Source organism: Streptomyces changanensis, assembly GCF_024600715.1.
GTDB lineage: Bacteria > Actinomycetota > Actinomycetes > Streptomycetales > Streptomycetaceae > Streptomyces > Streptomyces changanensis.
In genome coordinates this window covers 2634134-2862851 of the sequence record NZ_CP102332.1, presented here as the reverse complement: position 1 = coordinate 2862851, position 228718 = coordinate 2634134, and the positions used below count along the sequence as shown (strand labels likewise).

Below are 228718 nucleotides of genomic sequence, written 5' to 3'. Positions count from 1 at the left end.
CGGCTGCCACGGCACGCTCGTCGCGCACCTCGGCTCCGGCGCCCCGTCGGGCCGGGCGGCCATCACGTGCTCCGTCGAGCGCGGGCACACCTGGACGCCGGACCTGTGGCACACCCTGCACGAGGCGCCCGCGCGCCCCGGCCGCGGTCCCGTCGGGCTGACCGCCCAGGACATCTCCGCCGGCTGGCGCATCGCCTCCGGCACGGTGTACTGGCTGGCCAACACCCACCGCTGGCGCCGCCACAAGAACGGCCGCCGCGTCTTCTACCACCGCGACGACGTCCTGGCCACCATGAGGGCGCGCGCCGCGGGCGCGCTGGACGGGGCGCCCACCGGGCACACCGCGTAGCTCCGCGTCACCGTTCACCCCGTCCACCTCCTCCCTCTCCGTGTCGGTCCCCCGGGGGGCCGCCCTCTGCCAAGGGCGGCCCCTCGCCGCCCGTCAGGGCACCCTCTCCGGTTCCGTCACTCCCGGAGGGGGACCGGCCGGGGTCGCCGCCGCCGGCCGGGCCGCCGGCGCGGAGACGTCCCCGGCCACCGTCCCGGCCGCTGCCCCGGCCGGTGAACGGTGGTCGAAAGCGATCAACGGATCGCCCGTCAGCGGGTGTTCCACCACGGCGGCCCGCACGCCGAACACCTCGGCGAGCAGCTCCGGCGTCAGCACCTCGTGGGGTGTCCCCGACGCCACCACCCGCCCCCGGTGCAGCACGTGCAGCCGGTCGCAGACCGACGCCGCGGCGTTCAGGTCGTGCAGCGACACCAGCGTCGTGCGGCGCTGCTCGCGCAGGAGCGCCAGGAGCTCCACCTGGTGCAGCACGTCGAGGTGGTTCGTCGGCTCGTCCAGGACCAGCACGTCCGGGTCCTGCGCCAACGCCCGCGCCAGCAGCACCCGCTGACGCTCGCCGCCGGACAGCGCCGAGAACGACCGGCTCCGCGCCTCCGCCATGCCCACCTGCGCCAGCGCCCGCGCCACCACCGCCCGGTCGGTGGCGCTGTCCCCGGCGAACGGCCCCTTGTAGGGGGTGCGGCCCATCATGACGATGTCGCCGACCGTCAGCTCGAAGTCGCTCGTCCGCTCCTGCGGCAGCGCGGCCACCTGCCGCGCCGCCTGCACCGGCGACAGGTCCCACACGTCGCGGCCGTCGACCACCACCCGGCCCGCCGCCGGCTTCAGGTGCCGGTACACGGTCCGCAGGACGCTGGACTTGCCGCTGCCGTTGGGGCCGACGAGGCCCGCGATCTCGCCGTCGCCCGCGACGAGGTGCACACCGGACACGACGGCCCGGCCCGCGTAGGCGACGCTCAAGTCCTCGACGGAGACGTTCACGATGTCCTCCCGAGCCGCCGGTCGAGCAGGTAGAGCAGCGCGGGCGCGCCGATCAGCGAGGTGACGACGCCCACCGGCAGTTCCTCCCCGTCCAGGGCGACGCGGCACACCAGGTCGACGATCACCAGCAGCACCGCGCCGAACAGCGCCGACACCGGCAGCAGCCGGCGGTGGTCGGCGCCGACGAGGAGGCGGCACGCGTGCGGCACCATCAGGCCGACGAAGGCGATCGCCCCGGAGACGGCGACCAGGATCCCGGTCAGGACGCTCGTCACCACGAACAGCTCGCGCCGCAGCCGGGCCGGGCTCACGCCGAGGCCCGCGGCCGTCTCGTCGCCCATCATCATCGTGTTCAGCGGCCGGGACCGCGCCTGGAGCAGCAGCAGCGCCACCGGCACGGCCAGCGCCGGCACGGCCAGCGTGTCCCAGCTCGCCCCGCCGAGGCTGCCCATCAGCCAGAACAGCACGCCCTGCGTCTGCTGTTCGTCGCCGGCCCGCAGCACCAGGTAGCTGGTGAACCCGGTGAGGAACTGCCCGATGCCCACCCCGGCGAGCACCAGCCGCAGGGGCGAGAAGCTCCCCCCGCGCCGGGCGATCAGCCAGACGAGCGCGAACGTGCCGAGGGCCCCGGCGAACGCCGCCCCCGACACCCCGAGGCCCAGCGCGCCGCCCGCGCCCAGCCCGAGCACCAGCGCGCCCACCGCGCCCAGCGACGCGCCGCTGGAGATGCCCAGCAGGTACGGGTCGGCGAGCGGGTTGCGCACGAGCGCCTGCACCGCCGTCCCGATCAGGCCCAGACCCGCGCCGACGACGGCGGCCAGCAGGGCGCGCGGCAGCCGCAGCTGCCAGACGATCAGGTCGGAGGTGCCGGGCCGGGGCGCCTCGCCGGTGAGCCGCCGCAGCACCACGGACCACACCTCGCGGGGCGCGATGTCCGTCGACCCCCACGCCACGGCGAACGTCAGCGCGGCCAGCAGCGCCGCGCCGAGGACGGCCGCGAGCAGCCCGGCGGGCACGTGGCGTACGCCGGTCGCCTTCCCCGCGGCCTTCGCGGCGTCCTTCCCCGGGGGCCGCCCGGGCGCCGGCTCCCCGGCCGCGGGCGGGGGCCCGGCCGTGGCCTCCTTGGTGGGCATCAGCGGTCGGCCCTCACCTTGCCGGGGTACAGGGTCGCGGCGATGCGGTGCACGGTGTCGGCGTTCCGCACACCCGCGATGGTCGTGACCTCGGACCCGATCCTCAGGAACCTGTCCTCCTTGACGGCCTTCAGCCCGCTGGTCGCGGCGTTGCCCCGCAGCCAGGCGCGGGCCTCGTCGTACGCCTTCTCCGTCGCGGCGGCGCTGCCGCGGTTGCGGACGGCGAGCTGGATCCAGTCCGGGTCCGCCGCGACGACGTCCTCCCAGCCGACCGGCTTGAACGTGGCGTCGCAGTCGGCGAAGACGTTCCGCGCCCCGGCCAGCGAGATCACCGCGTTGGCGATCTGCCGGTTGCAGACCGCGATGGGCTGCTTGGTGCCGGCGTCGTAGTCGAAGAGGAAGTAGGTGGGCCGGTCCTTCTCGGGCGTTTGGCCGACGGCCTTCCGGACGGCGCCGACCTTCCGGTCCATCGCGTCGACGAGTGCGGTCGCCTTCGCGGACGTACCCGTGATGGCGCCGAGCGTCCGGATGTCCTCCGTCACCTTGCCGAGGTCGGTGACGGGCCCCTTCGCGGAGCCCGCGCAGGCGGTCGACTTCAGGTACACGTGCCTGATGCCGACGGCCTCGAACTCCTTCTCCGTCGGCACGTCGCCCATGCCGTGGCCGCCGCGGTTCACCGAGGCGAAGGTGTCGATGTAGAGGTCGGCGCCGGAGCCGAGCAGCTTCTCCTTGGGGATGACGCTGTCGCTGAGGACCTTCACCCGCTGCGCCGGGGCGTCCAGCTCGGCGGGGAGGGCGCCCTTGGCGGGCGGGAAGCCGGTGCCGACGACCTTGTCGCCCACGCCGAGGCGCAGCAGCAGCTCCAGACTGGAGGCGTTGCTCGTGACGATCTTCTCCGGAGCCGCCGTGAACGTCGTCTTCCCGCCCTCGCAGTCCGTCACCTCGACGGGGTAGCCGGCCCCGCCCGCACCGCCGGTCGCGGCCGTCGCCCCCGGACCGTCGTCGCCGGTCCCGCAGCCGACCGCGGCGAACGCCAGGAGGGCGGCGGTACCGCACCACAAACGACGCTGCATGAAGAACTCCTGACTCCATCTTTCCGAGGCGGGCCGAAAACGACCCCGGACAGGTAGTCGGAGCATCGCCCGTGCGAGTTCCCGGCGCGCGGCGAATAACCGTCGTCCTGCTGCGCGGACGGCCCTCGGCGGCCGGCACCCGTTCGATTACAGTGCTGCGCCGGAGCCATGTCGCGGGGGAGGGGCCTGTCGGTGAGTACCACAGCGGCGACCGTCTGGGGCCGGGCCGAACAGCAGGACTTCCGCGCCCGGGTACGGGGCTGCCTGCTGGGCGGTGCGATCGGGGACGCCCTCGGCGCGGGCGTGGCGCGCCTGCCCGTCGAGGCGATCCGCGAGCTGCACGGCGCGGACGGGCTCACGGACCTGGCGCCCGCCCACGGCCGGCGCGGTGCCGTCACGTACGCCACCCAGCTCGGCCTGTTCACCGTCGACGGGCTGATCCGCGCCCAGGTGCGCCGGGACACCGGCGCCTGGCACCCGCCGACCGACCTGCACCGCGCCTACCTGCGGTGGGCGGCGACCCAGCGCGACTGGGGCCCGGACGAGCGGCGCAAGGACAACGGCTGGCTCGCCGCGCAGGAGTGGCTGTACACCCGCCGCGATCCGCCCCGCGCCTGTCTGACGGGGCTGGGCGACGAGGTCCTCGGCACGCTGGCCGCACCGAAGAACCCGGCCGCCCGGGACGCGGGCGCCCTGGTCCGGTCGGCGCCGTTCGGGCTGCTGGTGGGCTGGGAGCCGCACCTGGTGTGCCAGTTGGCGGTGGAGTGCGCCACGCAGACGCACGGCCACCCCGCGGCGTACCTGGCCGCCGGCGCGTACGCGGTGGTGGTGCACGGGGTGGCGCGGGGCCTGGACGTGGAGTCGGCGGTGCGCGGCGCGCTGGCGCAGCTGCCGGAGCGGCCCGACCACGAGCCGGTGGCCGCCGCACTGGAGCGGGCGGTCGCCGCGGTGCGCGAGGGCGTGCCGACACCCGACCGGATCGCGTCGCTGGGCGACACGGACGGGGAGGCCGCGGAGGACGCCCTGGGGATCGCCGTGTACTGCGCGCTGGTCGCCGAGGACGTACCGCACGGGCTGCGCCTGGCGGTGAACCACGACGGCCCGTCGGAGGTGACGGGCGCGCTCGCGGGCGCCCTGCTGGGGGCGCTGCACGGCGAGACCGCCCTGCCGCCGGCCTGGCTGGCCGAGCTGGAGGGGCGGTCCACGCTGCTGGAGCTGGCCGACGACTTCGCCCTGGAGATGACGCAGGGCCCGGCGCTGCACGGCCCGTCGGCGGCGTCGCCGGGCTGGCTGGCCCGCTACCCGCGCGGCTGAGCGGCGGCCGGCGAGCCGGCGCCGGTGGACCCGGCGTCGGGGGTTCCGGTGTCGGGCGACCCCGCGCCGGGTGATCCGGCGCCGGGGGCCTCGGTGTCGGGCCCACCGGTGTCGGAGCCGTCGGCTTCGGTGTTGATCCGGTCGAGCACGGCGTCCCGTTCGGGCGTGTCCTCGGGCTTCAGGTGGCCGAGCAGGACGTACAGGACGAGGGACGTGGCGACCGGCGACACGATCTGGATCTGCAGTTCGACGCCGTCGAGGCCGTAGTTGGTGAGCCAGAAGGCGAAGAGTCCGGCGGCCCAGGAGACCAGCGCGGCGGTCGGGCCGGAGCGGCGGAAGGGCCGCAGCAGACCCAGCATGAACGGGATGGCGATGGGCCCCATCAGCCCGGCCACCCACTTGATGACGACGGTGATGATGTCCTTGAAGGCGGGCGAGTCGACCTGGGTGGCGATGCCCATCGACAGCGCGAGGAACGCGACGGTCGACCACCGGGCGGCGAGCAGCGCCGCCCGGTGGGACCAGCCGCGCGCGGCCTTCGACAGGACGGGGGCGATGTCCCGGGTGAAGACGGCCGCGATGGCGTTGGCGTCGGAGGAGCACATCGCCATCGTGTGGGAGAAGAAACCGACGACGACCAGCCCGAGCAGGCCGTGCGGCAGCAGCTCGCCCGTCATCAGCGCGTACGCGTCGGAGGCGTCGGCCTTCTCCGGCGTGACCAGCAGGGGCGCGCACCACATGGGGAAGAAGAGGACGAGCGGCCAGACGAGCCACAGCGCCGCCGAGAGCCACGCGGACCGGGTGGCCTCCCGGGCGCTGGGCGTCGCCATGTAGCGCTGCGCCTGGTTCCACATGCCGCCGTTGTACTCGAAGGTCTTGATGAAGAGGTACGCGAGCAGGAAGGTCATCGTGTACGGCCCGGCGGTGGGTTCCGCGTGGCCCTGGAGCTCGGGCCGGTCCCACACCGTCCACAGCGCGCTGAAGCCGCCGAGTTCGGCGAGGACGGCGGCGAGCATGGCGATCCCGGCGAGGAACTGGATGACGAACTGGCCGAGTTCGGTGAGCGCGTCGGCCCACAGCCCACCGACGGTGCAGTAGACGCCCGTGACGACACCGGTGATGAGGATGCCCTGGTTGAGGGAGATGCCGGTGAAGACGGAGAGCAGGGTGGCGATGGCGGCCCACTTCGCGCCGACGTCGACGATCTTCAGCAGCATCCCGGACCAGGCGAGGGCCTGCTGAGTGCGCAGGTCGTACCGGTTCTTCAGGTACTCCAGCGGGGACGCGACGCGCAACCGGGAGCGGAGCCGGTTGAGCCGGGGCGCGAAGAGCCGCGCGCCGATGGCGATGCCGACGGCGATGGGGAAGGACCAGGTGACGTACGAGGTGACGCCGTAGGTGTAGGCGATGCCCGCGTACCCGGTGAACATGACGGCGCTGTAGCCGGACATGTGGTGGGAGATGCCGGAGAGCCACCAGGGCATGCGGCCGCCCGCGGTGAAGAAGTCCCCGACGTCGTCGATGCGTTTGTGGGACCAGAGCCCGATCGCCACCATCACGCCGAAGTAGCCGATGAGCACAGCCCAGTCGAGACTGTTCATTGCCCCCTCCAGGGGTCCGCCTTGTGAACGCCACGGCACTTCGTCAGTACGGTGCGGACCAGCGGCACCCCGTGCGGGAGCGGGGCTTTCGGGGATTGAACCGTCCGGGCGGGCAAGCGGTCAAGACCCTTCCGGGTCATGGACATGAACAGCAGTCACCGGCTGGAACGTCTTTGCCGGTTCTTGACCTTCGGGCCCGTTGTCGGCGGCGCAGGGGGCGTCGGACGATGACCGGACGCTTCGTCAGGCCGTCGGCACCCCGTGCGCGCGGGCCGGCGCGCACGCGCCGCGGCTCGGTGCGCGCATGACGACGGCCGCGCGGGATGCGGGTCCCGTGCGGCCGTGGAGAGGAGGAGGACAGGCTCGTACGCCGTGGTCCGTGGCGGGGAGGCGGGGACCGGCGGCTCGCGCTCAGAGGTCACACTGCCGGGTACTGACCGGTATGTCGACCAAGTTCACAGAAAGGGCCGGAAAAGGGACCGGCAAGAAATGGGGGCGGGGAGTGGGGGCGTCGTCGCGGGTGGGCCCGATCCCTCTCGGCCGGGGACGGCGGACCAGTCGAGAGGGCTCCGTCGCGACGTGGGGGGGCAGGAAGGGGTGCGGCTCAGAGCGAGCCGGCGCCCACCTCGCGGACGAAGGCGTTCCACGCGCCCGGTACGAAGGAGATCGACGGGCCCGCGGGCACCTTGGAGTCGCGGACCGCGATCGAGGCGACGGCGGGGGACTTGACCTCGACGCACGCGCCGTTCCCGCCGGAGTAGGAGGACTTCGTCCAGGTGTCCGTGGCGCCCTGAATAATGGCCATGATTGTTCACTCCGGTTCTGGCTGGTTCTGGCTGGCAGGAGTCGCGCCAACCGTCAGGCTGGCGTGATCGACGCTACTCGCCCACCCTCCGGGTCCGGGGCGGTCGTTCACTCATCCGGATGGCATGTTCCCGTCCGGTCTACCGTCGGCGGCCGGTGGGGGTGTACCGTGCCGATCCTCGTACTGTCGGATCGGTTGTTTCCGGATGAACCCCGACATTCGGCCCGTGGAGCCTGGCGCCTGTGGGCAGCCGCGCCGCAGGGCCGCGCGGCTCCGTGGCGCCGCGACGCGGCCCCCGGCCCGCCGGCTCGGCTCTCGGCGTGGTCCTTGGCCGCCGGCTCAGCTCTCGGCGTGGTCCTTGGCCACCGCCGCGACGAACTGCCGGGTCTGCTCCACCCCCAGCGCCTGCGCGCGCAGGTGCTCGTACATGACGCTGTACCGCTGGACGTCGTTCGGCTTCTCCAGGTACAGGTCGCTGGTGACGCCCTCGATGTAGACGACCGACGAGTCCGTCGCGTCGGGGAACTCCAGGATCGCGTAGTGCCCGCTGATGCCCGGGTGCGCGCCCATCTCGAACGGCAGCACCTGCACCGTCACGTGCGGCAGGTGCGACAGCTCGATCAGCGACTCCAGCTGCTCCACCATCACGTCCCGGCCGCCGACGACCCGGCGCAGCGCCGACTCGTCGATCACCGCCCACAGGCGCAGCGGTTTCTCCACGTCGTGGACGCGGTCCTGGCGGCGCGTACGGACGTTGACCCGCTTGTCGATCTCCGACACCGGCGCCTCCGGCAGCGCGCCGTTGATGACGGCCTCCGCGTACGCCCGGGTCTGGAGCAGCCCCGGCACGATCTGCGGCTCGTAGACGCGCAGCGACGCGGCGTCGGTCTCCAGGCCGATGTACACGCTGTAGGGGATGTCGCCGAACGCGTGCCACCAGCCCTGCTGCCGCGAGTCCTTCGCCATCTGCATGAGCGAGTCGACGATCCGCCGGTCCTCGACCTCGTACACCCCGCACAGGTCCCGCACGTCGCGCTGGCTGATCGAGCGGCGGCCGTTCTCCAGCCGGCTGATCTTCGACTGGGAGACGAGCAGCCGCTCGGCGACCTCCTCCGCCGTCATGCCCTTCTGCTCGCGCAGCCGGCGGAGCTCCATGCCCAGTCTGCGTCGCCTGACGGTGGGGTTGACATTGGACGCCACGGGAACTGCACCTCCGGCTGCCTGGCTGTAGCTGGCGTTGCTCTGCGTATCTACTGCTCAGCAGACTGCCACCAAAGGGCGTGTGGCGCTGGAGAATTGCCACACGGGTGAGCGAACGCGAACGCGCGGGACGGCCGTGCGGGCCGCCCCGCGCACCCGTGCGACTCCCGACCGGGCCGTGTGGGACGCCGGTGCGGTGGACGTGCGGTGGTGCGGGCGTACAGGTGTCGCTCCCGTACCGGGGTGCCGCGTACGGGCGGCGGTGCCGCGTACGGGCGGCGGTGCCACGTACGGGCGGCGGTGCGGGTGGTGCGTGCGGGTGGTGCGCGTGGTGCCGGTGGTTCAGCGCGCGGCGACGCGGGCCATGGGCCCGGGGTGCGACGCCGTCCGCATCGGGACGGTGGCGGCCGGCCGGCCTGGACCTCCCGGGGCCGGCGGACGGCGCTGCGGAGCGCCGACGCCGTTCTGGACGTCCATCACGGCGTGCGCCACGAGGCCGCCCATCGGGTCGTGCCGGATCAGGTCCCGGAGCCGGGAGCGCGACGAACGCCCCTCGTTACCGGGGTAGAGGTGCTTGCCCAGGCCGACCGCGTGCGCGAGCGCGGCCAGGGCGGCGGTCCGCGGGTCCGGCGGTACGCCGGTGCGGATCGCGCTGTCCAGCCGGGACCTGATCTCCCGGCTGATGGCGGTGTCCGTCGCCTGGTAGCGCGTCGTCGGCAGCACCCCGCACATCTGGCTCTCCACGGCGTGGACCATGCCGCAGCGCTCCAGGTGCGAGAGGTACGTCTGACGCAACCCCAGCCGGGGTCCGCCTATCCAGTGGACCGCCCGTACCGGGCTGCCGCGTCTGCGCAGCAGTTCCAGTGCGGAGTCCAGCGTCGGATCTCCTGTCGGCCGTGGCATCACCACGGCGATACGATCCCCGTCAGGGGCTATCCGTCCTGCCAGAGCCAGCTCCACTAGCTGTGCTCCGGCGAGGCCGAGGTCGAGCGACTGCGGCTGCGCTGTGGTACCCGTGGCCGGGTCCAGAGCGAGCAGCAGAAGCTCCTCCGGAAGTGTTCTGCGGCTCCTGCCCATCCATGCCTCCCCGCGTGGATGAATGACAGGGTGACCCCTCTCACATTCATCTGTCGAGAGCGCCTGGGTGCTTCGTGCGGGAACCGGCAGGTATGTCGTTCTCGTCTAGCACGGGGGCCGAGGGGCTCACACAGGACACTGGTACACGGTTCGGACAACGCGTTGGTTGGAGGCACGGTGGCGGGCGAGTCCCCCGACAAGTCGGAGCAGCGGAAGTCTCCGGGGGAGACGGCTGCGGGCGGTCGCGATCCGCGGCTCGCCGCCTTCGGCGAGGCGCGGACCGGTGCGAGGCCGGCTGGGGTGGACCAGCCGACCGCGGTGTTCAAGGCGCCGAAGCTGACGGAGCCGGAGCCGGCGCGGGAGCCGGCACGGGACGGGGCGGCTTCGCCCGACACGGCGAAGGCGGCGGCCGACCGGGCGGAGCCGTCGAAGCCGTCGGACGCGTCGGACGCGTCGGAGGGGTCCGCCGGGGAGCGTACGGCTGCCGCCGGGGGCGCGACCGTGCCCGAGGCGCGGGAGTCGTCGGACGCCGACACCGCCGACTCCGCTGGGGCCGCCGACCCCACGACCCCGGCCGACACCGATGCAGGTGCCGACGCCGGTGCCGGTGCCGACGCCCCGGAGGCGGCCGCCGTGGACACCGCCGATGATGAGGCCGAGCCCGAGGCCACCGAGGCCGCTTCGGACGCGCGCGCCGACGGCGACCGCGCCGGCGACCGCGCCGGCGACGGCGACGGCGAAGACCGCGACGGTGACGATGACCGCGACGACGAGCAGGAGGACCCCGCCCCGGCTGCGACAGCCGAGCGCAACGTCGACCAGCCCACCGCGGTCTTCAGCACCGTCCGGAAGCCCGCCGCGCGGGTCGACCAGCCCACGACCGCGCTCAAGGCGCTCACGCCGAGGTCCCCGGCGTCCTCGGGGAAGACCCCGTCGGACGACGAGCCCGCCGCCGTGACGGCCACGCCGACCCCCGCGAAGGGCAAGGGCAAGGCCCCGGCGGGCGAGGACGCGGACGAGGCCCCCGCCGGCAGGACCGCCCCCAAGTGGGCCACCGGCGGCACCCGCGACACGAGCGCCCGCGACACCGCCGACGGTGACACCGACACGGACACCGCCGGTGCCGACACCGCCGACGACGAGTCCGACGGGCGGCCGAGCACGTTCGTGCCGCTGCGCACCGACGACGTACGCCCCGCCGCGCCCAAGCGCGCCACGGGCACCCCCGAGACGCAGGCCCGCGCCACGGCGACGTCCGCCGGGCCGACGCCCGACACGGCGGCCTCCGGCAAGGCGATGTCCGCCGGGCCGACGTCCGGCAAGGCGACGGCTTCCGACAAGGCGACGGCGTCCGCCGGGGCGACCGCGTCCGGCAAGGCGACGGCGTCCGCCGGGGCGGCGTCCACCGTGCCGCCGCGTGCCGCCGCCCCGAACGAGATCACCGCCGAGACTCCCGCGCCGCCCGCGTCCCTCGCCGAGGCCGAGCGCACCAAGCAGCAGCCCATGCCGCCGCTCCCGCCGCTGGACCTCCTGGCGGAGCTGACGAACACGCCGCCCCCGCCGGAGACACCGGTGCGGACGCTCGTGCGCCGGGTCAAGATCTGGTCCCCGCTGGTCCTCCTCCTGGTGATCGTCTTTGCGGTCGTACAGATGCTGCGGCCGCTGCCCGCCCCGTCGCTGAGCCTCTCCGCCGACCCCACGTACACCTTCGCGGGCGGGAAGCCGGCCATGCCGTGGCCCACCGAGGGCCAGGGCGCGGTCGAGGTCGAGGGCGTCGGCCTGATCGGCACGTACGGCCCGCAGAAGCCCGCGCCGATGGCGAGCGTCGCCAAGACGATGACGGCGTACGTGCTCCTGCGCGACCACCCGATCAAGAGCAAGAGCGCCGGTCCGAAGATCGAGATCGACCAGCTGACCGAGGAGCAGGCGAGCAACCCCGACTGGTCCGTCGCCCCCGTCAAGAAGGGGCAGGTCTACACGCAGGGCGAGCTGCTCCAGCTGCTGATGATCCGTTCCGCGAACAACGTCGCCCACCTGCTGGCGCGCTGGGACGCGGGGTCCGAGGAGGCGTTCATCAAGAAGATGAACACCACCGCCAAGGACCTCGGCATGACGAACACGACGTACACGGACGCGAGCGGCTTCGACAAGGGCACGGTCTCCACCCCGGTCGACCAGCTGAAGCTGGCCAAGGCGGCGATGAAGGACCCGGCGTTCCGCGAGATCGTCGACATGCCGAACGTGACCCTGCCGCAGATCGGCCGGCAGTTGGAGAACGGCAACACCCTCCTGCTGCAGCCAGGCATCTCCGGCGTCAAGACCGGCACGTCCACCCCGGCCGGCGGCAACCTCCTGTGGTCCGCGAACACGGTGGTCGACGGCAAGGTGCGGCGCGTCCTCGGCATCGTCATGAACGTCAAGTCGCCGGCGCTGCTCTCCGAGAAGACGAAGCTGGCCGTCGAGACGTTCAGCCGCGGCCTCATCGATGCCGCCAAGGAGGGCGTCACGTCCGCGGCGGTCGTGAAGAAGGGCGACGTCGTCGGGTACGTCGACGACGGCCTCGGCGGACGTACGCCGGTCGTCGCCACGAAGGACCTGAAGCCGGTCGGCTGGGCCGGGCTGGAGGTCGACCTGATCCTCACCGACGGCGGCAAGGCCGTCCCGCACACGGCGGCCGGGGGCACGGTCGTCGGCGAGCTGGCCGTCGGCTCCGGCGAGGGCCGGGTCAGCGTCCCGGTGGCGCTCCAGCAGGACCTGGCGGAACCCGGCTTCGGCGCCAAGCTCACCCGGATCGGCTGACGCACCGCGCGGCCAGGGCGTCCCGGACCACCGGGGCGCCCTGAGCGCGTCTCGCCGGGAAGCCCGCATCGGGCCGGACCGGGCCGGAGCGGGCCGAACCCCGGGCCGGAGCGGGCCGAACCCCGGGCCGGAGCGGGCCGAGCCCGGGGTCCGGAGCAGGCCGAATCCGGTGCGGAGCAGTCGGAGCGGGTCGGAGCAGGTCGGGGCAGGTGGACCGGGCCCGAGCAGGTCGAAGCAGTCGAAGAAGGTCGGACCAGGGAGCCGAGGAGTGACCACCGCGGAAGGCCCGGGCCCGGACGTGCGGTCCGCGCACCCGTCGCCCACCCACGCGCCGCCCACCCATGTGGCCCGTACACACGTGCCGCCCACACGGGTGCCGCCCGCACGTGTGCCGTCCGCACGCCGCGGGCCCGCGCGCCCGGGATCCGAGCGCCCGGCGCCGGCGGGCCCGCGACGGCTGCGCGCCCACCCCGTCGCGGTGGCGACCGCCCTGGCCGCCGTGCTGCACGTCCTGTGGTTCCTCGCCGTCGCCAACAGTGGCGGCGACCTCGCGGCGCAGGACGCGTGGGCGGACTTCGCGACCCGCCACCCGGGCTCGGCGTACAACCTCTCCTGGTACGGCGGCATGCACACGATGTCGTACAGCGTGCTGTCGCCGTACGTGATGTCGCTGGTCGGCGTGCGGGCGACGATGATGGCCGCCGGGACGGTCTCGGCGGCGCTCACCGCCCTCCTCCTGGTGCGGACCCGCGCCGTCCGCAACCCCCTCGCCTGCGCGCTCGCCGCGGTGTTCGCGCTGCTGTGCAACGCCGTGTCCGGGCGGGTCACCTTCGGCCTCGGGCTGATGTGCGCGCTCGGCGCGGCTGCCGTGGTCTTCGCCTGGCCGCGCCGGTGGCGCCGCCACCACGCCGCGCGGGCGACCGCCGCCGCGCTCCTGGCCGGTACGGCGACCGCCGCGAGCCCGGTGGCGGGCCTGTTCCTCGGGGTGGTGGCCGGTGCCCTGTTCCTGCGGGGCCGACGGCCCGCCGCGTACGCGCTGGGCGTGCCGCCCGTGCTGGTCGTCGCGGCGACGGCGCTGCTGTTCCCGTTCTCCGGTACGCAGCCGATGGGGTTCGGCACGGTGCTGCTGCCGGTGGTGTTCGGCGCGCTGTGCCTGGCGCTCGTGCCGGCGGCGTGGCGGACCGTGCGCGTCGCGGCGGGCCTGTACGTCGCCGGGACGCTGCTGACCTGGCTGGTCGACTCGCAGATCGGTTCCAACGTCACGCGGCTGCCCATGCTGTTCGCGGGCGTGGTGCTGCTCGCGGCGCTGCCGTACGCGACGCGGCGCGGCCGGTACGCGCTGCTCGCCGCCCTGCTGGTGTTCCACGCGTGGATCGGCTTCAAGAGCGTCGACGACGTGCGGCTGACCACGCCGCACACGTCGTGGGCGAGCCGGACGGCGCCGCTCCTGGACGAACTGGAGCGCCGGGGCGCGGAGCGGACCCGCGTCGAGGTCGTCCCGGCCCGCAGCCACCGCGAGTCCAGCGCGCTCGCCCCGCACGTGAGCCTCGCGCGGGGCTGGAACCGCCAGGCCGACATCGAGCGGAACCCGCTCTTCTACGACGGCACCCTGAACGCCGGCACCTACCGCGCCTGGCTGGACCGCTGGGCCGTGCGGTACGTCGTCCTCCCCACGGGCAGGCCCGACACGGGCGCCGAGGAGGAGACCGCCCTGATCGAACGCGGCCTGCCCTATCTGGACCCGGTGTGGTCCGACGGCCACTGGCGCCTGTTCGCCGTCCGCGGCGCGAGCCCCCTGGCCGGCCCGTCGGCGACGGTCGACGCGGCGGCGGCGGACGCCCTCACCCTGCGGGTCGACAGGCCCGGCCGGATACGCGTGAAGGTCCCGTACTCGCCGTGGCTGTCCCTGGTGGACGAGCGGGGTGAGCGGCTGCCCGCCGAGGGCGGCGCGTGCCTGCGGAAGTCCGCGCGGACGGCGGAGGGGGACGAGTGGACCGAGCTGGAGGCGCCCGCGCCGGGCGTGTACCGGCTGGCGTCGCCGTACGGCCTCTTCCCCCGCGGCACCCCCTGCGCCGCCCCGGCCGACTGACGCCGCCTCCCCTCCCCGAGCACCGCCCCACCCACGTACCGACGTACGGTCGCGGGTCGCGGGTCGCGGGGCGCGGGTCACCGCCGACGCGGACCCGCGCACGGCCACCAGCCACGTGCCACGGCCCGGCCGCCCGTCACCGACGCGTGCCCGCGCCCGGCCGCACCGGGCCCGTTCCCGTCGCCGTGCCCGGCCCGCACCCGTGCGCGTAGTGGGCTTGCACCCGTGGGCGTACCCGGCCCGCACCCGTCGCCGTACCCGTACTCGGCCCGCACTCGTGGGCGTACCCGGCCCGTACCCGGCCGGCACGCCGCTTCCCCGTTCCAGGCAGGCGTTCCAGGCGCCGCACCTTTCCGCAGGTCAGGGCTGGCTCGGGCGTTCCAGCGTCCCCCGTTCCCACCGGTGGCTGGCGGGAACGGCGCGCGGCCCCGCAGAGTGAGGGCAGCGCCGCCCGGACCGGGTGGGCCGCTCGACCGGAGGCGGACACCGCCCCGGCTCGACCGGGGCCGTGAGGGCCCCACGGCCGCCAGGAACCGGCGCGCTCGGACGGCGCCACTGCCGCGACCACCACCACACACGCACCACCCGACGGGGGCTTGTTCACCATGCGCACTTCCACCACCACCCGCACCAGCCGCATCCGCCGCACCACCATCGCCGCCGCCCTGCTGACGGCGGCCCTCTCGATGTCCGCCTGCGGTATCACCGAGGTGTCGAAGGACCCGGCGTCCGCCGTGCCGGCCGGCACCGCCGTGACCGCCCCGGCACCGTCCACCGCGCCCGCGACGCCCGGCGCGGAGGCCACCGGCACCCCCGGCACCCCCGGTGGCTCCTCCACGGGCGGCTCCGGTACGGCCGCGCCCTCCGCCCCCGCGGCGGGCAGCGCCACCGCTGACCGGCAGGCCACCGGCGGCACGCCCACCGCCCACCGGCCGAACGGCGGCAGGACCGCCGCCGCGGCCGTCACCACCTGCACCGGCGCCAACACCCGCGTCGTCGTCCAGCGCCCCGCCCGCCCCATCAACCACCTGCTGCTCACCGCCAGCAACAAGAGTTCCGCGCCCTGCGACCTCCACGCCGCGCCGTACCTGCGCTTCGACCAGGCGCACGCCCCGATCGCCGTCGACGACTCGACCCGCCGGCAGAGCGTCATCCGGCTCGCCCCGGGCGGGTCCGCGTACGCCTCCGTCGTGTTGATGGGCGAGCGCACCGGCGGCGAGGTCAACGGCCGCACCGCCTCCCGCCTCGCCGTCCACTTCGCGTCCGCGAACGGCACGGGCTCCACCGGCCCGTCCGCGCAGCTGACCCTCCCGTCCGGCACGTACCTCACCGACGACGCCCGGGTCATGCACTGGACGGACGACTTCGACGAGGCCGCGGCGTACTGACCCGCGATCACACCACCCGCCCCACCACCCCTCACCACACACGGCGACCGGAGAACGACAGCATGAAGAACACCCGCAGGCACCGCGTACGACGCACGGCGACCGCCGCGCTGCTCTCCCTGGGCGTGGCCCTCGGCCTGGCCACCCCCTCCGCGCAGGCCGTCGAGGGCGGCACGACGATCGAGTCGCGGTGGGGATCCGGCATGGCCCAGGTGTGGGAGTCGACGTCCGGCGGCCCCGCGTACCGGTGCAGCGGCAGCGTCGTCGGTCCGATCAAGGTCCTGACGGCCTCACACTGCTTCCCGCAGGGCGCGGACTTCAGCGACTACTACGTCCTGGTCGGCCACACCGAGAAGGGCAAGGGCCACCGCATCCGGATCGGCAACGTCAACCGGCACCAGGACCTCGCCGTCGCCAGCCTCACCGCCGACGTACGCCGCTACCCCGAGGTCCAGCACGTCGAGCTGCAGACCAGGCTGGAGCCCGTACCGGGCGAGTACGGCCTCGCCCTCGGCTGGGGCCGCACCTGCCTGTCGTGCCCCGGCTCGGTCAAGCTCAAGCAGGCGAAGGTCAGGATCATCGACTACACCCGGGACCTCGCCGGCGGCCCGGCCTACCGCGTCTTCAGCTCCCCGAAGAACGGCGCGCTGCGCAACGGCGACTCGGGCGGCCCCATGTACTGGAACGGCAAGCAGATCGGCGTGGTCTCCGACGACGGCGGCCAGAACGACCCGGTCCACGCGGGGATCTCGCTCTTCGACGACGCGGCGGAGCGGTACCTCACCGACATGCACGTGCCGATCAACAGGCCCTGGTGACACCCCCGCCGACCCCGCCACCCGCCACCCACCACTCACCGCCACACCTGCCCCGTGCCACCGGCACCGACGGAAACCGGGAACCACCCATGAACGACACCACCCGACGGACGGCCTTGTCCCTGGGGGCCCTCGCCACGCTCGTCGCCGCCCCGACCGCCCAGGCCGCCGACACGATGTGCGCGACGGCCGGGTACCTGGAGGAGTCCGCCGTCTGCATCTACGACAAGCCCAACGGCTACCAGGGCGTCCTGTACGCGGGCGACGACATGCGCGAGCACCGGGTGGAGTTCGCCCTCCTGTGCCGGCGGGACGACCGCGTGTACGGCGGCACGTCGTACAAGGTCACCACCAAGGTCCTCGACTGGACGTTCGCCGTCCCCCGCCAGGGCTACTGCTCGTTCCAGGTGAAGGACCTCACCCGCGGCAAGACCTGGCGCACCCCGTCCATCCACCGCTGACCCACCCGCCGGGGGCGGCTCCCGAGCCGCCCGCGCCACATCCCCTCCGCGCGGTTCGGCCCCGCGGAGGGTACGGCCGTTCCTGTGTTCCCTCTGCCAGGGGCCCCGTTGGCAGGACTCAACAGCGTTGTGCCGCCACAGCGCCAGTGTAGGTATCGAGTGTGAGGTCCTTCGGCTCGATCCCCAGCTCTGCCAGTACCGCGCGGACATCGGCGAGGGCGGCGGCAACCTCGTGTTCGGCAACGAGGGCTTCGACCTCCAGAAACGTCCCGTCGATGTCCGGTACCCGGACGAGCGTGGCGACCATGTGCCGACCTCGCGCCTGGAACTCGTAGTTGCGACAGTGCTTTTCGAAGGCGATCACTTCGACGTGTCCCAGACCCCGGAGAATCGCATGCGCCGCGTCGGCGTCGCCGACGACCGTCTCATGCTCGGGCTTGGAACCGGACTCGGAGTCGACCGCGGCGTCCTTGAACGTGATCAGGGTGTGAGCGCTGCCGGCGCCCTGCACGGTTCGCACCCTCAGTTCCTGATCGGCATGGCCCAGCGAGCCGTCAGGGCGGTCGTAATAGGTATCGCGGTAGACCTCGATCCGAGCTGTGGCCAGCTCGTCCAGCCGGCGCATGACCGCCTCGGGCGCGTGCACACGCGCTTTCAGCTCCGCCTCGATCACGCCGTCCCCTTTCTGTCAGACCGTTCGCTCGGCCTCGTCGATGACCGCCTCGAACATGCGGCGGAACCCCCGGAACAGAGGGCCCTGAGGTGTCTCCATGACCTTGTAGGTGGCCGACTCGTGACCCTCCCAGCCGGTGTCGAAGGCGCCGACGAACATCGTGGCGTCCGTGCGGATCACACGCCAAGTGGGCAGAGTGCGATACCGGTACACGCTGATGTCACAAACGTCGGTGAGCTCCCGTAGGCGGGCCTCGGCGAGACACACGCCGCTGGCCAGGGACTCCGCCGATTCGCCGATCTCGGCTGCACGGCGTGCGAGCACTGGTGATTCCGGATCCAACAGGGCAACCCGAACGCGGATTCCCTTTCCTCCAGTTCGCCGAGAGAGGCACGTCCGCAGCAGTGAGTCGTTCAAGCCGATCAATCCGAGACCCCGAACGGCCAGGACGTCCAACTCCCGCGCCTCGCTCGTTTGGTTCCGGATGTCCTGAGCTGCCGAGGACTGGGCCGCGTACACGCGGACGACCTCGGGAAAGGCTGCGAGGTCGTAAGCCGCTCCGTCCCCGCACCGTTCACCACCGGCCGCGAGGCCAAGCAGATGGCGTGCGCCATCAGGCATGCGCAGACCGTGCGCGATCCGCTCGTACACGTCGAGTCTGGAGACTTCACGACGCCCGTTGATGATCTCGTTGACGCGTGCCTGCGTCATCCCTGCAGCCGTGGCGATGCGAGCTTGGCTTGCTCCGGTGTACTGCTGGACGTGCCGGAACACCGCCCCGATGTCACGCACCCGCAAGGCCTGCCGAACTCCCGCATGCTCCCAGGCCCAACCCGGTAACTCGATCGGTTCCAACACGGTCGACATGCAGCAGCTCCCGGTATGCGCGATGGGGATGGCAAGTCATCCCAGCGTGAGATTACCGATGTGGGCTTGGTTCGACACACTGCGTCACAAGATTCTGTGTGCGTCACACCCCCGCGAGCCGCCCACACCCACCTGGGGGACGGCCGACCAAGAGGATTCGCCATGACCCTTCCACGCCGCTTGGGCGCTGCCCTCGCGTCTCGGCTGAGAGCAACGGGCCGCCGAACCGGGCGCACACACCCGCACCCCCACCCGCTCCCCGGAGCACCCCACCCGTACGGCGCGTCCCGCGGCCCCCGCCCCGCGCCCGTCGCCCCGCACCTGCCGCGTGCCGCCGCCCGGCCGCACGTGCTGATCGAGACGGGCTCCCCGGTACGCCCCTACGTCCTGGTCGAGGGGGCCGCCCGGTGAGCGGGATCTCCCTGCGGGTGTACCGCGTCGGCCCGGACGGCACGACGACCACCGTCCTGGACCGGCGCGCGTACGAGCCCGACGACCGGCCGCCGCCCCTCGACGGACTCGCCTACCCGCCGTGCTCCTGCGCGCGGTGCGCGGAAGGGAGGACGGGGCAGTGATCGAGAGCCAGTACTGGCCCGCGTCGACGCTGGACGGCGTACCCGACGTGGAGGCGCTCACCGCGGGCCGCCGCCGTGGCCGCGACTGTGTGTACTGCGGGTCGCCGCTGACCGAGGACGCCGCCGTCGACCTCGGCGAACAGCACTACCGCCCGCCGTGGGGCGGCCCGCTCATCGCCTGGAGGCCCCGCTCCTGCACCACCTGCCGCGAGACCCGGGGCGTCAAGCGGGCAGGGGGACGATGGTGAGCGCGCGGTAGTCGTAACCGTCCTGCCGGAAGCCGGGCGCCTCCCAGGTCAGCTCGACCCGCTGCCCCGGCGCCAGGGCGCGGAAGCCCGGCATCTCGACGGCGGAGTAGTGCCCGAAGCAACCCCCGGGCGTCTCGGGGCAGTCGAGCACCCCCCACCCCTCCTCGTCCCGCCACTCACGAACCGTCCCGATCACCATGCGACGACCCTACGATGTCCCCGCCCCGACACCGGGGCCCCGCCCCGCCGTCACAGCGGCGTCCCGGATCGCGTCCCCGCCGGTTCCCGCTTCGTCGGCGCGCCGAGGGTGGGGACGCCCGGGACGGGCAGGACGGCGACCACGGTGACGACCAGCGCGCACCCGGCGAAGGCGGTGAGCGCCGCGGGGGACAGCACCCCCAGCAGGAAGCCCGCCGCCACGCAGACGGGCATGAGGGCCTGGCTGAGGAGGGCGTCGAGGGCGTACACCCGGCCGAGCATGCCGTCCGGGCTCCGCTCCTGGAGCGCGGCGCCCCACAGGACCGCGAACACGGAAAGCACCCGCCCCGGCGAAGGCGCGGGGCCGAGAAGGGCCGCGGAGGGGTGACCGGTCGGGTTTCCTCAGCCGTCGCGGGGCCGCGGGCAATGCCCTCGGCCCCGCTCGGGCGTCGGGGTCAGGACGGGTCGCCATACTGGAGGCCGCGTCCGTTGGTGCCGACGTAGACGCGCCCGTAGGTGTCGGGGTCACCGGTGATGACGCCGACACCGCCGATGCTGCCCCACTGGTGGGCGTCGTCGTTGACGCGGAGCCAGGTGGCGCCCTTGTCGGTGGAGCGGAAGATGCCGGTGACGTCCTTGACGGTGTCGATCAGGTACAGGGCCTGGTAGGAGGCGCCGGGTGCGGCCTTTCCGAAGCCGAGGGCGGAGGCGGACTTCACCGTGGTGAGCCTGGTGAAGATGCGGCCGCCGTCGGTGGAGTGCAGCAGCCCCTGACCGCCACCGGCGATCCACAGGTCCCCGGCGACGCCGGGGACGGCCGTGAGCCGGCCATCGGCGGGAAGGCCGGTGGCGCGGGGGGTGAAGGTCGCTCCGCCGTCGGTGCTGGCGTGGAGCGTGCCGCCGGACAGTGAGGAGAACGTCCTGGCCGCGGCGCGGTCGGCGACGACCACGGCGCCGGTGCCCAGGCCGCTGACCTTCGACCAGCTCGCGGGCCCCCTCGGCGCGTGCCGGTGCCTCGGCATACGACACGTCCAACTGTGGAAATCGCTCCGCGGCAAGCGGATCGGCGTTCCGCATCGCCCGCAAAGGCGTCGGGTCATCAGGGCGACTCGGGCGGCACCGGTGGGTGATTGAGCGGACCATGTCCTGGCTGGCCGGCTACCGCAGACTCAACCACCGCTACGAGCGCCGCCCCCGCGACTTCTGGCCTTTCCCGGCCTCGCCGCCGCCCTGTGCTGCTACAAGCGCCTTGTCCGCCTCACCACATAGGACACGGTCTAAGGGTGCCGACCGTTATGACGTGCCCGAGCGGCCGGTCCTCACGGTGGCGGAGGTCTTCGCCCTCGCCGACGCCATCGCGCCGCGCTACCGGCTCCTCGTGCTCCTGGCGGCCTTCACCACTCTGCGGTTCGGCGAGCTGGCGCGGTCCTGCGGGGCCGGGATGTCGACCTGGAGGAGCTGACCCTCACCGTGCGCCGGGCCCAGGCCGAGTCGCAGGACGGCCGGCTCTTCGACAAGGCGCCGAAGTACGCGGCCCGGAAGGCGGCGGGCGTCACGGTCGAGCTGCACGTCCACGACCTGCGGCACACGGGCGACACGTTGACTTCGACGGCCGGGGCCGGCACGCGGGAGCTGATGACCGGATGGGGCACAGCAGCTCGCGTGCCGCGCTGCTATCAGCACATGACCAGCGACCGGGACCGGGCCGTCGCGGACCGGCTCGGGGCCATGATCCGGGGCGGTGGGGGATCGGTGTCGGACTCCTCCACGGAGGACGCCGAGCGGGCGGAGTGGCACGCGTGCGGCACGGCGTCCGGAACGGCGAAGGGCCAGCCTGGGAGGAAATCCCTCCTGAGCTGGCCCTCTTCTCTGTGCCCCAGGCAGGATTCGAACCTGCGACACCCGCTTTAGGAGAGCGGTGCTCTATCCCCTGAGCTACTGAGGCGTGATCATGGCGGGCCGGGCCGCCGCCGACAGTGTAGCGGGTGGGGGTGTCGGGCGTCGGCGCGGATGCGGGTCCGCCGTGGTGGCCGTCACGGTGCCCGCGGGCGGGGTTCCTGTAGCGTCCCGGCGTGTCGTACGTCGAGAGTTCTTCGCGGGCCGAGGCCCTGCTGACCGCGCCCGGGGCGCCGTTCGCCGTGCGGCGGGGGGCGGACGGGCGGCTGGAGTACGTCGCCGGGCCGCGGACGTTGCGGGAGTTCGCGGAGGCGACCTGGGCGTTCGGGGACGCGGTGTTCCTCCTCGACGACGGTGACGGTGAGGGTGGGGGGACGTCCTACACGTACCGGGAGTTCCTGCTCGCCGCCTGCCGGCTCGCGACGCGCCTCACCGACGCGTTCGGGCTGCGGCCCGGGGACCGGGCGGTCATCGCGGGGTGCAACCGGCCCCAGTGGCAGGTCGCCTTCTGGGCGGCGCAGCTCGCCGGACTCGTCGCCGTGCCGCTCAACGCCTGGTGGACGGCGGACGAGTGCGCGTACGCCCTGGACGACTGCGCGCCGCGGGTGATCCTCGCGGACGACGAGCGGGCGGGGCGGTTGGCGGACTGGGCGCGGCACAACGACGTGCCCCGAGTCGGCTTCGACGAGGTACCGACCGCCCGTGACGTGTGCCGTGACGTCGCCGGCCACGCCGCCGGACCGACCCCGGGGTACGCCGGGTACGGCGTCGGGGACGCCGGCGGGTACGGCGTCGGGGCGGGGAGCGCCGCGCCGCCCGCCGTGGAGGTCCGGCCCGACGACGACGCCACCATCCTGTACACCTCCGGCACCACCGGCCGCCCCAAGGGCGCCGTCGCCACCCACCGGGCGCAGGTCGCCGCCGCGCTGAACCCGCGCTACCAGGCGGCCGCCGCGGCCCTGGAACGCGGGGACGTGCCGGGGCGGGGGAGGCCGCCGGTGTCGCTGACGACGTTCCCGTACTTCCACGCCGCCGCCTTCACCTCCGTGTACGCCGTCATGGCCGCGGGCGGCACGCTGCTGTCCATGCGCCGGTGGGACCCCGACCGGGCGCTGGAGCTCATCGGCCGCCACCGCGTCACCCACTACGCCGGCGTTCCCGCGACCGCCCTGCAGCTGCTCGACGCGGCGGGCGGCGCGGGACTCGACACGCTCACCAACTTCGGTACCGGCGGGGCGGCCGCGCCGCCCGAGATCGTCCGCCGCCTCACGGAGGAGTACGGCACGCGCATCGAGCCCCGCAACGGCTACGGCCTCACCGAGACCTGCGGCGGGGTCCTCGCGCACTACGGCGAGGCGTACCGCCGCCGCCCCGGCAGCGCGGGCCGGCCGACCCCCGTCACGGAGGTCCGCGTCGCCGGGCCCGACGGCGTGCCGCTGCCGGACGGGGAGGTCGGCGAGCTGCTGCTGCGCGGGCAGAGCCTGGTGCGCGGCTACTGGCGCGACGAGGCGGCGACCGCGGAGGCGTTCACGGCCGACGGGTGGCTGCGGACCGGGGACCTCGCCGTGGTGCGGGAGGACGGTCGGGTCGACGTCGTGGACCGCCTCAAGGACGTGGTGATCCGCGGTGGTGAGAACGTGTACTGCGTCGAGGTGGAGGCCGCCCTGCACGCGCACCCCCGGGTCGCCGACGCCGCCGTGCTGGGCGTCCCGCACCCGGTGCTGGGCGAGGAGGTCGCCGCGGTCGTCCGGCTCCGGGACGTCCCGGGCGGCGACGTGGTCACCGCCGACGCGCTGCGGGCGCACGTGGGGCGGGGTCTGGCGGCGTTCAAGGTGCCCGCGCACGTCCACTTCGTGGCGGACCCGCTGCCCCGCAACGCCGCGGGCAAGGTCCTCAAGGACGTGTTGCGGGAACGCTTCGGCGGGGTGTGACCCGCTCGCTGTACCTGGTGTGCCCCGGTGTGCCGTGGTGTGACCCGACGCGCGCCGCCCGGTCTCAGCGGCGCGTGACGCGGACGCGGTACGAGCCGTCCCGCTCCTTCGCGACCACGGTCACCGCGATCCGGCCCGTCCGGTCCTGGAACGTCTCACCCGGCCCGTACGGCGCGTCCGACAGTTCCGCGTGCACGTTGGGCCGGCGTGTGCACCCGCCGCTGCCGCCCTCGCTGTCCGCGACGGTCACCGGGCCCTGACCGGTGTCGACGTCCGTCCGTACCCGGTAGACGAGCACGCCCGGCTCGCACACCGCCTCGTCGTTGCCCTCCCGGACGCGGACCTCGACCGCGTACCCGGAGCGGCGGCCCGTCGGTACGACCAGCAGTTTCGCGCCGCGCCCCGAACGGGCCAGCGGCGTGAGGGCGAACTCGTGGGTGCCGCGCGCCTCGACGCAGCGCACCTGCCCGGCGTCGAGCCAGCCCAGCTTCCACTTGTGCCAGCCGAGCAGGTCGTTGTTGGCGCCCCAGTCCTCGGACATGATGTCCCAGTGGCCGACGGCCGCCCCGCCCTCGGGCGTGTACAGGTCGGGCAGGCCGAAGACGTGGCCGTTCTCGTGCGGCAGCACCCGGAAGCCGGTCTCCTCGAAGGAGCCGGACCCGTCGTCCTGGCGGCTGTACACGAAGGACGTGTTGGACAGCGCCACCCCGTCCGCGCGGGGCGCCTCCGTGTTGCCGGAGAAGGTGACGGACAGGACGGTGTCGAGGGCCGACGGGCCGGCGTTGGGCGTGACCAGGACGTTGACCAGGTCGTAGGCGCTGAAGTCGACCCGTTCGTCGGCGGCCTCCACGATGTCCTCGACCAGCTTGCGGTACCCGGGCTCGTACGGCGCGCCGCGGTCGATCCCGTACGCCTCGAACGGCAGCGGCATGCGCAGCCAGCCCGTCAGCGGCGCGTACGGGACGTAGCGCAGCCGTCCGTAGGAGCTGGTGCGGAACCAGTCGGAGGTCTGCGGGAAGAACTCCGCGAACCGCCGCATCGCCGGGCCGTCGCCGACCGCGTCCGGGAAGTCGATCATCAGGTTGAGGGCGCGGACCACGCCGGTGGAGCGGGCGTAGCCGGCCGGGGTGGGGACGCCCTCGGACATCTGCACGTCCGGGGCCGGGCCGATGCGGCACGCGGCGAGGTCGGCCGTACCGGACGAGCGGGGGGTGAGGGCGTCCGACGCGGGCTCGGCGGCGGAGGGGCCCGCCGTGGCGGGGACGGGGCCCTGGGTGGAACTCGCCGTGGCGAGGGCCGCCACGGACAGGGCGGTGACGGTTCCGATCGCGGCAGTCCTGCGTATTCGCCGTCGTCGGCTGGTCGGCTGCTGCATGTCCACAGCGTCTGCCGGGTGCTCGGGGGGCGCCCGCCGGGTGGCCCGATCGTGGTACCCGGGCATTCGGGTGACGCGGGTCACAGACGGGCGGGAAATAAGCGGGGACGGTCTCCCCGTTTGCATGGGTGCCGCCGGTAAGCGGGGAGCTTCTCCCCGGTTGCCGTGGCTCCGCCGAACGGGCCACGACGAGGCACGACGAGGTCGAGCCGACGCGTACGAGACCGCACGAGGAGAGGGAGTCCGACCGTGACCGCCATGACGTCCGCCACCCCGGCGACCGGGCCCGCGACGGGCACCACCTCCTCTTCCCCGACCGGCACGGCTTCCCCGACCGGCACGGCTTCCCCGACCGGCACGGCTTCCGCGTTCGCCGGGTGCGGTGTCGGGGCCGGACGGCGGGCGCCGCGACCGCGGGCGGACGCCCTGCGCAACCGCGAGCGGATCGTCTCGGCCGCCCGCGAGATGTTCGTCGAGTCCGGCGCGGACGCGCCGCTCGACGAGATCGCCCGCCGGGCCGGCGTCGGCAACGCCACGCTCTACCGGCACTTCCCGGACCGCACCGCCCTCGCCCACGAGGTCGTCGTCTCCGTCATGGCCCGCATCACGCACAGCGCCGAGCGGGCCGCGGCGGAGGAGGCCGACACGTTCGACGCGGTTCGGCGCTTCGCGCACGAGGCGGCCGACGAGCGGTTCGGCGCCCTGTGTCCGATGCTCTCCGGCACCTTCGACCACGACGAGCCGGGGATCGCCGCCGCGCGCGGCCGGCTGGAGGGGGCCGTCCAGGGGCTCTTCCGGCGGGCGCAGGCGGCCGGCCGGCTCCGCGCCGACGTCGCCGTCGGCGACCTGCTCGTCGCGCTGTCCCAGCTCACCCGCCCCCTGCCGGGCACCGCCTGCCCGGACAACGACCAGTTCGTCCACCGCCACCTGCAGCTCCTCCTCGACGGCCTGGAGGCCCCCGGCCGCTCCCCGCTGCCCGGGACCCCCGCGACCCTGGAGGGTCTGCGCCGGCACGACCGCTGACGCCCGCCACGAACCCGTACCGCCACGTACGACCCCGTACGCGGCGTACGCCCACGCACGACCAGCAGGACCCGTGCGCCCCGCACGCCGTACGACCCGCGCCTGACCGCGCGCACGACGTACGGCCCGCGAGACGTACGGACCCACACCAGTACCACCCACACCGGCATCACCAGTGCCGCTCGCACCAGTACCACCCGCACCGGCACCACCGGTTGCGTCCGTACCACCGTGCTCCGCCCGCCCCACGCCTTTCCTCTTTCCGTGCCGACGACCCATTAGGTGGCCACACCCATGTCGAGAACCCCCGAAGCAGCCGGCGTGCTGCCCGATCCGAGCCGCTGGAAGGCGCTCGTCTTCATAGCCCTGGCCCAGCTCATGGTGGTGCTCGACGCGACCATCGTGAACATCGCACTGCCCTCCGCCCAGCAGGATTTGGGCATCTCCGACGGCAACCGCCAGTGGGTCATCACCGCGTACGCCCTCGCCTTCGGCGGACTGCTGCTGTTCGGCGGCCGGATCGCCGACCTGTGGGGGCGCAAGCGGACCTTCGTGGTGGGCCTCCTCGGCTTCGCGGCCGCGTCCGCGCTCGGCGGTGCCGCCACCGGTGAGGCCATGATGCTCGGCTCGCGCGCCCTGCAGGGCGTGTTCGGCGCCCTCCTCGCGCCCGCCGCCCTGTCGCTGCTCGCCGTGATGTTCACCGACGCCCGCGAGCGCGCCAAGGCGTTCGGCATCTACGGCGCCATCGCCGGCGGCGGGGGCGCGGTCGGCCTCATCCTGGGCGGTTTCCTCACCGAGTACCTGGACTGGCGCTGGACGTTCTACGTCAACATCCCCTTCGCGGTCGTCGCCGCGCTGGGCGCCTACTTCGTGATCCGTGAGCCGGTCGGCAGCCGCAACCGCTCGCCGCTCGACGTCCCCGGCGTCCTCCTGTCCACGTTCGGCCTGGTCGCCCTCGTGTACGGGTTCACGCGCGCCGAGTCGCACGGCTGGACCGAGGCCGGGACGCTGCTGGTGTTCGCCGCGTCGGTGCTGCTGCTGCTCTCGTTCGTCGCGGTCGAGGCGAAGGTCCGCAACCCGCTGCTGCCGCTGCGCGTGATGACCGAGCGCAACCGCGGCGGGGTCTACCTCTCCCTGGGCCTCGCGGTGATCGCGATGTTCGGCCTGTTCCTCTTCCTCACCTACTACCTCCAGGTGGTGAAGGGCTACTCGCCGCTGAAGACCGGATTCGCGTTCCTGCCGATGGTCGTCGGCATGATCACCGGCTCGACGCAGATCGGCACGCGTCTGATGACCCGCGTCCCGCCGCGGCTGCTGATGGGGCCGGGCTTCCTCGCGGCCGCCGTCGGCATGCTGCTGCTGACCCGGCTGGAGATCGACTCCTCGTACACGGGGCTGATCCTCCCCGCGCAGCTGCTCCTCGGCCTGGGCATGGGCACGGCGTTCATGCCGGCGATGTCCCTCTCCACGCACGGCGTCGAGCCGCGTGACGCCGGGGTGGCCTCGGCGATGGTGAACACCTCGCAGCAGGTCGGCGGGGCCATCGGCACGGCGCTGCTCAACACGATCGCCGCCTCCGCGACCACCGCGTACGTCGCGGCCCACGCCGCGTCCGCGACGTCGCCGCAGGCCCAGCGGCTCGTCCTGCTGGAGTCGATGGTGGAGGGGTACACGTCCGCCATCTGGTGGGCGGTCGGCATCCTCGTCGCCGCCGCGGCCATCGCGCTGACCCTCGTCACGACGGGCCGGCCGAACCTCGCACCGCCGAAGGGCGGGGCCGGGGACGGCGCGCCGGGCGACGGGGACGCGGTCCCGGTGCCGGTCCTGGCGCACTGACGGCGCCGGGCACGGCCCCCGCGTCCGGGCCCGCGTCCGTGCCCGTCACGGCTCCTGGCTTCCTCCTGGCCGGCGGCCCGTGCCACCCCCACCCCACTCGTCACATCCGCCACCTGCCCTGGTGTCCGCGTCAGCGGAGCCAGGGCAGGTCCGCGTTCGGGTCCGACGGCTCCAGGCCGTCGGCGACGGCCCGCATGATGGCGCCGAGCTGGTCGACCTGCTCGGGCGTGAGCCGGTCGAACATCGCCTGCCGCACCGCCTCGACGTGGCCCGGCGCGCTGCGCTGCAGCACCGCGAATCCCTCGTCCGTCAGGAACGCGTTCTGCCCGCGCTTGTCCGACGGGCAGTCCTCACGGCGGACCCAGCCGCTCCGCTCCAGGCGGGCGACGGCGTGCGAGAGCCGCGACCGGGTGATCTTCGCGCCCTTCGCCAGCTCGGTCATCCGCATCCGGCGGCGGGGTGCCTGGGAGAGCTGTACGAGCAACCCGTAGTAGATGTGCGGCATCCCCGCGTCGCGCTGGAGCTGCCGGTCCAGGTGGTCCTCCAGGAGCATGGTGGCGTGCACGTACGACCGCCACACGCGCTGTTCGCGGTCGGTCAGCCAGCGCGGCCCGTCCGTGGCCACGCCCGCCGGGCCCCGGGCCGCGCCGTCTCCCGGCGCGCCATCCCCGTCGATGGATGCAGTGTTCATATATCCACTCTACTTCTTCTTGAAGATTAAACTAGATGCCGTTACCGTGGGCGGCGCGGTGAGATTGAACTTTCAAGTTGCCCTCTCTTTCACCTCCACCCCCACCTCCGTCTCCCGCTCCCCGCGCGGCCATGCCGTGCGGCAACGCCGAGGGGAACCCGCCATGACCACCCGCATGCCCGCCCTCTACCTCTCCCACGGCGCCCCGCCGCTCGCCGACGACCCCGTGTGGCCCGGCGAACTCGCCGCCTGGTCCGCCGACCTGCCCCGCCCGACCGCCGTCCTCATGGTGTCCGCCCACTGGGAGGAGGCCCCCCTCGCCCTGGGCGCCACCCGGACCGTGCCCCTCGTGTACGACTTCTGGGGCTTCCCCGAGCACTACTACCGCGTCCGCTACCCCGCACCCGGCGCACCGGAGCTCGCCGAGGCGGTCCGCAAACTGCTGCGCGCCCCCGGCACCCCCGTCCAGGACATGCCCGACCGCGGACTCGACCACGGCGCCTACGTACCGCTCGTCGAGATGTACCCCGGCGCCGACGTCCCGGTCCTCCAGGTGTCCCTGCCGACCCTCGACCCGGGCCGGCTGATGGAGCTGGGGCGCCGGCTGGCGCCGCTGCGCGACGAGGGGGTCCTCATCGTCGGCAGCGGCTTCTTCACCCACAACCTCGCCGCGCTGCGCCAGGAAGGCGTCCCCGGCTGGTCGGCGGAGTTCGACGAGTGGGGCCGTCACGCCCTCGCCGAGCGGGACGTCGACGCGCTGCTCGACTTCCGGCACGCGTCACCCGCCGGGGAGCTCGCCCACCCGCGTACCGAGCACTTCGCCCCGCTGTTCGTGACGCTCGGCGCCGCGGACGCGGCGGGTGACCTCGACACGGCCCGCAGCGTCGTCGACGGCTTCTGGCTGGGGCTCGCGAAGCGGTCCGTGCAGTTCGGCTGAGCCGGGGGCGTCCAGCTGTCGGTTCGCCGACGCCGGTGCCGGGCGCGGGCGCCAGCGGCCGGTTCGGAGCCGACACCGGTGCCGGTGCCGGTGGCGCGGGTGCGGGCGCGGATGTGTGTGCGGGTGCGGGTGCCGGACGGTGCTCGGCGCGGGCCGGCCCGGCCCGTCACCGCGTCGGCGGCGAGGCGTAGAGCCCGACGGTCTCCCTGATGAGGTGCCGGCTGCGGTCGGGGCAGAGGGCCTGGGTCTGCAGGTGCGCGTACATCAGCTCGTGGTGCCGCACGTCGTGCGGCCTCTCCAGGTAGAGGTCGCTGGTGAACCTCTCCAGGTACACCACGGCCCGGCCGCTGTCGGGGAACCGGAGGAGGGAGAACTGCCCCGAGAGGCCGGGGTGGGCCCCCGCCGCGTGGGGGAGGACCTGCACGGTGACGTGCGGCTCGGTGCTCAGCGCGTGCAGGTGCTCCAGTTGCTCGCGCATGATCTCCCGGCTGCCGACGACGCGCCGCAGGGTCGACTCGTCCAGGACGGCCCACAGGCGGAGGCGGCGGGCGGGGTCGTAGATCCGGTGCTGCCGGCGGAGCCGCACCTTCAGCCGTGCGGCGGCCTGCTCGACGGTGGCCAGCGGGATCGTTTCCTCGATGACCGCGGCCGCGTAGGCGGGGGTCTGCAGCAGACCGGGGATCACCATGGGCTCGTAGGTGTGGAGGGAGGCGGCCTCGGTCTCCAGGCCGACGTAGACGCCGTGGGGGATGTCGCCGTAGACGTGCCACCAGCCCTGCCTTCTCGACTCCCTGGCCAGTCCCATCAGGGAGTCGACGACGTGCTGGTCGGTGACTCCGTAGAGCCCGCACAGGTCGCGCACGTCACGGGGGCTGACGGCGCGGCGGCCGGTCTCCATGTGACTGACCTTGGCCTGGGAGATCAGCAACCGCGCCGCCACCTGCGTACCGGTCAGGCCGCTGGCCAGGCGGAGCCGGCGCAGCTCCGCCCCCAGTCGTCGTCCCCTGACGGTGGGGTTGTCGTTCGCCGCCACGGGCGGTGTACCTCCGGCTCCAAACCACCTGGTCCCCCGGCATGTTGACACGGGGCGCCAGCTGTTGATCATGCGCCGTGCCGCTGGAGTCGACGGAGGTGAAAACGGATTGTGCACATGGAATGTGCCGCCCGGCGATGTCCCGAACGGAGCAGCGGCCTGCGGGGTGGGGGCGGGGCCGGCGACCGGGGAGGGGGAGCCGTAGGGGTGTGCCGGGCGGTGGGAACGGGGCGTCGTCGCCCGCGGCCGGTCGGGCCGTCGGAACGGGGCGTCGCCCATGCGACCGGTACGGGTCAGAACAGGGGCGGGATCTGCTCCACGGACCGGACGGTCGCGGCCAGCGCGAGCGGGTCGCCGACGTCGAGCGCCGTGTCGGCGAACTTGATGGCATGGTCGTTGCCGTGCGCCGCCGCCCGCTCGAACACCTCCTGCGGGGTGAGCCGGGCGGCTCCCGGGAGGCCCGGCGGGGCCGGGTCCGGGGCGGCGGGGGCGTACGCCGCGGTGACCGCCGCGCTCGCCGCCCACGCCGCGCCGAGGCTCGGCACCCACAGGTCGCGCGGCAGGACGGGCAGGGTGCGCAGGACGGCGTTCGGCGCGGTGGCGGCGTGCACCAGCATGACCGGCGAGCCGTGCCCGTGCGTGGCGTACCGGTGAGTCGCCGCGGTGACCAGCTCGGCCAGGTGCGCGCGGGCGGCCTCCGGGTCGGGCGCGGTGCCCCACCGCGGCAGCGCGGACAGCTGCGCCAGCCGCTCCCGGATGCCGCCCGACTGCTCCGGCACGGTCGGTACGGCGTCGAGGGCGGCGGCGGCCGTCGGCGCCGGCCGGAGCTCGGTCACGGCGGGCAGGGGCTGATGGCGGGCGGCCCAGTAGCCGAGGGCGTGCGCGAGCTCGGTGACGCGCGGGGCGTTGTCGCCCGCGGCCAGCAGGGTGCGTACGGCGTGACCGACGCGGATCACCGGATGGGTCGCGCCGGCCGCGATGCCCGGCAGCAGGCGCGGCCACCACTCGGCGAGCACCTCCCGCCAGGGCCGCTCGGCGGTCTCCCGCTCGAAGTGGGCGGCCCAGTCGGCCATCCGGGCCGGGTCGCCCAGCGCCTCCCGCCAGTTCTCCCGCGTCACCCGCTCGTACGGGGTCGGCATGTCCTCCAGCTTCGCCCGGTACCGGTCGATCCAGCGGTGCACCCGCGGCGCGTGCCCGTGCCGGGCGAGCGCCTCGACCGCCATCGGGGCGTGGTTGCTGAGCCAGCCGTCGCGCTCCGGGCCGCACGCGTGGAGGCGTTCGAGCGCTTCGTCGAGGATGCCGGTCGGGTCGCCGGTGTAGGGGGCGGGGGAGGGGGCCGTGTCGGTGTGGTCCATGTCCGGGACCCTAGGCACGTCTCCGTGCCGGCGGAACCGGCCGCCGACGTAGTCCCCGCGGCCCCGCCGCTCCGGGCCCGCGGCCCCGTCGGACCTAGGCCCGCGGCCCGTCGGACCTAGGCCCGCGGGCCCTGTCGGCGCGGGCCGACAGGGCCGACAGGGCCCGCGTGGCCGGGCCGGCGACCGTTCCGGCTCGGGCGGGCGAGGTGGGGGTGGAGGTGAGGGTGAGGGGCGTGGGCCGGGGGCTTCTTTGTTCGTCTTGGAACAATTCGGGCATGGCAACCGTTGTGCGGGCAACCAGGAGGGGGTGGGGGTCGTCTTCCGGGTGGGAGGGCGACCGCAGGGTACGAGGACGCCGTTCGGGGGTGAGGACACCGTGCCGTATGTGATCGCCGTCACGGGCGACCAGGTGACCGCTTGTCGCGGGCGGCGAAGAAGCGGGCCGGTTTCCCCGCTCCGACCTGCACTTCTGCTCGGTCGAGCCGTGCATGACCGCCCGTGCGGCGGGACAGGGTACTGCATGATCGGCTAAATCGAGGGTCGGCTGGGGAATTCTGTCCGGATTCCAGTCGTTGTTTCCATCGGATGCAGGGCACCCGGGAGGGTGTCGCGACCTACTCAGTAAGGGAGCTCGCATGGCAACCCGTGCCGTCGCCCGTCCGGAGTCCGCCACCAGGACCGCTCGGGCCAGCAGCGTTCGCGCCGTGGGCGGGGAGATCGCCGACCGCGACCTGGTCGGCATGTACCTCGACGAGATCGCCCGCACGCCGCTGCTCGACGCCGCCAAGGAGGTCGAGCTCTCCCAGATCATCGAGGCCGGCGTGTACGCGCAGCAGATCCTTGACGGCGAGGTGGAGACCGACGCCGACGGCGCGACCCGCGAGGAGCTGGAGCGCCTGGTCGACGAGGGCGAGCGCGCCAAGGACGTCTTCATCCGCTCCAACCTCCGCCTGGTGGTCGCCGTGGCCCGGCGCTACCCGCGCAGCGGGCTGCCCCTGCTCGACCTCATCCAGGAGGGCAACGCCGGCCTGGTCCGCGCGGTGGAGAAGTTCGACTACACCAAGGGCTTCAAGTTCTCCACGTACGCGACGTGGTGGATCCGCCAGGCCATCACGCGCTCCATAGCCGACCAGTCGCGCACGATCCGCCTCCCCGTCCACCTGGTGGAGGAGCTGGGCCGCATCCGCCGCGTGCAGCGCGAGTTCAACCGCGAGAACGGCCGGGACCCCGAGCCCGCCGAGATCGCCACCGAGCTCGGCTCGACCCCGGAGCGCGTCTCCGACGTCCTGGACTGGGCCCGCGACCCGGTGTCGCTGAACATGTCCGTGGACGACGCGGGCGAGACGCAGTTCGGCGACCTGCTGGAGGACACCTCCGCGGTCTCGCCCGAGCAGTCGGTGCTCACGCTGCTGCGCAGCGAGGAGCTGGAGGACCTGATCGGCCGGCTCGACAACCGCACCGCCTCCATCATCCGCATGCGGTACGGCATCGAGGACGGCCGCGAGCGGACGCTCACCGAGGTCGGCAAGCAGCACGGCCTGACCCGCGAGCGGATCCGCCAGATAGAGAAGCACGCCCTGCTGGAGCTGAAGCGCATGGCCAGGGACACCGGCTTCGACGCCGCCGCCTGACGGCGTCGGCCGCGCCCCCCACGAACCCACCGTCCCGCCCGGATCCCCCCAAGGGGCGGGGCGGTGGCCGAACCGCAGCCCTCCGCCTCCCCCCCGGCGGGGGGCTGCGGCCGTGTCCGTCGGGGCGCGCGTCGGCTCCCACCGCCCGGCGAGCCTGCGGCGTGGCGTGCCTGCCGAGCGACGCGTCTGAGGCGTGGCGCGCCTGCCGGTGGGGCGTACCAGCCGAGCGGCACGCCTGGGGCATGGCGCGCCTGCTGGTGGGGCGCACTGCCGAGCGGCGCGCCTGGGCCCACGCGCCACCGTGACGCCCGCCGCGTACGCCGCCCGGATCAGGGCGCGGTGCCCGGCCCGTCCCCGTCGCTCGCGTCCCCCGGACCGCCGGGAACACCCGGACCACCCGGACCGCTGGGGCCGCTGGGAACACCCGGATCGCCCGGTCCGCCCGGACCGCTGGGAACACCCGGTTCGCCCAGTCCGCTAGGACCGCCCGGCCCGTCGTCCCCGACGCCCGCGCGGCACAGGCGGGCGCCCAGTTCGGCGACGTACGACGCCAGCTCGCGCGGGCCGTGCACCGTGAACTCGCAGTCCACCATCGCCAGCCGCACGGCGAGCCACTCCACCGAGTCGACCGCCCGCGCCCGGAGCCGGCAGGTGGCTCCGCCCGTCGACTCCGGCGTCAGGTACCCCGGGAGGCGTGCCGCCACGAAGGCGGCGGGCGCGTCGAACGACACGTCCAGCTCCAGCCCCTCCTGGCGCCCGCGCAGCGAACGCCCCAGCAGCTCCGCCGCGTCGCCGCCGGGCAGCTCGCGCGGCGTGAACCGCGCCCCCGTGGGGAACGGCTCGTCGACCCGGTCCACCCGGAACGTCCGCCAGTCCTCCCGCCCCAGGTCGTAGGCGACCAGGTACCAGCGGTACCCGGTCGACACGAGCCGGTACGGCTCCACCTGTCGCCGCGTCCGCGTGCCGTCCCCCGCCCGGTACCCGAACCGCAGCCGCTCCCGCCCCGTGACCGCCGACGCGAGCGCGGTGAGGGTGCGCGGGTCGACCGTCGCCCCGTCCCCCCGTGTCAGCGGGATCGTCGCGCTCTGCAGCGTGGAGACCCGGTGCCGCAGCCGCGACGGGAGGACCTGCTCCAGCTTGGCCAGCGCCCGCACGGACGCCTCCTCCACGCCCTCGATGGCGTGGCCCGCCCCGGCGCGCAGGCCCACCGCGATGGCGACGGCCTCCTCGTCGTCCAGGAGCAGCGGGGGCATCGCGGCCCCCGCGACCAGCCGGTAGCCGCCGACGGCGCCCTTCGACGCCTCGACGGGGTAGCCGAGCTCCCGCAGCCGGTCGACGTCCCGCCGGATGGTGCGGGGGCTGACGTCGAGGCGGGCGGCGAGCTCGCTGCCCGGCCACTCGCGCGGGGTCTGCAGCAGGGACAGCAGTTTCAGGAGACGTGCCGGTGTGTCCGTCATGCCGTCCAGCATCGCCGTCATCTAGGACGTGTTCTGTCCTAGAGGACCCGTAGGTTTCCCGCCATGACCTCGCAGAAGCCGACCCCCACCCCCAGTACCGCGCCGGCGGCCCCGGCGCGGACCGCCGCCGCTGGTTCGCCCTGGCCATCGTCATGACCGCGGCCTTCATGGACCTCGTGGACGTGACGATCGTCAACATCGCCATCCCGGCGATCCAACGGGACCTCGGCGCGACCTTCGGCGCGATCCAGTGGATCACCGCCGGGTACGCGCTCGCCTTCGCGGCGGGCCTCATCACGGGCGGCCGGCTCGGCGACATCCACGGACGCAAGCGCCTGTTCCTGATCGGCGTCGGCGGCTTCACCCTCGCCTCCGCGCTCTGCGGATTCGCCACCGGCCCGGACATGCTGGTCGCCTCGCGGATCCTGCAGGGCGGCACGGCGGCGCTGATGGTCCCGCAGGTCCTGTCGATCGTGCACGCCACCTTCCCCGCGCACGAGCGCGGCAAGGTCTTCGGCCTGTTCGGCGCGATCGTCGGCCTCGGCGCCGTGTCCGGTCCGCTGCTGGGCGCGCTGCTCACCCAGTGGGACCTGTTCGGCCTCGGCTGGCGGCCGATCTTCCTGATCAACCTCCCCGTCGGCGTGGCCGCGCTGCTCCTGGGCCGCGCCTACATCACCGAGTCGCGGGCGCCGCGCGCCCTGCGCCTGGACCTGCCGGGCGTCGTCGTCGCCATCGCCGCGATGCTGCTGGTCATGTACCCGCTGACGCGGGGCGCCGAGCTGGACTGGCCCGCCTGGTGCTTCGTCACGATGGCCGCCGCCGTCCCCGTCTTCGCCGCCTTCGTGGCCTACGAGCGGCGCAAGGCGCGGCGGGACGGCTCGCCGCTGGTCGAGCTCTCCCTCTTCCGGGTCAAGAGCTTCGCGGCGGGCGTCGCCGTGCAGCTGACCTTCGGCATCGCGCTCGGCATCTTCTTCCTGGTGTGGACGCTGTACATGCAGCTCGGCCTCGGCTGGAGCGCGCTGCGCGCCGGACTGACGGGCGTGCCGTTCTCGATCGCCGTGTCGGTCGCGGCGGGGCTGTCCGTCCAGAAGCTCGTCCCCCGCTTCGGCCGCCGGGTACTGCAGGCGGGCGCCCTGACGATGGTGGCCGGTATCGGTCTGTACGTCTGGGAGGCCGAGCGGTACGGCATGGGCATAACGTCCTGGCAGATGGCGCTGCCGCTGGTCGTGATGGGCCTCGGCATGGGCCTCGTGGTCGCGCCGCTGACGGACGCGGTCCTGTCGGACGTGCCGCGCGAGCACGCCGGATCGGCGTCCGGGATCGTCAACTCCGTGATGCAGCTCGGCAACGCACTCGGCCTCGGCCTCGTCTCGGTCGTCTTCGTCCCCGACGGGTTCGGACGGGCCGTGGCGGACGCCTTCACCGGTGCCCTGGGCTGGGTCGCGGCGGTACTGGCCGTGGTGTTCGTGGTGATGTTCGCGCTGCCGGCCCGACCGCGGCAGCACGCGGAGGACGGGGACGCCGACGAGCCGGACGCGACCGTACCGGCCCCCGCCGCAGCAGCGCACGCGGACGCCGACGCCGACGCGGACGCGGACGCGGACGCCGACGCGGAACCGGCGCTCGCCGCCCGCTGACCCCGCGACCGTACGCACACCCTGTCGAGGCCCCGCCGGGCGACACCCGGCGGGGCCTCCGCGCGCCGCGCCCGCGCACCCCCGGCCCGACCGCCCCACCCCGCGCGCCACGCCCGCACCCCGTCCCAGGCCCCGGCCCGCACACCGCGTACCGGCTCCGCGCGCCCTGTACCCGCTCCGTACGCCGTGTACCGGCCCGCACGCCGTGTACCGGCCGGCACAGCGCGTACCGGCTCCCGCTCCGCCGCGCGCCGGCGTCGCGCGGCGCGCAGGGGAGACCGCCACTCCCGTGGATGTCCGAGTCTGCCCGGGTGGTGCCCGAATCTGTTTACTTCTCCCGTGTCGGCGCGTAGCCTGCCAGCAGAACCACAGGTTCGGTCACGAACGGAAGTCAACGGACATGTACGCACCCGAGCGCCAACAGGAGATCCTTCGCCTCGCCCGCGAGGGCGGCCGCGTCGACGTGCTCTCCCTCGCCGAGGAGTTCCAGGTCACCGCCGAGACCATCCGGCGCGACCTCAAGGCCCTCGACCGGGCCGGCCTCGTACGTCGCGTGCACGGCGGCGCCATCCCGGCGGGCCGTCTCGACTTCGAGCCCGACCTCGCCGAACGCGAGTCGACCGCCGCCGACCAGAAGGACCGCATCGCCCGCGCGGCCCTCGCCGCACTCCCCGAGGAGGGCAGCGTCATCCTCGACGCCGGGTCCACCGTCGGGCGGATCGCCGCCGCCCTGCCCCTGGACCGGCCCCTCACCGTCGTCACCCACGCCCTGACGACCGCCGCCCGCCTCGCCGACCACCCGGGCATCGCCCTCCACCTCGTCGGCGGCCGCGTACGGCACCGCACCCGCGCCGCCGTCGACGCCTGGGCGCTGCGCGCGTACGGGGAGATCCGCGCCGACGTCGCCTTCCTCGGCACCAACGGCTTCTCCCTCGCCCACGGCCTCACCACCCCCGACCTCGCCGAGGCCGCCGTGAAGCGCGCCGCCATCGGCGCCGCCCGCCGCGTCGTCCTCCTCGCCGACTCCGCCAAGCACGGCCAGGACCACTTCGCCCGCTTCGGCGACCTGACCGACGTCGACCTGCTCATCACCGACGAGGGGCTCGCCCCCCAGGACGCGGCCGCCATCGAGGCCGCGGGAACGGAAGTCGTCCGCGCATGATCCTCACCGTCACCCCCAACCCCTCCCTCGACCGGACCTACGAGGTCCCGGCCCTGGAGCGCGGCGAGGTGCTGCGCGCCACCGGCGAACGCGTCGACCCCGGCGGCAAGGGCGTCAACGTCTCCCGCGCCGTCGCCGCCGCCGGACACCGCACCCTCGCGATCGTCCCGCTCGGCGGTGCCCCCGGCGCCCTCGTCGCGGAACTCCTCGCCCGGCAGGAGATCCCCGTCGCCCCCGTGCGCCTCGGCGGCCACACCCGCTCCAACATCGCCGTCGCCGAACCCGACGGCACCCTCACCAAGATCAACGCGCCGGGGCCGCGCCTCACCCCCGGCGAGTCCGAGGCGCTCCTCGCCGCCGTCGGCACCCACGCCCCCGACGCCGACTGGGTCGCCTGCTGCGGCAGCCTCCCCCAGGGCCTCGCCCCCGCCTGGTACGCCGACCTCGTCACCCGCGTCCACGGACACGGCTCCCGCACGGCCCTCGACACGTCCGGCCCCTCCCTGCCGGCCGCCCTGCGCGGCCGCCCCGACGTCATCAAGCCCAACGCCCAGGAGCTCGCCGAGGCCGTCGGCCGCCCCCTCGCCACCGTCGGCGACGCGCTGAAGGCCGCCGACGAACTGCGCGCGGCCGGCGCGGGCGCCGTCCTGGCCAGCCTCGGCGCCGACGGCCAGCTCCTCGTCTCCGACACCGGGACCTGGTACGGGCACGCCCCGGTCAGCGTCGTCCGCAGCGACGTCGGCGCCGGGGACGCCTCCCTGGCCGGCTTCCTCGCGGCGGGCGGCCGGGGCCCTGAGGCCCTCGCGGCCGCCGTCGCCCACGGCGCCGCCGCCGTACGCCTTCCCGGCAGCCAGATGCCCACCCCCGCCGACCTGGACCCGTCGGCCGTCACCGTGACCACCGACGTCCCCCTCGACCGCGCGCTCTCCGCGTGACGAGCTGAGCGAGAGGAGCCCGCGATGAGCGACATGATCACCGGTGGCCTGGTCGACCTCGACCTGGCCGCGCACACCAAGGAGGAAGCGGCCCGTTCGCTGGCCGCGCGCATGGCGTCCCTCGGGCGCGTCACCGACGTGGACGGCTTCCTCGCCGACGTGGCGGCCCGCGAGGCCCAGATGCCGACCGGCCTCGAAGGCGGCATCGGCATCCCGCACTGCCGCAGCACCCACGTGACCGAGCCGACCCTGGCGTTCGGCCGCGCCCCCCACGGCATCGACTTCGGTGCCCCCGACGGGCCCGCGGACCTGATCTTCTTGATCGCGGCCCCCGCCGGCGCCGACGACGCCCACCTGACGATCCTGTCGTCCCTGGCCCGCCGTCTGATGGACGAGCGGTTCACGACGGCGCTGCGCGCGGAGACGGACCCGGAGCGGGCGGCGGCACGCATACGCGGCGAGGAACCGCCCCCGGCGGGCGCCACCGCGACCGACCACCGCGAAGGCGCGGACGCCCCCGGCGCGGGCGGCACCGACGGGTCCGCCGGCCCGGGCGGGCACCACGGGGGCGACCGTACGGGCGGGTCCGATCGCACGGACGGGTCCGACCGCACGGACGGGAGCGGCCGTACGGACGCGGCGGGCGCCACCGCTCCGACGGACGGCACCGCTCCGGCGGACGGCACCGCTCCGACGGGCGCCACCACCCCGGCGGGCGCCACCACCCCGGCGGGCGCCACCACCCCGGCGGGCGACACGACCCCGACGGATGCCACCGCCCCGGCGGACGGCACGGTGCCGGGTGGCGCCGGGCCGGGTGGCGCGGAAGGCCCAGACGGCCCACCCGTCCCGGGTGACGCGGCAGCCCCCGGCCCCGTCGCCGGAGCCCCCGGCGGGGCCGGTACCCCCTTCCGTATCGTCGCCGTCACCTCCTGCCCCACCGGCATCGCGCACACCTACATGGCGGCGGAGGCCCTGGAACGGGCCGGACGGGACGCCGGGGTGGAGGTGACCGTCGAGACGCAGGGCTCGGCCGGCTTCACCCGCCTCGACCCGGCCGTCATCGCCGCGGCCGACGGCGTGATCCTCGCCCACGACGTGCCGGTACGCGACCGGGAACGCTTCGCCGGCAAGCCGACCGTCGACGTCGGCGTGAAGGCCGGCGTCAACCGCGCCGCCGAACTGGTCGCCGAGCTCCGCGCCCTGGCGGAACACGGCGGAACGCCCACCCCCGACGCCACCCCGCGCGGCCCCTCGGTCGGTACGCCGGTCGGCCGGGCCGGCGAGCCCGGCGACGGCTACGGCACCAAGCTCCGCACGTGGCTCATGTCCGGGGTCAGCTACATGGTCCCCTTCGTCGCCGCGGGCGGCCTGCTCATCGCCCTGGGCTTCGCCCTCGGCGGCTGGGACATCGACAAGGCGCCGTCCGTCGCCGAGCACTTCGCCTGGGGGCAGGCGGACAGCTGGGCGGCCCTCATGTTCCAGACGGGCGGCCTGGCGTTCGGCTTCCTCGTCCCCGTCCTGGCCGGGTACATCGCGTACGGCATGGCGGACCGCCCCGGTCTGGTGCCGGGCTTCGTCGGCGGGGCCGTCGCGCTCACCGTCGAGGCGGGGTTCCTCGGCGGCCTGGCGGCCGGCCTCCTCGCGGGCGCCGTCGTCCTGGCCGTCCAACGGCTGCGCGTCCCGCCCGCGCTGCGGGGCGTCATGCCCGTGGTGATCATCCCGCTGCTGGGGTCGGCGGTGGTCGGCTTCCTGATGTTCCTGGTGGTGGGCAAGCCGATCGCCACGCTCCAGAAGGCCCTCACGGAGTGGCTGTCCGGCCTGTCCGGCGCGAACGCCGTCCTCCTCGGCGCGCTGCTGGGCCTGATGATGTGCTTCGACCTGGGCGGCCCGGTCAACAAGGTCGCGTACGCCTTCGCCGTGGGCGGCCTCGCCACCCCGAACGACGGCTCCCTGAAGGTCATGGCCGCGGTGATGGCCGCCGGCATGGTGCCGCCGCTCGCGTTGGCGCTGGCCACCACCGTGCGCGGACGGCTCTTCACGAAGGCGGAGCGCGAGAACGGCAAGGCCGCGTGGGTGCTGGGCGCGTCGTTCGTCTCCGAGGGCGCGATCCCGTTCGCGGCGGCCGACCCGCTGCGGGTCATCCCGTCGGTGATGGCGGGCGGCGCCGTCACGGGCGCCCTGTCCATGGCCTTCGGCGCCACCCTGCGCGCCCCGCACGGCGGCGTCTTCGTCGTCCCGCTGATCGGCAACGCCTTCCCGTACCTCCTGGCGATCGTCGCGGGCACGGCCGTCGGCGCGGCTCTGGTCATCCTCCTCAAGAGCACCCGCAGGACCCCGGCGACCGGCACGCCCGCCGAGCCGGCGGGCGGGACGGCCGAGGCGGGGCAGGAGGCGGCGGCAGCAGCGAGCTGACCGCCCTCGCGCGAGCCGGGGCCCGCACTCACCGCGGGCCCCGGCCGCCCGCCGGCCCACGGTTCACCCCCCGTCGGACACTCGGCGGGTCCGTCCCCCGCACCCCGGTCCGTCCCCCGCACCCCGGTCGAACCCCGCCGTCCGGTCCCGCACCCCGCCGGGTGGCCACACATCGGCCAAGCCCCGCGCTCCGGCCCCCGGCACCCCGGCCGAAACCCCGCGGTCGCGCCACGCCGCGGACCCCAGCGCACCGGGGCCGGGGGGCGGGCGACCCGCCGGCCACCGGCGACCCGCCGGCCACCGGGGCCGCGCGCCCCGCCACCGGCCCTCAGCGCACCCGGGCGCGTGACTCCATCGCCGTGCGCGCCGCCCGCTCGTCCTCGTACACCTCGCACATGTGACGGCCGTCCGGCGTCGCCGTGTGCTCGACCTCCCACACGCTCATCTCGCTCCCGTCCAGCAGCAGGAACGCGTGCTCGTACAGCGAGAACCCCGCGTCCCTGCCACCCGCCACACCGCACTGCCGGCCGAACACCTGCTGGATGTGGTGGGCGAACGCCCCGCGCAGCCGCGCCGCGACCGCCTCACCCGGCCGGTCGGCGTTCTCCGCGCGGCGCAGCACCCGGCGCGCGTGGTCAGCCGACTCGTCCGGCACGTACGTGCGCGGCGCGGGCGCCGGCGGACGCACCAGCAGCGCGCTCAGCAGCTCCAGGTCCGCGTCGAGGTCGTCGTCCAGCGGATCGGCGACGGCCACCACCTCGGGGAAACCCAGCGCCTCCGACAGGTGCGCCGCGGCCACCCGCACCTCCGCCTCGTCCACGTACAGCTCATGGTGGTCCTCACCGTCCGCGCCGACGTGGTGGACCAGCTCCCACAGCGTCACCGACGAACCGTCGGCCAGCAGGTACGTGTGCCGGTACGTCACACGGTGCAGCACCGCGCTGTGGTGCGACGCGTGCAGCGCGCTCGCGTGGGCCAGCGCCGACTGCAGCCGCTCGACCAGGGCATCGGGCAGGTCGAAGGAGTTGAGCGCCCGCCCCAGGAGTCGCTCGACGTGCGTCTCCGTGGTCTCGTACGGATCGTTCCGCTCGATCGGATCGTTCAAGATGGGTCTCCAGGCCGTCGCCGCGTGTTACTCGATGCTTGCTCAAGGTAGTGCCTCGGTACGACAACGCGTCCGGCTTCCACAAAACGAAGGGCGCACGAAGCGAGTTCCCGCGCGCCCCCCACCGCACACCTCAACGACCCGGCCCCACGGACCCGTTCGACCCGCCGCGGCCATCCGCCCGGCCCAGTCCCGGCAGAGCGCCGTACAGCTCCCCGTACGAGGGGAATTCCCCGCCCGGGCCCGCCGTACCCCGCGCCGCCAGCACCGCCCGGACGATCGCCCGCGCCACCACGTCCGCGGCCGCCGCCAGCACCCCGTTCAACGCCAGCGGATCGCGCCCCTCGGTGAGCGGGCGCACGCCGGTCGCCAGGGCGAACACCGTGTCCCCGTCGTTCAGCAGGTGCACCGGCCGCACGGCGCGCGCGATGCCGTCGTGCGCCGTACCCGCGACCTTCTGCGCCTGAGCCCGGGTCAGTTCCGCGTCCGTACCCACCACGACCAGCGTCGTGTTCATCGGTGGCATCCCACTGCGCTCACGCGCCTCCGCGAGCCGCAGCGCCGCCGCAGCGCGCACCTCGGGCGAAGGGTACGCGGGCGCACCGCCGTGCGCGCCCCCCGCCGCGAAGGACGGATCACCGTACGCCCCGTACAACACCCCCGTCCCCGGGTCCACCGGCGACCCCACACCGTTCGCCACCACCAGCGCCCCCACCGTCACCCCGGACCCCTTCAGCACCACGCTCGCCGAGCCCACCCCACCCCGGAACCCACCGACCACCGCACCCGTACCGGCCCCCACGCACCCGCACACCACCGGCGCCCCCGGCTCGGTCGCCGCGGCCGCCTCCACCGCCGCCCGACCGGTCGCCGCGCCCGGCCGCGCCCCCAGTCACCACCCCGCCCCAGGTCGAACAGACACGCCGCCGGCACCACCGGCACCACGTGCGTGGGCTCCGGCCCCACGCGCACGCCCCGCCCCCGCTCCTCCAGCCACGCCATCACCCCCGAGGCCGCCTCCAGCCCGAAGGCACTGCCGCCGGTGAGGACCACGGCCTCGACCCGCTGCACCAGGTTGCGCGGGTCCAACGCGTCCGTCTCCCGGGTCCCCGGCCCGCCACCCCGCACGTCGACCGCGGCGACGGCGCCACCCTCCGGCGCCAACACGACCGTCGTCCCGCTCAGCGCCCCGTCACCCGGCACCCGCGCGTGCCCGACCCGCAGCCCGACCACGTCGGTCAGCCCGTCCCTCCAGCCCGCGGCCGTCTCCGCGGGTCCGTCCGCCCGCCCCACGGCCTCCTCGGCGGGCCCGTTTGCCCGCCCTGCGGCCTCCTCGGCGGGCCCGTCCAGCCGCCCCAGGGTCCTCGCCGCGGGCCCGTCCACCCGCCCCGCAGGCCCGTCCGCAGGCCTGTCCGCAGGATCCTCTGGGGACCCTCCCGCAGGCCCGTCCGCGCCATCCGCCCCGTGCCCCGTCACCCTCGCGTCGTCCATGCCCTCTGCCTAGCACGCGCGGATCCATGAGCGGCACCACGCCTGCACGGATCACGCCGAAGCACACCCGGAGGGGGCCTCCCCCCCCCACCCCCGCCCCCTCCCGCCCCGCCCCTTCCCCCCGTCCGCGCCCCACCCCTTCCTCTCCCGCGCGTACCGCTGCGGGCCGTCAGACCACGCCCGTCCGGTGTGTGGCCGTGCGGGCCGTCAGGGTCACGCCGGTGGCGACCGCGGCGGTGGCCACGAGGCCCGCGGCGAGTACCGCCCAGTCACCGGCGAACGTGCAGAGCAGCACGCCCAGTGCCGCGGTCGGCAGGACCAGCTGCTGCGCGATGCCGAACTTGAAGTACCGGGCGTGCAGCGCCCACACCAGCAGCAGGTACAGGGCCGCCGGGAGGGTCACCGCCGCGGCCGCCGCGGTGTCCGAGATGGGGGCCTTGCCGACGGACTGCTCCACCGCCACCTCGACGCCGGCGCCGACAGCGGCCGCCGTAGCGAAGATCAGGTAGTGGCCGTACCCCCACAGGAAGCCCCGGCCGGTGGTCCGCAGCCGTGCGTGCGCGGGGACGACGAAGTAGACCCACCAGGCGGCGAAGACGAGCAGCAGCCCGCCCACCGCGATCGGCAGCAGATCGTCCAGCGCGTCGTTCTCCGCCGCACCCTCCTTCACGGCGACGGTCGCCGCCGCGATGCTCTCGCCGAGCACGATGATCGTGAACAGTCCGTACCGTTCCGCGATGTGGTGGGCGTGCCAGGCGGTGCTCCGTCCGCGGCCGCGCTCGGCGAGCAGCGGCACCGTCATCTCGGCGCACGCCATCACCAGGAACACCCACGGCTTGGCCGCGCCCGGTGCGAAGAGCAGCGCACTCCACCCGGCCTGGCAGGCCAGCACCCCGCCGGCGTACCGCAGGGCGGTGGTCCGCTCGGGGCCGGACGCGTGCCGGGCGGCGCGCAGCCACTGCGAGGCGAGCGCGACGCGCATCACCGCGTATCCCAGCCACACCAGCAGGAAGTCGTGGTCGGTGAACGCGTCGGAGATTCCGGCCGCGAGGATCAGAACGCCCGCGATCTGCAGGAGCGTCATGATCCGGTAGAGGACGTCGTCGTTGTCGTAGGCCGAGGCGAACCAGGTGAAGTTCATCCACGCCCACCAGATGGCGAAGAACACCATGGCGTAGTCCCGGAGTCCCGCGCCCGCGTGTCCCTCGGCGACCGCGTGCACCAGTTGCATGCCGGCCTGCGCCACCGCCACGACGAAGCACAGGTCGAAGAAGAGTTCCAGGGGGGTGGCGGCGCGGTGTTCCTGGTCGCGGTCGCGCGCGATCAGCGGCCGTAGGGGCCGTGAGGGGCGTGTGGCGTCGGCGGGCTCGTGCGTCATGGGGGACAGCACAGCAGAGGGTGGACGCCGCGACGGCTGTGACGCGCTGCTCGGTTCGCGACGCGGCCAGTGGCGCCGGGCGTAGGCTGAACGTATGAGTACCGCCCCCGCCCCCGGACCGCGAGATGCGGAGAACCAGCCCGCGCCGAAGAAGAGGCCGGCCCTGGTCTTCGACGATCCGCTGGACCAGCAATCCGCGGACGATACGGACCGTGGGTGGGGCGAGCGGGCTCCGGGTGGTGACGGCGGGGCCGCCGATCTGGCCCGCTTCCTCGACGAGAAGCCGCCGCACCACCTCTGAGCCACCGCGCCGTCCGCCGCTACGGGGCGCGGACCCCCGACCGGCCGGCCGTCTCGTCGCCGCGCTGGGCGACGAGCACCTCTCGGATGTCCTTGAGGACGTCCAGCTCCGTCACGTCCACGGCGTCCTGCGCGCCGTGCAACTCCTTCTCCCGCGCGGCCTTGCGCGCCAGGTACTTGGCCATGGGCAGCACCATCAGGAAGTAGACCACCGCGGCGGTGATCAGGAAGCTGAGCGTCGCGCTGAGCACCGAGCCCCACAGGATGGCGACACCGGTGGTGACCTCGCCGCCCCGTACGGAGCAGGGACCCTTCAGACAGAACTGGTAGCTCTCCAGGTTCTGGGTGCCGAAGGCGCCGACGATGGGGCTGATGACCCCCTTCACGAGGCTGTTCACGATGTTGGTGAACGCGGCACCGATGACGACGGCCACCGCGAGATCGACGACGTTCCCCCTCATCAGGAACGCCTTGAACCCCTCCAGCAGGCTCGTCCTGTTCTCCTGGCTCACTCCGGTGCCTTTCGTCGCGTGTCGTGTGGGCGGAGCCATTACGCCGCGACCGGAGCGTGCCCGTCCAATCCGTACGCACGGACCGGTGACGCGGCGGGCCGACCGTACGGGTGGGCGCTCGGGGTGGTGGAGCGGTCAGCACAGGGTCACCGCCAGCCGGGACGTGGCGGCCGCGGCCGCCAGCGCGGTCGCGGTCGGGCGCGGCACGGCCACGACGACCAGGGCGCCGCCGACCGTCCCGCCGTCGGCCCACTCGTTTCCCGTCCCCGCCCCGTGCGCCGGCGCGTCCTCCGGGCGCGGTACCTCCGTCACGCGGACGCCCGACGCCACCACCCGGGCCGGGGGGCCGCCGTCCTCCGCCGCCGTGCCCGGGGCGGTGACGGGCGCGGCGATCACGTCCACCCGGTCGCCCGGGCTCAGCAGCCGCACCGTCTCCGCGTCCGCGATCCGTACCGGCGCGGACACGAGCGCCGTCCTGCCTGGTGCCCGCCCGCGCGGGCCGGGGCGTGCCGCGACCCGGACGGAGCCGGCCCGCTGACGGTCCGCCGCGAATGGCGGCCGGTCGGGCGCCGGGGCCGTGACCGCGACCGCGTGGGCGCTCTCCGGCGTCGGCCGTCCCGGCGCAGCGGGCCCCCGGAACCCCGAGGCGGCCAGCGCGGCGGCCGTCATGGCGAGCCCGGCGGCCAGCGCCCGCCGCCTGCGCCGTACCGCGCGCCGTAACCCGTACCGCCCGCCGCGCACCCGCACCGGGGCGAAGGGCGGCACCGCGCACGTCTCCGGCACCGACGCGACCGCCGGAGGCGGCGAAGGAACGGGAGGAGACGCGGGAGGAGCGGAAGGGACAGGGGGGAGCGGGGGAGCAAGGACCGGGAGGCGCGGGGGAGGAGGGGCCGGGGCGCGGTGGGAAGGCCCGCGGGCCGGCGGCGTCCCCCCTGGGGCGCAGGACGTCCCGGGACGGCGTGCCGGCGGCTGGACCTGCGGCCGGGGCGGCGTGGGCGGGTGCGAGCGGGTACGGGAGGACGTCATGGCAGACACCACCTGTCATGCGGGGAACCGCCGGCGGATCACCGACGTCCTCACCCTGCCGCGTTTCCGCCTGCTCCGCTCGGGCCTGTGGACAGGCGTCTACCTGGGGAAAGCTCGCTCACCCCAGGGGTGGAGCCGCATTCCCCACCGGCCCGCCCGCCCGCGCTCGTCGGCGCGCCCGGCCCGCCCTCGCGCAACCCCGACGCCCGGGGCATCGCCCCGCCCCGGCATCCCCCGTCCCGCCCCGGCATCACCCGCCCGCCCGGGCGCCTCCCGGTACCCCGAGCCGTTACGGCAGCGCGATGCCCAGGTTCCAGCCGTCGTGGGCGTGCGTGCACAGGCACGTGCGGTCCTCGGTCGCGGGCAGCGCCCCGACCGCGTCGAACAGGACGGCCCGCAGACGCTCGACGTTCTCCCCGAACACCCGCAGGACGTCCGTGTGCGACACGCCGTCGCCCGTCTCGGCGCCCGCGTCGAGGTCCGTCACCAGGGCCATCGACGTGTAGCAGAGGCCCAGCTCGCGGGCGAGCACCGCCTCCGGGTGGCCGGTCATGCCGACGACGGACCAGCCCATGGCGGCGTGCCACCGCGACTCGGCGCGGGTCGAGAAGCGCGGGCCCTCCACGACGACCATCGTGCCGCCGTCCACCGCCGCCCACTCCCGGCCCCGCGCGGCCGTCAGCGCGGCCTCGCGTCCGTCGGGGCAGTAGGGGTCGGCGAAGGTCATGTGGACGACGTTCGGCACGCTGCCGTCCGGCAGCGGCTCGCCGTCGAAGTACGTCTGGACGCGTGCCTTCGTACGGTCGACCAGCTGGTCGGGGACGAGCAGGGTGCCGGGCCCGTACTCGGCGCGCAGACCGCCGACCGCGCACGGCCCCAGAACCTGGCGCACGCCGACGGAGCGGAGCGCCCACAGGTTGGCCCGGTAGTTGATGCGGTGCGGCGGCAGCCGGTGGTCACGGCCGTGCCGAGGCAGGAACGCGACCCGGCGGCCGGCCACCTCGCCGAGGAACAGGGAGTCGCTGGGGCTGCCGTACGGGGTGCTGACCTCGACCTCCGTGACGTCCTCCAGGAAGGAGTAGAAGCCGGACCCGCCGATCACGCCGATCTCTGCGTTCGTCGCCATGCGGCTCACCCTAGACGCGGCCCCGAAGCGCTCCGGAGCCACCCCCGGCCCGCCGCAGGGCATCCCCGGCCCGCCCCCGGAGGCACCCGGGGACACCCCGGCCCACCCCCGAAGCGGACCCTGCGGCGCACGCTGAAGCGGAGCCCGCGACGCACGCTTGGAGGACGGCTCGGAAGCACCCCGGGGCGATCCCGGCGGCCGGCCCCCCAGCGGTCACCCGACCCGGGTACGCCGAAGGCCCCGCCGTACGGGACGGCGGGGCCTTCGGGACGTGGTCAGGCCGCGGAGGTGCTGCTGCCGCCGCCCGTGCTCGACGCCGCCGGCTTCGCGCCCGAGGACGACGAGGACGACGAATCGGACGACGGGGTCGACGCCGCGGAGGACGACGAGGAAGAGGACGACGACGCGGGCGAGCTGCTCGACGACGCGCCGCGGCTGTCGTTGCGGTAGAACCCGGAGCCCTTGAAGACGATGCCGACGGCCGAGAACACCTTCTTCAGGCGTCCCTGGCAGCTCGGGCACTCGGTCAGGGCGTCATCGGTGAACTTCTGCACCGCCTCGAGGCCCTCGCCGCACTCGGTGCACTGGTACTGGTAGGTCGGCACTTGTCTTCCTCCTGGCACTCTCACTCGATGAGTGCTAACGACGAACAATAGTGACGCATTCCGTCGCGTCAGTCCACCGCCACGGGCACGCGGTGACCCATACCACGCGCGACGGTCCGGCCCGCGGGCCGGGCGACGAGCCGCGAGCGCAGCGCCACGAGGGTGACGAGGGCCAGGGCCGTACCGCCCAGCGGCACCAGGAAGCCGGCGGTCGAGCCGTACGTGTCGGCGAGCTGTCCCGCGACCGTCACGGCGGCGGCCTGGCCCAGCGCCACGGCGCCGGTCAGCCAGGTGAACGCCTCCGTACGGGCGGTGGCGGGCACCAGCGACTCGACGAGCGTGTAGCCGGTGATCAGGGCGGGCGCGATGCACAGGCCCACGACGAGGCCCAGCAGACCCAGCAGCACCACGGAGTGGGCGGTCCACAGCAGGGCGGCGGTCAGGGTCAGGGCGGTGTAGCCGACGATGAGGCGGCGGCGCGGCCCGGCCTTCCAGGCGATGGCGCCGACGGCGACGCCGGCCAGCATGTTGCCGGCGGCGAAGAGCCCGTACAGCAGGCCGTTGGCGCCCGGGTTGCCGATCTCCTCGGAGAAGGCGGTCAGGGAGACCTGCATGCCGCCGAAGACGGAGCCGATGCCGAGGAACGCCACGGCGAGCACCCGCACGCCCGGCACGGAAAGCGCCGACACGCGCGCCGGCGAGCCGGCCTGCGAGGAGTGCGTCCCGTGGGCGGGCTGGGTGCGCTTCTGCGCGGCGAAGAGCAGGCCGCCGACCAGGGTGAGGCCGGCCTCGGCGACCAGGCCGGCGGCCGGGTGCACGCCGGTGCACAGCGCCGTGGCCAGAACGGGGCCGACGACGAAGGTGAACTCGTCGGTGACGGACTCGAACGCCGCCGCCGTCGACATCAGCGGCGACCCCTCGAGCCGGGCGGCCCAGCGGGCCCGCACCATGGGGCCGATCTGCGGGACGGACGCGCCGCTGGGCACGGCCGCCGCGAACAGGGCCCACAGGGGCGCGTCCGCGAGCGCGAGGGCCGTCAGGAGGGAGACCGACGCGGCGTGCGCCAGGACACCGGGCAGGAGGACGGCGCGCTGGCCGAAGCGGTCCGCGAGCTTGCCGCTCTGCGGCGCGAACAGTGCCATGGACACGCCGGTGACCGCGGCGACGGCACCGGCGGTGCCGTACGAGCCGGTGGTGTGCTGGACCAGCAGGACGATGCCGATGGTGAGCATCGCGAAGGGCTGGCGTGCCGCGAAACCGGGCAGCAGGTACGTCCACGCGCCGGGTGTGCGCAGGAGCTGCCCGTATCCGGGACGCTTCACGGCGTCGTCGGAGGTGACCGTGGATGCCACGGCCCGTGCCTTTCTGCCGCCTGGTAGCGCTCCCCTGGGTGACGGGAGCCGCCGAGGGCTGTCCTCTTGCGCGGAAGCGCGGTAGATACCTGGGTTCCGCTGAGGGGGGACCCGGCCGCCATACGGTCGCGCCAGCCCTGCGTCAGGCAGAGTTGGTCGATCAGTGTGCCTTCATGGTACAGGGCGGTGCTGGTGCGGCACCTGTGAAATGTGCGACGCGATGGAGCGGGCCCTGTGATTCGGCGGGGCGCTCGGACGGCACCCGTCCGCCGGCGGACGGCACCCGCCGCCGGACGGCACCCGCCGCCGGACGGGCGGCGCCCGTCATCCGACCGGACCGCCACCCTTTCCAGCGCCCCGCCCCGCCCCTCCCGGCGCCCACCCCTACGGGCGCCCACTCCCACGGGCGCCCGCCCCGACAGGGCCCCGCCCCCACGGGTGCCTGCCCTTCCAGCGCCCGCCCTCACGGCGCCCCGCTCCTGCGGCGCGGCCCCGCGCTACGGTGTCCCGCCCGTGCCGAGCCAGCCCGCGAGCTTGCCGCCGCGGCCGACGGCCCGCAGCCGCCGTTCCGTCGCGTCCCGTACCTGGTCCGTCGCCACGACCAGCAGGTCGTCGCCGCGCCGGAGCACCGTCGCCGGGGACGGGACGAAGCTGCGCCCCTCCCGTACGACGAGGGTGACCGCGGCGCCCGGCGGCAGCCGCAGCTCCGCGACCTCCACGCCGTGCATCCGGGAACGCTCCGGGATGGACAGCGACAGCAGGTGGCCGCGCAGCCGCTCCAGGGGGGCGGACTCCACGCCCAGGTCGGTGGCCCCGTCCTGGTCGCCGAGGCGCAGCGTCCTGGCCAGCCAGGGCAGCGTCGGCCCCTGCACGAGGGTGTAGACGACGACCAGCACGAAGACGATGTTGAAAACCTTCCGGCTGCCTTCGATCCCCGACACCATGGGGATGGTCGCCAGGATGATGGGCACCGCGCCGCGCAGCCCGGCCCACGAAATCAGAGCCTGCTCCTGCCAGGGGATGCGGAACGACACCAGGCTCAGCAGCACGGACACCGGGCGGGCCACGGCCGTCAGGACGAGCCCGATGGCGACCGCGGGCCAGAAGTCGTGGATGAGCTCGTGCGGGGTCACCAGCAGTCCCAGGAGGACGAACATCCCGATCTGGGCGATCCAGCCGAGGCCTTCGGCGAAGCCGCGGTTGGCCGGCTGGTGCGGCAGCTTCGCGTTGCCGAGGACCACGGAGGCCAGGTATACGGCGAGGAAACCGCTGCCGTGGGCGAGCGCGCCGGCCGCGTACGCGGTGACGGCGATGGCCATCACGGCGATCGGGTACAGGCCGGAGGCCGGCAGGGCGACGCTCTTCAGGCCGTACGCGCCGAGGAGACCGATCGCGAGGCCGATGGCCGCGCCGATGGCGAGCTCCAGCGCGATCTCCCCGACGAGGACGTACCAGCTGTGGACCGGTCCCGTCGTGGAGAAGGCGACGACGAGGATGACGACGGGGGCGTCGTTGAAGCCCGACTCCGCCTCCAGCGTGCCGGTCACCCGGCTCGGCAGGGGGACCTTGCGCAGGACCGAGAAGACGGCCGCGGCGTCCGTCGAGGAGACGACCGCGCCGATGAGCAGCGACTGCCGCCAGTCCAGGCCGATGAGGTAGTGCGCGGCGGCGGCCGTGATGCCCACGCTCACCGCGACGCCGACGGTCGCCAGGGCGGTCGCCGCGGGCAGCGCGGGTCTGATCTGCTCCCACTTCGTCCCCAGGCCGCCCTCGGCGAGGATCACGACGAGCGCGCCGTAGCCGATGACCTGGGTGAGCTCGGCGTTGTCGAAGGTGATGTTGCCGATGCCGTCCTGGCCCATGGCGACACCGATGCCGAGGTACAGGAGCAGGCTGGGGAGGCCGCTGCGTGAGGAGACGCGCACCGCGACGACGGCGACGAGCAGTACGAGCGAGCCGATGAGCAGGAGTTCGTTGAGCTGGTGGACAGTCAGGGGCCGAACCTTCCGGAGAGTGTGCGTGCGCGGTCGTCTTCAGTTGTGCGCGGATGCGGTTGTGTGCGGGCCCGACCCGGGCGCCGGCCCGGGTGTCGGAGTCCCGCACCCTCGTGCGCCGGGCGGGATCACCGCCCCCGCGCGCGTGGTCACGCCGAGGCCCACAGGCCCACGGGGCACCCACCCACGCGCGCGTGGTGCCGCCCGGCCACCGGCAGACCGTGCACCGGGATGCCGGTCCACCGGAGAGACCGGTCCACCGGGGTGCCGGTAGCGGTCACGGGGCCGGGTCGCGGTGGGTACCGGAAACCGGCCGCGAGGGCTGGTTCCGGCCGCCGGTGCCGGCACCGGGTGCCGCGGGCCGGTGACCGCCGGAACGCGGCGGTCGGACCGCCCTGTCGGCGCCCCGGGCTGCCGAACCGTCGACTCCGTGACGACATGCCGGGCATGTCCGGCTGTTCGACGGGTGCACGACGGCCAGTACTTCGTTACCTTACCTAATCTTTAACGTTCTCCTAACGCCTCCGTCGACACCCGTGGGCGGCCTCCTCACTGACACCGCGTCCGGACCGGCCGAGCGCTGCGCCTATGGTTGCTCCCAGCACTCCAGGACCAAGCCTGCGCCTCGAAGGACAGCGATGCCCGCCAACACCACCGTCTCTTCCCCCAAGAAGAAGGGGCGGCGTGCCCGCCTGCTCGTGATCGCCCTGGTGCTGGCGCTCGTCGCGGGCGTCGGTTACGGCGCCTACTGGGGCGTCAGCACCGTACGCGCGCCCTTCCCGCAGACCACCGGCACGCTGCAGCTCGCCGGGCTGTCCGGGCCGGTCGACGTGAAGCGCGACGGCTACGGCGTCCCACAGATCTACGCGTCGACCGACGCCGACCTCTTCCGCGCGCAGGGGTACGTCCAGGCGCAGGACCGGTTCTACGAGATGGACGTCCGCCGGCACATGACCGCGGGCCGCCTCTCCGAGATGCTCGGCAAGGACCTGGTCGACTCGGACGCCTTCCTCCGCACCCTCGGCTGGCACCGCGTGGCGCAGCAGGAGTACGACACGGTGCTGTCTGCCGAGACCAAGAAGAACCTCCAGGCGTACGCGGAGGGCGTCAACGCCTACCTGAAGGGCAAGGAGCCCAAAGACGTCTCCGTCGAGTACTCCGCCCTCGCGTTCTCGCACGACTACGCCATCGAGCCGTGGACGCCGGTCGACTCGATCGCCTGGCTCAAGGCCATGGCTTGGGACCTGCGCGGCAACATGCAGGACGAGATCGACCGCTCGCTGATGACGAGCCGCCTGAGCCCGCAGCAGATCGAGCAGCTGTACCCGGACTACCCGTACGCGCTGCACCGCCCGATCGTCGAGGGCTTCAAGGCGTCCGGTGACGGCGAGGGCGAGGGCGAGAGCGACGGCAGCGGTTCCGACGGCGACGGCACCGGCTCCGACGGCACCGGCTCCGGCACGCAGGGGACCCAGGGCGGCTCCGGCACCCAGGGCGCCCAGAGCTCCGCCGGCACCGGCGCGGGCGCGCTGAGCGGCTTCCAGAGCCAGCTCGCGGCCGTCTCCGACGCCCTGGCGGAGGTCCCCGCCCTCCTCGGCCCGAACGGCCACGGGATCGGCTCGAACTCCTGGGTCGTCTCCGGCAAGTACACGACCACCGGCAAGCCGCTCCTCGCGAACGACCCGCACCTGGCCCCGCAGCTGCCGTCCGTCTGGTACCAGATGGGCCTGCACTGCCGCGCCGTGTCCGACAAGTGCCGCTACGACGTCGCCGGCTACACCTTCGCCGGCCTGCCCGGTGTGATCATCGGCCACAACCAGGACATCGCCTGGGGCTTCACCAACCTCGGCGCCGACGTCACCGACCTGTACCTCCAGAAGGTCACCGACCGCGGGTACCTGCGCGGCACCAAGGAGGTGCCGTTCGAGACCCGCGAGGAGGTCATCCGGGTCGCCGGTGGCAGCAGCCGCACCATCACCGTGCGCACCACCAACAACGGCCCCCTCATCTCCGACCGCAGCGGCGAGGCGGAGAAGGTCGGCCAGAAGGCCCCCGTCACCGACCTCGCGCCCGACCGCGGCGACGGCTACGGGGTGGCCCTGCGCTGGACGGCCCTCGACCCGGGCCGCTCGATGGACGCGGTGTTCAAGCTGAACCGCGCCCGTGACTTCAAGGACTTCCGCGACGCCGCCCGCGACTTCGAGGTGCCGTCCCAGAACCTGATCTACGCCGACGCCAAGGGCGCCGAGGGCCACATCGGCTACCAGGCCCCGGGCAAGATCCCCGTCCGCTCCGAGAAGCACGACGGCACCCTCCCGGCCCCCGGCTGGGACGCCGCGTACGACTGGAAGAAGGACTTCGTCCCCTTCGACGAGCTGCCGTACGAGCAGGACCCGGCGCGCGGCTACATCGTCACCGCGAACCAGGCCGTCGTGAACGGCGGGGACTACCCGCACCGCCTCACCGAGGACTGGGGCTACGGCTCCCGCAGCCAGCGGATCAACGACCTCATCGAGTCGAAGACCAAGGACGGCGGGAAGATCTCGACGGACGACATGCGCACCATGCAGATGGACAACAGCAGCGAGATCGCCAAGCTGCTGACGCCGCTCCTGCTGAAGATCGACGTGTCGGACCCGTACGTCCGCGAGGCGCAGAAGCTGCTGGAGGGCTGGGACTACACGCAGGAGGCGGACTCCGCGGCCGCCGCCTACTTCAACGCCGTCTGGCGCAACGTCCTCAAGCTGGCCTTCGGCGACAAGCTCCCCAAGGAGCTGCGCGTCAAGGGCGAGTGCCTCAACGTGGCGCCGGCCGATCCGAACGTCCCGGAGGACCAGCGCGACCGGCTCGTGCGCGAGTGCGGCCAGCGGGACGCGGACCAGGCGCAGCCCGACGGCGGCGACCGCTGGTACGAGGTGGTCCGCCCGCTCCTGAAGGACGAGGCGAACCCGTGGTGGCACACCCCGGCCAACCGTCTGGACGCCGCGACGCAGACCCGCGACCAGCTGCTGGCCCGTGCCCTGAAGGACGCCCGGTGGGAGCTGACCGCCGAGCTCGGCAAGGACGTCTCCACCTGGAGCTGGGGCCGGCTGCACCAGCTGAACCTGCGCAACCAGACGCTCGGCACCGGCGGTCCCGGCGTCGTGAAGTTCATGCTGAACCGCGGCCCGTGGAACCTCGCGGGCGGCGAGGCGGCGGTCAACGCCACGGGCTGGAACGCCGCGGGTGGCTACGGGGTCGTCTGGGTGCCGTCCATGCGGATGGTCGTGAACGTCGGCGAGTGGGACAAGTCCCGCTGGATCAACCTCACCGGCGCCTCCGGTCACGCCTACCACCCGCACTACACGGACCAGACCGACCTGTGGGCGAGGGGCGAGCTCCTCGACTGGCCGTTCACCGACGCGGCGGTCGACGCGCGGAAGGTCGACCACCTGGTCCTCAAGCCGTGATCAGGCACCCCGGGGCGGGCCGCTGAGGCGCCGTACGCCCCCGGGGGTCACCACCGCGTGCACGGGGTGGTCGTGCGGTTCCTCCGGGACCCGGGCGACCACCTCGTGCGCGTAGAGCAGGACGACGAGCGCCGGATCCGCGCCCGCGCCCGCCAGGCGGGCCAGCACCCGGTCGTACGAGCCGCCGCCCCGGCCCAACCGCATGCCCCGGGCGTCCACGGCGAGGCCGGGCAGCAGCACCGCGTCGGCCGTCACGACGGCGTCCGGGCCGAGTCGGGGCCCCGAGGGCTCCAGCAGCCCCAGGCGGGCCCGTACGAGGCCGTCGGGGCCCTCGTACACGGCCCAGTCCAGGTCGTTGTCGGCCATCAGCACGGGCAGCAGCACCCGCACCCCCCGCGCGCGCAGCGCGTCGAGCAGCGCGCGGGTGCCGGGTTCGCGCCCGACGGAGACGTACGCGGCCACGGTCCCGGCCCGCGCCAGCTCGGGCAGCTTCAGCGCGGCGTCGGCCAGCTCGGCGGCGGCCAGGCGGACGTCCTCGGTCGTCAGCAGCGTCCGCGCGGCGAGCAGTTGCCGCCGCAGCCCCGCCTTGTCCGGCCCGGAGCCCGCCGCGTCCGGCGCCGGCCCCGGTCCGACCCCCTCCGGCCCCCCGGGCCTCCGCGCCCCGCCACCGGTCGCCGTCGCCCGCTCCTCCGCCATCACGCCGTCCCACCAACCTCTCAAAAGTCCTGTAAAGCCCCATATGCGGAGGAAGGTAATCCAAGGCTCATCTTCCTCCCATACCAACCGGATATGGTGCTCGGCATGACTCAGTCGCACCCCGGGATCAGCAAGGCTGTCATCCCCGCCGCGGGACTCGGCACCCGGTTCCTGCCTGCCACGAAGGCCACTCCCAAGGAGATGCTGCCCGTCGTCGACAAGCCCGCCATCCAGTACGTGGTGGAGGAGGCGGTGGGCGCGGGGCTGCACGACGTGCTGATGGTCACGGGCCGCAACAAGCGCCCCCTGGAGGACCACTTCGACCGGAACTACGAGCTGGAGGAGGCGCTGTACCGCAAGGGCGACGACGAGCGCCTGGACCGGGTCAGGGCCTCGAACGACCTGGCGACCATGCACTACGTCCGGCAGGGCGACCCGCGCGGCCTCGGCCACGCCGTGCTGTGCGCCGCCCCGCACGTGGGCGACCAGCCCTTCGCCGTGCTCCTCGGCGACGACCTCATCGACCCCCGGGACGCGCTGCTCTCCCGCATGATCGAGGTCCGGGAGCGCGAGGGCGGCAGCGTCGTCGCCCTCATGGAGGTCGACCCCGCGCAGATCCACCTCTACGGCTGCGCCGCCGTCGAGCCCACCGACGAGGCCGACGTGGTCCGGGTGACGGACCTCGTGGAGAAGCCCGACCGGGCGGACGCCCCCAGCAACTACGCGATCATCGGCCGGTACGTCCTGGACCCGGCCGTCTTCGGGATACTGCGCGAGACCCGCCCCGGCCGCGGCGGCGAGATCCAGCTGACGGACGCCCTGCACAAGCTCGCCGTCGACCAGGGCCCGGGCGGCCCCGTCCACGGCGTGGTCTTCAAGGGCCGCCGGTACGACACCGGGGACCGCGCCGACTACCTCAGGGCCATTGTCAGACTCGCGTGCGAACGTGAGGATCTGGGACCGGAGTTCCGATCCTGGCTCCGCCGTTACGTCACCGAGGAGATGCAGACCCCGTGAGCCCACAGAGCGCGGAGAGGACCGTCTGGTCGGTGGACGAGCACCTGGAGGACGTGCTCGCCGCCGTGCGTCCGCTCGACCCCATCGAGATGCGGCTGCCCGAAGCCCAGGGCTGTGTGCTCGTCGAGGACGTCACGGTGCCCGTCGCCCTGCCGCCCTTCGACAACAGCTCCATGGACGGCTACGCGGTGCGCGTCGCCGACGTGGCCGGGGCCAGCGAGGAGTACCCCGCGGTGCTCACGGTCGTCGGGGACGTCGCGGCGGGCGGCGAGGAGCCGCCCACCGTCGGCCCCGGCCAGGCCGCCCGCATCATGACGGGCGCCCCGCTCCCGCCCGGCGCCGAGGCGGTCGTCCCGGTCGAGTGGACCGACGGCGGCGCCGGCGCCGGCGCGGCCACCACCATGCGCGCGGCGAGCGCCGCCCCCGAGGGCGCGGGCGGCGAGGTCCGCGTCCACCGGCCCGCCGGGCCCCGCGCCCACGTCCGCGCGCGCGGCAGCGACGTCGCCGCCGGCGACCTCGCCCTCCCCGCCGGCACGGTCCTCGGCCCGCCCCAGATCGGCCTGCTCGCCGCCATCGGCCGCGCCACGGTCCGCGTCCGGCCCCGCCCGCGCGTGGTCGTGCTGTCCACGGGCAGCGAGCTGGTCCAGCCCGGCGAGGAGCTCGGCCCCGGCCGGATCTACGACTCCAACAGCTTCGCCCTGGCCGCCGCCGCCCGCGACGCCGGCGCCATCACCTACCGCGTGGGAGCCGTCACCGACGACGCCGACACCCTGCGCGCGACGATCGAGGACCAGCTGGTCCGCGCCGACCTCCTGGTGACGACGGGCGGTGTCAGCGTCGGGGCGTACGACGTGGTCAAGGAGGCCCTGTCGGCGGCGTCCGACGCGGACGAGCCGGGCGGCGGCGTCGAGTTCCGCAAGCTCGCCATGCAGCCGGGCAAGCCCCAGGGGTTCGGCTCCATCGGCCCCGACCACACCCCGCTCCTCGCCCTCCCGGGGAACCCGGTCTCCTCGTACGTCTCCTTCGAGCTGTTCGTCCGGCCCGCCATCCGCGCCCTCATGGGCCTGCCGGACCTGCACCGCCCGCGCGTGCGCGCCGCCCTCAGCGCGGACGGACCGCTGACGTCCCCCGCCGGCAAGCGCCAGTTCCTGCGCGGGACGTACGACGCCGCGGCGGGTACCGTCACTCCTGTGGGAGGTGCCGGGTCGCACCTGGTCGCCGCCCTCGCGCGGGCCGACGCGCTCCTCGTCGTCCCCGAGGACGCCACGAGCGTGGAGCCCGGCGCGGAGCTGGAGGTGGTGCTCATCGGCTGAGCCGGCGGCCCACCGGCCGCGGCCGTGGCGGTACGGTGTCTGCCGCCGTGCCGACAAGACAACCGGCGCCAGGATCGCGAGGCGGAGTGCAGTGAGTACGCAAGGCAGCCTGACCCACATCGACGAGGCGGGCGCGGCCCGCATGGTGGACGTCTCCGGGAAGGACGTCACGACGCGCACCGCCCGCGCCACCGGTCGTGTCCTGGTCTCCCCGCGGGTGGTGGAGCTGCTGCGCGGCGAGGGCGTGCCGAAGGGCGACGCCCTCGCGACGGCCCGCATCGCCGGGATCATGGGCGCCAAGCGCACCCCCGAGCTGATCCCGCTGTGCCACCCGCTCGCCGTCTCCGGCGTCACGGTCGACCTGTCCGTCGCCGACGACGCCGTGGAGATCGCCGCGACCGTCCGCACCACCGACCGCACCGGCGTCGAGATGGAGGCCCTCACCGCGGTGTCCGTGGCGGCCCTCACCGTCGTCGACATGGTCAAGGCGGTCGACAAGTCGGCCGTCATCACCGACGTGCGGGTGGAGGAGAAGACGGGCGGCAAGTCCGGGGACTGGAGCCGGGCGTGACGTACCGGGCCCTGGTGATCACCGCGTCGAACCGCGCCTCCGCCGGGGTGTACGAGGACCGGGGCGGCCCCATCCTCGTCGAGGGCCTCGCCGCGCTCGGCTTCGCCGTCGACGGCCCGCGGGTCGTCCCCGACGGCGACCCCGTCGAGGCGGCCCTGCGCGACGGGATCGGGGCCGGGTACGACGTGATCCTCACGACCGGTGGCACCGGTCTGTCGCCCACCGACGCCACCCCCGAGGCCACCCGTCGCGTCATCGACCACGAGGTGCCCGGCATCCCCGAGGCCATCCGCGCCCACGGCCGCGCCAAGGTCCCCACGGCGGCGCTCTCCCGTGGTCTGGCGGGCGTCGCGGGCCGCACCCTCGTCGTCAACCTGCCGGGCTCCACCGGCGGCGTGCGGGACGGGCTCGCGGTCCTCGGCGACCTCCTCGTCCACGCCGTGGACCAACTGCGCGGCGGCGACCACCCGAGACCCGCGTCATGAACCCCGCCTGGCCCGCGTCGCTCGCCGACGGCGACGTGGTGCTCCGCCCGATAAGGGCCCGCGACCAGAAGGCGTGGCGCGAGGTCAACCGGCGCAACCGCGACTGGCTGCGCCCCTGGGAGGCCACCGTCCCGCCGCCCGCGCCGGGCGCTCCCCCCGTCCAGCGCCCCACCTACCGGCAGATGGTCCGGCACCTGCGCGCCGAGGCCAACGCCGGCCGGATGCTGCCGTTCGTCATCGAGTACCGGGGCCGGCTCGTCGGCCAGCTGACCGTCGCCGGCATCACCTGGGGCTCCATGTGCTCGGGGCACGTCGGTTACTGGGTCGACCAGGACGTGGCCGGCCGCGGGGTGATGCCGACGGCGGTCGCCCTCGCCGTCGACCACTGCTTCCGCTCCGTCGGACTGCACCGGATCGAGGTGTGCATCCGCCCCGAGAACGGGCCCAGCCGGCGCGTCGTGGAGAAACTCGGATTCCGCGAGGAGGGCGTGCGCCCGCGCTACCTGCACATCGACGGCGCGTGGCGTGACCACCTCGTCTTCGCCCTGACCGCCGAGGAAGTCCCCGAAGGGCTGCTGCGGCGCTGGCACAGGTCACGGCGCGAACACCAGAAGAAATAATTCATTTGTTCGAATAGCGAGCCGGTCGAGCAGAATCGGTCTGATCAATCACAAAAAATGTCAGTGATATCAGCCAGATCGTGCGACACACCGGCCCAATTGGCGGATGGCCCCGCGCGAAGACCTCTACCGTGTGAGATGTGAGCAGCAGCGGCCTCATCTACGCAGTCATCGTCGGAGCCTGGGCCGCCTACCTGGTGCCGATGTGGCTCCGCAGGCAGGACGAGCTGAACGAGGCTCGTCCGACGGAACGCTTCAGCACCGCCATCCGGCTCCTGTCCGGACGGGCGGCGATGGAGCGCCGGTACGCCAAGGAGCTGCGCGCGCGCGCCGACGAGGACCGGCGGGTGCCCGACGTGGACCCGGACGCCGAGACCGAGCAGATCGACTCGGTCGACGTCCGGGCCTTCGCCGCGCCCCCGGACCACACCGAGGCCCGACTCGAGCTCCCGGGCGCCGCCGCGGCAGCCCCGGCCGCGCCGTCCGCGGGGGCACCGTCCGCGGGGGCCCGCCGGCCGGCCGGCCCCGCCGTGAGCCGGGCCGCCGCCGAACGCGCCCGCCGCTCTCGCGTCCTCGCCCGCCGGCGCCGCACGACGGTCCTCCTCTTCCTCGCCTTCACGGTCGGCACCGTCGCCGCGGCCGTCGGCGGCCTCGCCTTCCTCTGGGCGCCCGCCGCCCCCGCCGCCCTGCTCAGCGGCTACATCGCCTACCTGCGCCGCCAGGAGCGCCGCCGCTTCGTCTACGTGATGGACCGGCGCCGCGCCGAGGCCGCCGCCCAGCGGCTGCGCGAGAACCGCCCCCGCCGCGGCCGGCCCGCCGCCCCGCACCAGGACGACGAGGCCCCCGCGCACCCCGAGCCCACCCCGTCGGTCTCCCCGGCGGAAGCCGGCCGCCGCGCGCTCGTCGAGCAGACCGACCACGCCGAGTGGGTCGACCAGCAGCGCGAGCGCGGCCCGGCCCGCGGCGACAGCTGGGACCCCGTCCCGGTCCCCCTCCCCACGTACGTCACCGCCCCGGTCGCCCCGCGCGCCACGGGCGGCGTCGACGTCACCGACCCGGAGACGTGGAGCGCCGCCCGCTCCTCCCCGGCGGAGCCCACCCCGCCCCCGCCCACCCGCCAGAACCCCAACCCGTCCCCGACGGCCCCCCGCCGCCCCCGCGACCACGGCCGCACCCCGCTCTTCGACCAGTACGCGGACGACGACCGCCCCCGCGCGGCCAACGAGTGACCCCGACCCACCGCCCCGGGCCACCCACCGGACAACGGATTTCCGAGCACCCCGATCGGGATGCTAATGTTTCACACGTCGCAAGGGCCTGTGGCGCAGACTGGTAGCGCACCTCGTTCGCATCGAGGGGGTCAGGGGTTCAAATCCCCTCAGGTCCACAGACGACTGTTCGCGAGTCGAATCAAGAGCAGTGACGAGATCCCGTCCGATCGCAAGATCGGGCGGGATCTTCGTCGTTTCGGGGGCTTCGCTGTCTGTCCGGGGTGGCGGAGGGCGGCGCGGCGGGTCTGGTGGGCCGCTGCGGGGGCGTGTGGCCCGTGCCGACGTGTGCGGACCGGCCCCCGGGGCGGCCCGGGCTGGTGATCGACGTGACCCGGGGGAGCGGAACGGACTCGCGGCCGGAGCCGGGAAGACGGCGGCCGGGCCGCGGAACGGGTGTTCCGCGGCCCGGCCGCCGCATCAGGCGTGGTGCCACCACGCGCCGGGCCAAGGGCGGCGCAGGGCCTACGGTGCGGCCGCTCTGGTGAGCACCAGGGACGGCGGCCCGTCCGGATCGGCGTGGAACTCCACCGTCCGGCCGCTCGGGTGGAGCTTCATGCCGCCGACCTTGCCGAGCTCACCGGCGTCGACCGTCAGGTAGACGAAATCGCCGGACGCGCTGCTCTCGACGAACTCCCATCGGCCGCTGAAGTCGACGGGGTCACCGCCACCCCCCACGGCTTCCCCCGCCACGTCGGTGGCGGAGAACGTCCCGTCGGACTCGAGCACGATCTCGCTGCCGCTCGCGTCGTCGCGGTACACCCCTGGCAGTTCGTCGGGGTCGACCGAGCCCGCGCCCGTACACCCCGGGAGGAGTACGGCGGAGGCGGTCAGGGCGGTGACCAGCCACCGCCGACCAGCCCTCTTGCGCGTCACGGCCCCAGCGTAACGTCGAACTCGATGACCTGGGTCTTGGGCGACATCGGCCCCGAGTCGCCGACGACCTTGTCGACGAACGAACCGACCGTGTCGCTCCACCAGTCCGTGTACCCGATGACGGGAGGGTGCGTCGCGGACTCGATGTCCGACTCGTTGAACGCGGTGTACCGCCACACGACGGAGCCGTCCGCGTTCTCGCGGAGGGGAGTCATCCTGACGTAGTGCGAGCCCAGGAACGTGTACGCCAGGTTTCCGGTGAGCCCCGCCGTGGTGAGCGTCCCGTAGTCGGTGAGGTACTTCCCGACACCGTCGAAGCCGCCGAGCTGGTAGTCGTACATGTAGGTGTGGCCCAGCTCGTAGTTGCCGGACTGCGTGCGGGAGGCGAAGAAGGCGAGGACCTCCTTCGTGTACTCGTGATCACGGTAGATGCCGGTGAACTCGTCGTTCGGGCCGAAGCACTGCGACCGCGAACCGTCCCCGGTGAGCCAGCTCCACCCCAGCTCCCACGGATTGGTGGCGTGCCGGACGGGATGGGGTTGCCGAACGGCGTCAGGCAGCTCTCGGCGCCCTGGGGAAGGCCGTTCTTCTGCGGGTCGATGGGGACGGTCGCGTTGTCCCGCGCGTTCTCGATCGCCTCGCGTATCGCGGCCTGGATGACGAGGACCTTGGCCTCGAACGCGGCTCGAGCGGCGGCGGTGGCGTCCTTGCCCGCCGCGAGGGACGCCTTGCGGGCAGCCGCCGCCGACACCGCGGCGTCCGCGGCGTAGGACGCGGCGACGGTGGCGGACCGCACGGCCCGCGTCGCCGCGTGCCTCGCCACGCTGCTCGCCTGGCGCGCCGCGGCGGCCGCCTGACGTGCGGTCTCGGCGGACTGCGCGGCGGCGGCCGCGGACCCTTCGGCGGCCGCGGCGTTCTTGCGTGCTTCCTCGGCGGACAGCTTGGCGTCGTTCGCGTAGCCCTGCGCGCGGTTGGCCCAGTCGGTCGCCTCCGAGGCGGCGTTGCGCGCGCGGGCCGCCGCCTCGGAGGCCCGTGCCGCGTCCTCCAGGGCGTCCGACGCGATCTTGGCCGCGCGCGCGATCGCCGCGCGGATCGCGCTGATGTGCGTCGCGTGATCGTGGTCGAGCCGCGCGAAGTCGTACTGCGTCGTCCCGACGAACTGGCGGAGCATGTGCGTGTCGCCCTCGAGCGCGATCCGGGCCGCCGCCTTGACGTAGGGGCCCCCGTTCGCCAGGAGGGTCGCGGCCGCGACCCGGTCGTCCTCGCGGACGGCCGCGGCACGTTCGACGTGCAGGAAGGTGTGCAGGGCCTCGGCGGTTCCCGCGTCGAGCGCGGCCTGGGCCGCGCTGCGCACCGCCCTGCCGGTGGAGTCGTCGGCCAGGAGCTTGAATATCTCGACCTGGTTGTCGTCCCTGGCCGCGGCGACCGCCCCGCTCTCGAGGAACCCTCTGATCCGGGCGGCGTCCTCGGTCTTCAGAGCCTCATGGGCCGCCGTGGCCACGTTCTTCGTCGACACCGCGGAGATCGCCGCGACGTTCTCGGCGTTGTCCTGGTTCAGGGCGATGACACGGTCGGCCTCGATCCAGTGGACGACGTCCTCGTCCGAGCCGGCGAGCGCGAACTCCGCGGCCTCCCGGGTCCAGGTCCCCGACCGGTCGATGAGCTGGACCGCCGCCCTGCGTCCCGCCGCCACGGCCTCAGCGATGTTCCCGTTCCGCAGCGCCGACTCCGCGGAGCCGATGAGTCCGAGGACCTCCTCGGACAGGCGCGCTTCCTGTGTCCGCTGCCGGTTGGACCGTTCGAGCAGATTCGTCTCCGCGACCGCCTCGAGCCGCGCCCGCTCGATCGCCTCCTCGGTCTCCTCGGCCAGCCTGGCGAGTTCGGCCTCACGCGCCGCCTGCTCGACCTCGCGTGCCTTGGCGACGGCGCCGGCGGCCTTGTTCGCCGCGTCGACGGCGGCGTTGGCGGCTGCCGTCGACCGGTTGGCGTAGTCGACCGCCTTGCCGGCGTAGGCGGCCGCTTCCTCGGCGGCGGCGGCCGCCTTCTCGGCGTGGTCGGCGGCGCTGTTGGCCGCGTCACGCGCCGTGCGGGCGGCGGCAGCCGACTGCCCGGCCAGGGTCCGCGCCCTGCCCGCGGCCTGTGTCGCCCTGTTCGCGGCGGCCTCCGCCTCGGCGGCGGCCTGCTGCGCGGCGGCGGACTCGGCCTTCGCGGCGCCGGAGGCGACGGCCGCGTCGGCCGAAGCACGGGCTGCGGCGGCCGCGTTGATCGCCGAGCCGGCGGCAGCCGCGCCCGCCTGGTCGGCCGCCTGGGCAGCCACCGCCGCGATGTCGGCCTTCAAGGCCACGGAGCGGACGAAGCCGACCATCTTCCGGGCGATCTCCGCCGCCGTTCTGGCGGCGGACGCCATCGTCGCGTCCTTGGAGGCGGCGATCGCGGCACGGTACGCGCGTGCCGCGGCGCGCCCCGCCGCTGCGGCAGCCGCGGCAGCGGCCTGCGCGGCCGCCACCGCACGCCGCGAGGCGGCCTGCGCGGTCCGCGAGGCCGACACGGCGGTCGACGCGGCCGCGGCGGCACCCCTGGCCGCCTCCGCCGCCTTGTTCGCCGCGACGGCCGAGCGCTGGACGTCCCGCTCGGCGGCCTCGGCCTCGGCCTTGGCCTCCAGCGCCGCGTCCTTCGCCTTCTCGGCGGCCTCGACCGCTTGGGCGGAGAGCTCTATGGCCTCGTCGGTCTTCCGGCTGGCGCGGCGCCCCTCCGCCTCGACGACCTTGACCAGCTGCTCGATCGTCGCCGTTTCCTCGTCACGGGCCCGGGCGATGTGCTGGCCCGTCTCCAGGAACCACCGGATCGCCCTCGGCGACCCGTCGTTCAGTGCCCGCTCCGCGTACTCACGCACCTGCGGGGACGCCGTCACGAGGATGGAGAGGACCTGCACACGGTCGTCCTCCTCGTGGGCGGTGAACTGCCCGCCACTGAGGAAGGCGCGCAACGCGAAGTCCGAACCGGCGTCCAGAGCAGCGGATGCCCCACGTTTCACGGCGCGACCGCCGTGGGCCATGACCGTGGCGACGGCCACCCTGAGATCCTCGTGCACCGCGGCCCGGAAGCCGCCCGTCAGGAAGGTCTCGACCGCCGCGTCTCCACCGGACAAGGCGCCGTCGGCACCTGCGCGAGTCGCCTTGCCCGCCGTGGACAGGGACTTCAGGAGCGTGAACCTGTTGTCCTCGGCCCGGGCGACGGGCAGCTTCCGGTCGAGGAACGCCGTCACGTCCGCCGCGCTGCCCACCAGCGCCGCGGCCGCCGCGGCGCGGACAGCCCGGCCGCCCGACTTGTAGGCCCAGACCACCTTGCCGCGGTCGGTGTCCGGAAGACCCGTTCCCTCGGGCACCGCCATGGAGCCCGTCCCGCTCGCCGCGTACGCCGGGTGGGCCCCGATCGCGCAGGCGGGCAGCGCGCAACCGGCTCCCACCGCGGTGAAGATGCCCAGCATCTGACGTCTGCTGAACACTTGTCCTGAAGGCCGTGACATCACGGCTCCCTTCTACTCCACTGATGTCGACCGGAACGTGCTCCCGGCCGTCGACGGACCGTCGTGGTCGTCGGTCCCCACGTCGGTCCACCGAGTCGAGGCCAGGGCCCGCGAAGCCCTCCCGGCGGAGGCCCTCACCACCACGGCCCGTGCCAGGAGCGCCGATCGCGGTCGTGCTGCCCGGAGACACACGCCGATGCGCCGCGGGGCTTCGTTGCGGCCTTCGACGCCGGCGGTCGGCGGGGAGAGCTCCTCGCCGGCCGCCCCTGCGGGTTGATGTCCCTTATCGAAGCCGGGCCTTGGCGGATGCGTCCATTGCGGAAACACGGAGGAACTGGGCAACGCCAAGGTGCCTGTGGTGAGGTGTGTCACGCCCGGAAATGGTTGTAGTGATCTTGATAAAGAATCGGTTCCGGTGTGACCTGCGCTACAGCGTGATCCGGGGGTGAGTCCGCCGGCGGGAGGAATGGCGCCGCGACCGCCCACTCCTGATGAGGCGGGACGGTGTACCGGGCGGCCGAGGGGTGATCTGGTGGAGGGGCAACCGTTCGCCACTGTCGGAACATGGTCGAGTGGCCCTCGCTCGACTCGCTGAGGGTGGTGAGGTCCGATACCGGGGGCGCGGGGTGACAGTCGGTCACGTGGGGGGCTGAGGCCGTCTTGGGGCCCGCTCCGCCGTGTCCTGGGCCGGCGGGCGGTGCGAGGCGACCGCCCACGGGAGGAGCCCCGGCGACGAGGGTCGGCCGGGGCTCCTGCGGTGGGTCGGTGGATCAGTGGAGGGTGCGGTAGGTGTTCCAGCCCGTGCCGAGGTTCGCGCGGGTGGCGAAGGGATTGGGTCCGCCCGTGTGGGTGGCCGTGTAGCGGTACAGGGTGCCGCCGGAGGTGACGGCCAGGATGTCGGCGCGGCCGTCGCCCGTCATGTCGCCGGGGGAGGCCAGCTTCGTGTACGCGTTCCAGCCGGTGCCGACCTTGGCGCGCGCCTTGAACGGGGCGCCGGGGGTGCCCGTGCCCGCGTACAGGTAGAGGGTGCCGTCCGGGGTGCGGGCCAGGAGGTCCGCGTGGCCGTCGCCGGTCATGTCGCCGCCGCCGACGAGGGCGTTGTAGGCGTTCCAGCCGGTGCCCAGGGACAGGCGGGGGGCGAGGCCGTAGCCCCTGCCGTCGCCGCGGTACAGGTACAGCGCGCCGGCCGGGGTGCGGGCCAGCAGGTCGCCCTTGCCGTCGCCGCTCAGGTCGCCGGGGCCGACGACGGTGTTGTACGCGTCCCAGCCGCGGCCCAGGTCGTAGGGGCCGTCGGAGTACCGGTCGTAGTTGTACAGGTGACCGTCGTAGACCTCCAGGAGGTCCGCCTCGCCGTCGTGATCCAGCGAGTTGGCGAAGGTCACGCGGGCGCCCGCCCAGCCGCCGACGTCGCTGACCTGGTCGCGGGTGGTGAGGGTGCCGTTGTGGCGGGAGTAGTACGCCCAGAGGGTGCCCCTGGTGTCCAGGCCCAGGATCGACGCCTTGCCGGTCGACGGGTTGCCGCCGGAGCCGACGATCAGGTCCACGGTGTTCCAGCCCGTGCCGAAGCCCTGGCGGGCGGTGGGGCGTCCGGTGGCGTCGGTTCCGTAGTAGTACAGGGTGCCGGCGGCGTCGCGGGCGAACAGGTCGGGGCGGCCGTCGTCGGTGATGTCGTCGGAGCTGGTCAGCTGGTTGTAGATGTGCCAGCCGGTGCCGACCTTCACGGGCGCCTTGAACGGGGCGGCGGCGTCGCCGGTGCCCGCGTAGAGGAGCAGGTCGCCGGCGGGGGTGCGGGCGTACAGGTCGCCGAGGCCGTCGCCGGTCGCGTCGTTCACGCCGACGAGCTGGTCGTAGGCGCCCCAGCCGGTGCCGACCTTGACGCGCGCCTGGAGCGGGGTGCTGCCGGAGCGGTTGCCGCGGTAGAGGTACAGCTCGCCGGCGGGGGTGCGGGCGAGCACGTCGACCGTGCCGTCGCCGCTGACGTCGCCGAGGGAGAGGACCTTGTTGTAGATCTGCCAGCCGTTGCCGCCCCAGTACGGGTCGGACGTGCCGCTGCCGCCGGTGTGGGTCCCGCGGAACCACAGCGTCCCGTACGGGGACAGGGCGAGGACGTCCGCGGTGCCGTCACCGGTGAGGTCGCCGACCGGGATGACGTCCTTGAACTTCTCGTCCAGGTCCCCGAAGAGGCCGAAGTCGGTGTCGTTGGCCGGGTCCTCGGAGCGCTTGAGGTAGAAGCGGCCGTCGACGCTCCGGTAGAGCAGGTCGCTCGCGCCGTCGCCGGTGAAGTCGTGGCGGCTCGGCGCGCCGGCGGCGGCTTCGGCGGTGGACTCCGTCGACATGCGGGTGCGCGGCTTCGGGAACTGCCCCTCGGGCCGTTCGACGCCGGGCGCCGAGCGCTCGACGGGCGGGCGCTGCGCCGGTACGCGCGGGCCGTCGTCGGCGACGGCGGTGGCGGCGGTGCCGGAGAGAAGCAGGCCGGCGGAGAGGACGAGCGCGGTGCAGGACGCCAGTCTCCGGGCGTGCGACCTTGTGCGGTACGTACGGTGGAACGTCATGGACCCCCCCTGGGGTGAGTGAAGAGAGGCCGCGAGCGCGGCGCGGCGCGCGAGGGCGCGCGGCGCGGCTCAGCGGCGGATGGAGCATACAACCGGGTGTGGCGGCGCCGTACGGATTTGTCGATTCGCGGTCACGGTTTCGGCCACGCGCGGGACCGCGGCCGCGAGCAGGTCCGGGGGCGTGAGCGGGTCGGCACGCGCGGCCGGTGCGGCGGGGAGGCGGGGAGGTGAGGGGCGTCAGGGGTGCGGGGGTCGACCAGCGTGTTGAACGTGTTCAATAATGGGGTGTGCGGTCGGGGCGTTCCCCCTTGTCCGGGTAGCGTGCCCGCCGCCGTGTTCCGGGCGCTCGCGCCCGCCCGTGAGAGAGAACGGACGGCCCCGATGGCACAGACCCGCACCCCCGCGCGCCGGGGCAAGGCCCCCCTCCTGGCGGGCGCCTACGTCGGGCTGGTCGCCGCCGCCGCGCTCGCCCACGGGATCCTCGGGGCGCCCGACGGCTGGGGCCCGCTCCTGGCCCTGGTGACGTTCCCCGGCCCGGTCCTCGTCGCCTTCCTCGGCTTCTACCTGCTGCCGCCGCTCATCGGCGGCGGCGAGGTGGAGTTCTCGACCGACGGCGGCGGCGTGGGGCCGTTCGACCTCCTGCCGCAGTACGCGGGCGGCGCGGTCGTCAACGTCCTGCTCGCGTGGGGCGTGGTCGTCTTCGTCCGGCACTTCGTACGCGAGGCGCGGAGCGGCGGGGGTCACGGCGGCAGCGGTCGCTGACCGGCCGGGACGGGGGGTCGGGTGGGCCGCGAGCGGCCCGATGGCGGGGTCGGCCGGGGCGGGCCGGTGGGGTCGTCAGCCGTCGACCGGCAGGCCGCGGGGCTCCTTGACGCGCTTCATGATGATCTGCGAGTTGACCTCGGTGACGCCCGTCAGCGCGGTCAGCTTCTCGATCCACAGCCGCTCGTAGGCGCGCAGGTCCGCCACCGCGATGCGCAGCAGGCACCCCGGGCTGCCGAAGAGCCGGTACGCCTCGACGACGTCCGGGATGTCCCGCAGCGCCGCCTCGAAGGCCTCGACGACCTCGCGGTCGCGCTTCACCTCGATGGAGACCAGGACCTCGAACCCCCGGTCCACCGCCTCCGGGTCGATGACCGCGCGGTAGCCCCGGATCACCCCGTCCTGCTCCAGTTGCCGCACCCGCCGCATGCAGGGGGAGGGGGTCAGGCCCACGCGGGCCGCCAGCTCCTGGTTGCTCAGCCGGCCGTCTTCCTGGAGCTCGCGCAAGATAGCGCGGTCGATCTCGTCCATGGCGCAATTATCCACCACCGTTTGTCGGCGTATGTGGCGGAGAAGGCGATCCGATTGCGCGTCCACTCTTCTATCCTTGCGTTCGAACATTCCGTTCGGTCGAGGCCGCGGTGAGCGCGGTGAGGAGAGGACAGGGCAACCGTGGGACGGATCGTCGTCATCAGCACCGGCGGCACCATAGCCAGCCGCTGGCAGGGCTCCGGCTTCGCCGCGGACGCGCACGGCCAAGAGGTCATGGCGACCGCCGCCGTACCCGAGGGGATCACCGTCGAGGTGGTCGACCTGTTCAGCGTCAACAGCCCCCGCCTGACCACCGACCACCAGCTCACCCTGGTGCGCACGGTGCACGAGGTGCTCGCCGATCCGGGGGTGGACGGCGTCGTCGTCACGCACGGCACCGACACCCTGGAGGAGTCGGCGTTCCTCGTCGACCTGTACCACCACGACCCGCGCCCCGTCGTCTTCACCGGCGCGCAGCTGCCGCTGGACGCCGAGGACGGCGACGGCCCGCGCAACCTGCACGACGCGCTCCTCACCGCCGCCCGCGCCCGCGACCTCGGCGTCCTCGTCGCCTTCGACGGCAAGGTGCACGCCGCGCGCGGCACGGTGAAGACGCACACCCTCGACGCCGACGCGTTCGCCGACCCGTCCGGCGCGCGGATCGCCGACATCGGCTTCGGCAAGGTCTCCGTGCTGCGCCGCCCGGCGCGGCCCGCCCCGCTGCCGCTGCCCGGCATGCCGGAGGCCCGGCCGCGCGTCGACATGGTCATGCACCACGCCGACGGAGACCCGGTCCTGCTGGAGGCCGCCGTCGCGGCCGGCGCGCAGGGCGTCGTGCTGGTCGCCACCGGCGCGGGCAACGCCACGCCCGAGGTCGTCGCGGCCGTCGCCGAGGCCACCGCGCGGGGCGTCCTCGTCGCCCTCACCACGCGGGTCCACGCCGGGCCGGTCTCCCAGATCTACACCCACGGCGGGGCCGTCGACCTGGTCGCCGCGGGCGCCGTACCCACCGGGACCCTGCGGGCCGGCCAGGCCCGCGTCGCCGTCCTGGCCGCCGTGCTCGCGACCACCGACCCCGCCGAGCGCGTACGGGTCCTGCGCCACGCCCTGGGCGAGTCCGTCCCCGCCGCACCGGCCCGCGTCTGACCCACCGGCGGCCGGTGGGGCGGCCGACCCGCGCGCCGCCGTACGGGGCGGGGGTCGTCCCGCCCGCCGTTCCCGCCCGGCGGCCGCACCACCTGCCGTTCCCGCCCGGCGGCCGCCCCGCCCAACGGGCCGCACCGCCCGCCGTGCCCGGGCGCCCCCGGGCCGCCCCGCCGCTCCACCCGCCGACAGGAAGCCGTACCGCCGCCATGGCCACCACGCCCGACGCCCCCGCCCCCGTCCCGACCGACGCCTCCACCCCGGCCGCCGCCGCGTTCCGCGTGGAGCACGACCTGCTCGGCGACCGCGACGTCCCCGCAGACGCGTACTACGGCGTCCACACCCTGCGCGCCGTCGAGAACTTCCCGATCACCGGCACGCCGATCTCCGCCTACCCGGAGCTGGTCACCGCCCTCGCCTGCGTCAAGCAGGCCGCCGCGCTCGCCAACCGCGACCTCGGCCTCCTGGAGCCGCACAAGGCCGACGCGATCGTCGCCGCCTGCGAGGAGATCCGCGCCGGCAAGCTCCACGACGCCTTCGTCGTCGACGTCATCCAGGGCGGCGCCGGCACCTCCACCAACATGAACGCCAACGAGGTCGTCGCCAACCGGGCGCTGGAACTCCTCGGCCACGCCCGCGGCGACTACGGGCGGCTCCATCCGCTGGAGGACGTCAACGCCGGGCAGAGCACCAACGACGTCTACCCGACGGCCGTCAAGATCGCCCTGGACTTCACCGCGCAGCGCCTCCTCGACGCCATGGAGGTGCTGCGGGCCGCGTTCGCCGCCAAGGCGGAGGAGTTCGCCGACGTCCTGAAGATGGGCCGCACCCAGCTCCAGGACGCCGTGCCGATGACGCTCGGCCAGGAGTTCGCCACGTACGCGGTCATGCTGGAGGAGGACCGCAAGCGGCTCGCCGAGGCGTGCGCGCTGATCCGCGAGATCAACCTCGGCGGCACCGCCATCGGCACCGGCCTCAACGCCCACCCCGAGTACGCGGCGCTCGCCTCCCGCCACCTGCGCGCCCTCACCGGGCTGCCGCTGACCACCGCCGACGACCTCGTCGAGGCCACCCAGGACGCCGGCGCGTTCGTCCAGCTCTCGGGCGTCCTGAAGCGGATCGCCGTCAAGCTCTCCAAGACCTGCAACGACCTGCGCCTGCTGTCCTGCGGGCCGCGCGCCGGGTTCGGGGAGATCAACCTGCCGCCCGTGCAGGCCGGTTCCAGCATCATGCCCGGCAAGGTCAACCCGGTCGTGCCCGAGGTCGTCAACCAGATCGCGTTCGAGGTCATCGGCAACGACATGGCGGTGACCATGGCGGCGGAGGCGGGGCAGCTCCAGCTGAACGCCTTCGAGCCGCTCATCGCGCACAGCCTGCTCAAGAGCCTCACCCATCTACGGGCCGGCTGTCTGACGCTCGCCGAGCGGTGCGTCACCGGCATCACCGCCAACCGCGACCACCTCGCCCACCTCGTCGCCCACTCCATCGGCCTGGTGACCGCGCTCAACCCGCACATCGGTTACGAGCAGGCCACCGCCGTCGCCCAGGACGCCCTCGGCTCCGGCCGCAGCGTCCAGGAACTGGTCCTGGAGCGCGGCCTGCTGACGGAGGCCCGGCTGCGCGAGATCCTCCACCCGGACAACATCGCTCGCCCGCACGCCCGCTGACGAGCCACGGGCCCGCCCTGCCGATCCCGCCGCCACCCCGGTACGCAATACCCGTCGCCGGGGTGGCAGGCGTACTCCGAGGAACTCTTGTTCCGTACGGGGAAGTTGTGTAAAGGTGAGGCCCCTCACGGCCCACCAGGCGACTTTTTCCACCGAGCGGACGCTTTCCCACGACGATCCGTCCGTGCAGGTACGAACCATTGAGGCGACCCCCACTCTTTTCCGGACGGAAAGACGCCCATGCAGAATTCCCACGGGCCGATATCCGGGGGTTCCGACGCCCGACTGGCCGCGGCGCTGCACCTCGGAGCCGTGGAGCGGGACCCGGACCCCTTCCCCGCGGCAGCGCTGACGGCCCGCCATTGGCAACCGGTACTGGACTACGCGTCCCTGTTCACCCCCTCGCGCGCGACCGCGGAAATCGTCGCGGCGACGGCGTTCTCCCGGGCGCTGGAAACCCTCCGCGTCACAGGCGGCGGAATCGGCGACGGCGGAACCTTCGACGCCGGAACTCCCGGCGACGGACCCTCCGGAGGCGGAACCATCGGCGAAGGGAAAGCGGGCCGGGGGAACGCGGGCCTCGGGAGCGGGGGTCTCGGGAACACCGGTTTCGGGGACGCGGGCGGTGGGAACTCCGACGGCGCCGCGACCGCCCTGCGCCCCCTGTTCCTGGTCGCCGCCCGCCGGGTGCTGCGCGCCTGGGCCGCCAGCACTCCCCTCACCGCGGCGCTGCCCGGCATCCAGGCCCCCGCGGAACCGGGTGACGACCGCCTCCTGACCGCCCGCGCCTTCCGCGCCCTGCCCGTACCGGCCCAAGTGCTGCTGTGGCACCGCGAGGTCGAGGGGGAGGGACTGTCCATCCCCGCCGCGCTCCTCGCCCTCGACCCGCGCGACGCGTCCGAGGCGCTCGCCGAGGCGCGGGAGCGCCTGCGCGCCGGCTGCGTGGCCGCCCACCACGAACTGGCCCCGGACGCGGAGTGCCGCCACTACGGGCGGCTCCTCGACATCTCGCTGCGCCGCACCGGCCCGCTCATCCCCGACATCGTGCGCCACCTGGCGCGCTGCCCGCACTGCCGGTACGCCGCCGACCAGCTGCGCCACTTCGACGCCCGGCTGCCCCTGCTGCTCGCCGAGGCGGTCCTCGGCGAGGGCGCCGCCCGCTACCTCGACTCGCGCCCCGCCCGCCGCCGGCCGCGCGGCGGTCCCGGCGGCGGACACCGGGCCGGGCGGCACACAGCCGCCCTGCGCGGCCGCGTCGCCGCCGGACTGCGGTGGCGGGGCGCCGCGCCGGGACGCGGCTCCGGCGGCGCCGCCCCGCGGACGTCCGGGGCGGGAGTGGCCGTCGCCGCCACCGTCGCCGCGGTGGCCGTCGCGGCCGTCGCCGCCGCCCTGTGGCCGGACGGCGCCGGCCCGCCGGCCGCGCGGCCGCCCGCCGGCACCGCCACCCCCACCGCGGACGGCGCGCCCACCCCGCCCCCGCCCCGCACCGCCCCGCCGCCGCCCGCCGTGACCCCGCCGCCGCCCGCGCAGGCCGGCCACCCCGTGCCGGGCGCCCTGCGCACCCGGCTGCGCGGCACCGGGGCGGGCGGCGCGTGCCTGGACGTCCGCGGCGGCATTCCGGTCGCCGGGGCGGAACTGGTCGTGGCGGAGTGCTCGGGCGCGGCCACGCAGCTGTGGTCCTACGAGCCGGACGGGCTGCTGCGCAACGCCGCCGCGCCCGGACTGTGCGCCGACGCGGGGCGGCCCGAGGGAACGGTCGTCCTCGGCGCGTGTGTGCCGAATTCGCCGGACGTGCGGTACGACCTCACCGTCCAGGGCACGGTGGTGCCGCGCCGGGACGGGCGTCTCGCCCTCGCCCCGGCCGCGCCCGCCGCCGGGGCGAGCGTGGTGGTGCGGCTGCGCGACGGCTCGCCCGCCCAGCACTGGCTGACCGACGCGGCCCACTCCGCCGCGCCCCCGCCCGCCGCGCCCGGGGCCGTACCCCCGTCCGGCCCCGCCGGTTCCCACCCGCCGGCCGCACCCCGCTCCGCCGCGCCGCGTTCGGCCCCGGCGACCCCGCCCGGTACGGGCTCGGCCCCGGGTGCCGGCGCCGGGGCGGTGAGCGGGCCGGGAGCCGCCCCCGCCTGACGCCCGGTCCGGCGGACACCCCGGCCCCGCCGCGCCCCGCCGCACGGACCGCCCCCGGTGGACGCTCCGCCACCGCCGCACGCCCGGAGGACACCCCGCCCCGCCGCACGGGGTCCTCCATGGACACCCCGGCACCGGCGCGCCCTGCCGCACGGGCCCCCGATGGACACCCCGGTCCCGCCGCGGGGGCTCCCGGTGACACCCCGGCACTCGCGCGCCTCGCCTGCCCTGCCGCAGCGTGCGGACACCCCGTCGGCGGCGAACGGCGGTCACGACGGCGACGGCGCGCGCACGGGCCGCGGCGACGGCGACGGCCCGCCGGGTGGTCCGGCGGGCCGTCGTGGCGCGGTGGCGTCCCGGAGGCGCGGGAAGCGACCGGGGCGCGTGGGGCCGGTGGCGGGGTCAGGACCCCTGGGCCTGGTCGTACAGGGCCTGCGCCTCGTTGCCGAAGTACGGCCCGAACATGCGGTTCGGCAGGAAGGTGTAGCCGAAGCTGTTCACCGACACCTGCAGCCCGGTGCCCGTCGCCTCGCTGAAGCCGGTGAACCACGGCCCGCCGCTCGACCCGCCCGTCATGTTGCAGCCGAGGGAGTGGTCCTGCGAGAAGAGGAAGTCCTTGGAGGAGTTCCCGCTGCAGTACACGAGCTTGGAGCCGTCGTACGGGGACGCCGCCGGGAAGCCGAAGGCGTACATCGCCTTGTTGTAGCCGCCGTTGAACTGGACGCCCTGCGCGCCGGTGACCGATGTGAGGGTCCGGCCGTTCAGCGGGGCGACGACGGCGGCGCCGACGTCGTGGTTGATGTCCTCGTTGGCCTGCCACTGCGGCGTGGTGAGCGTCTTCGTCGCCGTCCACTGCCCGTACGGAGCCTGGCCGTTGTCGTACGCCGGCACGAAGACCCAGTTGGTGTGCCAGCTGCCCTGGTACTTCACGCAGTGCCCGGCGGTGATGACCGTCGACTGGTTCTTGCTGGTCACGGCGTTGCCGGAGCAGGACGCCGTACGGCCCTGGTGGGTGAAGAACACCCGGCCCGACGTCTTCACGACCGCCCCGCCGCCGGTCCACGCGCCGCCGGCCTGCGGGAAGGCCAGGGTGCCCGCCGCCGCGCCCGCGGAAGCCCCCGCCGCGGCGGTCGGCGCGACCGTCGTCGTCGGGCCGCCGGGCTTCGGCGGCTTGAGCGTCGCCAGTCGGGCCGGGGTGGGCGCCAGGTCGAACGGCGCCGCCCCGCGCATCCGTTCGGCGGTCCAGAACCCGGCCGCGCCCTGCTGCTCGGCCGCCGGTACCGCGTGGGCCGCGGCGCCGGGCGCGGGCGCGTCGGGGGCGGGGGCCGCGCCCGCCGGAGGGGCGGCGGTCAGCGCGGCCACGAGCAGGGCTCCGGCGGGGAGCAGGGCGGCTGCGGAGGGGCGATGACGCATCACACGTGTCTCCTTCTGCCGTGCCCGGCGGCCGTCGGCCGTCCGGGCAGGGGAGTGGGGGGTGACGAAGGGGGATGCCTGTGCGGATCGCGGTACCGGATCGCTGTGTGAGGCAGCGTGCCACGCTCCGGTGTGATTGTCAGGGGCGCGTCACTGACTTATTACTGACCCGTCAACGGTTTCGCGAAACAGAGGCTGCTCTCGTGTGTCCGGTAGTAGCCGAACTTGGCACAGGGCGCATAACCACTGGAGGTGTACAGGGCTATCGCCTCCGGCTGCTGGTCGCCGGTCTCCAGGACCATGCGCAGCCGGCCCGCGGCGCGGGCGTCCTCCTCCAGCAGGCCGAGCACGTGCCGCGCCAGACCGTGGCCGCGCGCCTGGGGGACCACGTACATCCGCTTCAGCTCGGCGTCGCCGTCCGCGTACCCCTCGTCGTTCTCGTCCTGGGTGCGCCATCCGCCGGTCGCGACCGGCCGGTCGCGCTCGTCGTACGCGATCAGGTACAGGCCCCGCGGCGGCCGGAACATGTCCGGGTCGAGGTACGTGAGGTCCCCCTCGTCGCCGTAGCGCCGGGCGTACTCCAGCTGGACCTCGTCGTTCAGCTTGACCGCGTCGGGGTGGTCGAAGGGGACACGTTGAATATTCATGCAGGGAATCGTACTTCTATGCGAGAGCCGGGCGGTCGGACGGTCGGGTGGCCTGTCGTATTGTGCCGGGATGCTCACTGTGACGACCGTCAATGTCAACGGCCTGCGCGCCGCCGCGGGGAAGGGATTCGTGGAGTGGCTGGCCGACACGGCCGCCGACGTGGTGTGCCTGCAGGAGGTGCGGGCCCAGGAGGCGCAGCTCCCCGAGGCGGTCCGGGCGCCCGAGGGCTGGTTCGCGGCGCACGCGCCGGCCGCCGCCAAGGGCCGCGCGGGCGTGTCCCTCTACACGCGGCGCGAGCCGGACGCCGTGCGGGTCGGCTTCGGGGTGAGCGAGTTCGACGCGTCCGGCCGCTACCTGGAGGCCGACCTGCCGGGCGTCACCGTCGCCAGCCTCTACCTGCCCTCCGGCGAGGTCGGCACCGAGCGGCAGGACGAGAAGGTCCGCTTCATGGACGCCTTCCTCCCCTACCTGAAGGAGCTGCGGGAGCGGGCGGCCGCCGACGGCCGTGAGGTCGTCGTCTGCGGCGACTGGAACATCGCCCACCAGGAGGCCGACCTGAAGAACTGGAAGGCCAACCGGAAGAACGCCGGCTTCCTCCCCGAGGAGCGCGCCTGGCTCGGCCGCGTCTTCGACGAGGTGGGGTACGTCGACGTGGTCCGCGCCCTCCACCCCGACCAGGAGGGCCCCTACACCTGGTGGTCCTATCGCGGTCGCGCCTTCGACAACGACGCGGGCTGGCGCATCGACTACCACGTCGCCACCCCCGGCCTCGCGGCCCGCGCCCTGAAGGCCCACGTCGAGCGCGCCGCGACGCACGCCGACCGCTGGTCGGACCACGCCCCCGTGACGGCGGTCTACGGGCCGTGAGGGGCGGTCGGTCGGTCCGGTCGTGAGGGGTGGTCGGTCCGGCCGCCCGGTGGTGGGGTGCTTCCGGAGTTGAGCGGGCCGGTGCACAAACCGAGCGGTGTCGGTGAAGCTTCTGACGGGATGTCCGCCATCTGGAGTATCGTTCTGATGGCGGAGTGTCACCACTCCGACACGTAGGTGTTCTTGCTCGCGGGAGAGTCGTGTCCTCGCGCGGCCTGCACTAGAGGAGCGCAATCTCCCGTGGTACCTGCCCATCCCCGCACCGCTCCGCCGCGGGCCGCACGCCTGTCGCCGCCGGGGCGGGGGATACCGCGCGACCGCCACCGCCGGGCCGGGGCGGTGACCGGATGACGGGTCGCGACCTCAAGGCGTCGGACCATCCCCGCAAGGAGGTCCGCAGGGTCCTGGAGAAGTGGACGGCCCTGGGCTGGGCCCTGCGCAAGGAGGGGCACTGGGGGAGGCTGTACTGCCCGTGCGGGGCGGGCTGCACCACCATCCCCGTCTCCGGATCGCCGCAGAACGACGGCACGCACGCCCGTCGGATCGACCGCATGGCGTCCCGGTGCCCCCTCCCCGAGAGCGCGCCGAGCCGCAGTCTCACGGGTCGGCCTCGCGAGTAGGCCAGGGAACGTATGTCCTGCTTTCGCCCCATTCTTCTGTTGACGAATGTCAACAGCTCTGGGACTGTGGTGAAGGACTAGGGGGCCAACCATGGACTACGACTTCACCTTTGTCGTCTCCGGCGCGGACGTGGACGACCAGGCCGCCGTCGACGCCCTGCTGGAGCGGTGCGACGCGCTGTTGGCCCGGGCCGGTGGCGTGGACCTCCTGAGCATCACCGGCTCCGGCGGCTCGGCCGTCGAGGCGGCGCTGACCGCCGCGTCCGCCGCCCGCGCCGTCGTGCCCCACCTGCGCGTGCGCCGGCTGGATCGCGACCTCGTGGGCGTGCACGAGATCGCCGAGCGGACGGGGCGCACCCGGCAGAACGTCAGCCAGTGGATCGCCGGCGACCGCCGGGCGGGGGGCGAGCCGTTCCCCGTTCCCGAGGGGACCGTGGGCCGGTCGCGGGCCTGGCTGTGGAGCGAGGTCAACGCGTGGCTCGCCGCCCGCGGGCTCGACGACGGCGCCGTCTACCCCACGCGTGCGGAGATGGCGGAGATCGACGTCGCCCTGGCCGGCGCCGTCTCCTTCACCCTGAGCTTCACCGCCGCCGAGACCCCCGGCTACCAGGCCGGTCGCGACCGGGTCCTCGCCGAGCTGCACGGCAAGCACGTCCCCGGTTTCCTGGAGTACCTGGCGCGCTACGCCCACACCACGGACGCGCAGGGCGCACACGTCGTCGTGGTCGCGGACCCGGACGAACCGGCCCGCGGGGTGATGGAGCGCGTGTCGAGCTTCGGGCACGACGTCATCCTCGTCACGGCGACCGACCAGTTCACGGCCACCGTGCTGTCCACGCGCGCGCCGCTCGGCCCGGCCGAGACCGTGATCGTGCCCCGGGGGTCCACGGTCGGCGACTGGCTCCGCCTGGTGCAGGAGCACCCGCAGGCGGCGTTCGCCCTGGAGCCGTCGGAGACGGCCGAGGAGGACGTCCCGCCCATCCAGCGCCGCCTGGCCATCGCGGCCTGACCTCGCCGGCGTCCTTGGCGGCACCGCCGCCGGCGGTGCCGCTGTCGGGGCCGCGTACGGTCGGGCGCGGCTGTCCGTCCGTCGCTCCGGCGGCGGCGTCCCTGGCGTGCCGTCCCCGTCTCGGGGCGGGTCGGTGGCAGCGTGGGGCGGATGCCGGCCGTCCACCTCGCGGCGCTCGTCGCGCTCGCCACCGTCGCCACCGCCGTCCTGTCCATCCCCGCCGTCCGGGCCACCCCCGCCGTCCGGCCCACCCCCGGCGTCCCGCCGGAGGCCGGCGTGCCGGCCGGTACGCCCGACGTGATCGTCACGGAGCAGGCCACGCGGCGGCTCGTCGTGTTCGACGGGCGGCGGCGGGTGTGGGGCCCGGCGGCCGAGCGGTGGGCGTTCACGCCGCTCGGCGACCCGCGCTACGCCGACCTCGCGCCGGAGCGGAGCTGGGTCCACCCCGACGAGGCCAAGGTGCGGCGGTGGCGGGGCCGGACGTACGTGCTGACGACCGCGTCGTACGGGTTCGCCGCGGTCGTCGCGTACCCCTCCGGCGACCGGTACTGGGCCCGCGCCCTCGCCCCGGGCACCCTGCGCGTCAACCCGCACAGCGCCGAGCTGCTGCCGGACGGCTCCGTCGCCGTCGCGGGCAGCACCGGCGGCCTCGTCCGGCTGTACGCGCCGCCGCCCGGCGACGCCTCCGCCGACTTCGCGCTGCCCGACGCGCACGGCCTGCAGTGGGACGGGCGGCGCGGCGTCCTGTGGGCGCTGGGCGGCGACCGGCTGGTGGCGCTGCGGGCCGGTACCGTCGGCGGGCGGCCCCGGCTGCGCCCGGTGGACGAGGTACGGCTGCCGGAGCCGGGCGGGCACGACCTCGGGCAGGTGGCGCGCGACCCGGACCGGCTGTGGGTGAGCACCGGGACGGCGGTGTACCAGTACGTGAAGAGCCGCCGCGCCTTCGTGCGGGACTACCCGGGTGCCCCCGCGGTGAGCCGCGCGCGGGTGAAGGCCGTCGGCGACGACCCGCTCACCGGGCAGGTCCTGTCGACCGTGCCCGAGCCGGGGCTCACCGAGGACTGGTGGACGACCGGCGTCACCGTGCACCGGCCGGGCCCGGCGGGTCCGGCGGGTCCGGCGGTACTGCCGCCGGGGAGCCTCGGAAGGCCGTCGGGGGGCGCGGGGGAGCCGACCGGGGTGTACCGGTTGGCGGGTGGCGGGATCTACAAGGCCCGCTGGTGGCGGCTGCCGACCGGCCGGACACCCTGAGTCGCGCTCACGCCTCCACGCCCCGGGCCTGCGCCCCGTACCCCGGGCCCGCGCCCCGTACCCCGGGCCCGCGCCCCGTACCCCGTACCCCGGGCCCGCGCCCCGTACCCCGGGCCCGCGCCCCGGGCCGCGCCTCGGCGCCCGGGGCCGCGCTCACGCCTTCGCGTCCCGGGCCCGCAGTCGGCGGTCCAGGGCCATCGACAGCTCGGCCTCCACGACGCTCTTCGCGAGCGGGCGCAGCCGGTCGACGTCCCCGTCGCGGGCGTGGGCACGCAGGAGGTCGGTGAACAGCTCCGCCAGGGCGTCGGCGTGGTGGCGCACCCGGCGGGCCGCCGCGAGGACCGCCGCCAGCGGCACCCCCTCGTCGACCAGCGCGGACGACACGTCCAGCAGGCGGCGGCTGACGTGGACGATTTCCTCGCCGTCCGTCGCGAGGTAGCCGAGGTCGAGGGCGGCGGCGAAGTTCTCCGCGGTGACCTGGTCGCCGAAGTGGTCGGCCAGCTGCTCGGGGGTGAGCCGCACCGGTTCCTCCTCCGTCGGCTCGCCGAGCCCCAGGACCTCGCCCACGTCGCGGCCGCTCTCGAACGCGGACGCCAGGTCCGCGATGCCGTTGAGGGTGTGGCCGCGCTCCAGCAGGGCGGCGACGGTGCGCAGCCGGGCCAGGTGGTGCGGCCCGTACCAGGCGATGCGGCCCTCGCGGCGGGGCGGCGGGATCAGTCCGCGTTCGCGGTAGAACCGCAGCGTACGAGGGGTGATACCGGCCGCCTCGGCCAACTCCTCCATGCGGTACTCACGGTCCTCGCCCTCGTTCGACACGTGCGCCAGCCTATGACGTACCGTGGGTAACTTTCCCGACCGGACCCCTACCGCTCGGTAGTGAGCTGTTCTACCCTCCCGGACAGTGCCAGTGATTGCTGGCAGAGTCTTCGGGAGGCGGCATGAGCGAGCACGCGCGCGAACACGTACGGGTGGCGGTGATCGGATCCGGCTTCGGCGGCCTGGGCGCCGCGGTCCGGCTGCGCCGCGAGGGGATCACCGACTTCGTCGTCCTGGAGCGGTCCGACTCCGTCGGCGGCACCTGGCGGGACAACAGCTACCCGGGCTGCGCCTGCGACGTGCCGTCCCACCTGTACTCCTTCTCCTTCGCCCCCAATCCGGACTGGCCCCGCACCTTCTCCGGGCAGCCGCACATCCGGGCCTACCTGGAGCGCGTCACCGACACCTTCGGGCTCCGCCCGCACCTGCGCCTCGGGCACGAGGTGCTGCTGATGCGCTGGGACGCGGACGCGCTGCGCTGGGAGATCGAGACGTCCCGCGGCACCCTCACCGCCGACGTGGTCGTCTCCGCGACCGGCCCGCTCTCCGACCCGAAGGTCCCCAACCTCCCCGGCCTCGACCGGTTCCGCGAGGAGGGCGGCACGGTCTTCCACTCCGCCCGCTGGGACCACGACTACGACCTCACCGGCAAGCGCGTCGCCATGGTCGGCACCGGCGCCTCCGCCATCCAGATCGTCCCCGCCGTCCAGCCGCGCGTCGGCCGCCTCACCCTCTTCCAGCGCACCCCCGCCTGGGTCATGCCGCGCGTCGACCGCCCCATCACCGGCGTGGAACGCTGGCTGCACCGGCAGCTGCCCTTCACCGGCCAGGCCCGCCGCGGCATCCTGTGGGGCATCCGCGAACTCCAGGTCAGCGCCTTCACCAAGCGCCCCGGCGAACTGGGCCTGGTCGAGTCGGTCGCGAAGGCCAACATGCGCCGCGCCGTGAAGGACCCGGCGCTGCGCGCCAAACTGACCCCGTCCTACCGCATCGGCTGCAAGCGGATCCTGCTCTCCAACGACTACTATCCGGCGCTCGCCCGCCCGAACGTCGACGTCGTCGCCGCGGGCCTCGCCGAGGTGCGCGGCCGCGTCGCCGTCGGCGCCGACGGCACCGAGGCCGAGGTCGACGCGATCGTCTTCGGCACCGGCTTCCACGTCACCGACATGCCGATCGCCGACCGGGTCGTCGGCGCCGACGGCCTCACCCTCGCCGAGGCGTGGAAGGACGGCATGGAGTCGCTGCGCGGCGCCACCGCGGCCGGCTTCCCCAACTGGATGACGATCATCGGCCCGAACACCGGCCTGGGGAACTCCTCGATGATCCTCATGATCGAGTCCCAGCTGAACTACATGGCCGACTTCCTGCACCGGCTCGACCTCCTCGGCGAGGGCCGCGCCCTGGCCCCCCGGCCGTCCGCCGTCGCCGCCTGGAACCGGCGCCTGCAGGCCCGCATGGAGCGCACCGTGTGGAAGTCCGGCGGCTGCGACAGCTGGTACCTCGACGCCAACGGCCGCAACACCACCCTGTGGCCGGGCACGACCGCCGAGTTCCGGCGCGCCACACGGAGCGTCGACCTCGCCGAGTACGAGGTCGTGCGGGCGCCCCGCGAGACCGCCGGCACATCCGGCACCGCCGGCGCCGGCCGCGAGGGGGCGGTGGCGTGACCACGGCCCCGCGGACCATGACCGCCCTCTCCGCCGACGGCCACCGCCTCCACGTCGAGGTGCACGGCCCCGACGGCGCCCCCGCCGTCGTCCTCGCCCACGGCTGGACCTGTTCCACCGCCTTCTGGGCCGCCCAGGTGCGCGACCTCTCCACCGACCACCGGGTCGTCGTCTACGACCAGCGCGGACACGGCCGCACCGCCGCCGCGGCCCGGGAGGGCCACTCCATACGCGCCCTCGCCGACGACCTGGAGGCGGTGCTGACCGCCGCCCTCGCCCCCGGCGAGAAGGCCGTCCTCGCCGGCCACTCCATGGGCGGCATGACCCTCATGGCCGCCGCCGGACGCCCCGCCTTCCGCGCCCACGCCGCCGCCGCCCTGCTGTGCAGCACCGGCGCCTCCCGGCTGATAGCCGAGTCCCGCGTCCTTCCCCTGCGCCCCGGGCGTCCGCGCACCTGGCTCACCGGGCTCGTCCTGGGTGCCCGTGTCCCGCTCGGACCGGTCACCGCCGCGTCGAAGGCCCTCCTCAAGTACGCCACCATGGGCCCCGGCGCGGACCCCGCCCGCGTCGCCGAGTGCGCCCGCATCGTGCACGCCTGTCCGCGTGCCGTGCGCGTCGCCTGGTCGCACGTGCTCGCCGGGCTCGACGTGGAGGCCGGCGTACGCGGACTCGACGTGCCCACCGCCGTCCTCGTCGGCACCGCCGACCGGCTCACCCCGGCCGTCCACGCCCGCCGCCTCGCCGCCGCCCTCCCGCGGTGCGCCGGGCTCGACGAACTGCCCGGCATCGGCCACATGACCCCCGTCGAGGCGCCCGAGGCGGTCACCGCGCGGATACGCGGCCTGGCCGCCGCCCACCTCGGCACCCGCGCGCCCGGCCCGCGGGACCGCGACGACCACAGGGAAGAGGAAGCCGTATGAGCAGGACCAGCCTCGAAGGGCAGGTCGCGGTCGTCACCGGCGCCGCGCGCGGCGTCGGGGAACTGCTGGCGCGCAAACTCTCCGCACGCGGCGCGCGGGTCGCGCTCGTCGGACTCGAACCCGACGAGCTGAAGCGGGTGTCCGAACGCCTCCACACCGAGAGCGACTGGTGGCACGCGGACGTCACCGACCACGAGGCGATGGGACGCGTCGCACTGGAGGTGAAGGAACGCTTCGGCAAGGTCGACGTCGTCGTCGCCAACGCGGGCGTCGCGGCGGGCGGCCCGTTCGCCGACTCCGACCCCGTCGCATGGCGGCGCGTCATCGAGGTCAACCTCGTCGGCGGCGCCGTCACCGGCCGCGCGTTCCTCCCCGTACTCACCGAGAGCCGCGGCTACTTCCTCCAGATCGCCTCGCTGGCCGCGATCACCCCCGCCCCGATGATGACGGCGTACTGCGCGTCGAAGTCCGGCGTCGAGGCGTTCGCGCACAGCCTGCGCGCCGAAGTCGCCCACCGCGGCGTCCGCGTCGGCGTCGGCTACCTCTCCTGGACGGACACCGACATGGTCCGCGGCGCCGACCAGGACGACGTCATGCGGGAGTTGCGCCGCCGCCTGCCCTGGCCGGCGAACCGCACCTACCCGCTCGGCCCGGCCGTCGACCGGATCGTCGCCGGCATCGAGCGGCGGGCCCCCCACGTCTACGCCCAGTGGTGGCTGCGCGGCATGCAGTCCGTGCGCGGCTGCCTGCCGGGACTCATCGCCACCGTCGGGCCGCGGGAGATGCGCCGCTTCGGACCCCGGCTCGGGCACGTCCCCACCGGGCTCGTCGGGGCGGGCGGCGCCGCGGACGAACGGGCGCGTGCGGAGCGTGACTGATCGACATGCGCAGGGTGACCGGGCGTGCCAGGCTGGGCGGCGCGGGGCCGATGAAGACCCCGTTCCCCCCACCTCGTAGGAGTGAGACCCGGATGGGCATCTCTGACCAGTTCAAGGACAAGGCCGAGCAGCTGCAGCAGCAGGGCAAGCAGCGCGCGCAGGGCATGAAGGACGAGGCGCAGGAGCGCATGCAGCGCAAGGGCAAGCAGCCGCAGCAGCCCCAGCAGCCCCAGCAGCCGCAGCAGCCGCAGCGCGGCCGTCCCGAGGACCGCGACATGGACACGGACGTCATGTCGCGCGCCGCGCGCGAGCGCGACCGCCTCGACCAGAGCAGGGACGTCTGACCGACGCCTGACGTGACCCCCTCGGACAGGGCTGCCTGTCCGAGGGGGTTCGGCGTGCCTGACGTGCGCTGAGGCCGGTGGGGGTTGCGGCCGGGGGTGGTGGGTGGGGTGCCGCTTGCGGTGGTCGGGTGGGCCGGGGGCGGTCGGGGGTCGGCGTTTCTCGGTGGTTGCGGGGTGGGGCGTCCGCCGTCGGCCGTCGTGGGGCTGTGGCCGGGGGTGTGGGCGGGGTGGCGCTTGTGGCGGCCGGGGAGCCGGGCGTGGTCGGGCCGGCGTTTCTCGGCGGTCGCCGGGTGGGGTGTGCGTCGTCGGTCGTCGGTCGTCGGCGGGGGCGCACTCCGTGCCGGGCTCCGCAACTCGCGGCGCCCCGGCGTCCGTACGGCACGGCCGTGCCCCGGCACAAGGGGCCGGGGCACCGGGCGTGGACCCGGGGGTCACCCCCGGGGCGGCAGCGCCGGGCGGCGGAGGTCGGGGACGGACGAGTAGTCCGGAGGGCGGGACGCCGGGTGCTCGGCGAGCAGGCCCAGCGCCACCTCGACCGCGTCCGCCAGCTGCCGGTGGCGGCCCTCCGCCCAGTCCAGCGGCGTCCGTTCGACCTCGATGTCCGGCTCCACGCCGTGGTTCTCCACGCCCCAGCCGTACGCCTCGAACCACGCCGCGTTCATCGGCACGGTGATGACCGTGCCGTCACCCAGGCGGTGGCGCCCCGTCATGCCGACGACGCCGCCCCAGGTGCGCTGGCCGATGACCGGGCCGAGCCCCTGGAGCTTGAACACCGCCGTGATCATGTCGCCGTCCGAGGAGGTCGCCTCGTCGGCGAGCGCGACGACCGGACCGCGCGGCGAGTTGGACGCGTAGGAGACCGGCTGCGCGTTGCGCGTGAGGTCCCAGCCGAGGATGCGGCGGGTCAGCTTCTCGACGACCAGCTCGCTGATGTGGCCGCCGGCGTTGCCGCGCACGTCGACGATGAGCGCCGGCCGCGACACCTCCAGGCGCAGGTCGCGGTTGAACTGCGCCCAGCCGGAGCCTCCCATGTCGGGGATGTGCAGGTAGCCGCAGCGGCCGTCGCTGAGTTCGCGCACGACCTCCCGTCGCTTGGCCACCCAGTCCTGGTAGCGCAGCGGACGCTCGTCGACGAGCGGCACCACGGCGACGCGCCGCGGCCGGCCCCCGCCGGCGTCCCCGTCGGCGCTCTCCGGCGGGGCGAACGTCAGCTCCACCGTCGTCCCGCCCGCGGCGGCGAGCAGCGGGTACGGGCCCGCCACCGGGTCCACCGGCCGGCCGTCCACGTGCGTGAGGACCGCGCCCTCCCGGATGCCCGTACCGGCCAGCGGCGAACGGGCCTTGGAGTCGGAGGAGTCGCCCGCCAGGATCCGCCGCACCACCCACCGGCCGTCCCGGCACACCAGGTTGGCGCCGAGCAGGCCCATCGCCCGCTGGTAGTGCGGCGGGCCCTCGTTGCGGCGGGAGGGCGTGACGTACGCGTGGGACGTGCCCAGCTCGCCGAGGACCTCCCGCAGCAGGTCGGCGAACTCGTCCGGCGTCGCCACCCGGTCCACCAGCGGCCGGTACTGGTCGAGGACGCCGTCCCAGTCGATGCCGCCCATGCCCGGGTCCCAGAAGTGGGCCCGGGTGATGCGGCCCGCCTCCGCGTACGCCTGCCGCCACTCCGCGCCCGGGTCGACCTCGTGCCGGATGCGGCGCGCGTCGACGTACACGGTGGTGTCGGGGTCGCCGACCTCGTTGGCGGGCATGGCGCGCAGCTCGCCCTCGTCGACCACGACGATCCGGGTGCCGTCGCCGCTGACGGCGAACGAGTCGAGGTGGCCGACCAGTTCCGTCTTGCGGGCCTTGGTGAGGTTGAAGTGCTCCAGCGTCGGCCGCTCCGAGGGGTCCGAGGGGTTGACGAAGGTCTCGCCCAGGGCGCCGGAGATGGGCCAGCGCAGCCACACCAGGCCGCCGCCGCTCACCGGGTGCAGCGACGAGTACTTCGACGCGGCCACCGGGAACGGCGTGACGCGGCTCTCCAGCCCCTCCACCTCGACCAGGACCGTGCCGTCACCCGCCCGCTCCTCGGCGTCCGCGTCCAGCCCGCCCGCCGCCGGGCGGCCCTCCGGGGAGAGGGCGAACGGCGACGGCGTCGTCGAGGAGAGCGGCACCAGGTACGGGCGGCAGCCCAGCGGGAACGACAGGTCACCGGTGTGCACGTCGTACACCGGGTCGAAGCCCCGCCACGACAGGAACGCGAGGTAGCGGCCGTCCCGGGTGAACACCGGGCTCTCGTCCTCGAAGCGGCCGTTGGTCACGTCGACCACCAGCCCGTCCTTGATGCGGGCCATCCGGATCTGCCGCAGCGACCGGCCGATGAACGGGTGCGACCAGGTCAGCCACGCCCCGTCCGGGGAGAACGCGAGGTCCCTGACCGGCCCGTTGTCCGACCGGACCAGCTCCGTCACCTCGCCGCCCGACTCCTCCGACGCGTCCAGCAGCAGCAGCCGCCCGTCGTGCGAGGCGATGGCCAGCCGCTCCCCGTCCGGGTCCGACACCAGCTCCAGGACGCGCCCCAGCGCGCCGCCGGCCAGCCGGCGCGGCTCGCGCTCGCCGCTGGCGCGCGGCAGGTGGGCGATCTCGACGGCGTCCTCGCCGTCCGCGTCCGTCACGTAGGCGACGCGTCCGCCGTCGAGCATCTCCGGCAGCCGCACCCGCACCCCCGGGGTGTCCGCGATGCACCGGGCGGGCCCGTCGCGGTGCGTGAGCCAGTACAGGCTGCCGCGCACGCAGACCGCGCTGGCCCGGCCCGTCTCGTCGACGGCCACCGACTGGAGGTGCCCGGCGGCCGGCACGCTGTACCGGCGCCGGCCGGGGCGCTGGCCGCCGAGCCGCACCGCGAGCCGCCGCGGGCGGGAGTCGGGGGTCAGGGCGTCCACCATCCACAGGTCGCCCGCGCACTGGTAGACGACCCGCCGCCCGTCCGAGGAGGCGTGCCGGGCGTAGTGGGCGTCGTGGTCGGTGTGGCGGCGCAGGTCGGAGCCGTCGTGCCGGCACGAGTAGAGGTTGCCGACGCCCTCGTGGTCGGAGAGGAAGGCGATCCGGTCACCGACGAACATCGCGCAGTCCAGGTGGCCGCGGAGGTCCGGCAGGAGCCGCCGCCCGTGCAGCCACAGCCGGCCCGACGCGCCGCCCCGGTACCGCTTCCAGGCGGCCGGCTCGTGCGGCGGCTTCCCGGTGAGCAGCAGGGTGCGGTGCTCGCCGTCGGCGTCGGCGACCTGGATGTCGGCGCACGGCCCCCACGGCAGGCGCCGGCCGGGGCTGCCGTCGACGCCGACCTTGTACGCCCAGGAGAAGTGCGAGAACGGCTGGCCGTGCGAGGCCACCGCCAGGATGTTGCCGTCCGGGTCCCAGCCGCACACCCGGGTGTCGAGCGAGCCCCAGTAGGTGAGCCGCCGCGCCGGGCCGCCCTCCACCGGCACCAGGTGGATCTCCGGGTCGAGGCTGCGCCAGCTCGTGTAGGCGATGTGCCGTCCGTCCGGCGAGAAGCGGGGGTGCCCGATCCGCGTCCGGTCGACGGTGAGCCGCCACGCCCGGCCGGGCGCGGCGCCCTCGGGGACCAGCGGGGCGATCCACAGGTCGTCCTCGACCGCGAAGCACAGCAGGTCCTGGTGGAGGTGGGGATACCGGAGGTACGCGCCGTCGCTGCTCACCCTGCCATGCTTTCCGCGCCGCGGGGGAGTGGCAACTCGACCGGCCGACCGCTCTGGTGTTCGTGACCCAGGCCACGTACGAAACGGTTTCGTTTCGCTCGTCGGGTGATCTACGCTGCGGGTGTACGAAACCGTTTCGTTCGGATGGAAGCGCCCATGGCCCGCAGCAGACTCACCCCGCAACGCGAGTCCGAGCTGTACCAAGCCGTCATCGACCTCCTCGGGGAGGTCGGGTACGACGGCCTCACCATGGACGCCATCGCCGCCCGCAGCCACTCCAGCAAGGCCACCCTCTACCGCCAGTGGGGGAGCAAGCCCGAGCTGGTCGCCCAGTCGCTGCGGCACCACGAGCCCGTCCGGATCGCGGAGATCGACACCGGGACTCTCCGGGGCGACTTCCACGAGATGGTCGCGCGCACCGACGACTGCCGCATGGAGAAGGACTCCGCGATGATGCGGGGCCTCGCCCACGCCATCGGCGACAACCCCGAACTCCTCCAGGCGCTGCGCGAGCTGCTGATCGAACCCGAGGTGACCGGGCTCGGCCAGGTGCTGCGGCGCGCGGTGGAGCGGGGCGAGGTCGCCGCCGACAACCCGGCGCTCGACCTGGTCCCGCACATGATGATCGGCGCCGTCGTCGCCCGCCCCCTCATCGAGGACCGGCCGGTCGACCAGGCGTACCTCATGACGTACGTCGACGCCGTGGTGCTCCCCGCGCTCGGCGTCTGACGCACCGCGCCGCCCGCCCCGGGCGGCCACCCGGGCCGGCCGGCCCCGGCGTTCCCCGCGCCGGACCGCGCCCCCGCCCGACGGGCCCGCCGGCAGCCAGCCGGCCCGGCCCGCCGCACCGGTCCCGCCGACCGGGCCGGTGCCGCCGCTCCGCTCCGCCCCCGGAGCGGCCGCGGCACCGCACGACCGCAGGACCCGCAGTACCGCAGTACCTGACGCGCACCGCTCACGCTGTCGGGCCGACTCCCCCTGTCCTGACCTGTCCCACTCACCTCGGGAGTACGCCCCAGTGGCCACGTTCCTCTACCGTCTCGGACGGTTCGCCTTCCGGCGCCGCCACCTCGTGACCCTGCTGTGGGTCGCGCTGCTGGCCCTCGCCGGAGTCGGCGCGGCGTCCGCGCCCGCACCCACGTCCAGCTCCTTCTCGATGCCCGGCACGGAGGCCCAGAAGGCCTTCGACCTGCTGGAGGAACGGTTCCCCGGCGGCAGCGCCGACGGCGCCACCGCGCGCGTCGTCTTCAAGGCGCCCGACGGGCAGAAGATGACCGACCCGGCGAACCGGGCCCGCGTCGAGAAGGCCGTCGCCGACCTGCGGTCCGGCTCCGACGAGGTCGCGAACGTCACCGACCCGTACACCGCCCAGGCCGTCTCGCGCGACGGCACGACCGCGTACATCCACGTGTCGTACAAGGTCAACGGGATGGAGCTCACCGAGGCCACCCGCGCGGCGCTCAACCGGACCGGTGAGGCGGCCCGCGACGGCGGCCTCACCGTGGAGATCGGCGGCGACGCCCTGCAGACCGTGCCGCAGACGGGCACCGGCGAGATCATCGGCGTGGTCGTCGCCGGGATCGTCCTCGTCGTCACCTTCGGCTCGCTCGTCGCCGCCGGGCTGCCGCTGCTCACCGCCCTCATAGGCGTCGGCATCGGCGTCTCGTCCATCACCGCGCTCGCCGGCGCGCTGGACCTCGGCTCCACCACCGGCACGCTCGCCACGATGATCGGCCTCGCCGTCGGCATCGACTACGCGCTGTTCATCGTCTCCCGCTACCGCGCCGAACTCGCCGAGGGCCGCGAAGGGGAGGACGCCGCGGGCCGCGCCGTCGGCACCGCCGGCTCGGCGGTCGTCTTCGCCGGCCTCACCGTCGTCATCGCCCTCGTCGGTCTCGCCGTCGTCGACATCCCGATGCTCACGAAGATGGGCGTCGCCGCCGCCGGCACCGTCGCCATCGCCGTGCTCATCGCGCTGACCCTCATCCCCGCGCTCCTCGGCTACGCGGGCCGGCGCGTCGTCGGCCGCAAGGCCCGCAAGGCCGCCGCCGACCGTGCCCCGGCCACCGCCGCCGACCGCACCCCGGCCGTGGACACGGGGAAGGCGGACGCCGACCGGCCCGCCGACGAACGCCCCAACGCCGGTACCCGCTGGGCGCGCTTCGTGCTGCGCCGCCCGGTCGCCGTCCTCCTCGTCGGCGTCATCGGCCTCGGCGCCCTCGCCGTCCCCGCCGCCTCCCTGGAGATGGGCCTGCCCGACGACGGCGCCCAGCCCACCTCCACCACCCAGCGCCGCGCCTACGACCTGCTGTCCGACGGGTTCGGCCCCGGCTCCAACGGCCCCCTGATGGTCGTCGTCGACGGCGACGGTGACGCCGCCGCGAAGGCCGCCGACCGGATCAAGGGCCTGGACGGCGTCGCCGCCGTCACCCCGCCCACGCCCAACAAGGCCGGCGACACGGCCATGATCACCGTCGTGCCGAAGGACCGCCCGTCCTCACCGGAGACCGAGGAACTGGTCCACGACATCCGCGAGACCACCGGCGACCACGTCCTCGTCACCGGCCAGACCGCGATGAACATCGACTTCTCGCAGAAGATGAACGACGCGCTGCCGCCCTACCTCGCGCTCGTCGTGGGCCTCGCCTTCCTGCTGCTGATGGTCGTCTTCCGGTCGGTGCTGGTACCGCTCAAGGCCGCCCTCGGCTTCCTGCTCTCCGTGGTCGCCGCCCTCGGCGCCGTCGTCGCCGTCTTCCAGTGGGGCTGGCTCGGCTCGGTCTTCGGCGTGGAGCAGACCGGCCCGATCATGAGCATGATGCCGATCTTCATGGTCGGCGTCGTCTTCGGCCTCGCCATGGACTACGAGGTCTTCCTCGTCACCCGCATGCGGGAGGCGTACGTCCACGGGGAGCGTCCCGGCGAGGCGATCGTCACCGGCTTCCGGCACGGCGCCCGGGTCGTCACCGCCGCCGCCGTCATCATGATCGCCGTCTTCGCCGGCTTCATCGGCGCGAGCGAGCAGATGGTGAAGATGATCGGCTTCGGCCTCGCCGTGGCCGTCCTCTTCGACGCCTTCGTCGTCCGCATGGCCATCGTCCCGGCCGTGCTCGCCCTGCTCGGCCACAAGGCGTGGTGGCTGCCGCGCTGGCTGGACCGCGTCCTGCCCGACGTCGACGTCGAGGGCGACAGGCTCCGCAAGCGGCTCGCCGGGGACGGCGGCCCGGACGCCGACCAGGACCGGGAACTCGTCCGCGCCTGACGGGCCCGTGACGCACGGGGGTCACCCGGCCCGCCCGCCGGGGCCGGCCGGGTGGCCCCTTTCCCCGCCGTCCCGGCGGGGGCCGTCACCCTCCGGCCGCGGTCCGGCGCTCCCGTTACCGCCGCACCGCCGCCACCGGGCCGGCGCGCGCTCAGCGCGTGACCGGCGTGGCGGCGTACGTGCGCCGCAGGAAGCTGCGGAGGGCCGAGGAGTCGAACTGCACCACCGAGGTGCCCTCCGGCGAGTGGAACTCCACCACCGTCTGCACCCGCCCGCACGGCCACACGTCCACCTCGTCACCGTGAGCGGGGAAGCGCAGCCCCCGCTCCAGCACGGTCCGCGGGAACGTCCAGCTGCCGGCCGGCAGCACGAACCGCACGGACGGCGGCTCCGCGCCCGGCTCGTAGCGCAGCGCCACGGGCACCGGGCGGGAGAGCGGCCCGTCGGTCACGACCATGCCGCGCGCCCGCGCCTCGACCCGGGCCGGGGCGGCGCCGTAGGGGCCGGCCCCGTCACCGCGCGGTACGCGGGCGTCGCCGTCCGGCACGGAACCGTCCCGGGGAGAGCCGTCCCTGACGGGCGTACCCGCCACGGGGACGTCCCGCGCGGGCGGGGCAGCCCCCGAGCCGTGGCCGGTCCGGGAATCCACGGGGCGTCCGTCGGTGGGGCGCATCGTCGGGCTCCTCCCACTCGCCGTCACCTTCTCGATCGCATACCCCCCAATCTCGCACCAATACGTCCCGTCCGCCCGGTCAGCGCCGCCGGTCCGCCGCCGGACCCGCCCCCTCCGGTGCCCTTTCCGTGACATCCCCGCTCTTGCACATGGTTTGCAGGAGCGGCCATCATCGAACGGCCAGAAGTCGCCGCACGACCGAAAGCGGTCGCCCATGCATGTCCCGGACGGATTCATCAACGCGCCCGTCTCCGCCGCCGCCGGCCTCGTCGCCGCCGGGCTCGTCGCGGTCGGGCTGCGCGGTGCGCGCCGCGAACTGGGCGACGAGCGGACGGCCCCCCTCGCGGGCCTCGTCGCCGCCTTCGTCTTCGCCGTGCAGATGCTGAACTTCCCCGTCGCCGCCGGCACCAGCGGGCACCTCCTCGGCGGGGCGCTCGCGGCGGTGCTCGTCGGGCCCTGGACCGGTCTGCTCTGCGTCGCCGTCGTCCTGCTCCTCCAGGGCGTGCTCTTCGCGGACGGCGGGCTGACCGCGCTCGGCGTCAACATCACCGTCATGGGCGGGGTCACGGTCCTCGTCGCCTACGCGCTGTTCCGCGCCCTGGTCACGGTCCTGCCGCGCACCCGCCGCTCGGTGTCGGCCGCGACCTTCGTCGCCGCGCTCGTCTCCGTACCGGCCTCCGCCGCCGCGTTCACCCTGGTGTACGCCGTCGGCGGCACCAGCGACGTGAGAATCGGCCAGGTCCTCGCCGCGATGCTCGGCGTCCACGTCCTGATCGGCGTCGGCGAGGCCCTCATCACCACGGCGACGGTCGGCGCGGTCCTCGCCGTCCGCCCGGACCTGGTGTACGGGGCGCGGGGCCTCACCGCGCCGCTGAAGCTGCGCGTGCACGGCGAGCTCGTCGACGCGGCCCCGGCGCCCACCCGGGCCACCGCCGCGGCCGGACGCCCCACCGGCCGGATCCGGGCGGTCGCCGTGGCCGTGACCGTCCTCCTCGCCGGCTTCGTCTCCTTCTACGCCTCCGCGGCCCCCGACGGCCTGGAGAAGGTCGCCGCCGACCACGGCATCGACGAGCGGGCCCGCGACCACGCGGCCGCCGACTCCCCGCTCGCCGACTACGGCGTCAGGGGCGTCACCGACACCCGCCTGTCCGGGGGGCTGGCGGGCACCATCGGCGTCGGCGCGACGCTCGCGCTCGGCACGGGCGTCCTCTGGGCGGCGCGCCGACGCCGGAACACCACCGCACCCGGCGCCGAGGACCGGCACAGGGAGACGGTCTGACATGGGCGCCGGCCGCGCCCACTCGCTCTACCGGCCCGCCCGCTCCCCCGTCCACGACCTGCCGCCGCACACCAAGCTCGTCGCCGTCCTGGCCTTCGTGGTGACCGTCGTGTCGACCCCGCGCGAGGCGGTGTGGGCGTTCGGCGCGTACGCGCTGCTCCTCGCCGCCGTCGCCGGCGCGGCCCGGGTCCCCGCGGCCCACCTGCTCAAGCGGCTCGTCATCGAGGTGCCCTTCGTCGCCTTCGCCTTCCTCCTGCCGTTCGTCGTGCCGGGGGAGCGCACCACGCTGCTCGGCGTCGCCGTCTCCATGCCCGGCCTGTGGGACGCGTGGAACGTCCTCGCCAAGGGCACGCTCGGCGTCGCCGCCTCGGTGCTGCTGGCCGCCACGACGGAACTGCGCGACCTGCTCCTCGGCCTCCAGCGGCTGCGCCTGCCCGCGCTGCTCGTGCAGATCGCCACCTTCATGGTCCGGTACGGGGACGTCGTCGCCGACGAGATGCGCCGCATGTCGATCGCCCGCCGCTCGCGCGGCTTCGAGGCGCGGGGCGTACGCCACTGGGGGGTGCTCGCCACGTCGGCCGGCGCCCTCTTCATCCGCTCCTACGAACGCGGCGAACGCGTCCACCTCGCCATGGTCAGCCGCGGCTACACCGGCACGATGCCCGTGATCGACGAGGTCACCGCGACCCGCGCCCAGTGGCTGCGCGCGATGGCGCTCCCGCTGTCGGCGCTCGTGGTCTGTCTGCTGGGATGGACGCCATGACCCCGCCCCCGCCGCCCCCGCCGTCCCCGCCCCCCTCCCTGGGTTTCGTGCCGTCGCTCGACGTCCGGGGCCTCGCCTACGCCTACCCCGACGGCCACCAGGCGCTGTTCGGCGTCGACCTGACCGTCGAACGCGGCGAGCGGGTCGCCCTGCTCGGCCCGAACGGCGCCGGCAAGACCACCCTCGCCCTGCACCTCAACGGCATCCTCACCGCCGGCGCGGGCACCGTCCGCGTGGCCGGGCTGCCCGTCGAGCCGGCGAACCTCGCGGAGATCCGCCGCCGCGTCGGCATCGTCTTCCAGGACCCCGACGACCAGCTGTTCATGCCGACCGTCCGCGAGGACGTGGCCTTCGGCCCGGCGGCCGCGGGCGTACGCGGCGCGGAGCTGGAGGAGGCCGTACGGCGGGCGCTGCGCCGGGTCGGCATGGCCGAGTACGCCGACCGGCCCCCGCACCACCTCTCCTTCGGCCAGCGGCGCCGGGCGGCGGTCGCCACCGTCCTCGTGATGGAGCCGGAGATCCTCGTCCTGGACGAGCCGTCGTCCAACCTCGACCCGGCGTCCCGCCGCGAGCTCGCCGACGTCATCCGCTCCCTGGACGTCACGGTCCTGATGGTCACGCACGACCTGCCGTACGCGCTGGAACTGTGCCCCCGCTCGGTGATCCTCAGCGACGGCGTCGTCGCCGCGGACGCCCCCACGGGCGACCTCCTCGCCGACGAGGAGCTCATGCGCCGCCACCGTCTGGAGCTGCCGTTCGGGTTCGACCCGACCGCGAGGCCGACCCGGAATCCGCGCGCGCACCGAGCCGTTGCACCATGGGGTGAGCGACCGACCCCGAGGGAGAGCTGAGCAGTGGACGTCCAGGGCACGGTGGACCCCGGTTTCGAGCCGGTGAGGGACGCGTTCACGCGCAACTTCGACCAGCGGGGCGAGCGCGGGGCAGCCGTCGCGGTGTACCGGGACGGCCGCAAGGTCGTCGACCTGTGGGCCGGCACCCGGGACGTCGACGGCACGGCCCCCTGGGCGGTCGACACCGCGCAGGTCGTCCGCTCGGTCACCAAGGGCGTCGCCGCGGCCGTCCCCCTGCTGCTGCACCAGCGCGGGCAGCTCGACCTGGACGCGCCCGTCGGCACGTACTGGCCCGAGTACAAGGCGGCGGGCAAGGAACGCACGCTGGTCCGCCACCTCCTCGCGCACCGCGCCGGCGTCCCCGTCCTCGACGCGCCCCTGCCGCCCGCCGACGCGCTGGACGTCGGCCGGGACTTCGAACGGGCCGCCGCCGCCGTCGCCGCCCAGGCCCCCGCGTGGGAGCCGGGCACCGACCACGGCTACCACGCCCACACGTACAGCTGGCTCCTCGCGGCGCTCGTACGGCGCGTCACCGGCCGCCCCATCGGCCGCTGGGTCGCCGAGGAGGTGGCCCGCCCCCTCGGCCTCGACCTGTGGCTGGGCCTCCCGCAGGACGAGGCGCACCGCGTCGGCCGCGTCGGCCGGCTCGCCGAACCCCCGGCGTCCGCCACCGGCGGTCTGGTCCTGCGCCCGAAGCGGGCGGTGGCCGAGGCGTACGGGGACGAGCGGTCCCTGACCCGGCGCGCGTTCGCCGTCATCGACCCCGTACCCGACGAGAACGACCCCGCGTACCGCGCCGCCGGCCTGCCCGGCTCCGGCGGCATCGCCACGGCCCGCGCCCTCGCCCGCTTCTACGCCTCCCTCATCGGCCCCGTCGACGGCCACCGCCTCTTCGCCCCCGCGACCCTCGCCGTCGCCCGCACCGAGGAGTCCGCCGGCCCCGACCGCGTCCTGGTGGTCGGCACCCGCTTCGGCCTCGGCTACATGCTGCACGGCCCCGCGTCCCCGCTGCTCGGCCCCGGCTCCTTCGGCCACCCGGGCCGCGGCGGCTCCCTCGCCTTCGCCGACCCGGAGTCGGGCGTCGCCCTGGGCTACGTCACCAACGGCATGCGCAAGGGCGTCACCGCCGACCCCCGGGCCCAGGCCCTGATCCGCGCGGTACGCCGCTCGTTGGGTTAGCTCCCAGCCACACCCTCCCGTGCCCACGACACCGCCGGGGCGCGCTCCGTGAGACCGACTCAGCGGACGTCCAACGCCCGGCGGGCCTCGTGGATGACGCGCTGTGCCTCGCCGCCGAAGACCGCCGACTCCCGCAGGGTGCGCCAGACCCGCGTATGCGTCCGGACGCTGTCCTCGTCGTCCAGCCACAGCTCGGCGTGCCACGTCTCGACGACCACCTGCCTGTCGTCGTAGATCCAGAACCCCACACCGGGCGGGATCTTCAACGCGGCACCGAACGGCACGACGCCGAGTTCCACGGTGTCGAGCCCGATCACACCACTGAGACGGTCGAGTTGTGCCGCCAGGACGGACGGCGGGCAGATCCGGGCGTGGAGGACACCTTCCCAGAGAAGGACGTGGTACCGCCTGCGCGCGTCGTACAGGCCCTCCTGCCGCTTCATGCGGCTGCGGACCGCCTCCTCGACGTCCCGCTGCGAGCGGTGGAGTTCGGCGAAGCGGGATAGGACGGATCGGGCGTAGTCGGGTGTCTGGAGTACTCCCACGACCCACGAGGACTCCCACGCGCGCAGTACCGAGGCGTCGGCGTGGGCCTGGTTGTGAGCCTCCTGCACGGGGCGGTGCCCGGCGGCCAGTTGCCGGCGCCACGACCGCTGGTGGGACTCGAGCCCGCTGAGCCGCGCGCGGAGCTCCTCCAGCGCGTCGGGTGCTCCGACGGCCTCGCACCAGGCACGCAGGTCCTCGGGCGACGCGGTCTGGCGGCCGTTCTCCAGTTTGTAGACCTTGGAGTGGGGCCAGCCCAGCCGCCCCGCGAGGACGGTACCGGTGAGCCGACCATGGGGACCGGCCTCGCGCAGCTCCTTGAGTCTCGCTCCGAGGGCCCTGCGCGCCTGCTGGAAGTCGGTGCTCACCGGTACACGGTAACCCCCTAGCCGAGCGCCGCGACCTCCGCGGCGAACGCCTCGCGCCGTACGGCGTAGTGCCAGGCTCGGTCCCGGAGTTGGGCGTAGCGGACGACCTCCGCCGGCTCGGTGATCAGCTCCACGTCGACCAGGTCGTCGTCATCGTCGAAGCGGAGCAGCGCGACCAGACGGGAGTCGAAGATCCAGAAATCCTCGGCGGGCAGGTCGAGGCGGTCGGCCTCGTCCCGCCACATGTTGCGGATGTCCTCCCCGATCGCCGTGTTCTTCTCCGCGTGAGCGAGGAGGTAGCGCTGCCCGGGCGTCGGGGGCCGGTCGACCACGCGCACCCGGCCGACCGTCGCCCCACCCGAGGTCTTCTCCCGGATGGTGTTCGCCCACCGACTGTTGAGGTCCCAGGACGGTGCTTCTCCCCGGATGAACTGGGCGTAGGTGTCCGTGGCCTCGTCCGACGCGAACCGCCGCCGCGTCTCCAGCCGCCACGCCGTGTGCTCGAACACCTCGAAGAGCTTGCCGAACGCTTCGAGGTCGATGATGCGGGGCACGCGGGTCACTTCCTTGGGTCCGAAGTCCACGAGCAGTTCACGGGGGACGACGATCGGCACCTCCCCCGGTGACAGGTGCCGCAGCTGGGCGATGTTCTCGGGGTCGGTCAGGGGCGGGCCATGGACGATGATCTCCCCGGTGTCCTGGTCCTCGTGGATGCTGGGGCACCCACCCTCCCCGCTACCAGTGCCGTTGAAGCGTAAACGCCGTGCCATGAAGGACTCCTCCGGTGGGTTCGACTGATCGTCAGGGTGTCGGAAGCGGGGCACCGGACGGTACCTGTTCACCCAGAACAGAAGAGACCATCGACGCTCATCGTCCCGTGTGCTGAGAACATGCGAGAACATCGCGTGGCTCAGTCCAAGCCCCTCTGCCTAGCGTCGCCTTCATGCGAAAGACGACCTCCCCGGGCACATCGGCCGCCCGCCCCTCGCTGTCCGTACCCGAACCGGTCGGTGTGCCGGGTGGTCGCGCCGTGGGGGCCCGGCCCGAGGCGGGGGCGCCCCCGTTGCTCACCCTGCGGGTGTCGCGGGACGGGGGCCGCACCTGGTCCGCGCCGCGCGTCTACCGGGCCACGGACCGCCTGCCCCCGCTGATGTCGGGCGTCTGGCCGCCCTGCCGCTGCCCGCGCTGCGCGCCCGCCGCGGGCTGAGCGCGCCGGGTTCGCGCGGCGTGCCGGCTGGTCTGCGCCGGTCGGAGCGCGCGGGGCCCGCCCGGTCCCGCCACCGCAGAGGCCACTCGCGGCCGCACGCGGCCGCCTCCGCCTGCCGGACGGCAGGGCCGCACGCCGTGCCCGAGCGGCCTTGGGTGACCCGGGTCGGTGCTCCGGGCGGGCGGGAGGCGGGCCGGGGGCCTGATCACGGGGCACGGCGGCGGGGTTTCAGGCGGCCAGGCGCTCGCCGAGGGCGTCGAGGTCCGGGACGAACCACGTCTGCGTGCCGCGGTCGCACTCGCGGACGAAGTCGCGCAGCGCGTCGCTCGCCGCCGTGTGCGCGGAGACGTCACCCAGGACGACGAGCCCCATGCGGTAGTTGGCGAACTTGCCGACGATGTCGCCGAGGACGCCCGTGCGCAGGTGGAAGAACCTCCCGTCGAAGCGTTCGACGGGAACGACGACCCACCGGGCGCCGTGGTAGCCGGCGTCGCCGATCAGGTCCAGGGCGTCCTGCTCGGTCGCGACGGGGGCGCCCTGTGCCGGGCACACCCACACCGGGACGCCGTGGATCGTCTGGAGGGCGGGGGTCGGGGTGGTGGTCATGGTCGCGAGGCTAGCCGCGTATGGCCGGGGAGTTCGAGGTGTTTTCGGTGCCCCGCCGCCGGGTGGGGCCGCTCACACCCCGTGCAGCATCAGGGCGATGCCCATGGCCATCAGCCCCGCGGCGGCGACGCGCGGCGCGCCGAAGCGCTCCTTGAACACCACCGCGCCCACGATCACGGTGTCATACCCGGCTCATACAGTGATTGACATGGCCCGACCAAGCTAGAAGGGCCGTCGTCACACCGGGCGAGCCCGCAGCGATCTACTGCCGCATCCTCCACACCAGGGACGAAGACCAGACCGGCGTCGACCGGCAGGAACGCATCTGGCACGGACAGCGGCCGGTACGCCTACTATCGGTGCACCCGCTCAACGACCAGGTACGCGATGCTCTGGCCCGCCTGGACGGCGATGAGTAGCGCCCTACCAGGGACGCCAATCCCGCGGGACAGCGTCGTCATGAAGGGCCGCCATGCGCCGGCGATACTCGGCAGCTGTCTTCTCGTCCTCCCGGATGTTTTGCATGAGACACGTCATGCCGAACTCTTGAAGACCGCGCATCGTCTCGTATCCGGGCCAGTCGTACAGGTCCCGTCGTACGCGCTCACGAAGCCGGCGTATTGCTTGTCGCTCTGCCACCCCAGGCTGTGATGCTCAGCAGCCGTGACCATCAGATCCCACTCAGGATGGTCGTGGCAGAACGCCTCGAAGTCGATGAGGATCATTTGTCTGCGGTCGTCCACCATGAGGTTATGCACGTGGGCATCCCCGTGGACCGGTCCCTTTTTGAACCGAAGCTCGGCGTAGCGATCTTGAAGCTCACCCCACCGTTTTCGCAGGGACGCCCGGTCATCCTCTGGACTCTGCGCACGGTCGATCCGCAGTTCCTGCTTTTCGAAGGGCTGAAACCAAGGCAGCTCAAGACCGGCCCGTGAGCGTGTGGGGGTCACGCAGCACCGCCCCCAGTTCCCCGTAGGAAGCTTTCCGATCACCCTCCACGATCCGGTGCCAGAACGTCACCGGATGCCCGTCGATCAGCAGGGGCTGTTCGACATCCTCCACGATGCGTGCCGCACAGACCCCCAGCTCTTCCAACACCGGGCAACTGCAACTTCCTTCTGCGCCGTTGGCAGTCACTCCCGCCCCGGGCCACGCGGACGGTCACCGGTGCCTCAGTCAGCCGGAACAGCACGTTCTCACCAAGTCGGATCAACGCAGCGCCTCTGTCGTTGAGCCCCACTGCCCGGCACGCGGCAACCATCCCCCGCGCAACCGTCGCTGACGTGAACCCCTCATATGATGAAGCAGCGTCAACCGCCAAGCCCGTACCAGCTCCCCTAGTCGCGCGATCAATCGGGAGTGCGTCACGGCTGACGCTACCCACCTACGAGCGGGCAAGGCCCGGCAACCACTGGAGGCCGCTTCGCGATTACTCACCTATCGCGGAGAGTTACGGGGCCTGAAGGTACGCAAGCGATCGAAGTTCTCTAGGTCCATGAGATCGTCTGCTCCTCCTCGTGAGCCTCTCCAGCCTCGTTCCACCGGTGAACCACAGTCCCCTGCAAGGCGACCCCTAGCCCCGTTGCGGATACTGGAAAATCAACGTGCGAGCGAGGGAGGATGCTCGATGCCGTCATGTCTCCGAATGCGATCGGAGCCTCTCCTTCCGCAGCAGAGCGAAGCTCCAGCTCTACATCTTCTGCGACCGTGGCGCCCAGATTCTCCACGCGGAGACGTTCTCTTACTGACTTCAACTTAACTCGCCCGCGATTATCGGTCACCGGCTCTCGATCGTAGAGATAAGTGGACCGCAAGATTACTCCCGAAACCGAGGCAGGAGCCTCAGCATCATCGTTACCCAGATCACTCAAATCGTAGGCGTCACGTTCTAGGCATCTACGCACTTTGGTGACGAGATCGTCTGGGGAGACATAGCTTCCCGTCAGGCCATTCTCCTGCATTTCCAATCGGAATGCGTTTAGCGCTCTGAGCTGATCAGGATCATGGTCGCGCGGCACAGAACCGTCGGAGAAGAAGACATGAACCGCTGCACCACGTTCACGAGCCCGGAGAATTTCCTCTGCTGTGCCAGAGGCTGCACGAACGGTCGCCTTACCAAGCCGACTATTGAATACCGCGATTACAATGTCCGCCGCATCGGCGAATTGCTCATTGATCTCTTGCTGAGCATCCTTACGCCCTATCATCGGAACAGCGCCCAATTCCCACCGCAATGGCAGCATGTGAACTTTGCGTCGCAGCGTGTGATCACTGTTCCAACTACGAATTACGTCCTCAACGATGTCACGCTCGGAGACCGTGTCACCCGGAGACGCGATCAAAACGCTCAATGTGATTGTTCGCAGAGCCATGAACACAGAGTAAGGGCAGGCACTGACAGCAGGGGGCGCATCACCGAGAAGGTGGGCAATCGCGCTACCGACCAGGCCACACTGTCGCTACACGCAGGGAGGGGCTCGCACCTCCAGAGGACTCCCTTCCACCACATGTGAGCCATTTATCCGATTCGCCCACTAAGTGCGTCACTAGCCTGCTGGCCCCTTCGAACGATCTAAGTTGTGCCCAAACAGCCGCACCTCACCGCGAGTGTGTGCTAAGCCTGATGACATGGCTGACTACGAACTGGCTCACCCCCTATACCTCGACGTGCAGATGATGGTTAGTTTCCTTGCTTACCTCGAAGGAGGGGTGCACCTCTCCAGCGAGCAGACGGTCCAGAAGGAAAAGCTTCGGGCGGGAAAGCCAAACCGCGAGGGTGAGATGAAGCTACCTTCCTTGGGGGCGCTTCTGGGATTGGAATCCTCTCTTAGCGCGGAAAGCGGCCACCCTGTTGCCGAAACTGCTGAGACCAGAGTGGCACGTCACCACACCGCAGCCAGCCTGTTCAACGGGCTATATGCTTTCCTCCACCAGGACGATGCGATCCTGGCGCTCGAGAACCGAGACCAGTTGGCTGCTGTTACGCCCGGCACTTTCGTAAAACTCTCAGGCCGGTACACGGGTAATCCCCTGGAAGAGATGCTGGCCATCTTCACTCAGGCGATGTCGTACATGGGAGACATTTCTCAAAGCGTTGAGGATAAGCGCTCCCAGAAATCTATGAACCGAAGGTCAGGGAACCCGCAAAATCGCGAGCAAGCAGGCCAAAGTGAAGAGCACCCATACGCCGAGATGGCAGAGCAGTTCCGACAGTTCGAACAGAGTATCGAGATGAGGTTTATGAGGAAGATGAAGGAGGAGTTGGAGTCGTCGCCCATTCATGACGTTGTTCTTGAAACAGCATCAGGAGTTAGGGCGGTTCTGACTGTGTCGTCAGAATACTACGACGCCGCCGTTGCGGAAAAACTCAGCTCGGGGGACTTCATCGTCTTGGGCAAGGTCACCCGCGTGGTACGTGAGGGCGAGTCTATTAATCTTTCGCGTCGGACTGTCGTGGGGAAAATGGAAGACATGTCAGGTTCTGTGACCGACGCTATGACCAATATCCCGGGATTCAACTTGCAGTCCAATGAACCGTTCGTGAGGTACCCGGCGGTTCAAATTTTGCCGATGGCCATCTTTGTGTAAATTCGGCTAGTCCAGCTCAACAGAAATCGGGGTAATCGCTGGTGGCGGCGGCGCCGACCTCACCGCCGCTACGGTCAAAGCGTTCTGAGGAACCTCTCCACATCCACCAAGTTCACAGCATGGCGGTCTTTGGGGTGTACCACGATAGTCAATTTCCGAGATACTATCTCCTCGCGCGATGAGGCAACGAATGAGAGGGCGATCATTTTTATCAGACTTGTTCGATCTAGTGACCCCACTCGCGCTAACTCTGAGCCTATTACAGGAATGGCTACCGGATCAAGTCCGCCATGAATTCGGACTGAGTTCCAAGCCGCCGTGAGGCTCGCCCAGAGCGCATCCACGGAGCAGCTGACTCGCAAGTCATTTCTCATGTATCCGTAGGCTACGGCGTAGAATCGTTTTCCTGAGCGCTCAAGCATAATCGTTGTTCCTATTGGATAGCGATCTCGCTTTCCCATGCGCTTATTCTCGACATCTTCTGACGCGCTCGGTTGAATTCCAGACAGCCGCCTGTCTAGATGAAAATCAAGATCCCCGGTGCAGCCGGTATAGTATTTTTTTTGAAACTGGCCTTGCACGCTGCGAGGACTGATTACGATTCCACCCTCAAGGTCGGTATCAAAGGTGTCCGTGAAGCCGATAATCACGTTCTCTGGCTCATCCAGTACATCTCCACATTTTACTTGGATGGCAAAATCCGGATACCTATATCTGTGATCTGTCTCGAATTTTGGCCAGGTATGCCAGACGCCCACGGTGAGGCAACTGATCGCCAGCAGTATCAAAATCCATATGTCATGTTGGGTCAGGCTTGGCCATACCGCGAGAGCTACCTGAAATGCCGCGCTCAGTATTCCGAATGCGGCCAGCGATGCCGATGCAATAGCACCAACGCCTTGTCGCGTGAGCATGACTTCGCGCGCACCCCGTCGCACACGCACCACCCCCTGCTTTCTCGTTCATCGTTTCTGCGGTGAGCATCCCCAGGAACACGGTCTGAGACTCTCACGCTGGACAGACGACGGGCTCGCGCACAGCGGGAAGGCCTGGGCGATCAAGGGAGGGTGGCCCAGAGGCAACGGGACGCGAATGTACGACGGCGCAGGGTCGCTGAGTTCGGCAGCCTTCATGCCCATGGTCAATGCAGCCTGAACGAAGCTTGACTGACGACTCGCGCAGCGCCGCGACCGGCGCCAGCGGCGCCCGCGTCTGCGCCCACAGCACCAGGCCGTACGAGGCGACGGAGAGGGCCGCGCCCAGCAGCCCGAGGCGCAGGTGCGGCCGGAGCCGGCCGGCGAGCGCGCCGCGGTGGCGGTACAGCGCGTACGCGGGGATGACCGGGCCCTGGACGAGCATCAGCCACGCGATGTAGCCGATCGGGCTGCCCGAGGCGCGGACGCCGACGCCGTCCACGACCGAGTACACGGCGATGGTCAGGCCCGTCGCGCCCGCCGCGAGCAGGGCCCCCCACTGCGGGCGGCGGCCCGCGCGGCGCACGCCCCACAGGGCCAGGCCCAGCAGGCCCGCGCTGGCCACGGCGACCCCCACCAGCCGCTGCCCGTCCGGCACCTCGTGGAGGAACACCGCCGCCAGCCCCGTCACCACCAGCGGCGCCGTGCCGCGGGCGATCGGGTACACCTGGCCGAAGTCGCCGAGCGTGAACGACCGCATGAGCAGGGCCATGTACGCGACGTGGACGGCCGCCGACAGCAGCAGCCAGGGCCAGGCGCCGGCCGCGGGGAACGGGGCGAGGAGCGCCGTGGCCGCGCCGATGACGGCCCCTCCGCCGGAGATGAGGGTGAAGGTCACCAGCTGGTCGCGCAGGTGGTGGGCGAGGGCGTTCCAGGCGGCGTGCCCCACCGCCGCGAGCAGGACGGCCGCCGCGACGAGCGGCGTCACGCGGTGCGCTCCCGCACGCCCGCGCGGCGCGCGCTCCCGGGCGCGGACGGCGTGCGCGGGGCGGGCCGGAGAACCGGGCGAGGGGTGGGCTCCCCGCACGGGACGGTCCGGGACACCGCGTACGGGAGGCCCACCGCCGGACGCCCGGCGGGGCCCGTGCCGTCGCCCGGCCGCCGCGTCCCGGCGGCCGGTGCGCGGGCCGGGGGCCCGGCCGTCACCGGGCGTTCAGGACCGAGGCGACGAGCGGTCCCGCCGCGTCGCCGCCGTGCCCGGCGGCCTGGACCACGGCGGCGGCCGCCAGGTCGTCGGCGTACGCCGCGAACCAGCTGTTGGCGACGCCCTGGTCGTCGACCTCCGCGGAGCCGGTCTTGGCGCCCTTGTCGCCGCCGACCCCGGCCATCGCCGCGGCCGCGGTGCCGCCGGTGGCCGTGGCGCGCATCATGTCGCGCAGCTGCCGGGCGGCCGAGGCGTCCAGGGAGCGGGCGGCGGTGGCGATCTCGCGGTCGTCCAGGGAGCGCGGCACGATGATCGGCTGCCGGAAGGTGCCGGCCTTCGCCGTGGCCGTGACGGAGGCGATGTTCAGGGCGTTCATCTGGACCGTGCCCTGGCCGATGTACTGGGCGGCGGCCTCCCCGCCGGTCTCCGCCGGGACGGAGCCGTCGAAGGTCGGTACGCCCGTCCGCCATTCGAGACCGATGCCGAAGACGTCGCGGGCCTCCTCGCCGAGCGCGGCGTCGTTCGCGGCGTCGTCGATGAGCTTGACGAAGGCGGTGTTGCAGGAGCGGGCGAAGCTGCGCGTGAACGTCCCGCCCTCGATGGAGAAGCCGTCGAGGTTGCGGAACGTGCGGCCCTGGTACATCGCCTCCTTCGGGCACTCGGCGGGCTTGTCGGCGCCCACCAGGCCCTTCTCCAGCAGCAGCGCCGCGGTGACGATCTTCATGGTGGAGCCGGGGGCCTGCCGGCCGAGGAACGCGGCGTTCCAGCCGTCCTTGCGGTTGTTGGCGACCGCCCGTATCTCCCCGGTGCCGGCGCTGACGGCGGCGACCGACGACTCGGGGAACCGCTTCACGGCCTTCTCCGCCGCGGCCTGCACCCCGGCGTCCAGCGTCGTGCGGACCTCGCCCGGCTTGCCCTTCCGCAGGGTGAGGAGGGTGCGGTCCGCCGCGTCGCCCTCGCCGGAGACGACCAGCTCGACGCCGGGCGTGCCACCGGCCTCGGTGCCGTACCGCTTGCGCAGCTCGTCCAGGACGGGCGCCAGCGACGGGTGGCGCTCCACCGTCAGCTCGGCGCCGGAGCGGTCGAGGGCCTTGACGGCGGGCGGTCCGGCGGCGGTGACCTTCAGCGACTCGCCGTCCTTCAGCTGCGGGTGGACCACGGAGGCCCGCCAGTCGACGCGCGGCTCGCCGGTGGTCAGCCCGCGCACCACGGTCAGCCGCGAGGCGTACGTCCACGGGACGCGGACGCCGTCGTACGAGACGACGGCGCTCACCGTGAAGGGCACCGTCGTCCCCGACGGCGTGCCCGCGACGGCCTTCATGCCGCCGACGTGGGTCGCGGTGCGGTACACGCTGAGAGCCGTCTGCGCGCTCGCCGGGTCGTTGGTGAAGCCGGCGGCCTTCGCGGCGTCCCCCGCCGCCCACGCGGTGAGGAAGCCCTCCGCCGCCGCCTTCGTCTCCTCGGCGGTGACCGGCCCGGTCCTGCGCGGCGTCCCGGCGGGGGAGGTGGCGGTGGTCGTCCCGCCGGTCATCCCGTTCCAGACGTTGACCGCCCCGTACCCGACGCCGCCGACCGCGACGACGAAGACGCCGCCGACGATCATCACTTTCGTTCCACTCCGCATCCCGCGGTCTCCCCCTCCGGTGACAACTCTCCTTGAACACGTTCAAGGAGCCCCTGGGGGGACCCTACGTCGCCGTGACGCCCCGCCAGGCGCCTGTTATCCGAACGGAATCAAACGGAAGCGCTCACACCCACGTATCCAGCCACATCCGCGCCCGCCACTCGTCCATGGGGATCGTCTCCCCGGTGAACAGGGGCCAGAAGTAGATGAAGTTCCAGACGATGAGCAGGACGAGCACGCCCGCGCCGATCGCCCCGACCGTGCGCCGCCGCTCGGCCCGGCCGTCCGGGTCCGCGACGCCGTCCGCGCCCGGGGGGCCGGCCGCCGGGCCCACCATCGCGCCGATCATCATCGTGACCGCCAGGCACAGGAAGGGAAGGAACACCACCGCGTAGAACAGGAAGATCGTGCGCTCCTGGTAGAAGAACCACGGCGCCCACCCCGCCGCGATGCCGCACGCGATGGCCCCGGCCCGCCAGTCGCGGCGGTAGAACCAGCGCCACAGCACGTACAGGACCGCCAGACAGCCCGCCCACCACAGCAGCGGCGTGCCGATCGCCAGCACCTCGCGGGCGCACTTCTCCGCCGCGTCGACAGGGCAGCCGTCCTTGCCCTGCGCGGGGGACTCGTAGAAGTACGACACGGGGCGGCCCAGGACGATCCAGCTCCACGGGTTCGACTCGTACGTGTGGCCCGACGTCAGGTTGACGTGGAACGTGTACACCTCGGACTCGTAGTGCCACAGGCTGCGCCACCACTCCGGGAAGAGCCACGACCACGAACTGCCGCGCCCCTCGCCCGTCGTCGCCCAGTTCCGGTAGTAGCCCCGGTCCGACAGGATCCACCCCGTCCACGACGCGACGTACGTGGCGAGCGCGACCGGCACCACCGACACGAACGCCGGCAGCACGTCCCGCGTCAGCACCGCCCGGTACGGGCGGTGCGCCCCGGCCACCCGCCGCGCGCCGACGTCCCACGCCACGGTCAGCAGCCCGAACGCGGCCATGACGTACAGGCCGTTCCACTTCGTCGCCGCCGCCAGGCCCAGCATCACACCGGCCGCCAGCCGCCACGGCCGCAGGCCGAGCCGCAGGGTCGCCGCCACGCGGGCGTCCGGCCGCAGCACCCCGTCCGCGTCGACCGGCAGGGCCTCCGCGAGCCGCCACCGGGTCCGGTCGCGGTCGATCAGCAGGCAGCCGAACGCCGCCAGCACGAAGAACATCAGCACCTGGTCGAGGAGCGCCGTGCGGCTCATCACGAAGTGCAGCCCGTCGACGGCCATCAGTCCGCCCGCCAGGCAGCCGAGGAACGTCGAGCGGAACAGCCGCCGGCCGATCCGGCACAGCATCAGCACCGACAGCGTGCCGCACACCGCGACCATGAACCGCCAGCCGAACGGATCGAAACCGAACATCCACTCGCCGAGCCCGATGACCCACTTGCCCATCGGCGGGTGCACCACGTACCCGGCGTTCAGCGGCACGGCGACGGCGCCCGGGTCCTGCAGGACCGTCGCGTCGACGTCCTTCGGCCACGCCCCCTCGTACCCGCGGTGGATCAGCGACCAGGCGTCCTTGGCGTAGTACGTCTCGTCGAATATCACCGCGTGCGGCGAACCCAGGTTCCAGAACCGCAGCACCCCGGCGACCAGCGCCACCAGCAGCGGCCCGCCCCACGGCGCGAGGCGCAGCAGCCCGTCCACCGCCCCCGGCGGCAGCCCGAGCCCGTGCCACAGCCGCGGCGAGGCGCGCGTGTAGGGCGGCACCAGCCGCTCCCGCAGCCCCGGCCCGGTGCGGGGCGCGTGGCCGAACCGGCGCAGGCGTCGCTCCCACGCGGGCGTCGGCCCTCCCGCGTGCTCCCCGGCGGCGCGCCCACCGGGTCCGTCCTGTCCGTGCAGGGCCTCAGGCGCAAGTCTGGTCACCGCGCCATCGTAGGGAACGCGCCCGTGCGACTCGCCCGGCCGGGCCGGGCGCGGGGCTGCGAGGATGGCACCGTGACTGGAACGCTCGTACTCGCAGGTACCCCGATCGGCGACATCGCCGACGCCCCGCCCCGCCTCGCCGCCGAGCTCGCGGACGCCGACGTCGTCGCCGCCGAGGACACGCGCCGGCTGCGCCGCCTCACCCAGGCGCTCGGCGTCCAGGTGCGCGGCCGGGTCGTGTCGTACTTCGAGGGCAACGAGGCCGCGCGCACGCCGGAACTGGTCGAGGCGCTCACGGGCGGGTCACGGGTGCTGCTGGTCACCGACGCGGGCATGCCGTCCGTCTCGGACCCCGGCTACCGGCTCGTCGCCGCCGCCGTCGAGCGGGACATCAAGGTCACCGCCGTGCCCGGCCCGTCCGCCGTGCTCACCGCGCTCGCCCTGTCCGGCCTGCCCGTGGACCGGTTCTGCTTCGAGGGCTTCCCGCCCCGCAAGGCGGGCGAGCGCCTCGCCCGGCTCCGGGAGGTCGCCGCCGAGCGGCGCACCCTCGTCTACTTCGAGGCGCCGCACCGGCTCGACGACACGCTCGCCGCGATGGCCGAGGTGTTCGGCGCGGACCGGCGGGCGGCGGTCTGCCGCGAGCTCACCAAGACGTACGAGGAGGTCCGGCGCGGCGGCCTCGCCGAGCTGGCCGCCTGGGCCGCCGAGGGCGTACGCGGCGAGATCACCGTCGTCGTCGAGGGCGCCCCCGAAACGGGACCCGCCGACCTCGACCCGGCCGAGCTGGTCCGCCGGGTGCGGATCCGCGAGGAGGCCGGGGAGCGCCGCAAGGAGGCCATCGCGGCCGTCGCCGCCGAGGCGGGGCTGCCGAAGCGGGAGGTGTTCGACGCGGTCGTCGCCGCGAAGAACGCCGGCGCGGGCGGCCCGGCGGCGGGCTGAGGACTATCGTGGGAGGTGGGGCCCCTCACCTGCCGGTGCGCGCCCCGCGCTCCGCCGGGCCCCGCGCTCGCGGGCGAGGTGCCGATCCGCCCGTGAAGGCGTCCACTGGTGTGGTGGAAAGGAGCCGGCATGAGCGAGACCCCCGGCACTCCGGTCGGTCACGAGGCGTACGCCTTCGCGTGCATGCGGTGCGGCTACGGCTGGGAGCAGGCGTACGACATCGAGCACCACACCGACGTCACCGGTCATGACGTCGCCGTCTACCGCAGCGAGGGCAGCCGCGTGCCCTCCCCGCTCTCCCACCCGACGTGCCCCAACTGCGGGCGGCACGAGGTGCGCATCATGCGGTCCGGGCGGATCTCCACGGTCCTCGACCACGGCGAGCCCCGGCCCACCCGGCCGGGCGTGCCCGGCGTGGCGCCCCGGCGGGCGGCCATCCCGGTGGCGACGACTGGTCCGCTCGGGCAGGAGATGGAGGAGAGACCGCTGCCGCGGGCCGCGGCGGCGGGGCGGCCCGCGACGGACCCCTCCACCGGACCGCCCGCGGACGCCGGCGGAGTCGCCCCGGCGGGCGAGCCGGGCGCAGCGGGCGTCCCTGGCGGCTCCGGCGCGTCGGACGCGCCGGGCGGCGGCCAGGTGGGCGGCGGTCAGGCGGGGGTGTCGGAGGGCGGGCCGCGTCATCGGCGGCTGGCGCACCTGCTGCACCCCTTCCACCGGGAGTAGGGCCGGGGTTCCCCCGCGAGCGGCGCCACGGGCCTTCCGTACGATCGGGGCATGAGTGCCAAGGACGCCCCGCCTCCGCTGCCCGAACCCCTGCCCGTGGCCGTGGCCGACGCGCACACCCACCTCGACATGCAGAACGGCACCGTCGAGGAGGCCCTCACCAAGGCCGCCCTCGTCGGGGTCGAGACCGTCGTCCAGGTGGGCTGCGACGTCAAGGGCTCCCAGTGGGCGGCGGAGACGGCCGCGGCCCACCCGAACGTCCACGCCGCCGTCGCCCTCCACCCCAACGAGGCGCCCCGGATCGTGCTCGGCGACCCCGAGGGAGGGTGGTCCCGGCAGGGCGCGCGCGAGGGCGGCGGGGACGCGGCACTCGACGACGCCCTCGCCGAGATCGACCGGCTCGCCGCACTCGCGCACGTCAAGGCGGTCGGCGAGACCGGTCTCGACCACTACCGCACCGGCCCGGAGGGCAAGGAGGCGCAGGAGCGCTCGTTCCGCGCCCACATCGAGATCGCCAAGCGGCACGGCAAGGCCCTCGTCATCCACGACCGGGAGGCCCACGACGACGTGCTGAGGGTCCTCGCCGAGGAGGGCGCCCCCGAGCGGACGGTGTTCCACTGCTACTCGGGCGACGCCGACATGGCCCGCACCTGCGCCGAGCGCGGCTACTTCATGTCGTTCGCCGGGAACGTCACCTTCAAGAACGCGCAGCCGCTGCGCGACGCCCTCGCCGTCGCCCCGCTCGACCTCGTCCTCGTCGAGACCGACGCGCCCTTCCTGACCCCGGCCCCGTACCGCGGGCGGCCCAACGCGCCGTACCTCATCCCGGTCACGGTCCGCGCCATGGCCGCCGTCCGGGGCATCGGCGAGGAGGAGATGGCGACGGCGCTCGCCGCCAACACCGCCCGGGCCTTCGACTACTGACCGCCGGCCCCAGGGGTCGCTGAGCCGCTGAGCCGCTGAGCCGCTGAGCACGGACCGGTCCCGCCGTACCGCCGTACGCCGTACGCCGTACCGCCACCGTACGGTCGTACGCGGCCGTCCCGTCGTCCCGCCGCGTACCGCCGTACGCGGCCGTCGCGCCCGTACGCGGCCGTCGCGCCGTACCGGTCGCGTCGGCGTCCCCCGCCGGGCGGACCGGGGCGCGCGCAGGGTAGTCGGATGACGCTGCGTGGTCGAGTCGCCTTGGAGAGTGACCATTCCTCCGCTAGGGTCCCGGCCTCGTGAACACCTCGCAGGGCAGTCATCGGGCCGCCACCCGGGGCCGCCGCGCCGCCGACCCGTCCCGCCCGGCCCCGGCCGGCCCCGCGGGCCCGATGGCCCCGGCCATCCCGGCCCCCACCGCCCCCGGGGACGACGCCGCCACCGCCCGGGCCGGCGGGGGCCGGGCCGCCCGCCGCCGCGCGGCGGAACCACGCGGCGGCGGGGACGGGCTGCGGCGGCTCGTCCCGCAGGCCCTCGTCGTCGCCGTGCTCGCCGGCGGCACCAGCGCGTTCGTCGCCGACGACAAGGCGGTCCGGCTCAGCGTCGACGGCACGCCCCGCACGTTCCACACCTTCGCCGACGACGTCGAGGAGCTCCTCGACGAGGAGGGGCTCACCGTCGGCGAGCACGACCTCGTCGCCCCCGCCCCCGGCACCGCCCTGGCCAGCGGCGACGAGGTCGTCGTCCGCTGGGGCCGCCCCGTCGACCTCACCCTCGACGGCCGCAGCCGGCGTCTGTGGACCACCGCCCGCACCGTCGAGGAGGCGCTGCGCGAGCTCGGCGTCCGCGCCGAGGGCGCCCACCTCTCCGCGTCCCGCTCCTCCGCCATCGGCCGCGAGGGCCTCGCCCTGGACATCCGCACCGAACGCACCGTGACCTTCCTCGCCGACGGACGCGAACGCACCGTCCGCACCAACGCCGCCACCGTCGCCGACGCCCTCGACCAGGCGGGTATCACCCTCGACGGTGACGACACCACCTCCGTGCCGCCCGGCTCCTTCCCGCGCGACGGGCAGACCGTCACCGTCCTGCGGATCACCGACGGCCGCGAGACCCGCGACCAGCCCGTCCCCTTCGCCGTCCGGCGCGTCGAGGACCCCCGCCTCTTCACGGGCACCGAGGTCGTCACCCGCCAGGGCCGCCCGGGTCTGCGCCGCGTCACCTACGCGCTCCGCTCCGTCAACGGCGTCGCCCAGCCGCCCCGCAGGACCGGGGCCGAGCTGGTCCGGGAGCCCGTCACGCAGATCGTGCGGGTCGGTACCCGCCCGAAGCCCCGCTCCGTCCACGGCGCCGACGGTCTCGACTGGGACGCCCTCGCCCGCTGCGAGTCCGGCGGCCGGCCCGACGCGGTCGACGCCTCCGGCACCTACGGCGGGCTCTACCAGTTCGACCCCGGCACCTGGCGGGCGCTCGGCGGCAGCGGCCGCCCCCAGGACGCCCCCGCCGCCGAACAGACATACCGGGCGAAGAAGCTCTACGTGCAGCGGGGGGCGAGCCCGTGGCCGCACTGCGGCCGTAGGCTGTATCGGTGAGCACCACTGAGCCCGACGCCCTCCTCGGCCCCGCCGACATCCGCGAGCTGGCCGCAGCGCTGGGCGTACGCCCCACCAAGCAGCGCGGCCAGAACTTCGTCATCGACGCCAACACCGTCCGGCGCATCGTCCGCACCGCGGAGGTACGCCCCGACGACGTGGTGGTGGAGGTGGGCCCCGGCCTCGGCTCCCTCACGCTCGCCCTGCTGGAGGCCGCCGACCGCGTCGTCGCGGTCGAGATCGACGACACGCTCGCCGCGGCGCTGCCCGCCACCGTCACCGCCCGCCTGCCCGAGCGGGCGACGCGCTTCTCCCTCGTCCACTCGGACGCCATGGACATCACGGAGCTGCCCGGCCCGCCGCCCACCGCACTCGTCGCGAACCTCCCGTACAACGTCGCCGTCCCGGTGCTCCTGCACATGCTCGACCGCTTCCCGACCATCGAGCGCACCCTCGTCATGGTCCAGGCGGAGGTCGCCGACCGGCTCGCCGCGGGCCCCGGCAACAAGGTGTACGGCGTGCCCTCCGTCAAGGCCAACTGGTACGCCGACGTCAAGCGCGCCGGCGCCATCGGCCGCAACGTCTTCTGGCCCGCCCCCAACGTCGACTCCGGCCTGGTGTCCCTGGTCCGCCGGGACCCGCCGCGGACCACCGCCACGAAGCGGGAGGTGTTCGCCGTCGTCGACGCGGCGTTCGCCCAGCGCCGCAAGACCCTGCGGGCCGCGCTGGCGGGCTGGGCCGGTTCGCCCGCCGCCGCGGAGGCCGCCCTCGTCGCGGCGGGCGTCTCCCCGCAGGCCCGCGGCGAGTCCCTGACCGTCGAGGAGTTCGCCCGCATCGCGGAGGCACGAGCGTGAGCGTCACCGTACGAGTCCCGGCCAAGGTCAACGTCCGGCTGGCGGTCGGACCCGCCCGCCCCGACGGCTTCCACGACCTGGCCAACGTCTTCCTCGCCGTCTCCCTGTACGACGAGGTGACCGCCACCCCCGCGCCGTCGCTGCGCGTCACCTGCGAGGGCCCCGACGCCGACCGGGTCCCCCTGGACCGGACGAACCTCGCGGCCCGCGCGGCGGAGCTGCTCGCCGCCCGGCACGGCATCGAGCCCGCCGTCCACCTCCACATCGCCAAGGACATCCCCGTCGCCGGGGGCATGGCGGGCGGCAGCGCCGACGGCGCGGGCGCCCTGCTCGCCTGCGACGCCCTGTGGGGGACCGGGACCAGCCGCGCCGACCTCCTCGACATCTGCGCCGAACTCGGCAGCGACGTGCCGTTCTCCCTGGTGGGCGGGGCGGCGCTGGGGACCGGCCGCGGCGAGCGACTCACCGCACTGCCCGTCGGCGGGGACTTCCACTGGGTGTTCGCGGTGGCCGACGGCGGCCTGTCGACCCCGGCCGTCTACGCCGAGTTCGACCGGCTCACCCCCGACGCGCCGGCCCCCACCGCCCCGCCCGCCCTCCTCGACGCGCTGCGCACCGGCGACACCACCGCCCTCGCGGGCGCCCTCGCCAACGACCTCCAGCCGGCGGCGCTCTCCCTGCGCCCGTCCCTCGCCGACACCCTCGCCGCCGGGACGGACGCCGGAGCGCTGGCCGCCCTCGTCTCCGGCTCGGGGCCGACGACGGCGTTCCTGGTCAAGGACGCCGAGTCCGCCCGGTCCGTCGCCGCGGCGCTGACCGCCTCCGGCACCTGCCGCACGGCCCGCACGGCCACCTCCCCCGCACCGGGGGCCCGGATCCTGACCCCGTGACCCCGCAGCGGGCGGGCACCCGCCCGTGACACGGGGGTGTTCGCCCCTCCTCCGCGCCGGCGCGTGGCACCCCGCCCGTGGTCTCGCCCCCGTGAGCCGGCCGGCGGGGCCGGGGCCTGCGTACCCGCCCCGCGGCGGGCGGCGTGGCACCCGCCCGTGACCTCGGCCCGTGAGCCGGCCGGTGGGGCCCGGCCGGGCACCCCGCACCCGGCCGGGGCGCGGCACCGCCCGTGACGCCGGTGGGGCGTGCTTACTGCCGGTGACGCCGGTGGGGCGTGCGCACTGCCTGTGGTGCCGGAGGCCGCGGGTGTCCGTCCGTGACCTCGGGCACCCGTGCCCGGCCGGTCAGGCCGGGGACCTCGCGTACCCGCCCCGCCCCGCGGCGGGGCACCCGCGCCCGTCACGTCGGGGGTGTGTCCGGCCCTTGGCCCGTGGCCCGTCGCCGCGCTCCCGTGCCCGGCCGGCGGGGCCGGGGTCCGGGTACTCACGCCGCGTCTGAGTACGACGGCCCTCCCGCCCGCCCGGCCGGGGCGGGAGAGTCGCCGCATGCGACGTACGGGTACGGGACTCAAGGCGCGCGACCTCGCCGCCGCCACCCCCGCCACGCGGGACCGGTACATCGACCTGCTGCGGGTCGTGTCCCTGGCGGTGGTCGTCCTCGGGCACTGGCTGATGGCGGCGGTGACGGCCGACGGTCGGGTGGGCAACCTCCTGGCGGTCGTCCCCGCCCTCCAGATCGCCACCTGGGGGCTCCAGGTGATGCCGGTCTTCTTCTTCGTCGGCGGCTTCGCCCACGCGCTCTCCTCCCGCTCCCGCCCCGCGTACGCGGTGTTCGTCCGGGCCCGCCTGCGGCGGCTGCTGCGGCCCACGGTCCTGTTCGTCGCGGTCTGGGGCGCCGCCGCACTCGTCGTCCAGCTCCTCGGCGGCGGCTCCGGGCTGACGGGCACGGCCCTGCGGCTGGTGGCGCAGCCGCTGTGGTTCGTCGGCGTGTACCTGGCGATGGTGGCGTTCACGCCGCCGCTGCTGGCGCTCCACGAGCGGTGGGGCTGGGGCGCCTTCGCGGCGCTCGCGGCGGGGGCGGCCGCGGTGGACGCCCTGCGCTTCGCGGGCGGCGTGCCCTTCGTGGGGTTCCTGAACTTCGGGCTCGTCTGGCTGGCCGTCCACCAGCTCGGCTTCCTCCGCGCGGACGGCCGCCTGCGCGGGCGCCGCGCCCCCCTGGTCCTGGCCGGGGCCGGCCTCGCCGGGGCGGCCGCACTGGTCGCCCTCGGGCCGTATCCGCTGTCCATGGTGGGCATGCCCGGGGAGGCCGTCTCCAACATGGCGCCCCCGAGCCTGGCCCTGCTGTGCCACGGTGTGTGGCTGGTCGGCGCGGTGGAGCTGCTGCGCGGCCCCGGCACCCGGCTCGCCGCGCGCGCCGGCGTCTGGCGGGCGGTCGTCGCGGCGAACGGCCTCGCCATGACGGCGTTCCTGTGGCACCTGACGGCGATGCTCGGCGTGTACGGCGCGCTCCTCGCGCTGGGCGTGCCGCTGCCGGAGCCGGCGACCGGGGCGTGGTGGGCGCAGCTGCCGGTCCGGCTGGTGGCCGCGGCGGCGCTGACGGCGCTGCTGGTGGCGGTGTTCCGCCGCGCGGAGCAGCCGGGCGGTCCGGAGCGGGACGTCCGCGGCGACCCGGCGCCCGGCACCCCGCAGGTGCCGGGCCGCGGTGGGGCGCCGGGCGGTGGCGTGTCCGGCCCCGGCGGAGGGTCCGGGCCGGCGGCTGCCGTAGGGGTGGCGCTCTGCCTGCTGGGCGTCCTCGGTCTGTCGGCGGTCGGCTTCGCGGGCCTCCTGGAGGGCCGCACCGCGCTCCTGATCGCCGTGGACGTCACGGCCCCGACGACCGTCGCCATGATCCTGGCGGGCTGGCTCCTGGTGGAGCGGTCACCCCGGCGCTGACCCGCGCCCGACGCCGGCCGGGTACGGGCCGGGCCGGGTGCGGGTCCCGCGTCAGGGGGTCGGGACGTCAGGAGGTCAGGACGGCGGCAGGTCAGGACGGCGGCAGGTCACGACGGCGGCAGGTCACGACGTCAGGACGGGGCGTCGCAGGCGTGGCGTTCCGCCGAGGCCGTCGCGAACGACTTCAGCGCGGTCCGCAGCGACACGTGGTCCAGCGCCAGCCCGTCGTCCGGCACGATCTCGTAGACCGCCGTCCCGTCCGCCCCCGGGCACCGCGCGGTCATGCGGTAGTGGCCCTCCGGCGCGTTCGCCTTGCCCAGCGCGGGCAGCGCGTCCCCACCCGACAGCACGGCCTCCCCGTAGGGCCCGTACGACGCCGTGAAGGCGTACAGCGGCGTCCCCGACACGCTGCCGAGCGTGCAGTGCTCCACCGGCGCCGGCTCGGCGGCGGTCTCCGCGGCCGTACCCGCGCCCCACCGGCGCCCGGTCGCCGCGTCGACGACCCCGGCGCAGGTCCCGGACGCCCGGCCGAGGGGCACGCGCACGTCGGCCGCCGCCGGGGCGGCCACGTCGCGCACCGGTCCGGGGTCCGCCGCGTCACAGCCCGTGCGCCGCGCGTACGACAGCGCCGTGTCCGTGAGGGCGGTGGCGAGCCGGGCCCGCGCCCCGGCGTCCCGGAAGCCCGTACCGCTCCCGAGGCGCGCGTCCGCCGCCGCCAGGAGGCCGTCCCCGGTCTCGTCGCCGCAGTCCAGCAGCACCACCACCCGGCCGCGCGCGGGGCCGCCCTCGTCCGGGGCCCCGTACGCGAAGGAGCCGGTCCAGCCGCCGCCCAGCGGCACGGCGCCGTCACCCGGGTCGACCGCGCCGTCCGGCCCGAAGGGCTCCTGCGCGTCGCGCACCCGCACCTCGAACCGGGTGCCGCCGTTGCCGGTGGTGTCCGCCGCGGTGAGGGCGCAGCGCCACCCGTCGTGCTGGAGCGCGGCGGACGCGGTCAGCGCGACGCCCGGCAGCAGCTGCCGCACCGGCCCGTCGGCCAGGTGCCCGTCGCAGGCGCCGGCCAGCGCGTCGTCCGTACCGCGCCACGCGTCGTACCCGCCGGACAGCCAGAACGCCCCGCCGGCCAGGACGACGGCCGCCGCCGACGCGAGGGCCACCGGCCGTACCCCGCGGCGGCGCCCGCTCGGGGCCGCCTGGTCCTTGCTGCTGTCCTTGCTCATGTCGTACCTCTCGCAGATGGACGTTCGTGGGGAGCCACGGTCGCGTGTTCGATCACGGACACGCGGTACGACGTCCTCCGGTTCTTGCCGTTCGGGCCTTTCCCGCAGGTCCCGCAGCTCTCGCGGGGCCTCCAGGGGTCGTGCCGTGGCCGCGGTGTCCCGTCAGCGGCGTGCCGCCGCCAGGGACCCCTTCGCCAGTTCGTACGCGGGGAGCATCCCCTCGTGCTCGTCGGTGTCCATGCCGCCCAGCTCCAGCACCACCGGCCCGGCCGGGGTGACCACGGCCAGCGCGCGCACCTTCTTGCGCTCGCCCAGGAGCGGGCTGGTGACGACGTACGTCACCTCGGCGGCCGGCAGCGCGGGGTCCGCGGCCGGTTCGACGTCGCGGTGGACGACGGACCCGGGGGAGTCGTCGCCGGCCACGAAGGACTCCAGGACCTCGCGGGGCGTGGCGGCCGCGTCGCCGTCGGTCCAGACGCGCAGGAAGCCGATGTTCCCCGCGGGCTTGGCGTCGATCTCGCAGACGATCGTCACCGTGCCCTGGTCGAGGAGGTCGCGCAGGTCCGGGTCGTCGACCGGCTTGATCCGCTTCGGCACCCACGCGGCCGCGACGTCGAACGTCACGGGCAGCGGGCACGCCGACCCGGGAGCCCCGAGGGTGCCGCCCTTCGCCGCCACCCGGGCGGGCCGGGCGGCACCCGGGGCCGACGCGGACGGGCCCGCCGCCGCCCCCGCGGCCCCCGCCCCCGCCGTCGGGCCCGCGGCCCGGGCCGAAGGCCCCGTACTCCCGGCGGACGGACCCGCCGCCGTCCCGCCGGCGCCGGTGCCCGGAGCGCAGCCGCCCACCAGCACCGCGGCCACCACGGCCGCCGCCGCTGCCTTCCCGGCCGCCCGCCCCACCACTGCCCGCCCCACCACTTCCGGGCCCTCCCCTCCGACGATCGCCGCACGCTACCGCACGGGCCCGCGGGCACCCTCCGGCGCCCACTACCCTGGAGGGTCGATCCCTTCCGCCACATCAGGAGTGAAATGGCCGCCAACCTGGTCAATGTCGAGGCCGTCAGCAAGGTGTACGGCACCCGTGCCCTGCTCGACGGTGTCTCCCTCGGCGTCTCCGAGGGCGACCGGATCGGGGTGGTGGGCCGCAACGGCGACGGCAAGACGACGCTCATCCGCGTCCTCGCCAAGCTGGAGGAGGCCGACAGCGGCCGCGTCACGCACAACAGCGGACTGCGGGCGGGCGTGCTCACGCAGCACGACTCGCTCGACCCCGCCGCCACCGTCCGGCACGAGGTGATCGGCGACCTCGCCGACCACGAGTGGGCGGGCAGCGCCAAGATCCGCGACGTGCTCACCGGCCTCTTCGGCGGCCTGGACATGCCGGGCTTCCCGCAGGGGCTGGACACGGTCATCGGGCCGCTCTCCGGCGGCGAGCGGCGCCGCATCGCGCTCGCCAAGCTCCTCATCGCCGAGCAGGACCTCATCGTCCTCGACGAGCCGACCAACCACCTCGACGTGGAGGGCATCGCCTGGCTCGCCGGGCACCTGAGGGACCGCCGCTCGGCGCTCGTCTGCGTCACCCACGACCGCTGGTTCCTCGACCAGGTCTGCACCCGCATGTGGGACGTGCAGCGCGGCACGGTCCACGAGTACGAGGGCGGCTACTCCGACTACGTCTTCGCCCGCGCCGAGCGGGAGCGGATCGCCGCGACGGAGGAGGCGAAGCGGCAGAACCTCGTCCGCAAGGAGCTGGCCTGGCTGCGGCGCGGTGCCCCGGCCCGCACGTCCAAGCCCCGCTACCGCATCGAGGCGGCCAACGAGCTGATCGCCGACGTGCCGCCGCCGCGCGACGACGCCGAGCTGATGAAGTTCGCGTCGGCGCGGCTCGGGAAGACCGTCTTCGACCTGGAGGACGTGACCGTCCAGGCCGGGCCGAAGGTCCTGCTGAAGCACCTGACGTGGCAGCTCGGCCCCGGCGACCGGATCGGTCTCGTCGGCGTGAACGGCGCGGGCAAGACGTCGCTGCTGCGGGCCCTCGCCGACGCCGCGGTGACGCAGGGCGAGAAGCAGCCCGTCGCCGGCCGGATCACCGTCGGCCGCACCGTCCGCCTCGCCTACCTCTCCCAGGACGTCGCTGAACTGCCGCCGACACTGCGGGTGTTGGAGGCGGTGCAGCAGATCCGTGACCGCGTCGACCTCGGCAAGGGCCGGGAGATGACGGCCGGGCAGCTGTGCGAGAAGTTCGGCTTCACGAAGGAGAAGCAGTGGACGCCGGTCGGCGACCTGTCCGGCGGTGAGCGCCGCCGCCTCCAGCTGCTGCGGCTGCTGATGGACGAGCCGAACGTCCTCTTCCTCGACGAGCCCACCAACGACCTCGACATCGAGACCCTGACGCAGCTGGAGGACCTCCTCGACGGCTGGCCCGGCTCGATGGTCGTCATCTCCCACGACCGGTTCTTCGTGGAGCGCACCACGGACCGCACCCTCGCGCTCCTCGGTGACGCGACCCTGCGGATGCTGCCGCGCGGCATCGACGAGTACCTGGAGCGCCGTCGGCGGATGGTCGAGGCGGCGTCGGCCGCCCCCGCCGCGGGCTCGGCCGCCGCGGCGGCGCCCGCCGCCAAGGCGGCGAAGGCGGCGTCGGCCGCGGACGCCCGCGCCGCGAAGAAGGAGCTCCAGCGCATCGAGCGGCAGCTCGACAGGATCTCCGAGAAGGAGTCCGCGCTGCACGCCCGCATCGCCGAGAACGCCACGGACTTCAGCGAGGTGGCGAAGCTCGACGCGCAGCTGCGGGAATTGGGCGCCGAGCGCGAGGAGTTGGAGATGCGCTGGCTGGAACTGGCCGAGGACGCGTAGCGTCACGGGCGCGCGCGGCGGGCGTGGCACGGCGCCGCGGCGCACCCGCGGGGCCTCCGCGCGGCGGCGTGGGTAAGCCGTGGAGAGCCGATAACAGCGGCATCACGGGCCGGTCCTCCCTTGGGAACAGGGGCGGTCCGGCCCGTCTGCCGTCTGCGGCCAGGTGGTACAAAGAAGCCCCGCTCGACTCACGTAACAGTGCGACATCCCTGTCCGAATCGCTCCATCCCGGCCATACGTCCCCGGCCGGGATCGCGGGGGAGGCCGATCGGCCAGCGGACCGCACGAAGGGGGAAGCGCTGATGACTCAGCCGCCCAGCCAGCAACCGCCGCAGGGAGGCTTCGGGTCTCCGCATGACCCGCAGAAGGTCCCCCAGCCGCCGGCCCAACCGCCGACGGCCCCGCCCGCGCAGCCGCCCGCCGCGCCCCCGGCCCACCCGCCGGCGCCCGGTCACGGCTTCCCGCAGGCACCCGGCCAGCCGCCCGCGCCCGGTTACGGCTACCCGCAGGCCCCCGGCCAGCAGCCCGGCCCGTACGGCGCGCCCGCCCAGCCGGGCCCGTACGGCCAGCCCGGGCCCTACGGCGCCCCCGCCCAGCCCGGCCCGTACGGCCAGCAGCCGGGCCCGTACGGCCAGCCCGGCGCGTACGGCCAGCAGCCGAACCCCTACGGCGGCCACCCGACCCAGCCGCCTTACCCGGGCGGGCCGGTGCCGCCCGGCGGAGGTTCCGGCGGCGGCCCGTTCAAGGGCAAGCCCGCCGTGATCGTCGCCGCGGTGACCGCGGCGCTGCTCGTGGCCGGCGGCACCTGGTGGATCGTGGGCGACGGCGACGAGCCGGCGCAGCCCACCGCGGGGGCGTCCGCGTCGCCGTCGCCCACGCCGACCGCCTCCGACTCCGACTCCGTCGACAAGGGTGACGGCACCGGCGGCGGCCGTACCCAGGACGACGACCTGAACGCGGGCCGCCAGCCGGGCGAGGCCAAGGTCGAGTGGCTCCTCAAGAACGACGTGGACCTGCCGCGCAACGGCGCCAACGTGCTGGGCCCGTGGGTCGTCGGCGACACCGTCGTCAAGGCGATGTACCGCAGCGTCGAGGGCTTCTCCGTCGCCGACGGCAAGAAGAAGTGGAGCATCCCCTTCACGACGGACGTCTGCGAGGCCCCGGCCGCGCCCACGGCCGCGGGCGTCATCGTCATCGGCGTCAAGGACGGCACGACGGACCGCGCCGACTGCCGCGTCCTGCAGCAGATCGACCTGAAGACCGGCAAGGCGGGGTGGAAGAAGGAGATCCCCAAGGGCGGCGGCTTCAGCTCGCTCTCCGACCCGACGCTCGCCATCGCGGGCGACACCGTCGCGGCCGCCGGCACCGGCAACTCCTACGGCTTCTCGCTCGCGGACGGCAAGCAGCTCTTCGGCAAGCCCACCGACGGCTGCCAGCCGTACGCCTTCGCCGGCGACGGCCCGCGCCTCGTCGCCGCCGCCAACTGCCGGGTCAGCGACTACAAGAACCCGCAGCAGGAGGTGTGGGGGGTCGACCCCGCCACCGGCAGGCCGACGTGGAAGTACCAGCTGACGCGCGGCTGGGAGGTCGACAAGGTCTACTCGGTCAGCCCGCTGGTGGTGAACGCCGTCCACCAGGAGAAGAAGCAGCGGACCGTGCTGGCCCTCACCGACGGGGGCAAGCTCCGCTCCCAGCTCTCCGGCGGCCAGGACAAGTTCCGGGCGAACTGCGGGGGCGGCGGCCTGATCGTCTTCGGCGAGCGGCTCCAGGGCTGCACCGGAGTGGCGGCCGACGCGGGCACCTTCTACATGTCGACCGAGCCCACCAGCCTCACCCGCGGCACCAACGACGTCGTGGCGTTCGACCTGAACACCGGCAAGCCCAAGTGGCGCGCCACGGCCGGCCCGGAGAAGACGCTGCTCCCGCTGCGCATGGACGGCGGCCGGCTGCTGCTGTACGTCGAGGGCTCCTGGGACCGCGGCGGCGCCGTCGCCACGCTCGCCCCGACGGGCGGCAAGCCGGAGGTCGTCCTCCAGCACCCGGCGTCCGTCGCCCGCGTCGAGCGGGACTTCTGGCAGCCGCGGTACCTCTACGTCGACGGCCGGTTCCTCATCGCCAGCGGACGCGTCAGCGCGCAGAACGACAAGGCGGAGATGGAGACCAAGACCATGATCGCCTTCGGCAAGTAGCCCGCAGGCCCGCGAGGCCCGCAGGCCGCCGCCGTCCGTACGCCGTCCGCCCGCCACCCCGGTGGCGGGCGGACGGACGACTCCTTCCTCCCGAGGTACGCAGACACGATGACGCAGCCGCCCCCTCCGCCCAACCAGCCCCCGGGCCCGCCGCCGAACCAGCCGCCCGGCCCGCCGGACCAGCCGCCCGGCCCGCCGCCGCAGGGCGGGTTCGGGGCGCCGCAGGACGTCCCGCCCGGCGGCTTCGGCGCGCCCGCGCCGCCGCCCCAGGGCGCCCCCGGGTACGGCTACCCCCAGGCGCCGCAGGGCGCCCCCGGGTACGGCTACCCGCAGGCTCCCCAGCCGCCGCAGGCGCCGCAGGGTCCCCAGCCGCCGGTGGGTCCGCCGGCGCCCCCGGCCGGGCAGCCCGCGCCGTACGGCTACCCGGCCCCGCCGCCCACCCAGCCGCACGGCCAGGTACCGGGCGGGCCGCCCGCGTACGGCTACCCCACCGCCCCCATGCACCAGGCACCGCAGCCGGGTGTGCCCGGCGCGCCGGCCGGCCAGGGGCGCGGGAAGCTCTCAGCGTCAATGAAGATCATCATCGCGGCGGCCGTCGCGGTCGTCATGATCGTCGGTGCCGGCCTCTGGTACGCCTCCACCCGGGACGACGGGACCGCCACGGCGAACGGCACCACCGGCGCCACCACGGGCGGCGGCGACGACGGCGGCGCCAAGGCCCCCGGCGGCGGCGGCAAGGAGAAGGCGCCCGCGAACACCCAGGCGAAGGTCGCCTTCCAGATCCCGGCGCCCGTCGTCACCGACACGGTCACCACCAAGGGCTCCTGGCTGACGGAGAAGACGTACGTCAAGTCGGGTGTCAACGAGGTCGTCGGCTACGACCCGCACAAGGGCACCAAGCTCTGGACCGTGCCGCTCCCCGGCGAGATCTGCGCCGCTTCCCGGCACGTCAAGGACGGCAGGGCCGCCCTGGTCTTCCAGCCGTCCAAGCCGACGGCGCAGCTCAAGTACCCGCCGTGCTCCGAGGTCGGGGTGATCGACCTCGACGCCGGCAAGCTGCTGTGGACCAAGTCCGTGGCGGGCGGCACCGGCGGTGACCGCAAGGTCCGCTGGGACGAGGTGACCATCGGCGCGAGCACCGTCGCCGCCGGCGGCACGGACGGCGGCGCCGCCTGGGACCTGGCGACCGGCAAGGAGTACTGGCGCCCCCAGGCGAACACCGAGAACTGCAAGGACCTCGGGTACGGCGGCGGCGAGGGCCTCGTCGCGGTGCGCCAGTGCGGCGAGAGCGGCAACAAGCACGTGCTCGTCCAGAACCTCACCCCGACGACCGGGGCGCCGATCTCCTCGTACAAGATGCCCGCGGGCGTCGAGTACGCGGCGATCGTCTCCACCAAGCCGCTCGTCGCGGCCGCCGACATCGGCCGGACCGCGGGCGACGGCTCCGGCATCTCGGACTTCTTCTCCATCGACGAGGCGACCGGCAAGCTCAAGGTGAAGATCGCCGCCGACGCGTCGCGGTACGCGGGCAAGTGCGGCTCCACCGAGGTGGAGGACTGCGAGAAGCTCGTCGTCGGCAACGACCGCCTCTACCTCCCGACGGAGAGCCACGAGGGCACCGGCGAGGACTACAACCGCGTCAACGAACTGGTCGCCTTCGACCTGACGACCGGCAAGCTCGTCGGCCGGAAGCTGGACTCCGGCGCCAACACGACGGTCTTCCCGGTGCGGATGGACGGCGGGAACGTCATCGTCTACAAGTCCCCCGGCTACGAGCGCGGCGGGCAGATCGTCAGTGTCGACGGCGCATCCTTCGAGGAGACGGTGCTGCTGAAGACCCCGGCCGACCGGTCGATCCGCAACACCGAGACGATCATCGCCGACCGCGAGGACATGATCTACCAGGACGGCCGGCTGTACATGGCCGACTACTTCGTCTCCAAGCCGTCCACGGTGGTGAAGGAGACGCGCTACCTGGCGCTGGTGTTCACCACCAAGTGACCGGGCGGGCCCCTCGGCCCTGGCTCCCCACCCGGCTCCCCACCCGGCCCCGGCCCCCGGCGGCCCGGCACGTCCCGCGCGGACGTGCCGGGCCGCCGGTGCGTTCCGGGCGCGTCGGGCCGCCGGCGTGCCCGGGGCGCCGGCGGCCGGGGCACGCCGGGTCCCAAGCGTCGCCGGGGCGCGGGCGTCAGCCGCCGTCCCCCAAGTAGCCCTGATTGGCGAAGAATTCGACATTGTGGGGGGCTTCTGACCGGTAGGGGGAGCAGGACGTCGAACAAGCGTGTAGCTTGCCGGGTCATGGAGGGCCGGGGGGCCATCTCCAAGGGGATGGGGGTTCTCGATGGGAGTACGGCTGATGGTGGTCGACGACCACCGCCTGCTCGCCGAGGCGCTCGCCTCGGCCCTGAAGCTGCGCGGGCACCGGGTGCTCGCCGCCGCCGCGCCGGTGGCGGGGGCGGCCGAGCTGGTGGTGAGCCGCGCGCCCGAGGTGTGCCTCCTCGGCACGGCGGCCCCGGCCGAGCCGGGCGCCTTCGACCCCGTCGTCCGCATCAAGCGCGACCGCCCGCAGGTGGCGGTGCTGGTCCTCGGGCCGGTGCCGAGCCCGCGCGGCATCGCGGCGGCCTTCGCCGCCGGCGCCTCCGGGTACGTCCGCCACGACGAGCGCATCGAGGGTGTGGAACGCGCGATCGTGAAGGCCCGCGCGGGCGAGGCCGCCGTCGCTCCCCAGCTGCTCCAGGGCGCCTTCACGGAGCTGCTCGACCCGGCGGCCACCCCCGACGACGAGGGACAGCGGCTGCTGCGGATGCTGACGCCCCGCGAGGTGGAGGTCCTCGTCCGGGTCGCCGAGGGCGAGGACACCCGGCTGATCGCCGCGGGGATGGGCATCGCGCCGAGCACCGCCCGGACCCACGTGCAGCGGGTGCTGATGAAGCTCGGCGTCGGCTCCCGGCTGGAGGCCGCCGCGCTCGCCGCCCGCACCGGCCTGCTCGACCGGGCCGCCGCCGACGTGCCGGGCATCCCCCGCCAGCTCTGAGCCCGCGCCTTCCCGCCGCCTCCCACCCCGCCGCCTCCCACCCCGGCCCGTCCCACCCCACCGCGTCACCCCACCGCACCGCACCCCACCGCACTCGAGCGCGTCCCCGAGGGCCGTACCGGATGGCCGACCGCCACCGGTGCGGCCCTCCGTGCCGTGCGCGCCCGCGGGCGGGGCGCGTCCATTGACGACCCTGTTTGTTTGTGGTTCCTTGTGTGTGGTTCTGTTTGATCTGGTGTGGTGCGAGGAGCCTCCGCGTGAAGAAGACGTCCACCCGGCTCGCCGACGGGCGCGAGCTGATCTACTACGACTCACGGGACGACGCCGTACGGGACGCCCTCGACCCGCGGCCGCTCGATCCGGTCGCCACCACCTCCGAGGTCCGCGAGGACGTCCTGCTCGGCGACCGCGTCGCCGTCGCCTCCCACCGCCAGGGCCGCACCTACCACCCGCCCGCCGACGAGTGCCCCCTCTGCCCGTCCCGCGACGGCCGGCACACGGAGGTCCCCGCCGACGACTACGAGGTGGTCGTCTTCGAGAACCGCTTCCCCTCCCTCGCCGGGGACTCCGGCCGCTGCGAGGTCGTCTGCTTCACCTCCGACCACGACGCGTCCTTCGCCGACCTCACCGAGGAGCGGGCCGCGCTCGTCCTGGAGGCGTGGACCGACCGCACCGCCGAACTCGCCGCGCACCCGGGCGTGGAGCAGGTGTTCTGCTTCGAGAACCGGGGCGCCGAGATCGGCGTGACCCTCGGCCACCCGCACGGCCAGATCTACGGCTACCCCTTCACCACGCCCCGGACCGCCCTCATGCTCCGCTCCCTCGACGAGCACGCGCGGCGCACCGGCGGCCGCAACCTCTTCGACGACGTCGTCGCCCGCGAACGCGCCGACGGCGAGCGGGTGGTCCTCGCCACCGACCACTGGACCGCCTTCGTGCCGTACGCCGCGCACTGGCCGTACGAGGTGCACCTCTACCCCAACCGCCGCGTCCCCGACCTGCGCGCCCTCGACGACGCGGCGCGCGCGGAGTTCGCGCGGGTCTACCTGGAGCTCCTCAAGCGCTTCGACCGGATCTTCGACGCGGAGGATGGGGGGAGCGCGACCACGGGCGCGGGCGGGGCCGCGGAGGGGAGCGCGGGCGGGACGCCGCCCACGCCGTACATCGCCGCCTGGCACCAGGCGCCGTTCGGCGACCCGCGACGCGACGCGTTCGCCTTGCACCTGGAGCTGTTCACCATCCGCCGCACGTCGGGCAAGCTGAAGTTCCTCGCGGGCTCCGAATCGGGCATGAGCGTGTTCATCAACGACGTGCCCCCGGAGGCCGCGGCACGGCGACTGCGAGAGGTAGCGAGCGCATCATGAAGTACCTGGTCACGGGTGGGGCCGGCTATGTCGGCGGGGTCGTCGCGGCACACCTGCTGGAGGTCGGCCACGAGGTGGTCGTCCTCGACGACCTGTCGACGGGCTTCCGCGAGGCCGTGCCGGACGGCGCCGCCTTCGTCGAGGGCCGGGTCCAAGACGCGGCCCGCTTCCTGGACCCGTCGTTCGACGGCGTCCTGCACTTCGCCGCGTTCTCGCAGGTCGGCGAGTCCGTCGCGCGACCGGAGAAGTACTGGGACAACAACGTCGGCGGCTCCATGGCGCTGCTGGCCGCCATGCGGGCGGCGGGCGTCCGCCGGCTGGTGTTCTCCTCCACGGCGGCCACCTACGGCGAGCCGGTCTCCACTCCCCTCACCGAGACCGCCCCGACCGCGCCCACCAGCCCGTACGGCGCCTCCAAGCTCGCCGTCGACCACATGATCGCCGGCGAGGCGGCCGCGCACGGGCTGGCCGCGGCGTCCCTGCGGTACTTCAACGTCGCCGGCGCCCACGGCCCGCAGGGCGAGCGCCACGACCCCGAGTCGCACCTGATCCCGCTGGTGCTCCAGGTCGCCCTCGGCGAGCGGGAGTCCATCTCCGTCTACGGCGACGACTACCCCACCCCCGACGGCACCTGCGTGCGCGACTACATCCACGTCGCCGACCTCGCCGAGGCCCACCTCCTGGCGCTGGACGCCGTCACCCCCGGCGAGCACCTGGTCTGCAACCTCGGCAACGGCAGCGGTTTCTCGGTCCGCGAGGTCGTCGAGACCGTCCGCAAGGTCACCGGCCACCCCGTCCCCGAGGTCCTGGCCGCGCGCCGCCCCGGCGACCCGGCCGTCCTCGTCGCGTCGGCCGCCACCGCGTGGGAACGGCTCGGCTGGCGGCCCACCCGCACCGACCTCGCCGGCATCGTCGCCGACGCCTGGGAGTTCGCCCGCGGGCACGCCCGGGAGCGGGAGGCGGCACGATGAGCGGTACGGAGACGGAGCCGGTGACGACGGGGGCGCGACCCGGGACGGGGACGGAACCGGGGACGGTGACCGGGGCCGGTGACGCGGCGGCGGCCGAGAAGGTCGCCGCGCAGTTCCGGGAGCTGTACGGGACGGAGCCCGACGGGGTGTGGGCCGCCCCCGGGCGGGTCAACCTCATCGGCGAGTACACCGACTTCAACGACGGGTTCGTCATGCCGCTGGCGCTGCCGCACACCGCGGTCGCCGCCGTCACGCGGCGCACGGACGGCGTGCTGCGGTTCCACTCCGCCGAGGCGGACCCCGCGTCCGGGGGCGTGGTGCGGCTCGACGCCGCCGACCTGACGCCCGGCCAGGGCGGCGGCTGGGCCGCCTACCCGGCGGGCGTGGTGTGGGCGCTGCGCGCGGCCGGGCACGCCGTCACCGGCGCGGACGTCCACCTCTCGGCCACCGTGCCGACGGGCGCCGGGCTGTCGTCGTCCGCCGCCCTGGAGGTCGTCACCGCCCTCGCCCTGAACGACCTGTTCGGGCTCGGGCTGAGCGGCCCCGAACTCGCCGTCCTCGCCCAGCGAGCCGAGAACGACTTCGTGGGCGTCCCCTGCGGCGTCATGGACCAGATGGCGTCGGCCTGCTGCGCCGAGGGCCACGTCCTGCACCTCGACACCCGCGACCTGACCCGGCGGCAGGTGCGGTTCGACCCCGCCGCGCACGGGCTGCGGCTGCTCGTCGTCGACACCCGCGTGCGGCACGCCCTCGGGGACGGCGCGTACGCCGAGCGCCGCGCCGGGTGCGAGGCCGGCGCGCGGGCGCTCGGGGTCCGCACGCTGCGCGAGGTCCCCCACGAGGAGCTCGCCGGCGCGCTGGCGCGGCTGGACGACCCGACCGTGCGCGCGTACGTCCGGCATGTGGTTGCCGACAACCACCGGGTCGCCCGGACGGTGGCGCTGCTGGACGCCGACGACGTACGGGCGGTCGGCCCGGTGCTGACGGAGGGGCACGCCTCGCTCCGCGACGACCTGCGCGTCTCCTGCCCGGAGCTGGACCTCGTCGTCTCGGCGGCGTGCGCCGCGGGGGCCCTGGGCGCCCGGATGACCGGCGGCGGCTTCGGCGGCTCCGCCGTCGTCCTGACCGAGGCGGACGCGGCGGACGCGGTGGCGGCGGCCGTGGAGGAGGCGTTCGCGGCGCGGGGCCTGCGCCCCCCGCGGATCTTCCCGGCGGTCCCGTCGGCGGGGGCGCGCCGGCTCCGGTGACCGGGCGCCGGACGGGGCCGGGCGCGCGGGGTCGGACGGGGGCTGGTGGAGGCCGGCCGCCGGGGCCTGGTGGAGGTCGGGCGCGGGGCCGGGCGCCGGCGTCCGGTGGAGGTCGGCCGCCGGGCCTGACGGGGGCCGGTCCAGGGTCGTGTCACCCCGGCACCACCACCCGCACCACCAGCACCACTTCCACCCCCGGCACCCACCGGTACCACCAGTCCACCTGCGGCGGGTGATGGGAAAACTGTCGATTTCCGCCCCGTAACGACACAGGTGACACAGGGGGAACGGCCGGGTCGGTCAGTTCTGCAAATCGACTTCCCGTCCGGCTCCGCGCCCGTACCCTGATGCACAGCACCGGTGGGGGCCGGTGCTGATCAGGGGGCGAGACGGTCGGGGTACGACGCCCGGGTGGGGTGGCACCGGTGCACGGCGGCGGCCGTGTGCCCGCGTGCCCGCCCCGCCTCCGGGCGCCGTCCCCGCGCCTGTCCGCTTCCTCGACCCATGGGGGTTGTCCGTGGTCCGTATCCGGGTTCTGGTGGTGGACGACCACCGCATCTTCGCCGAGTCGCTCGCCGCGGCGCTGGCGGCCGAGCCCGACGTGGACGTCGCCGCGGCCGGCAGCGGTCCCGCGGCGATGCGCTGCCTCGACCGGGCCGCCGCCGAGGGCCGCCGGTTCGACGTGCTCCTCGTCGACGCGGACCTCGGCGCGGCGGCCGGGCAGCCGGTGGCGCGCGTCGTCCCGGACGGCGGCGCCGCGGACGGCATCGTCGATGGCATCTCCCTGGTCGCCGGGGTGCGCCAGGCGCAGCCCTCCGTACGGACCGTGGTCCTGGCGGAGAAGGACGACCCGGGCCGCGCCGCCCTCGCCCTGCAGGCCGGCGCGTGCGGCTGGGTGGCCAAGGACTGCTCCCTGCAGCGCCTCCTCGGGGTGATACGCGGTGTGCTGCGCGACGAGACGCACCTGGCGCCCGCCCTGCTCACCGGCGTGCTGCGGGAGCTGACGGCCGCGCGCAAGCACCGCACCGAGAGCGAGCGGCTGGTGGAGTCGCTCACCCCGCGCGAGCGGGAGGTGCTGCGCTGCATGGTGGCCGGACTGGGCCGCAAGGCGGTCGCGGAGCGGCTCTTCCTCTCCCCGCACACCGTCCGCACCCACATGCAGAACGTCCTCGGCAAGCTCGGCGTCCACTCCACGCTGGCGGCGGTCGCCCTGGCCCGCAGAGCCGGCGTGGGGCCGGCCGTGTCAGCCGGGGATGTTGTCGAACGGGGCGGTCAGCTGGCGTAGCAGCGCGGCGAGGTCGGCGCGCTGGGCGCGGGACAGCCGGGCGAGGATCGCCCGCTCCTGGTCCAACAGGCCGGCGAGGGCCTGGTCGGCGCGGTCGCGCCCCTCGGCGGTGAGGCGGACCAGGACGCCGCGCCGGTCGGTGGGGTCGGGCAGCCGCTCGACGAGGCCCTTCTTCGCGAGCCGGTCGATGCGGTTGGTCATCGTCCCGGACGTGACGAGCGTCTGGGTGAGCAGCTGGCCGGGGGAGAGCTGGTACGGGGCGCCCGCACGGCGCAGCGACGTGAGCACGTCGAACTCCCACGGCTCCAGCTGGTGCTCGGCGAAGGCGAGGCGGCGCGCCCGGTCGAGGTGGCGGGCCAGTCGGGAGACGCGGCTGAGCACCTCGAGCGGCTCCACGTCGAGGTCGGGGCGCTCTCGGCGCCATGCAGCGACCAGACGGTCGACCTCGTCCTCCATGTCGATCAGTGTAGGGGATCTGTCGACATGAAGTCTCTTGACGTCAAGAAATGTGTTTCCGGACGATTGAGCGGGCCCCGCCTGGAGCAACGTTCCGCTTAGACAACTGGCACCAGCAAGGGGGTTCGACCGTGCATTCCGCACCCACGTGGGATCCGGAGCAGTACCTGAGGCATTCCGGCCACCGCACCCGTCCGTTCCTGGACCTGCTCGCCCGGATACCGGAACTGCCCGCCACCGCGGAAGGGAGGCCCGCCCGCATCGCCGACCTCGGCTGCGGACCCGGCAACGTCACCGCGCTGCTCGCCGAGCGCTGGCCCGACGCCCACATCACCGGCTTCGACCTGTCCCCGGAGATGCTGGAGCAGGCCGACAAGCACCACGCCGGCACGACGCCCGGCGGTGGCTGGCTCGACTTCCGCCATGCCGACGCCGCGCACTGGACGCCCGACGAGCCGTACGACCTGATCGTCTCCAACGCCGCGCTCCAATGGGTGCCGGACCATCCGGACTCCTTCGCGGGCTGGCTGGAGGGCGTCGTCACGGGCGGGACCCTCGCCTTCCAGGTGCCGGCCAACTTCACCGCGCCCAGCCACGCCCTCCTCGGCGAGCTGTGCGACAGCCCCCGATGGCGCTCCCGCCTCGCCGGACACGGGCGGCGCTTCGTCCACGTCCTCGACGCGACGGAGTACCTCGGCCGGCTCACCGACCTCGGCTGCACGGCCGACGTGTGGGAGACGGTGTACGCGCAGTTGCTGCAGGGGGAGGACCCCGTGCTCGACTGGGTCAAGGGCACCGCGCTGCGCCCCGTCCTCACCGCCCTGGAGGGGGACGACGCGGCCGCCGGGGAGTTCCTGTCCCAGTACCGGGACCTGCTCCGCAAGGCGTACCCGCCGGGGCCGCACGGCACGGTCTTCCCGTACCGCCGCGTCTTCGCCGTCGCCCGGAAGGAGTACTGACCGTCCGGCCCGCGCCTCCGGGCCGGCCCCGTCCGGTCCCCGTCCCGGTCCCCGCGCCCGGCCCGCGGGGGCCGGGGCGGGCGCGGGGCGGGGGAGGGGCGCGGGGGCCGGGTCAGGACTTGCGGTGGCCTATCAGGCGGGGCTTCGGCTCCAGGCCGTCCAGGCCGTGCCAGGCGAGGTTCACCAGGTGGGCGGCGACCTCCGCCTTCTTCGGCTTGCGGGCGTCCAGCCACCACTGGCCGGTCAGCGCCACCATGCCCACCAGCGCCTGCGCGTACAGCGGGGCCAGCTTCGGGTCGAAGCCGCGGGCCTTGAACTCCAGGCCCAGGATGTCCTCCACCTGTGTGGCGATGTCGGAGATCAGCGACGCGAACGTACCCGTCGACTGGGCCACCGGTGAGTCCCGCACGAGGATCCGGAAGCCGTCCGTGTACGTCTCGATGTAGTCCAGCAGCGCGAACGCCGCCTGCTCCAGCAGCTCGCGCGGGTGCCCCGCAGTGAGCGCGCTGGTCACCATGTCGAGGAGCTGGCGCATCTCGCGGTCGACCACGACGGCGTACAGCCCCTCCTTGCCGCCGAAGTGCTCGTAGACGACCGGCTTCGACACCCCGGCCTTGGCCGCGATCTCCTCCACCGACGTGCCCTCGAAACCGCGCGTGGCGAACAGCGTGCGGCCGATGTCGAGCAGCTGCTGGCGGCGCTCCGCGCCCGTCATGCGGACGCGGCGTCCGCGCCTCGGTTTGTCGCTGCTGGTACCACTGCCGTCGATCGCCACACCGTCCATCATGCCGCGTTCGCGGAGTGCGACTGGCGGCGGGCTTCGATGCGCTCGGGGCTCGGCCAGCGCACGTCGTACGCCCAGCCCAGCTTCTCGAACCAGCGGATCAGCCGGGCGCTGGAGTCCACCTGGCCCCGCATGACGCCGTGCCGGGCGCTGGTCGGCTCGGCGTGGTGGAGGTTGTGCCAGGACTCGCCGCACGACAGCACCGCCAGCCACCAGACGTTGCCCGAGCGGTCACGCGACTTGAACGGGCGCTTGCCGACGGCGTGGCAGATGGAGTTGATCGACCACGTGACGTGGTGCAGCAGCGCGACCCGCACGAGCGAGCCCCAGAAGAACGCCGTGAACGCGCCCCACCAGGACATCGTCACCAGACCGCCCACGACCGGCGGGATCGCCAGCGACACGATCGTCCACAGGAGGAACTGGCGGGAGATCCGGCGGAGCGCCGGGTCCTTGATCAGGTCCGGGGCGTACTTCTGCTGGGGGGTCTGCTCCTCGTCGAACATCCAGCCGATGTGCGCCCACCACAGGCCCTTCATCAGCGCGGGCACGGACTCGCCGAACCGCCACGGGGAGTGCGGGTCGCCCTCGGCGTCCGAGAACTTGTGGTGCTTGCGGTGGTCCGCCACCCAGCGCACCAGCGGCCCCTCCACCGCCATCGACCCCATCACGGCGAGGGCGATGCGCAGGGGGCGCTTCGCCTTGAACGAGCCGTGGGTGAAGTAGCGGTGGAAGCCGATCGTGATGCCGTGGCAGCCGATGTAGTACATCGCGACGAGCAGGCCCAGGTCGAGCCAGCTGACGCCCCAGCCCCAGGCGAGCGGCACCGCCGCGACCAGGGCCAGGAACGGCACCGTGATGAAGAGGAGGAGGGCGATCTGCTCGATGGACCGCTTGTTGTCGCCGCCGAGGGTGGCGGACGGCACGGCGGTGTCGTCGGTCGCGGTGTCGAACACGTCGGGGCTCGTGGTCATGGGCGTCCCTGGGGGTGAGAGGAAGGGATGAGGGAGGAGACGGGGGATGGGTGTCGGGGATGGGGGATGGGGGTCGTCGTAGGGGCAGCGTGGCTACGGTTCCGTAACCTACGGCGTCGTAAGTATGGCAGCGCACCGGCTCGCGGCAAGAGGGCTGCGCACGGCGCGGCCCGGGAGGACACCTATCCTGGGTGTCGTCGGACAGCGCGGTCCGCAGCGTCCCCGAGGGATCGACCCGCCAAACCCGCCGGTAGTTCGAAGGGACGATCCCGGGACACCACAGCAGTACCCCCTCCAGACGTGCTCATCACTGCAAGGAGCCGCACCTGTGAGCAGTGCCGACCAGACCCCTTCCGCCAGCGCCGAGCTGCGTGCCGACATCCGCCGACTGGGTGACCTGCTGGGCGAGACGCTCGTACGGCAGGAAGGGCCCGAGCTCCTCGAGCTCGTCGAGAAGGTCCGCCACCTGACCCGTGAGGACGGCGAGGCCGCCGCCGAGCTGCTCGGCGACACGGACCTGGAGACCGCCGCCCGGCTGGTCCGCGCCTTCTCGATCTACTTCCACCTCGCCAACGTCACCGAGCAGGTCCACCGCGGCCGGGAGATGCGCGAGCGGCGCGCCGCCGAGGGCGGCCTGCTGGCGCGGACCGCCGACATGCTGAAGGACGGCGACCCGGACCACGTCCGTGAGGCGGTCCGCAACCTCAACGTCCGGCCGGTCTTCACCGCGCACCCGACCGAGGCCGCGCGCCGCTCGGTGCTGAACAAGCTGCGCCGCATCGCCGCCCTCCTCGACGAGCCGGTCACCGGCGCCGACCGGCGCCGCCACGACCTGCGGCTCGCCGAGAACATCGACCTCGTGTGGCAGACCGACGAGCTGCGCGTGGTGCGCCCCGAGCCCGCCGACGAGGCCCGCAACGCCATCTACTACCTGGACGAGCTGCACGCCGGCGCGGTCGGCGACGTCCTGGAGGACCTGGCCGCCGAGCTGGAGCGGGTCGGCGTCGAGCTGCCGCCCGGCACCCGCCCCCTCACCTTCGGCACCTGGATCGGCGGCGACCGCGACGGCAACCCCAACGTGACGCCGGCCGTCACCTGGGACGTGCTGATCCTCCAGCACGAGCACGGCCTCACCGACGCCATCGAGATGATCGACGAGTTGCGCGGCCTGCTCTCCAACTCCATCCGGTACGCCGGCGCCACCCCCGAGCTGCTGGACTCCCTCCAGCAGGACCTGGAGCGCCTCCCCGAGATCAGCCCCCGCTACAAGCGGCTGAACGCCGAGGAGCCGTACCGGCTCAAGGCCACCTGCATCCGGCAGAAGCTGGTCCACACCCGTGAGCGGCTCGCCCGGGGCACCGGGCACCAGGAGGGCCGCGACTACCTCGGCACCTCCGAGCTGCTCGAGGACCTCACCCTGATCCAGCGCTCCCTGCGCGAGCACCGCGGCGGCCTCCTCGCCGACGGGCACCTGGACCGCACCATCCGCACCCTGTCCGCGTTCGGCCTCCAGCTGGCCACGATGGACGTCCGCGAGCACGCCGACGCCCACCACCACGCCCTCGGCCAGCTCTTCGACCGGCTGGGCGAGGAGTCGTGGCGGTACGCGGACATGCCCCGCGAGTACCGGCAGAAGCTCCTCGCCAAGGAGCTGCGCTCCCGCCGCCCGCTCGCCCCGACCCCGGCGCCGCTCGACGCCGCCGGCGAGAAGACCCTCGGCGTCTTCCACACGGTGAAGGCGGCCTTCGAGCGGTTCGGGCCCGAGGTCATCGAGTCGTACATCATCTCGATGTGCCAGGGCGCCGACGACGTCTTCGCCGCCGCCGTCCTCGCCCGCGAGGCCGGCCTCGTCGACCTGCACGCCGGCTGGGCGAAGATCGGCATCGTGCCGCTGCTGGAGACGACGGACGAGCTGAAGGCCGCCGACGTCATCCTCAACGACATGCTCGCCGACCCCTCCTACCGGCGGCTCGTCTCCCTCCGCGGCGACGTCCAGGAGGTCATGCTCGGCTACTCCGACTCCTCCAAGTTCGGCGGCATCACCACCTCCCAGTGGGAGATCCACCGCGCGCAGCGCAGGCTGCGCGACGTCGCCCACCGCTACGGCGTGCGGCTGCGGCTCTTCCACGGCCGCGGCGGCACGGTCGGCCGCGGTGGCGGCCCCTCGCACGACGCGATCCTCGCCCAGCCCTGGGGCACCCTGGAGGGCGAGATCAAGGTCACGGAGCAGGGCGAGGTCATCTCCGACAAGTACCTCATCCCGTCCCTCGCGCGGGAGAACCTGGAGCTGACCGTCGCCGCGACGCTCCAGGCGTCCGCCCTGCACACCGCGCCCCGCCAGTCCGACGAGTCCCTCGCCCGCTGGGACGCGGCCATGGACACCGTCTCGGACGCCGCGCACTCGGCCTACCGCAGGCTCGTGGAGGACCCGGACCTGCCGGCGTACTTCTTCGCCTCCACCCCGGTGGACCAGCTCGCGGAGCTGCACCTCGGCTCCCGGCCGTCCCGCCGCCCCGACTCGGGCGCCGGCCTGGACGGGCTGCGGGCCATCCCGTGGGTCTTCGGCTGGACGCAGTCCCGGCAGATCGTGCCCGGCTGGTACGGGGTGGGCTCCGGCCTGAAGGCGCTGCGCGACGCCGGCCTCGACGACGTCCTCGCCGAGATGTACGGGCAGTGGCACTTCTTCCGCAACTTCCTGTCGAACGTCGAGATGACCCTCGCCAAGACCGACCTGCGGATCGCCCGGCACTACGTCGAGACGCTCGTCCCCACCGAGCTGCGGCACGTCTTCGCCACCATCGAGGCCGAGCACGCCCTGACCGTGCAGCAGGTCCTCGCGGTCACCGGTGAGCGGGAGCTGCTGGAGGCGCAGCCCGCCCTCCGGCAGACCTTCACCGTCCGCGACGCCTACCTGGACCCGATCTCCTACCTCCAGGTGGCGCTGCTGAAGCGGCAGCGCGACGCGGCGGCCGCCGGCGAGCCGGCCGACCCGCTGCTGGCCCGCGCCCTGCTGCTCACCGTGAACGGCGTGGCCGCCGGTCTGCGCAACACCGGCTGACCGCGCCCCCGCACACGGAACGGGCCCCCGCCGGATTCGCTCCGGCGGGGGCCCGCCCCGTTCACGCGCTGGGCGCGTGCCGTCAGTGCTGCTGGGCCTTGCGGCGGCGCATCACCAGGACGGCGCCACCGGCGACGAGCGCGCCGGCGAGCGCGGCGAGGAGGCCGACGGGGGCGCTGCTGCCGGTCTCGGCGAGGTCACCGGTCGCGGGGCCCTCGGACGGCGCGGCGCTCGGCGCGGTCCCGCCCGGGACGGACTCGGACGGCGCGGGCTCACCCGGCGTCACGGAAGGCGACGGCGTGGTCGCGGGGGACTCGGAGGGGTTCTCCGAGGGGTTCTCGGAGGGGTTCTCGCTCGGGTTCTCCGAGGGGTTCTCGCTCGGGTTCCCGGACGGGTTCTCCGACGGGTTCTCGCTCGGGTTCCCGCTCGGGTTCTCGGAGGGGTTCTCCGAGGGGTTCTCGCTCGGGGAGGTCTTCGCCGGGCAGGTGTGCGACAGGTTGAACTTCTTCAGGTCGCCGCCCTTCACCTCGGCGACGACCGAGGTCAGCGTGGCGCCGGGCGCCGAAGCGACGTAGGCGTGCTTGTCGGACGGCGGGCCGAAGACGGTGACGACCTGCTGGCCGCCCGGCTCGAAGGTGACCGTCAGCTTGACGAAGCGGGCCGTGTTGCCGGGCAGCACGAAGTGCCAGCCGTCCTGGTCCGCGGGGATGTCGGCGCAGGTGCCGGCGCCCTGCTGAGGGGCGCCCTCGTCGGTCGCCGTGCGGGGCAGCTCCTGCCGCAGCACGGGGGAGTAGGTGTCGCCCTTGGTGGCGTGGGCGGCGGGGGCGGAGAGCAGACCGACGGCCGCGGCGGCCACGAGGGCGCCGGTGGTCTTCGTAAGGGAGCGCATGGGCAGTCCAACGTGAGAGGTGACGGTGCCGTGGGGGGCGGCTCAGCTTCCTGTGGCACGGCGCACCAGTCAAGGGGGATCCTGGGCATCCGGAAGGGTTCGTACCGTTTGTCTTCGAGACTCGCCATCACGTTTCGGCCACGGCGCGTTTGGTTGTACGGGGATCCGTACCGGTTCCGCCACAAGGCCGCTCCGCGACGGTTGCTGACGCCCCGTCAGAGCGCGAAGAACGCCGCCACGAGCAGCGCGCCGCCCGCCGCGCCCGCGGCGTACGCGCCCCGGGTCCAGCGCAGTCCGCCGCCGATGACCAGCGAGGCGAGCAGCAGCGCGCCGCCCAGGGGCAGCCACGCGTGGAGGCCGCCCGCCCAGCCGGTGCGCACGGCCTCGGTGGTGCCGGGCTTCACGACGACGGCGTACCGGCCGCCCTTCTCGACGGCGACCGACCGCGCGATCGTCGTGTCCGTGCGCGGCGGGGTGGGGTCCTCGGGGACGAACCGGCCCGTGCACACCTCGTCGCCGCACCCGGTGACGGTCAGCGTGCCGTGCTCGCGCCCCTGGGAGAGCAGCACGTGCTGCGCGGTGCCCCAGGACGCCCAGACGCCCGCGACCACCAGCAGCAGCGCGACGAGCGCCATGGCGGTGACACGGGCGAACGGCAGAACAGAGGTCCGCTTCTTGGGGCTCATGGGGCGCGATCCTTGGCCATGGGACCGCGCCGGGTCAATTCCGGGGCCGGTCCGTCAGGAGTTGTAAGCGGACTGTGCGCGCTCCAGGCCCTCGGTGACCAGTGCCTCGACGGAGTCCGCAGCGCGGTCCACCAGGTAGTCGAGCTCCTTGCGTTCGGCGCCGGAGAAGTCCTTGAGGACGAAGTCGGCGACCTGCATCCGGCCGGGCGGGCGCCCGATGCCGAACCGCACCCGGTGGTAGTCGGGGCCCATGGCCTTGGTCATCGACTTGAGGCCGTTGTGGCCGTTGTCGCCGCCGCCCAGCTTGAGGCGGAGCGCGCCGAAGTCGATGTCCAGCTCGTCGTGGACGGCCACGACGTGGGCGGTGGGCACCTTGTAGAAGTCCCGCAGCTGGGTGACGGGCCCGCCGGAGAGGTTCATGTACGCCATCGGCTTGGCCAGCACGACGCGACGGCCGGCCGGTCCGGGCGGGCCGATGCGCCCCTCGACGACCTGCGCCTGTGCCTTGCCGTGGCGCTTGAACGAGCCGCCGACGCGCTGGGCGAGGAGGTCGACCACCATGAAGCCGACGTTGTGCCGGTTCGCGGCGTAACCGGGGCCCGGGTTGCCCAGCCCCGCGATCAGCCAGGGGGCGCTGGCGTCGGTCGTCATCTGCGTGTGCCTCCGGAAGGGGTGTGGGGGGTGCGGTGCACCCCCACGACGACATCAGGCTCGGGCTGTTCAGGCCTCGGTGGCCTCGTCGCCCTCGCCGGCGGCCGGCTCCTCGGCCTGCGCGGCCAGGACCTGCAGGACGACGGTGTCGGCCTCGACGGCCAGGGTGACGCCCTTGGGCAGCGGGATGTCCTTCGCCAGGACGGAGTCGCCGGCGCCCAGGCCCTCGACGGAGACGGTCAGGGACTCGGGGATGTGGGTGGCCTCGGCCTCGACGGGCAGCGCGTTCAGCACGTGCTCCAGGAGGTTGCCGCCGGCGGCCAGCTCGCCCTCGGTCTGGACCGGGATCTCGACGTTGACCTGCTCGCCGCGGTTCACGAGCAGCAGGTCGACGTGCACGATGAAGCCCTTCAGCGGGTCGCGCTGCACGGCCTTCGGGATGGCCAGCTCGGTCTTGCCGTCGAGCTGCAGCGCGAGCAGCGCGTTGGAGGTCTTGAGGGCCATCATCAGGTCGTGGCCCGGCAGGGTCACGTGGACCGGGTCGGCGCCGTGGCCGTACAGGACGCCCGGAACCTTGTTCTCGCGGCGGACGCGGCGGGCGGCACCCTTGCCGAACTCGCTGCGGGTCTCGGCGGAGATCTTCACCTCGGACATGGAGCACTCCTCGTAAGCATGGAACGGACATCTGGTCGCGGTCACTCGGCCACGACTGGACTTGGCCTGCTACGAAGAGCGCGTCGATAACGGACCGCCGCGGTCGTCACGACCACGGCCTCCCTCGCCGAGCAACCCGCCCAGTCTACGCGCCGCCCGCCGCCGGACCCAACTGGATCATCGCCGACCGCCGGGGGAAGGGGCGGCGGCCCCCCCCCGGGACGGCCGGAAGGCCGCCTCCCCGTGCGGGGGAGACGGCCTTCCGGACCGGGGGCGGGACCCGGTCAGCCCTGCTCCTCGAAGAGGCTGGTGACCGAACCGTCCTCGAAGACCTCGTGCACCGCGCGGGCGATCGTCGGCGCGATCGACAGCACCGTGATCTTGTCGAGCTCCAGCTCGCCCGGGGTCGGCAGCGTGTTGGTCAGGACGACCTCGCTGACCTTCGAGTTCTTCAGGCGGTCCGCGGCCGGGCCGGAGAGGATGCCGTGCGTCGCGGTGACGATGACGTCCTCGGCGCCGTGCGCGAAGAGCGCCTCGGCGGCGGCGCAGATGGTGCCACCGGTGTCGATCATGTCGTCGACCAGGACGCACACGCGGCCCTCGACCTCGCCGACGACCTCGTGGACGGTCACCTGGTTGGCGACGTCCTTGTCGCGGCGCTTGTGCACGATCGCCAGCGGGGCCTCCAGCCGGTCGCACCAGCGGTCTGCGACGCGTACGCGGCCGGCGTCCGGGGAGACGATCGTCAGCTTGGAGCGGTCGACCTTGGCGCCCACGTAGTCGGCGAGGACCGGCAGCGCCGTCAGGTGGTCGACCGGGCCGTCGAAGAAGCCCTGGATCTGGTCGGTGTGCAGGTCCACTGTGAGGATGCGGTTCGCGCCCGCGCACTTCAGCAGGTCGGCGACGAGACGCGCCGAGATCGGCTCGCGGCCCTTGTGCTTCTTGTCCTGGCGGGCGTAGCCGTAGGACGGGATGATCACGGTGATGCTCGCGGCGGAGGCCCGCTTCAGAGCGTCGATCATGATCAGCTGCTCCATGATCCACTTGTTGATGGGAGCCGTGTGGCTCTGCATCAGGAAGCAGTCCGCACCGCGCGCCGACTCCTGGAAGCGGACGTAGATCTCACCGTTGGCGAAGTCGAACGCCTTCGTCGGCACCAGGTCGACGCCCAACTGGTGCGCGACCTCCTCGGCCAGCTCGGGGTGGGCGCGGCCGGAGAAGAGCATCAGCTTCTTCTCGCCGGTCGTCTTGATCCCGGTCACAGCACTGTCTCCTCAGACGTGTTCCCTGGCCGCGCGTCCCGTGTGCCGCGAACCAGCCGAATTTGTGTGCACGTATCACGGTACGCCCAGTACGGCGTACTCGTTTTCGGTCAGGCGCCGCCCTCGGGCTCGCCGCCGGCCGTCGCGGCCGCCTGCGCGGCGGCGCTCCCGGGTCGCTTGCGGGCCACCCAACCCTCGATATTCCGCTGCTGACCACGGGCCACGGCCAGCGCACCGGCCGGCACGTCCTTGGTGATCACGGAGCCGGCGGCGGTGTAGGCACCGTCCCCGACCGTGACGGGAGCCACAAACATGTTGTCCGAGCCCGTCTTGCAGTGGGACCCGATCGTCGTGTGGTGCTTCTTCTCGCCGTCGTAGTTCACGAAGACGCTGGCGGCGCCGATGTTCGTCTGTTCGCCGATGGTGGCGTCGCCCACGTACGACAGGTGCGGCACCTTCGTGCCGTCGCCGATCGTGGCGTTCTTCGTCTCGACGTACGTGCCGATCTTGCTCTTGACGCCGAGGCGCGTGCCCGGGCGCAGGTACGCGTACGGGCCGACGGTGGCGCTCTCGCCGATCTCGGCGGAGTCCGCGACGGTGTTGTCCACACGGGCGCCGCGGCCCACCGTGGTGTCCTTCAGCCGGGTGTTGGGGCCGACCTCGCAGTCCTCCGCGAGGTGCGTGGTGCCCAGCAGCTGCGTACCGGGGTGGACCACCGCGTCCCGCTCGAACGTCACCGTGACGTCGAGCTGCACGGACGCCGGGTCGACCACGGTCACGCCGGCGGTCATGGCGCGCTCCAGGAGGCGCCGGTTGAGCAGCGCGCGGGCCTCGGAGAGCTGCACGCGGTTGTTGATGCCGAGGATCTCGCGGTGGTCGCCCGCGACGCACGCGCCGACGCGGTGCCCGGCCTCGCGCAGGATGCCGAGCACGTCGGTGAGGTACTCCTCGCCCTGGCTGTTGTCCGTGCGGACCTTGCCGAGCGCGTCGGCGAGGAGACGCCCGTCGAAGGCGAAGACACCGGAGTTGATCTCGCTGATGGCGCGCTGGGCGTCCGTGGCGTCCTTGTGCTCCACGATCGCCGTGACGGCGCCCGTCCCCGGGTCGCGCACGATGCGGCCGTAGCCGGTGGAGTCCGGGACCTCGGCCGTCAGCACCGTGACGGCGTTGCCGTCGGCGGCGTGGGTCGCGGCGAGCGCGCCGAGCGTCCCGCCCGACAGCAGCGGGGTGTCGCCGCACACCACGACCACGGTGCCGTCGACCTCGCCCAGCTCCTCCAGGGCCATGCGGACCGCGTGACCGGTGCCGTTCTGCTCGTACTGCACGGCCGTGCGGGACCCCGGGTAGTGCTCCGCCAGGTGCCCGGCGACCTGCTCGCGGGCGTGGCCGACGACGACGCACAGGTGCTCGGGGTCCAGCTCGCGCGCGGCGGAGACGACGTGTCCGACGAGGGAACGGCCGCAGATCTCGTGCAGGACCTTGGGGGTCTTGGACTTCATGCGGGTGCCCTCACCCGCGGCGAGGACGATGACTGCGGCCGGGGGGTTGGCGCTCACGAGTGGCCCTTCGGCTTCGGGTGGTGGACACCCGCAGGATACCGGGGGGTTTCCCGAGCGAGAGGGGGGCGGGTCCCGGCCCGGAGGCCAGGACCGCTGATGTCGCCGCGACAGGCTCCCCCATCAGGATTCGAACCTGAACATACGGGACCAAAACCCGCAGTGCTGCCTGATTACACCATGGGGGATCAACCCGGCCGTACCGGACGAGAAGTCGGTGCGCCGGACCGGCACGCAACACTATGCCGTACGGGGCGCCCTGCGTGCGACGGTGCCGGTGGCCTGCGCGGGGAGGCGACGCCGGCGCCGGGCGTGACGGCGCCGGTGGGCCTGCGCGCGCAGGCGTGATCGGGGGCGCGGTGGTGGTGTGGCGGGGCGCGGTCGGGGGCGATGTGGGGGGCGTGGCGGGGCGCGGTGGTGGCGGGTGGTGGTGCCGGGAAGGGGCGGGGCGGTGGTGCCGGGAGGGCGTGGGCGGCGGCCTTGACGGTGCCGGGCGGGGCTCCGGAGGCCGCCCGTAGGCTGGGAGACATGACCACGACGGGGGCACACCAGGACACGGCGGGCACGCCCGCGCGCGGTCCCTGGTGGTGGGGGAGGCGGCGCAGCGCCGCGCTGGACATCGGACTCGGGGTCCTGTCGGCCCTGGAGTGCGCGGCCGAGGGCGCCGGCTTCGCCGGCGACGCCGGCCTGCCGCTGCCGGTGGGGGTGCTGTTCGGGCTGGTCGTCGGATCGGTGCTGGTCCTGCGGCGCCGGTGGCCGATCGTCGTCGTCCTCGTCGCCATCGCCGTCACCCCGGCCGAAATGGGCTACGTCATGGGGTTCGTCGGCCTGTACTCGCTCGCCGCCTGCGAGGTGCCCCGGCGGATCACCGCCGCTCTCGCGGGGATGTCGCTCGCCGCGTCCTTCCTGGTGACCTTCGTCCGCGTGCGGCAGGACGTCGCCGCCGCGGACTTCGAGACGGGCTCCTGGTACGTGCCGCTGGTGTCGGCGTTCATGGCCGTCGGCCTGACCGCCCCGCCCGTGCTGTTCGGTCTCTATATAGGGGCACGCCGACGGCTCATGGAGAGCCTGCGCGAGCGGGCCGACAGCCTGGAGCAGGAGCTGTCGCTCCTCGCCGACCAGGCGGAGCAGCGGGCGCAGCTGGCGCGCACCGAGGAGCGGACGAGGATCGCCCGCGAGATGCACGACGTGGTCGCCCACCGGGTCAGCCTCATGGTGGTGCACGCCGCGGCGCTCCAGGCGGTCGCCCTGAAGGACCCGCAGAAGGCCGTGAGGAACGCGGCGCTCGTCGGCGAGATGGGCCGCCAGGCCCTGACCGAACTGCGGGAGATGCTGGGCGTGCTCCGCTCCGATCCCGTCTCCCCGCCCCCGCCCCCGGCCGCGCGCCGCGGCGCGGCGCGCCCGGCGGCCGTGGGACCGGCCGCGACCGCCGCGTCGGCCGCCGAGGCGGCCGGCGGCGAGGACGGGCCGTGTCTCCGTGACGTCGAGGAACTCGTCGAGCAGTCCCGCGCGGCGGGCACGGTGGTCGAGCTGCTGGTGTCGGGGGACGCGCGGGAGTACGCGCCGGAGGTCGAGCAGACCGCGTACCGCGTGGTGCAGGAGGCCCTGACCAACGTCCACAAGCACGCGGCGGGCTCGAAGGTCGTCGTCCGGCTCGCGCACCGCGGCGACGAGGTCGCCATGCAGGTGGAGAACGGGCCGTGCGACGCGGCCGCCGCCGACGCCGACCTGCCGAGCGGCGGCAACGGCCTGGTGGGGATGCGCGAGCGCGTCACCGCCCTGGGCGGCGTCTTCGTCTCCGGCCCGACGGACGCGGGCGGCTTCCGCGTCTCGGCGGTTCTGCCGGCCACCACCTGAGCCCCCGGCCGACCACCCGCGCGGCAACGGGTCCGCGACGGGACTTCGGGCGCCGGGCGGTACGGGTCCGCGACGGGGCTTCGGGCGCCGGGCGGTACGGCGGACCGGCCCGACGGTCACGTGGGGGCGCCGGGGCTCCGCCTGCTGGGCGGGTACGTGCGCGGCGCCATGGTCCGGTGGCGGCAAGGACGGCGCTGTTTCTCGGGCGCCGGGCGCCGGGCGCCGGGCGGTGGGCGGTACGGGCACGGGCGCCATGGCCCGCCGGCGGGCTGCGCCGGGCGGTGCGCGGCACTCGGCACTCGGCGCACGGCGCACGGCACGCGGCACGCGGTACGGGTGCGGGCGCCACGGCCCGGCGGCGGGGGGCGGTGCCGGCGGGCCGACCCGTCAGGGGTTGGTGAGGCGGACCGGGTGCACGCCGGTGATCAGGGCGGACAGGGCGTGGTCGACGTCCGGGCCCAGGTACCAGTCGCCCGCGTGGTCAAGGCTGTACACCCGTCCGTCGATGTCGATGGCCAGCACCGCCTGGTCGTCGGTCTCCGCGCCCAGCGGCGCCAGCTCCGTCTCCAGCGCCCGGCCCAGGTCGGACAGGCTGCGGGCCAGGTGCAGCCCGGCGAGCGGGTCCATGAGCAGCGGCGTCGGCGCGATCTGCCGGCCCTGCCCCGGCGGTGTGATCCGCAGGCCGCCGAACTCGGCCCACGCCTCCACGGCCGCGGGGAACACGCTGTGCCGGTGGCCGGCGGGCGAGACGTGCGCGCGCAGGGCGTCCGCCCAGTGCTCGGCCTGCTGGATGTCCCAGCGGCCGGGCTGCCAGCCGGCCTCGCGCAGGGCGGCGTCCACGGCGACGGAGAAGCGGGTGGTGTCGATGTCGGGCATGTCGGGTGCGGTCAGCCGTTCTGGTGGGTCGCGGTCGGGTCGACGGGGCGTACGCCGAAGTGCGCGAGGAGGGCGGCACAGGAGCGGCAGGGCGCGGCGTAGCTGCCGTGCAGCGGGTCGCCGTCCTCGCGGATGCGCCGCGCCGTGACCTTGGCGTTCCGCAGGGTCCGCTTCGCCTCGCCCGTGGTCAGCGGCTTGCGCCGGGCTCGTTTGGAGCGGCCGCTCTCCATGGCGCTCAGGTGCCGGGAGAGCAGGATCGCCTCGGGGCAGCGACCCGTGTACCGCTCGCGCTGCCCGCTCGTGAGCGTGTCGAGGAAGTCCTGCACGAGGGGGTGCAGGACGGGCGGCTGGTTGCCGCGGGCGGCGGTGCACGTGAGGGTCTCGCCGCGGACGGACAGGGCCGCGCCGACGGTCGGCAGTATCCCGTCGCGCCGGTGGCGCAGCGCCGGCGCGGGGCCGGGGGCCGCGCTGCTCCACGACAGGCGCGGGTCACCGCCGCCGTGGCCCGCGTCCGGTGCGGCGGGTGTGGTTCCTGATGGCGCTGCGTGCATGGTGGTGCGTTTCCCCTCTGTGCAATCCCCCCAGTTGCGGGGACAGACTGCCAAATGGGTGAGGAGATGGGAAACGGGGTCGCCGAAACGTGCCACGGGTGTGTCGCATGATCGCCGATGGGTCACCTGGGGGTGACGGATGGTCACCGGAACGGAGGTACCGGCCGCCCTCCGGCCCCACCGCATAGGCTGTGCGGAACCAGCCAGCAGCAGCCAGGGGGCAACCGCCATGACGACAGGTCGGCTCGGGCACCGCGCCGCGCCGCCGAACGCGGCCTACGCCGGGCAGGTCGTGCACTTCCCGGACCCCGTCCGGGCCGCCCGCCACCCCAGAGGGGTGCGGATGGACGCCGACGGCCACCCGGACTTCTCGCCCTACGCCCGCGCCGCCGCGGAGATCGCGGAGCCGCCGGAGGGCTTCGGCGTGGACGAGCTCCGGCTGACGGACTACGTCTCGGCGAACGCGGCCCTGAAGGCCGCCGGCCACGCCCTGTGGGACACCGTCCCGGCGGTCGGCACGCCTCACGGCTGGACTTGGCACCACGTCCCCGGCACGCGCCGCATGGAGCTCGTCCCCGTCGAGGTGAAGGCGCTGCTGCGGCACCACGGCGGGCTCGCCACCGCGGCCGTCGACCACGGCAAGCGCGGCACGCGCCCCCTCCAGGAGACCCGGCCCGCGCACTTCGGGCTGCCGAGGAGCGCGGTCTCCGTCTCCGAGACGCAGCTGCAGGGCGTCGAGGAGGACCTCGGCTACCGGCTGCCGGGCGCCTACCGCTCGTTCCTCAAGGCGGCGGGCGGCTGCGCGCCCGTCGGCGTCGCCCTCGACGCCGAGCTGGGGTTGCTGGTGGACCAGCCCTTCTTCACGGTGCGCGACGAGGCCGGGGTCAACGACCTCGTGTACGTCAACAAGTGCCTGCGCGACCACCTCACCAAGGACTACCTGGGCGTCGCCTTCGTCCAGGGCGGCCTGGTGGCGGTGCGGGTGCGCGGCGCCGGGGCGGGCTCGGTGTGGTTCTGCGCGTACGACGACGCGCGTGACGGCGACGGCACGACGGTCCAGGACCGCATGGAGCGGCTTCTGCTGCCGTGCGGGGCCGACTTCGACGAGTTCCTGCAGCGGCTGGCGGGCAGCCCGCCCGAGCTGGAGACGGTGGCGAACCTGATGGTGGACGGCGGCTTCGCGCGGGCCGTCCCGGTCACGGGCGAGGAGTGACGGTCCGATGGTGACGTTCGCGCAGGCGCAGGAGCGCGCCGAGGAGTGGATCAACGGCGACGTGCCGGCGTACCAGCACCGCGAGGTGCGGGTGCGGGAGTTCGAGCTGGGCTTCGTCGCGTGGGCCGAGGACCGCGCCGACGGCCCGTCGTCGGACGGCGGCCGGCAGCGTCTGGTCGTCGCCCGCGACAGCGGCGAGGCCACGCTGTGGCCGGGGCTGCCGGTGGGCGAGGTGATCCGCCGGTACGAGGAGGAGTACGGGGTGCGGGCCGAGGAGGCGCGGGACGCGGAGGCGGCACGGCCGCCGGAGCGCATCGACCTGAACCAGACGTCGTTCCTGCTGACGCCCCCGGAGTGGCTCCAGGACGCGGCGGACCGCATGGGCGTACCGGACGGACGGCGCGAGGACGCGACCGCGGGCGGCGCGGCGGGTACGGGCGGCGCGGCGGCTCCGGCCGGTGCCGCGGGTACGGCCGGTGCCGCGGGTACGGCTGGTGCTGTGGCCACGGGCGGCGGTCCGGAGCCGGGGCCCGGGACGCCGGGCGGGGCGCCGACGCCGGCGTCCGGTACCGGCCCGGCCGGCCCGGGATCCCCGGACGCCCCCGCCCCGCCGCCCTTCGGCACCCCCGCCCCGCCGCCTTTCGGCGCCCCCGGTCCGGCCCCGTCGGACGACGCGGGCGACGGTACGGGAACGGCGGGTACGGGAACGGCGGGTACGGGCCCTCGCCCCGCGACCGGTGGGAGCCCCGCAGGCGCGGAGACCGGAGACGGGCACACCGCAGGCGCGCAGACCGGAGGCGCGGGCTCCGCTCCCGCCTCCACGCCCGCCCCCGCCCCCACGCCCGCCCCCAGCGGCGGCATGGCCACGCCGCCGCCGTCCGCCTGGAACGACACGAGCACCCTCGGCGGCGCGGACGACGACGTCTCCGTACCGCTCCCGGCGACGGTCTTCGCCCCGCCGCTGTCCGGCGCGGACGACGACGACACCCCGCCCCCGTCCGTACCGGCGGACGCGCCCACCGCGCTGATGCAGGGCGGCAGCCAGCTGCCGCGCACCGCCGTCTCGCCCGCGCTCGGCACGGACGCGGTCCGCGCCGCCGACATCGCGGACGCGACGACCGGCAAGGCGGCCGTCACGCCGCCCGCGCCCGGCGCCGGTCCGCGCGGCGGCGGTCCGTCGACCCCGCCGCCGGGCGCCCCGGGCACCCCCGGCGCGCGGCCCGCGGCGAACCCGGCGACCCCGCCGCCCGCCGCCGGCGGGTACGTGCCCACACAGCTGATGTCCCCCCTCGGTCCGGGCGGCCCCCAGCCGTCGGGCGCCACGCCGCCGCCCGGAGCGGGCACGGTGGACCAGGCGCCGACGATGCTGGCGCACCCCGGTCCCGGCGCCCCCGGCGGCCCGGGTACACCCCCGCCCCCCGGCCCGCCGGGACGCCCCGGCCGCCCCGGACCTCCCGGGCCTCCCGGACCCCCGGCTCCGCCCGGGTCGACCCCGCCCCCGGGCGGCGGCTCCGCCCACCAGGCGGCCACGATGCTCGCCCACCCGGGCCCCGGCGGCCCCCTCGCACCCCCCGGCCCGCCCGGAGCCCCCGGCGTCCCGGGCGTCCCGGGCGTCCCGGGCGGAACGCCCCCCGGTGGCGTGCACCAGGCCGCGACGATGCTGGCGCACCCCGGCCCCGGCGGCCCGCCGGCGCCCCCCGGCCCGCCCGGCGCACCGGGTGCGCCCGGAGTCGTACCGCCGCCGGGCGCCCCCGGCCCGGTACCACCCCCCGGCGCGCCCGCGTACGGCTACCCGCAGCCCCAGCCGACCGGCCTGCCCGCGGTGGGCCCCGGCTACCAGGTCGTCCTGCGCTACCGCGCTCCCGACGGCTCCGAGGCGCAGATCATCCGCCGCTCCGCACCGGGCACGCCCCACCCCGAGTGGCAGATCCTGCACGAGCTGCGCGCCATGAACGTGCCGCCGCACCAGGTGCTGGAGCTCCACACCGAACTGGCCTCCTGTGAACTGCCGGGCGGCTACTGCGCCCGCATGATCCGGGAGACGTGGCCGCAGGCGCGGATCACGTCCATCGCCCCGTACGGGCACGACCACGCGAGCCGCCAGCAGGGCATGCGGCAGCTGATCGCCCACCAGGGCGAGCTGCACCAGGTCGCGGACGGGCCCGCCCGCCCCGCCCCGGTACGCGCCCCGCTGCCGCCGGTGCAGCCGGCCCCGCCGATCCCGCCCGAGGGCATCGCGCAGGAACTGGCGGGCGCCTTCGGACCGCACGGCATCCTCCGCTTCGACCAGCGGGCCGTGTCCCGCCAGGGCGTACCGGAACTGGTCGCGCGCACCCTGGTGTGGGCGGGCCTCCCGGCGGACTTCGGGCCGTTCTTCTGGGCGCAGCCCGCCCAGCCGGTCGTCCCGACCCTCGCCGAACTGGCCGCCCAGCGGCAGGTCCAGCCGGCGGCGGACGCGGGCTCGTACCTGGTGCTCGGCTCCGACTTCGGCCGCGCGCTCTGCGTCCAGTACGGCACGGCGCACATCGTGGCCGTCCCGGTGGAGGCGGGCCCGGGCGGCCGGCCGGTGGCGCCGCAGTTCGTCAACACGGGCCTGCCCGAGTTCACCCGCTGCCTGGCCCTCCTGGGCCGCATGTGGCGCCTGCGCTTCGGCCTCACCCCGGAGCAGGCGGGCCGCTGGACGATGGACTTCCAGGCCCAGCTCGCCATGCTGGACCCGGCGGCCCTGTCGTCCCCGGAGAGCTGGTGGTCGGTCCTGCTGGAACAGATGTGGGACGGCCTGCTGTAACCCCATGGAAAGGGCCCCGCCGCAGCACCTCGCGGCCGGGGCCCTTCCCCGCCTCACCGCACGGAAGCGGGCGGTCGCGCGGGCACGACGGGCTCGTTGGCACACCCGAGAGCCTTGACCATGACGCGGGCGGAGTGGAGGAGGTGGGTGTAGGGGACGCGGGGGTCGGTTTCGCCGGTGAGGGTGTCGGTGAGCTCGCCCCTGAGGAAAACGCCGGTCCGCTGCTCAGGAACCGCCTGCGGCGCTTGGCAGGCGACGTAGACCCGGTAGATCCCCTCGCCCGGCCTGGCGCTCTCCGCGCCGGGGGGAATCCAGTCAGACGTCAGGACGACATCGGCGTTGACCTTCGCGCGGGTACCCCGAGGGGTCTGCGCCCCGACGGTCTCCAGCGGGTCGTGTGACGTGCGGTAATCGAGGATGTAGTCACCCGGCCCGTCACCGTCTACGAAGCACATGTCCGCGCTGAATGAGTCGGTAGGGGAAGAGTCAGGTCTCCAGGCGCCGAGCTCTTCGAGAATTCGGTCCCGTGCCGCGTCGACACCGAGGTCCGCTCCGAATCGGAGTTCCTCTTGGGCCCTGCGTCGTTGCAGCCACGTGATGGCCGATGTGCCGAGGACCCCCTCACATCGTGCGCGGTCATCAGGCTTGGGTTCGTTCGCTGTCGGGCTGATGGCGCACCCACTGAGCCCCAGCAACAGCAGTACCGCGACCCATCCCCGCCGCATGTCAGTGCCCCCGTCGGTCATCGGTGTCGTTCAGACTGCGCCCACTCACGTACCGGTGCTCTGCCTGGTCCATGAGCGTCGAGACCTCGCCAGGACTGAGTCCTTGGGACCTCGCCCATCCCAGCAGCGGGACGACAGCCTGCCGCTCGCCCAGTCCGCGTGCCGCAGTCAGGCTGTCCACAGCATCGTCACTGTTGTCGTACTTGTTGGCCTTCAGCCAGTCCATCATCTGCGTCTGCACGTGCGTCTCTGCGGCACCGCCCACGGTCTCGATCGCGATCGGGATGAGGACGGCGCCGATGCCAGTGCCGGTGACGAGTGCCGTGCCCGCTCCGACGCCCGCCCCCACCACCGCCGACGTCGCGAAGCCCCGCCACGCCGCCTGCTTCTCCAGCTCGAGGTTGCGGCGCTCCGCGTCATCGGCGAACTCCTTGCCGATCGCCTCGGACCGGGCCTCGTCCAGCAGGCCGTGCATGTGGACGCTGTGTGTGCCTACGTGCCGTGCCGCGGCCGCGTCATCACCTTGTGCGGCCATTGCGCTGGCCCCGTACAGCTGTTGCGCGGCGGAGACCGTCTCGTAGGCGCTCTGCTCACTGGCCACAGCGCGGAGGAACTCCGCGCTCGGGTAGCGCCCGAAGTCGTGCAGTCCGTGCCGTTCCACACCGAACAGGACCTCGCGCCCGTTGTCCTCCCCGCTGCCACCGAAGTCATCGACGGAGTAGTTCAGGCTGTCGATGTATCCCGCCGCCATGCGGGCCAGGCTGGGGCGGATGCCGTCGTGCCTGTCGATGGCGGAAGGCGAGCCGTAGTACTCCACGACGTTCTCCATCAGGCTGTTACGGGCGGCGGTCGTCTCCGCCGACGTTCCGCTTGGCACCTGGGGGTTCACCGCGTCGTACGGGTAGCCCAGGGTCGCCGCCTCCAGGGCGTGGCCGAGGTGGGCGTAGCCGGGAGTCTTGCCGTCGCGGTCGGTCGGCCAGTCGCGGGCCTCCGCGTTGGTGGGCGCCTTGTCGACCAGGTATTTCCAGTGGTCGTGGTCCGTGAAGAACTCCAGCGACGCCCGAGGGTTGTGGCCCAGCGCTTCCAGGAAGCCGTTGACCGGGTCGTTGGCGAGGACCGGGGAGTCGGTCTCCGGGTACGTGAGGCGCTGGCCGCGGGTCGTGGCCCACAGCTCCTCGGGGCCGCCGTGGCGGGGGTTGGCGCGCTCGAACTCGATGAGCTCGCCGCCGTACGCGTTCAGGAAGCCGGAGTCCCACGTGCCGTGGCGCATCAGGGCGCTGGTCACCTGGAAGCCGTACGGGCCGTTCTCGCCGACGCGTTCGCCGCCCGCCGCGATGACGCCGCTCCGCCACGCCCGCATCTCGGGCGACGTGCCGTGGCTGGCCGTGGCGAGGGTCGTGCCGAGGTACTTCTGCGTGGCCGCCAGCAGCTCGGCGCGGGCGCTGTCGGCGCGCGGGCCCGGGTAGGGGCCGCCCGCGAGGCCGCGCCAGAACTCCAGCGTGCCTCGCGCGCCCAGGCGCGTCGCGAACGCCTCGGCGAACGCCGGGTTGTCGCGGTGGTGGCGCGCCAGGAGGTTGAACCGCTGGAGCTCCGCGTCCGTCAGGTCGGGGCCCTTGGCGGCGAGCCGCAGCGCGGCGTTCACGTCGGCGAGGCCCTGCGCGCGGTCGGCGTCCCGGAGGCTTCGGTAGCCGGTCTCGTCGAAGTCGTGGGTGCTGCGGGCGTGGCGGAGCAGTGCGCGGCCGGCGACGCGGTCGGTCTCCGACGCGGCTTCGAGGATCGCCGCGACCTCCTGCGCCGCCGCTTGGAGGACCTCCGGTGCGACGGGTTTGTCGGGTGCGGAGTTGTCGGCGTGCCGGACGACCCCGTGGGCCCTGCCCCGGGCGTCGAAGCGGACGTTCTCGGCGTGCCAGCGGGCCAGGGCGGCCGTCAGGTCGCGTTGGTGTCCGGCGAGGGCCGTGTGGGCGTCGCGGAGGACCGCGTGGACGCTGCGGGCCTCGGTGAGGATGTCGGTGAACTGGCGGGCGGTCGTCACCGTGAACGCCTTGGTGACGGTGGCGTTGTCGCCCTTCCAGTGCGCGGCCTTCGCCCGGGCGGCGAGGTCGGCCGCGCTCACGCCGTCGCCGCCCTCCGCGAGGGCCGCCAGCTTGCGGACCGTCTGCTCCCAGTGCGCGACCGCCGTGCCGAGCCTGCCGAGGCGTAGGTCGCGCAGCTCCTGCAAGGTGACCATGGTGTGCCGCAGCTCCCGCTCACTTGATCGCGTCCCAGATGCGGGACACCGGCATGTCGGTCGCGATCTTGTGATCGTCCTCGGCGTGGACGGACCGCGAGTGGTCGAGGTGGTTGGAGATGTGCGCGCAGGCGTCCTTCAGGGTGCCCAGCTTCGTGGTCCAGGCGTCGTGCAGCGCGTGCAGGGCGCGACCGAGGCCGAGGCCGTCGGCGGTCAGTTCGAGCGCGGCGTCGGCGGTGGCGGTACGGGCGTGGTCGCCGTCGCGTGCGACGCGGTCGCGGAGCTGCCGGGCGAGGTCGCCCAGGGCGCCGAGGACCTGGTCGTGCACGACGAGGTCCGCGTTGACGGAGGCCGTCCCGCGCGCGTCGGGCGGCAGCTGGTTGAGCCGCATGCGCGTCGCGGCGTCCCGCTTGGCCTGCTCCCACTCGTCCCACGCCATCGGCGCCCCCGTCGCTGTCCGCTGCCCGCTGTACGCGGCCGTGGCTCTGCGTCACCTGCGTACCACGCGACGGTACCGAGGCGGCGACTCTGCGGGCCAACGGTGGCTGGATTTGGGCGCGTTGCGGTGGGGTGGCCGGTTCACCGCCCCGTTGACGCGGGGCGGAACGGCCCTTCTGCTCGCGGGACAGCCGGGCCGTGGTGCCGCAGGGAGGGGTGTGGGTCACGCCGCCTTCACCGCGGCGACGTGGCGGGCGCGTTCCTCCAGGTCGCGGGCGGCGGGGAGGCCGCGGTACGCGGGGACGGCGCCCAGGAGCGTCCTGAGGTGGGCGTCACCGCGTGCGGAGGCGACCGTCAGGTGCTCGTCGAGGAAGGCGTGCCACGTGGCGCATGCGGCCTCCACGTGCCGCATGCGGAACTGCCGTTCCGCGATCACGCCCAGGCAGTGGAGGCGTCCCTGCCGCTCCTCCGGCGCGCGTACCGCGTTGGAGCGGCGCAGGCTCTTCACCGAGCCCTCGCCGTCGCCCAGGCACCAACGGACGTGGGCCTCGTGGAAGTGGTAGGCCGCCTCGTCGTAGCCGCCCACCGCGTCCCGCCGGTCGTCGGCCCGTGCGAGGGCGGTCTCCGTCTCGCGCAGGCGGGCGAGAGCGGCGTGCCGGTCGCCGACCATGGCGGACGCGTGCGCCTGCTGGCCCCGCAGGAACGCCACCAGGCGCGGCCCGGCGGCGGGCGCCGCCTCCGCCGCGCCGTCGGCCAGCTCCAGCGCCCTCGGCCCGTACCCGAGGTGGGACGCCTGGAGGCTCATGCCGCGCAGGGTGCGGCAGTACGTGACGTGGTCCTCCGCCTCCCCGGCCAGTCGCAGCGCCTTGACGTAGTACCGCTGGCCGAGGCCCTGCCGTTCCTCGTACATGGCCATCCAGCCGGTCAGGTAGACGAGGTCCGCGGCGGCGGCCCGCATGTCGCGCCGCACCCGCTCGGGGCCGGACGCCTCCAGCCACGGGCCGACCGTGTTTGCCAGGAACGCCGCCGCCATGGGGCGGGCGTGGCCGGCGCCGATCTCGTCCAGGATCTCCGCGACCTTGTCCGTCATCCGCCGGACCGTCGCCACGTCGCCGTCCCCGATGCGCACCGTCCGCCCCGCCCGGGCTGCCTCCGTCCGTCCGACCAGGTCCGGGAACGACGGCACCAGCAGGGTCGCGCTGTACAGGCCGGCGCCGAGTACGGCCCGACGTGAGGGGTCCATGTCCGCGCGGCTCAGCTCCAGTACCCCCGCGGCGACGCCGCGCTCCGCGTCGGGCCACGCCCCCCAGCCCAGTTCGGCGGCGGTCACGGGCCGGCCCAGCAGCCGGGAGAGCGCCTCCGCCACGGCGGGCCGGGCCTCCGCCCTGGGCACGCTGCCCCGCAGCCAGTGGGAGACCGTCGACTTGTCGTAGTGCAGCCGCAGCCCGAGTTCCGAGCCGACGGCGTTGACCCTGCGGGCGAGCTTCTCGTTGCCGACGCCGGCCTCGGCCATCAAGCGTGCCAGTGCCCCGTCGGGTGTGCGTGTCCGTGTCGCCATCGCGAACCCCCGAGTGTTCAACCCGTTCAACCGGACCTCCAGGGTGCCCGGTTCTCGACGGGGCCGTACCCGCGTTGGATGAATGTCGGCCGGACGGGGTGCGGGCGGGGATCCGTACCGCTCGTGTCCGTGCCGCACGTACCGCTCCGCCATGACTCCGCGCGAGGTGAACGACGATGACCACGCCCCCGACCCGGCACACCCCGGAACCACCACCGCCCGACGGCGGTCGCCTCGCCGAGGACGTCGAACTCGCCCTGCGGCTCGCCGCCGTGCGGCCGACCGGCGTGGTCGCCGACGGGGTGCGGGAGCGGCTGCGCGGGTACGTCCGGGCGTATGCCGACACGGCCGACGCGTACGCCCGGAGCCTCGTCGACGGGCGGGCGCGGGACGTCGCCGTCGCGACCGTGGCGCACGCCCGGGCCGTCGCCGCCGACCCGGTGCACGACCCGGCCGCGCACCTGCGGCTGCTCGCCAAGGGCGCCCACATGCTCGCCCGGTACGCCGCCGGCTCCGCCGGTGTGGGGGGCCGGTGGTGAGCGGCGGACCGGCGGCCGGCGGGGTGCCCTCCTCGGGCGGCGGGGCGCCGCTGCCGGACGGGGCGAGGGTGTTCGACACCGCCCGGATGAAGGTCGCCCTCGTCGTCGGTCCGCCCGACCGGGGCGGCTGGTACACGCTGACCGCCGCCTACGCGGACACCTCGTGGCGGGCCCGGGCCTGGACCCTCGTGCCGATGCCGCCGCCCGGCGCCGGCTCCGGCTCTGGCGCGGTCAGTCGTCGTCCGGGTCCGTGAGGACCGGGAAGCGGCGCGGGGCCAGGAGGAGCAGGGCCGCGACGGCCAGCGCCGCGGCCGCCGCCGCGCCCAGGTAGACGTACTCGACCGCCGCGTCCACCGCGCGGCGCAGGGTCTCCGACGCGGCCGGGGTGAGGGCGCCCGGGTCGTCCAGGGCGCGTGCCGCCGAGTCGAGGTCCCCGCCCGAGGTGCCGAGGCGGGAGATGAGGACCGCGTTGGCGACGGCGCCGAACAGCGCCGCGCCCACGCTCTGACCGATCTGGCGGCAGAACAGCACCGACCCGGTCGCCGTGCCCCGCTCCGACCAGCCGACCGTCGACTGGACGCCCACGATCAGCGGGAGCTGGAACAGGCCCAGCGCCGCGCCGAGCAGCAGCATCAGTAGCGCCGGCTGCCAGGGTGAACCCGGGTACGGCAGCAGCGGGAAGGCGAGGAGCGTCAGCATCGCCAGCGTCATGCCGAGGACGGCCGACTGCCGGAACCCGACCCGCCGGTACACGTGGTGCGAGAGCGACGCGCTCACCGGCCAGCTCAGGATCATCACCGACAGCACGAACCCGGCCGCCACCGGCCCGAGGCCCAGTACGGCCTGCGCGTACGTCGGGAGGAACACCGACGGCGCCACCATCAGCAGCCCGAGCGCGCCCAGCGCCAGGTTGACCGCCGCGATCGGGCGCCGTCGCCACACCCAGCCCGGCACGATCGGCGACGCGGCCCGGCGCTCCACCGCGACCGTCACGGCGACGAGCACCGCGCCCGCGCCCAGCAGTCCCAGCGACGGCGCCGACAGCCACGGCCACGCCACTCCGCCCTGCACCAGCGCGGTCAGCAGGACCGCCCCGGACGCGAAGACGAGCAGCGCGCCCGGCCAGTCCACCCGCGCCCGCCCCGACGCACCGGCACCGGCACCGGCACTGGCACCGGCACTGGTACGGCCGGGCTCCACCAGGTAGCGGGCCGTCAGCCACAGGGCGAGGGCGCCCACCGGCAGGTTCACCAGGAAGATCCAGCGCCAGTCGGCGTACGTGGTGAGCAGCCCGCCCACCGCCGGTCCGGCCACCGCCGACGCCGCCCACACCCCCGACAGCCGCGCCTGGATCCGCGGCCGGTCCTTCAGCGGGTACAGGTCCCCCGCGATGGTCTGCACCGTGCCCTGCAGGGCGCCGCCGCCCAGGCCCTGCACGACGCGGAACGCGATCAGCGACGCCATGTCCCACGCCGACGCGCACAGCAGCGAGCCGACCAGGAACAGGACGATGCCCGTGATGAGCACCGGCTTGCGGCCGTAGGTGTCGGACAGCCGCCCGTACACCGGGATCGTGACGGTGACGGCGAGGAGGTAGCCGGAGAACAGCCACGAGAAGAGGGAGAAGCCACCCAGGTCGGCCACGATCTGCGGGACCGCCGTCGCGATCACCGTGCCGTCCAGCGCGGCCAGCGCCACCGACATCATCATGGCCGCCACCACCGGGCCCCGGCGCAGGGCCTTCCCGCCGGGTGGGGGCGCCCCGGCGGCCCGGGTGGCCGCAGTGGCCGGGGTGGCGGCCGGTGCCGGTCCCTCGCCGTCCGTGCTTATGCCGTCCTTGCCCGTACCGTCCGCGCCTTCCGCCACCTGCGTCCCTTCCCCGTGCGGCCGTCTCACCCGACACCCTCTCACCGTGCGGCCCCCGGAAAACAGGTTGGGAGGGCCGGGCGCCCCCTGGTACCCAAGGGGGAGGGCCGCTCCTCCCCGGGGTCCCCCACGGGGGTGGGGACCTCGCGGAGGAGCCGTCCGCGCCCGGGCGGCCGTACGTCCGATCGGGGCGTGTACCGATCGGGGGCGTGTACCGGACGGAGCGGTTGCCGGTCCGCGCGGACCGGCACGGAGCGGACCGGCACTGACCCGAGCCGTCCGCAGCGGTCGCCGTCCGCCCCTGCGTCCGTAGCGGTCGCCGTCTGTCCCCGCCGTCCGCAGCGGCCCCGCGCCGGTTTCCCGGCGCGGGTGTCAGTGGGCGGGCGTAGGCTGAAGAGACCCCGGCCCGTCGTTCGTGTCGGGTCCTTCGTGCTGCCCAGCCCCCTACGAAGACACGGGACGGAAAGCCCCATGAGCCTGCACGGTCTGCTCGACGCCGTCGTCAAGGACCCCGCCCTCGCCGAGGCCGTCAAGGCCGCGGCCGACGGGCACCGGGGCCACGTCGACCTGGTCGGCCCGCCGGCGGCGCGGCCCTTCGCGGTGGCCGCGCTGGCCAGGGACGCCGGCCGCCCGGTGCTGGCGGTGACGGCGACCGGCCGGGAGGCCGAGGACCTCGCGGCGGCCCTGCGCTCGCTGCTGGACCCGGACACCGTCGTGGAGTACCCCTCGTGGGAGACCCTCCCGCACGAGCGGCTGTCCCCCCGCTCCGACACCGTCGGCCGCCGCCTCGCCGTGCTGCGCCGCCTCACCCACCCGTCCGCGGACGACCCGGCCGTGGGCCCCGTCTCGGTGGTCGTCGCGCCCGTGCGTTCCGTGCTCCAGCCGCAGGTCAAGGGGTTGGGCGACCTGGAGCCCGTCGCCCTGCGGACCGGGCAGCAGGCGGACCTGGACGAGGTGGTCGCCGGCCTCGCGGCCGCCGCCTACGCGCGCGTGGAGCTGGTCGAGAAGCGCGGCGAGTTCGCCGTGCGCGGCGGGATCCTCGACGTGTTCCCGCCCACCGAGGAGCATCCGCTGCGCGTCGAGTTCTGGGGCGACGACGTCGAGGAGATCCGGTACTTCAAGGTCGCCGACCAGCGGTCCCTGGAGGTCGCCGAACACGGCCTGTGGGCACCGCCCTGCCGCGAGCTGCTCCTCACCGACGAGGTGCGCCGCCGCGCCGCCGCCCTCGCCGAGGAGCACCCGGAGCTGGGCGAGCTGCTCGGCAAGATCGCCGAGGGCATCGCCGTCGAGGGCATGGAGTCCCTCGCCCCGGTCCTCGTCGACGACATGGAGCTGCTGCTCGACGTCCTGCCGAAGGGCGCCATGGCCGTCGTGTGCGACCCGGAGCGGGTGCGCACCCGCGCGGCCGACCTCGTCGCGACCTCGCAGGAGTTCCTGCACGCCTCCTGGGCCGCGACGGCCACCGGCGGCGAGGCCCCGATCGACGTCGACGCGGCCTCCCTGTGGGGCATCGCGGACGTCCGGGACCGGGCCCGCGACCTGGGCGTCATGTGGTGGTCGGTGTCGCCGTTCGCCGCCGACGAGGAGCTCGACGCGGACACGATCAAGCTGGGCATGCACGCCCCCGAGTCGTACCGGGGCGACACCGCGCGGGCCCTCGCCGACACCAAGGGGTGGCTCGCCGACGGCTGGCGCGCCGTCTACGTCACCGAGGCGCACGGACCGGCCGCCCGCACGGTCGAGGTGCTGGGCGGCGAGGGCATCGCCGCCCGCCTCGACGGCGACCTCACCGACATCTCGCCGGCCGTCGTGCACGTGGCGTGCGGCTCGATCGACCACGGCTTCGTCGACCCGGCGCTGCGCCTCGCCGTCCTCACCGAGACCGACCTGTCGGGCCAGAAGGCGGCCGGCAAGGACGGCCAGCGGATGCCGACCCGCCGCCGCAAGACGATCGACCCGCTCACCCTGGAGGCGGGCGACTACATCGTCCACGAGCAGCACGGCGTGGGCCGGTACATCGAGATGGTGCAGCGCACCGTGCAGGGCGCCACCCGCGAGTACCTCCTCGTCGAGTACGCCCCCGCCAAGCGCGGCCAGCCCGGCGACCGGCTGTACATCCCCACCGACCAGCTGGAGCAGGTCACCAAGTACGTCGGCGGCGAGGCCCCGACGCTGCATCGGCTCGGCGGCGCGGACTGGACGAAGACGAAGGCGCGGGCGAAGAAGGCGGTCAAGGAGATCGCCGCCGACCTGATCAAGCTGTACTCGGCGCGCATGGCCGCGCCCGGGCACGCCTTCGGGCCGGACACGCCCTGGCAGCGCGAGCTGGAGGACGCCTTCCCGTACGTGGAGACCCCCGACCAGCTGTCCACCATCGCCGAGGTGAAGGAGGACATGGAGAAGACGGTCCCCATGGACCGGCTGGTCTGCGGCGACGTCGGCTACGGCAAGACGGAGATCGCCGTCCGGGCCGCGTTCAAGGCCGTCCAGGACGGCAAGCAGGTCGCCGTCCTCGTCCCGACGACGCTCCTCGTGCAGCAGCACTTCGGCACCTTCTCCGAGCGGTACGCGCAGTTCCCCGTCGTCGTGCGGGCCCTGTCGCGCTTCCAGTCGGACGCGGAGGCGAAGGCCACCCTGGAGGGGCTGCGGGAGGGTTCCGTCGACATCGTCATCGGCACGCACCGGCTGTTCTCGTCCGAGACGAAGTTCAAGGACCTCGGCCTGGTCATCGTGGACGAGGAGCAGCGCTTCGGCGTCGAGCACAAGGAGCAGCTGAAGAAGCTGCGCGCCAACGTGGACGTGCTGACGATGTCCGCGACGCCCATCCCGCGCACCCTGGAGATGGCCGTCACGGGCATCCGCGAGATGTCGACCATCACCACCCCGCCGGAGGAGCGGCACCCGGTCCTCACCTTCGTCGGCCCGTACGAGGAGAAGCAGATCGGCGCGGCCGTCCGCCGCGAACTGCTCCGCGAGGGGCAGGTGTTCTACATCCACAACCGCGTCGAGTCGATCGACCGGGCGGCGGCCCGGCTCCGCGACATCGTCCCCGAGGCGCGCATCGCCACCGCCCACGGCCAGATGTCGGAACAGGCGCTGGAACAGGTCGTCGTGGACTTCTGGGAGAAGAAGTTCGACGTGCTCGTCTCCACGACGATCGTCGAGTCCGGCATCGACATCTCCAACGCCAACACCCTCATCGTGGAGCGCGGCGACAACTTCGGCCTGTCGCAGCTGCACCAGCTGCGCGGCCGCGTGGGCCGCGGCCGCGAGCGCGGCTACGCCTACTTCCTGTACCCGCCGGAGAAGCCCCTGACGGAGACCGCCCACGAGCGGCTCGCGACGATCGCCCAGCACACCGAGATGGGTGCCGGCATGTACGTCGCCATGAAGGACCTGGAGATCCGCGGCGCGGGCAACCTGCTGGGCGGCGAGCAGTCCGGCCACATCGCGGGCGTCGGCTTCGACCTGTACGTGCGGATGGTCGGCGAGGCGGTCGCGGACTACCGCGCCTCGCTGGAGGGCGGCGTGGAGGAGGAACCGCCGCTGGAGGTCAAGATCGAGCTGCCGGTCGACGCGCACGTCCCGCACGACTACGCGCCCGGCGAGCGGCTGCGCCTCCAGGCGTACCGGGCCATCGCCTCCGCGAACTCGGAGGAGGACGTCAAGGCGGTCCGGGAGGAGCTCACCGACCGGTACGGCAAGCTGCCGGAGCCGGTGGAGAACCTGCTGCTGGTGGCCGGGCTGCGGATGCTGGCGCGGGCCTGCGGGGTCGGCGAGATCGTCCTCCAGGGCGGCAACGTCCGCTTCGCGCCGGTGGAGTTGCGCGAGTCGCAGGAGCTGCGGCTCAAGCGCCTCCACCCGCGTACGGTCATCAAGGCGTCCGCCCGCCAGGTCCTGGTGCCCCGCCCGACCTCGGGCACGATCGGCGGCAAGCCGGTGGTGGGCCGCGAACTGCTGGCGTGGACGGGCGAGTTCCTGACGACGATCCTCGGCTCGTAGGCGTCGCCCGGCCGACGGGCGGATCCGGTGCCGGGGCCGCCCCCCCCGGCGTCGCCCGGTCGGCAAGCCGGGCCGGTGCCGGGGCCGGTACACGGGGGTGGGGGTCCGGTACACGGGGTGGCCCGGCGGTCCCCGCGGAGGGGCGGGCCGGGCACCCGGAGGAGCGGCGGGGTCCGGTGCCCGGCGGGCACCGGGGCCCCGCACCGGGTCGCGGTGACCGACCGGGCAGCCCCTAGGATGCGCCCATGCCCGCCCGTACGGTGACCCCGCCCGCGCCCCCCGCCCGCCCGGTCCGCCGGGCCCGCCGCAGGACGCTGCCCGCCGCCGTCCTGGCGGCCGCCGCCCTGGCCGTCGGCTGCACCCCGCAGCCCCCGGACGCCGGTGGCGGGGCGCCGGGTGGCGGGAGCGGGGCGGGCGGCCCGGCGCTGGCCGCCGTCGACACGCTCACCGTGAAGGGCCGCGCCCCGAAGACGGGGTACGCCCGCGAGGAGTTCGGCCGGGCCTGGGCCGACACGGACGGCAACGGCTGCGGGACCCGCGAGGACATCCTGGCCCGGGACGCCACCGACGTCCGGTACCAGGACGGGGAGCGCTGCAGGGTCGCGCGCGGCGTGCTCCCGCAGGACCCGTACACCGGCCGGCGGATCGTCTTCGCCCGCGGTGACCGGAAGGTCGACATAGACCACGTGGTCGCCCTCTCCGACGCCTGGCAGAAGGGCGCCCGGCAGTGGGACGCCGGGAAGCGGTTGCGCTTCGCCAACGACCCGCTCAACCTCCTCGCCGTCGACGCCTCCGCCAACCGCCGCAAGGGCGACGGCGACACCGCCACCTGGCTCCCGCCCTCCCGCGAGTACCGCTGCCGGTATGTGGCGCGGCAGGTCGCGGTGAAGAAGAAGTACGGCGTGTGGGTCACCGCCGCCGAGCGGGACGCGATGAAGCGCGTCCTGAACGGCTGCCCCGGCGAGCGGCTCCCCTGAGCCCGGCCTCGCGTCCTTGAGCCTCGCGTCCTTGAGCCGCGGGCCCTCGGCCGGGTCCCCCTGAGCCGCGCCCCCCTCCGCACGCCGGAAATGCGCTGGTCCGCGGCGGGCACGGATGTCTAGCCTGCGCGGATGGACGTCACGACGCACAGCCTCGCCGAACGCCCCGACCTGATGGACGCCATGTGGCGGATGCCGCACACGTGGCAGCCGTTCATGCTGCACGACCCGGTCTCCGACGTCGCCTACGACTGGATGGTCGACGAGGTCCCGGAGTACGTGCGGGTCGCGGTCGACGGGGCGGGGCGGGTGGTGGCGCGGGCGTTCAGCGTGCCGTTCGCGCTGCGGGCCGAGGGGCGCGGCGGGGCGCTGCCCGCCAAGGGCTGGGACCAGGTGCTGCTGTGGGCGATGCAGGACCGGCGGGCCGGCCGGACGCCGGACACGGTCAGCGCCATCGAGATCTCCGTCGCCCGGGACCTGCTGGGGCACGGCCTGTCGTCGGTGATGCTGGGCGCGATGCGGGACGCCGCGCGGGAGGCCGGGTTCGCCGAGGTGGTGGCGCCGGTACGGCCGAACGGCAAGCACCTGGAGCCGCACACGCCGATGGCCGAGTACGCCTTCCGCACCCGGCCGGGGGACGGGCTGCCGCACGACCCGTGGCTGCGGGTCCACGTCCGCGCGGGCGGCGTCGTCGACTCGGTCGCCCCGGCGTCCATGACCATCACGGACAGCGTGGAGCGGTGGCGGGAGTGGACGGGGCTGCCCTTCGACACCGACGGGCCCGTGGAGGTGGCGGGCGCGCTCGCCCCGGTGCGCTGCGAGGCGTCGCAGGGGTACGCCGTGTACGTCGAGCCGAACGTCTGGGTGCGCCACCGGCTGTGACGCCGGGCCGGCGTACGGCCGGTCAGGACCCGCCGGGCGTACCGAGGTCGACGACGTCGGCGGGGGCGGGCGGGCGCGCGGCGACCGGGCCGTCGGAGGCGCGGAAGGAGACCGTCGAGACCGTGCCCGGCGCGGCTCCGCCCCGGGTCTCGGTCCTCAGCAGGTACGGCTCGCCCTCGGCGGCGACGTAGGCGGTGGTGGTGGCCCCGCCGGCCGAGGCGGTCAGCTTCAGCGCCCTGCGGCCGTCGACGGTGGTCAGGCCGGCGCGGCGGGCGGAGCCGGCGCTCGCCTCCACGCCGGCGAGGAGCGCGTCCAGGTCGCACGGGTCGGGGCCGTCCGCCGGGCCCCGGTCGGCGGGGTCGGTGCGCAGCCAGCGGCCCCCGAGCATCGTGAGGACCCGCTCGGTCCGCTGCGGCGAGCCCCGCCCCCCGCCCGCGCGTTCCACGCGCAGGTACGCCTCGTCGAAGCGCACGTACGCCTCGTCGCCCGTGCGGATCAGCTCCATCGTCCCGGTGGTGCCGACGGTCAGGGTGCCCGCGCACCGCCCGTCGGCGCCGACCGCGAGGAACGCCCGGGTGGAGCTCCCGCCGTCGCGGCTCCTGGTGACGTCCAGCCGGAGGGACGGGGCCGCCTTCGTCGCCGAGAGGGCCCGGTGGAGCACCTCGGGGCCGGTGAGGCCAGCCAACGGGACGGTCGTCCCGGCGCTCCCGCCCAGGGGGCCGGAGCCGGTGGGGGAGAGCGCGGCGAGGGCGGCGAGCCCGAGGGCCAGGGCGGCCGCGGGGGCGACCTTCGGGCGGGGGGCGGGCATCGGCGGTTCTCCAGGCGCGGGGGCGGGGGAGACGGTACGACCGGGCCGGGCCGGCACCGGGGCCTGGCGCCGGGGCGGGGCCGGGGCCGGGTGCTGCGGTGCGGTCGGGACCGGGGCCGGGGACGTGCGGCCGCCCGCCGCCGCCGGAGGCGGGGCGGGGGCCGGGACCGGGCCGGCACGGCGGTACGGGGCGGGGCGGTACGGGCCGCGCGGGTGTCCGGGCCGGGGCGGGCGGGGGCGGGCGGGTGGTGCGGGCCCGGGTCGGTCGGCCAGGCCAGGCGGGGTGTCCGGGCCGGGGCGGGCCGGGCCGGGCCGGGCCGTCAGAGCGTGAGCTCCCACTGGTGGGCCTCGTAGTCCATGCCCGGCGTGACCTCGACGGTCAGCGACTTCGCACCGGCGGGCACGTCGAAGGCGTAGGTGCCGGTGGCCTTCTTGCCGGGCGCGACCGTCCCGCTGATCCCGTCGAGGCCCTCGTCGTGGACCTGCCCGGCCGTCACGCCGTCCTTGCCGGCGCGCGCCTCCAGGAAGGCGGTGTCGGCGTCGTACTTCTCCTTGCCGGCGTTCTCGACGACGACGGTGACCCGGTACGCGGTGTTGCCCTCGGTGTGGCCGTCCGCCGCCTCGGTCGGCGAGTACACGGCGGCCGCCGAGACGGTGATCTGGAGCTCGTCGTCGTAGACGACGGTCTCGTCCGCGCCGAGCACCTCCGGCACCGGCGTGGCGGACGCGCCGGCGGCGCCGCCCTTCGCCCCGCCACCGGCCGTCTCCTTGGGAGCCGTGGAGGACAGTTCCTTGTCGAGCTTGGTGACGGCCTCGTCCACGGCCTTGAAGGTGAGGAACGCGCCGACGGCGGAGAGGACCAGCGCCACGAGGCCCAGGACCGCGCCCGCCGTGGTGACGCCCTTGTTGGTGGCCTCGCCCCGCTTGGCGCGGCCCCGGCCGGAGAGCCCCAGGACCAGGGCGATGAGGCCGAGGATGCCCGCGAGCCAGAAGAAGAGCGGGATGAAGCCGGAGACGGTGCCGATGATGCCGAGCACCAGGGCCGCGGTGCCGAGGCCGTTGCGTGCCGGGGAGGCCGGCGCCGGGGCGGGGGCGCCGTACTGGGGCTGCTGCGAGGAGTGGGACATGGCTGGGAGCCCTCCGAGACGAGGAGACGAGGAGACGAGAGACGAGGAGACGCGACGAAGACGGGACATGACGACGTGCCGGCGGTCGGGACCCGGTGGCAGCCCCGTTGTGGCGACGGAGCCATCACAGCAGAAGCTTGTGAACCGAGTCAACACGGTTCACGCGTTACGTGTCGGCTCACGCTGTGGGAAAGTGTGTACCGAAGCGGCCCGTAAGATCGGTGCACACCGCGGACGGAGGGAGCGGCCACGTGCCGGACAACGCAACTGAGGTCACCGCCGCCGGCATCGCCAGGCTCGCCGGGGTCGGCCGGGCCGCCGTCAGCAACTGGCGCCGCCGCCACGCCGACTTCCCCAAACCGGTCGGCGGTACGGAGACCAGCCCGTCCTTCGCCCTCGCCGATGTCGAGCGGTGGCTGCGCGACCAGGGCAAGCTCGCCGAGGTCCCCCTGCGGGAACGCGTCTGGCAGCAGGTCGCCGGCCACCCGGCGGGGGCCCCCACCGCCCTCGTCCACGCCGGGTGCGCCCTCCTGCTCGTCCACGAGGCCCCGGCCGCCTGGCGGGAGGCCGCCGCCGCGCCCGGCGACCACCTCGCCGCGCTGCTGCCCGCCCTCCTCGACGGCGCCCTGACGGCCCGCCTCGGCCCCGAGCGCGCCGTTCCCACCCCCACCGCCGACGGCCTCGGCCCCTCCCTGCCCCTGCTGCGCGCCGCCGCCGAGCTGGCCGCCGCCGAGCCCGGCGGGGCCCCCGGCGCCTTCGAGTTCCTGCTCGGCCGCCACCTGGACGCCAACCCCCGCCAGTACACCCTCACCCCGCCGGGCCCCGCCGCCCTCATGGCCGCCCTCGCCGCCCCAGCCGGCCGCTCCGGCGGCGCCACCGTCCTCGACCCCGCCTCCGGCACCGGTGCCCTGCTGCGCGCCGTCGAAGGGCCGGCCGCCCTGTACGCGCAGGAGGCCGACCCGGACCTGGCCGCGCTCACCGCGCTGCGCCTGGCCCTGCACACCGGCGCCGGGGTGCACGCCCGCGCGGGCGACGCCCTGCGCGCCGACGCCCACCCGCACCTCGCCGCCGACGCCGTCGTCTGCCACCCGCCCTTCAACGAGCGCAACTGGGGCCACGACGAGCTCGCCTACGACCCGCGCTGGGAGTACGGCTTCCCCGCCCGCACCGAGTCCGAGCTCGCCTGGGTGCAGCACGCCCTCGCCCGGCTCCGCCCCGGCGGCACGGCCGTCCTCCTCATGCCGCCCGCCGCCGCGTCCCGCCGCTCCGGCCGCCGCATCCGCGCCGACCTGCTGCGCCGCGGCGCCCTCCGCGCGGTCGTCGCCCTCCCGGCCGGCGCCGCGCCCCCGTACGGCGTGCCGCTCCACCTGTGGGTGCTGCGCCGCCCCGGCGGCCCGGCCGCGGGCGGGGCCCCGGCACCGGAGCTGCTGCTCGTCGACACCAGCGAGCACGGCGCGGCCGGCCGCGACCGGCTCGACTGGCAGGCCGTCCACACCGCCGTGCTCGACGCCTGGACGCCGTTCGCCCGGCACGGCACCGCCGTCGAGCGGCCCGGCGCGAGCCGGTCCCTGCCCGTCATCGACCTCCTCGACGACGACGTGGACCTCGCGCCCGCCCGCCACCTGCCGCCCCCGGCCGCGGGCGGCGGCGCCGCGGAGCTGGCGACCGTGCGCGACCGCCTCGCCGACCAGCTGCGCCGCACCGCGCGGCTCAACCCGCCCGCCGAGCCTGCCGCCCCGCCCGCCCCCGGCCACCCCGCCCCGCCGCCCCGCCCGCCGGGCGTCACCGTCGGCGAACTCGCCCGCGCCGGCGCCCTGCGCCTCCACGCCGGCACCACCACCCCCGCCCCGGGCCCCGGCCCGGCGGGCCGGCCCCGCGTCCTCACCGAACAGGACGTCCTCACCGGCCAGGAGCCCACCGGCGCCCTCCCCGAGGGCCCCGCCGACGAGGAGCCGGTACTGCTGCGCGCCGGCGACGTCGTCGTCCCCGTCCTCGGCGGCGGTTCCGTCGCCCGCGTCGTCGACGGGGCCGCCGAGGGCGCCGCCCTCGGCCGCAACCTCCACCTGCTGCGCCCCGACCCGGCCGCCCTCGACCCGTGGTTCCTCGCCGGGTTCCTGCGCGGCTCCGCCAACCAGCGCCGGGCCAGCAGCTACGCGTCCACCGCGACCCGGCTCGACGTGCGCCGGCTGCGGCTGCCCCGGCTCCCGCTCGCCGAACAGCGCCGCCACGGCGAGCGGTTCCGCGCGCTCGCCGAGTTCGAGGACGCGTTGCGCGAGGTGGGCCGGCTGGGGGAGCGACTGGTGCGCGGCCTGTACGACGGGCTGACGGACGGCACGATCGAGGCGTGAGACCGGACGGGCGATCCGCGCGACCCCGGGGTGGCCGCCGGTGCCGCTGTATACGCTCGTCCCCGAACCCGCGTGTCCGCGCGTCCGACGCGACGACCGCCCGGCCCCCAGGAGCAGCCATGTACGGCCCCGGCCCCGTGCCACCGCAGCGGCCCACGGCGGCCCGAGTCGTCGTGCCGCGCGTCCTGTTCGCCGTGCTGCCGCTGCTCAGCCTGGGCTTCCTCACCGGTGCGACGACCCTGCGGCTCGCCGTGGTCACGCGCCGGACGCGCGACTGGTGGCTGTTCGGCGTCTCCGTCGTCGCCTCGGTCACCTGCCTGGTGTTCGTCCCCGAGGACATCGAGACCCTGCAGGCGAACCTCTCGGTGGGCGGACTCCTGCTGAACGCGGCCCTCTTCACCGGGTACTTCCTCTACGCCGACATCCGGCACCACGACCCGCGCCGCGCGCACGGCGCGGGACGCTCGCCGTACGGGACGACGTACCCGCGGACCGGCCACGGGTACGGGTACGGCCACCCGCAGCCGCAGGTCCTGCCGCAGCCGGGGCCGTACGGGGGGATACCGCAGACGCCCGGCCCCCTCACCGCCCCGCCGGCGCACCAGCCCCAGCACCACCGGCCGCAGCCGCAGGCCCCCGCGCAGCACACACCGCACCCGCAGCCGCAGGCCCCCGCGCATCCCCAGCCGCAGGTCCACCAGCAGGCCCACCCCCAGCCGCAGACCGCGCCGCACCCCCAGCCGCAGTCCGCACCGCCGCGCATCCAGCAGGTCCGCGCCGAGCTGGACGAGCTGAGCGACCTCCTCCGCAGGGAAGACGGCAAGTGAACGGACGGGTCATCACCGACCGGTACGAACTGTCCACGCTCATCGGTCAGGGCGGCATGGGCCAGGTGTGGACGGCGTACGACCGGCGCCTCGACCGCCGCGTCGCCGTCAAGCTGCTGAGGCCCGACCACATGGCCGCCGCCACCGGGGCCGACGAGATGCGCCGCCGCTTCGTCCGCGAGTGCCGGGTCACCGCGCAGGTCGCCCACCCCGGACTGGTCACCGTCCACGACGCCGGCAGCGACGACGACGACCTGTACCTCGTCATGCAGTACGTGGAGGGCGCCGACCTCGCCGACCACCTCGCCGAGCACGAGCCGTACCCGTGGACCTGGGCCGTCGCCGTCGCCGCGCAGCTGTGCGCGGTGCTCGCCGCCGTCCACGCCGTGCCGATCGTCCACCGCGACCTCAAGCCGCGGAACGTGATGGTGAAGCCCGACGGCACCGTCACGGTCCTCGACCTGGGCGTCGCGTCCGTCGTCGACACCGACACCACGCGCCTGACGCACACCGGCTCGCCGATCGGCAGCCCCGCCTACATGGCCCCCGAGCAGGCCATGGGCGGCGCCGTCGGCCCGTACACCGACCTGTACGCCCTCGGCGTCCTCCTCCACGAACTGCTCAGCGGGACCGTGCCGTTCGCCGGGTCGACCGCCCTCGGCGTCCTGCACCGCCACCTCTACGAGCCGCCCCAGCCCGTACGGCGGCTGCGCCCCGAGGTCCCCGAACCGCTGGAGGCGCTGGTGCTGCGCCTCCTCGCCAAGGACCCCGCGCACCGCCCGTCCGGCGCGCAGGAGGTGTACGAGGCGCTCACCCCGCTGCTCCCCGCGCCCGGTGCGGGCCCCGTCGGCGCCATGGACCCCACGCGCCCCTTCCTCCGCCCGTTCGCGCCCTGGCCCGGCCGGGCCGCCGCGCCCGCCGCCCCGCCGCACGTGCCGCCGCCGCCCGCCCACGCCCCGGCCGGCGCGCCCGCCGGCCGCCCGGACGTGGCCGCCGCCGTCGACGAGGTGAAGCGGCTGCTCGGCGAGGGCCGCATCACCCAGGCCGTGGACGTCCTCGGCGCGATCCTCCCGGCCGCCGCCGCCGAGCACGGCGAGCACTCGGCGGTCGTGCGCATCCTGCGCCGGCAGTACGCCTCCACCCTCATGGACGACGGCCAGTACCGGCGGGCGCTGCCCGAGCTGCGCCGGCTCGCCGACGACCGGGCCGCCGAGGCGGGCCCGGCCGACCCGCAGGCCCTGCAGTACCGCTACGACGCCGCGCTCTGCCTGGAGCAGCTCGGCGAGGCGACGGCGGCCCTCGCCGAGTACCGGGCGATCCTGCCGCACCACGAGGACGCCCGGCGGCAGCCCGGCGGGGACGCGGGCCGCGCCTTCGACATCCGCCACCGCATCGGGCACCTGCTGCTCACCGCGGGCGACCACTCGGCCGCCCACCGGCACCTGCAGGACCTGCTGTACGACACGGAGCGCACCTACGGCCCCTACCACCCGCTCGCCGCCGAGCTGCGCCGGGCGCTCCAGCACCAGCAGCAGGTGCGCGGCGCCTGAGCGCGCCCGCGCGCCGGGCCCGGGCGCGGCAGCGGCCAGGCGACCGCCCCGGCCCGGGCGACCGCCCCGGCCCAGGCGACCGCCCCGGTCCGGGGTTCGTTCCCGCCCGGGGTTCGTTCCCGCCCGGGGTTCGTTCCCGCCCGGGCAGCGGCGACGCCCAGGCGGCCGCCCGGTTCGTCGCGCCGCCGTGGCGAGCGCCCGGCCGGGCCACCGACCCGGCGGGGGCAGCTGCCCCGGCCACAGCCCCGCCCAGGGGTCGGCCCCGACCGGGCCGCCGCGTCACCCGGGCCGTCGACCGCGAGTGCGCCGCCGCCGCTCAGGCCGCCGACCGGGCGTGCGCCGCGTCGCTCAGGCCGCCGACCTGAAGTACGCCGACTCCGCGACGCGGCCCAGCGCCGCGAGGCCCGGTCCCGGCACGTCGGCGGCGAGGACGACGACGCCGCCCGGGCCCGCCAGCTCCCGCACCGCGGCCGCGTCGACGCCGTCGTTGACGACGACCACCCCGTACCGCCGGTCCGCGACCCGCTCGCGCACCGCCGGGTCGCCGAGCGCGCCCCGGACGAGCCGCGTCCCGGTGTCGTCGCCCGGACGGCCGCCGCCCAGCGCCAGGTTGCCGCGCACCACGTCCTCGCGGGTCGGGGTGGAGTCCAGCGGGTCGACGACGGTCAGCCGCGCCTCCACGCCGTCGCGCCGCAGCATCCGCCGCAGGGCCGCCGCGAACAGCCCGTGCACCGTGCCGACCTCCAGCACCTCCAGCTCCCCGCCCCGCGCCGGCGCGAGGACCGGCAGCGCGGCGAGCCGACCGCACACGTCGGAGACCGACCCGCCGACCCCACCCGCGCCGAGCGCCTCCAGCGCCACCAGGTGCCGGTAGGCGACGGTGACGTCGCCGCGGACGCGTTCGGCGGGCAGTCCCGTGACGTCCCGGACCTCGCCGACGAGCCGGTCCACCTGGGTGGGGGTCGGCATGCGGTGCGCGTCGCGCCCGGCGTGGTCGAGGAGCAGTCCGAGCCCGTAGCTCTGCCGGCGCAGGTCGGCCAGTTCGTGGTGGAGGGCGTCGAGGTCCTTCTGGAACGCGGCCGTGACCCGGTCCATGCGCTGCTCGACCAGCGAGACGGCGGGCCGCAACAGGCGCCGCGTCAGCGGGTTGTTCAGGAGAGGGGGCATGCGGGGCAAGCTACGCCCCGGCGGCACCCGCGCGGGTCACGTCCCGGTGGTGCAAGGGTGAAGTCTCGGTGGCGCGCCGGTGACCCGCACGCCGGAGGCGCACGACCGGCCCGAGGAGCTCGACCGCCGCGACCGCCGCGCCGGCCCACGGCCCCGGCGGCCGGAAGACCCACGTCACCGTCGCCCGCCGGACGCCTCCGCGGCGACCGGCCCCAGGTACGCGCCCACCGGCCGGCCCCCGCACCGCCACCCCGCGAACCGGGGCGCGGCGACCCCCGCCACCCCGCGCGTGCCGGGCGGCAGGACGGCGCGCACCCCGCCGTCGTCCACGCGGACGTCCACCGCGCCGCCCGCCCGCAGCCGGGCCACGGCCGCCGCGAGCCGGGCGCCTGCCCCACGCTGCGTGGATCATCAGGGACGCCCTGCCGAACGGCGTCGACCCGCCCTGGTACGTCACCCTGGTGGTGGCGGTCACCGCACTCGCCGGGGTCCGGATGGTCATGCCGGGCGCGATCGGGGAGTATGTGGGCCGTATCCACCACGAGGTGAAGCGGCGCCCGCACTTCCCGGTGCAGGCGACCAGCACGGCGCCGCGCACCCGACCGTCCCCGGGGGAGTCCACCCGCAGATGACCGGCGTCAGCGGCCAGATCGTCAGGTTCGCCCTGGTGGGCGTGGTGAACACCGCCACCTACTACGGCTTCTACCTGCTGTTCCTGACGCTCGGCCTGCCCTACGTCGGGGCGCACGTCGCGGCGTTCCTGCTGTCGATGACCGGCTCGTTCTTCCTGAACAGCCACTTCACCTACCGCACCCGCCCCACCTGGCGGAAGTTCCTGCTCTTCCCGCTCACCAACGCGGCGAACTTCGTGATCACGACCGTCGGCGTCTATCTGCTGGTGGACGTGGCCGGGCTCTCCAGCCGGTACGCGCCGCTGCTCGCCGCGGCGGCCGCCATCCCCGTCACGTTCGTCCTCTCCCGGACGATCATGCTGCGGCCCGAGACCCCGCGCGACCGTGAATCGTTGGCAGAAGTGGCTCCGAAGTAGTGGCCCGGGCCACGGCCACTGCATACCATCGATCACCGCAAGGTCGTTGACACTGATGTACGACCCACGCCGGGAGGCCCCTTTGCACCGCCGCCGTCGCACCGCGCTCTCCTTGTCCGCCGCCCTGGTCGTCGCGGCGCCCCTCCTGACGGCCTGCGGCGGTGACGCCCACCCCGGCGCGGCGGCCGTGGTCGGCGGGGACCGGATCGAGACCTCCGCCCTCCAGGCCCAGGTGCGGGAGGTCCGCACGGCGCAGGAGGCGTCCCCCCAGGCCGACCAGCTGATCCGGGCCACCGGCGACCTCAGCCGCGAGAAGCTCAACGGCATGATCTTCGACCGGGTCGTGGAGGAGGTCGCCGCCGACGCCGGGATCACGGTCAGCCGCAAGGAGGTCCAGGAGACCCGGCGCGCCGCCGCCCGCCAGTACGGCGGGGACGCGCAGCTCGCCGCGATGCTGCTCCAGCAGCAGGGCATCGCCCCCGACGAGATCGACGCCGTCGTCCGCCGCAACGTCCTCATGAACAAGATCGCCGACCGGCACGGCGCCTCGAACACCCCGGAGGGCCAGAAGAAGCTCACCGACCTGTTCACGGCCGCGTCGAAGTCCCTCGACATCGACGTGAACCCCCGCTACGGCACTTGGGACGACGCGAAGATCCAGCTCGGCCGCTACCAGGCCCCCTGGCTCCGCCAGGTCACCCGGGACCCGGGGGCGGCTCCGCAGGGCCTGTAGGTTCGAGGGGTGAACGCTGAGCACGCAGACACCCCCGCCACCGGCCGCGTCGTCCTCCTCACCACCAGCCACCGGGTCGCCCCCGGCGTGCTGTCCTGGCCCGCCTGGCAGGCGCTGCGCTCCGCCGACCGCGTGCTCTGCCCCGACGACCGCCACCCGCAGCTGCCGTACCTGCGCGAGGCGGGCGTCGAGGTCGCCGTCGCCGCGCCGACCGCGCAGGAGCTGGTCGAGGCGTGCGCCGGGGGCCGCACGGTGGTCGTCCTGGCCGCCGGCGAGGGCGACCGGGCCCTGACCGACGGCCTGGCCCGCCTCGCCGGCTCCGGCCGCGTCGCCATGCCGGACCTGGAGCTGCTGCCCGGCTCGTACGACCTGCCCGGCGCGCGCCTCCTCGACCTGGTCGAGGTGATGGACCGCATCCGCCGCGCCTGCCCCTGGTCGTCCCGGCAGACCCACCGCGGCCTCGCCAAGTACGCCATCGAGGAGGCGTACGAGCTGGTCGAGGCGATCGAGGACGGCGACCGCGAGGAGCTGCGCGAGGAGCTGGGCGACGTCCTCCTCCAGGTGGTCTTCCACGCGCGCATCGCGGAGGAGGACGAGGACGGGCCGTTCTCCGTCGACGACGTGGCGGGCACCCTCGTGGAGAAGCTCGTCCACCGCCACCCCCACGTCTTCGGTGACGCCACCGCGGACACCCCGGAGGAGGTCAAGGAGCACTGGCTCCGCACGAAGGCCGTCGAGAAGCAGCGGACCTCCGTGACCGACGGGGTACCGCTCGGCCAGCCGGGCCTCGCCCTCGCGTCGAAGCTGGCCGGCCGGGTGCGCACCGCCGGCCTGGACGTCCCGCCGCCGACCGGTCCCGGCATCGGCTACGAACTCCTCGCCATGGCGGTGCGGGCCGAGGCGGAGGGCGTCGACCCGGAGGCCGCGCTGCGGGCCGCGGCCCGTACGTACCGGGACGCCATCCGCGCGGCGGAGGCCCGGCCGGCTGGGTAACGTGGCCCACCGGGCGTAGGGGGCGGGCGAGTCGGGGGAGGCGCGTGATGGCGTACGGGGAGAGGCTCACGGCCGCCGACGTCACCGCCCTGCTGGGGATCATGCGCGGTGCCGCGTGGCCCTGGGTCAGGGCGAGGCTGACGGAGGACGACCTCGGGGACGCGGGCGGACTCGCGCTCATCGAGCAGGAGCTGCGATCGGGCACGGACGACCGGGTCGTCCGGGCCGGGCTGGAGCACTGGCTGCGCCACGCCGCCCAGCGCGACCCCCGCGCCCCGCGGCGGATCCGCGCCCTCGTCGAGGAGTGCGGCGGCGGTGCCGGTGACCGTGGCCCGGCCGGCCCCCACGTCCCGCCGGACCCCTCCGGCCCGCACGACCCGTCGGACCCCTCCGGCCCCCAAGTCCCGTCGGACCCCTCCGACCCGCACGACCCGCCGGGCCCGCACGACCCCGCCGCTGGCGACCCCGGCCCGGGCGCATCCGGCCCCGCCGGGCGCGGCACGGGCGCTCCCGGCCCGGGCCCGGAACCCGGATCCGGGCCCGCCGTGCCCGGCCCGCGACCCCGACCCGTCGGCCCCGCCGACCCCGGTCCCGGCGGTACCGCGCACGACGTGCGCAACACCTTCTCCGGCGGCGGCGCCGCCACCGTCATCCAGGCCGGCACCATCGGCGCCCTGCACTACGGCCCGCCCCCCGCCCCCGACCCGGCGGTCTGGCTCGACGCGGCCACGGCCGACCCGCTCGCCCTCGGCGCCCGGCACGACGGCCCGTACGTCGAGCGGGACGCCGACACCGAACTGGACCGGCTCCTCGCCGGGCCGGCGGGGCGCGGCGGCCTCGTGCTCGTCACGGGCGAGCCCCTGTCCGGCAAGACCACCACGGCCTGGGCCGCCCTGCGCCGCGTCCTGCCCGACCGGCGGGTCTGCGTGCCCCCGCCCGGCACCGATCTGCGGGACCTGCCCGAGCGGGTGGCCGCCCGCGGCGGGCGGTGCGTCCTGTGGCTGGACGACCTCGAACGCCACCTCGGGCCGCACGGGTTGGACGCCCCGCTCCTGGCCCGGCTGACCGCCCGGGGCGTGCCGGTGCTCGCGACCATGTCCGACGCCGCGTACGACGAGCACCGCTTCGGCGCCCCGGGCCCCGCGCGGGTCCTCAGCCGGGCGCGGACGGTGGAGCTGGGCGCCGAGTGGAGCCTCGCCGAGACCGGCAGACTCGTCGCCCGGGACGACGGGCGGCTGGAGACGGCGCTGTACTGGTGCGAGGGCCGGGCCGTCACCGCCTACCTGGCGGTCGGCCCCGACCTGTGGGAGGAGTGGCGGCGCGCGGAACGCCCCACGCGCCACCCGCGCGGCCACCTGCTGGTGCGCGCCGCGATCGACCTGGCACGGTGCGGTCTGCACCACCCGGTCCCCCCGGAACTGCTGCGGGCGGCGTACCGGCACCACGCGCCCGACGACGCGGGCGACCTGGACGACGTCCTCGCCTGGGCGGCCCGCCCCCGCCTCGGCGTGGCCGGACTGCTCGTCGAGGAGGACGGCGGATGGCGGGCGTACGGTTCCCTGGTCGCCGACGCGCTCGCGGACGACGGCTTCCCCCCGGTGCCGGACGCGGTGTGGGACCTGGCCCTGGCCCACGACCACGCGGCCGTGGCGCAGGCGGCCGGCCGGCACTACCGGGCGCGCGCCCAGGCGGGGGACGCCGCGGCGATGCACCGCCTGGCGCGGCTGACCGGTTCGCAGGACTGGCTGCGGAAGGCCGCCGACGCCGGGCACCCGGGCGCGGCGGGGGAGTGGGGCCGCGCCCTCGCGGACCGCGGTGAACGGCGCGCGGCCGAGCCGTACCTGCGGGCGGCGGCCGAGGCGGGCGACGCCACCGCGGCGACCCGGCTGGGCCTGGTGCTCCTGGCCCGGGCGATGGACTGGCTCGGCGAGGGAGCGGCCGGCGGCGACCCCGAGGCGGCGCACCGGCTCGGCGACCTGCTGTTCGCCGAGGGCGACGACGCACGGGCCCTCGACCACTACGGCCACGCGCTCGAAGCGGGCCGCCACTCCGTCGCCGGGAGCATCGGGGCGCTCCACCGCTACCGGGGCGAGGAGCTGCTCGCGGAGCTGTGGCTGCGCCGGGCCGCCGACGCGCTGGACACCGCCCGGCCGGTCGAGCGCGCCCCGGACCGGATCCGCACCCGGAACGCCACCGAGCGGTACCTCCACGAGTGCGCCGACCACGGGCTCGGCGCGGCCGCGACGCTCCTCGGCGTCCTGTGCGAGCAGGAGCACGACCGCCCCGGTGCCGTCGACTGGTACACGCGCGGCCACGAGCTCGGCGACGCCTACGGCGCCTACCGGATGGCCCGCCTCCTGGCCGAGCACGAGCCCGAGGAGGCCGCCGCCTGGATGCGCAAGGCCGCCGACGCCGGGCACCCGGGTGCCGTGCGGGCCCTCGACGCGGGGCCGGATACCGTCGGGGGGTGAACGCTCCCCACGACCCCGCCGCACCCCCCGAGCTCTTCACCTGGGAGTTCGCCACCGATCCGTACCCGGCGTACGCCTGGCTGCGGGAGCACGCACCCGTGCACCGGACGCGGCTGCCGAGCGGTGTGGAGGCGTGGCTGGTCACCCGGTACGCCGACGCCCGGCAGGCCCTCGCCGACCAGCGGCTCAGCAAGAACCCGGCGCACCACGCCGAGCCGGCGCACGCCAAGGGCAAGACCGGCATCCCCGGCGAGCGCAAGGCCGAGCTGATGACGCACCTGCTCAACATCGACCCGCCGGACCACACGCGGCTGCGCCGGCTCGTGTCGAAGGCGTTCACTCCGCGCCGGGTCGCCGAGTTCGCGCCCCGCGTGCAGGAGCTGACGGACCGGCTGATCGACGGTTTCGCCGCGAAGGGCGAGGCCGACCTCATCCACGACTTCGCCTTCCCGCTCCCCATTCACGCCATCTGCGACATGCTCGGGGTGCCCGCCGAGGACCAGGACGACTTCCGGGACTGGGCCGGGCAGATGATCCGGCACGGCGGCGGGCCGCGCGGCGGGGTGGCGCGGGCCGTGAAGCGGATGCGGGCCTACCTCGTCGACCTGATCCACCGCAAGCGGGAGGGGTTGGGGCGGGGCGGGGACGACGACCTGATCTCCGGGCTCATCCGGGCCTCCGACCACGGCGAGCACCTCACCGAGAACGAGGCCGCCGCGATGGCCTTCATCCTGCTGTTCGCCGGTTTCGAGACCACGGTCAACCTCATCGGGAACGGCACGTACGCCCTGCTCCGCGACGACGGCCAGCGCACCCGCCTGCAGCGGTCGTTGGCCGCCGGGGAGCGCGGCCTGCTGGAGACGGGCGTCGAGGAGCTGCTGCGGTACGACGGGCCCGTGGAGCTCGCCACCTGGCGCTTCGCGACCGAGCCGCTGACCCTCGGCGGGCAGCGCGTCGAGGTGGGCGAGCCCGTGCTGGTCGTCCTGGCGGCCGCCGACCGGGACCCCGAGCGGTTCGACCGGCCGGACACCCTGGACCTCGCGCGGAGCGACAACCAGCACCTCGGCTACGGGCACGGCATCCACTACTGTCTGGGCGCGCCGCTCGCCCGGCTGGAGGGGCAGACAGCCCTCGCCACGCTGCTGACGCGCCTGCCCGACCTGCGCCTCGCCGTCCCCCCGGAGGAGTTGCGCTGGCGCGGCGGACTCATCATGCGGGGACTGCGCACGCTGCCGGTGGAGTTCACGCCCGAGGCAAGCTGACACTCCGTCATAACTGTGATCTTCGCGTAATCTCCCCTGCATCGACTTGTGACTGGCGTTCGAATGCCGCTACGTTCACCGTCACCTCAGCAGTCACGCGAAAGGTCCAACGCATGCGCTCCGGGAACGGACGACACCGTCGACCCCGTCAGGCCCCCGCCCTCGTCGTCGCCGCGGGGGTGACCGGATCCGCGATCGCCCTGCCGCTGCTCGGCGCGGGTACCGCGTCCGCGGCCGACGCCGAGACCTGGAACCGGGTCGCCGAGTGCGAGACCGGCGGCATGTGGAGCGCCGACCTCGGCAACGGCTACTACGGCGGCCTCCAGTTCTCCCAGGAGACCTGGCAGGCGTACGGCGGCACGGCCTACGCGCCCCGCGCCGACCTCGCCAGCCGCGCCCAGCAGATCGCCGTCGCGGAGAAGGTCTTCGCCGCGCAGGGCGCCGCCGCCTGGGAGACCTGCGCCCCCATCGCCGGCCTGACCGTCGGCGGCGGCTCCACCGCGGAGACCGACCCCGGCACCTCGCCCGCCCCGTCGGCGAGCGCCGAGGAGCCGGAGGCGTCCGCCGAGCCCGCCCCCGACGCCGGCACGCCCTCCACGGCGGACCGGCCCGCGACCGGCACCGAGGCCGCCACCGTCTCCGGCACGCCTGGCTCCGGTGCGACCGGCGCCACCGCGGGCTCCGGCGCCACCGCCGGGCCGACCGCGCCGGCGACGACGCCGACCGCCCCGGGCGCTTCCCCCGCCGAGCCGTCCCCGACGGCCCCCGGCGAGGCCCCCGTCGACGGCGGGGTCCCGACCCCCGCGTCCGGCAACGGCAAGCACCGCGGCGAGCCGGCCAAGGAGGAGGGCGCGACCGGTCCGACGGCCCCGGTCCCCGGTGACGGCTCCGTCGACACCGGCGCCGCGGTCGAAGGGCGCGGAACGGGTACGCCCACCTCGCGGGGTGACGCCGCGGCACGTACGGCCGACGGCCTCGCGGCCGACGGCACGTACACCGTCCGGCCCGGCGACAACCTCTGGGCCATCGCGGACGCCCACGAGGTGCCCGGCGGCTGGACGGCCCTCTACGACGCCAACCGCGAGGCCGTCGGCACCGACCCGGACCTCATCGTCCCTGGCCAGAGCCTCGATCTCGCCCAGCCCAAGGGGTAGTTACGGGCTGAATGTCCGTTTCTGGGAAGTGAGACAAGAGTCTCTTCACCCCAACTGGCGCGTCGCCGCCGCCCGGTCCGTCCGTTTCGGCCCCTACCTGCGCAAACACCCCTAAGGGGCAGGCAAGTAGGGGCGGATTGACCCGAATGTCCCCCTTTGAACTTCGGGTCGGTCTGTGATTACCGTCGAGACCAGCTCGCCACCGCGGGCCCCGTCCGACCGGTAACGCCGAATCCTGCCGCCGGCGACGGGAACAGTCGACGCTTCCAGCGCCGTGGGCAGGAGCGGGGGACCCAAGGTAAGCGCCGGGGCCGGGCCGTCGAAGGACGGCCGGGACCGGCTAGGGGTGAAGCCGTGCGCCACCCAGCGCACGGCCGGGCACTCACCAGGCCCGAACCCGACAGCTCACCTCGTAGGCGTCGGTGAGGAGACACACCCATGCTTTCTTCCGGTAAGCGCAAGCACCGTCGCCCGTCCAAGGCCGTCCGTTTCGCCGCCTTCGCCGGCATCACGGGTGCCGCCGTCGCCGCCCCGCTGCTCGGCGCCACGACCGCGAGCGCCGCCACCGCCGCCGAGTGGGACCGCGTCGCGCAGTGCGAGTCCGGCGGCGACTGGTCGATCAACACCGGCAACGGCTACTACGGCGGCCTGCAGTTCTCCGCCTCCACCTGGGCGGCGTACGGCGGCACCGCGTACGCCCAGACCGCCGACAAGGCCTCCAAGTCGCAGCAGATAGCCGTGGCCGAGAAGGTCCTCGCCGGCCAGGGCAAGGGCGCGTGGCCGAGCTGCGGCGTCGGCCTGTCCGGTGCCGCGTACGACGGCGCCGCCGCCGAGCGCACCGCCGAGGAGCCCACCACGCGCAGCGAGCAGCGCACCACGCCGAAGGCCGCGACGCCCAAGGCCGCCCCGAAGTCCTCCGGCACCGTCACCACCCCGACCGGCGAGAAGGTCGAGAAGGGCGACGGCGAGTACCGCGTCAAGGCCGGCGACACGCTCAGCTCCATCGCCACGGCCGAGAAGGTCGCGGGCGGCTGGAAGAAGCTGTTCGACCTGAACGAGGACATCGTCTCCGACGCCGACCTGATCTACCCGGGCCAGCAGCTCCACCTGAGCTGACCCCCCGCGGCGACCGGCCCCGGCCCCGACGCGCCCTCCACCCGGGGGTGTGCCGGACCGGGGCCCTCCGCCGTCAGGACCCCCGTGCGAAACGGGGCGAACCGGGCCAGGACGGATGAGTGTCGACCCGCTCAGCGTGATTACTCATCAGTAGGAACGCTGTCAGTTCGTCCCGACTCATGGGTGGTTGTGCCCTTTTTCGTCCCAGGAGGCGGGCGGTCGCGGGCACCGGCCCCGGAGCCGGTTAGGCTCTTGCCGCAAGGGTGAAGCCCCTGCACTCCACGCGTCACATCCCAGAAGGAGATGCTCGTGCCGTCCATCGACGTCGTCGTAGCCCGGGAAATCCTGGACTCCCGAGGCAACCCCACGGTCGAGGTCGAGGTCGGCCTCGACGACGGCAGCACCGGCCGTGCTGCCGTCCCCTCCGGTGCCTCCACCGGTGCGTTCGAGGCCCTCGAGCTCCGCGACGGTGACAAGGACCGCTACCTCGGCAAGGGTGTCGAGAAGGCGGTGCTCGCCGTCATCGAGCAGATCGGACCGGAGCTCGTCGGCTACGACGCCACCGAGCAGCGGCTCATCGACCAGGCGATGTTCGACCTGGACGCCACCCCGGACAAGTCCTCCCTCGGCGCCAACGCCATCCTCGGCGTCTCCCTCGCCGTGGCGCACGCCGCCTCCGAGGCCTCCGACCTCCCGCTCTTCCGCTACCTGGGCGGCCCGAACGCGCACCTGCTGCCGGTGCCGATGATGAACATCCTGAACGGCGGCTCGCACGCCGACTCCAACGTGGACATCCAGGAGTTCATGATCGCGCCGATCGGCGCCGAGTCCTTCTCCGAGGCCCTGCGCTGGGGCACCGAGGTCTACCACACCCTCAAGAAGGTGCTGAAGGAGAAGGGCCTGTCCACCGGCCTCGGCGACGAGGGCGGCTTCGCCCCGAACCTGGAGTCGAACCGCGCCGCGCTCGACCTCATCCTGGAGGCGATCAAGCAGGCCGGCTACACCCCGGGCCGCGACATCGCGCTCGCCCTGGACGTCGCCGCGTCCGAGTTCCACAAGGACGGCGCCTACGCGTTCGAGGGCAAGTCCCGCACGGCCGCCGAGATGACCGAGTACTACGCCGAGCTCGTCGAGGCGTACCCGCTCGTCTCCATCGAGGACCCGCTGTTCGAGGACGACTGGGACGGCTGGAAGACCATCACCGAGAAGCTCGGCGCGAAGGTCCAGCTCGTCGGTGACGACCTGTTCGTCACCAACCCCGAGCGCCTCGCCCGCGGCATCGAGGAGGGCGCGGCCAACGCGCTGCTCGTCAAGGTGAACCAGATCGGCTCCCTCACCGAGACCCTCGACGCCGTCGAGCTGGCCCAGCGCAACGGCTTCAAGTGCATGATGTCCCACCGCTCCGGCGAGACCGAGGACGTCACCATCGCCGACCTGGCCGTCGCCACCAACTGCGGCCAGATCAAGACCGGCGCCCCGGCCCGCTCCGAGCGCGTCGCCAAGTACAACCAGCTGCTGCGCATCGAGGAGATCCTCGACGACGCCGCGGTGTACGCCGGTCGCAGCGCCTTCCCGCGCTTCAAGGGCTGACGCCCGCCCGACGCCGCAGTTGCGCACGTCCCCGGCCACGGTCCCGTACCGTGTCCGGGGACGTCGTACGTCGTACGTGAGGAGGGGCGAGCCGATGGGCCAGGACCGGGACCGGTTCTCGACCGCGACGAGGCTGCGGCTGCTCGGCGAGCAGACCGCCGCCCGCGTCTACCGCTCCCAGAGCCGCCGTCAGGCGCGCCGCTCCCGGCTGACCGGCCGGGCCGCGTTCCTCGCCCTCGTGGTCTGCTCCATGGTCGTGGCCCTCGCCTACCCGATGCGCCAGTACGTGTCGCAGCGCGGCGAGATCGCCGAGCAGGAACGGCTCGCGGAGCAGGCGGCGGCCCGGGTGGAGCGGCTGCGCGACGAGAAGGCCCGCCTCCAGGACGACGCCTACGTCCGGCAGCTCGCCCGCCGGCACCTGCACTACGTGCTGCCCGGCGAGACGGCCTTCACCATGAACGACCCCGAGGCGGCGCGCGAGCACCGCACCGACCAGGGCGGCACCGGCCGGCCCTGGTACTCGAACGTCTGGGACGGCGTGGACCGCGCCGACCAGGAGAACCGATAGCCCCGTAGCTCCACCAGGATCAAGGCAGGCATGGAAACGCCCCCTCCGCAGACTGAACGCACCGAGCCGACCGAGGCCGACGTCGCGGCCTTCCAGGACCAGCTCGGCCGCCCGCCGCGCGGCCTGCGGGCCATCGCGCACCGCTGCCCGTGCGGCAACCCCGACGTGGTCGAGACCGCGCCCCGGCTCCCGGACGGCACGCCCTTCCCGACGACGTACTACCTCACGTGCCCCCGCGCGAACTCCGCGATCGGCACGCTCGAGGCGAACGGCGTCATGAAGGAGATGACCGAGCGCCTGGCGCGCGACCCCGAGCTGGCGGCCGCCTACCGCGCCGCGCACGAGGACTACCTCGCGCGCCGCGACGCCATCGAGGTGCTCGCCGGCTTCCCCAGCGCCGGCGGCATGCCGGACCGGGTGAAGTGCCTGCACGTCCTGGTCGGCCACTCGCTGGTCGCCGGACCCGGCGTCAACCCCCTGGGGGACGAGGCGCTCGCGATGCTCCCCGAGTGGTGGGCGAAGGGCCCGTGCGTCGGCGCCGACCGGGAGCCCGGGGACGCGGCGGCCGGGGCCGGCGGCGCGTCGGCGGACGCGGCGGACACCGCCGGTGGCGACGCGACCGATGGCGACGCGGAGGGTGGCCGGTGACCCGGGTCGCCGCCGTCGACTGCGGCACCAACTCCATCCGCCTGCTCGTCGCGGACGTCGACCCCGACGCGGGCACCCTCGTCGACCTGGACCGGCGGATGACCGTGGTCCGGCTCGGCCAAGGCGTCGACCGCACCGGCCGACTCGCCCCCGAGGCGCTGGAGCGGACCTTCGCCGCCTGCCGCGCGTACGCCGCCGTCATCCGTGAACTGGGCGTCGAGAAGGTCCGCTTCGTCGCGACCTCGGCCTCCCGGGACGCGGAGAACCGCGAGGAGTTCGTCCGGGGCGTCGTGGACATCCTCGGTGTGGAGCCGGAGGTCGTCAGCGGCGATCAGGAAGCCGAGTTCTCCTTCACCGGCGCCACCCGCGAACTGGAGGGCGACGACGAGTACCTGGTCGTCGACATCGGCGGCGGCTCCACGGAGTTCGTCGTCGGCCGCGCCCACGTGCGGGCGGCGCGCTCCGTCGACGTCGGCTGCGTCCGTCTGACCGAGCGCCACGTGCGCACGGACCCGCCGTCGCCCGCCGAGGTGGCGGCGATCCGCGCGGACGTGCGGGCCGCCCTGGAGCTGGCCGGCGCCACCGTCCCGCTCCGCGAGCCGCGCACCCTGGTGGGCCTGGCCGGCTCGGTCACCACCGTCGCCGCCGTCGCGCTGGGCCTGGAGGAGTACGACTCGGCGGCCATCCACCGCTCGCGCGTCTCCTACGAGCAGGTCGCGGCGGTCACCGACCGCCTGTTGGCGGCGACCCACGACGAGCGCGCCGCGATCCCCGTCATGCACCCCGGCCGGGTGGACGTCATCGTCGCCGGCGCCCTGGTCCTGCGGGAGGTCATGGAGTACGTCGGCGCCTCCGAGGTCGTGGTGAGCGAGCACGACATCCTCGACGGCATCGCTCACCACTGCGCCGCCGAGGCACGCTGAGGCGGTGCCGGTGCCGGGCGGGGCGTCACAGGTTGCGGTAGGCGTCCCGCCGGTCGCCCACCTTGACCACGAGGACGACGAGTTCACCGTCGTTGATCTGGTAGGCGACCCGGTAGCTACCGACCCTGAGCCGGTAGAGGCCCGTGGGGCCAGTGAGCTTCTTGACGTCGGCGTCCTGCCGGTACGGATCGTCACCGAGTGCGGTCAACGCGGTCAGGATGCGCATGGCGTCGGGTCGGCTGATGGCTCGAAGCTGACGCTGCGCCGCCGTGGTGAACCGGAAGGCGTACTTCACGCCGCTTCGCCGTCCTGCTCGGTGAACAGATCCGCCAGCAGTTCCGCCATCGTCACGGTGGTGCCGCCTTCGGCCAGCACAGCTTCGGCGTCGCGCGCCAACATCACGTCGGCGGCTTCCTCCAACGCTTCGAAGTCCGAGATGGGGACCACGGCTGCCACCGGTGCGCCGTTGCGCGTGATGACGGTCGGAACACCTTCCTCGGCCCGGTTGATGTGATCGGCGAGGTGCGCGCGGGCTTCCCGTACGGTCACGGTGTTGTCAGTCATGAAGTCAGTGTACGCATCGGCGTGTACACGGCGCATCCATGGAGGGAAGCGCGTTCGTGCGCGATCCTCGACGGGATCGCCTGGTCGCTGGCGTGACGGAGGCACTCGCGACACCCGTTCGGCGGACGGTCGGAGAAACTTCGTGAAGTTCTTCACAAGGAAAAGAGCCCTGATGGGGTGGTCTGAGGGGGGTACGGCCCTTACAGACGCCCGTCGGGGCTCTTCCGTTCCCCATCTTTCGTAGCCCCAGGCGAGTTTCAGCCATGTGAACAAAGGTGGTCGTCCGTCGTTACGGAAGGCTCTCCGGTCCAGTTCACAGGGGGTGATGAGGGGGTGAACAACGACCTCGGACACACCCTGGTTCCCGGTCGGCGCCATGACCTCGGTCACGTGGGCCGCGCAGTGTAGCAGAGGTGTCCGGAAACCTTGTGAAGGGGCGCACGAGCACCCCCCGTCCGAGGGGTGGATACTCGATGGCATGAGCACCACGGAGCGTCCCAGGATCCTCGTAGTAGGCGGAGGGTACGTAGGCCTGTACGCAGCTCGACGCATCCAGAAGAAGATGCGCTACGGCGAGGCGACCGTCACGGTCGTCGACCCGCGCTCGTACATGACGTACCAGCCCTTCCTCCCCGAAGCCGCCGCCGGCAGCATCTCGCCGCGGCACGTCGTCGTCCCGCTGCGACGCGTGCTGCCCAAGGCCGAGGTCCTCACCGGTCGGGTCACCACCATCGACCAGGACCGCAAGGTCGCCACGATCGCGCCGCTCGTCGGCGAGGCGTACGAGCTGCCCTTCGACTACCTGGTCATCGCGCTCGGCGCGGTCTCCCGCACCTTCCCGATCCCCGGCCTCGCCGAGCAGGGCATCGGCATGAAGGGCATCGAGGAGGCCATCGGGCTGCGCAACCACGTGCTGGAGCAGCTCGACAAGGCCGACTCGACGAACGACGAGGACGTCCGCCGCAAGGCGCTGACCTTCGTCTTCGTCGGCGGTGGCTTCGCGGGCGCGGAGACCATCGGCGAGGTCGAGGACATGGCCCGCGACGCGGCCAAGTACTACAAGAACGTGTCCCGCGAGGACATGCGCTTCATCCTGGTCGACGCCGCCGACAAGATCCTCCCCGAGGTCGGCCCGAAGCTCGGCGCGTACGGCAAGGAGCACTTGGAGGGCCGCGGCGTCGAGGTCTACCTCTCGACGTCCATGGACTCCTGCGTCGACGGCCACGTGGTGCTGAAGAACGGCCTGGAGGTCGACTCCAACACCATCGTGTGGACCGCCGGTGTGAAGCCGAACCCGGCGCTGGCCCGCTTCGGCCTGCCGCTCGGCCCCCGCGGCCACGTCGACTGCCAGCCGACCCTCCAGGTCACCGGCACCGACTACATCTGGGCCGCCGGCGACAACGCCCAGGTCCCGGACCTCGTGGGCCGCAAGGCCGGCAACGAGAACGCCTGGTGCCCGCCGAACGCCCAGCACGCGCTGCGCCAGGCGAAGGTCCTCGGCGACAACGTCGTGTCCGGCATGCGCGGCTTCCCGCAGAAGGAGTACGAGCACGCCAACAAGGGTGCCGTCGCGGGTCTCGGCCTGCACAAGGGCGTCGCGATGATCGTCATGGGCAAGATGAAGATCAAGCTCAAGGGCCGTCTCGCCTGGTACATGCACCGCGGCTACCACGGTCTGGCCATGCCGACCTGGAACCGGAAGATCCGCGTCTTCGCGGACTGGACGCTCGCGATGTTCCTCAAGCGCGAGGTCGTCTCGCTCGGCGCCATCGAGTCGCCGCGCGAGGAGTTCTACGAGGCCGCCAAGCCCGCCCCGGCGCCCGCCGCGCCCAAGCAGGAGAAGGCCAAGGCCTCCTGACACCGGCCGGCCCCGGCCGGTCGCCGTTCCGTCGCAGTCCTGTCGAGGGGCCGCCCGCCATCCGTGGTGCGGGCGGCCCCTCGCCGCGTCCGGGGACGGCCCGCCGCCCCCGGACGCGGCGCGGCGGTCCGCCCCCCGGAGCGATGCCGGTGACGACCGGGCGGGCCGGGGTCAGGAGGCGAGGGCCACGGGGACGACGGCGGGGGCGGAGCACCCGGGCCGGCGGCGTGGTGCGCCGGCCGTGCGCCGGGGCGCACGGCGCGCGCCCCGCGCCGCCGGTGCGCTGACCGCCCACGACACGGGGTGGTATCCGGACTCCTCTTCCGCCGCCCGCGGTGCTTACGTGGTGCCGAGCATGTCCGGCCCCACGTCACGGAGGTGTGCCCATGTCCGACACCGCTGCGCGGTTCGCCGCGCTGGCCCGGGAGCTGCTCGGCGTCCCGCTGCCCGTGCGGATCCGCGCCTGGGACGGCAGCGAGGCCGGCCCGCCCCTCCCCGGAGGGTCCGTCCTCGTCGTCCGTCACCGCAGGGCGCTGCGGCGGCTGCTGTGGGCCCCGGGCGAACTGGGCCTCGCCCGGGCCTGGGTCGCCGGGGAGCTGGACGTGGAGGGCGACCTCTACGAGGTGCTCGGCCGGCTCGCCGGGCCGCTGTGGGAGCGCCGCCCCGACCGGGACGAGCGCCCCGGCGGCGCCCTCGCCGGGGCGCTCGCGGCCCTGCGCACCGCGCGCGATCCGCACGCCCGCGCCGCCGTCCGCGAGCTGCTGGACCTGTCCGGGACCTGGACGCCGCCCGCACCGCCCCCGGAGGAGGTGCGGCGCCGCAGCGGCCCCCTCCACACCCGGCGGCGCGACCGGCAGGCCGTCAGCCACCACTACGACGTCGGCAACGACTTCTACGCGCTGGTCCTCGGCCCGTCCATGGTCTACTCGTGCGCCTACTGGACCCCCGGCGGCACCCTGGAGGACGCGCAGCACGACAAGTTGGAGCTCGTCTGCCGCAAGCTCGCCCTCGCGGAGGGAGACCGGCTCCTCGACGTGGGCTGCGGCTGGGGCTCCCTCGCCCTGCACGCCGCGCGCCACCACGGCGCCACCGTCGTCGGCGTCACCCTCAGCTCCGAGCAGGCCGCCCACGCCCGCAAGCGCGTGGCCGAGGAGGGCCTCGCCGACCGGGTCGACATCCGCGTGCAGGACTACCGGGACGTCCACGACGGGCCGTACGACGCGATCTCCTCCGTCGGCATGGCCGAGCACGTCGGCGACATCCGCTACCGCGCGTACGCCGGCACGCTGCACGCCCTGCTCCGGCCCGGCGGCCGGCTCCTCAACCACCAGATCGCCCGCCGCCCCGACACGCCGGGGCAGCGCTACCGCCTGGACCCCTTCATCGACGCGTACGTCTTCCCCGACGGGGAGCTGGCCCCGCTCGGGCGGACCACCACCGCCCTGGAGGAGGCCGGCTTCGAGGTGCGCGACGTGGAGGCGCTGCGCGAGCACTACGCCCTCACCCTGCGCCGGTGGGTGGCGAACCTGGAGGGGCGCTGGGACGAGGCGGTACGCCTCACGTCGCCCGGCCGGGCCCGCGTCTGGCGCCTCTACATGGCCGCGTCGGCACTCGCCTTCGAGCGCAACCGGATCGGCGTCAACCAGGTCCTCGCCGTCCGCACACCCGACGGCGGGACCTCCGGCCTGCCCCTGCGCACCCGCGCCTGGGGCACGCCCTAGCGCCTTCGTCGCCGCGTCGCACACCGGAAACGACCCGCCCGGCCCCGGCGTCCGCCCGGCCCGGGGCCCGCACGGCGGACGGCGAAGGGCCGGGCCTCCGGGTGGAGGTCCGGCCCTTGCGCGCGTGTCCGGTGCGTCCGGACCCACCGGTTACTCGGACTTGATGGCGTTCAGCATGTTCAGCTTCGCCGCGCTGCGCGCCGGCCACATGGCGGCGAGGACGCCGACCACGCCGGCGAGCAGCAGGAAGATCGCGATCCGGTCCCAGGGCAGGACCAGCGCGTAGTCCGGCAGGCTGCCCTTGATCGTCTCGCCGATCGCCCAGCCGAGGAACGACCCGAGCCCGATGCCGACGACCGCGCCGAAGAGCGAGATGACCACGGCCTCCAGACGGACCATCCGCTTCACGCGGCGGCGGTCGAGGCCGATCGCCCGGAGCATGCCGATCTCCTGCTGGCGTTCGAAGACGGACATGGCGAGCGTGTTGACGACGCCGAGGACCGCGATGATCAGCGCCATCGCCAGCAGGCCGTACATGATGTTCAGCATCATGTTGATGACACCGCCGAACTCGTCGCGGATGTCCTGCTTGTCCATCACGGTGATCGCCGGGTTGTCGCCGAGGGCGTCGATGAGCGCCTTCTCGTTGGCGGCGGTCCCGCCGCCCTCCATCGTCAGGTAGATGGAGGGGATGTACGGCTTGGTGTCGTGCGGCCGCACGACCTGCGCGTCGATGAGGACGGGGGAGAGGAACTCGCTGTCCGTGTAGATCGCGCCGACGGTCAGCTCGCCCTTCTTGTCGTCGTTGAACGTGACGGGCAGGGTGTCGCCGACCTTCCAGCCGCGGTTCTTCGCCGTCTTCTCGGCGACCGCGATCCGGCCCTGGGCGAGCGAGGCGAGCGACCCGTCGAGCTGCTCGACGTGCAGCACCTTCTCGATGTCGCCGGGCGTGACGGCCGACGCGGCGGCGAACTCGCCGTCGAGCTCCAGGTACGCCGCCTGCTGCGGCGACACGGCGGTCACGCCGGGGGCCTTCTCCAGCGCGGCCAGCGCGGACTGGTCGAGGTCGCCGCCGCCGGCCATGCGGACCATGTAGTCGGCGGTGATCTGGTCGGTGGTCATCTTGTCGATGGACCGGCCGACGGTGACGCCCAGCACGGACAGGCCCGTCACCAGGGTCAGGCCGATGGCCAGCGCCGAGGCGGTGGCGCCGGTGCGGCGCGGGTTGCGGACGGCGTTCTGCCCGGCGAGCTTGCCGGAGACCCCGAAGACCCTGACCATCAGCGGCCGTACGGCGGCGATGAGCGGCCGTGACAGCAGCGGGATCAGCATGATCACGCCGATGAGGGTGAGGAAGGCGCCCGCGGCGATCAGCATCCGGCCCGTGTCGCCGCCGGAGACGGCACCGTAGACGATCACGCCGGCGCCGACCGCGGCCAGCACGCCGCCGATGGTGTTCCGCACCACCAGGGACTTCTGGCTGGGCGCCGCGTGCATGCTGTTCATGGCGGCGACGGGCGGGATCTTCGCGGCGCGGCGGCCGGGCAGCCACGCGGCGAGCATCGTCACGAACAGGCCGACGCCGAGCGCGGAGAGGACCGGGGTGGGGCCGAGGACGAGCGGGCCGTCCGGCACCTTCAGGTCGAAGGCCGCCATGCCGGAGCGCAGGCCCACGGCGAGGCCGACGCCGAGGAGGTAGCCGGCGGTGGAGGCGATCAGGCCGACGATGGCGGCCTCGGTCAGCACCGAGCGGGTGACCTGCTTGCGGGACGCGCCGACGGCCCGCATCAGCGCGACCTCCTTGGTGCGCTGCGCGACGAGCATGGTGAAGGTGTTGGCGATGAGGAAGACGCCGACGAAGAGCGCGATGCCCGCGAAGCCCAGCAGGATCTGGTTGAAGGCGCTCAGGCCCTCCTCGATCTCCTTGGCCTGCTGGTCGGCGAGGGCCTTGCCGGTCTGCGCCTCGGCGCTCTCCGGCAGCAGCGGCTCGACCGCGTCGAGGATCCGGGTGTCCCGGCCGCCGGGCGCGGCGGTGATGGTGACGTCCTTGAAGTAGCCCGGCTTGAGGAAGAGCCGCTGGGCGACCTCGGTGTCGAACAGCACGAGGCTGCCGCCGGCGCTGACGGCGCCGTCGTCGGTGGTGAAGACGCCGGCGAGGCGGTACTCCTTCACCGGGCCGTTGGTGGCGACGCGGACCGTGTCGCCGACCTCGTACCGGCCCTCCTCGGCGGTGTCGCGGTCCAGGGCTATCTCGCCGTCGGCGCGGGGGCCGGCGCCGTCGACGAAGGTGTACGCGGGGTCGCGGCCGTCCGCGCCCGGGGCGAAGTTGGCGCCCTTGTTGGACCACTCGGCGCCGATGAGCTTGCCGTTCGGGTCGGGGACGCCGGCGAAGCCGTCGACGCGCCCGGTGGCGGTGGCGACCCCGTCCAGCCGCTTGATCTTCTCCAGGGTGGCCCGGGAGACGCCGGGCTCCTGCTTCGGGTCGTCGCCGCCCCCGTAGGAGGTGACGGCGACGGCGACGTCGTCGTAGCTCTTGGCGGACTGGTTGGTGAAGGCGCGGTTCAGGGTGTCGGTGAAGACCAGGGTGCCGGAGACGAAGGCCACGCCGAGCATGACGGCGAGCACGGTCATCAGCAGCCGGGCCTTGTGCGCGAGCACGTTGCGCAAGGCGGTACGGAACATGAGGTGTGTGTCCTGGGGTGGAGGGGCCGGTGGCGGGTGGGGGGTGCGGGGCCGTTACGGCACCCCGGTCAGCTGGTCCGGCCCTTGGTGTCGAACTCCTTCATGCGGTCCAGGACCCCGTCGGCCGTCGGCGCGAGCATCTCGTCGACGATGCGCCCGTCCGCCAGGAAGATCACCCGGTCGGCGTAGGAGGCGGCCACCGGGTCGTGCGTGACCATCACGACGGTCTGGCCGAGCTCGCGCACCGAGTTGCGCAGGAAGCCCAGGACCTCGGCGCCCGAGCGCGAGTCGAGGTTGCCGGTGGGCTCGTCACCGAAGATGATCTCGGGGCGGGAGGCCAGGGCGCGGGCCACGGCCACGCGCTGCTGTTGGCCGCCGGAGAGCTGCGCGGGCCGGTGGCCCAACCGCCCGGACAGGCCGACCATGTCGATGACCCGGTCCATCCACTGTTTGTCCGGCTTGCGGCCCGCGATGTCCATCGGGAGGGTGATGTTCTCCAGCGCGGTGAGCGTGGGGAGCAGGTTGAACGCCTGGAAGATGAAGCCGATCTTGTCCCGGCGCAACTGCGTGAGCTGCTTGTCCTTCAACGAGCCCAGCTCGGTCTCGCCGATGCGGGCGGAGCCGCTGGTGAAGCTGTCGAGGCCGGCCACGCAGTGCATCAGCGTCGACTTGCCGGAGCCGGACGGTCCCATGATCGCCGTGTACTCGCCCTGCGGGAACTCCACGGTGACCCGGTCGAGGGCGACCACGCGGGTCTCGCCCTGTCCGTAGACCTTGGACAGATCCGTGGCGCGGGCGGCCACCGCGGTGGTGGCGCGGTGTGCGGTCGTCGGGGAGGGGATCACGTGGAGGGCTCCTGTCACGCATGGTGTTCGTCGGGGACCGTTCCATCGTCGGCGCCGGCACCCCCGCGGGGCGTCCCTCCGGGTGCCCGTTCCCGGGGCCGTCTGGAGTCTGACGGCGGGGCCCGCCCCTCCTCCTGAGGTATGACGGCATCCCCGAGAGGGCCGCGGGCGCCCCGGTGGGTGGGGACGCCGTGTGGACGGACGGCGACTTTCCGTCATTCCGTGGGAGGGGCATATGCGGGTGCGAACCCGGCGCCCGTGCTGGCGCAGCGCCGCGCGGGTGTGCTGACGCTCCCTCAGACCTCAATAAAATAAGACAACATCGGGCCACTCGTCGGCTGTTCGGGGGACGTGCCCCGGATAGGCTCCTGTGCTGACGCGGAGCCGCGCACTTGCCCGGATGGTGGAACGCAGACACGGCGAGCTTAAACCTCGCTGGCCTTCGGGCCGTGCCGGTTCGAGTCCGGCTCCGGGCACTCACCCCCTCGGGAGAGGCCCCGGCCCGACACGTGGCGATGCGTGATCGATACCCGGCGGCGCAAAGATCCTCCCCGAGCACTAGGGTGTTTCCTTTGCTCCCCCATTACTCTTGTGTCAAGGCCGCGCACGGCGGCCATGGAGGAGTGAGATGAGGAGCAGCAACCCGGTCTTCTCGCGACGGGGGTTCAGCCGCGACAACGGCTACGCGGGCTTCAACGCGCAGCAGCAGGCCGGGGGCCCCGCCGCCGGAACGAACCCGTACGCGACGAACCCGTACGCGACCGACCCGTACGCCCAGCCCGGTGTGCAGGCGGGCATGCCGCAGCAGGCCCCGGCCCGCTCCGGCGTCATGACCATCGACGACGTGGTGTCGCGCACCGCCATCACGCTCGGCACGGTCTTCGTCACCGCCGCACTCGCCTGGTTCCTGCTGCCGGTCGACCCGGCGAACCTGAACAAGTCGTACGGCATCGGCATCGGCGCGGCCCTGGTGGCCTTCGTCCTCGCGATGGTGCAGGCGTTCAAGCGCAAGGCGTCGCCGGCGCTGATCCTGGGGTACGCGGCCTTCGAGGGCGTGTTCCTGGGCGTCATCTCCAGCGCCGTCACCACGTACGTCGCGGCGGGCGCCGTCCCGCAGGCGGTGCTCGGCACGATGTCGGTCTTCGCCGGCGTGCTGATCGCCTACAAGAAGCGCTGGATCCGCGTCAACCGCCGCTTCTACGGCTTCGTGATGGCGGCCGCGATCGGCTTCGTCCTGCTGATGGCGGTGAACGCCCTGTTCGCCGTCTTCGGCGGCGGTGACGGCCTGGGCTTCCGCAGCGGCGGCCTCGGCATCGTCTTCGGCATCATCGGCATCGTCCTCGGCGCGTGCTTCCTGGCCCTGGACTTCAAGCAGGTCGAGGACGGCGTCGCCTACGGCGCCCCGCGCGAGGAGTCGTGGCTGGCGGCCTTCGGCCTCACCATGACCCTGGTGTGGATCTACCTGGAGTTCCTGCGCCTGGTGTCGATCTTCTCCGGCGACGACTGACCGGGAGTCGGTCGCGCACGACGCGGCGCGTGCCACGCGGCACGCGAAGGAGGGCCCGCCCGGACTCGGTCCGGGCGGGCCCTCCCCGCTTTCCCGGTCCGTCGGGCCGTCGGCCACCGGCGCCCGTCGGGGCGCGGGGCCGGGCGGGCCCGTCAGACCAGTTTGCGGGCCGCGCGCCTCAGGTCGTACTCGTGGATGATCGCCTTGGCGTGGCCGTAGGCGAGGTCGTGTTCGCTCCGGAGCCAGCTCACCTTCTCCTCGAAACGCACGAGGGAGGGGCCTTCCTCGACGGTGCGCAGCCAGTCGGCCACTTCACGGCCGGTGCAGTGGGGGATGCGGGAGAGCAGGTTTCGGTGGGTCTCTGCGGAGAAGACGTGGGACATCGGCGCCTCCGGACGCTGTGCGCGAGTGCTCCTTCACGTCACCGTGCCCGAGTGTTCGCCCGTTGGCAACAGTGCCGCCGCGGCGCATAGGGTCGCGGCGTGCACGATACGACGGAACTGACCGAGGCCGTGGGCCGGCTCTGCGACCGGCTGCGCTCCGCCCCACAGAGCAGGCTCCGGCAGGGCGCGGCGGCCGGCGGGCTGGCGCTGGCCGGGGAGTTGGCGGTGCGGGCGCACCGGCTGGAGGCCGCCCCCGGCGAACCGCGGCGCATGCCCGACGCGGGCGTCTTCGCGGTCGGCGACCAGCTCGCCGTCGCGGGCGCGGACTTCGTCGAGGCGTGGCGGGCCGCCGTGGCGGCCGCCCGGGACGACGCCGCCCGCCGGGAGGTCCTCCGGGCCGAGTGGGACGACGCCGTGGCGCTGGTGCGCGACGCGGCGGCCCGGCTCGCCGTGTGAGGGCCGGTCGCCGCGCGGGGCGGGCTCGTGGGCGGCAGGGGTCCGCGGGTGCCGGGGGGCCCCGCGGGCCGGGGCCTCTCGGGCTACAGGGAGGCGATGACGCGGTCGGCGAGGATGTAGACGTTGTCGCCGCCGCCCTCACCGTCGGCGTCGCCGCAGGAGAAGGTCAGCGCGTACGCGCCGGAGATGCCCGAGCCGCCCAGCAGGAAGGGCGCGGCGCCGCCGCGCAGGGCCGCGGCGAGCCGCTCGGCGGTCTCCCGGTGGCCGGGCGTCATGCAGAGCGTGGTGCCGTCGGCGAAGACGTACACGTCGAGCGTGCCGAGCGGGCCGGGCCGTACGTCGGTGAGCGCGGTACGGGCGGCGGCCAGCTCCTCCAGCCGCGCCACGGTCCGCTCGTGGTCGGTGACGACCGGCGTCTGCACCGGCACGAAGTCCGGGTGCGAGGGGTGGCGGCGGCGGGCCGCGGCCAGCTCCGGGGAGTCCTCCGCGTACTCGGGGCACTCGCCGGCGGCGGCGAACCCGGGCAGTTCGCCGAGGAGGTCCGGCAGCTCGGCGGGGTCGGCGTCGGCGAAGTCGGGGGCGTCGGCGTACTCGGCGGAGTCCAGGTCCAGTGCGTCCAGGCCCGCGAAGTCGGCCTGGCGGGGGACGAAGTACGGGCCGTCGTCGCCCGCGGCGCCCAGCGGGCCCGCGCCGCCCAGCAGGGAGGCGGGGGAGTCGGTGGCGTCCCTGGCCTCCTGGGCGGCCCAGAAGGCGCGCGCCTCGGCCAGCTCGCGCTCGCGCTCCTCGGCCAGGGCCTCGGCGACCGCCGTGCGTATCTCCTCCGCCATGGTGGCCTCGGCGGAGCGGGCGTGCGGCACCGTGGGCGCCGCTCCCGCCGCGGTGCGGGCGGCGGCCAGGTCGGTGCGCAGGGCGGTGATCTGCCGGCGCAGCCCGTGGGCGGCACACAGCGCGGCGGCGCCCACGGCCGTGGCGGTGGCCGTGGTCAGCAGCAGGGCGAGAGACATGGCGCTCACTGACTTACTCCCGGTTTCAATCGATCCCCCGCACTTCCTACATCAGCTTGTCCTGCCCGTGGGCCCGGTGTCAGTGCATTACGTCACGAAATGGACAGGTTTCTCAGGCTGATGTTTCCCGCTCCCACAACCGTGACCTGCATAAACGAATCTCCCCCGGGAGATAGGTCACATCCTGGGGGAGATTCGGTCACGGCCGGGACGCGGAGCGGTTGGGAAGGCTCCGGGCCTGGAAGGGGGGCCGGGTCAGGAGAGGCGCTCGATCACCATCGCCATGCCCTGGCCGCCGCCGACGCACATGGTCTCGAGGCCGAACTGCTTGTCGTGGAACTGCAGGCTGTTGATGAGCGTGCCGGTGATGCGGGCGCCGGTCATGCCGAAGGGGTGGCCGACGGCGATGGCGCCGCCGTTGACGTTCAGCTTCTCCAGCGGGATGCCGAGGTCGCGGTAGGAGGGGATCACCTGGGCGGCGAACGCCTCGTTGATCTCCACCAGGTCGATGTCGTCGATGGTGAGCCCGGCGTGCTTCAGCGCCCGCCGGCTGGCCTCGACCGGGCCGTATCCCATGATCTCGGGGGAGAGGCCGGAGACACCGGTGGAGACGACGCGGGCGAGCGGGGTCAGGCCCAGCTCCCGCGCCTTCGTGTCGGACATGACCACGAGCGCGGCGGCGCCGTCGTTGAGCGGGCAGCAGTTCGCGGCGGTGACGCGGCCGTCGGGGCGGAAGACCGGCTTCAGGCCCTGCACGCCCTCCAGGGTCACGCCGGCGCGCGGGCCGTCGTCCGTGCTCACCACGGTGCCGTCCGGGAGCGTGACCGGGGTGATCTCGCGCTCCCAGAAGCCGTTCTTGATGGCCTGCTCGGCGAGGTTCTGCGACCGCACGCCGAACTCGTCCATCTCCTGGCGCGAGACGCCCTTGAGGAGCGCGAGGTTCTCGGCGGTCTGCCCCATCGCGATGTACGCGTCCGGCACGAGGCCGTCCTCGCGCGGGTCGTGCCACTCGTCGCCGCCGTGCTCGGCGCGGGACGCGGTACGGGCCTGGGCCTCGTCGAAGACCGGGTTGTGCGTGTCCGGCAGGCTGTCGGAGTTGCCCTTCACGTACCGGGAGACCGTCTCGACGCCCGCGGAGATGAAGACGTCGCCCTCGCCCGCCTTGATGGCGTGCAGGGCCATGCGCGTGGTCTGGAGGGACGAGGCGCAGTAGCGGGTGAGCGTGCAGCCGGGCAGGTGGTCCATGCCCATCCGCACGGCGACGATGCGGCCGAGGTTGTACCCCTGCTCGCCGCCGGGCAGGCCGCAGCCGAGCATGAGGTCGTCGATGTCGCGCGGGTCGAGCTCGGGGACCTTGGCGAGGGCGGCCTGGATGATCGTGGCGGTCAGGTCGTCGGGCCGCAGGTCCTTCAGCGAGCCTTTGAAGGCCCGGCCGATCGGGGAGCGGGCGGCAGAGACGATCACGGCTTCGGGCATCACGGCTCCAGGTGACGTGTGGGCGACTGAGAGGGAAGTTACCCCTACGTAGAGCCGGGGTCACCGCTCGCGGGGTGTGACACCCACCGCATTTCTAAGCGCCCGCTCAGTCGCGGTCCGTGGCGGGGCCCGTATCGGTCCAGGTGCCGGTCTCCGCCCGGGGCTCCGCCCCGGTCTCCGTGCCGGTCCCGGCCGCCGGCGGCCGGGGCGCCCGCCCACCGCCCACCGCCGGCCCGGCACGCCCCGTGCCGCCGGGGTCGCCGCGGCCGGAACGGTCGCCGCTCCCGCCGCGGTGGCCGGGGCCGCCGTGCGGGTCGCTCCCGTCGTGCGGGTCGGGGCCGTCGTGCGGGTCGGGGTGCGCGGGCCGGGCGGGCGCGGCCGACTCGGTCAGCCGGCGGCGCCTGCGGTGCTTCAGCAGGGCCCACGGGGCGCGGGCGCCCGTGACCTCCGTACCGGCCTCCTGCGCCGCCTCGGCGGCCGCCTGCGCCACCGGCAGCAGCCCCTCGCGCCGGTCCGCCTCCAGCCGCTCCGGCTCCGGCCACACGCCCAGCACGGCGCAGACCGTCGGCAGCACCGCCATGGCCGCCGTGGCGTACCCCTCCGCCGACGGGTGGTAGTTGTCCGCGCCGAACATCTCCCGCGGGTTCGCCGCGAACTCCGGCCCCAGCAGGTCGCCCAGCGACACCGTCCGGCCCCCGTGCTCCACCACGACGATCGTCTGCGCCGCCGCCAGCTGCCGCGACAGCCGCCGCGCCAGCCACCGCAGCGGCTGGTACACGGGCTCGATGGTGCCCAGGTCCGGGCAGGTGCCGACCACGATCTCCGTGCCCGCGCCGCGCAGCCGCCGCACCGCCTCCGACAGGTAGCGCACCGACTGCGTGGGCGGCAGCCGGTGGGTGACGTCGTTCGCCCCGATCATGATCACGCAGGCGTCGGGCACCCACTCCGGCCGTGACAGCAGCAGGGTGGTCTGCCGCTCCAGGTCGTCGGAGCGCGCGCCCGGCAGGGCGACGTTGCGCAGCTCCACGGGCCGCTCGGCGACCTGCGCCAGACCGGAGGCGAGCAGGGCGCCCGGCGTCTGCCCGGCCCGCCGCACGCCCTGACCGGCGGCCGTGGAGTCGCCCAGCAGCGCGAACCGCAGCGGCACCCCGTCGAAGGCCCGACCGTACAGCCCGTCCGCCGTCGGGGGCAGCGGCGCGAACCCGCCGCCGACCGAGCGCTTCGCCAGCTGCACCTCGGCGACGAGCACCCCCATCGCGGCGGCCCCGAGCAGGCCGATGCCGCCGCCGCCGTACGCCGCGCCCGCCGCGATCCGCCGTGCCACGCTCGCCCTCGACATAGGGGCGCCCACCTCCTCCGTGCCGTCTGTGAGCTAACTGCCCCGGAACCATGCCCGCCTACGCATCCACTCGGCTTACGCTGGCTGGACCATTACGGAGACCCCGGAGACTTACGGTGCAAATCCACGACTCGATGATCAGCCTCGTCGGCAACACCCCGCTGGTGAAGCTCAACAGCGTCACCGCGGGCCTCCAGGCCACGGTCCTGGCCAAGGTCGAGTACTTCAACCCGGGCGGTTCGGTCAAGGACCGCATCGCCCTGCGCATGATCGAGGCGGCCGAGAAGAGCGGCGACCTCAAGCCCGGCGGCACCATCGTCGAGCCGACGTCCGGCAACACCGGCGTCGGCCTGGCGATCGTGGCCCAGCAGAAGGGCTACAAGTGCATCTTCGTCTGCCCCGACAAGGTGTCCACGGACAAGATCAACGTCCTGCGGGCGTACGGCGCCGAGGTCGTCGTCTGCCCCACGGCGGTCGACCCGGAGCACCCCGACTCCTACTACAACGTCTCCGACCGCCTCGTCCGCGAGACGCCGGGCGCCTGGAAGCCGGACCAGTACTCGAACCCGAACAACCCCCGTTCGCACTACGAGACGACCGGCCCCGAGCTGTGGGAGCAGACCGAGGGCAGGATCACGCACTTCGTCACGGGCGTCGGCACCGGAGGCACCATCTCCGGCACCGGCCGCTACCTGAAGGAGGCCAGCGGCGGCCGCGTGAAGGTCGTCGGCGCCGACCCGGAGGGCTCGGTCTACTCGGGCGGCTCCGGCCGGCCGTACCTGGTCGAGGGCGTCGGTGAGGACTTCTGGCCGTCCGCCTACGACAGCACGGTCACGGACGAGATCGTCGCCGTCTCCGACAAGGACTCGTTCCAGATGACCCGCCGCCTCGCCAAGGAGGAGGGCCTCCTCGTCGGCGGTTCCTGCGGCATGGCGGTCGTCGCGGCGCTGCGCGTCGCCGAGGGCCTCGGCCCGGACGACGTCGTCGTCGTCCTGCTGCCGGACAGCGGCCGCGGCTACCTCTCGAAGATCTTCAACGACGAGTGGATGGCCGACTACGGCTTCCTCGAGGACGCCGGCCCGTCGGCGCGCGTCGGCGACGTGCTGCGCCACAAGGAGGGCGACATCCCGAAGCTGGTGCACATGCACCCGGAGGAGACGGTCGGGGAGGCGATCGAGGTGCTGCGCGAGTACGGCGTGTCGCAGATGCCGATCGTGAAGCCGGGCGCCGGCCACCCGGACGTGATGGCCGCCGAGATCGTCGGCTCGGTCGTCGAGCGGGAGCTGTTGGAGGCGCTGTTCGCGCAGCGCGCGTCGCTGAACGACCCGCTGGAGAAGCACATGAGCTCCCCGCTCCCGCAGGTCGGCTCGGGCGAGCCGGTCGAGGACCTGATGGCCGTCCTCGGGCGGGCCGACGCGGCGATCGTGCTGGTCGAGGGGAAGCCGACGGGCGTCGTGAGCCGGCAGGACCTGCTCGCGTTCCTGGCCCGCGAAGGCAAGTGACCCCCGCGCACGGGGGGTTCGCGCGAACGGTACGAGCACGTCACATACCGGCAGCACCCGCTTAACACGCACACGGCACCGTAGGGGGTGTCGGCGTCACGGACTCCCGGAGCGGCTCCCGGGTCTCCACGGACGCCGCGGACGCGGGGACCGGCCCTGACCCGGGCCCGTGTCCCCCGCGGGGACCGCCGTCGTCCCGCCCCCCTGTCACGGGGGTGCGGCGGTCCCCGCGCAGACGAACGACGGGGAGCCGGTCCCACGGGACCGGCTCCCCGTCGTTTCCGGCACCGTTTCGGCCGGCGCCGTCTCGCCGGCGCCGGCCGTCCTCGCCGCCGTACCGGTGGCGGTCCGCAGGGCCGTGCATCGGTCCGCCCGGCCGTCGGTCCGCCTGGCCGGGCGTCTGCCCGCCGGCCGCCGGCCGCCGTACCCGGCAGCGGGCCGGGCCGTCAGCGGGTCGCCGCGGCCCGCAGCTCCGACTGGTCCGGGAGGAGGTCGGTGATGCGGTTCCAGACCGTCCTGGCGTCCGTGCGGACCAGCCGGAAGGGGCTGCCCGGCGTGACCTGGTCGGCGGGGAGCGGCTCCTCGGGCAGCTCGCGCAGCCAGTAGCCGAGCGGCCCGCAGTCCCACACGGCGAACCCGCGGCCCTCGACGCCGTCACCCCCGTCGTGGTGGCCCCGCCAGGCGGCGGTCATCCGCCAGCTCGACCGGAGCTCGGAGATCATCTCGGTGAGAAGTCGGAGGGACGGCTCGTCCAGCGTCCCGCCGGCCGCCAGGGAACGGCGGATCAGCTCTCGTTCCTCGTCGGCCGTCGTGGCGCGGGCGGCGGCCTCCAGCCCGGCGAGACCGGCCTCGACGGTGCCCACCGTCGTGTCGAGAACGGTGGCGGATGTGTCCCGCGCGGACCGGGACTGCTGGAGGTGCACCATGTCGGCCAGCTTCCAGACCAGCGTTTTGGGCTCCACGAGGGAGTACTCGGACTCGGTCTCACCGGGCCACGCCTCATGGGCGACCACGTACTCCTGGCCGATGAGCATGCCGTGCTGCAGTGGCCCCTGCCGGCTGCCAGTCTCCAGGGTGATGACCACTCCCGCGTTCAGCACGGTCTCGAGCAGCGGCAGCAGCGGTTGGGCCAGGCGACCTGCATCGTTGATCAGACCGGACTCCGCGAGTTCCTTCTGCGCGGGTATGAGGTCAGCGGATACGGCATTGCCCGCCGCCAGTTCCGAGAGGACGATGAGGTGCTCGTCGGCCAACCGGAAGCGGGACCGGGAAACGTCGAACGAAGGCATAGGGCTCATTTCGCATTCAGTCGCCCACCGCTGTGCGGTGGGAGCGGGCATCCGGGCACGTCAGGAGTAGGTCTCGGCCCAAAAGCCGAACAGCCGGGAGAAGGTGGCCCGGACGGCGCCCCTCTTGGTGAGGACCGCCCGGTCGACCCCGGCGAAGAGGACCGCGAGCGAGACGTCGGCCGGCAGTACGCGACCGCTCGCCTCCACGGTGATCCTCTTGTTCTTCCCGGTGCCGGCCTGGCGCACCTTGATGGTGCTGCCGGGATCTTCCGCGCCGGCTTCCCGGGTCAGCGTGTAGGACCGGCGGTCGATCGCCGTCAGGCGGTAGCCGTCGCCCAGGTAGGTCATGCGCAGGGAGCGGCCCCGGCGGGTCGAGGCCCACCGGTTGCGCCTCATCTGCACACGGCCGTCGCCCACCCGGAGCTCCGCCCGGTTCAAGGTCGGCATGTCCATGAGCTCCACGTGCAGGCCGCGCACCTCGTACAGGGCCGCTGGGATGCTCCCGCCGTGGACTTCCGTGGCGATGTGGCTGTCGATGTGCGGGAGCGCCGGCCAGATGACGCGGATGTCGCCGAAGTCCGGGGACGTGCCCAGCCATCCGAACTGCCGGCGCCTGACGCCCGGGGTCCTCTCAGCCTTCCACGCCGCGAGGGTGAACGGGGTGATGGTGGTCTGCATGTTTCCTCGTCGTCAGTCGAACGGGTTGAGGGCGCTGCCGAGTTTCTTGGCGCCGCTGGCGATGCCGTCCCCGATGTCCGAGGCCTTGTCGCCGACCCAGTCCCCCGCCTTCTCGAAACCCTTGCCGATCGCCTCGTGGTTGTCCCAGATCAGGCAGCCGGCGTAGGCCACGCCCGTGCCGATGGCCAAACCGACCGTGACGGGGCTGGGCGCCACCGTGAGCGCGGTCATCGACGCATTGAACGCCGTGCCGCTGAGGTCCGTGGCGAACTTGGCGGGATCGGCCTTGATCATGTCGGAGTTGTACGTCGTCAGATTGGCTATGCCGTAGGCCGTCGCCGCGACGTTGCCCACGAGCGTCGTGCCGCGGAGCCATCCCGCGGCCTTGGCGGCGTTGGCCAGCCCGCCGTTCTGCGCCACCCGGATCAGGTTGGACTCCGCGGCCGTCGGGACGACGAGCGTGTTGTTCTTCATGTACGAGCCGAGGCGCGCGGCCTCGTCCGACCCGGTGAGGGCGGTCACCAGGTTGGGAGGCAGGCGGCTCCAGAAGCTGCCCGGAGCCGCTGAGGCCACCCGCATGTTGACCCGGCTGCCGATGAAGGTGCCCGCCGCGGTGATCGGCTTGTCGGCCTTGAGGTACTTGTACAACTTCCGGCCGGAGGAGAAGCTCACGCCGACGGCCCTCGCGAAGGCACCAGCGGTGATCGTGCCCTTCTGGACGGCGGCGAAGAGGTCGGCGAGCTGCTTGCTGCCGGTGATCTTCTCGACGCCGTCGCGCTGGAGTCGCAGCAGCCAGTCCTCGAGCGTCTCGTTGTCCCGGATCTTGAGGGCGTTGAGCTCCATCCGGTCTTGCTTCTGCTTGTCGTCGGCGGCGGCGACCTTGCCGGCGTCGCCGTTGAAGCCGGTGCCGAGCGTCTCGTCGTTCTTCGCGCCGTACCCGTCCTTGACGGCGGACTCCAGGTCCTTCTTCAGGTCCGTGTCGGCGTCGTTGACCGCCTTCACGCATGACGCGATGTACTCCCGCCAGGACTGCTCGCTCGCGCGGACCGTCGAGGCGTGGTCGGGGTCGTGGCGGGCGGCCTCGCGTTCGGCCGGGGTGAGCTTGTCCCAGTCGTAGGCGACGTTGCCCTGCTCCGACACCTTCATGCCGGCCTTCACGGCGTCGGCGCGCGCGTTCTCCAGCTGCTTCTTCAGCTCGGTGAACTGCTGGTGGGCGTTGCGCAGCAGCGTGGCGGTGGCCTTCGCCTGGGTCTGGGCCGCCTGGTACTCGTAACGGGTCGCGGCGAAGTTCGTGTGCGCCGCGGTCGCGCTGTCACCGAGCCAGGTCTGGCCCATCGTTATCTTCTGGACGCTGTCCCGGTAGGCGTTCTCCACCTTGTGGATCTCGTCCGCCATCTTCTGCCACTTGTCCGCTGCGGCGTTGAGCGGACCGAAGTCGGCGGACATGACGTCGTGGTACGTCAGCATTCTCTTTCCCTACGGGCGGCGGGGCGGCGGGGCGTGGGGGCGCGGGGCGCGCGGCGGCGGCTCGGTACGTGCCGGGGCCGGGCACGCGCGGAGGGCGCGGCTCAGTACGCGTCGAGGCTCGACGGCACGCTCTGGATGCGCTGGCGGCGTTCGACGTCGACCCCGCCGAGGGTGGCGACGGTGGCGCGCAGGGCGCCCTTCTCGCGGTTCAGCCGGTCGACGAGCGTCTTGACCTGCTTGTCCCAGGTCTCCTGGACCGTCTTGAGCCCCGTCGAGGTCTGCCAGTCCTTCAGGCTGCCGATGGCCGTCGAGGTGGCCTCGTCGGCGAAGTCGGTGGCCTTCTTGGTGTCCGGGACGAGACGCGTCTCGATGGTGTTGGCGGCGGCCTTCTTCTCCGCGGGGGAGGAGACCAGCTTCCCGCCGCCCGTCCCGCCCGAGCCGCCCTGGTCGGCCGGCAGCTGGTTCAGCCGCATCGCCGTGTCCTGCCGCTCCGCCGCCTCGGCCCGCAGCTGGGCCCATTCCTCGTCGAACCCCATGGTGCGCCGACCCCCGATGCTCGATCACGATTTTGCGTCGCATTCTATGTCCGGCACCGTAAGGCACCAGAAAGGATCACGCAGGGGGAGCGGCTGCGGTTCCCGGTATCAACTCGGCCGTGTGCTGCGGGAATTGCGTACTTGTGAGAATCCGGTAGAGAAGGTGGAGGGGCTGGTGGGGTCGGTGGGGCCGCGCCGGTCGGGCCCCGGGGGTGTCCGGAAAGGGCCGGTCGGTACACGCGGGCCGGTCGGTACACGCGGGCCGGTCGGTACACGCGGGCCGGTCGGTACACGCGGGCCGGTCGGTACACGCCGGCCGCGGCCGGCACACGCTAGTCGCGGTCGGCGAACGGCCGGGGCAGGTCCCGCAGGGCGTGCAGCGCGTTCACGCCGACGATGCCCAGCCAGGCGACCACCAGCCCCTTGAGGCCCGCGTGGGCCGCGCCGATCGCGGAGAGCGGTACGGCGAGGACGAGGGAGACCGTCGCGAAGCCGAACCGCTCGCCGTAGCCGCCGCCGTCCTCCCGCGGGCCGCCCGGGTCGTCGCGGGCCGCGTCCAACCGGCGCTCGGCCAGCCGGCGCCGCACGCGGCGGTCGATCGAGGCGTCGAGCCGCTCGTCGACCTTCTCCAGGAAGGACTCGACGAGCGCCGTCTCGTACGCGTCACCCAGCTCGCGGCGGGCGTGCAGGGTGGCGTCCAGGTCGCGCCTGAGGTCCGTGTCGTGGGCGTCCATGCCCCCACGCTAGGTCCGCGGGGGCGGTCTGTCGGTGGGGTTAGCCCCCGGTTTCGTACGGGCCGCCCTCTTGCATATGGTCTATTCAGTCACAGGGGTGACTGAATGGATTCGAGGTGGAGGAGGGGGTCCGGATGAGCGACACCCCGGGCGCACGGCTCCAGACGCTCTTCGACGGCCACCGGCTGACGCCGACGCAGCGGCGCATCGCGCACTGGATGGTGCGGCGCGCCGCCGACGTGCCGTTCCTGTCCAGCGTGGAGCTCGCCGAACTGGCCGGGGTGAGCCAGCCGTCGGTGACCCGCTTCGCGGTCGCCCTCGGCTTCGACGGCTACCCGGCGCTCCGCCGCCACCTGCGCGAGGTCGCGCCCGCCGAGCCCGGCCGCCCGGCCGGGGACGGCGCCGCCGAGGGCCCGCCCGCCAACGAGTACCAGCAGGCCGTGCACGCCGAGATCGAGAACCTGCGCCACCTCGCGGAACTCCTCGCCGACCCCGCGCCCGTCGAGCGGGCCGGCGCGCTCCTCGCCGCCTCGCGCCCGCTGCCGGTGCTGGGCCTGCGCGCCGCCGCCGCCCAGGCGCGCGGCTTCGCCTACTTCGCCGCCAAGGTCCACCCCGACGTGCGCCTCCTCGACGAGGGCGGCTCGATGCTCACCGACCGCGTCGACGCCGCGGTGCGCGCCGGTGCCACGGCCCTGCTCTGCTTCGCCCTGCCCCGCCACCCGCGGGAGGTCGTCGAGGCGCTGGAGTACGCCCGGGGCGCCGGACTGGCGGTGGTGACGGTCGCCGACTCGGCGTTCGCGCCGGTCGCCGGGCACAGTGACGTCCTGCTGCCGGCCGCCGTCGGCACGGCGCTCGCCTTCGACACGGCGTGCGCGCCGATGCTGCTGGGCCGGGCCCTGCTGGAGGCGATGTGCGACGGCCTGCCCGACGCCCAGGCCCGCCTGGAGGAGTTCGACGCCGGCGCGGCCGCGCGGGGCCTGTTCGTCGAGTAGGCGCCGGTCCGGCGCCTCTCACGGAAATCTCACCGACCGGCTGTACCCTGCCGCGCGCACCGCAACGCAGCCGAGCAGAGGAGGACGGACGTGGCGCGCGGAGGACAGGCGCTGGCGAGGGTGGCCGTGGCGGTACGGGCCGGGGCGGCGCCCCTGTGGTGGTCGGGGATCCTCGGGGCCGGCGTCGGAGCGCTGGTGCCCGGGCTGACCGGGCGGCGCATCGGCCTGCTGGCCGGGGCCGCGCTGTTCCTGGTCGCAGCGGCGGTGGCCGCCCTCACCCGGCGGGGCCGGTACGTCCGGCTCGCCGACGCCGCCGGGCGGGCCGCCCGCGCCGACGTCCTGCAGGACCGGGCCGTGACCGTGCGCGTCTGGCGGCGGGCCCGGCGGTGGTGGCTGCTGCTGGCCTTCGCGGTGGCCGTGGGCTCGTCGTTCCTGGTGCCGGGGGCGGTCGGACTGCTGGTCGCCGGCCTGGGCGCCGGGTTGTGGCTGAAGGCGTCGTGGCTCGGGCGCCGAGAGGGCGCCGGGGACCTGCTGCTGTGGGTGCCGGTCGACCGGCTGGGCGCGGGCGGTCCGGCCGGGCCGCGCGTCACCGCGTACCGGACGACGGGAATCGCCGCCGGCGACGCCGCGCCCGGCGGGGCGCGGCGCCGCTGAACCCGGCGGGCGGGCGGCGGACGCGGCGGGCGCTGGCGGGGGCCGCGACGCGCCGGGACCGCGCGCCGGGGCGGGGCGGGGCGCGGCAGGGAGGGGCGGGGCTCAGACCTCCAGTTCGTTCTCGATCCGCTTGAGCTGGAGGCGGGCCATCGCCAGGTTCGCGCGGCCCTTGTCCAGCGCCAGGTAGAGGAACAGGCCGTTGGTGCCGCGTCCCTTGAGCAGCCGGATCAGGTGGTACTGGGTGCCCAGCGTGATCAGGATGTCCTCGATCTCGTCGTTGAGGCCGAGCATCTCCATGGTGCGCACCTTGGCGCGGACCACGTCGGTGTTGCCCGCCGCGGCGACGGTCAGGTCCAGGTCCTTGCCGCCGCCGACCGTGCCGAGGGCCATGCCGCTCGTGTAGTCGACGAGCGCGGCGCCGATGGCGCCGTCGATGAGGGTCGTGGCTTCCTTGAGGGCGGTCTCCGCGTTCATGTACGCGCACTTCCTTTCCTACGGGGATGGATCGAGGGGATCAGCGGGTCGGCGGGTTCAGCGGGTTCAGGGGCAGGGGTTCGGCCGGCAGGGGGCAGGGGCGGTCAGGGGGCGGTCTCGGGCCGCTCCAGGGCGCCGTCGACCAGCTCCGCTATCCGGGCGCCGGAGCGGCGCCCCTCCAGGTGGAGCCGGCCGACGTTGACGCGGGGCTCGGCGAGGAGGGTCAGGACGGCGGTGCCGCCCGCCGCGTACGTCGCCACGTAGCCGTGCTCGCCGCGGACGAGCAGCTCGCGGAACCCGCCCCGACCCGTGGCGTCGCTCAGCCGCACGGCGACGCCGAGGGCGGCGGCCGTCAGGGCGGCGACGCCCTCCGGTTCGACGTCGCCGGTGTCCTGCGCGAGGACCAGCCCGTCGACGCTGGCGGCGAGCGCCCCCGTCAGCTGGGGGACGCGGGCGCGCAGCCGGCGCAGCTCGCCGAGTACGTACGGTTCGGCCGTCATCAGTTGTCTCCTCTCGGCGCGCTGCCGCAGGGCGCGCCTCATGACGCCCCCCTCATGAGGGCAGGGGGGTGGAGCGGGTGGTCACAGGCGTGCCTCCAGAGCGTCACGGACTCGGCGGAGCAGGGCGATGTCGGGGGGATCGGTCGCGGTGGTGGGGCTGCTCGGCGGCGCGTGCTCGGGTGCGGGCGGGGCGGCGGGCCGGTGGGCCGGGAAGCCGGGCGGCAGTCGGCCGGGAAGGCCGGCGGGGAGCCCGGTGGGCGGCCCGGCGGGCAGGTCGGGCAGTCCGGCGGGGAGGCCGGTGGGCCGGTGGGCCGGGGATCCGGTGGGCTGGGGAGCGGTGGGGTCGCCGGCGGGTGCGGAGGGCGGCGCGGGGTCGGGCGTCTCGACCAGCCCGGCGGCGGCCAGCCGCCGGATCTCCAGCAGCGTGTGGAAGGCGGGCCGCCCCAGCACCCACGCGAGCTGCGCCGGGGTGCGCACCCCGTCCGCGCGGGCGAGGAGCGCGCGGCCGCGGGCGGTGACCGTCTGGCCGGGCGCGGCGGGGCGCGGGACGACCGGGGCGGCGTCGAGGGCGGGGTACGGCCAGACGCTGTCGAGCAGTTCGCGGCGGCGCAGCGTCTCGCGTTCGATCGCGGCGGCGGGCACCGGGCGGCCGGGGCCTGCGTACCGGGGGTGGTGGCCGTAGCGGAAGCGGGCCGGGCCGCGGCCGGGCGCGAGGGCGAAGAACGCGGCGTCGAAGAGGGCGCCCAGCCGGCATATCTCCCGCTCGCCGTCGCCTATCCGCCCGCCGTGCGCGGGGCCCGCGGAGCGCCGGTCGCTGCCGCCGGCGAGCAGGATGTCGAGGCCGGGGGCGACGGGGCTCTCGGCGTGCACGACCTGGCCGTCCAGGAGGTAGAGCGTGCCGTGGTCGCGCACCAGGGCGCCCGTGGCCCGGTCCGCCGCGAGGCGCCGCAGCATCGGCGAGACGACGCCGGCCATCACAGCACCAGCCGTTCGGCGAGGTCGCGCAGGCGTAATCGGGCGAGCGCGAGGTTGCCCGTGGTGCGGTCGAGCCACAGGTGGAGGAAGAGGCTGCTGTCGAAGTTGGTGGTGACGAACCGGAGCACGTGGTAGCCGGTGCGGGTGGTGACGATGAGGTCCTCGACGGGCGCGCCCCCGTCGTCGTCGCCCTCCGGGCCGGCACCGGTGGCGGCATCGGCGGGGGAGGCGGCGGGCGTGGACGGGGTGAAGGACTCGTACTCGGCGGCGGCGCGGGCCAGTTCGGCCGCCTCGGCCGCGGAGGTCTCGTGGTCGCCGACGGGGGACTCGCCGATCGTGCCGAGGGCCAGCCCGCTGGTCCAGTCGACGAGAGCCGCCCCGCGCGCCCCCGGCAGGGCCATCGCCTCGACCAGGCACTCGTCGATTCCGGGCACGCGGCTCCCCTCCCATGGCGCAGACGCGAACGGCTCAGTGATGGAGACGTTACGCAACGCTCTGCCCACGGGTGGGACTTCTGGCATTTTCCCTTGGAACGTGCCCCCGGCGCGGTAGGCTCCGCCACCCCGGGCCCCACCCGCGCCCCGCGCGCCGCGCCCGCCCCGCCAGGCCCCGCAACCCGCCCCGCGCGACGCGTCGGCCGGGCCGCCCCGGGCCGCGCCCGCCCCGCGCGACGCGCCCGCCGGGCACGCGCGCGCCGCGCCCGCCCCGCCGCCGGTGCCCGTGCCGCTACCGGCGTACCAGAGCGTCCCGGTGTTCGCCGCCCGATTCGGCGACGATCTCCGCGGGCCGCTGCGGCGACCGCACGGTGGCGAACCGCACCGTCCCGTCCGGCTCCAGCTCGTAGCCGTAGACGCCCGGCCGCGGCAGGGAGTTGTAGGCATAGTGGTGGGCGAAGTAGTACGCGCCGGTGTCGAGCGCCGCGACGACGTCGCCCGGCTCCAGCCGCGGCAGCGGTCGTGCCACGGCGAGGAGGTCGCCCGCGAAGCAGGCCGGCCCGGCCACGTCCTGCGCGAGGGGCGGCCCGGACTTGGGCCGCCCGGCGGCGTCGTACGCGACGATGCGCAGCGGCCAGGAGGCGGGGTCGTAGACCGTGCGCGTGGCGACCTGGACGCCGGCGTGGGCGACGGCGACGGGGCGCCCGCCGGAGGTCTTGGTGTACTCGACGCGGGCGAGCACCGTGCCGTGCTTGGCCAGCAGCGCCCGGCCGAACTCCGTGACCAGTCCGTACCGCCCGTCGAACAGCCCGGGCACCTCGTCGGCGAGGAGCCGCGCGTACCGCGCGTAGGTCGGGGTCTCCTCCTCGGACGCGAAGTTGACCGGCAGGCCGCCGCCGATGTCGACGGTGTCGACCTGGTGCCGCCCGGCCGCGGCGTTGATCTCCTCGGCCAGCTCGTACACGGCCCGCACCCCGGTGGCCATGAGCGCGAGCGGCACGCCCTGCGAGCCGGAGTGGGTGTGCAGCCGGGTCAGCCAGGGGCGCTCCAGGAAGGCGCGCACGATCCACTCCCGGGCGCCGTCGTCCCGCAGCGGCACGCCGAACTTGGACGTGTCGGTCGCGGTGGACAGGGCGCCGATGGAGCCGCCGCCCACCTGGGCGTTGACGCGCAGCCCGACGGGCGGGGGCGTGCCGCCGGCGCCGGTGAGGGCGGCGACGAGGGGGTCGAGCCGGGCGAGCTCCTGGGGGTTGTCGGCGTTGACGGCTGTCCCCAGGGTGAGGGCCTCGCGCAGCTCGGTGGGGGTCTTGGCGGGGGAGTCCAGGACGGTGAGCTGCGGCGGTACGCCCGCAGCGCGGGCCAGGGCCAGTTCGCCGGGGCTCGCGACCTCGGCGCCGAGCCCCTCCTCGCGCAGCAGGCGCAGGACGGGGACGAGCGGGGCGGCCTTGACGGCGAAGGCGTGCAGGACGGGGGCGTCGGTGACGGCGGCGAAGGCGGCGCGGAGGGCGGCGGCGGAGGCGCGGACGCCGGCGGTGTCGAGGAGGGCGGCGACGGGTGCGGAGTCGGAGAGCAGCGCGTGGGCGACGGCTGCGCGGACGGCCTGATCACGACGGTCGGAAGCCATGGCACCCAGCCAAACACCCGTTCTGCCGCCGCGCAGCTGTTGACTACAACTATTCAGTCCTTCAGGATGTGAATAACCCGCTCAACACGGTGAGCGTCGTCCCAGTGGCCCCAGGCCGAGCAACCGAGGAGGCATCCCCATGTCAGGACCCCGCCCCGTACGGGCCCCGCGCGGTACGGAACTGAGCGCCCTGGGATGGCAGCAGGAGGCCGCCCTGCGGATGCTGCAGAACAACCTCGACCCCGAGGTCGCCGAGCACCCCGACAAGCTCGTCGTCTACGGCGGCACCGGCAAGGCCGCCCGCGACTGGCGCTCCTTCGACGCGATGGTCCGCACGCTGCGCACGCTCAAGCAGGACGAGACGATGCTCGTGCAGTCCGGCCGCCCCGTCGGCGTCATGCAGACCCACGAGTGGGCCCCCCGGGTCCTCATCGCCAACTCGAACCTGGTCGGCGACTGGGCCAACTGGGAGGAGTTCCGCCGCCTGGAGCAGCTCGGCCTCACCATGTACGGCCAGATGACGGCCGGCTCCTGGATCTACATCGGCACGCAGGGCATCCTCCAGGGCACGTACGAGACGTTCGCCGCCGTCGCCGCGAAGAAGTTCGGCGGCACCCTCGCCGGGACGATCACCCTCACCGCCGGCCTCGGCGGCATGGGCGGCGCCCAGCCGCTCGCCGTCACCATGAACGACGGCGTCGCGATCTGCGTCGACTGCGACCCGCGCGCCATCGAGCGCCGCATCGAGCACCGGTACCTCGACGTGCGGGCCGACTCCCTGGAGCACGCCCTCCAGCTGGCCACCGAGGCCCGCGACGCCCGCCGCCCCCTGTCCATCGGCCTCCTCGGCAACGCCGCCGAACTGCTGCCGCGGATGCTCGCCGAGGGCGCGCCCGTCGACATCGTCACCGACCAGACCTCCGCCCACGATCCGCTCTCCTACCTGCCGGTCGGCGTCGACTTCGACGACATGGCGTCCCTCGCGGCCAAGGACCCGGCCGGCTTCACCACCCGCGCCCGCGAGTCGATGGCCCGCCACGTCGAGGCCATGGTCGGCTTCATGGACGCCGGCGCCGAGGTCTTCGACTACGGCAACTCCATCCGCGGCGAGGCGCAGCTCGCCGGGTACGAGCGGGCGTTCGCCTTCCCCGGCTTCGTCCCCGCCTACATCCGCCCCCTCTTCTGCGAGGGCAAGGGCCCCTTCCGCTGGGCCGCCCTCTCGGGCGACGCCGCCGACATCCACAAGACCGACAAGGCGATCCTCGACCTCTTCCCGGAGAACGAGTCGCTGGCCCGCTGGATCAAGCTGGCCGGCGAGCGCGTCCACTTCCAGGGCCTGCCCGCCCGCATCTGCTGGCTCGGCTACGGCGAGCGCGACAGGGCCGGCGAGCGCTTCAACGACATGGTCGCCTCCGGCGAGCTCGCGGCGCCGCTCGCGATCGGCCGCGACCACCTCGACTGCGGCTCCGTCGCCTCCCCGTACCGCGAGACCGAGTCCATGCTCGACGGCTCCGACGCCATCGCCGACTGGCCGCTGCTGAACGCCATGGTCAACGTCGCCTCCGGCGCCTCCTGGGTCTCCCTGCACCACGGCGGCGGCGTCGGCATGGGCCGCTCGATCCACGCCGGCCAGGTCACGGTCGCCGACGGCACCCCGCTGGCGGGCGAGAAGATCCGTCGCGTCCTCACCAACGACCCGGGCATGGGCGTGATCCGCCACGTCGACGCCGGCTACGACAGCGCCGTCGCCGTCGCCGACGCGAAGGGCGTCCGCGTCCCGATGCGTGAGGACGGCTCCGCGTGAGCGACACCTTCCACGCCATGTGGCGGTCGCTGCGGCCCCTCGGCCGCAGCGACGCCACGGGCGGCTACCGCCGCTTCGCCTGGACCGGGGCCGACGCCGACTGCCGGCTGTGGTTCCGCATGCAGGCCGAGGCCCGCCGCCTGGACTACGAGGTCGACCGCAACGGCAACCAGTGGGCCTGGCTCGGCGACCCGACGGCCGGCGACGCCGTCGTCACCGGCTCGCACCTGGACTCCGTGCCCGACGGCGGCGCCTTCGACGGCCCCCTCGGCGTCGTCTCCGCCTTCGCCGCACTCGACGAACTCCGCTCCCGCCAGGTCCGCTTCCGCCGCCCCTTCGCGATCGTCAACTTCGGTGACGAGGAGGGCGCCCGCTTCGGCCTCGCCTGCGTCGGCTCCCGGCTCGCGGCCGGGCAGCTGACGAAGGAGGCCGCGCACGAGCTGCGCGACGCCGACGGCGTCACGCTGCCCCGGGCCATGGAGGCCGCCGGGTACGACCCGGACGCCATCGGCCCCGACCCGGAGCGGCTCGCCCGCATCGGCGCCTTCGTCGAACTCCACGTCGAGCAGGGCCGGGCCCTGGACTTGTCGGGCGACCCCGTCGGCATCGCCTCCGCGATCTGGCCGCACGGCCGCTGGCGGTACGACTTCCGGGGCGAGGCCAACCACGCGGGCACCACCCGGCTCGCCGACCGGCGCGACCCGATGCTGTCGTACGCGCAGACCGTCCTCGCCGCCCGCCGGGAGGCGGAACTCGCCGGCGCGGTCGCGACCTTCGGCAAGGTCTCCGTCGAGCCGAACGGCGTGAACGCCATCCCCTCCGTCGTCCGCGGCTGGCTCGACTCCCGCGCCGCCGACCAGACGACCCTGGACCGGGTCGTCGCCGGGGTCGAGGCGGCCGCCCGGGAGGCGGCCGACCGCCAGGGCGTCGACCTCGCCGTGGTCCGCGAGTCCTTCACCCCCGTCGTCGAGTTCGCCCACGCACTCCGCGACGAGCTGGGCAAGCTCCTCGGCGGCCGCGTCCCCGTCCTCGGCACGGGCGCCGGACACGACGCGGGCATCCTGTCCGCCGCCGTCCCGACGGCGATGCTCTTCGTGCGCAACCCCACGGGCGTCTCCCACTCCCCGGCCGAGCACGCCACCGAGGACGACTGCGTCGCCGGCGTCCTCGCCCTCGCCGACGTACTGGAGGGACTCGCGTGCGCCTGACCTACTGGTGCGAACACGCCTGGCTCGGCACCCACGTGGAGCCGGGCGTCGCCCTCGACGTGGCGGACGGCCGCCTCGCCGCCGTGCGCACCGGCACCGCGACCCCGCCACCGGGCGCCGTGACCCTGCGCGGCCTGACCCTCCCGGGCCTGGCCAACGCCCACAGCCACGCCTTCCACCGGGCCCTGCGCGGCACCGTCCAGGTCGGTTCCGGCACCTTCTGGACCTGGCGCGAGACCATGTACCAGGTCGCCTCCCGGCTGACGCCCGACAGCTACCACGCCCTCGCCCGCGCCGTGTACGCGGAGATGGCGCTGGCCGGCATCACGGCCGTCGGGGAGTTCCACTACCTGCACCACGCCCCCGGCGGCGTCCCGTACGCCGACCCCAACGCCATGGGCGAGGCGCTCATCGCGGCGGCCGGCGAGGCGGGCATCCGCATCACGCTCCTCGACACGGCCTACCTGTCCTCCGGCTTCGGCGCCGCCCCCGACCGGCACCAGCTGCGGTTCTCCGACGGCACCGCCGAAGCGTGGGCCGAGCGCGCGGCCGGCCTCAAGGAGCGGGACGGGGTACGAATCGGCGCGGCCGTCCATTCCGTACGCGCCGTCCCCGCGGACCAGCTGTCCACCGTCGCCCGGTGGGCGGCCGACCGCGACGCCCCGCTGCACGTCCACCTCTCCGAGCAGACCGCGGAGAACGACGCCTGCCTCGCCGCCCACGGCCGCACCCCGACCCGGCTCCTCGCCGACCACGGCGTGCTCGGCCCGCGCACCACGGGCGTCCACAACACCCACCTCACCGACGAGGACGTCGCCCTGCTCGGTGGCTCCGGCACCGGGACGTGCATGTGCCCGACGACCGAGCGGGACCTCGCCGACGGCATCGGCCCGGCCGTCGCCCTCCAGCGGGCCGGCTCGCCCCTGTCGCTGGGCAGCGACAGCCACGCCGTCATCGACCTGCTGGAGGAGGCGCGGGCGATGGAGCTCGACGAACGCCTCCGCTCCCGCACCCGCGGCCACTGGACCGCCGCCGCGCTGCTGCGCGCCGCCACCGCCGACGGGCACGCCGCCCTCGGCCGGCCCGACGCGGGCCGGCTGGAGGCCGGGGCGCTCGCCGACTTCACGACGATCGCCCTCGACACCGTCAGGACAGCGGGACCCCAACCGCGTCTGGCAGCCGAGACGGCGGTATTCGCCGCGTCGGCAGCGGACGTGCGCCACACGGTCGTCGCCGGCCGCCACGTCGTACGGGACGGGGTCCACGCCCTCGTACCGGACGTCGCCCGGGCCCTGCGGGACTCGATCGCGGCGCTGCACGCCTGACCCGGCCGAAGGAGGAACCCCCCACCATGAACAGCGGCAACGAACCCACGAACAACGCCCCGGCGCGCACCGGCCCCCACACGGCGAACAGCGCCGTCGCGGCGGCGGCCACCGCCACCACCGTGATCACCGACATCGCCGCCCTGGTCACCAACGACCCCTCCCTCGGTGACGGATCCCCCCTCGGACTGATCCGGGACGCGGCGGTCGCCATCGAGGGCGACCGCGTCGTCTGGATCGGTGCGTCCAGCAAAGCACCCGCCACCGACAACCGCGTCGACGCGGCCGGCCGGGCCGTGATCCCCGGCTTCGTCGACTCCCACTCCCACCTCGTGTTCGCCGGCGACCGCACCGCCGAGTTCCACGCCCGCATGTCCGGGCGGCGGTACGAGGCGGGCGGTATCCGCACGACCGTGGCGGCCACCCGCGCCGCCCCGGACGCGGAGCTGGAGGCCACCCTCACCCGCCACCTGGACGAGGCGCTCCGCCAGGGCACGACCACCTTCGAGACGAAGTCCGGCTACGGCCTGACGGTCGAGGACGAGGAGCGGGCGCTGCGCCTCGCGGCCCGCCACACCGACGAGGTCACCTACCTCGGCGCGCACGTCGTCCCTCCGGACTTCGCCGACGACCCCGCCGGCTACGTCGACCTCGTCACCGGCCCGATGCTCGACGCGTGCGCCCCGCACGCCCGCTGGATCGACGTCTTCTGCGAGAAGGGCGCCTTCGACGGCGACCAGGCCCGCGCGATCCTGACCGCCGGCAAGGCCCGCGGCCTGCACCCGCGGATCCACGCCAACCAGCTGTCGTACGGGCCCGGCGTGCAGCTCGCCGTCGAGCTGGACGCGGCCAGCGCCGACCACTGCACCCACCTGACGCAGCAGGACGTCGACGCGCTCGCGAGCGGCGACACCGTCGCCACCCTGCTGCCCGGCGCCGAGTTCTCCACCCGCGCCGAGTGGCCGGACGCCCGCCGCCTGCTGGACGCGGGCGTGACCGTCGCCCTGTCCACGGACTGCAACCCCGGCTCCTCGTACACGTCGTCGATGCCGTTCTGCATCGCCCTGGCGGTACGGGACATGGGCATGACGCCCGACGAGGCCGTGTGGGCCGCCACGGCGGGCGGCGCGGCGGCCCTGCGCCGCACCGACGTCGGCCGCCTCACCGTCGGGGCCCGCGCGGACCTGGCGCTCCTGGACGCCCCGTCCCCCGTGCACCTGGCGTACCGGCCCGGCGTCCCGCTGGTGGCGGCGGTCTGGCGGGCGGGCAGGCGCGTGACGGGCCGTCCGGATCCGATGCCGTGGGACCGATGAGTTCCGCGGCCGGCGCGGGTCTCCCCTCCTGACGGCGACCGCCGCGGCGAGCAGCAGGAAGCAGCAGGAAGAAGGACGAGACGATGACGCAGCCGGTGAAGGGCCCCGCGAGCTACTTCCCCTCCATCGAGAAGAAGTACGGCCGTCCGGTGGCGGAGTGGCAGGAGCTCATCCGCACCTCTCCGCTCACCCGCCACATGGAGCTCGTCGCCTGGCTCAAGGCGGAGCACGGCCTGGGACACGGCCACGCCAACGCCCTGGTGGCCCACACCCTGGCCGAACGCGCCTAGGGCCTGTCCTTCGGATCAGGCCGGATCGGGGAGCGGCGTCTGGTGCGCGCGATCGCACGGCGGAGGAGGGAGTCACGGCGGAGCCATGGCGACCGACGACGACGCGGCGAGCGTGCGTGCCGGACGCCGCGAGCCCGGCAAGACCCGGAAGACAGGCCCCAGGGGGTGCCCTGCCGCTCAGGTCGGCGAGGCACCCCCCGGCGGCGGCAGCCCCTCAAGCCGGGGCGGCCCCGGCGTGAGCGGGCGCGGCCGGCGGCCGGGTCTCCGGCGGCAGGAGGGCCGTGCGGGCCAGGTGGAGCCGCACGGCGCACGGGACGTTTCCGTCCGGTCCCGTGATCCGCTCCGCCTCCGCGAGGAACGCCGTCCGCAGGGCTTCGACCTCAGGCGGCCGCAGCGGCCCCAGGTCGTAGTAGCCCGACACGGACGCCCACACGTCCGCCACGGGCCCGTCGAGCCGCAGCGGGACGCTCTCCCACACCAGCGGCCCGAAGCCGGCGGCCCGCAGCAGCGCGCCCAGCGCCCCGGCGTCGCGCGTCCTCGGGTCGCCGATCCGCGGGAGGCGCCGCTCGGGCGGGAGCGCGTCGACGACCGGCCGCAGCAGGCGCAGGAACGTCCCGTACGCGTCGTCGTCGGCGACGGCCCCGCCGCCGACCACGCACGCCAGCGTCCCGCCGGGCGCGAGGACCCGCGCCACCTCGGCGAGGACCTGCTCGACCTCGCCCATCAGCATCAGCGCCAGGTGCGACAGGCACGCGTCGAACGTCCCGGACGCGAAGGGCAGCCGCTGCGCGCGCCCCCGCACCAGCGCGGCGCCCGCGGGCACCCCGGCCCGGCGCCGCGCCAGGGCGAGCGCCTCGGGCGAGAGGTCCACGCCGGCGAGGGTCGGCACCCCCGCGCGGGCCAGCAGCTCCAGCAGTACGCCGTCCCCGCAGCCCAGGTCCAGGACGGAGCGCGCCCCGGTGGCCCGCTCGCAGAGCAGCTCGTAACTGGACCGGCCGTCGGGGGTGCGTCCGCGCCCCATCGTCTCCGCCGTGACGGCGGGCCACCGGGCGTGGAAGGCCCGCAGGAAGTCCTCGGGGTGAGTGGTCGTCATGCCCCCACCCAACCAGCGCCCGGTGCGCCGCGCCCGGCTATCGCGCGGGACGCGCGGAGCCCGCCCCACCCACCCGCCCGCCACCCGCCCGCCACCCGCCGCCACCCGCTCGTCGCCCGTCCGCCGGTCGTCCGTCCGCACGCCGGTCGTCCGCCCGCCCCGAGCCGCCCGCACGCCGCCCGGGGCCGCCCCCTGGGGAGCCCATCCGCCACGCCGCCCGCTGTCCCCGGCACGCCCGCTCCCTCGGGGAGCCCACCGGGCCCGCCACGGGGAGCCCGCCGCCGCCCACACGCCAGCCCCGGATCCCGCCCGCCCGCTGCCCGCCGCCGTCAGCACACCGTGCGCACGCGCCGTCCGCACGTCGGTCGTCCGTCCGCCCGCCGTCCGCCCCGGATCCCGCCCACCTGCCGTCCACTCGCGCGCTGCCCGCCGCCCGCCGTCCGCCCGCGCGCCGCTCAGTGCCGTCCCCCCGGGCGCCCGCCCGGCGCCCGCCACTGGGAGCAGAGCCGTCCAGCACCGCACGCCCACCCGCCCCGAAGCCGTCCGCCCGCCCGCTCGCGCGCTGCCTGCCGCCCGTTCGCCCGCTGCCCGCCGCCGTCCGCCCGCCGCCTGCCACTCGAAGCCCGCGCGCCGTCCCGCGCCGCCCCCCCCGCACCGGCCGGGTCGCCCGGCGCGCGGTGTCCGCGCGCCGGGCGACCCGGCCGGCCTCATGCCGGCAGGCCGCGAGGGCCCGCCCCTGGTGGGGGCGGGCCCTCGCGGCCTGCCGGTGCGGTGCGCTGCGGGGTCACTCCTCCAGGGTGAGGCCCTTGCGGAGCTTGCCGAGCGTGCGGGAGAGCAGCCGGGACACGTGCATCTGCGAGATGTTGAGCTCCTCGCCGATCTCCGACTGGGTGAGCCCGCCGACGAAGCGCAGGGACAGGATGCGGCGGTCCCGCGCCGGCAGGGAGGCGATGAGCGGCTTGAGGGACTCGATGTACTCGATGCCCTCCAGGCCGTGGTCCTCGTAGCCGATCCGGTCGGCCAGGGCGCCCTCGCCGTCGTCCTCGTCGGGCTGGGCGTCCAGCGAGCTGGCGGTGTAGGCGTTGCTCGCGGCCATGCCCTCGACGACCTCGTCGCTGCTGATGCCGAGCCGGTCGGCCAGCTCGGCCACGGTCGGCGAGCGGTCCAGCTCCTGGGCCAGCTCGTCACCGGCCCTGGCCAGGTCGAGGCGGAGTTCCTGGAGCCGCCGCGGGACGCGGACCGACCAGGACGTGTCGCGGAAGAAGCGCTTGATCTCACCGACGATGGTCGGCATCGCGAAGGTGGGGAACTCCACCTCGCGGCCGACCTCGAAGCGGTCGATCGCCTTGATCAGGCCGACCGTGCCGACCTGGACGATGTCCTCCATCGGCTCGCTGCGGGAGCGGAAGCGGGAGGCGGCGAACTTCACCAGGGCGAGGTTCAGCTCGACCAGGGTGTTGCGGACGTACGCGTACTCGTGGGTGCCCTCTTCGAGGGTCTCGAGCCGCGCGAAGAGCGTCTTGGAGAGCGCTCGCGCGTCCGGGGGCGCCACCTCGTCGAACGGGGGGATCTCGGGGAGGTCCGTGAGCCCGTCGGGGTGCGCCGCGCCCGGGGCGCAGGACGTGGGGGGGAAAAAGATCTCTTGCGGGGATGTTGCCGACGCCGCGTCGTGGGTACGCGTTCCGTCGAGCCGGGGTGACATGGTCTCCTCCATCGTTCTCGGCATAAGGCCGCCGATGCCCATACGTCAGCCTGCGGTGTGCGGCGCCTCCAAAGCCGGCCGTGTCGGTGTTCCCTACTAGCCCTACCGGGTCCGCACGCACCGGTGCAAGTGTCATTTGTTCCGTATATACCCTTTACGGCAACCTTCGACTACCCGACTGCGCAGATTCGTCGTAGGGTTCTACCGACCCGTAGGCATCGGCGAAGAGGGGCGGAATGGGCCGCGAGACGGTCGGCAGCGCGAATCAGGGCCGACTTCAGGTCGAGGTCCGGACGGAAGGTCCCAGCGAGGTCCTCACGCCGGCCGGTGAACTCGACCACCACACGGCGGACCTCCTGCGGGAGCCCCTGGAGGCGGCGATCGCCCGGGGACGCACCCGCCTGGTGGTCGACTGCTCGGAGCTGGAGTTCTGCGACTCGACGGGGCTGAACGTGCTCCTCGGGGCGCGGTTGAGAGCGGAGGAGGCGGGCGGCGCGGTACACCTCGCCGCGATGCGCCCCGCTGTCGCCAGAGTGTTCGAAATCACGGGCGCGGGTGCCGTCTTCCTCGTCCACGAGTCACTGGACGATGCCCTGGAGTGAGGGGTGCCGACGGCCCGCAGGGGCCGGTGAGCGTTCCGATCCGAGGGGTGTCGCCCGCGGACGGCCGGGCAGAAGAACGCAGAAGGCACCCCCGGTGGCCCGTCGAGGGGCCACACTTTTTGTGACGAAGCAAACGAAGCAGACGTCGACGTAATGGCGACCTGGTGAATCGGTGAGGTGACGCGCTGATGGGTGCCACCCAGCAGCAACCGCCGAGCGGTCTCGGCCCCGAGCCGGACGGCTCCGGCGCCCCGTCCACGCGTGAGGGGGCGCCTTCCCGCGCGTCCGACGAGCGGGGGCCGCACCGCGAGACGCGCCGGCTCGCGCTGGACGGCGCCAGCGGGGTCGTCCCGCTCGCCCGCGACTTCACCCGCCAGGCCCTGTACGACTGGGGCTGGCTCCCCGCCGCCACCGCCGACCGGCGCGCGGCGGCCGAGGACGTCCTGCTGGTCGTGTCGGAACTCGTCACCAACGCCTGCCTCCACGCGGACGGACCGGACGAGTTGAGGGTCTCCCTGCACGCCAAGGCGCTGCGGCTGGAGGTCACCGACCGGGGCAGTGGCCAGCCCGCGCCCCGCACCCCGCACCGGGCCGGCCGGCCCGGCGGACACGGCATGTTCATCGTGCAGCGGCTGTGCCTCGACTGGGGTGTCCAGCGGCTGCAGGAGGCGTCCGGCAAGACCGTCTGGGCGGAACTGGCCGCGCCCGCGTAGCCACTCCGCACACTCCCGGCGCACCCCGACACGCCTCGCGCGCCCCCCGCGCACCCGTGCGCGCCCCGCGTACACCGGTCCGGCACCGCACCCGGCAATCGCTTGCCGGGTGCCGCTGACCTGTGTCCGGAAACGGTGCGTATACGAAAGCTTACGAAAGAACGTGTTCTGTAGAACGTGCGTGTGGCGTAGTGTGCCCTCGCGTGAAGGAATTGTGTGAACCGCTCACGCCTTCGGAGCGGGGCGCGCGGTTCTCGGGGCCTGGGGGGGCGTACGAATCTTGGGAGACACGGGAACCTACGGGGTCCGCGCGGCACGGCTGACCGGCGTCCGCGCCGCCGTGCCCGGACACCGCCACACCGCCGCGGCCGGCCGCCGCGCCAAACCGCGCTGGTACCTGCCGGCCGTCCTCGGCGTGGACGCCGGGGTCACCGCCGCGTCCGCCGCGCTGGTGCTGTCCCGGACCGGGCAGCCGCACCCGGGGCTGTCGGCCCTCGTCGCCATGGCGACGTGGGTCGCGGTACGGGCGTTACGGCACCGCTACCGGCAGGACGAACTGGGCGAGTCGCGCGGCGCGCTGCCCGTCCTGCACGACTGGTTGATACTCGTCGCCGCGCTGGCGGTCCTCAGCGTCGCCACGGCGCAGACCCCCGAGCCGTACCCGGCGCTCGCCGCGCTGGCACCCGGCCTGGTCTGCACGCTGGTCTGCCGCCGCTGGATCCACCGCCACCTGACCTCCGCCCGGCGCGTCGCGCAGGCCGTCGACCGCGTCCTCGTGGTCGGCGAGCCCGGCGTGCTGGACGCCGCCGTCCAGCGGCTGGCCTCCCGCACCGACCATCCGTACGCCGTCGTCGGCACGGTCGTCATCGGCACCGGTACGGCCGGTGCCGCCGCGGCGCCCACGGGCACCGGCGACCGCCTCGACCCGGAACTCGACGGCCGCGGCGCCGGCCACCGCGTCGTCGACGCCGCCCGGCGCCACCACGCCGAACTGGTGCTCCTCGCGCCCGGCGCCCGTCTCACCGGCGACCGGCTGCGGGAACTGTGCTGGGCGCTGCACGACGCCGGGCTCGACGTCGCGCTCACGCCCGGCCTGGTCGAGACCTCGGTCAAGCGGCTCGCCGCCACCTCCGTCGCCGGTCTCACCGTACTGCGGGTCGAACCGCCGCTCGGCCGCGGCGCGCAGGCCGCCCTGAAGACCGCCGTCGACCGCTGCGGCGCCGCCCTCGGGCTGCTCCTGCTCGCCCCGGTGCTGCTCCTGCTGGTCGTGTCGATACGGCTCGACTCGCCCGGCCCCGCCCTCTACCGGCAGGTGCGCGTCGGCCGGGACCAGGAGGCGTTCACCATGTGGAAGTTCCGCAGCATGGTCACGGACGCCGACCGGCGCAAGGAGGACCTCGCCGCGCGCAACGAGTGCGACGGGCTGATGTTCAAGATGCGCCGCGACCCCCGGGTGACCCGGGTGGGCCGCTTCCTGCGCCGCACGTCCCTGGACGAGCTGCCCCAGCTCGTCAACGTCCTGAAGGGTGACATGTCCCTGGTCGGACCGCGCCCGCCGCTCCCCGACGAGGTCGCCGCCTACGACGCCACGGCGCTGCGCCGGCTGCGCGTGCGGCCCGGCATGACGGGGCTGTGGCAGGTCAGCGGACGCTCGGACCTCTCCTGGGACGAAACGATTCAGCTGGATCTGCAGTACGTGGACAACTGGTCGTTCAGCAGCGACCTCGATGTGATGAGTCGTACGCTCCGCGCCGTCGTCGACGGCCGCGGAGCGTACTGAGGCACGGATGACGCGATCAGCGGCGCCCGCGGGGGCCCTACGGCCTGTCCGCGGGTCCCTCGCCCTCCCGCCGGGCCAGCCACCACGCGTACGTCGCGGCGATGCCGTCGCGCAGCGGGACGCGGGGCCGCCAGCCGAGCCCGGTGAGCTTCGAGACGTCCAGCAGCTTGCGGGGGGTCCCGTCCGGCTTGCCCGTGTCCCAGGCGATCCGGCCGGTGAACCCCGTCACGTCGGCGACCGTTTCGGCCAGCTCGCGGATGGTGAGGTCCTCGCCGCAGCCGACGTTGACCGGCGCGTCCCCGTCGTATCCGGCGAGCAGTGTCAGACAGGCGTCCGCCAGGTCGTCGACGTGCAGGAACTCGCGGCGCGGGGTGCCCGAGCCCCACAGGGTCACCTCGTCGCGGCCGGCCTCGCGCGCCTCGTGGAACCGGCGCACCAGCGCGGGCAGGACGTGCGAGGTCTCCAGGTCGAAGTTGTCGCCGGGACCGTAGAGGTTGGTCGGCATCGCCGAGATGTACGCGGCGCCGTACTGCCGGCGGTACGACTGGACCTGGCAGATGCCGGCGATCTTCGCGAGCGCGTACGGCTCGTTGGTGGGTTCCAGCGGGCCCGTCAGCAGCGCGTCCTCCCGGATGGGCTGCGGCGCGTGCTTGGGGTAGATGCACGACGAGCCGAGGAACAGCAGCCGCGCCACGCCCGCCGCGTGCGCGCCCGCGATGACGCTGAGCTGGATCCGGAGGTTGTCCTCCAGGAACGGCACCGGCTGGGTGCTGTTCGCCAGGATCCCGCCGACCTTGGCGGCGGCCAGGACGACCGCGTCCGGCCGTACGTCCGCCAGGAACGCCGCGGTGCCCGCGGCGTCGCGCAGGTCGAGCGCCGCACGGTCACGGGTGATCACCTCGTGGCCCTCGGCGGTCAGCCTGCGGACCACCGCGGATCCGACGAGTCCGCGGTGGCCCGCCACGAATATCCGGGCCTGCCGCGGCAGGTACGGCGACGACGGGGTGGGGGGCGGCGGTACCGCCTGCGAGTCGGTCATGAGCCGGATCATGCCAGGAGCGGTGGCGACACCGCCGCCCACGGCCGTGTTTTCCGCACACCACGCAACAGAACGCTGCGGACGGGGCCGGCGCGCGGCTCCTCCGGGAGGAGATGCCACGCATGAGCAAGACCGCTTTGATCACGGGGGTCACCGGCCAGGACGGGTCGTACCTGTCCGAGCTGCTGCTGTCGAAGGGGTACACGGTGCACGGACTCGTGCGCCGGTCGTCCACCTTCAACACCGAGCGGATCGACCACATCTACCAGGGCCCGCAGGAGGCCGGCCGCTCCTTCGTGCTGCACCACGCCGACCTCTCCGACGGGGTGGCGCTGGTGAACCTGCTGCGCGAGATCCGCCCCGACGAGGTGTACAACCTCGGCGCCCAGTCCCACGTGCGCGTCTCCTTCGACGCCCCGCTCTACACCGGGGACGTCACCGGCCTCGGCGCGCTGCGGCTGCTGGAGGCGGTGCGCGCCTCCGGCATCGAGACGCGCGTGTACCAGGCGTCCTCCTCGGAGATGTTCGGCGCGACCCCGCCCCCGCAGAACGAGCGGACCCCCTTCCACCCGCGCAGCCCCTACGGCGTCGCGAAGGTCTTCGGGTACTGGGCGACCGTCAACTACCGCGAGGCGTACGGCATGTACGCGGTGAACGGCGTCCTGTTCAACCACGAGTCCCCGCGCCGCGGCGAGACCTTCGTGACCCGCAAGATCACTCGCGCGGTGGCCCGCATCAAGGCCGGCCTCCAGGGCGAGCTCTACCTCGGCAACCTCGACGCCGTCCGCGACTGGGGGTACGCCCCCGAGTACGTCGACGCGATGTGGCGCATGCTCCAGCAGGACGAGCCCACCGACTACGTCGTCGCGACCGGTGTCGCGGCCACCGTCCGCCAGTTCCTGGAGACCGCCTTCGGCCACGCGGGCCTCGACTGGCAGGAGTACGTCCGCTACGACGCCAAGTACGAGCGCCCCAGCGAGGTCGACGCGCTCATCGGCGACGCGAGCAAGGCCGAGGAGCTGCTCGGCTGGAAGCCCCAGGTCAGGGTCGACGACCTGGCCCGGATCATGGTCGACGCCGACGTGCGCCAGGTGCAGGACGAACTGGCCGGGACCACGGTGCGCGTCGACCGCTGAGCCCGCACCTCCGGGAATTCTTCCGGAGTTGGCCAGAAATGGCCGAAGAGCCGCTACTCTACGGCTCATTCACTCTTATGGGCGATCGGCAGGACGCCGGGAACCGCGCCGCCGACCGCCCACTGCGTCAAGACGCTCTGTCTTGGGGGGTACATGAAGAGATCCAGGGGGCTGCACGCTGCCCTCGCCCTGTCCTTGGCGGCCGGTCTGGGGGCGGCCGCCGCCCCGCAGGCCACCGCGCTCACCGAGCCGGTGGCCTTCACCGCCGACGACCTGCCCACCTGGCAGACCAACGGCATCGTCTGGGCGCTCGCCCAGGCGAACGGGGTGGTCTTCGCCGGCGGTACGTTCTCCGCCGTGCGGCCCCCCGAGGGGGCGGCCGGCGCCGAGCGGCAGGCGCTGAACTTCGTGGCGATGGACGCCGCGACGGGCGCGCCCACCGACTGCAAGTTGTCCTTCACCGTCGCCTCGGGCACCGCCACCGTGCGCGCCCTGGCCGTCTCGCCGGACCAGCGCACCCTGTACGCCGGTGGCTACTTCGGCGCCGTCAACGGCATGCCCGTCTCCAGCGCCGCCGCCATCGACATCGCCACGTGCACCCCGAAGGACGGCTTCAACGCCGTGTTCCCGGCGACGGTCCGCGCCCTCGCGGTCACCGGCGACACCGTGTACGCGGGCGGTGACTTCGACACGGTCAACGGCGCGACGCGGCAGCGGTTCGCGGCGGTCGACGCGACGACGGGCGCCCTGCGGCCGTTCCGCGCGGACGCCGACGAGCCGGGCCGGGCCATCGAGATCACCCCCGACGGGCGCCACGCCCTGCTCGGCGGTGACTTCTTCGAGGTCAACGGCGCCGAATCGCACGCCCTCGCGGTGGTCGACGCCACGACCGGCGCCAACGCCAGGACGTACCCGGGCTTCATCATGAACAGCTCGGTCGTCAAGGACATCGACACCGACGCGACCGGCTTCTACACCGCCAACGAGGGCACCGGCGGCTTCGACGGCCGCATCGCCCTGGAGCTGAACGGCTTCGACCAGCGCTGGCGCGACACCTGCCTGGGCGCGACGCAGGCGGTCGAGTCTCACAAGGGCGTGCTGTACAGCGCGTCCCACGCGCACGACTGCGGTCTCGTCGGCGAGTTCCCGGACGGGCGCCGGTACCACTTCCTGGCGCAGCCGACGACCTCCGTCGGCAAGCTCGGCTGGTTCCCGGACACCAACGACGGCCTCGGTGAGGGCATCGGCCCGCGTGTGATCACGATCGCCGCCAGGAACGGCGTCGAGTACCTGTGGTCCGGCGGCGAGTTCACCACCGTCAACGGCGCCCCGGCGCAGGGCCTGACCCGCTTCGCCTCCACGGGGGACACCGGGAAGCCCACCACTCCCGTCGCGAGCGCGGCGAGCGTGAAGCCCGGCGAGATCCAGGTCCGCTGGCGCACCAGCCTCGACCTGGACGACAGCCGGCTGACGTACCGGGTGTACCGCGACGGCGCGGCCACCCCGATCGCCACCCTCGACGCCGAGTCGCTGCCGTGGCACCGGCCCCAGGCGTCGTTCACCGACACCGGCCTCGCCCCCGGCTCCGCGCACACCTACCGGGTGACCGCGACGGACGGCGCGGGCAACGTCAGCGCGCTCTCCGCCTCCGTCACCGCCACGGCCGCCGTCTCCGCCCAGCCGTACGCGGCCGCGGTCATCGGCGACGGCGCCTCGCTGTACTGGCGCTACGACGACACGACCACGCCGTACACCGCCGACTCGTCCAAGGGCGACATGAGCGGCCTGCAGGCGAACGGGCCCGTCCTCGGCCAGGGCCCGGGCGCCACGGCCGACGGCAGCAAGGCGTACGCCTTCGACGGCACCGACTCCGTGGTCCACAGCGACCGCCGCACCACCGTGGGCGACGCGTACACGATCGAGACCTGGTTCAAGACCACCACCAACCGCGGTGGCAAGCTCATCGGGTTCGGCAACAACAGCACCCGCAACAGCGGTCGGTACGACAAGCACCTCTACATGAACAACTGGGGCCAGCTGTACTTCGGCGCCTACGACGGCACGGCCCGCACCCTGTCGACCCTCTCCTCCTACAACGACGGCAAGTGGCACCACGTCGTCGGCACCCAGGGGCCGGGCGGCATGAACCTGTACGTCGACGGCAAGCGCGTCGGCAGCAACACCCGCTCGGGCCACGAGCGGTACGCCGGGTACTGGCGCATCGGCGGCGACGCCGTCGGCAGCTGGCCCTCCCGACCGACCAGCAACTACTTCGCCGGCCAGCTCGACGAGACCGCCGTCTACCCGACGGCCCTCACCGGCGACCAGGTCGCCGCGCACTACCTGCGCGCCGCGCAGCAGGGCGACACGGTCACCACCCTGCAGCCCGTCGCGGACACCTACGTCAACGAGGGCTCCACCAGCACCAACTACGGTGCCGCCACCTCCCTCGCCGTGCGCGGCAGCGCCGCCTACGAGACGTACCTCCGCTTCGCGCTGCCGGCCCTGCCGGCCGGCAAGCAGCTGACCGGCGCCTCGCTGGAGGTGCGGACCGACTCCTCGGCGAGCGCCGGGTCGGCCGACGCGGTGCGGGTCAGCCCCGTCACCGGCGCCTGGTCCGAGAACGACGTCACCTTCGCGACGAAGCCGGCGCTCGCCGCCCAGACGCTGGGCACGCTCACCCCGCCCACCGGGCCGTCCACCGGCGCCTCGGTACAGCTCGACAAGGCCGCCGTCGCGGCGGCCCTGGGCGGCGAGTACAGCATGGCGCTGACCGGGGTGGGCACGGACGCGCTGTGGCTGTGGTCCCGTGAGGCACCCGCCTCCGGGGGCACGCCCAAGCTGGTCCTCACCTTCTCGCCGAAGTAGGACGTGGCGGGGGCGGCGCCGCGCGCGCCGCCCCCGCCACGCGATCCACGGAGCAGGAGCACACTCACACATGCGTACCCACCTCCGCCGCCCGGCCGCGGCCACGCTGCTGCTGGCGGCGGTGCTCACCGCGACGGGCTGCTCCTCCGGCGGCGGGTCCGACGCGGCCGGCCGCGCGGGCGCCTCCCCGTCGGCCTCGGCCCCGGCCCTGTCCGACGCCGAGCGCGTCGCCCGCGAGCAGGAGGGCGCCACCGCCCCACCGGAGCGGCGCCCCGACGCCTCCGCGCCGGCGGGCCCCCGCGCCTCCGCACCGGCCGCCCCGGTCCGGCCCGACGCCTCGCTGACCCCGGCCACGGGCTCCTTCACGCCGAAGGAGAAGGAGTACCTGAGCGGCCGCGTGCCGCGCTCCGTCGACCCGGCCGCCGTGCTGGACGTCGGCAAGGAGTCCTGCCAGCGCATCGAGCGGACCGCCAGGCACGACAAGGACGCGGCCGTAGCGGCCGTCGTCGCCGGGGACGTCCGCGACGCCGGCGACGCCGTCACCCACCTCTGCCCCGAGCAGCGGCCCGTGCTCGACGCCGCCGCGGGCGGCTACCCGGACGGCACCCACGCCTCCCCGGCCGCCGGCCGCTACCGCACCACCGCCACCCGGCCGGGCTGCACCTGGCGGGTCACCGACGCCGGGGGCCGCGACCTGGCCGCCGGACCGGCACCCGGCGCGTCCGGGGAGCGGCACACCCTGACGATCCCGGCCGGCGCCGCGTGGTTCACCTCGTCCGGCTGCTACGCCTGGCTGCGCGGCTGACCGACCGCGCGGACGTACACGTCCAGCAGGTCCGCCACCACGGCGTCCAGGGAGAAGGCCGAGCCGGCGAGCGCGTGCGCCGCCGCCGAGGCCTTCTCCGCCGCCTGCGGCTCCAGCAGCTCCAGCACGGCGCCCGCGAGGCCCGAGGCGTCCTCGACGACCCGGCCCGCGCCCGCCTCACCGACCGCCGGGGCCAGTCCGTTCGACACGGTCACCACGGCCGGGGTGCCCACGGAGAGCGACTCCAGCACCGACATCGGGAACGGCTCGTCCACCGACGGCAGCACGTACACGTGCGCCCGGCGCAGCTCCTCCAGCACCTGCGCCGCGCCCAGCGGTCCGACGAGGTCCACCCGGTCCCGCAGCCCCAGGTCGTCGACGAGCCGCTCCACCGCGGCCCGTTCGCCCTCGTCCGGGCCCGCGACGACGAACCGCGCGTCGGGGTGGCGGCGCAGGACCTCCGGCGCGGCCGCCACGAAGTCGCACGGCCGCTTGCGGTCCTGGAGCCGGGCCGCGTACAGGATCCTCGGCGGTCCCCCGGGCGCGGGGCGGGGGCTCTGCGCGGGGACGCCGTTGACCAGGCGCACCGCCGTGCGCAGCGGCGCGCCGAGGACGGCGTCCAGGCCGCGCCGCTCGTGCGCGGTCAGGTGGAGCACCGCGGCGGCGCCGCGCAGCACCCGCCGGACGGCCAGGGCGTCGAGGACCTTCGCGAGCAGCCGGTCGCTGGGGTCGACCATGCCGTGGGTCTGGAGCACCAGGGGCACGCGGGCGCGCAGCGCGGCGAGGGCGACGGGCAGCGTCACCAGGTCGCGGGCCAGGTGGACGTGGACGACGTCCGCGCCGCGCACCAGGCGCCCCGCCTCCGCGAGCAGCGCGGGCGAGGTGATGCCGCTGAAACCGAGCGGCAGCAGCCGCCGGGCCGGGTGGAGCCGGGCCGGTACGCCCTCCACGTCGGTGGGCGGCGTGGGTCCGAAGCCGTCGGCGAGGGCCAGCAGCCGCGGGTCGTGGCCCCGGGCGCGCAGACCGTGGGAGAGGTTCAGGGCGACGCGCACCGGACCGCCGAACGCCCCGGTGGGGGAGTGCAGGGTGACGGCGTGCAGGACCCGCAGGGGTGCGGTGCTCACTTCGGCTCCTCGACGGGCCGGCGCGTGCCGTCCGCGGTGTGCAGGGTCAGTTCGGGCAGGTCCTGGTGGAGGACCGCGCCGGCGCCGACGACCGCGTGGCGGCCGACCCGGGTGCCGGCGAGGACGGTGGCGCGGGTGGCGATCCAGGCGCCGTCCTCCACCGTGATGGGCGCGTTGCGGTAGCGGAAGTCGGCCGCGCGGTGGTCGTGGCTGCCCGTGCAGAGCAGGGCCTCCTGGGAGACGCACACGTGCGCGCCGAGGGTGACCGGCTCCAGGTTGAGCAGCCAGGCCCCCTCGCCGATCCAGGTGTGGTCGCCGACGGTCAGCTTCCACGGCCACAGGACGCGCACGCGGTGGCGGATCAGCACGTCCTCGCCGATCGTCGCGCCGAACGCGCGCAGCAGCGCCACCCGCAGCCGGGCCGGACACCACCAGGTCGTGAACACCAGATTGAGCACGGCGAACCACAGGGCCTGCGTCAGCCTGCCCCGGCCCTTGTCGTACCCGGCCAGCGTGAATGCGGACAGGTCGCGCATGGCGCCGGACTCCCCCCTGTGCGCGCTGTGCGGGAAACCGCGACGCGCGGCAGGACCGCACGTACGGTAAACGAACGTCAGATTATCGGTTCGTACGCCTGCGTCCAGGGTGAGGTTCCGGACCGCTCGTTAGACTGCGCGCGGAACAGGGGCGCCGGGGCGACGGGGGTACGGGCATGACGGTCTCGACCACGCCCCGCGCGGCGCCCCCGTCGCGCCCCCGCACGGTGCCGCTGCCCCCGCCGTTCGCGCCGCGCACGCTGCTCTCCCGGGCGCTCGCCGTGCCGCTCGTGCTCGGCCTGGCCCTCTTCCTGCCGCTCGTCGTCGTCTCGCAGCCCGGCGACGG

At 74.3% G+C, this 228718-nt stretch carries 193 protein-coding genes, 4 tRNA genes, 6 pseudogenes and 1 riboswitch (2 of these 204 cut by a window edge); of the genes and pseudogenes, 108 read left to right on the top strand and 95 right to left on the bottom strand.

The features are described from left to right. A protein-coding gene (locus tag NRO40_RS12655; RefSeq protein WP_257375410.1) for a helix-turn-helix domain-containing protein crosses the window boundary here: on the top strand, positions 1-349 show its final stretch. Its footprint begins 407 nt before the window's first position; only the last 349 of its 756 coding nucleotides appear in the window; the start codon falls outside the window, past its left edge; its stop codon occupies positions 347-349. A 93-nt stretch (positions 350-442) separates the two neighbouring features. On the opposite strand, the gene NRO40_RS12650 is transcribed toward NRO40_RS12655, so the two are convergent. From NRO40_RS12650 to NRO40_RS12640, 3 genes are read right to left on the bottom strand one after another with little or no spacing between them, the layout of a single operon-like run. Further along, positions 443-1327: an ABC transporter ATP-binding protein gene (locus NRO40_RS12650; protein ID WP_079046994.1), complete on the bottom strand. Its 885-nt coding sequence runs from the start codon at positions 1325-1327 to the stop codon at positions 443-445. Next, the gene (locus tag NRO40_RS12645) at positions 1324-2460 is read right to left on the bottom strand and encodes a FecCD family ABC transporter permease (protein WP_079046993.1); all 1137 of its coding nucleotides are present in this window, start codon (positions 2458-2460) and stop codon (positions 1324-1326) included. The genes NRO40_RS12650 and NRO40_RS12645 overlap by 4 nt, the downstream gene beginning before the upstream one ends. Next, a complete protein-coding gene (locus NRO40_RS12640; RefSeq protein WP_058941795.1) occupies positions 2460-3533 on the bottom strand; it encodes an ABC transporter substrate-binding protein in 1074 nt (357 codons plus the stop codon). The genes NRO40_RS12645 and NRO40_RS12640 overlap by 1 nt, the downstream gene beginning before the upstream one ends. A 168-nt stretch (positions 3534-3701) precedes the next feature. Here NRO40_RS12640 and NRO40_RS12635 point away from each other — a divergent pair, with 168 nt between their 5' ends. Continuing rightward, positions 3702-4847, top strand: a complete 1146-nt coding sequence (locus tag NRO40_RS12635; RefSeq protein WP_198549313.1) for an ADP-ribosylglycohydrolase family protein — start codon at positions 3702-3704, stop codon at positions 4845-4847. Here NRO40_RS12635 and NRO40_RS12630 read toward each other — a convergent pair. The 4 genes from NRO40_RS12630 to NRO40_RS12615 all read right to left on the bottom strand — a co-directional run bounded on the left by NRO40_RS12630 (position 4832) and on the right by NRO40_RS12615 (position 9530). Beyond that, positions 4832-6448, bottom strand: a complete 1617-nt coding sequence (locus NRO40_RS12630) for a sodium:solute symporter family protein (protein ID WP_079046992.1) — start codon at positions 6446-6448, stop codon at positions 4832-4834. The genes NRO40_RS12635 and NRO40_RS12630 overlap by 16 nt on opposite strands. Positions 6449-7052: 604 nt before the next feature. Then, positions 7053-7253 carry a DUF397 domain-containing protein gene (locus NRO40_RS12625; RefSeq protein WP_058941793.1) on the bottom strand — a complete coding sequence of 67 codons (201 nt, stop codon included), beginning with the start codon at positions 7251-7253 and terminating at the stop codon, positions 7053-7055. Positions 7254-7592: 339 nt separating this feature from the next. Further along, positions 7593-8453 (bottom strand): helix-turn-helix domain-containing protein, encoded by an 861-nt coding sequence (locus NRO40_RS12620; protein WP_058941792.1) that lies wholly within the window; start codon positions 8451-8453, stop codon positions 7593-7595. 342 nt (positions 8454-8795) lie between these two features. Next, on the bottom strand, positions 8796-9530 hold the full coding sequence (locus tag NRO40_RS12615; protein WP_079046991.1) for a GOLPH3/VPS74 family protein: 735 nt from the start codon (positions 9528-9530) through the stop codon (positions 8796-8798). 300 nt (positions 9531-9830) lie between these two features. Here NRO40_RS12615 and NRO40_RS12610 point away from each other — a divergent pair, with 300 nt between their 5' ends. The 5 genes from NRO40_RS12610 to NRO40_RS12590 all read left to right on the top strand — a co-directional run bounded on the left by NRO40_RS12610 (position 9831) and on the right by NRO40_RS12590 (position 17085). Continuing rightward, positions 9831-12329, top strand: a complete 2499-nt coding sequence (locus tag NRO40_RS12610) for a D-alanyl-D-alanine carboxypeptidase (protein WP_058941791.1) — start codon at positions 9831-9833, stop codon at positions 12327-12329. A 298-nt stretch (positions 12330-12627) separates the two neighbouring features. After that, positions 12628-14418: an MFS transporter gene (locus NRO40_RS12605; RefSeq protein ID WP_408057084.1), complete on the top strand. Its 1791-nt coding sequence runs from the start codon at positions 12628-12630 to the stop codon at positions 14416-14418. A 605-nt stretch (positions 14419-15023) separates the two neighbouring features. Next, positions 15024-15806, top strand: coding sequence for a DUF4232 domain-containing protein (locus tag NRO40_RS12600; protein WP_157901823.1), 783 nt, complete (start codon positions 15024-15026; stop codon positions 15804-15806). 62 nt (positions 15807-15868) lie between these two features. After that, a complete protein-coding gene (locus NRO40_RS12595; protein ID WP_058941789.1) occupies positions 15869-16624 on the top strand; it encodes a S1 family peptidase in 756 nt (251 codons plus the stop codon). Between the two features lie 89 nt (positions 16625-16713). Further along, positions 16714-17085 (top strand): hypothetical protein, encoded by a 372-nt coding sequence (locus NRO40_RS12590; protein WP_058941788.1) that lies wholly within the window; start codon positions 16714-16716, stop codon positions 17083-17085. Between the two features lie 118 nt (positions 17086-17203). On the opposite strand, the gene cyaB is transcribed toward NRO40_RS12590, so the two are convergent. Next, entirely contained in the window at positions 17204-17758 is a 555-nt protein-coding gene (gene cyaB / locus NRO40_RS12585; protein ID WP_058941787.1) for a class IV adenylate cyclase, read from the bottom strand. Between the two features lie 15 nt (positions 17759-17773). Next, positions 17774-18625: a helix-turn-helix domain-containing protein gene (locus NRO40_RS12580; protein ID WP_058941786.1), complete on the bottom strand. Its 852-nt coding sequence runs from the start codon at positions 18623-18625 to the stop codon at positions 17774-17776. A gap of 407 nt (positions 18626-19032) precedes the next feature. Here NRO40_RS12580 and NRO40_RS12575 point away from each other — a divergent pair, with 407 nt between their 5' ends. Continuing rightward, on the top strand, positions 19033-19200 hold the full coding sequence (locus NRO40_RS12575) for a hypothetical protein (RefSeq protein ID WP_157901822.1): 168 nt from the start codon (positions 19033-19035) through the stop codon (positions 19198-19200). Further along, a complete protein-coding gene (locus NRO40_RS12570) occupies positions 19197-19448 on the top strand; it encodes a hypothetical protein (RefSeq protein ID WP_058941785.1) in 252 nt (83 codons plus the stop codon). Before NRO40_RS12575 ends, NRO40_RS12570 begins: the two co-directional genes overlap by 4 nt. Here the strand turns inward: NRO40_RS12570 and NRO40_RS12565 are convergent. The 3 genes and pseudogenes from NRO40_RS12565 to NRO40_RS12555 form a co-directional block, all read right to left on the bottom strand. Continuing rightward, entirely contained in the window at positions 19423-19647 is a 225-nt protein-coding gene (locus NRO40_RS12565; RefSeq protein WP_058941784.1) for a cold-shock protein, read from the bottom strand. The two genes, NRO40_RS12570 and NRO40_RS12565, sit on opposite strands and share 26 nt — an antisense overlap. Before the next feature lie 50 nt (positions 19648-19697). After that, positions 19698-19979: a hypothetical protein gene (locus NRO40_RS12560; RefSeq protein WP_058941783.1), complete on the bottom strand. Its 282-nt coding sequence runs from the start codon at positions 19977-19979 to the stop codon at positions 19698-19700. Between the two features lie 122 nt (positions 19980-20101). After that, a pseudogene (locus NRO40_RS12555) lies at positions 20102-20635 on the bottom strand (WD40/YVTN/BNR-like repeat-containing protein); the annotation flags it as partial. 46 nt (positions 20636-20681) lie between these two features. On the opposite strand from NRO40_RS12555, the pseudogene NRO40_RS12550 reads away from it, so the two are divergent. Beyond that, a pseudogene (locus tag NRO40_RS12550) lies at positions 20682-20915 on the top strand (transposase); the annotation flags it as partial. Positions 20916-20919: 4 nt separating this feature from the next. Further along, positions 20920-21557, top strand: a pseudogene (locus NRO40_RS30780) (tyrosine-type recombinase/integrase); the annotation flags it as partial. Here the strand turns inward: NRO40_RS30780 and NRO40_RS12540 are convergent. After that, a tRNA-Arg gene (locus NRO40_RS12540) sits at positions 21519-21591 on the bottom strand. The pseudogene NRO40_RS30780 and the gene NRO40_RS12540 sit on opposite strands and share 39 nt — an antisense overlap. A 127-nt stretch (positions 21592-21718) precedes the next feature. Between NRO40_RS12540 and NRO40_RS12535 the strand changes: the two genes are divergently transcribed. After that, positions 21719-23473 (top strand): class I adenylate-forming enzyme family protein, encoded by a 1755-nt coding sequence (locus tag NRO40_RS12535; RefSeq protein ID WP_058941781.1) that lies wholly within the window; start codon positions 21719-21721, stop codon positions 23471-23473. Between the two features lie 64 nt (positions 23474-23537). On the opposite strand, the gene NRO40_RS12530 is transcribed toward NRO40_RS12535, so the two are convergent. Continuing rightward, positions 23538-24848 (bottom strand): M6 family metalloprotease domain-containing protein, encoded by a 1311-nt coding sequence (locus NRO40_RS12530; RefSeq protein WP_058941806.1) that lies wholly within the window; start codon positions 24846-24848, stop codon positions 23538-23540. A gap of 258 nt (positions 24849-25106) precedes the next feature. Here NRO40_RS12530 and NRO40_RS12525 point away from each other — a divergent pair, with 258 nt between their 5' ends. Together NRO40_RS12525 and NRO40_RS12520 are read left to right on the top strand one after the other, a co-directional pair. Next, entirely contained in the window at positions 25107-25871 is a 765-nt protein-coding gene (locus tag NRO40_RS12525) for a TetR/AcrR family transcriptional regulator (protein ID WP_079046998.1), read from the top strand. A gap of 294 nt (positions 25872-26165) precedes the next feature. Continuing rightward, positions 26166-27707, top strand: coding sequence for an MFS transporter (locus NRO40_RS12520; protein WP_058941780.1), 1542 nt, complete (start codon positions 26166-26168; stop codon positions 27705-27707). A gap of 130 nt (positions 27708-27837) precedes the next feature. On the opposite strand, the gene NRO40_RS12515 is transcribed toward NRO40_RS12520, so the two are convergent. Further along, positions 27838-28398, bottom strand: a complete 561-nt coding sequence (locus tag NRO40_RS12515; protein ID WP_079046989.1) for a MarR family winged helix-turn-helix transcriptional regulator — start codon at positions 28396-28398, stop codon at positions 27838-27840. Between the two features lie 163 nt (positions 28399-28561). Between NRO40_RS12515 and NRO40_RS12510 the strand changes: the two genes are divergently transcribed. Further along, entirely contained in the window at positions 28562-29335 is a 774-nt protein-coding gene (locus tag NRO40_RS12510) for a dioxygenase family protein (protein ID WP_058941778.1), read from the top strand. A 166-nt stretch (positions 29336-29501) separates the two neighbouring features. Here the strand turns inward: NRO40_RS12510 and NRO40_RS12505 are convergent, their stop codons facing one another. After that, complete coding sequence (locus NRO40_RS12505) at positions 29502-30368, bottom strand: helix-turn-helix domain-containing protein (protein ID WP_058941777.1); 867 nt, start codon at positions 30366-30368, stop codon at positions 29502-29504. A 293-nt stretch (positions 30369-30661) separates the two neighbouring features. Continuing rightward, a complete protein-coding gene (locus tag NRO40_RS12500; RefSeq protein ID WP_058941776.1) occupies positions 30662-31723 on the bottom strand; it encodes a questin oxidase family protein in 1062 nt (353 codons plus the stop codon). A gap of 635 nt (positions 31724-32358) precedes the next feature. Here NRO40_RS12500 and NRO40_RS12495 point away from each other — a divergent pair. Beyond that, on the top strand, positions 32359-33354 hold the full coding sequence (locus NRO40_RS12495; RefSeq protein ID WP_058941775.1) for a sigma-70 family RNA polymerase sigma factor: 996 nt from the start codon (positions 32359-32361) through the stop codon (positions 33352-33354). A 329-nt stretch (positions 33355-33683) separates the two neighbouring features. On the opposite strand, the gene NRO40_RS12490 is transcribed toward NRO40_RS12495, so the two are convergent. Beyond that, positions 33684-34811: a helix-turn-helix transcriptional regulator gene (locus NRO40_RS12490; protein ID WP_198549311.1), complete on the bottom strand. Its 1128-nt coding sequence runs from the start codon at positions 34809-34811 to the stop codon at positions 33684-33686. A gap of 152 nt (positions 34812-34963) precedes the next feature. Here NRO40_RS12490 and NRO40_RS12485 point away from each other — a divergent pair, with 152 nt between their 5' ends. From NRO40_RS12485 to NRO40_RS12470, 4 genes are all read left to right on the top strand, one after another. After that, positions 34964-36448, top strand: coding sequence for an MFS transporter (locus NRO40_RS12485; RefSeq protein ID WP_257375409.1), 1485 nt, complete (start codon positions 34964-34966; stop codon positions 36446-36448). Between the two features lie 400 nt (positions 36449-36848). Then, positions 36849-37610, top strand: a complete 762-nt coding sequence (locus NRO40_RS12480) for a DeoR/GlpR family DNA-binding transcription regulator (RefSeq protein WP_058941774.1) — start codon at positions 36849-36851, stop codon at positions 37608-37610. After that, a complete protein-coding gene (gene pfkB / locus NRO40_RS12475) occupies positions 37607-38545 on the top strand; it encodes a 1-phosphofructokinase (protein ID WP_058941773.1) in 939 nt (312 codons plus the stop codon). The genes NRO40_RS12480 and pfkB overlap by 4 nt, the downstream gene beginning before the upstream one ends. Before the next feature lie 24 nt (positions 38546-38569). Further along, positions 38570-40960, top strand: coding sequence for a fructose-specific PTS transporter subunit EIIC (locus tag NRO40_RS12470; protein ID WP_058941772.1), 2391 nt, complete (start codon positions 38570-38572; stop codon positions 40958-40960). 328 nt (positions 40961-41288) lie between these two features. Here NRO40_RS12470 and NRO40_RS12465 read toward each other — a convergent pair whose 3' ends face one another. From NRO40_RS12465 to NRO40_RS12455, 3 genes and pseudogenes are all read right to left on the bottom strand, one after another. Beyond that, the gene (locus NRO40_RS12465) at positions 41289-42065 is read right to left on the bottom strand and encodes a DUF6227 family protein (RefSeq protein ID WP_058941771.1); all 777 of its coding nucleotides are present in this window, start codon (positions 42063-42065) and stop codon (positions 41289-41291) included. 133 nt (positions 42066-42198) lie between these two features. Then, a pseudogene (locus NRO40_RS12460) lies at positions 42199-43298 on the bottom strand (P1 family peptidase). 427 nt (positions 43299-43725) lie between these two features. Beyond that, positions 43726-44934 carry a low temperature requirement protein A gene (locus tag NRO40_RS12455; protein WP_058941770.1) on the bottom strand — a complete coding sequence of 403 codons (1209 nt, stop codon included), beginning with the start codon at positions 44932-44934 and terminating at the stop codon, positions 43726-43728. 94 nt (positions 44935-45028) lie between these two features. Here NRO40_RS12455 and NRO40_RS12450 point away from each other — a divergent pair, with 94 nt between their 5' ends. Next, positions 45029-45235: a hypothetical protein gene (locus NRO40_RS12450; RefSeq protein WP_058941769.1), complete on the top strand. Its 207-nt coding sequence runs from the start codon at positions 45029-45031 to the stop codon at positions 45233-45235. A 19-nt stretch (positions 45236-45254) separates the two neighbouring features. On the opposite strand, the gene mscL is transcribed toward NRO40_RS12450, so the two are convergent. The 6 genes from mscL to NRO40_RS12420 form a co-directional block, all read right to left on the bottom strand. Next, positions 45255-45746: a large conductance mechanosensitive channel protein MscL gene (gene mscL, locus NRO40_RS12445; RefSeq protein ID WP_058941768.1), complete on the bottom strand. Its 492-nt coding sequence runs from the start codon at positions 45744-45746 to the stop codon at positions 45255-45257. A 135-nt stretch (positions 45747-45881) separates the two neighbouring features. Then, on the bottom strand, positions 45882-46211 hold the full coding sequence (locus tag NRO40_RS30775) for an RcpC/CpaB family pilus assembly protein (protein ID WP_408056998.1): 330 nt from the start codon (positions 46209-46211) through the stop codon (positions 45882-45884). Between the two features lie 850 nt (positions 46212-47061). Next, positions 47062-47898: an S-methyl-5'-thioadenosine phosphorylase gene (locus NRO40_RS12435; protein WP_058941766.1), complete on the bottom strand. Its 837-nt coding sequence runs from the start codon at positions 47896-47898 to the stop codon at positions 47062-47064. A gap of 275 nt (positions 47899-48173) precedes the next feature. Continuing rightward, the gene (locus tag NRO40_RS12430; RefSeq protein ID WP_079046985.1) at positions 48174-48503 is read right to left on the bottom strand and encodes an FmdB family zinc ribbon protein; all 330 of its coding nucleotides are present in this window, start codon (positions 48501-48503) and stop codon (positions 48174-48176) included. A 68-nt stretch (positions 48504-48571) separates the two neighbouring features. Further along, entirely contained in the window at positions 48572-49855 is a 1284-nt protein-coding gene (locus NRO40_RS12425; RefSeq protein ID WP_058941765.1) for an MFS transporter, read from the bottom strand. A 497-nt stretch (positions 49856-50352) separates the two neighbouring features. Continuing rightward, the gene (locus tag NRO40_RS12420) at positions 50353-51849 is read right to left on the bottom strand and encodes a potassium/proton antiporter (RefSeq protein ID WP_079046984.1); all 1497 of its coding nucleotides are present in this window, start codon (positions 51847-51849) and stop codon (positions 50353-50355) included. A 638-nt stretch (positions 51850-52487) separates the two neighbouring features. Between NRO40_RS12420 and NRO40_RS12415 the strand changes: the two genes are divergently transcribed. Beyond that, on the top strand, positions 52488-55298 hold the full coding sequence (locus NRO40_RS12415) for a penicillin acylase family protein (RefSeq protein ID WP_058941763.1): 2811 nt from the start codon (positions 52488-52490) through the stop codon (positions 55296-55298). Here the strand turns inward: NRO40_RS12415 and NRO40_RS12410 are convergent, their stop codons facing one another. After that, a complete protein-coding gene (locus NRO40_RS12410) occupies positions 55299-55994 on the bottom strand; it encodes a 5-formyltetrahydrofolate cyclo-ligase (protein WP_079046983.1) in 696 nt (231 codons plus the stop codon). Positions 55995-56099: 105 nt separating this feature from the next. Between NRO40_RS12410 and galU the strand changes: the two genes are divergently transcribed. The 7 genes from galU to NRO40_RS12375 all read left to right on the top strand — a co-directional run bounded on the left by galU (position 56100) and on the right by NRO40_RS12375 (position 61387). After that, positions 56100-57011 carry a UTP--glucose-1-phosphate uridylyltransferase GalU gene (gene galU, locus NRO40_RS12405; protein ID WP_058941802.1) on the top strand — a complete coding sequence of 304 codons (912 nt, stop codon included), beginning with the start codon at positions 56100-56102 and terminating at the stop codon, positions 57009-57011. Continuing rightward, positions 57008-58324, top strand: a complete 1317-nt coding sequence (glp, locus tag NRO40_RS12400) for a molybdotransferase-like divisome protein Glp (protein WP_058941762.1) — start codon at positions 57008-57010, stop codon at positions 58322-58324. The genes galU and glp overlap by 4 nt, the downstream gene beginning before the upstream one ends. 91 nt (positions 58325-58415) lie before the next feature. Further along, positions 58416-58895, top strand: coding sequence for a cyclic pyranopterin monophosphate synthase MoaC (gene moaC / locus NRO40_RS12395; protein WP_058941761.1), 480 nt, complete (start codon positions 58416-58418; stop codon positions 58893-58895). Then, positions 58892-59380 (top strand): MogA/MoaB family molybdenum cofactor biosynthesis protein, encoded by a 489-nt coding sequence (locus tag NRO40_RS12390; RefSeq protein ID WP_058941760.1) that lies wholly within the window; start codon positions 58892-58894, stop codon positions 59378-59380. The genes moaC and NRO40_RS12390 overlap by 4 nt, the downstream gene beginning before the upstream one ends. Beyond that, positions 59377-60000 carry a GNAT family N-acetyltransferase gene (locus NRO40_RS12385; protein ID WP_058941759.1) on the top strand — a complete coding sequence of 208 codons (624 nt, stop codon included), beginning with the start codon at positions 59377-59379 and terminating at the stop codon, positions 59998-60000. The genes NRO40_RS12390 and NRO40_RS12385 overlap by 4 nt, the downstream gene beginning before the upstream one ends. A 140-nt stretch (positions 60001-60140) precedes the next feature. Beyond that, positions 60141-61229, top strand: a complete 1089-nt coding sequence (sepX, locus tag NRO40_RS12380; RefSeq protein ID WP_058941758.1) for a divisome protein SepX/GlpR — start codon at positions 60141-60143, stop codon at positions 61227-61229. Positions 61230-61313: 84 nt separating this feature from the next. Further along, positions 61314-61387 (top strand) — tRNA-Ala (locus NRO40_RS12375). Between the two features lie 346 nt (positions 61388-61733). On the opposite strand, the gene NRO40_RS12370 is transcribed toward NRO40_RS12375, so the two are convergent. The 4 genes from NRO40_RS12370 to NRO40_RS12355 all read right to left on the bottom strand — a co-directional run bounded on the left by NRO40_RS12370 (position 61734) and on the right by NRO40_RS12355 (position 68222). Beyond that, entirely contained in the window at positions 61734-62144 is a 411-nt protein-coding gene (locus NRO40_RS12370) for a hypothetical protein (protein WP_058941757.1), read from the bottom strand. Continuing rightward, positions 62141-62359, bottom strand: coding sequence for a hypothetical protein (locus NRO40_RS12365; protein ID WP_232791038.1), 219 nt, complete (start codon positions 62357-62359; stop codon positions 62141-62143). Before NRO40_RS12365 ends, NRO40_RS12370 begins: the two co-directional genes overlap by 4 nt. Further along, positions 62356-65649: an ALF repeat-containing protein gene (locus NRO40_RS12360; RefSeq protein WP_232791037.1), complete on the bottom strand. Its 3294-nt coding sequence runs from the start codon at positions 65647-65649 to the stop codon at positions 62356-62358. Before NRO40_RS12360 ends, NRO40_RS12365 begins: the two co-directional genes overlap by 4 nt. A gap of 791 nt (positions 65650-66440) precedes the next feature. Then, entirely contained in the window at positions 66441-68222 is a 1782-nt protein-coding gene (locus tag NRO40_RS12355; RefSeq protein WP_058941756.1) for an FG-GAP-like repeat-containing protein, read from the bottom strand. A gap of 381 nt (positions 68223-68603) precedes the next feature. Here NRO40_RS12355 and NRO40_RS12350 point away from each other — a divergent pair, with 381 nt between their 5' ends. Further along, positions 68604-68984 (top strand): hypothetical protein, encoded by a 381-nt coding sequence (locus tag NRO40_RS12350; RefSeq protein ID WP_058941755.1) that lies wholly within the window; start codon positions 68604-68606, stop codon positions 68982-68984. A gap of 75 nt (positions 68985-69059) precedes the next feature. Here NRO40_RS12350 and NRO40_RS12345 read toward each other — a convergent pair whose 3' ends face one another. Then, positions 69060-69515, bottom strand: a complete 456-nt coding sequence (locus tag NRO40_RS12345; RefSeq protein ID WP_058941754.1) for an Lrp/AsnC family transcriptional regulator — start codon at positions 69513-69515, stop codon at positions 69060-69062. A gap of 141 nt (positions 69516-69656) precedes the next feature. Between NRO40_RS12345 and NRO40_RS12340 the strand changes: the two genes are divergently transcribed. From NRO40_RS12340 to NRO40_RS12330, 3 genes are all read left to right on the top strand, one after another. Continuing rightward, positions 69657-70661, top strand: a complete 1005-nt coding sequence (locus NRO40_RS12340; RefSeq protein WP_058941753.1) for an asparaginase — start codon at positions 69657-69659, stop codon at positions 70659-70661. A 206-nt stretch (positions 70662-70867) separates the two neighbouring features. Continuing rightward, positions 70868-72325, top strand: a complete 1458-nt coding sequence (aspA, locus tag NRO40_RS12335; protein WP_058941752.1) for an aspartate ammonia-lyase — start codon at positions 70868-70870, stop codon at positions 72323-72325. 240 nt (positions 72326-72565) lie between these two features. Next, a complete protein-coding gene (locus NRO40_RS12330; protein WP_257375408.1) occupies positions 72566-74452 on the top strand; it encodes an RICIN domain-containing protein in 1887 nt (628 codons plus the stop codon). Between the two features lie 402 nt (positions 74453-74854). Here the strand turns inward: NRO40_RS12330 and NRO40_RS12325 are convergent, their stop codons facing one another. After that, positions 74855-75868: a trypsin-like serine peptidase gene (locus tag NRO40_RS12325; protein ID WP_058943971.1), complete on the bottom strand. Its 1014-nt coding sequence runs from the start codon at positions 75866-75868 to the stop codon at positions 74855-74857. Between the two features lie 158 nt (positions 75869-76026). Next, complete coding sequence (locus tag NRO40_RS12320) at positions 76027-76512, bottom strand: GNAT family N-acetyltransferase (RefSeq protein ID WP_058943970.1); 486 nt, start codon at positions 76510-76512, stop codon at positions 76027-76029. A gap of 70 nt (positions 76513-76582) precedes the next feature. Here NRO40_RS12320 and NRO40_RS12315 point away from each other — a divergent pair, with 70 nt between their 5' ends. From NRO40_RS12315 to NRO40_RS12300, 4 genes are all read left to right on the top strand, one after another. Beyond that, positions 76583-77380, top strand: a complete 798-nt coding sequence (locus NRO40_RS12315; RefSeq protein WP_058943969.1) for an exodeoxyribonuclease III — start codon at positions 76583-76585, stop codon at positions 77378-77380. Positions 77381-77727: 347 nt separating this feature from the next. After that, entirely contained in the window at positions 77728-78000 is a 273-nt protein-coding gene (locus tag NRO40_RS12310) for a hypothetical protein (RefSeq protein WP_058943968.1), read from the top strand. 91 nt (positions 78001-78091) lie between these two features. Then, positions 78092-79009 (top strand): helix-turn-helix transcriptional regulator, encoded by a 918-nt coding sequence (locus NRO40_RS12305; RefSeq protein WP_058943967.1) that lies wholly within the window; start codon positions 78092-78094, stop codon positions 79007-79009. Positions 79010-79159: 150 nt separating this feature from the next. Next, entirely contained in the window at positions 79160-80260 is a 1101-nt protein-coding gene (locus NRO40_RS12300; protein ID WP_058943966.1) for a DUF6528 family protein, read from the top strand. Positions 80261-80413: 153 nt separating this feature from the next. Here the strand turns inward: NRO40_RS12300 and NRO40_RS12295 are convergent, their stop codons facing one another. Beyond that, the gene (locus NRO40_RS12295) at positions 80414-81043 is read right to left on the bottom strand and encodes a MerR family transcriptional regulator (RefSeq protein ID WP_058943975.1); all 630 of its coding nucleotides are present in this window, start codon (positions 81041-81043) and stop codon (positions 80414-80416) included. A 155-nt stretch (positions 81044-81198) separates the two neighbouring features. Between NRO40_RS12295 and NRO40_RS12290 the strand changes: the two genes are divergently transcribed. From NRO40_RS12290 to NRO40_RS12275, 4 genes are all read left to right on the top strand, one after another. Continuing rightward, on the top strand, positions 81199-82743 hold the full coding sequence (locus NRO40_RS12290; protein ID WP_058943965.1) for a flavin-containing monooxygenase: 1545 nt from the start codon (positions 81199-81201) through the stop codon (positions 82741-82743). A gap of 17 nt (positions 82744-82760) precedes the next feature. Continuing rightward, positions 82761-83663 carry an alpha/beta fold hydrolase gene (locus NRO40_RS12285; RefSeq protein ID WP_058943974.1) on the top strand — a complete coding sequence of 301 codons (903 nt, stop codon included), beginning with the start codon at positions 82761-82763 and terminating at the stop codon, positions 83661-83663. Next, complete coding sequence (locus tag NRO40_RS12280) at positions 83660-84541, top strand: SDR family oxidoreductase (RefSeq protein WP_058943964.1); 882 nt, start codon at positions 83660-83662, stop codon at positions 84539-84541. Before NRO40_RS12285 ends, NRO40_RS12280 begins: the two co-directional genes overlap by 4 nt. Before the next feature lie 92 nt (positions 84542-84633). Further along, on the top strand, positions 84634-84885 hold the full coding sequence (locus tag NRO40_RS12275; RefSeq protein WP_058943963.1) for a hypothetical protein: 252 nt from the start codon (positions 84634-84636) through the stop codon (positions 84883-84885). Positions 84886-85316: 431 nt separating this feature from the next. Here NRO40_RS12275 and NRO40_RS12270 read toward each other — a convergent pair whose 3' ends face one another. Then, positions 85317-88583: a S41 family peptidase gene (locus tag NRO40_RS12270; protein ID WP_058943962.1), complete on the bottom strand. Its 3267-nt coding sequence runs from the start codon at positions 88581-88583 to the stop codon at positions 85317-85319. Positions 88584-88739: 156 nt separating this feature from the next. On the opposite strand from NRO40_RS12270, the gene NRO40_RS12265 reads away from it, so the two are divergent. Then, positions 88740-89312, top strand: a complete 573-nt coding sequence (locus NRO40_RS12265) for a TetR/AcrR family transcriptional regulator (RefSeq protein ID WP_058943961.1) — start codon at positions 88740-88742, stop codon at positions 89310-89312. A gap of 289 nt (positions 89313-89601) precedes the next feature. Continuing rightward, positions 89602-91842 (top strand): MMPL family transporter, encoded by a 2241-nt coding sequence (locus NRO40_RS12255; protein WP_058943960.1) that lies wholly within the window; start codon positions 89602-89604, stop codon positions 91840-91842. A 151-nt stretch (positions 91843-91993) separates the two neighbouring features. Here the strand turns inward: NRO40_RS12255 and NRO40_RS30555 are convergent, their stop codons facing one another. After that, on the bottom strand, positions 91994-92515 hold the full coding sequence (locus NRO40_RS30555) for an SsgA family sporulation/cell division regulator (protein WP_306674865.1): 522 nt from the start codon (positions 92513-92515) through the stop codon (positions 91994-91996). Positions 92516-92729: 214 nt separating this feature from the next. Between NRO40_RS30555 and NRO40_RS12245 the strand changes: the two genes are divergently transcribed. From NRO40_RS12245 to NRO40_RS12230, 4 genes are read left to right on the top strand one after another with little or no spacing between them, the layout of a single operon-like run. Further along, entirely contained in the window at positions 92730-93794 is a 1065-nt protein-coding gene (locus NRO40_RS12245; RefSeq protein WP_058943959.1) for an energy-coupling factor ABC transporter permease, read from the top strand. A gap of 1 nt (position 93795) precedes the next feature. Beyond that, complete coding sequence (gene cbiQ, locus NRO40_RS12240; protein ID WP_058943958.1) at positions 93796-94557, top strand: cobalt ECF transporter T component CbiQ; 762 nt, start codon at positions 93796-93798, stop codon at positions 94555-94557. Then, the gene (locus NRO40_RS12235) at positions 94554-95408 is read left to right on the top strand and encodes an energy-coupling factor ABC transporter ATP-binding protein (protein ID WP_058943972.1); all 855 of its coding nucleotides are present in this window, start codon (positions 94554-94556) and stop codon (positions 95406-95408) included. The genes cbiQ and NRO40_RS12235 overlap by 4 nt, the downstream gene beginning before the upstream one ends. 3 nt (positions 95409-95411) lie before the next feature. After that, entirely contained in the window at positions 95412-96587 is a 1176-nt protein-coding gene (locus NRO40_RS12230; RefSeq protein ID WP_058943957.1) for a serine hydrolase domain-containing protein, read from the top strand. Between the two features lie 59 nt (positions 96588-96646). Here NRO40_RS12230 and NRO40_RS12225 read toward each other — a convergent pair whose 3' ends face one another. Both NRO40_RS12225 and NRO40_RS12220 read right to left on the bottom strand, forming a co-directional pair. Then, the gene (locus tag NRO40_RS12225) at positions 96647-97498 is read right to left on the bottom strand and encodes a helix-turn-helix domain-containing protein (RefSeq protein ID WP_058943956.1); all 852 of its coding nucleotides are present in this window, start codon (positions 97496-97498) and stop codon (positions 96647-96649) included. Between the two features lie 17 nt (positions 97499-97515). Then, a complete protein-coding gene (locus tag NRO40_RS12220) occupies positions 97516-98268 on the bottom strand; it encodes a DUF6879 family protein (protein ID WP_058943955.1) in 753 nt (250 codons plus the stop codon). Between the two features lie 173 nt (positions 98269-98441). Between NRO40_RS12220 and NRO40_RS12215 the strand changes: the two genes are divergently transcribed. Next, positions 98442-98705 carry a hypothetical protein gene (locus NRO40_RS12215; RefSeq protein ID WP_157901910.1) on the top strand — a complete coding sequence of 88 codons (264 nt, stop codon included), beginning with the start codon at positions 98442-98444 and terminating at the stop codon, positions 98703-98705. Between the two features lie 228 nt (positions 98706-98933). Here NRO40_RS12215 and NRO40_RS12210 read toward each other — a convergent pair whose 3' ends face one another. The 5 genes and pseudogenes from NRO40_RS12210 to NRO40_RS12195 form a co-directional block, all read right to left on the bottom strand. Continuing rightward, the gene (locus tag NRO40_RS12210) at positions 98934-99311 is read right to left on the bottom strand and encodes a DUF4180 domain-containing protein (protein ID WP_058943954.1); all 378 of its coding nucleotides are present in this window, start codon (positions 99309-99311) and stop codon (positions 98934-98936) included. A gap of 72 nt (positions 99312-99383) precedes the next feature. Continuing rightward, positions 99384-99482, bottom strand: a pseudogene (locus tag NRO40_RS12205) (EamA family transporter); the annotation flags it as partial. A 362-nt stretch (positions 99483-99844) separates the two neighbouring features. Then, positions 99845-100261 carry a phosphotransferase family protein gene (locus NRO40_RS30550; RefSeq protein WP_306674864.1) on the bottom strand — a complete coding sequence of 139 codons (417 nt, stop codon included), beginning with the start codon at positions 100259-100261 and terminating at the stop codon, positions 99845-99847. After that, a complete protein-coding gene (locus NRO40_RS30545; RefSeq protein WP_306674863.1) occupies positions 100230-100409 on the bottom strand; it encodes a hypothetical protein in 180 nt (59 codons plus the stop codon). The genes NRO40_RS30550 and NRO40_RS30545 overlap by 32 nt, the downstream gene beginning before the upstream one ends. Before the next feature lie 389 nt (positions 100410-100798). Continuing rightward, positions 100799-101683, bottom strand: coding sequence for a hypothetical protein (locus tag NRO40_RS12195; protein ID WP_198549424.1), 885 nt, complete (start codon positions 101681-101683; stop codon positions 100799-100801). Positions 101684-101939: 256 nt separating this feature from the next. On the opposite strand from NRO40_RS12195, the gene NRO40_RS12190 reads away from it, so the two are divergent. Further along, positions 101940-102899 (top strand): DUF6414 family protein, encoded by a 960-nt coding sequence (locus NRO40_RS12190; RefSeq protein WP_058943953.1) that lies wholly within the window; start codon positions 101940-101942, stop codon positions 102897-102899. Between the two features lie 74 nt (positions 102900-102973). On the opposite strand, the gene NRO40_RS12185 is transcribed toward NRO40_RS12190, so the two are convergent. The 4 genes from NRO40_RS12185 to NRO40_RS12170 form a co-directional block, all read right to left on the bottom strand. After that, entirely contained in the window at positions 102974-103846 is an 873-nt protein-coding gene (locus tag NRO40_RS12185; RefSeq protein WP_257375407.1) for a macro domain-containing protein, read from the bottom strand. A gap of 61 nt (positions 103847-103907) precedes the next feature. Next, a complete protein-coding gene (locus NRO40_RS12180; RefSeq protein ID WP_232791182.1) occupies positions 103908-104801 on the bottom strand; it encodes a DMT family transporter in 894 nt (297 codons plus the stop codon). Between the two features lie 214 nt (positions 104802-105015). Further along, on the bottom strand, positions 105016-106641 hold the full coding sequence (locus NRO40_RS12175) for a penicillin-binding transpeptidase domain-containing protein (protein ID WP_058943952.1): 1626 nt from the start codon (positions 106639-106641) through the stop codon (positions 105016-105018). Between the two features lie 124 nt (positions 106642-106765). Further along, the gene (locus tag NRO40_RS12170; protein WP_058943951.1) at positions 106766-108562 is read right to left on the bottom strand and encodes a dolichyl-phosphate-mannose--protein mannosyltransferase; all 1797 of its coding nucleotides are present in this window, start codon (positions 108560-108562) and stop codon (positions 106766-106768) included. 72 nt (positions 108563-108634) lie between these two features. Between NRO40_RS12170 and rsmI the strand changes: the two genes are divergently transcribed. The 7 genes from rsmI to NRO40_RS12135 all read left to right on the top strand — a co-directional run bounded on the left by rsmI (position 108635) and on the right by NRO40_RS12135 (position 116416). Then, positions 108635-109501: a 16S rRNA (cytidine(1402)-2'-O)-methyltransferase gene (rsmI, locus tag NRO40_RS12165; protein WP_058943950.1), complete on the top strand. Its 867-nt coding sequence runs from the start codon at positions 108635-108637 to the stop codon at positions 109499-109501. A 129-nt stretch (positions 109502-109630) separates the two neighbouring features. Further along, positions 109631-110224 carry a hypothetical protein gene (locus NRO40_RS30770; RefSeq protein ID WP_408056995.1) on the top strand — a complete coding sequence of 198 codons (594 nt, stop codon included), beginning with the start codon at positions 109631-109633 and terminating at the stop codon, positions 110222-110224. Positions 110225-110275: 51 nt separating this feature from the next. Continuing rightward, complete coding sequence (locus tag NRO40_RS12155; protein WP_058943949.1) at positions 110276-111148, top strand: TatD family hydrolase; 873 nt, start codon at positions 110276-110278, stop codon at positions 111146-111148. 299 nt (positions 111149-111447) lie between these two features. Then, entirely contained in the window at positions 111448-112740 is a 1293-nt protein-coding gene (locus NRO40_RS12150) for a resuscitation-promoting factor (RefSeq protein WP_306674862.1), read from the top strand. After that, entirely contained in the window at positions 112737-113594 is an 858-nt protein-coding gene (gene rsmA / locus NRO40_RS12145) for a 16S rRNA (adenine(1518)-N(6)/adenine(1519)-N(6))-dimethyltransferase RsmA (protein WP_058945197.1), read from the top strand. Before NRO40_RS12150 ends, rsmA begins: the two co-directional genes overlap by 4 nt. Then, positions 113591-114484 carry a 4-(cytidine 5'-diphospho)-2-C-methyl-D-erythritol kinase gene (locus tag NRO40_RS12140; protein WP_058945198.1) on the top strand — a complete coding sequence of 298 codons (894 nt, stop codon included), beginning with the start codon at positions 113591-113593 and terminating at the stop codon, positions 114482-114484. The genes rsmA and NRO40_RS12140 overlap by 4 nt, the downstream gene beginning before the upstream one ends. Positions 114485-115030: 546 nt before the next feature. Then, positions 115031-116416 (top strand): acyltransferase family protein, encoded by a 1386-nt coding sequence (locus tag NRO40_RS12135; RefSeq protein WP_058945199.1) that lies wholly within the window; start codon positions 115031-115033, stop codon positions 116414-116416. A gap of 131 nt (positions 116417-116547) precedes the next feature. Here the strand turns inward: NRO40_RS12135 and NRO40_RS12130 are convergent, their stop codons facing one another. Both NRO40_RS12130 and NRO40_RS12125 read right to left on the bottom strand, forming a co-directional pair. Next, positions 116548-117633: a hypothetical protein gene (locus NRO40_RS12130; protein ID WP_058945200.1), complete on the bottom strand. Its 1086-nt coding sequence runs from the start codon at positions 117631-117633 to the stop codon at positions 116548-116550. Positions 117634-117795: 162 nt separating this feature from the next. Further along, complete coding sequence (locus tag NRO40_RS12125) at positions 117796-118479, bottom strand: lipoprotein (RefSeq protein WP_306674900.1); 684 nt, start codon at positions 118477-118479, stop codon at positions 117796-117798. Between the two features lie 183 nt (positions 118480-118662). On the opposite strand from NRO40_RS12125, the gene NRO40_RS12120 reads away from it, so the two are divergent. The 8 genes from NRO40_RS12120 to NRO40_RS12085 all read left to right on the top strand — a co-directional run bounded on the left by NRO40_RS12120 (position 118663) and on the right by NRO40_RS12085 (position 130579). After that, positions 118663-120489 carry an ABC-F family ATP-binding cassette domain-containing protein gene (locus tag NRO40_RS12120; protein WP_058945201.1) on the top strand — a complete coding sequence of 609 codons (1827 nt, stop codon included), beginning with the start codon at positions 118663-118665 and terminating at the stop codon, positions 120487-120489. A 302-nt stretch (positions 120490-120791) separates the two neighbouring features. Then, the gene (locus tag NRO40_RS12115; RefSeq protein ID WP_058945202.1) at positions 120792-122678 is read left to right on the top strand and encodes an outer membrane protein assembly factor BamB family protein; all 1887 of its coding nucleotides are present in this window, start codon (positions 120792-120794) and stop codon (positions 122676-122678) included. Positions 122679-122786: 108 nt separating this feature from the next. Further along, a complete protein-coding gene (locus NRO40_RS12110) occupies positions 122787-124679 on the top strand; it encodes an outer membrane protein assembly factor BamB family protein (protein ID WP_058945203.1) in 1893 nt (630 codons plus the stop codon). A gap of 340 nt (positions 124680-125019) precedes the next feature. Beyond that, complete coding sequence (locus NRO40_RS12105; protein WP_058945129.1) at positions 125020-125712, top strand: helix-turn-helix transcriptional regulator; 693 nt, start codon at positions 125020-125022, stop codon at positions 125710-125712. A gap of 257 nt (positions 125713-125969) precedes the next feature. Beyond that, positions 125970-127076, top strand: a complete 1107-nt coding sequence (gene galT, locus NRO40_RS12100; RefSeq protein ID WP_058945128.1) for a galactose-1-phosphate uridylyltransferase — start codon at positions 125970-125972, stop codon at positions 127074-127076. Continuing rightward, a complete protein-coding gene (gene galE, locus NRO40_RS12095; protein ID WP_198549474.1) occupies positions 127073-128047 on the top strand; it encodes a UDP-glucose 4-epimerase GalE in 975 nt (324 codons plus the stop codon). Before galT ends, galE begins: the two co-directional genes overlap by 4 nt. Beyond that, entirely contained in the window at positions 128044-129294 is a 1251-nt protein-coding gene (galK, locus tag NRO40_RS12090; protein WP_079047515.1) for a galactokinase, read from the top strand. Before galE ends, galK begins: the two co-directional genes overlap by 4 nt. Positions 129295-129811: 517 nt before the next feature. Continuing rightward, positions 129812-130579 carry a LuxR C-terminal-related transcriptional regulator gene (locus tag NRO40_RS12085; protein ID WP_058945126.1) on the top strand — a complete coding sequence of 256 codons (768 nt, stop codon included), beginning with the start codon at positions 129812-129814 and terminating at the stop codon, positions 130577-130579. On the opposite strand, the gene NRO40_RS12080 is transcribed toward NRO40_RS12085, so the two are convergent. Beyond that, the gene (locus tag NRO40_RS12080; RefSeq protein WP_058945125.1) at positions 130538-131035 is read right to left on the bottom strand and encodes a MarR family winged helix-turn-helix transcriptional regulator; all 498 of its coding nucleotides are present in this window, start codon (positions 131033-131035) and stop codon (positions 130538-130540) included. The genes NRO40_RS12085 and NRO40_RS12080 overlap by 42 nt on opposite strands. A gap of 131 nt (positions 131036-131166) precedes the next feature. Between NRO40_RS12080 and NRO40_RS12075 the strand changes: the two genes are divergently transcribed. Further along, positions 131167-131994 carry a trans-aconitate 2-methyltransferase gene (locus NRO40_RS12075; protein WP_058945124.1) on the top strand — a complete coding sequence of 276 codons (828 nt, stop codon included), beginning with the start codon at positions 131167-131169 and terminating at the stop codon, positions 131992-131994. A gap of 112 nt (positions 131995-132106) precedes the next feature. Here NRO40_RS12075 and NRO40_RS12070 read toward each other — a convergent pair whose 3' ends face one another. Together NRO40_RS12070 and NRO40_RS12065 are read right to left on the bottom strand one after the other, a co-directional pair. Further along, the gene (locus NRO40_RS12070) at positions 132107-132778 is read right to left on the bottom strand and encodes a TetR/AcrR family transcriptional regulator (RefSeq protein ID WP_058945123.1); all 672 of its coding nucleotides are present in this window, start codon (positions 132776-132778) and stop codon (positions 132107-132109) included. Continuing rightward, positions 132778-133752 carry an acyl-CoA desaturase gene (locus NRO40_RS12065; protein WP_058945122.1) on the bottom strand — a complete coding sequence of 325 codons (975 nt, stop codon included), beginning with the start codon at positions 133750-133752 and terminating at the stop codon, positions 132778-132780. The genes NRO40_RS12070 and NRO40_RS12065 overlap by 1 nt, the downstream gene beginning before the upstream one ends. A 328-nt stretch (positions 133753-134080) precedes the next feature. Here NRO40_RS12065 and ppc point away from each other — a divergent pair, with 328 nt between their 5' ends. Next, positions 134081-136810, top strand: coding sequence for a phosphoenolpyruvate carboxylase (gene ppc, locus NRO40_RS12060; RefSeq protein WP_058945121.1), 2730 nt, complete (start codon positions 134081-134083; stop codon positions 136808-136810). 82 nt (positions 136811-136892) lie between these two features. On the opposite strand, the gene NRO40_RS12055 is transcribed toward ppc, so the two are convergent. The 7 genes from NRO40_RS12055 to NRO40_RS12025 form a co-directional block, all read right to left on the bottom strand. Next, positions 136893-137699, bottom strand: coding sequence for an LPXTG cell wall anchor domain-containing protein (locus tag NRO40_RS12055; protein ID WP_058945120.1), 807 nt, complete (start codon positions 137697-137699; stop codon positions 136893-136895). 215 nt (positions 137700-137914) lie between these two features. Next, entirely contained in the window at positions 137915-138385 is a 471-nt protein-coding gene (locus NRO40_RS12050; RefSeq protein WP_058945119.1) for a hypothetical protein, read from the bottom strand. A 54-nt stretch (positions 138386-138439) separates the two neighbouring features. After that, the gene (gene pth, locus NRO40_RS12045) at positions 138440-139036 is read right to left on the bottom strand and encodes an aminoacyl-tRNA hydrolase (protein WP_058945118.1); all 597 of its coding nucleotides are present in this window, start codon (positions 139034-139036) and stop codon (positions 138440-138442) included. A gap of 69 nt (positions 139037-139105) precedes the next feature. Next, positions 139106-139690, bottom strand: a complete 585-nt coding sequence (locus NRO40_RS12040; RefSeq protein WP_058945117.1) for a 50S ribosomal protein L25/general stress protein Ctc — start codon at positions 139688-139690, stop codon at positions 139106-139108. Positions 139691-139974: 284 nt separating this feature from the next. Further along, positions 139975-140952 carry a ribose-phosphate diphosphokinase gene (locus NRO40_RS12035; RefSeq protein WP_257375406.1) on the bottom strand — a complete coding sequence of 326 codons (978 nt, stop codon included), beginning with the start codon at positions 140950-140952 and terminating at the stop codon, positions 139975-139977. Positions 140953-141062: 110 nt separating this feature from the next. Continuing rightward, on the bottom strand, positions 141063-142508 hold the full coding sequence (glmU, locus tag NRO40_RS12030; protein ID WP_058945428.1) for a bifunctional UDP-N-acetylglucosamine diphosphorylase/glucosamine-1-phosphate N-acetyltransferase GlmU: 1446 nt from the start codon (positions 142506-142508) through the stop codon (positions 141063-141065). Positions 142509-142623: 115 nt separating this feature from the next. Then, positions 142624-142696: transfer RNA gene (locus NRO40_RS12025), tRNA-Gln, on the bottom strand. 340 nt (positions 142697-143036) lie between these two features. On the opposite strand from NRO40_RS12025, the gene NRO40_RS12020 reads away from it, so the two are divergent. Then, the gene (locus tag NRO40_RS12020) at positions 143037-144365 is read left to right on the top strand and encodes a sensor histidine kinase (RefSeq protein WP_058945429.1); all 1329 of its coding nucleotides are present in this window, start codon (positions 143037-143039) and stop codon (positions 144363-144365) included. Positions 144366-144752: 387 nt separating this feature from the next. Here the strand turns inward: NRO40_RS12020 and NRO40_RS12015 are convergent, their stop codons facing one another. Continuing rightward, positions 144753-145241 carry an SUKH-3 domain-containing protein gene (locus tag NRO40_RS12015; RefSeq protein ID WP_058945430.1) on the bottom strand — a complete coding sequence of 163 codons (489 nt, stop codon included), beginning with the start codon at positions 145239-145241 and terminating at the stop codon, positions 144753-144755. Between the two features lie 11 nt (positions 145242-145252). Further along, positions 145253-145792, bottom strand: a complete 540-nt coding sequence (locus NRO40_RS12010; protein ID WP_058945431.1) for a YwqJ-related putative deaminase — start codon at positions 145790-145792, stop codon at positions 145253-145255. 229 nt (positions 145793-146021) lie between these two features. Between NRO40_RS12010 and NRO40_RS12005 the strand changes: the two genes are divergently transcribed. Together NRO40_RS12005 and NRO40_RS12000 are read left to right on the top strand one after the other, a co-directional pair. Then, positions 146022-147005 carry an SMI1/KNR4 family protein gene (locus tag NRO40_RS12005; RefSeq protein ID WP_058945432.1) on the top strand — a complete coding sequence of 328 codons (984 nt, stop codon included), beginning with the start codon at positions 146022-146024 and terminating at the stop codon, positions 147003-147005. A 7-nt stretch (positions 147006-147012) separates the two neighbouring features. Beyond that, complete coding sequence (locus tag NRO40_RS12000; RefSeq protein WP_257375405.1) at positions 147013-149793, top strand: SUKH-4 family immunity protein; 2781 nt, start codon at positions 147013-147015, stop codon at positions 149791-149793. Between the two features lie 53 nt (positions 149794-149846). Here NRO40_RS12000 and NRO40_RS11995 read toward each other — a convergent pair whose 3' ends face one another. From NRO40_RS11995 to NRO40_RS11980, 4 genes are all read right to left on the bottom strand, one after another. After that, entirely contained in the window at positions 149847-150539 is a 693-nt protein-coding gene (locus tag NRO40_RS11995; RefSeq protein WP_058945153.1) for a hypothetical protein, read from the bottom strand. Then, the gene (locus NRO40_RS11990; RefSeq protein WP_058945152.1) at positions 150520-152745 is read right to left on the bottom strand and encodes a DUF6571 family protein; all 2226 of its coding nucleotides are present in this window, start codon (positions 152743-152745) and stop codon (positions 150520-150522) included. Before NRO40_RS11990 ends, NRO40_RS11995 begins: the two co-directional genes overlap by 20 nt. A 19-nt stretch (positions 152746-152764) precedes the next feature. Next, entirely contained in the window at positions 152765-153184 is a 420-nt protein-coding gene (locus tag NRO40_RS11985) for a hypothetical protein (protein ID WP_058945151.1), read from the bottom strand. 222 nt (positions 153185-153406) lie between these two features. Then, positions 153407-154741 (bottom strand): hypothetical protein, encoded by a 1335-nt coding sequence (locus NRO40_RS11980; RefSeq protein WP_058945150.1) that lies wholly within the window; start codon positions 154739-154741, stop codon positions 153407-153409. Positions 154742-154917: 176 nt separating this feature from the next. Between NRO40_RS11980 and NRO40_RS11975 the strand changes: the two genes are divergently transcribed. Together NRO40_RS11975 and NRO40_RS11970 are read left to right on the top strand one after the other, a co-directional pair. Further along, on the top strand, positions 154918-155280 hold the full coding sequence (locus NRO40_RS11975) for a hypothetical protein (RefSeq protein WP_058945149.1): 363 nt from the start codon (positions 154918-154920) through the stop codon (positions 155278-155280). Beyond that, a complete protein-coding gene (locus tag NRO40_RS11970) occupies positions 155277-155534 on the top strand; it encodes a hypothetical protein (protein WP_157901950.1) in 258 nt (85 codons plus the stop codon). Before NRO40_RS11975 ends, NRO40_RS11970 begins: the two co-directional genes overlap by 4 nt. On the opposite strand, the gene NRO40_RS11965 is transcribed toward NRO40_RS11970, so the two are convergent. Continuing rightward, complete coding sequence (locus tag NRO40_RS11965; RefSeq protein ID WP_408056994.1) at positions 155512-157146, bottom strand: MFS transporter; 1635 nt, start codon at positions 157144-157146, stop codon at positions 155512-155514. The genes NRO40_RS11970 and NRO40_RS11965 overlap by 23 nt on opposite strands. 471 nt (positions 157147-157617) lie before the next feature. On the opposite strand from NRO40_RS11965, the gene mfd reads away from it, so the two are divergent. From mfd to NRO40_RS11950, 3 genes are all read left to right on the top strand, one after another. Beyond that, complete coding sequence (gene mfd / locus NRO40_RS11960) at positions 157618-161148, top strand: transcription-repair coupling factor (protein WP_058945147.1); 3531 nt, start codon at positions 157618-157620, stop codon at positions 161146-161148. Positions 161149-161393: 245 nt separating this feature from the next. Continuing rightward, entirely contained in the window at positions 161394-162125 is a 732-nt protein-coding gene (locus NRO40_RS11955) for an HNH endonuclease family protein (protein ID WP_079047516.1), read from the top strand. Positions 162126-162257: 132 nt separating this feature from the next. Next, positions 162258-163007 (top strand): hypothetical protein, encoded by a 750-nt coding sequence (locus NRO40_RS11950; RefSeq protein WP_058945146.1) that lies wholly within the window; start codon positions 162258-162260, stop codon positions 163005-163007. A gap of 22 nt (positions 163008-163029) precedes the next feature. Here NRO40_RS11950 and NRO40_RS11945 read toward each other — a convergent pair whose 3' ends face one another. Next, positions 163030-163815: a hypothetical protein gene (locus tag NRO40_RS11945; RefSeq protein ID WP_058945145.1), complete on the bottom strand. Its 786-nt coding sequence runs from the start codon at positions 163813-163815 to the stop codon at positions 163030-163032. Positions 163816-164135: 320 nt separating this feature from the next. Further along, on the bottom strand, positions 164136-164942 hold the full coding sequence (locus NRO40_RS11940) for a DUF4190 domain-containing protein (protein ID WP_058944891.1): 807 nt from the start codon (positions 164940-164942) through the stop codon (positions 164136-164138). Positions 164943-165193: 251 nt separating this feature from the next. Here NRO40_RS11940 and NRO40_RS11935 point away from each other — a divergent pair, with 251 nt between their 5' ends. The 3 genes from NRO40_RS11935 to NRO40_RS11925 all read left to right on the top strand — a co-directional run bounded on the left by NRO40_RS11935 (position 165194) and on the right by NRO40_RS11925 (position 169667). Further along, positions 165194-167290, top strand: a complete 2097-nt coding sequence (locus NRO40_RS11935; protein ID WP_058944890.1) for an N-6 DNA methylase — start codon at positions 165194-165196, stop codon at positions 167288-167290. A 119-nt stretch (positions 167291-167409) separates the two neighbouring features. Beyond that, positions 167410-168117 carry a hypothetical protein gene (locus NRO40_RS11930; protein ID WP_058944889.1) on the top strand — a complete coding sequence of 236 codons (708 nt, stop codon included), beginning with the start codon at positions 167410-167412 and terminating at the stop codon, positions 168115-168117. Beyond that, complete coding sequence (locus tag NRO40_RS11925) at positions 168114-169667, top strand: serine/threonine-protein kinase (RefSeq protein ID WP_058944888.1); 1554 nt, start codon at positions 168114-168116, stop codon at positions 169665-169667. The genes NRO40_RS11930 and NRO40_RS11925 overlap by 4 nt, the downstream gene beginning before the upstream one ends. Positions 169668-170015: 348 nt before the next feature. On the opposite strand, the gene NRO40_RS11920 is transcribed toward NRO40_RS11925, so the two are convergent. Both NRO40_RS11920 and NRO40_RS11915 read right to left on the bottom strand, forming a co-directional pair. After that, entirely contained in the window at positions 170016-170834 is an 819-nt protein-coding gene (locus NRO40_RS11920; protein ID WP_058944887.1) for a hypothetical protein, read from the bottom strand. A gap of 174 nt (positions 170835-171008) precedes the next feature. Further along, the gene (locus NRO40_RS11915; protein ID WP_257375404.1) at positions 171009-171176 is read right to left on the bottom strand and encodes a hypothetical protein; all 168 of its coding nucleotides are present in this window, start codon (positions 171174-171176) and stop codon (positions 171009-171011) included. A 286-nt stretch (positions 171177-171462) separates the two neighbouring features. On the opposite strand from NRO40_RS11915, the gene NRO40_RS11905 reads away from it, so the two are divergent. From NRO40_RS11905 to NRO40_RS11855, 11 genes are all read left to right on the top strand, one after another. Next, a complete protein-coding gene (locus NRO40_RS11905; protein ID WP_058944885.1) occupies positions 171463-171882 on the top strand; it encodes a GtrA family protein in 420 nt (139 codons plus the stop codon). Between the two features lie 82 nt (positions 171883-171964). Continuing rightward, entirely contained in the window at positions 171965-172615 is a 651-nt protein-coding gene (locus tag NRO40_RS11900) for a SurA N-terminal domain-containing protein (protein WP_058944884.1), read from the top strand. Positions 172616-172624: 9 nt separating this feature from the next. Beyond that, positions 172625-173608, top strand: a complete 984-nt coding sequence (locus NRO40_RS11895) for a nucleoside triphosphate pyrophosphohydrolase (protein ID WP_058944883.1) — start codon at positions 172625-172627, stop codon at positions 173606-173608. Between the two features lie 47 nt (positions 173609-173655). Further along, positions 173656-176079 (top strand): hypothetical protein, encoded by a 2424-nt coding sequence (locus NRO40_RS11890; RefSeq protein WP_058944882.1) that lies wholly within the window; start codon positions 173656-173658, stop codon positions 176077-176079. Beyond that, positions 176076-177341: a cytochrome P450 family protein gene (locus NRO40_RS11885; RefSeq protein ID WP_058944881.1), complete on the top strand. Its 1266-nt coding sequence runs from the start codon at positions 176076-176078 to the stop codon at positions 177339-177341. Before NRO40_RS11890 ends, NRO40_RS11885 begins: the two co-directional genes overlap by 4 nt. 113 nt (positions 177342-177454) lie before the next feature. Beyond that, the gene (locus tag NRO40_RS11880) at positions 177455-178495 is read left to right on the top strand and encodes a transglycosylase family protein (protein WP_079047474.1); all 1041 of its coding nucleotides are present in this window, start codon (positions 177455-177457) and stop codon (positions 178493-178495) included. 260 nt (positions 178496-178755) lie between these two features. Further along, positions 178756-178929, top strand: a riboswitch (cyclic di-AMP (ydaO/yuaA leader). Between the two features lie 4 nt (positions 178930-178933). Continuing rightward, on the top strand, positions 178934-179611 hold the full coding sequence (locus tag NRO40_RS11875) for a LysM peptidoglycan-binding domain-containing protein (protein ID WP_058944880.1): 678 nt from the start codon (positions 178934-178936) through the stop codon (positions 179609-179611). Between the two features lie 309 nt (positions 179612-179920). Next, the gene (gene eno / locus NRO40_RS11870; RefSeq protein ID WP_079047475.1) at positions 179921-181201 is read left to right on the top strand and encodes a phosphopyruvate hydratase; all 1281 of its coding nucleotides are present in this window, start codon (positions 179921-179923) and stop codon (positions 181199-181201) included. Positions 181202-181295: 94 nt separating this feature from the next. Further along, positions 181296-181769, top strand: a complete 474-nt coding sequence (locus NRO40_RS11865; RefSeq protein ID WP_058944878.1) for an FtsB family cell division protein — start codon at positions 181296-181298, stop codon at positions 181767-181769. 30 nt (positions 181770-181799) lie between these two features. Continuing rightward, positions 181800-182417: a DUF501 domain-containing protein gene (locus tag NRO40_RS11860; protein ID WP_079047473.1), complete on the top strand. Its 618-nt coding sequence runs from the start codon at positions 181800-181802 to the stop codon at positions 182415-182417. Beyond that, entirely contained in the window at positions 182414-183340 is a 927-nt protein-coding gene (locus NRO40_RS11855; RefSeq protein ID WP_058944877.1) for a Ppx/GppA phosphatase family protein, read from the top strand. The genes NRO40_RS11860 and NRO40_RS11855 overlap by 4 nt, the downstream gene beginning before the upstream one ends. 25 nt (positions 183341-183365) lie before the next feature. On the opposite strand, the gene NRO40_RS11850 is transcribed toward NRO40_RS11855, so the two are convergent. Continuing rightward, positions 183366-183635: a type II toxin-antitoxin system RelE family toxin gene (locus tag NRO40_RS11850; protein ID WP_058944876.1), complete on the bottom strand. Its 270-nt coding sequence runs from the start codon at positions 183633-183635 to the stop codon at positions 183366-183368. Beyond that, positions 183632-183904, bottom strand: coding sequence for a type II toxin-antitoxin system Phd/YefM family antitoxin (locus NRO40_RS11845; protein WP_257375403.1), 273 nt, complete (start codon positions 183902-183904; stop codon positions 183632-183634). The genes NRO40_RS11850 and NRO40_RS11845 overlap by 4 nt, the downstream gene beginning before the upstream one ends. Positions 183905-184382: 478 nt before the next feature. On the opposite strand from NRO40_RS11845, the gene NRO40_RS11840 reads away from it, so the two are divergent. Further along, positions 184383-185762 (top strand): NAD(P)/FAD-dependent oxidoreductase, encoded by a 1380-nt coding sequence (locus NRO40_RS11840; RefSeq protein WP_079047494.1) that lies wholly within the window; start codon positions 184383-184385, stop codon positions 185760-185762. Positions 185763-186148: 386 nt separating this feature from the next. Next, positions 186149-187483, top strand: a complete 1335-nt coding sequence (locus NRO40_RS11835; RefSeq protein WP_058945019.1) for an SAM-dependent methyltransferase — start codon at positions 186149-186151, stop codon at positions 187481-187483. Positions 187484-187633: 150 nt separating this feature from the next. On the opposite strand, the gene NRO40_RS11830 is transcribed toward NRO40_RS11835, so the two are convergent. Both NRO40_RS11830 and NRO40_RS11825 read right to left on the bottom strand, forming a co-directional pair. Then, on the bottom strand, positions 187634-190165 hold the full coding sequence (locus NRO40_RS11830) for an ABC transporter permease (protein ID WP_058945018.1): 2532 nt from the start codon (positions 190163-190165) through the stop codon (positions 187634-187636). Between the two features lie 68 nt (positions 190166-190233). Next, a complete protein-coding gene (locus NRO40_RS11825; RefSeq protein WP_198549464.1) occupies positions 190234-191010 on the bottom strand; it encodes an ABC transporter ATP-binding protein in 777 nt (258 codons plus the stop codon). A gap of 394 nt (positions 191011-191404) precedes the next feature. Here NRO40_RS11825 and NRO40_RS11820 point away from each other — a divergent pair. After that, positions 191405-191486 (top strand) — tRNA-Leu (locus NRO40_RS11820). Positions 191487-191638: 152 nt separating this feature from the next. Next, positions 191639-192517, top strand: coding sequence for a Bax inhibitor-1/YccA family protein (locus NRO40_RS11815; RefSeq protein ID WP_058945017.1), 879 nt, complete (start codon positions 191639-191641; stop codon positions 192515-192517). Between the two features lie 152 nt (positions 192518-192669). On the opposite strand, the gene NRO40_RS11810 is transcribed toward NRO40_RS11815, so the two are convergent. Beyond that, a complete protein-coding gene (locus tag NRO40_RS11810; RefSeq protein ID WP_058945016.1) occupies positions 192670-192900 on the bottom strand; it encodes a DUF4287 domain-containing protein in 231 nt (76 codons plus the stop codon). Between the two features lie 99 nt (positions 192901-192999). Here NRO40_RS11810 and NRO40_RS11805 point away from each other — a divergent pair, with 99 nt between their 5' ends. Continuing rightward, positions 193000-193356: a hypothetical protein gene (locus NRO40_RS11805; RefSeq protein ID WP_058945015.1), complete on the top strand. Its 357-nt coding sequence runs from the start codon at positions 193000-193002 to the stop codon at positions 193354-193356. Positions 193357-193439: 83 nt separating this feature from the next. Here NRO40_RS11805 and NRO40_RS11800 read toward each other — a convergent pair whose 3' ends face one another. The 3 genes and pseudogenes from NRO40_RS11800 to NRO40_RS11790 all read right to left on the bottom strand — a co-directional run. Further along, the gene (locus NRO40_RS11800) at positions 193440-194360 is read right to left on the bottom strand and encodes a hypothetical protein (protein ID WP_198549465.1); all 921 of its coding nucleotides are present in this window, start codon (positions 194358-194360) and stop codon (positions 193440-193442) included. Positions 194361-194615: 255 nt separating this feature from the next. Beyond that, positions 194616-195836 carry an acetyl-CoA C-acetyltransferase gene (locus NRO40_RS11795; RefSeq protein ID WP_058945013.1) on the bottom strand — a complete coding sequence of 407 codons (1221 nt, stop codon included), beginning with the start codon at positions 195834-195836 and terminating at the stop codon, positions 194616-194618. A 337-nt stretch (positions 195837-196173) separates the two neighbouring features. Continuing rightward, positions 196174-197175, bottom strand: a pseudogene (locus tag NRO40_RS11790) (SGNH/GDSL hydrolase family protein); the annotation flags it as partial. A 116-nt stretch (positions 197176-197291) separates the two neighbouring features. Between NRO40_RS11790 and NRO40_RS11785 the strand changes: the two are divergent. Continuing rightward, entirely contained in the window at positions 197292-198677 is a 1386-nt protein-coding gene (locus NRO40_RS11785; protein ID WP_058945012.1) for a cystathionine beta-synthase, read from the top strand. A 446-nt stretch (positions 198678-199123) separates the two neighbouring features. Here NRO40_RS11785 and NRO40_RS11780 read toward each other — a convergent pair whose 3' ends face one another. From NRO40_RS11780 to NRO40_RS11760, 5 genes are all read right to left on the bottom strand, one after another. Continuing rightward, a complete protein-coding gene (locus NRO40_RS11780) occupies positions 199124-199966 on the bottom strand; it encodes a histidine kinase (protein ID WP_257375402.1) in 843 nt (280 codons plus the stop codon). A gap of 60 nt (positions 199967-200026) precedes the next feature. After that, on the bottom strand, positions 200027-200644 hold the full coding sequence (locus tag NRO40_RS11775) for a hypothetical protein (RefSeq protein WP_058945011.1): 618 nt from the start codon (positions 200642-200644) through the stop codon (positions 200027-200029). A gap of 12 nt (positions 200645-200656) precedes the next feature. Further along, positions 200657-202111 carry a hypothetical protein gene (locus NRO40_RS11770; RefSeq protein WP_257375401.1) on the bottom strand — a complete coding sequence of 485 codons (1455 nt, stop codon included), beginning with the start codon at positions 202109-202111 and terminating at the stop codon, positions 200657-200659. A 101-nt stretch (positions 202112-202212) separates the two neighbouring features. Continuing rightward, positions 202213-202647 (bottom strand): hypothetical protein, encoded by a 435-nt coding sequence (locus NRO40_RS11765; protein ID WP_058945478.1) that lies wholly within the window; start codon positions 202645-202647, stop codon positions 202213-202215. A gap of 332 nt (positions 202648-202979) precedes the next feature. Continuing rightward, on the bottom strand, positions 202980-203381 hold the full coding sequence (locus NRO40_RS11760; RefSeq protein WP_058945477.1) for a hypothetical protein: 402 nt from the start codon (positions 203379-203381) through the stop codon (positions 202980-202982). A 134-nt stretch (positions 203382-203515) separates the two neighbouring features. Between NRO40_RS11760 and NRO40_RS11755 the strand changes: the two genes are divergently transcribed. Both NRO40_RS11755 and NRO40_RS11750 read left to right on the top strand, forming a co-directional pair. Continuing rightward, complete coding sequence (locus NRO40_RS11755) at positions 203516-204373, top strand: MurR/RpiR family transcriptional regulator (protein WP_058945476.1); 858 nt, start codon at positions 203516-203518, stop codon at positions 204371-204373. 90 nt (positions 204374-204463) lie between these two features. Further along, a complete protein-coding gene (locus NRO40_RS11750) occupies positions 204464-205027 on the top strand; it encodes a hypothetical protein (protein ID WP_058945475.1) in 564 nt (187 codons plus the stop codon). Positions 205028-205129: 102 nt separating this feature from the next. On the opposite strand, the gene NRO40_RS11745 is transcribed toward NRO40_RS11750, so the two are convergent. The 5 genes from NRO40_RS11745 to NRO40_RS11725 form a co-directional block, all read right to left on the bottom strand. After that, positions 205130-205501: a hypothetical protein gene (locus tag NRO40_RS11745; RefSeq protein ID WP_058945474.1), complete on the bottom strand. Its 372-nt coding sequence runs from the start codon at positions 205499-205501 to the stop codon at positions 205130-205132. Between the two features lie 104 nt (positions 205502-205605). Next, entirely contained in the window at positions 205606-206043 is a 438-nt protein-coding gene (locus tag NRO40_RS11740; RefSeq protein WP_079047565.1) for a roadblock/LC7 domain-containing protein, read from the bottom strand. A gap of 39 nt (positions 206044-206082) precedes the next feature. Further along, positions 206083-206976 (bottom strand): transcriptional regulator, encoded by an 894-nt coding sequence (locus NRO40_RS11735; protein ID WP_408056993.1) that lies wholly within the window; start codon positions 206974-206976, stop codon positions 206083-206085. Further along, the gene (locus NRO40_RS11730) at positions 206976-207410 is read right to left on the bottom strand and encodes a hypothetical protein (RefSeq protein WP_058945472.1); all 435 of its coding nucleotides are present in this window, start codon (positions 207408-207410) and stop codon (positions 206976-206978) included. The genes NRO40_RS11735 and NRO40_RS11730 overlap by 1 nt, the downstream gene beginning before the upstream one ends. Before the next feature lie 292 nt (positions 207411-207702). Beyond that, on the bottom strand, positions 207703-209034 hold the full coding sequence (locus NRO40_RS11725; RefSeq protein WP_257375400.1) for a type III PLP-dependent enzyme domain-containing protein: 1332 nt from the start codon (positions 209032-209034) through the stop codon (positions 207703-207705). A 139-nt stretch (positions 209035-209173) separates the two neighbouring features. Here NRO40_RS11725 and hutU point away from each other — a divergent pair, with 139 nt between their 5' ends. The 5 genes from hutU to NRO40_RS11700 all read left to right on the top strand — a co-directional run bounded on the left by hutU (position 209174) and on the right by NRO40_RS11700 (position 214974). Next, complete coding sequence (gene hutU, locus NRO40_RS11720; protein ID WP_058945385.1) at positions 209174-210838, top strand: urocanate hydratase; 1665 nt, start codon at positions 209174-209176, stop codon at positions 210836-210838. Positions 210839-210855: 17 nt separating this feature from the next. Then, complete coding sequence (locus NRO40_RS11715; protein ID WP_079047548.1) at positions 210856-212046, top strand: allantoate amidohydrolase; 1191 nt, start codon at positions 210856-210858, stop codon at positions 212044-212046. After that, positions 212037-213371, top strand: coding sequence for a formimidoylglutamate deiminase (locus NRO40_RS11710; RefSeq protein ID WP_058945387.1), 1335 nt, complete (start codon positions 212037-212039; stop codon positions 213369-213371). Before NRO40_RS11715 ends, NRO40_RS11710 begins: the two co-directional genes overlap by 10 nt. Before the next feature lie 26 nt (positions 213372-213397). Continuing rightward, entirely contained in the window at positions 213398-214684 is a 1287-nt protein-coding gene (hutI, locus tag NRO40_RS11705) for an imidazolonepropionase (RefSeq protein ID WP_058945388.1), read from the top strand. 83 nt (positions 214685-214767) lie between these two features. Further along, the gene (locus NRO40_RS11700; protein ID WP_058945389.1) at positions 214768-214974 is read left to right on the top strand and encodes a DUF4287 domain-containing protein; all 207 of its coding nucleotides are present in this window, start codon (positions 214768-214770) and stop codon (positions 214972-214974) included. A gap of 214 nt (positions 214975-215188) precedes the next feature. Here NRO40_RS11700 and NRO40_RS11695 read toward each other — a convergent pair whose 3' ends face one another. Together NRO40_RS11695 and NRO40_RS11690 are read right to left on the bottom strand one after the other, a co-directional pair. After that, complete coding sequence (locus NRO40_RS11695; protein WP_058945390.1) at positions 215189-216067, bottom strand: class I SAM-dependent methyltransferase; 879 nt, start codon at positions 216065-216067, stop codon at positions 215189-215191. 784 nt (positions 216068-216851) lie between these two features. Then, complete coding sequence (locus NRO40_RS11690) at positions 216852-217781, bottom strand: RNA polymerase sigma factor SigF (RefSeq protein WP_058945167.1); 930 nt, start codon at positions 217779-217781, stop codon at positions 216852-216854. Positions 217782-218005: 224 nt separating this feature from the next. On the opposite strand from NRO40_RS11690, the gene NRO40_RS11685 reads away from it, so the two are divergent. The 3 genes from NRO40_RS11685 to NRO40_RS11675 all read left to right on the top strand — a co-directional run bounded on the left by NRO40_RS11685 (position 218006) and on the right by NRO40_RS11675 (position 220864). Next, positions 218006-218371, top strand: coding sequence for an STAS domain-containing protein (locus tag NRO40_RS11685; RefSeq protein ID WP_058945166.1), 366 nt, complete (start codon positions 218006-218008; stop codon positions 218369-218371). Positions 218372-218559: 188 nt separating this feature from the next. Continuing rightward, positions 218560-219084: an ATP-binding protein gene (locus NRO40_RS11680; RefSeq protein WP_058945165.1), complete on the top strand. Its 525-nt coding sequence runs from the start codon at positions 218560-218562 to the stop codon at positions 219082-219084. A 280-nt stretch (positions 219085-219364) separates the two neighbouring features. Then, positions 219365-220864, top strand: a complete 1500-nt coding sequence (locus tag NRO40_RS11675; protein ID WP_232791274.1) for a sugar transferase — start codon at positions 219365-219367, stop codon at positions 220862-220864. Between the two features lie 37 nt (positions 220865-220901). Here NRO40_RS11675 and NRO40_RS11670 read toward each other — a convergent pair whose 3' ends face one another. Beyond that, positions 220902-221903: a GDP-L-fucose synthase family protein gene (locus NRO40_RS11670; RefSeq protein WP_058945170.1), complete on the bottom strand. Its 1002-nt coding sequence runs from the start codon at positions 221901-221903 to the stop codon at positions 220902-220904. Between the two features lie 122 nt (positions 221904-222025). Here NRO40_RS11670 and gmd point away from each other — a divergent pair, with 122 nt between their 5' ends. From gmd to NRO40_RS11655, 3 genes are all read left to right on the top strand, one after another. Beyond that, the gene (gene gmd / locus NRO40_RS11665) at positions 222026-223039 is read left to right on the top strand and encodes a GDP-mannose 4,6-dehydratase (protein ID WP_058945164.1); all 1014 of its coding nucleotides are present in this window, start codon (positions 222026-222028) and stop codon (positions 223037-223039) included. Between the two features lie 153 nt (positions 223040-223192). Beyond that, a complete protein-coding gene (locus NRO40_RS11660; RefSeq protein WP_058945163.1) occupies positions 223193-225907 on the top strand; it encodes a CBM96 family carbohydrate-binding protein in 2715 nt (904 codons plus the stop codon). A gap of 70 nt (positions 225908-225977) precedes the next feature. Beyond that, on the top strand, positions 225978-226712 hold the full coding sequence (locus NRO40_RS11655) for a hypothetical protein (RefSeq protein ID WP_058945162.1): 735 nt from the start codon (positions 225978-225980) through the stop codon (positions 226710-226712). Here NRO40_RS11655 and NRO40_RS11650 read toward each other — a convergent pair. After that, positions 226691-227821 (bottom strand): glycosyltransferase, encoded by a 1131-nt coding sequence (locus tag NRO40_RS11650; RefSeq protein WP_058945169.1) that lies wholly within the window; start codon positions 227819-227821, stop codon positions 226691-226693. The genes NRO40_RS11655 and NRO40_RS11650 overlap by 22 nt on opposite strands. A gap of 11 nt (positions 227822-227832) precedes the next feature. Then, positions 227833-228372 (bottom strand): WcaF family extracellular polysaccharide biosynthesis acetyltransferase, encoded by a 540-nt coding sequence (locus NRO40_RS11645; RefSeq protein WP_058945161.1) that lies wholly within the window; start codon positions 228370-228372, stop codon positions 227833-227835. Positions 228373-228548: 176 nt separating this feature from the next. Here NRO40_RS11645 and NRO40_RS11640 point away from each other — a divergent pair, with 176 nt between their 5' ends. Further along, on the top strand, positions 228549-228718 hold the start of the coding sequence (locus NRO40_RS11640; protein ID WP_232791273.1) for a hypothetical protein. The gene runs 1360 nt beyond the window's last position; 170 of the gene's 1530 nt are visible here — the first part of the coding sequence; its start codon is at positions 228549-228551; its stop codon lies off the right edge, out of view.

Excerpts from the sequence above, each read along its gene's own strand:
- NRO40_RS12235 (WP_058943972.1), top strand. The coding sequence starts at position 94,554 with ATGACCCCGCCCCCGCCGCCCCCGCCGTCCCCGCCCCCCTCCCTGGGT.
- hutU (WP_058945385.1), top strand. The coding sequence starts at position 209,174 with ATGTCAGGACCCCGCCCCGTACGGGCCCCGCGCGGTACGGAACTGAGC.
- NRO40_RS30770 (WP_408056995.1), top strand. The coding sequence starts at position 109,631 with ATGAGCGAGACCCCCGGCACTCCGGTCGGTCACGAGGCGTACGCCTTC.
- NRO40_RS12175 (WP_058943952.1), bottom strand. The coding sequence starts at position 106,641 with ATGCGGAGTGGAACGAAAGTGATGATCGTCGGCGGCGTCTTCGTCGTC.
- galE (WP_198549474.1), top strand. The coding sequence starts at position 127,073 with ATGAAGTACCTGGTCACGGGTGGGGCCGGCTATGTCGGCGGGGTCGTC.
- pfkB (WP_058941773.1), top strand. The coding sequence starts at position 37,607 with ATGATCCTCACCGTCACCCCCAACCCCTCCCTCGACCGGACCTACGAG.
- NRO40_RS12530 (WP_058941806.1), bottom strand. The coding sequence starts at position 24,848 with ATGCAGCAGCCGACCAGCCGACGACGGCGAATACGCAGGACTGCCGCG.
- NRO40_RS12115 (WP_058945202.1), top strand. The coding sequence starts at position 120,792 with ATGACTCAGCCGCCCAGCCAGCAACCGCCGCAGGGAGGCTTCGGGTCT.
- NRO40_RS30555 (WP_306674865.1), bottom strand. The coding sequence starts at position 92,515 with ATGCGCCCCACCGACGGACGCCCCGTGGATTCCCGGACCGGCCACGGC.
- NRO40_RS12485 (WP_257375409.1), top strand. The coding sequence starts at position 34,964 with ATGACCGCGGCCTTCATGGACCTCGTGGACGTGACGATCGTCAACATC.
- NRO40_RS12350 (WP_058941755.1), top strand. The coding sequence starts at position 68,604 with ATGGCACAGACCCGCACCCCCGCGCGCCGGGGCAAGGCCCCCCTCCTG.
- NRO40_RS12005 (WP_058945432.1), top strand. The coding sequence starts at position 146,022 with ATGACGACAGGTCGGCTCGGGCACCGCGCCGCGCCGCCGAACGCGGCC.
- NRO40_RS11810 (WP_058945016.1), bottom strand. The coding sequence starts at position 192,900 with ATGTCCCACGTCTTCTCCGCAGAGACCCACCGAAACCTGCTCTCCCGC.
- NRO40_RS12275 (WP_058943963.1), top strand. The coding sequence starts at position 84,634 with ATGGGCATCTCTGACCAGTTCAAGGACAAGGCCGAGCAGCTGCAGCAG.
- NRO40_RS12220 (WP_058943955.1), bottom strand. The coding sequence starts at position 98,268 with ATGGCACGGCGTTTACGCTTCAACGGCACTGGTAGCGGGGAGGGTGGG.
- NRO40_RS12295 (WP_058943975.1), bottom strand. The coding sequence starts at position 81,043 with ATGGAGGAGTTGGCCGAGGCGGCCGGTATCACCCCTCGTACGCTGCGG.
- NRO40_RS11845 (WP_257375403.1), bottom strand. The coding sequence starts at position 183,904 with ATGACTGACAACACCGTGACCGTACGGGAAGCCCGCGCGCACCTCGCC.
- NRO40_RS11745 (WP_058945474.1), bottom strand. The coding sequence starts at position 205,501 with ATGAACGCGGAGACCGCCCTCAAGGAAGCCACGACCCTCATCGACGGC.
- NRO40_RS12640 (WP_058941795.1), bottom strand. The coding sequence starts at position 3,533 with ATGCAGCGTCGTTTGTGGTGCGGTACCGCCGCCCTCCTGGCGTTCGCC.
- NRO40_RS11690 (WP_058945167.1), bottom strand. The coding sequence starts at position 217,781 with ATGGAGGAGACCATGTCACCCCGGCTCGACGGAACGCGTACCCACGAC.
- NRO40_RS12330 (WP_257375408.1), top strand. The coding sequence starts at position 72,566 with ATGCAGAATTCCCACGGGCCGATATCCGGGGGTTCCGACGCCCGACTG.
- NRO40_RS11940 (WP_058944891.1), bottom strand. The coding sequence starts at position 164,942 with ATGTCCCACTCCTCGCAGCAGCCCCAGTACGGCGCCCCCGCCCCGGCG.
- NRO40_RS12580 (WP_058941786.1), bottom strand. The coding sequence starts at position 18,625 with ATGTCGACCGTGTTGGAACCGATCGAGTTACCGGGTTGGGCCTGGGAG.
- NRO40_RS12500 (WP_058941776.1), bottom strand. The coding sequence starts at position 31,723 with ATGGACCACACCGACACGGCCCCCTCCCCCGCCCCCTACACCGGCGAC.
- NRO40_RS12515 (WP_079046989.1), bottom strand. The coding sequence starts at position 28,398 with ATGAACACTGCATCCATCGACGGGGATGGCGCGCCGGGAGACGGCGCG.
- NRO40_RS12190 (WP_058943953.1), top strand. The coding sequence starts at position 101,940 with ATGGCTGACTACGAACTGGCTCACCCCCTATACCTCGACGTGCAGATG.
- NRO40_RS12310 (WP_058943968.1), top strand. The coding sequence starts at position 77,728 with ATGACGGGTCGCGACCTCAAGGCGTCGGACCATCCCCGCAAGGAGGTC.
- hutI (WP_058945388.1), top strand. The coding sequence starts at position 213,398 with ATGAACAGCGGCAACGAACCCACGAACAACGCCCCGGCGCGCACCGGC.
- galU (WP_058941802.1), top strand. The coding sequence starts at position 56,100 with ATGACTCAGTCGCACCCCGGGATCAGCAAGGCTGTCATCCCCGCCGCG.
- NRO40_RS12135 (WP_058945199.1), top strand. The coding sequence starts at position 115,031 with ATGCGACGTACGGGTACGGGACTCAAGGCGCGCGACCTCGCCGCCGCC.
- aspA (WP_058941752.1), top strand. The coding sequence starts at position 70,868 with ATGGCCACCACGCCCGACGCCCCCGCCCCCGTCCCGACCGACGCCTCC.
- NRO40_RS11760 (WP_058945477.1), bottom strand. The coding sequence starts at position 203,381 with ATGGACGCCCACGACACGGACCTCAGGCGCGACCTGGACGCCACCCTG.
- NRO40_RS11930 (WP_058944889.1), top strand. The coding sequence starts at position 167,410 with ATGTACGGCCCCGGCCCCGTGCCACCGCAGCGGCCCACGGCGGCCCGA.
- NRO40_RS11685 (WP_058945166.1), top strand. The coding sequence starts at position 218,006 with ATGGGCCGCGAGACGGTCGGCAGCGCGAATCAGGGCCGACTTCAGGTC.
- NRO40_RS12080 (WP_058945125.1), bottom strand. The coding sequence starts at position 131,035 with ATGGAGGACGAGGTCGACCGTCTGGTCGCTGCATGGCGCCGAGAGCGC.
- NRO40_RS11880 (WP_079047474.1), top strand. The coding sequence starts at position 177,455 with ATGCGCTCCGGGAACGGACGACACCGTCGACCCCGTCAGGCCCCCGCC.
- NRO40_RS11890 (WP_058944882.1), top strand. The coding sequence starts at position 173,656 with ATGGCGTACGGGGAGAGGCTCACGGCCGCCGACGTCACCGCCCTGCTG.
- NRO40_RS12355 (WP_058941756.1), bottom strand. The coding sequence starts at position 68,222 with ATGACGTTCCACCGTACGTACCGCACAAGGTCGCACGCCCGGAGACTG.
- NRO40_RS11975 (WP_058945149.1), top strand. The coding sequence starts at position 154,918 with ATGACCACGCCCCCGACCCGGCACACCCCGGAACCACCACCGCCCGAC.
- NRO40_RS11875 (WP_058944880.1), top strand. The coding sequence starts at position 178,934 with ATGCTTTCTTCCGGTAAGCGCAAGCACCGTCGCCCGTCCAAGGCCGTC.
- NRO40_RS12120 (WP_058945201.1), top strand. The coding sequence starts at position 118,663 with ATGGCCGCCAACCTGGTCAATGTCGAGGCCGTCAGCAAGGTGTACGGC.
- NRO40_RS12290 (WP_058943965.1), top strand. The coding sequence starts at position 81,199 with ATGAGCGAGCACGCGCGCGAACACGTACGGGTGGCGGTGATCGGATCC.
- NRO40_RS11950 (WP_058945146.1), top strand. The coding sequence starts at position 162,258 with ATGGACGTCACGACGCACAGCCTCGCCGAACGCCCCGACCTGATGGAC.
- NRO40_RS11695 (WP_058945390.1), bottom strand. The coding sequence starts at position 216,067 with ATGACGACCACTCACCCCGAGGACTTCCTGCGGGCCTTCCACGCCCGG.
- NRO40_RS12015 (WP_058945430.1), bottom strand. The coding sequence starts at position 145,241 with ATGCCCGACATCGACACCACCCGCTTCTCCGTCGCCGTGGACGCCGCC.
- NRO40_RS12365 (WP_232791038.1), bottom strand. The coding sequence starts at position 62,359 with ATGACTCCCCTCCGCGAGAACGCGGACGGCTCCGTCGTGTGGCGGTAC.
- NRO40_RS12645 (WP_079046993.1), bottom strand. The coding sequence starts at position 2,460 with ATGCCCACCAAGGAGGCCACGGCCGGGCCCCCGCCCGCGGCCGGGGAG.
- NRO40_RS11905 (WP_058944885.1), top strand. The coding sequence starts at position 171,463 with ATGACCGGCGTCAGCGGCCAGATCGTCAGGTTCGCCCTGGTGGGCGTG.
- NRO40_RS12495 (WP_058941775.1), top strand. The coding sequence starts at position 32,359 with ATGGCAACCCGTGCCGTCGCCCGTCCGGAGTCCGCCACCAGGACCGCT.
- NRO40_RS12615 (WP_079046991.1), bottom strand. The coding sequence starts at position 9,530 with ATGGGCAGGAGCCGCAGAACACTTCCGGAGGAGCTTCTGCTGCTCGCT.
- NRO40_RS12520 (WP_058941780.1), top strand. The coding sequence starts at position 26,166 with ATGTCGAGAACCCCCGAAGCAGCCGGCGTGCTGCCCGATCCGAGCCGC.
- NRO40_RS12315 (WP_058943969.1), top strand. The coding sequence starts at position 76,583 with ATGCTCACTGTGACGACCGTCAATGTCAACGGCCTGCGCGCCGCCGCG.
- NRO40_RS12065 (WP_058945122.1), bottom strand. The coding sequence starts at position 133,752 with ATGACCACGAGCCCCGACGTGTTCGACACCGCGACCGACGACACCGCC.
- NRO40_RS12600 (WP_157901823.1), top strand. The coding sequence starts at position 15,024 with ATGCGCACTTCCACCACCACCCGCACCAGCCGCATCCGCCGCACCACC.
- NRO40_RS12415 (WP_058941763.1), top strand. The coding sequence starts at position 52,488 with ATGCCCGCCAACACCACCGTCTCTTCCCCCAAGAAGAAGGGGCGGCGT.
- NRO40_RS11835 (WP_058945019.1), top strand. The coding sequence starts at position 186,149 with ATGTCCGACACCGCTGCGCGGTTCGCCGCGCTGGCCCGGGAGCTGCTC.
- NRO40_RS11955 (WP_079047516.1), top strand. The coding sequence starts at position 161,394 with ATGCCCGCCCGTACGGTGACCCCGCCCGCGCCCCCCGCCCGCCCGGTC.
- NRO40_RS11645 (WP_058945161.1), bottom strand. The coding sequence starts at position 228,372 with ATGCGCGACCTGTCCGCATTCACGCTGGCCGGGTACGACAAGGGCCGG.
- NRO40_RS11815 (WP_058945017.1), top strand. The coding sequence starts at position 191,639 with ATGAGGAGCAGCAACCCGGTCTTCTCGCGACGGGGGTTCAGCCGCGAC.
- NRO40_RS12050 (WP_058945119.1), bottom strand. The coding sequence starts at position 138,385 with ATGAGCCCCAAGAAGCGGACCTCTGTTCTGCCGTTCGCCCGTGTCACC.
- NRO40_RS12320 (WP_058943970.1), bottom strand. The coding sequence starts at position 76,512 with ATGAATATTCAACGTGTCCCCTTCGACCACCCCGACGCGGTCAAGCTG.
- NRO40_RS11740 (WP_079047565.1), bottom strand. The coding sequence starts at position 206,043 with ATGAGGCGCGCCCTGCGGCAGCGCGCCGAGAGGAGACAACTGATGACG.
- NRO40_RS12435 (WP_058941766.1), bottom strand. The coding sequence starts at position 47,898 with ATGGCGACGAACGCAGAGATCGGCGTGATCGGCGGGTCCGGCTTCTAC.
- NRO40_RS11980 (WP_058945150.1), bottom strand. The coding sequence starts at position 154,741 with ATGGCGACACGGACACGCACACCCGACGGGGCACTGGCACGCTTGATG.
- cbiQ (WP_058943958.1), top strand. The coding sequence starts at position 93,796 with ATGGGCGCCGGCCGCGCCCACTCGCTCTACCGGCCCGCCCGCTCCCCC.
- NRO40_RS11735 (WP_408056993.1), bottom strand. The coding sequence starts at position 206,976 with ATGGCCGGCGTCGTCTCGCCGATGCTGCGGCGCCTCGCGGCGGACCGG.
- NRO40_RS12625 (WP_058941793.1), bottom strand. The coding sequence starts at position 7,253 with ATGGCCATTATTCAGGGCGCCACGGACACCTGGACGAAGTCCTCCTAC.
- NRO40_RS12300 (WP_058943966.1), top strand. The coding sequence starts at position 79,160 with ATGCCGGCCGTCCACCTCGCGGCGCTCGTCGCGCTCGCCACCGTCGCC.
- NRO40_RS12345 (WP_058941754.1), bottom strand. The coding sequence starts at position 69,515 with ATGGACGAGATCGACCGCGCTATCTTGCGCGAGCTCCAGGAAGACGGC.
- NRO40_RS11800 (WP_198549465.1), bottom strand. The coding sequence starts at position 194,360 with ATGTCTCTCGCCCTGCTGCTGACCACGGCCACCGCCACGGCCGTGGGC.
- NRO40_RS12525 (WP_079046998.1), top strand. The coding sequence starts at position 25,107 with ATGACGTCCGCCACCCCGGCGACCGGGCCCGCGACGGGCACCACCTCC.
- NRO40_RS12280 (WP_058943964.1), top strand. The coding sequence starts at position 83,660 with ATGAGCAGGACCAGCCTCGAAGGGCAGGTCGCGGTCGTCACCGGCGCC.
- NRO40_RS12285 (WP_058943974.1), top strand. The coding sequence starts at position 82,761 with ATGACCGCCCTCTCCGCCGACGGCCACCGCCTCCACGTCGAGGTGCAC.
- NRO40_RS12210 (WP_058943954.1), bottom strand. The coding sequence starts at position 99,311 with ATGACCACCACCCCGACCCCCGCCCTCCAGACGATCCACGGCGTCCCG.
- NRO40_RS12480 (WP_058941774.1), top strand. The coding sequence starts at position 36,849 with ATGTACGCACCCGAGCGCCAACAGGAGATCCTTCGCCTCGCCCGCGAG.
- NRO40_RS12470 (WP_058941772.1), top strand. The coding sequence starts at position 38,570 with ATGAGCGACATGATCACCGGTGGCCTGGTCGACCTCGACCTGGCCGCG.
- NRO40_RS12195 (WP_198549424.1), bottom strand. The coding sequence starts at position 101,683 with ATGGCTCTGCGAACAATCACATTGAGCGTTTTGATCGCGTCTCCGGGT.
- NRO40_RS12000 (WP_257375405.1), top strand. The coding sequence starts at position 147,013 with ATGGTGACGTTCGCGCAGGCGCAGGAGCGCGCCGAGGAGTGGATCAAC.
- NRO40_RS12010 (WP_058945431.1), bottom strand. The coding sequence starts at position 145,792 with ATGCACGCAGCGCCATCAGGAACCACACCCGCCGCACCGGACGCGGGC.
- galK (WP_079047515.1), top strand. The coding sequence starts at position 128,044 with ATGAGCGGTACGGAGACGGAGCCGGTGACGACGGGGGCGCGACCCGGG.
- NRO40_RS12450 (WP_058941769.1), top strand. The coding sequence starts at position 45,029 with ATGAGTACCGCCCCCGCCCCCGGACCGCGAGATGCGGAGAACCAGCCC.
- NRO40_RS11920 (WP_058944887.1), bottom strand. The coding sequence starts at position 170,834 with ATGCCCCCTCTCCTGAACAACCCGCTGACGCGGCGCCTGTTGCGGCCC.
- NRO40_RS11725 (WP_257375400.1), bottom strand. The coding sequence starts at position 209,034 with ATGGCTTCCGACCGTCGTGATCAGGCCGTCCGCGCAGCCGTCGCCCAC.
- NRO40_RS11700 (WP_058945389.1), top strand. The coding sequence starts at position 214,768 with ATGACGCAGCCGGTGAAGGGCCCCGCGAGCTACTTCCCCTCCATCGAG.
- NRO40_RS11945 (WP_058945145.1), bottom strand. The coding sequence starts at position 163,815 with ATGCCCGCCCCCCGCCCGAAGGTCGCCCCCGCGGCCGCCCTGGCCCTC.
- NRO40_RS11680 (WP_058945165.1), top strand. The coding sequence starts at position 218,560 with ATGGGTGCCACCCAGCAGCAACCGCCGAGCGGTCTCGGCCCCGAGCCG.
- NRO40_RS12110 (WP_058945203.1), top strand. The coding sequence starts at position 122,787 with ATGACGCAGCCGCCCCCTCCGCCCAACCAGCCCCCGGGCCCGCCGCCG.
- NRO40_RS12490 (WP_198549311.1), bottom strand. The coding sequence starts at position 34,811 with ATGACGGACACACCGGCACGTCTCCTGAAACTGCTGTCCCTGCTGCAG.
- NRO40_RS12385 (WP_058941759.1), top strand. The coding sequence starts at position 59,377 with ATGAACCCCGCCTGGCCCGCGTCGCTCGCCGACGGCGACGTGGTGCTC.
- NRO40_RS12155 (WP_058943949.1), top strand. The coding sequence starts at position 110,276 with ATGAGTGCCAAGGACGCCCCGCCTCCGCTGCCCGAACCCCTGCCCGTG.
- NRO40_RS11840 (WP_079047494.1), top strand. The coding sequence starts at position 184,383 with ATGAGCACCACGGAGCGTCCCAGGATCCTCGTAGTAGGCGGAGGGTAC.
- NRO40_RS12305 (WP_058943967.1), top strand. The coding sequence starts at position 78,092 with ATGGACTACGACTTCACCTTTGTCGTCTCCGGCGCGGACGTGGACGAC.
- NRO40_RS11765 (WP_058945478.1), bottom strand. The coding sequence starts at position 202,647 with ATGGGGTTCGACGAGGAATGGGCCCAGCTGCGGGCCGAGGCGGCGGAG.
- NRO40_RS12635 (WP_198549313.1), top strand. The coding sequence starts at position 3,702 with ATGTCGCGGGGGAGGGGCCTGTCGGTGAGTACCACAGCGGCGACCGTC.
- NRO40_RS12105 (WP_058945129.1), top strand. The coding sequence starts at position 125,020 with ATGGGAGTACGGCTGATGGTGGTCGACGACCACCGCCTGCTCGCCGAG.
- NRO40_RS12130 (WP_058945200.1), bottom strand. The coding sequence starts at position 117,633 with ATGAGCAAGGACAGCAGCAAGGACCAGGCGGCCCCGAGCGGGCGCCGC.
- NRO40_RS12565 (WP_058941784.1), bottom strand. The coding sequence starts at position 19,647 with ATGGTGATCGGGACGGTTCGTGAGTGGCGGGACGAGGAGGGGTGGGGG.
- NRO40_RS11715 (WP_079047548.1), top strand. The coding sequence starts at position 210,856 with ATGTGGCGGTCGCTGCGGCCCCTCGGCCGCAGCGACGCCACGGGCGGC.
- NRO40_RS12630 (WP_079046992.1), bottom strand. The coding sequence starts at position 6,448 with ATGAACAGTCTCGACTGGGCTGTGCTCATCGGCTACTTCGGCGTGATG.
- NRO40_RS11995 (WP_058945153.1), bottom strand. The coding sequence starts at position 150,539 with ATGACCGACGGGGGCACTGACATGCGGCGGGGATGGGTCGCGGTACTG.
- NRO40_RS12265 (WP_058943961.1), top strand. The coding sequence starts at position 88,740 with ATGGCCCGCAGCAGACTCACCCCGCAACGCGAGTCCGAGCTGTACCAA.
- pth (WP_058945118.1), bottom strand. The coding sequence starts at position 139,036 with ATGACGACCGACGCCAGCGCCCCCTGGCTGATCGCGGGGCTGGGCAAC.
- NRO40_RS11770 (WP_257375401.1), bottom strand. The coding sequence starts at position 202,111 with ATGCTGACGTACCACGACGTCATGTCCGCCGACTTCGGTCCGCTCAAC.
- mfd (WP_058945147.1), top strand. The coding sequence starts at position 157,618 with ATGAGCCTGCACGGTCTGCTCGACGCCGTCGTCAAGGACCCCGCCCTC.
- NRO40_RS12410 (WP_079046983.1), bottom strand. The coding sequence starts at position 55,994 with ATGGCGGAGGAGCGGGCGACGGCGACCGGTGGCGGGGCGCGGAGGCCC.
- NRO40_RS12595 (WP_058941789.1), top strand. The coding sequence starts at position 15,869 with ATGAAGAACACCCGCAGGCACCGCGTACGACGCACGGCGACCGCCGCG.
- NRO40_RS11865 (WP_058944878.1), top strand. The coding sequence starts at position 181,296 with ATGGGCCAGGACCGGGACCGGTTCTCGACCGCGACGAGGCTGCGGCTG.
- NRO40_RS11990 (WP_058945152.1), bottom strand. The coding sequence starts at position 152,745 with ATGGTCACCTTGCAGGAGCTGCGCGACCTACGCCTCGGCAGGCTCGGC.
- NRO40_RS12020 (WP_058945429.1), top strand. The coding sequence starts at position 143,037 with ATGACCACGACGGGGGCACACCAGGACACGGCGGGCACGCCCGCGCGC.
- NRO40_RS11670 (WP_058945170.1), bottom strand. The coding sequence starts at position 221,903 with ATGACCGACTCGCAGGCGGTACCGCCGCCCCCCACCCCGTCGTCGCCG.
- NRO40_RS12590 (WP_058941788.1), top strand. The coding sequence starts at position 16,714 with ATGAACGACACCACCCGACGGACGGCCTTGTCCCTGGGGGCCCTCGCC.
- NRO40_RS12245 (WP_058943959.1), top strand. The coding sequence starts at position 92,730 with ATGCATGTCCCGGACGGATTCATCAACGCGCCCGTCTCCGCCGCCGCC.
- NRO40_RS12070 (WP_058945123.1), bottom strand. The coding sequence starts at position 132,778 with ATGGACGGTGTGGCGATCGACGGCAGTGGTACCAGCAGCGACAAACCG.
- NRO40_RS12215 (WP_157901910.1), top strand. The coding sequence starts at position 98,442 with ATGCGAAAGACGACCTCCCCGGGCACATCGGCCGCCCGCCCCTCGCTG.
- NRO40_RS12455 (WP_058941770.1), bottom strand. The coding sequence starts at position 44,934 with ATGACGCACGAGCCCGCCGACGCCACACGCCCCTCACGGCCCCTACGG.
- NRO40_RS11775 (WP_058945011.1), bottom strand. The coding sequence starts at position 200,644 with ATGCAGACCACCATCACCCCGTTCACCCTCGCGGCGTGGAAGGCTGAG.
- NRO40_RS11830 (WP_058945018.1), bottom strand. The coding sequence starts at position 190,165 with ATGTTCCGTACCGCCTTGCGCAACGTGCTCGCGCACAAGGCCCGGCTG.
- NRO40_RS11795 (WP_058945013.1), bottom strand. The coding sequence starts at position 195,836 with ATGCCCGAAGCCGTGATCGTCTCTGCCGCCCGCTCCCCGATCGGCCGG.
- NRO40_RS12055 (WP_058945120.1), bottom strand. The coding sequence starts at position 137,699 with ATGCGCTCCCTTACGAAGACCACCGGCGCCCTCGTGGCCGCCGCGGCC.
- NRO40_RS11655 (WP_058945162.1), top strand. The coding sequence starts at position 225,978 with ATGCGTACCCACCTCCGCCGCCCGGCCGCGGCCACGCTGCTGCTGGCG.
- NRO40_RS11780 (WP_257375402.1), bottom strand. The coding sequence starts at position 199,966 with ATGCCTTCGTTCGACGTTTCCCGGTCCCGCTTCCGGTTGGCCGACGAG.
- NRO40_RS12510 (WP_058941778.1), top strand. The coding sequence starts at position 28,562 with ATGACCACCCGCATGCCCGCCCTCTACCTCTCCCACGGCGCCCCGCCG.
- gmd (WP_058945164.1), top strand. The coding sequence starts at position 222,026 with ATGAGCAAGACCGCTTTGATCACGGGGGTCACCGGCCAGGACGGGTCG.
- NRO40_RS11985 (WP_058945151.1), bottom strand. The coding sequence starts at position 153,184 with ATGGCGTGGGACGAGTGGGAGCAGGCCAAGCGGGACGCCGCGACGCGC.
- NRO40_RS11660 (WP_058945163.1), top strand. The coding sequence starts at position 223,193 with ATGAAGAGATCCAGGGGGCTGCACGCTGCCCTCGCCCTGTCCTTGGCG.
- NRO40_RS12040 (WP_058945117.1), bottom strand. The coding sequence starts at position 139,690 with ATGTCCGAGGTGAAGATCTCCGCCGAGACCCGCAGCGAGTTCGGCAAG.
- NRO40_RS11755 (WP_058945476.1), top strand. The coding sequence starts at position 203,516 with ATGAGCGACACCCCGGGCGCACGGCTCCAGACGCTCTTCGACGGCCAC.
- NRO40_RS11860 (WP_079047473.1), top strand. The coding sequence starts at position 181,800 with ATGGAAACGCCCCCTCCGCAGACTGAACGCACCGAGCCGACCGAGGCC.